The organism is Nocardia sp. NPDC051929, from assembly GCF_044548645.1.
Taxonomy (GTDB): Bacteria; Actinomycetota; Actinomycetes; order Mycobacteriales; family Mycobacteriaceae; genus Nocardia; species Nocardia sichangensis.
Genome location: NZ_JBIUCG010000004.1, coordinates 114,192 through 287,796 on the forward strand (window position 1 = coordinate 114,192; position 173,605 = coordinate 287,796).

The 173,605-nt window shown below is 68.4% G+C and carries 160 protein-coding genes, 1 tRNA gene and 1 pseudogene (1 of these 162 running past the window's edge); 88 read left to right on the plus strand and 74 right to left on the minus strand.

All coding sequences use genetic code 11. The features are described from left to right. The 3 genes in view from ACIHAX_RS06545 to ACIHAX_RS06555 are tightly spaced (at most 1 nt apart) and all read right to left on the minus strand, a layout consistent with a single transcriptional unit that may run on beyond the window. A protein-coding gene (locus ACIHAX_RS06545) for a tetratricopeptide repeat protein (protein WP_397276150.1) crosses the window boundary here: on the minus strand, window positions 1–1,422 show its 5' portion. Its footprint begins 105 nt before the window's first position; 1,422 of the gene's 1,527 nt are visible here — the first part of the coding sequence; it begins with the start codon at window positions 1,420–1,422; the stop codon falls past the left edge of the window. Between the two features lies 1 nt (window position 1,423). Continuing rightward, a complete protein-coding gene (locus ACIHAX_RS06550) occupies window positions 1,424–2,443 on the minus strand; it encodes a hypothetical protein (RefSeq protein WP_397276152.1) in 1,020 nt (339 codons plus the stop codon). Continuing rightward, window positions 2,443–3,792, minus strand: a complete 1,350-nt coding sequence (locus ACIHAX_RS06555; protein WP_364424875.1) for a hypothetical protein — start codon at window positions 3,790–3,792, stop codon at window positions 2,443–2,445. The genes ACIHAX_RS06550 and ACIHAX_RS06555 overlap by 1 nt, the downstream gene beginning before the upstream one ends. Window positions 3,793–4,092: 300 nt before the next feature. On the opposite strand from ACIHAX_RS06555, the gene ACIHAX_RS06560 reads away from it, so the two are divergent. The 6 genes from ACIHAX_RS06560 to ACIHAX_RS06585 all read left to right on the plus strand — a co-directional run bounded on the left by ACIHAX_RS06560 (window position 4,093) and on the right by ACIHAX_RS06585 (window position 8,837). Next, window positions 4,093–4,455, plus strand: coding sequence for a hypothetical protein (locus ACIHAX_RS06560; RefSeq protein ID WP_355071230.1), 363 nt, complete (start codon window positions 4,093–4,095; stop codon window positions 4,453–4,455). Between the two features lie 121 nt (window positions 4,456–4,576). Continuing rightward, window positions 4,577–5,182, plus strand: coding sequence for a hypothetical protein (locus ACIHAX_RS06565; RefSeq protein ID WP_397276154.1), 606 nt, complete (start codon window positions 4,577–4,579; stop codon window positions 5,180–5,182). A gap of 296 nt (window positions 5,183–5,478) precedes the next feature. After that, on the plus strand, window positions 5,479–6,054 hold the full coding sequence (locus ACIHAX_RS06570) for a hypothetical protein (protein ID WP_397276156.1): 576 nt from the start codon (window positions 5,479–5,481) through the stop codon (window positions 6,052–6,054). Between the two features lie 532 nt (window positions 6,055–6,586). After that, window positions 6,587–7,159, plus strand: a complete 573-nt coding sequence (locus ACIHAX_RS06575; protein WP_355071236.1) for a TetR/AcrR family transcriptional regulator — start codon at window positions 6,587–6,589, stop codon at window positions 7,157–7,159. A 697-nt stretch (window positions 7,160–7,856) separates the two neighbouring features. Beyond that, window positions 7,857–8,333, plus strand: coding sequence for a DUF1772 domain-containing protein (locus ACIHAX_RS06580; RefSeq protein ID WP_355071238.1), 477 nt, complete (start codon window positions 7,857–7,859; stop codon window positions 8,331–8,333). 105 nt (window positions 8,334–8,438) lie between these two features. Beyond that, window positions 8,439–8,837, plus strand: a complete 399-nt coding sequence (locus ACIHAX_RS06585; protein ID WP_364424801.1) for a PPOX class F420-dependent oxidoreductase — start codon at window positions 8,439–8,441, stop codon at window positions 8,835–8,837. 278 nt (window positions 8,838–9,115) lie between these two features. On the opposite strand, the pseudogene ACIHAX_RS06590 reads toward ACIHAX_RS06585, so the two are convergent. After that, window positions 9,116–9,370, minus strand: a pseudogene (locus tag ACIHAX_RS06590) (methyltransferase); the annotation flags it as partial. Between the two features lie 112 nt (window positions 9,371–9,482). Here ACIHAX_RS06590 and ACIHAX_RS06595 point away from each other — a divergent pair. The 10 genes from ACIHAX_RS06595 (at window position 9,483) to ACIHAX_RS06640 (ending at window position 15,531) form a co-directional block, all read left to right on the plus strand. Next, window positions 9,483–9,839: a hypothetical protein gene (locus ACIHAX_RS06595; protein WP_397276159.1), complete on the plus strand. Its 357-nt coding sequence runs from the start codon at window positions 9,483–9,485 to the stop codon at window positions 9,837–9,839. After that, on the plus strand, window positions 9,829–10,356 hold the full coding sequence (locus ACIHAX_RS06600) for a hypothetical protein (RefSeq protein WP_397276161.1): 528 nt from the start codon (window positions 9,829–9,831) through the stop codon (window positions 10,354–10,356). The genes ACIHAX_RS06595 and ACIHAX_RS06600 overlap by 11 nt, the downstream gene beginning before the upstream one ends. Window positions 10,357–10,386: 30 nt before the next feature. After that, window positions 10,387–10,776 (plus strand): hypothetical protein, encoded by a 390-nt coding sequence (locus ACIHAX_RS06605; protein WP_397276163.1) that lies wholly within the window; start codon window positions 10,387–10,389, stop codon window positions 10,774–10,776. A 412-nt stretch (window positions 10,777–11,188) separates the two neighbouring features. Next, a complete protein-coding gene (locus ACIHAX_RS06610; protein WP_364424800.1) occupies window positions 11,189–11,725 on the plus strand; it encodes a VOC family protein in 537 nt (178 codons plus the stop codon). Then, window positions 11,718–12,521 (plus strand): MerR family transcriptional regulator, encoded by an 804-nt coding sequence (locus ACIHAX_RS06615; protein WP_397276166.1) that lies wholly within the window; start codon window positions 11,718–11,720, stop codon window positions 12,519–12,521. The genes ACIHAX_RS06610 and ACIHAX_RS06615 overlap by 8 nt, the downstream gene beginning before the upstream one ends. Window positions 12,522–12,967: 446 nt before the next feature. Then, a complete protein-coding gene (locus tag ACIHAX_RS06620) occupies window positions 12,968–13,222 on the plus strand; it encodes a hypothetical protein (protein WP_397276168.1) in 255 nt (84 codons plus the stop codon). Continuing rightward, window positions 13,219–13,452 carry a hypothetical protein gene (locus ACIHAX_RS06625; protein ID WP_397276170.1) on the plus strand — a complete coding sequence of 78 codons (234 nt, stop codon included), beginning with the start codon at window positions 13,219–13,221 and terminating at the stop codon, window positions 13,450–13,452. Before ACIHAX_RS06620 ends, ACIHAX_RS06625 begins: the two co-directional genes overlap by 4 nt. Then, entirely contained in the window at window positions 13,452–13,850 is a 399-nt protein-coding gene (locus ACIHAX_RS06630; RefSeq protein ID WP_397276172.1) for a transposase, read from the plus strand. Before ACIHAX_RS06625 ends, ACIHAX_RS06630 begins: the two co-directional genes overlap by 1 nt. A 370-nt stretch (window positions 13,851–14,220) precedes the next feature. After that, the gene (locus tag ACIHAX_RS06635; protein ID WP_364424797.1) at window positions 14,221–14,922 is read left to right on the plus strand and encodes a hypothetical protein; all 702 of its coding nucleotides are present in this window, start codon (window positions 14,221–14,223) and stop codon (window positions 14,920–14,922) included. A gap of 117 nt (window positions 14,923–15,039) precedes the next feature. Then, the gene (locus ACIHAX_RS06640) at window positions 15,040–15,531 is read left to right on the plus strand and encodes a hypothetical protein (RefSeq protein WP_364424796.1); all 492 of its coding nucleotides are present in this window, start codon (window positions 15,040–15,042) and stop codon (window positions 15,529–15,531) included. An 18-nt stretch (window positions 15,532–15,549) separates the two neighbouring features. Here ACIHAX_RS06640 and ACIHAX_RS06645 read toward each other — a convergent pair whose 3' ends face one another. Then, a complete protein-coding gene (locus tag ACIHAX_RS06645) occupies window positions 15,550–16,209 on the minus strand; it encodes a GAP family protein (protein WP_364424795.1) in 660 nt (219 codons plus the stop codon). 344 nt (window positions 16,210–16,553) lie between these two features. Between ACIHAX_RS06645 and ACIHAX_RS06650 the strand changes: the two genes are divergently transcribed. Both ACIHAX_RS06650 and ACIHAX_RS06655 read left to right on the plus strand, forming a co-directional pair. Continuing rightward, window positions 16,554–16,874 (plus strand): helix-turn-helix domain-containing protein, encoded by a 321-nt coding sequence (locus tag ACIHAX_RS06650; RefSeq protein WP_397276175.1) that lies wholly within the window; start codon window positions 16,554–16,556, stop codon window positions 16,872–16,874. A gap of 15 nt (window positions 16,875–16,889) precedes the next feature. Next, window positions 16,890–17,348 (plus strand): hypothetical protein, encoded by a 459-nt coding sequence (locus ACIHAX_RS06655; RefSeq protein WP_364424793.1) that lies wholly within the window; start codon window positions 16,890–16,892, stop codon window positions 17,346–17,348. Between the two features lie 126 nt (window positions 17,349–17,474). On the opposite strand, the gene ACIHAX_RS06660 is transcribed toward ACIHAX_RS06655, so the two are convergent. From ACIHAX_RS06660 to ACIHAX_RS06670, 3 genes are all read right to left on the minus strand, one after another. Beyond that, complete coding sequence (locus ACIHAX_RS06660) at window positions 17,475–18,023, minus strand: hypothetical protein (protein WP_397276177.1); 549 nt, start codon at window positions 18,021–18,023, stop codon at window positions 17,475–17,477. Window positions 18,024–18,122: 99 nt separating this feature from the next. Then, a complete protein-coding gene (locus ACIHAX_RS06665) occupies window positions 18,123–18,359 on the minus strand; it encodes a hypothetical protein (RefSeq protein WP_397276179.1) in 237 nt (78 codons plus the stop codon). Further along, the gene (locus tag ACIHAX_RS06670; protein WP_397276181.1) at window positions 18,349–18,837 is read right to left on the minus strand and encodes a DNA-directed RNA polymerase subunit beta; all 489 of its coding nucleotides are present in this window, start codon (window positions 18,835–18,837) and stop codon (window positions 18,349–18,351) included. Before ACIHAX_RS06670 ends, ACIHAX_RS06665 begins: the two co-directional genes overlap by 11 nt. 254 nt (window positions 18,838–19,091) lie before the next feature. On the opposite strand from ACIHAX_RS06670, the gene ACIHAX_RS06675 reads away from it, so the two are divergent. Both ACIHAX_RS06675 and ACIHAX_RS06680 read left to right on the plus strand, forming a co-directional pair. Further along, entirely contained in the window at window positions 19,092–19,976 is an 885-nt protein-coding gene (locus tag ACIHAX_RS06675) for a helix-turn-helix domain-containing protein (protein WP_397276183.1), read from the plus strand. Continuing rightward, a complete protein-coding gene (locus ACIHAX_RS06680) occupies window positions 19,973–20,176 on the plus strand; it encodes a DUF397 domain-containing protein (protein WP_397276185.1) in 204 nt (67 codons plus the stop codon). The genes ACIHAX_RS06675 and ACIHAX_RS06680 overlap by 4 nt, the downstream gene beginning before the upstream one ends. Window positions 20,177–20,349: 173 nt before the next feature. On the opposite strand, the gene ACIHAX_RS06685 is transcribed toward ACIHAX_RS06680, so the two are convergent. Next, window positions 20,350–21,396 (minus strand): fused (3R)-hydroxyacyl-ACP dehydratase subunits HadA/HadB, encoded by a 1,047-nt coding sequence (locus ACIHAX_RS06685; protein ID WP_364424788.1) that lies wholly within the window; start codon window positions 21,394–21,396, stop codon window positions 20,350–20,352. Between the two features lie 332 nt (window positions 21,397–21,728). Here ACIHAX_RS06685 and ACIHAX_RS06690 point away from each other — a divergent pair, with 332 nt between their 5' ends. From ACIHAX_RS06690 to ACIHAX_RS06700, 3 genes are all read left to right on the plus strand, one after another. Continuing rightward, a complete protein-coding gene (locus tag ACIHAX_RS06690; protein ID WP_397075207.1) occupies window positions 21,729–22,253 on the plus strand; it encodes a lipoprotein LpqH in 525 nt (174 codons plus the stop codon). A 93-nt stretch (window positions 22,254–22,346) separates the two neighbouring features. Continuing rightward, window positions 22,347–23,147, plus strand: coding sequence for a hypothetical protein (locus ACIHAX_RS06695; RefSeq protein WP_379249394.1), 801 nt, complete (start codon window positions 22,347–22,349; stop codon window positions 23,145–23,147). A gap of 203 nt (window positions 23,148–23,350) precedes the next feature. Continuing rightward, window positions 23,351–25,417, plus strand: a complete 2,067-nt coding sequence (locus ACIHAX_RS06700) for a PhoX family protein (protein WP_397276188.1) — start codon at window positions 23,351–23,353, stop codon at window positions 25,415–25,417. Between the two features lie 103 nt (window positions 25,418–25,520). Here the strand turns inward: ACIHAX_RS06700 and ACIHAX_RS06705 are convergent, their stop codons facing one another. Together ACIHAX_RS06705 and ACIHAX_RS06710 are read right to left on the minus strand one after the other, a co-directional pair. Next, the gene (locus ACIHAX_RS06705; RefSeq protein ID WP_397276190.1) at window positions 25,521–26,258 is read right to left on the minus strand and encodes a glycoside hydrolase family 25 protein; all 738 of its coding nucleotides are present in this window, start codon (window positions 26,256–26,258) and stop codon (window positions 25,521–25,523) included. A 73-nt stretch (window positions 26,259–26,331) separates the two neighbouring features. Further along, window positions 26,332–27,669, minus strand: coding sequence for an MGH1-like glycoside hydrolase domain-containing protein (locus ACIHAX_RS06710; RefSeq protein WP_355071273.1), 1,338 nt, complete (start codon window positions 27,667–27,669; stop codon window positions 26,332–26,334). A gap of 228 nt (window positions 27,670–27,897) precedes the next feature. Between ACIHAX_RS06710 and ACIHAX_RS06715 the strand changes: the two genes are divergently transcribed. Both ACIHAX_RS06715 and ACIHAX_RS06720 read left to right on the plus strand, forming a co-directional pair. Further along, window positions 27,898–28,587: an SDR family oxidoreductase gene (locus ACIHAX_RS06715; RefSeq protein ID WP_397276193.1), complete on the plus strand. Its 690-nt coding sequence runs from the start codon at window positions 27,898–27,900 to the stop codon at window positions 28,585–28,587. Window positions 28,588–28,981: 394 nt separating this feature from the next. Beyond that, window positions 28,982–29,755 (plus strand): polysaccharide deacetylase family protein, encoded by a 774-nt coding sequence (locus ACIHAX_RS06720; protein WP_355072079.1) that lies wholly within the window; start codon window positions 28,982–28,984, stop codon window positions 29,753–29,755. Window positions 29,756–29,762: 7 nt separating this feature from the next. On the opposite strand, the gene leuS is transcribed toward ACIHAX_RS06720, so the two are convergent. Then, complete coding sequence (gene leuS / locus ACIHAX_RS06725) at window positions 29,763–32,609, minus strand: leucine--tRNA ligase (protein WP_364424782.1); 2,847 nt, start codon at window positions 32,607–32,609, stop codon at window positions 29,763–29,765. A 164-nt stretch (window positions 32,610–32,773) separates the two neighbouring features. Here leuS and ACIHAX_RS06730 point away from each other — a divergent pair, with 164 nt between their 5' ends. Next, entirely contained in the window at window positions 32,774–33,181 is a 408-nt protein-coding gene (locus ACIHAX_RS06730) for an SdpI family protein (protein WP_379249384.1), read from the plus strand. A gap of 112 nt (window positions 33,182–33,293) precedes the next feature. Here the strand turns inward: ACIHAX_RS06730 and ACIHAX_RS06735 are convergent, their stop codons facing one another. The 5 genes from ACIHAX_RS06735 to ACIHAX_RS06755 all read right to left on the minus strand — a co-directional run bounded on the left by ACIHAX_RS06735 (window position 33,294) and on the right by ACIHAX_RS06755 (window position 38,353). Further along, window positions 33,294–33,674, minus strand: a complete 381-nt coding sequence (locus tag ACIHAX_RS06735) for a hypothetical protein (protein WP_355071280.1) — start codon at window positions 33,672–33,674, stop codon at window positions 33,294–33,296. A gap of 195 nt (window positions 33,675–33,869) precedes the next feature. After that, entirely contained in the window at window positions 33,870–34,919 is a 1,050-nt protein-coding gene (locus tag ACIHAX_RS06740; RefSeq protein WP_397276196.1) for an aminotransferase class I/II-fold pyridoxal phosphate-dependent enzyme, read from the minus strand. Then, the gene (locus ACIHAX_RS06745) at window positions 34,916–35,950 is read right to left on the minus strand and encodes a 3-oxoacyl-[acyl-carrier-protein] synthase III C-terminal domain-containing protein (RefSeq protein ID WP_355071284.1); all 1,035 of its coding nucleotides are present in this window, start codon (window positions 35,948–35,950) and stop codon (window positions 34,916–34,918) included. Before ACIHAX_RS06745 ends, ACIHAX_RS06740 begins: the two co-directional genes overlap by 4 nt. A gap of 7 nt (window positions 35,951–35,957) precedes the next feature. Further along, entirely contained in the window at window positions 35,958–36,617 is a 660-nt protein-coding gene (locus ACIHAX_RS06750; RefSeq protein ID WP_355071286.1) for an SRPBCC family protein, read from the minus strand. A gap of 47 nt (window positions 36,618–36,664) precedes the next feature. Beyond that, window positions 36,665–38,353 (minus strand): thiamine pyrophosphate-binding protein, encoded by a 1,689-nt coding sequence (locus ACIHAX_RS06755; RefSeq protein WP_364424780.1) that lies wholly within the window; start codon window positions 38,351–38,353, stop codon window positions 36,665–36,667. Window positions 38,354–38,490: 137 nt separating this feature from the next. Between ACIHAX_RS06755 and ACIHAX_RS06760 the strand changes: the two genes are divergently transcribed. The 3 genes from ACIHAX_RS06760 (at window position 38,491) to ACIHAX_RS06770 (ending at window position 40,850) form a co-directional block, all read left to right on the plus strand. Then, window positions 38,491–39,021, plus strand: coding sequence for an EXLDI protein (locus ACIHAX_RS06760; protein WP_355071290.1), 531 nt, complete (start codon window positions 38,491–38,493; stop codon window positions 39,019–39,021). Between the two features lie 102 nt (window positions 39,022–39,123). Then, complete coding sequence (locus ACIHAX_RS06765) at window positions 39,124–40,086, plus strand: ATP-binding cassette domain-containing protein (protein WP_397276199.1); 963 nt, start codon at window positions 39,124–39,126, stop codon at window positions 40,084–40,086. Continuing rightward, window positions 40,083–40,850, plus strand: coding sequence for an ABC transporter permease (locus ACIHAX_RS06770; protein WP_355071293.1), 768 nt, complete (start codon window positions 40,083–40,085; stop codon window positions 40,848–40,850). The genes ACIHAX_RS06765 and ACIHAX_RS06770 overlap by 4 nt, the downstream gene beginning before the upstream one ends. 59 nt (window positions 40,851–40,909) lie before the next feature. On the opposite strand, the gene ACIHAX_RS06775 is transcribed toward ACIHAX_RS06770, so the two are convergent. From ACIHAX_RS06775 to ACIHAX_RS06785, 3 genes are all read right to left on the minus strand, one after another. Beyond that, window positions 40,910–41,644: a zf-HC2 domain-containing protein gene (locus ACIHAX_RS06775; protein WP_364424777.1), complete on the minus strand. Its 735-nt coding sequence runs from the start codon at window positions 41,642–41,644 to the stop codon at window positions 40,910–40,912. Beyond that, complete coding sequence (locus tag ACIHAX_RS06780) at window positions 41,641–42,177, minus strand: sigma-70 family RNA polymerase sigma factor (RefSeq protein ID WP_355071297.1); 537 nt, start codon at window positions 42,175–42,177, stop codon at window positions 41,641–41,643. Before ACIHAX_RS06780 ends, ACIHAX_RS06775 begins: the two co-directional genes overlap by 4 nt. Window positions 42,178–42,309: 132 nt before the next feature. Beyond that, complete coding sequence (locus ACIHAX_RS06785) at window positions 42,310–42,954, minus strand: YqgE/AlgH family protein (RefSeq protein ID WP_039803016.1); 645 nt, start codon at window positions 42,952–42,954, stop codon at window positions 42,310–42,312. Between the two features lie 137 nt (window positions 42,955–43,091). On the opposite strand from ACIHAX_RS06785, the gene ACIHAX_RS06790 reads away from it, so the two are divergent. Continuing rightward, the gene (locus tag ACIHAX_RS06790; RefSeq protein ID WP_364424776.1) at window positions 43,092–43,853 is read left to right on the plus strand and encodes a 1-acyl-sn-glycerol-3-phosphate acyltransferase; all 762 of its coding nucleotides are present in this window, start codon (window positions 43,092–43,094) and stop codon (window positions 43,851–43,853) included. On the opposite strand, the gene ACIHAX_RS06795 is transcribed toward ACIHAX_RS06790, so the two are convergent. Then, complete coding sequence (locus ACIHAX_RS06795) at window positions 43,847–44,158, minus strand: GNAT family N-acetyltransferase (protein WP_355071301.1); 312 nt, start codon at window positions 44,156–44,158, stop codon at window positions 43,847–43,849. The two genes, ACIHAX_RS06790 and ACIHAX_RS06795, sit on opposite strands and share 7 nt — an antisense overlap. A gap of 159 nt (window positions 44,159–44,317) precedes the next feature. Between ACIHAX_RS06795 and ACIHAX_RS06800 the strand changes: the two genes are divergently transcribed. Both ACIHAX_RS06800 and ACIHAX_RS06805 read left to right on the plus strand, forming a co-directional pair. Further along, window positions 44,318–45,907: an alpha/beta hydrolase gene (locus tag ACIHAX_RS06800; RefSeq protein WP_364424775.1), complete on the plus strand. Its 1,590-nt coding sequence runs from the start codon at window positions 44,318–44,320 to the stop codon at window positions 45,905–45,907. Between the two features lie 351 nt (window positions 45,908–46,258). Then, window positions 46,259–47,377: a glycerate kinase gene (locus ACIHAX_RS06805; protein ID WP_397276202.1), complete on the plus strand. Its 1,119-nt coding sequence runs from the start codon at window positions 46,259–46,261 to the stop codon at window positions 47,375–47,377. Here ACIHAX_RS06805 and ACIHAX_RS06810 read toward each other — a convergent pair. Beyond that, complete coding sequence (locus ACIHAX_RS06810; protein WP_379249368.1) at window positions 47,374–47,724, minus strand: winged helix-turn-helix transcriptional regulator; 351 nt, start codon at window positions 47,722–47,724, stop codon at window positions 47,374–47,376. The genes ACIHAX_RS06805 and ACIHAX_RS06810 overlap by 4 nt on opposite strands. Window positions 47,725–47,868: 144 nt before the next feature. Between ACIHAX_RS06810 and ACIHAX_RS06815 the strand changes: the two genes are divergently transcribed. The 3 genes from ACIHAX_RS06815 (at window position 47,869) to ACIHAX_RS06825 (ending at window position 50,224) form a co-directional block, all read left to right on the plus strand. Continuing rightward, window positions 47,869–48,747 carry an NAD(P)-binding domain-containing protein gene (locus tag ACIHAX_RS06815; RefSeq protein ID WP_364424773.1) on the plus strand — a complete coding sequence of 293 codons (879 nt, stop codon included), beginning with the start codon at window positions 47,869–47,871 and terminating at the stop codon, window positions 48,745–48,747. A 142-nt stretch (window positions 48,748–48,889) separates the two neighbouring features. Next, entirely contained in the window at window positions 48,890–49,678 is a 789-nt protein-coding gene (locus tag ACIHAX_RS06820; RefSeq protein ID WP_355072081.1) for a metalloregulator ArsR/SmtB family transcription factor, read from the plus strand. A gap of 99 nt (window positions 49,679–49,777) precedes the next feature. Beyond that, window positions 49,778–50,224: a nitroreductase family deazaflavin-dependent oxidoreductase gene (locus ACIHAX_RS06825; RefSeq protein WP_355071310.1), complete on the plus strand. Its 447-nt coding sequence runs from the start codon at window positions 49,778–49,780 to the stop codon at window positions 50,222–50,224. Window positions 50,225–50,226: 2 nt separating this feature from the next. Here the strand turns inward: ACIHAX_RS06825 and aroQ are convergent, their stop codons facing one another. Beyond that, window positions 50,227–50,682 (minus strand): type II 3-dehydroquinate dehydratase, encoded by a 456-nt coding sequence (aroQ, locus tag ACIHAX_RS06830; RefSeq protein ID WP_397276205.1) that lies wholly within the window; start codon window positions 50,680–50,682, stop codon window positions 50,227–50,229. 50 nt (window positions 50,683–50,732) lie between these two features. Then, window positions 50,733–51,332 (minus strand): hypothetical protein, encoded by a 600-nt coding sequence (locus tag ACIHAX_RS06835; RefSeq protein ID WP_355071314.1) that lies wholly within the window; start codon window positions 51,330–51,332, stop codon window positions 50,733–50,735. A gap of 418 nt (window positions 51,333–51,750) precedes the next feature. Between ACIHAX_RS06835 and ACIHAX_RS06840 the strand changes: the two genes are divergently transcribed. Then, entirely contained in the window at window positions 51,751–53,388 is a 1,638-nt protein-coding gene (locus ACIHAX_RS06840) for an NTF2-like N-terminal transpeptidase domain-containing protein (RefSeq protein ID WP_379249358.1), read from the plus strand. On the opposite strand, the gene ACIHAX_RS06845 is transcribed toward ACIHAX_RS06840, so the two are convergent. Genes ACIHAX_RS06845 through ACIHAX_RS06855 form a run of 3 tightly spaced genes read right to left on the minus strand, consistent with a single transcriptional unit; the run spans window position 53,389 to window position 56,408 of the window. After that, window positions 53,389–53,757: a DUF3054 domain-containing protein gene (locus ACIHAX_RS06845; protein ID WP_356963000.1), complete on the minus strand. Its 369-nt coding sequence runs from the start codon at window positions 53,755–53,757 to the stop codon at window positions 53,389–53,391. A 37-nt stretch (window positions 53,758–53,794) separates the two neighbouring features. Next, window positions 53,795–54,883 (minus strand): YbhN family protein, encoded by a 1,089-nt coding sequence (locus ACIHAX_RS06850; RefSeq protein ID WP_397276208.1) that lies wholly within the window; start codon window positions 54,881–54,883, stop codon window positions 53,795–53,797. 4 nt (window positions 54,884–54,887) lie between these two features. Further along, a complete protein-coding gene (locus ACIHAX_RS06855; protein ID WP_355072083.1) occupies window positions 54,888–56,408 on the minus strand; it encodes an adenylate/guanylate cyclase domain-containing protein in 1,521 nt (506 codons plus the stop codon). A 267-nt stretch (window positions 56,409–56,675) separates the two neighbouring features. On the opposite strand from ACIHAX_RS06855, the gene ACIHAX_RS06860 reads away from it, so the two are divergent. The 4 genes from ACIHAX_RS06860 to ACIHAX_RS06875 all read left to right on the plus strand — a co-directional run bounded on the left by ACIHAX_RS06860 (window position 56,676) and on the right by ACIHAX_RS06875 (window position 60,584). Beyond that, window positions 56,676–57,965: an AI-2E family transporter gene (locus ACIHAX_RS06860; RefSeq protein ID WP_397276210.1), complete on the plus strand. Its 1,290-nt coding sequence runs from the start codon at window positions 56,676–56,678 to the stop codon at window positions 57,963–57,965. Beyond that, the gene (gene macS, locus ACIHAX_RS06865; RefSeq protein WP_356962996.1) at window positions 57,925–59,118 is read left to right on the plus strand and encodes a MacS family sensor histidine kinase; all 1,194 of its coding nucleotides are present in this window, start codon (window positions 57,925–57,927) and stop codon (window positions 59,116–59,118) included. Before ACIHAX_RS06860 ends, macS begins: the two co-directional genes overlap by 41 nt. A gap of 45 nt (window positions 59,119–59,163) precedes the next feature. Next, a complete protein-coding gene (locus ACIHAX_RS06870; protein ID WP_397276212.1) occupies window positions 59,164–59,829 on the plus strand; it encodes a response regulator in 666 nt (221 codons plus the stop codon). Window positions 59,830–59,948: 119 nt separating this feature from the next. After that, the gene (locus ACIHAX_RS06875; protein WP_356963483.1) at window positions 59,949–60,584 is read left to right on the plus strand and encodes a DUF1707 domain-containing protein; all 636 of its coding nucleotides are present in this window, start codon (window positions 59,949–59,951) and stop codon (window positions 60,582–60,584) included. An 8-nt stretch (window positions 60,585–60,592) separates the two neighbouring features. Here ACIHAX_RS06875 and ACIHAX_RS06880 read toward each other — a convergent pair whose 3' ends face one another. Next, on the minus strand, window positions 60,593–61,705 hold the full coding sequence (locus tag ACIHAX_RS06880) for an alkene reductase (protein WP_397276214.1): 1,113 nt from the start codon (window positions 61,703–61,705) through the stop codon (window positions 60,593–60,595). Between the two features lie 64 nt (window positions 61,706–61,769). Here ACIHAX_RS06880 and ACIHAX_RS06885 point away from each other — a divergent pair, with 64 nt between their 5' ends. Continuing rightward, window positions 61,770–62,138, plus strand: coding sequence for a MerR family transcriptional regulator (locus ACIHAX_RS06885; protein WP_355072089.1), 369 nt, complete (start codon window positions 61,770–61,772; stop codon window positions 62,136–62,138). Here ACIHAX_RS06885 and ACIHAX_RS06890 read toward each other — a convergent pair. Continuing rightward, on the minus strand, window positions 62,135–63,325 hold the full coding sequence (locus ACIHAX_RS06890) for a helix-turn-helix domain-containing protein (protein ID WP_397276216.1): 1,191 nt from the start codon (window positions 63,323–63,325) through the stop codon (window positions 62,135–62,137). The genes ACIHAX_RS06885 and ACIHAX_RS06890 overlap by 4 nt on opposite strands. A 357-nt stretch (window positions 63,326–63,682) precedes the next feature. Between ACIHAX_RS06890 and ACIHAX_RS06895 the strand changes: the two genes are divergently transcribed. Then, window positions 63,683–64,150 (plus strand): hypothetical protein, encoded by a 468-nt coding sequence (locus tag ACIHAX_RS06895; protein WP_355071326.1) that lies wholly within the window; start codon window positions 63,683–63,685, stop codon window positions 64,148–64,150. An 836-nt stretch (window positions 64,151–64,986) separates the two neighbouring features. Beyond that, window positions 64,987–66,609, plus strand: a complete 1,623-nt coding sequence (locus ACIHAX_RS06900; protein ID WP_397276218.1) for a DUF2339 domain-containing protein — start codon at window positions 64,987–64,989, stop codon at window positions 66,607–66,609. A gap of 328 nt (window positions 66,610–66,937) precedes the next feature. Here ACIHAX_RS06900 and ACIHAX_RS06905 read toward each other — a convergent pair whose 3' ends face one another. From ACIHAX_RS06905 to ACIHAX_RS06920, 4 genes are read right to left on the minus strand one after another with little or no spacing between them, the layout of a single operon-like run. Beyond that, a complete protein-coding gene (locus ACIHAX_RS06905) occupies window positions 66,938–69,952 on the minus strand; it encodes an MMPL family transporter (RefSeq protein ID WP_397276220.1) in 3,015 nt (1,004 codons plus the stop codon). Next, window positions 69,952–70,680 carry an NYN domain-containing protein gene (locus ACIHAX_RS06910; protein ID WP_195044044.1) on the minus strand — a complete coding sequence of 243 codons (729 nt, stop codon included), beginning with the start codon at window positions 70,678–70,680 and terminating at the stop codon, window positions 69,952–69,954. Before ACIHAX_RS06910 ends, ACIHAX_RS06905 begins: the two co-directional genes overlap by 1 nt. Beyond that, the gene (gene trmB / locus ACIHAX_RS06915) at window positions 70,677–71,489 is read right to left on the minus strand and encodes a tRNA (guanosine(46)-N7)-methyltransferase TrmB (protein ID WP_356962988.1); all 813 of its coding nucleotides are present in this window, start codon (window positions 71,487–71,489) and stop codon (window positions 70,677–70,679) included. The genes ACIHAX_RS06910 and trmB overlap by 4 nt, the downstream gene beginning before the upstream one ends. Before the next feature lie 59 nt (window positions 71,490–71,548). Continuing rightward, window positions 71,549–72,895 carry a lipase family protein gene (locus tag ACIHAX_RS06920; protein ID WP_356962987.1) on the minus strand — a complete coding sequence of 449 codons (1,347 nt, stop codon included), beginning with the start codon at window positions 72,893–72,895 and terminating at the stop codon, window positions 71,549–71,551. Between the two features lie 151 nt (window positions 72,896–73,046). Here ACIHAX_RS06920 and ACIHAX_RS06925 point away from each other — a divergent pair, with 151 nt between their 5' ends. The 4 genes from ACIHAX_RS06925 to ACIHAX_RS06940 all read left to right on the plus strand — a co-directional run bounded on the left by ACIHAX_RS06925 (window position 73,047) and on the right by ACIHAX_RS06940 (window position 78,650). Further along, window positions 73,047–73,829: an SDR family oxidoreductase gene (locus ACIHAX_RS06925; protein ID WP_355071333.1), complete on the plus strand. Its 783-nt coding sequence runs from the start codon at window positions 73,047–73,049 to the stop codon at window positions 73,827–73,829. Between the two features lie 69 nt (window positions 73,830–73,898). Next, window positions 73,899–75,032, plus strand: coding sequence for a hypothetical protein (locus ACIHAX_RS06930; RefSeq protein ID WP_397276223.1), 1,134 nt, complete (start codon window positions 73,899–73,901; stop codon window positions 75,030–75,032). A 37-nt stretch (window positions 75,033–75,069) separates the two neighbouring features. Continuing rightward, entirely contained in the window at window positions 75,070–76,599 is a 1,530-nt protein-coding gene (locus tag ACIHAX_RS06935; protein WP_397276225.1) for a hypothetical protein, read from the plus strand. A gap of 218 nt (window positions 76,600–76,817) precedes the next feature. Next, on the plus strand, window positions 76,818–78,650 hold the full coding sequence (locus tag ACIHAX_RS06940; protein WP_397276227.1) for a phosphoenolpyruvate carboxykinase (GTP): 1,833 nt from the start codon (window positions 76,818–76,820) through the stop codon (window positions 78,648–78,650). Between the two features lie 252 nt (window positions 78,651–78,902). Here ACIHAX_RS06940 and ACIHAX_RS06945 read toward each other — a convergent pair whose 3' ends face one another. Both ACIHAX_RS06945 and ACIHAX_RS06950 read right to left on the minus strand, forming a co-directional pair. Beyond that, window positions 78,903–79,667: a hypothetical protein gene (locus ACIHAX_RS06945; protein WP_355071340.1), complete on the minus strand. Its 765-nt coding sequence runs from the start codon at window positions 79,665–79,667 to the stop codon at window positions 78,903–78,905. A 39-nt stretch (window positions 79,668–79,706) separates the two neighbouring features. Continuing rightward, on the minus strand, window positions 79,707–80,459 hold the full coding sequence (locus tag ACIHAX_RS06950; RefSeq protein WP_356962981.1) for a phosphohydrolase: 753 nt from the start codon (window positions 80,457–80,459) through the stop codon (window positions 79,707–79,709). Window positions 80,460–80,562: 103 nt separating this feature from the next. Between ACIHAX_RS06950 and ACIHAX_RS06955 the strand changes: the two genes are divergently transcribed. Together ACIHAX_RS06955 and ACIHAX_RS06960 are read left to right on the plus strand one after the other, a co-directional pair. Continuing rightward, window positions 80,563–81,519: a GlxA family transcriptional regulator gene (locus tag ACIHAX_RS06955; RefSeq protein WP_397276355.1), complete on the plus strand. Its 957-nt coding sequence runs from the start codon at window positions 80,563–80,565 to the stop codon at window positions 81,517–81,519. Between the two features lie 344 nt (window positions 81,520–81,863). Beyond that, window positions 81,864–82,067 (plus strand): hypothetical protein, encoded by a 204-nt coding sequence (locus ACIHAX_RS06960; protein ID WP_356962979.1) that lies wholly within the window; start codon window positions 81,864–81,866, stop codon window positions 82,065–82,067. On the opposite strand, the gene ACIHAX_RS06965 is transcribed toward ACIHAX_RS06960, so the two are convergent. Continuing rightward, window positions 82,068–83,513: an aldehyde dehydrogenase gene (locus tag ACIHAX_RS06965; RefSeq protein WP_355071346.1), complete on the minus strand. Its 1,446-nt coding sequence runs from the start codon at window positions 83,511–83,513 to the stop codon at window positions 82,068–82,070. 209 nt (window positions 83,514–83,722) lie between these two features. On the opposite strand from ACIHAX_RS06965, the gene ACIHAX_RS06970 reads away from it, so the two are divergent. Continuing rightward, window positions 83,723–84,034 carry a hypothetical protein gene (locus tag ACIHAX_RS06970; protein WP_355071348.1) on the plus strand — a complete coding sequence of 104 codons (312 nt, stop codon included), beginning with the start codon at window positions 83,723–83,725 and terminating at the stop codon, window positions 84,032–84,034. On the opposite strand, the gene ACIHAX_RS06975 is transcribed toward ACIHAX_RS06970, so the two are convergent. Next, complete coding sequence (locus tag ACIHAX_RS06975) at window positions 84,031–84,816, minus strand: class I SAM-dependent methyltransferase (RefSeq protein ID WP_355071349.1); 786 nt, start codon at window positions 84,814–84,816, stop codon at window positions 84,031–84,033. The two genes, ACIHAX_RS06970 and ACIHAX_RS06975, sit on opposite strands and share 4 nt — an antisense overlap. A gap of 115 nt (window positions 84,817–84,931) precedes the next feature. Here ACIHAX_RS06975 and ACIHAX_RS06980 point away from each other — a divergent pair, with 115 nt between their 5' ends. Further along, a complete protein-coding gene (locus ACIHAX_RS06980; RefSeq protein WP_364424766.1) occupies window positions 84,932–86,104 on the plus strand; it encodes a glycosyltransferase family 4 protein in 1,173 nt (390 codons plus the stop codon). Between the two features lie 9 nt (window positions 86,105–86,113). On the opposite strand, the gene ACIHAX_RS06985 is transcribed toward ACIHAX_RS06980, so the two are convergent. Beyond that, window positions 86,114–88,351 carry a hypothetical protein gene (locus tag ACIHAX_RS06985; protein WP_397276230.1) on the minus strand — a complete coding sequence of 746 codons (2,238 nt, stop codon included), beginning with the start codon at window positions 88,349–88,351 and terminating at the stop codon, window positions 86,114–86,116. 315 nt (window positions 88,352–88,666) lie between these two features. Here ACIHAX_RS06985 and ACIHAX_RS06990 point away from each other — a divergent pair, with 315 nt between their 5' ends. Next, on the plus strand, window positions 88,667–89,902 hold the full coding sequence (locus ACIHAX_RS06990; protein ID WP_355071355.1) for a polysaccharide biosynthesis protein: 1,236 nt from the start codon (window positions 88,667–88,669) through the stop codon (window positions 89,900–89,902). A gap of 63 nt (window positions 89,903–89,965) precedes the next feature. Here the strand turns inward: ACIHAX_RS06990 and ACIHAX_RS06995 are convergent, their stop codons facing one another. Then, a complete protein-coding gene (locus ACIHAX_RS06995) occupies window positions 89,966–91,126 on the minus strand; it encodes a DUF3068 domain-containing protein (RefSeq protein WP_397276232.1) in 1,161 nt (386 codons plus the stop codon). Window positions 91,127–91,330: 204 nt separating this feature from the next. On the opposite strand from ACIHAX_RS06995, the gene ACIHAX_RS07000 reads away from it, so the two are divergent. Beyond that, complete coding sequence (locus ACIHAX_RS07000; RefSeq protein WP_355071358.1) at window positions 91,331–92,515, plus strand: acyltransferase; 1,185 nt, start codon at window positions 91,331–91,333, stop codon at window positions 92,513–92,515. Window positions 92,516–92,535: 20 nt separating this feature from the next. Here ACIHAX_RS07000 and ACIHAX_RS07005 read toward each other — a convergent pair whose 3' ends face one another. From ACIHAX_RS07005 to ACIHAX_RS07025, 5 genes are all read right to left on the minus strand, one after another. After that, complete coding sequence (locus tag ACIHAX_RS07005) at window positions 92,536–93,036, minus strand: DinB family protein (RefSeq protein WP_397276235.1); 501 nt, start codon at window positions 93,034–93,036, stop codon at window positions 92,536–92,538. Between the two features lie 117 nt (window positions 93,037–93,153). Then, window positions 93,154–97,536: an alpha-(1->3)-arabinofuranosyltransferase gene (locus ACIHAX_RS07010; protein WP_397276237.1), complete on the minus strand. Its 4,383-nt coding sequence runs from the start codon at window positions 97,534–97,536 to the stop codon at window positions 93,154–93,156. Continuing rightward, window positions 97,517–97,687 (minus strand): DUF2613 domain-containing protein, encoded by a 171-nt coding sequence (locus ACIHAX_RS07015; protein WP_083880942.1) that lies wholly within the window; start codon window positions 97,685–97,687, stop codon window positions 97,517–97,519. Before ACIHAX_RS07015 ends, ACIHAX_RS07010 begins: the two co-directional genes overlap by 20 nt. Window positions 97,688–97,836: 149 nt before the next feature. Next, window positions 97,837–98,931, minus strand: a complete 1,095-nt coding sequence (locus ACIHAX_RS07020; RefSeq protein WP_397276239.1) for an isochorismate synthase MenF — start codon at window positions 98,929–98,931, stop codon at window positions 97,837–97,839. A 135-nt stretch (window positions 98,932–99,066) separates the two neighbouring features. Continuing rightward, window positions 99,067–99,540 carry a universal stress protein gene (locus ACIHAX_RS07025; RefSeq protein WP_364424870.1) on the minus strand — a complete coding sequence of 158 codons (474 nt, stop codon included), beginning with the start codon at window positions 99,538–99,540 and terminating at the stop codon, window positions 99,067–99,069. A 174-nt stretch (window positions 99,541–99,714) separates the two neighbouring features. On the opposite strand from ACIHAX_RS07025, the gene ACIHAX_RS07030 reads away from it, so the two are divergent. The 3 genes from ACIHAX_RS07030 (at window position 99,715) to ACIHAX_RS07040 (ending at window position 102,929) form a co-directional block, all read left to right on the plus strand. After that, window positions 99,715–100,878 (plus strand): glycoside hydrolase family 3 N-terminal domain-containing protein, encoded by a 1,164-nt coding sequence (locus tag ACIHAX_RS07030; protein WP_355071361.1) that lies wholly within the window; start codon window positions 99,715–99,717, stop codon window positions 100,876–100,878. A 99-nt stretch (window positions 100,879–100,977) separates the two neighbouring features. Then, window positions 100,978–101,577: a TetR/AcrR family transcriptional regulator gene (locus ACIHAX_RS07035; RefSeq protein WP_040870930.1), complete on the plus strand. Its 600-nt coding sequence runs from the start codon at window positions 100,978–100,980 to the stop codon at window positions 101,575–101,577. A gap of 119 nt (window positions 101,578–101,696) precedes the next feature. Next, window positions 101,697–102,929: a DUF5685 family protein gene (locus ACIHAX_RS07040; RefSeq protein WP_355072099.1), complete on the plus strand. Its 1,233-nt coding sequence runs from the start codon at window positions 101,697–101,699 to the stop codon at window positions 102,927–102,929. Between the two features lie 115 nt (window positions 102,930–103,044). On the opposite strand, the gene ACIHAX_RS07045 is transcribed toward ACIHAX_RS07040, so the two are convergent. Both ACIHAX_RS07045 and ACIHAX_RS07050 read right to left on the minus strand, forming a co-directional pair. Beyond that, window positions 103,045–103,935 (minus strand): MaoC/PaaZ C-terminal domain-containing protein, encoded by an 891-nt coding sequence (locus tag ACIHAX_RS07045; protein ID WP_355071364.1) that lies wholly within the window; start codon window positions 103,933–103,935, stop codon window positions 103,045–103,047. After that, window positions 103,932–105,290 (minus strand): 3-oxoacyl-ACP reductase, encoded by a 1,359-nt coding sequence (locus tag ACIHAX_RS07050; protein ID WP_397276241.1) that lies wholly within the window; start codon window positions 105,288–105,290, stop codon window positions 103,932–103,934. Before ACIHAX_RS07050 ends, ACIHAX_RS07045 begins: the two co-directional genes overlap by 4 nt. 212 nt (window positions 105,291–105,502) lie before the next feature. Between ACIHAX_RS07050 and ACIHAX_RS07055 the strand changes: the two genes are divergently transcribed. Further along, window positions 105,503–106,825 (plus strand): acetyl-CoA C-acetyltransferase, encoded by a 1,323-nt coding sequence (locus ACIHAX_RS07055; RefSeq protein WP_355071367.1) that lies wholly within the window; start codon window positions 105,503–105,505, stop codon window positions 106,823–106,825. Window positions 106,826–106,880: 55 nt separating this feature from the next. Here ACIHAX_RS07055 and gnd read toward each other — a convergent pair whose 3' ends face one another. Beyond that, window positions 106,881–107,909 (minus strand): phosphogluconate dehydrogenase (NAD(+)-dependent, decarboxylating), encoded by a 1,029-nt coding sequence (gnd, locus tag ACIHAX_RS07060; protein WP_355071369.1) that lies wholly within the window; start codon window positions 107,907–107,909, stop codon window positions 106,881–106,883. 554 nt (window positions 107,910–108,463) lie between these two features. On the opposite strand from gnd, the gene ACIHAX_RS07065 reads away from it, so the two are divergent. After that, entirely contained in the window at window positions 108,464–110,119 is a 1,656-nt protein-coding gene (locus ACIHAX_RS07065; protein ID WP_397276243.1) for a VanW family protein, read from the plus strand. 69 nt (window positions 110,120–110,188) lie between these two features. Here ACIHAX_RS07065 and ACIHAX_RS07070 read toward each other — a convergent pair whose 3' ends face one another. From ACIHAX_RS07070 to ACIHAX_RS07080, 3 genes are all read right to left on the minus strand, one after another. Then, a complete protein-coding gene (locus tag ACIHAX_RS07070; protein WP_356962956.1) occupies window positions 110,189–111,274 on the minus strand; it encodes a DUF4185 domain-containing protein in 1,086 nt (361 codons plus the stop codon). Between the two features lie 86 nt (window positions 111,275–111,360). Continuing rightward, window positions 111,361–112,095, minus strand: coding sequence for a helix-turn-helix domain-containing protein (locus ACIHAX_RS07075; RefSeq protein WP_355071374.1), 735 nt, complete (start codon window positions 112,093–112,095; stop codon window positions 111,361–111,363). A gap of 193 nt (window positions 112,096–112,288) precedes the next feature. Then, on the minus strand, window positions 112,289–114,124 hold the full coding sequence (locus tag ACIHAX_RS07080; RefSeq protein ID WP_355071375.1) for an acyl-CoA dehydrogenase: 1,836 nt from the start codon (window positions 114,122–114,124) through the stop codon (window positions 112,289–112,291). A gap of 348 nt (window positions 114,125–114,472) precedes the next feature. On the opposite strand from ACIHAX_RS07080, the gene ACIHAX_RS07085 reads away from it, so the two are divergent. Then, a complete protein-coding gene (locus tag ACIHAX_RS07085) occupies window positions 114,473–115,063 on the plus strand; it encodes an alpha/beta family hydrolase (RefSeq protein ID WP_355071377.1) in 591 nt (196 codons plus the stop codon). A gap of 3 nt (window positions 115,064–115,066) precedes the next feature. Here ACIHAX_RS07085 and ACIHAX_RS07090 read toward each other — a convergent pair whose 3' ends face one another. From ACIHAX_RS07090 to ACIHAX_RS07105, 4 genes are all read right to left on the minus strand, one after another. Beyond that, window positions 115,067–115,741, minus strand: a complete 675-nt coding sequence (locus ACIHAX_RS07090; RefSeq protein ID WP_355071379.1) for a class I SAM-dependent methyltransferase — start codon at window positions 115,739–115,741, stop codon at window positions 115,067–115,069. Window positions 115,742–115,790: 49 nt separating this feature from the next. Further along, complete coding sequence (locus ACIHAX_RS07095) at window positions 115,791–116,999, minus strand: erythromycin esterase family protein (RefSeq protein WP_397276246.1); 1,209 nt, start codon at window positions 116,997–116,999, stop codon at window positions 115,791–115,793. 96 nt (window positions 117,000–117,095) lie between these two features. Further along, window positions 117,096–118,202: a DUF4185 domain-containing protein gene (locus tag ACIHAX_RS07100; RefSeq protein WP_364424755.1), complete on the minus strand. Its 1,107-nt coding sequence runs from the start codon at window positions 118,200–118,202 to the stop codon at window positions 117,096–117,098. Window positions 118,203–118,378: 176 nt separating this feature from the next. Beyond that, window positions 118,379–119,122, minus strand: a complete 744-nt coding sequence (locus tag ACIHAX_RS07105) for a crotonase/enoyl-CoA hydratase family protein (protein WP_397276357.1) — start codon at window positions 119,120–119,122, stop codon at window positions 118,379–118,381. A gap of 129 nt (window positions 119,123–119,251) precedes the next feature. Between ACIHAX_RS07105 and ACIHAX_RS07110 the strand changes: the two genes are divergently transcribed. The 3 genes from ACIHAX_RS07110 to ACIHAX_RS07120 are packed head-to-tail and all read left to right on the plus strand — an operon-like array spanning window position 119,252 to window position 122,189. After that, complete coding sequence (locus ACIHAX_RS07110) at window positions 119,252–120,781, plus strand: thiolase C-terminal domain-containing protein (RefSeq protein WP_364424753.1); 1,530 nt, start codon at window positions 119,252–119,254, stop codon at window positions 120,779–120,781. Next, window positions 120,778–121,542, plus strand: a complete 765-nt coding sequence (locus ACIHAX_RS07115; RefSeq protein WP_355071387.1) for a crotonase/enoyl-CoA hydratase family protein — start codon at window positions 120,778–120,780, stop codon at window positions 121,540–121,542. Before ACIHAX_RS07110 ends, ACIHAX_RS07115 begins: the two co-directional genes overlap by 4 nt. Before the next feature lie 50 nt (window positions 121,543–121,592). Then, window positions 121,593–122,189, plus strand: coding sequence for a TetR/AcrR family transcriptional regulator (locus ACIHAX_RS07120; RefSeq protein ID WP_397276249.1), 597 nt, complete (start codon window positions 121,593–121,595; stop codon window positions 122,187–122,189). Between the two features lie 12 nt (window positions 122,190–122,201). On the opposite strand, the gene ACIHAX_RS07125 is transcribed toward ACIHAX_RS07120, so the two are convergent. Beyond that, window positions 122,202–122,993 (minus strand): alpha/beta hydrolase, encoded by a 792-nt coding sequence (locus tag ACIHAX_RS07125; protein WP_356962942.1) that lies wholly within the window; start codon window positions 122,991–122,993, stop codon window positions 122,202–122,204. A gap of 202 nt (window positions 122,994–123,195) precedes the next feature. Here ACIHAX_RS07125 and ACIHAX_RS07130 point away from each other — a divergent pair, with 202 nt between their 5' ends. The 6 genes from ACIHAX_RS07130 (at window position 123,196) to ACIHAX_RS07155 (ending at window position 126,357) form a co-directional block, all read left to right on the plus strand. Then, window positions 123,196–123,579, plus strand: a complete 384-nt coding sequence (locus ACIHAX_RS07130; protein ID WP_397276252.1) for a DoxX family protein — start codon at window positions 123,196–123,198, stop codon at window positions 123,577–123,579. A 47-nt stretch (window positions 123,580–123,626) separates the two neighbouring features. Next, a complete protein-coding gene (locus tag ACIHAX_RS07135; RefSeq protein ID WP_397276254.1) occupies window positions 123,627–124,511 on the plus strand; it encodes an RNA polymerase sigma-70 factor in 885 nt (294 codons plus the stop codon). A gap of 153 nt (window positions 124,512–124,664) precedes the next feature. Continuing rightward, window positions 124,665–124,889, plus strand: a complete 225-nt coding sequence (locus ACIHAX_RS07140; protein WP_063016531.1) for a hypothetical protein — start codon at window positions 124,665–124,667, stop codon at window positions 124,887–124,889. Next, window positions 124,876–125,172, plus strand: a complete 297-nt coding sequence (locus tag ACIHAX_RS07145; RefSeq protein ID WP_355071396.1) for a hypothetical protein — start codon at window positions 124,876–124,878, stop codon at window positions 125,170–125,172. The genes ACIHAX_RS07140 and ACIHAX_RS07145 overlap by 14 nt, the downstream gene beginning before the upstream one ends. A 111-nt stretch (window positions 125,173–125,283) precedes the next feature. Beyond that, window positions 125,284–125,613, plus strand: coding sequence for a hypothetical protein (locus tag ACIHAX_RS07150; RefSeq protein WP_245562771.1), 330 nt, complete (start codon window positions 125,284–125,286; stop codon window positions 125,611–125,613). Window positions 125,614–125,757: 144 nt separating this feature from the next. Next, window positions 125,758–126,357, plus strand: a complete 600-nt coding sequence (locus tag ACIHAX_RS07155) for a hypothetical protein (RefSeq protein WP_364424744.1) — start codon at window positions 125,758–125,760, stop codon at window positions 126,355–126,357. Between the two features lie 22 nt (window positions 126,358–126,379). Here the strand turns inward: ACIHAX_RS07155 and ACIHAX_RS07160 are convergent, their stop codons facing one another. After that, window positions 126,380–126,682, minus strand: a complete 303-nt coding sequence (locus tag ACIHAX_RS07160) for a DUF1905 domain-containing protein (protein WP_364424742.1) — start codon at window positions 126,680–126,682, stop codon at window positions 126,380–126,382. Between the two features lie 223 nt (window positions 126,683–126,905). Between ACIHAX_RS07160 and ACIHAX_RS07165 the strand changes: the two genes are divergently transcribed. Beyond that, a complete protein-coding gene (locus ACIHAX_RS07165; RefSeq protein ID WP_364424740.1) occupies window positions 126,906–128,129 on the plus strand; it encodes an acyl-CoA dehydrogenase family protein in 1,224 nt (407 codons plus the stop codon). Then, complete coding sequence (locus tag ACIHAX_RS07170) at window positions 128,126–129,559, plus strand: LLM class flavin-dependent oxidoreductase (protein WP_397276257.1); 1,434 nt, start codon at window positions 128,126–128,128, stop codon at window positions 129,557–129,559. The genes ACIHAX_RS07165 and ACIHAX_RS07170 overlap by 4 nt, the downstream gene beginning before the upstream one ends. A 346-nt stretch (window positions 129,560–129,905) precedes the next feature. Here ACIHAX_RS07170 and ACIHAX_RS07175 read toward each other — a convergent pair whose 3' ends face one another. Then, window positions 129,906–130,388, minus strand: a complete 483-nt coding sequence (locus tag ACIHAX_RS07175) for a GAF domain-containing protein (RefSeq protein WP_397276259.1) — start codon at window positions 130,386–130,388, stop codon at window positions 129,906–129,908. A 98-nt stretch (window positions 130,389–130,486) separates the two neighbouring features. Between ACIHAX_RS07175 and ACIHAX_RS07180 the strand changes: the two genes are divergently transcribed. From ACIHAX_RS07180 to ACIHAX_RS07220, 9 genes are all read left to right on the plus strand, one after another. Then, window positions 130,487–131,878, plus strand: a complete 1,392-nt coding sequence (locus ACIHAX_RS07180) for a styrene monooxygenase/indole monooxygenase family protein (RefSeq protein ID WP_364424738.1) — start codon at window positions 130,487–130,489, stop codon at window positions 131,876–131,878. Between the two features lie 127 nt (window positions 131,879–132,005). Next, on the plus strand, window positions 132,006–133,121 hold the full coding sequence (sfnG, locus tag ACIHAX_RS07185) for a dimethylsulfone monooxygenase SfnG (protein ID WP_355071422.1): 1,116 nt from the start codon (window positions 132,006–132,008) through the stop codon (window positions 133,119–133,121). Further along, window positions 133,121–134,338: an SfnB family sulfur acquisition oxidoreductase gene (locus ACIHAX_RS07190; protein ID WP_397276262.1), complete on the plus strand. Its 1,218-nt coding sequence runs from the start codon at window positions 133,121–133,123 to the stop codon at window positions 134,336–134,338. Before sfnG ends, ACIHAX_RS07190 begins: the two co-directional genes overlap by 1 nt. Window positions 134,339–134,349: 11 nt before the next feature. Then, window positions 134,350–134,865, plus strand: coding sequence for an NAD(P)H-dependent oxidoreductase (locus tag ACIHAX_RS07195; RefSeq protein WP_355071426.1), 516 nt, complete (start codon window positions 134,350–134,352; stop codon window positions 134,863–134,865). Continuing rightward, window positions 134,858–135,373, plus strand: coding sequence for a flavin reductase family protein (locus ACIHAX_RS07200; protein WP_355071427.1), 516 nt, complete (start codon window positions 134,858–134,860; stop codon window positions 135,371–135,373). The genes ACIHAX_RS07195 and ACIHAX_RS07200 overlap by 8 nt, the downstream gene beginning before the upstream one ends. 360 nt (window positions 135,374–135,733) lie before the next feature. Continuing rightward, window positions 135,734–136,843, plus strand: coding sequence for a methyltransferase (locus ACIHAX_RS07205; RefSeq protein ID WP_397276264.1), 1,110 nt, complete (start codon window positions 135,734–135,736; stop codon window positions 136,841–136,843). A 146-nt stretch (window positions 136,844–136,989) separates the two neighbouring features. Next, the gene (locus tag ACIHAX_RS07210) at window positions 136,990–137,931 is read left to right on the plus strand and encodes an alpha/beta hydrolase (RefSeq protein WP_397276266.1); all 942 of its coding nucleotides are present in this window, start codon (window positions 136,990–136,992) and stop codon (window positions 137,929–137,931) included. A 31-nt stretch (window positions 137,932–137,962) separates the two neighbouring features. Further along, complete coding sequence (locus ACIHAX_RS07215) at window positions 137,963–138,424, plus strand: hypothetical protein (protein WP_355071433.1); 462 nt, start codon at window positions 137,963–137,965, stop codon at window positions 138,422–138,424. A 10-nt stretch (window positions 138,425–138,434) separates the two neighbouring features. Then, a complete protein-coding gene (locus ACIHAX_RS07220; protein WP_397276269.1) occupies window positions 138,435–139,247 on the plus strand; it encodes a class I SAM-dependent methyltransferase in 813 nt (270 codons plus the stop codon). A 475-nt stretch (window positions 139,248–139,722) separates the two neighbouring features. Here ACIHAX_RS07220 and ACIHAX_RS07225 read toward each other — a convergent pair. The 7 genes from ACIHAX_RS07225 to ACIHAX_RS07255 all read right to left on the minus strand — a co-directional run bounded on the left by ACIHAX_RS07225 (window position 139,723) and on the right by ACIHAX_RS07255 (window position 143,962). After that, window positions 139,723–139,796: transfer RNA gene (locus ACIHAX_RS07225), tRNA-Gly, on the minus strand. 141 nt (window positions 139,797–139,937) lie between these two features. Further along, window positions 139,938–140,399 (minus strand): hypothetical protein, encoded by a 462-nt coding sequence (locus ACIHAX_RS07230; protein WP_356962901.1) that lies wholly within the window; start codon window positions 140,397–140,399, stop codon window positions 139,938–139,940. An 8-nt stretch (window positions 140,400–140,407) separates the two neighbouring features. Beyond that, a complete protein-coding gene (locus tag ACIHAX_RS07235) occupies window positions 140,408–141,697 on the minus strand; it encodes a hypothetical protein (RefSeq protein ID WP_397276271.1) in 1,290 nt (429 codons plus the stop codon). Continuing rightward, window positions 141,694–141,999, minus strand: a complete 306-nt coding sequence (locus ACIHAX_RS07240; protein WP_397276273.1) for a WXG100 family type VII secretion target — start codon at window positions 141,997–141,999, stop codon at window positions 141,694–141,696. The genes ACIHAX_RS07235 and ACIHAX_RS07240 overlap by 4 nt, the downstream gene beginning before the upstream one ends. Continuing rightward, a complete protein-coding gene (locus tag ACIHAX_RS07245; RefSeq protein ID WP_397276276.1) occupies window positions 141,996–142,283 on the minus strand; it encodes a WXG100 family type VII secretion target in 288 nt (95 codons plus the stop codon). The genes ACIHAX_RS07240 and ACIHAX_RS07245 overlap by 4 nt, the downstream gene beginning before the upstream one ends. 111 nt (window positions 142,284–142,394) lie before the next feature. Further along, entirely contained in the window at window positions 142,395–143,108 is a 714-nt protein-coding gene (locus tag ACIHAX_RS07250) for a phosphatase PAP2 family protein (RefSeq protein WP_397276278.1), read from the minus strand. Between the two features lie 80 nt (window positions 143,109–143,188). Further along, window positions 143,189–143,962, minus strand: a complete 774-nt coding sequence (locus tag ACIHAX_RS07255) for an SDR family NAD(P)-dependent oxidoreductase (protein WP_397276280.1) — start codon at window positions 143,960–143,962, stop codon at window positions 143,189–143,191. A 112-nt stretch (window positions 143,963–144,074) separates the two neighbouring features. Between ACIHAX_RS07255 and dcd the strand changes: the two genes are divergently transcribed. Beyond that, entirely contained in the window at window positions 144,075–144,674 is a 600-nt protein-coding gene (gene dcd, locus ACIHAX_RS07260) for a dCTP deaminase (protein WP_355071445.1), read from the plus strand. Between the two features lie 80 nt (window positions 144,675–144,754). Here the strand turns inward: dcd and ACIHAX_RS07265 are convergent, their stop codons facing one another. Then, window positions 144,755–145,204 carry a hypothetical protein gene (locus ACIHAX_RS07265; RefSeq protein WP_063016495.1) on the minus strand — a complete coding sequence of 150 codons (450 nt, stop codon included), beginning with the start codon at window positions 145,202–145,204 and terminating at the stop codon, window positions 144,755–144,757. A 560-nt stretch (window positions 145,205–145,764) separates the two neighbouring features. Here ACIHAX_RS07265 and ACIHAX_RS07270 point away from each other — a divergent pair. The 3 genes from ACIHAX_RS07270 (at window position 145,765) to ACIHAX_RS07280 (ending at window position 149,795) form a co-directional block, all read left to right on the plus strand. After that, on the plus strand, window positions 145,765–146,772 hold the full coding sequence (locus tag ACIHAX_RS07270; protein ID WP_355071447.1) for an XRE family transcriptional regulator: 1,008 nt from the start codon (window positions 145,765–145,767) through the stop codon (window positions 146,770–146,772). Between the two features lie 100 nt (window positions 146,773–146,872). Then, a complete protein-coding gene (locus tag ACIHAX_RS07275) occupies window positions 146,873–148,126 on the plus strand; it encodes a pyridoxal phosphate-dependent aminotransferase (RefSeq protein WP_355071449.1) in 1,254 nt (417 codons plus the stop codon). A 391-nt stretch (window positions 148,127–148,517) separates the two neighbouring features. Further along, window positions 148,518–149,795 carry a YibE/F family protein gene (locus tag ACIHAX_RS07280; protein ID WP_355071451.1) on the plus strand — a complete coding sequence of 426 codons (1,278 nt, stop codon included), beginning with the start codon at window positions 148,518–148,520 and terminating at the stop codon, window positions 149,793–149,795. Window positions 149,796–149,846: 51 nt separating this feature from the next. Here ACIHAX_RS07280 and ACIHAX_RS07285 read toward each other — a convergent pair whose 3' ends face one another. Both ACIHAX_RS07285 and ACIHAX_RS07290 read right to left on the minus strand, forming a co-directional pair. Then, window positions 149,847–151,154, minus strand: coding sequence for an Hsp70 family protein (locus ACIHAX_RS07285; RefSeq protein ID WP_364424719.1), 1,308 nt, complete (start codon window positions 151,152–151,154; stop codon window positions 149,847–149,849). Between the two features lie 151 nt (window positions 151,155–151,305). Then, on the minus strand, window positions 151,306–152,628 hold the full coding sequence (locus tag ACIHAX_RS07290; protein WP_397276283.1) for a UDP-glucose dehydrogenase family protein: 1,323 nt from the start codon (window positions 152,626–152,628) through the stop codon (window positions 151,306–151,308). A 145-nt stretch (window positions 152,629–152,773) separates the two neighbouring features. On the opposite strand from ACIHAX_RS07290, the gene ACIHAX_RS07295 reads away from it, so the two are divergent. The 3 genes from ACIHAX_RS07295 (at window position 152,774) to ACIHAX_RS07305 (ending at window position 155,837) form a co-directional block, all read left to right on the plus strand. Then, window positions 152,774–153,310 carry a YdcF family protein gene (locus ACIHAX_RS07295; RefSeq protein ID WP_397276285.1) on the plus strand — a complete coding sequence of 179 codons (537 nt, stop codon included), beginning with the start codon at window positions 152,774–152,776 and terminating at the stop codon, window positions 153,308–153,310. A gap of 149 nt (window positions 153,311–153,459) precedes the next feature. Then, on the plus strand, window positions 153,460–154,689 hold the full coding sequence (locus ACIHAX_RS07300) for an acyl-CoA dehydrogenase family protein (RefSeq protein WP_397276287.1): 1,230 nt from the start codon (window positions 153,460–153,462) through the stop codon (window positions 154,687–154,689). Then, window positions 154,689–155,837, plus strand: a complete 1,149-nt coding sequence (locus ACIHAX_RS07305) for an acyl-CoA dehydrogenase family protein (RefSeq protein WP_364424712.1) — start codon at window positions 154,689–154,691, stop codon at window positions 155,835–155,837. Before ACIHAX_RS07300 ends, ACIHAX_RS07305 begins: the two co-directional genes overlap by 1 nt. Window positions 155,838–155,999: 162 nt before the next feature. Here ACIHAX_RS07305 and ACIHAX_RS07310 read toward each other — a convergent pair whose 3' ends face one another. Then, a complete protein-coding gene (locus ACIHAX_RS07310) occupies window positions 156,000–159,122 on the minus strand; it encodes a (Fe-S)-binding protein (protein ID WP_397276290.1) in 3,123 nt (1,040 codons plus the stop codon). A gap of 460 nt (window positions 159,123–159,582) precedes the next feature. Here ACIHAX_RS07310 and ACIHAX_RS07315 point away from each other — a divergent pair, with 460 nt between their 5' ends. Continuing rightward, window positions 159,583–160,299: a hypothetical protein gene (locus ACIHAX_RS07315; protein ID WP_355071465.1), complete on the plus strand. Its 717-nt coding sequence runs from the start codon at window positions 159,583–159,585 to the stop codon at window positions 160,297–160,299. 70 nt (window positions 160,300–160,369) lie between these two features. Here ACIHAX_RS07315 and ACIHAX_RS07320 read toward each other — a convergent pair whose 3' ends face one another. The 6 genes from ACIHAX_RS07320 to ACIHAX_RS07345 form a co-directional block, all read right to left on the minus strand. Then, window positions 160,370–161,257 (minus strand): NRDE family protein, encoded by an 888-nt coding sequence (locus ACIHAX_RS07320; protein WP_355071467.1) that lies wholly within the window; start codon window positions 161,255–161,257, stop codon window positions 160,370–160,372. Between the two features lie 135 nt (window positions 161,258–161,392). Beyond that, complete coding sequence (locus ACIHAX_RS07325) at window positions 161,393–162,718, minus strand: trypsin-like serine protease (RefSeq protein WP_397276292.1); 1,326 nt, start codon at window positions 162,716–162,718, stop codon at window positions 161,393–161,395. A 112-nt stretch (window positions 162,719–162,830) separates the two neighbouring features. Then, window positions 162,831–164,189 (minus strand): S1 family peptidase, encoded by a 1,359-nt coding sequence (locus tag ACIHAX_RS07330; RefSeq protein ID WP_355071471.1) that lies wholly within the window; start codon window positions 164,187–164,189, stop codon window positions 162,831–162,833. Between the two features lie 163 nt (window positions 164,190–164,352). Beyond that, complete coding sequence (locus ACIHAX_RS07335) at window positions 164,353–165,462, minus strand: hypothetical protein (RefSeq protein ID WP_397276294.1); 1,110 nt, start codon at window positions 165,460–165,462, stop codon at window positions 164,353–164,355. 47 nt (window positions 165,463–165,509) lie between these two features. After that, window positions 165,510–168,083, minus strand: a complete 2,574-nt coding sequence (locus tag ACIHAX_RS07340; RefSeq protein WP_397276296.1) for a LuxR C-terminal-related transcriptional regulator — start codon at window positions 168,081–168,083, stop codon at window positions 165,510–165,512. Beyond that, the gene (locus tag ACIHAX_RS07345) at window positions 168,076–169,863 is read right to left on the minus strand and encodes an Hsp70 family protein (RefSeq protein ID WP_364424702.1); all 1,788 of its coding nucleotides are present in this window, start codon (window positions 169,861–169,863) and stop codon (window positions 168,076–168,078) included. Before ACIHAX_RS07345 ends, ACIHAX_RS07340 begins: the two co-directional genes overlap by 8 nt. Window positions 169,864–170,161: 298 nt before the next feature. Here ACIHAX_RS07345 and ACIHAX_RS07350 point away from each other — a divergent pair. After that, window positions 170,162–173,605, plus strand: a 3,444-nt coding sequence (locus ACIHAX_RS07350) for an IniB N-terminal domain-containing protein (RefSeq protein ID WP_397276299.1), incomplete at its 3' end; no start/stop codon positions are given.

The window sequence follows — 173,605 nt, forward strand, 5'->3', positions numbered from 1 at the left end:
GCGCGGTGGCGGAGCGACCGGCAGACCCGCTCCGGCCGCGACCTCTGCCAAGGCGGCGCCCAGTTGCAGGGCGGCGTTGCCGGGATGATCGGTGAAGTCCTCCGGCGGGTCGAGCAGATCTAGCGGAAGCCGTGTGGGAGTCGCCCGTTCGGTGCGATCGAGCGCCAAAACTGTCCCAGCGCACTGTGTTTCGACCAAGTCGGCGACGAGGACACCGTTGCCGGAAAGGTAGGCGAAGCGGAACGCAAGCCGCATCGCGGGGTCGGCGATCTGCCGGTTCCACTGCTCGCGCTGAGTGCCGTTCGGCAAGGTGTGGCGCACGGCGTCGATGGCCAAGGCGGCGGGAACGGCGATCCCCACAGCGCGCCCGAGCAACTCCGCGGGCGGCGACTCGGACGCGTCGATCGCGCCTTCCAGCAGCGTCGCGTGCCAGAAATCGAGCTGGGCGCAGTGCAGGCCTAGGCCACGCTCGGCATAGACCGCGAACGCGGCGGCGAGCAATTCCTCGCACTCTGCGACCCGCCCGGACTTGAACGCCACGGTGGCGGAACGAATGCGCAGGTCGGCGGCATCCAGTACGGCGCTAGACGTGACGAAATACGAGAGGCTCCGCCCGTAGAGATCCTGGGCGTCCGCCAGATCGCCGCGGCCCTCGGCGAGAAATCCCATGGTCTTGAGTCCGACCCCGGCCCGATACCCCAGCCCGGCCTGCTCGAAATAGGCCTGACTGGATCGCAGCGGCGCCTCGGCCTCGTCGTACCGCTCGAGGCGGACGAGCATGGTGGCGAGATTCTGTTCGGTCTCGGCGACCGCGTTGCGGTCGCCCGCGGACTCGAACGCGGCGAGCGCTTGCCGCGTGAAATCGACGGCCAGGTCGCGGCGTCCGGTCTCGAAGTAGGTGGCGGCGAGATTCATCAGCGGGTGACCCGCCAGTTGCGGCGCGAAACGCTGTGCCGCGTCGAGTGATTCGGTGGCGATCTCGGCGGCGTAGGCCCAGTTCTGCCGGTGCAGTGCGACGGCGGTCAGGGAGAGCAGGCAGGCCACGCGCAGCACGCCGAGATCGGTGTCGGTGTTGTCGGCGAGCAAGGCGCGTGCTTGCTCCAGCGCCGCTTGCGCCGCGTCGAGATCGCCCAGATGCTGGAGCGCTTGCGACATGTTGACCAGGGCATTCGGGCGCAATCGCGGTGCGTGTTCGGGCATCTCGGCCAACGCCGAGCGGTAGAGGGCGAGCGAGGCGGCGTGGTCGCCGAGTTCGTCGGCCATGCTCGCGGCGTTGATGATCGCGCCGAGCCGGATATCGCCGGTTGTTCGTTCAGCGGCGTCCTCGAACAGGCGTTTCGCCTCGGCGGGGTCGCCGCGGGTGTATGCGGCGGCGCCAGCGGCGAGCAGTTCCCGGCCGTCGTCCGGAGTCGCCTCGGCCATATCAGAAGTCCGAATCCGATGCGGCAGCCGCGATTTCCGCCAGCAGGAGCGAGTCGGCGGGGTTGCCGGATGCTTCGTCCGCGCGGTGCAGCCGCGTCGTGACCAGGTCGCGAATCCGAGCTCGGCGCGTCGCCGCGTCCGGCTCCTGTTCGTCCACGCCGACGCCCGGGACGTAGATGTGCACGGTCACGCCCGCTTCCGCTCCGGCCGGGGCCGTGCTCTCGGCCCGCCAGAGCTCGCCGTCGCGGATCAGCGGCACGTCGGCGGCGTCTGACTGAGTGCGAATTACGGCCCTAGGGTGCAGGTGCGGCGGTATGTCCGTTGGCGAAAGTGGGGCGGCGACCGCGCTCACCCGCACTATCGTGGTCCCCGCCGCGCGCACCACTTCCCAGGACACGGCGCGCTCCGAGGCGTCGAGCAGGCCCGGCGGGCAGCGATGCCAGTCCCAGCCCGCGCTGCCCCTGGCCAGGACGAGAGCGCCGGGCGCGACGATGGTGGCCGGTCCGGCGGCGAGCGCGTAATCCTCCGCGCGGCCGAGTGCCCGTGCGGCCGTGCGGTCTTCGGGAGTCGCGTCGGCGCCGTCGACGATCAGATCGCATTCCTCGCTCAGCGTGGCTATCTCGTCTTCCAGCAGGTCTTCGTCCAGCGGGGCGATGCCGTCCAGAGTCGACGCGGGCCACCAGCGTGCCGCCCAGCGGGCGTAGCCGAGCCGCCAGGCATGCGCGGCGAGGTCGGGCAGTGCGGGCTCGGCCGTGTATTCCCCTTCACTGCCGCTCGTTTCGTCGAGAGCGATGGCCACCTCTGGGCCGTACACCGCCCAGATCCACTCCTGTGCGAGGTCGAGGTCGTCGAGCACCGCCGCCGGGGTCGTCTGCCCGCTGAGCAGGCTCCACGTCAGATGCCCGCCCGCCACCTCGAGCACGAGCACGTCCACCCCGGCCGCGCCGTCCACGACGGTCGGAGCGTCGTCCGGCGCGATGATCCACAGGCCGTCGCGGCGGCGGATGCGTACGGTCGTCATCAGCTCGCCTTCGTTTCCGCCGCGTCCGGCTCACCCACGCTCGCCCGCACGCTCAGCGCCCGCTTGACCCGCGTGCGATGGTCCAGGATCACCGAACGCGCCACACCGTCGAGCAGATCCCACAGCTCGTCCGGATCGTAAACGGCGAACTCTCGGACATCTCTGCCGTGCAAGCGGACCCACAAGCGCCGCAGGTACGGCTGCCACGGCGTGATCAGCTCGGCGGCGATGGCGGCCAGCGGACCGGTGGGCCGCTCGGCGGACACCACCAGCCGCCGCGCCTGCAACACGTATGCTTCCCGCTGCCAGCGGCTGTTCACCACCTGATGCGCCGTGGATTGCGTTGTTTCCGTCGCTGTTTCGGCTAGACGTAGCCGCGGTCGGCCCGTCGACTGTTCACGACGGTGCTCGATGGGCGCCAAACCGGTCGCCAGCGCGGTCCCCGCCGTCGCTGTTACGCGCAGCGACTCGTCCAGCAGCGCCCACGGTGCACAACTCCGCGCGATCTCGGCGTCGACCAGCTCGGGGATCGGCGGCAGCTCCGCGCGCTCGGTGGATGCCTGGAGCACGGTGAACACCCGCTCGTACACGGTGCGATCGAACGGGAGCCCGAGGGTCGATTTCGAGGCCGAAGAACCGATCGCGGGGCGAGGCGGCACCGGATGCGTGGTCAACCCGAGTTCCTGAGCGGACGCGTCCTGCCACAGCCGGATCCCCGCGTGCGTACCCGCATGGGCGGCGATCAGCCGGTCCAGGGTCTCCTGTCCGTCGGCGTCCTCACCGAGTCGTGCAGCCGCACAGGCTTCCAGCAGCTCGTCCACCTCCGCGTCGTGGTCACCGCCCGGCGGGCCGGTGAGCGGACGCCGCCGCCAGGCCAGCTCGAGCAGACCGGCCAGCTCCCGTTCCCGCTCGCGGTCGGTGAGGTATTCCTTCAGCGCTTGCGTGGTGCGTCCGGCGGTGTACTCGTGGATCTCGCGCAGTGCGTCCTCCGCGACTCCGCGCGCCCGCGCCGGATCCGGCATACCCGAGGTGGTCGCCAGCTCGAAACAGCGCTGGAAATACAGATCCTGCGGGTGCCCCTCGGTGATCCGCAGCGTCCGCCGCACCTGCTTGAGCACCGTGAACCAGGCCGCCGTCGCACGCAGTACATCGGCCGCCGCCTGAATGCGCGCCTCCAACAACACCGCGCCATCCGCCGTCAGGATCGGCCCCGCGCACAACGGATGCTGCACGGGCCGGATCACCAACGGGTCGAGCACGAGCTTCACCGTCCGGCGCAGCGGACCCCCGTGCGGGCCGCTGAGCGGTTCGACACCCTCGAGCCTGCGCCACACCTCATCGAGCACCATGGCGCGCGGTCGTCGCATGCGTGCAGTGTATTGCCGCGACTCTCGTCCCGGCGGGTTCGCGGCAACCTCACGACGGATTCCTCGGCGTCGGTCGTACACGAACCGGCGCCGCAAGCAGTCGCGCTGCTACCTGTGCGGAGCACTTATCTCTTCAAGGGCTCCGAGGTAAGCCGTCACCACCAGGAACGGACGTTTCGTATCGGACACCGAATTGTCCACACTCTCTGTCGGTTTCAGATCTGCCAGTCGTAACATCCAGCCGCTGACGGCCGAAGAGAACCCTGAACAGGAGGAGATTCTATGAAGAAAGTGTTGACTACCGCTGTACGCGTCGCGGCGGCCGGTGTTTCGGGTTTGGCATTCGTCGCAATTGTCGGTTCCGGGACCGCCCAAGCGGCGCCGCAGGATTGCGTCGTCGAGCGAGACCTTTTCGGTGCGTCGACGACTTGCCAACCCGACGGAGGAAGCAACTACGTCTTGCACGTCGACTGCTTCGGCCTCTACGCCAGCGGGCCGTTCCCGCAGTATGGTGTCGGCTCCTATCAAGCGCTCAGCTACCCCTTCACGCCGAGCGGCCAGCGCGTCACCACGGGATGCACGGGAATGGGTCCCGGTGTGGTGGCGGTGGCGACCAACGCTTACGTCGAGATTTATCGCGGTTAGGTTCTGTCTCGAAGTGGTGTGACTTCGAACTGGGTGTGGCTTACCACACACCATTGAATCCGGGGCCTAAGGTCTGACTCGGTCCGCCCATCGGGGGCAGCTGAGTGGAGGGATTCGAAGAATGAAGTTCGAGAAGATCACCGCTGCCGTTTTCCTGGCCGTCTCGGCCGTGGGTATCACCGCGGCGACCGCCCATGCGGAACCGGCCATAACGGAGCAGCCGACTGCGGGGTACACGACTTCCGGTGTGGATCACGGAATCCCCTACGAGATCACTGTTTCGCCAGTCGACGGCGTCGTTACCACTACCGTCGAGAACGGCAGGTTCGAGATCGCACAGAACGGTGCGGTGGTGCTCGAGTCCGGCGACGGAGCGGCAGTGACCGAAGTGCCGCAACAGTACGACGTCGACGGGCATTCGATCGCGATCGCGCAGCACATCGGCGCGGACGGCCGCACCCTGACCTCGACACCGACCGCAGAAGATACCGCGCAGCTGAAGGACATCAGCTCCTACGACCGGCTCAAGGAGCAGATCAACAAGAACCTGCCCGGCGTCGTCGCCGGTGCCATCGTGGGCGGTCTCCTCGGGGCGTGCGTGATCCTGGTCTGGGGAGTCAGCATCCCCATCGGTGCGCTGATCGGTGGAACCATCGGCGGATACGCCATGGGCGGCCCGGAGTTCCTCGATGCCGTACAGGGGTTTGTCGCCAACCAGGGCAGGTGAGAGAGCGGCCGACTCGACACGGCCGGTCGCCCGCGGACCCGGCCGCACTGTACGAGCCCTCCCGCTGTGCACGACGGAAGGGCTCATAGCAACCTGCGTGCGGCAGGCTATCCGGCTGGCTCGGCCCGGTCACCGGCGATGTAGGGACCGCGGACGTAGTCGATGTTGTCGGCGTCGGGGAAATCGGCATCGTGGTACCCGGTTGTGCCGCTGCGGCGGGCCGACAAGAGCCGCCGCGATGACCAACACGGCGAACAGCCCCCGAGATGCGGGAAGATAAGGGCGTGGATCAGGAGATGTCGAGAGCCGGCGCCGAGCTGCTGGCGGCCGACATCGAGTCGGCTCTCGGCTTCGAGGTACACATCGACGAAAGGATCCCCGAGCATCGGCGCCGGATGTCTTTTGCACCGGCCTGGTGGATCGAGTTCAGCGTTCCGGCACTGAACGTCTTCGTCGGCACCAGCCCCGGCGAGTTCACGCCGAGCGGTGTGGCATGCGAGCTCGCCTGGCATATCCACGACGACGTCCTGTCCCGCAGCGGGAAGATCTGGCCCGCCGACCCTGCGGGTGGTGACCAGCCGTTGCTGCCCACCCTTGACGGATGGTGCGGACAGGACGGCTTGACACCGTTCGGGCAGGCCGAGGCAGCGAAGGATCCCGATCCGGACCTCGACGGTGTGGTCCGGTGGTGGCTGCCCCGCCATTCCGACGGGCTCATTGCCAGCCACTCCGGCGACGTGTGGTTCTGCCTGTGGGAGTACAAAGGCGACGAACAACTCATTACCTCGGGCATGCCGGTGACATGGTCCATCGGCGAAGGCGGACACGGAAAGTATCGCAAGGCAAGCGAAGTCCGGCCAGCTCAGCCGTAGTTTCTTCTTGTAGACAGATCTTCCTCGACAAGCTTTCCGGCAAGCTCGCCTCCGTCCGGAACTCGACAAGGCGCTGCTGGTGGCCAACCGGGAAGGCGATCAACCAGCGGTGCACGACGGAAGAGCGCATAGCAACCTGCGTGGGGCAGACTATCCGCCGATCACCTCGACGATGATCTCAACGGGTGTGTCGGTCTGCGTAGAGTCTGAGCATCCCTGTGCCGTCAGCGTGTGCGCGCCAGCGGATTGCGGTGTCCATCGGATCGTGGCGACGCCGTTGGCATCCGGGTAGCGCGTGATCGGCACCCCGCCCAAGTCGGTGAGGTCGTAGATGATCGCCCCGTTTCGCCGCTCGGGATCGCTGACAGCAGCTTGCCCCAGTCCCGACCCTCCACGCGGACAGCCACGAGAACCACCGCCTCCACACTCGCCGTGGCGGCAGGAGGTGTGGAAAGTCCAGGTGACGCCCGTGTTGTGCCGCTGACACCAAATCTAGTGACACTAGATTGTCAAGCAATGCTACAGTCGGTCTATGGGGATCCAGACGCGACGAGAGCGTGAGCGCGCCGAGCGGCACCGGCTGATCATCGACACCGCTCGGGAGTTGGCCGAGTCGCAGGGCTGGGACGCGGTGACTGTGCGCAGGTTGGCGGAACGGATCGAATACAGCCAGCCTGTGCTGTATTCGCATTTCGCGGGCAAGGATGAGATCGTCACGGCGGTCGCCGAGGAGGGTATCGCGGAGATGGCCGCGTGGAGCCGCGCGGCGTTGGAGTCCGCGGGCGGTGAGCCGCGCGCGGCGTTGGCGGCGGTGGCGCGGTCCTACCTCGAGTTCGCGACCGCGCGGCCCGCGCTCTACGACGCGATGTTCCTGATGAAGGTGAACCTCGCGTTCGGCGAGAATGCCTCGCAGCCGCTGCGGGACGCGTTCGCCGTCATGTTCGCCGCTTTCTCACCGTTCGCGGGCGAGCACGATCCGGAGACTTTCACCGAGGTCGGTTGGAGCGCCCTGCACGGCCTGGCGACCCTGGACCGCGGCGGACGTCTGCGACCGGCTCAGCGGGACGCCCGTGTGGCGGTGTTGATCGACCAGTGGACCCGGTAGACCTCTGCCGTAGTGAGCGCACCGATCTGGGGTCGTCATTTCTGCCCTGGCTCGGGCGTTCCCAGAACTCTTGTCTGCCAGAGACTCTTACATCCCTGATTTCGTCGCGTAGTTCCGTACGCGGTTTGTGACCGATTCGCGGTTTCGGCGAGCCGCGGTTTCCTGTTTCCGGTGCGCCGAATCCAGGTCAGGCCGGAAACGGCCATTTTTCGCCCCATCGCATCGCGCGGTACGCGGCAGAGGGGTGCGTCTGTACGGGTGGCCTCGGTGTGCGGCCGTGATGCCGCCGCTCGAGCCGCGGCGGCGTCACCGGGCAGCTGGTCGGATCGCCCGCGTCGAGGTGGGGTTGTCGGGTGCCGTCGATCGCCGAACCCGAAGCGGTCGGGCTGCCCGCAACTCGGTCGACGAGGGCCGGGACCGGCGCGGTCGGGCTGCCCGCAACCCGGTCGACGAGTGCCGGAGGGTAATGAGCCCCAGTCCCACCGGCGGATCCGGCGGACCGAAGACCTGTCAGCGTCAGGTGACGGGCTTGCCGGGCGACGGTGTCCGCTCGGTCGGAAACGCATGTGCGGCTTGCTGATCCGAGCGAGATCCTGCGGTAGCGATCGGAAATCTAGCAAAGCTAGACAAGATAGCGAGCGAATGTTACCGTTGCTCCAGTTCCTAACGAAGCTAGAATTTGGAAAGCGAGCCGAGAATGCTCATCGTCACCGGCCAGATCATCGCCGCCGCCGCCGTTGTCTCGAACGCCATCGTCTATGGCACCGATGTCTCCGTGGCCATGATCACCCGATCGGTCTACCGCAAGCTCGACGACGCGACCGTGACCATGAGTGCGGGATGGGGTCACTACTACGGCGACAGACGCATGCCGGTCGTCGGCGTGGTCGGTGTGGTCAGCGCGGTACTCACGCTGCTGATCGCGTTGTGGGCCGGGCAGATCGGCGCCGCTGTCGCGGCGGGGATCACGGTGGCGGCACTGCTCACCTGGCTGGCCTTCTACGTCCGCATCGCCAAGCCGATCAATTCCCAGCAGACCGCCGCCGCGCGAAGCGGCATCATCCCGGCCAATGCCCGTGCCCTGCAGGACAAATGGGACAGCATTCTGAAATACCGGGTCACCCTGCAGTTCGTCGCCATCGCCGGACTGTGCGCAGCGCTGATCCTGTTCTGACCTCAGAGCACGCGGCAGGCAACAGCTTGCGCTTCCCGCGCCCGACAACTCACAGCTGATCGCCGGGCACACATCTGATATCGAATCCACCAAGGAGTAACCGACATGACCTTCACCATCAACGAACAGCAATTCCTCGCCGAGGCCGGGATCGGTCGGCTGGCCACGGTGTCGCCCGACGGCGTCGTGCAGAACAACCCGACCAGCTATCGGGTGAACGCCGACGGCACGATCGACATCGGGGGCATGCGGATGCGCGCCAGTCGAAAGTACCGCAATGTCGAGGCAGGCAGCCGGGTCTCGTTCGTCATCGACCAACAGGTTTCCTTGGAGCCATACGTGATTCGCGGCATCGAGGTACGCGGCACCGCCGAGGCGCTCGATGACGAGGAGCCACCGTTCCCTCCCCAGGAACGCGCGATCATCCGAATTCACCCCGAACAAATCATCTCCTGGGGCATCGACGGCGGACCCTTCGACTTCACCAGTCGCCGCGCCGAGTAGCCAGGCATCGTGGGCTTCCCACGAGGAAGGCCGTCACCGACCGTCCGCCTCAATCGACCGACCTCCGGCACGGCCGGAACCGACAGATCGCGCTCACACCCCGCATCGCGCTCACGCCCGCGGCCGGTAAGGCCCTCGAAGAGAATTCGGTGGAAGACGACATGCCGAGCCAACCAGAAGTCGGCCCAGTCGCGGACGTACTGAACAGGAAGCTCGCACGGTCACTCCGGGCAACATGCACGCCGGAGAGCTCATCGAAGAGTCAGCAGGGCCGTGGATCATCGGTCGAGGCGCAGTTCCAGCAGGCAACGCTGTTCGGTCAGGTCGGCCACCGTGTCGAGGGTCAGGCCGTGGGCCGTGGCGAGCGTGCGGAATTCCTCGATGCGGCGTTCGCGTCCGCCGAAGATCACGAGCATGGCCAGGTCGAACTCGGTGCCCGCGTGGCGGTCTCCGACCGGTTCGATGATCATGATCCGGCCGTCGGGGCGGACTGCTTCGGCGCAGCGGGCCAGGATGCGGTGCGCGTGGTCGTCGTCCCAGTCGTGCGAATCAAAACTCTGGCCCGGAAATAGCTTCCTTGTGTCCGAGAAAAGTGTGGGGGTTCAGCGGTTCGCGATGACTAGCTGACACGGTGAACTAGGGTGGGTGGAGCCGGACGAGGATCGAGTTGAAGCGGGGGATCTTGTGTTCGACGTCAATCCGGAGAGCCTACGGACGGCGGCGCAAGCATTGGCTGTGTTGCCGGCACAGATGGATGAAGTTGCGTCCTTGGGCGCCGATCAGGTCGACGGGAAGTTGGATGGATCCGCAGTCGGACATAGCCTAGGGCAGACGACATCGTTGGGATCTCGAGCGCGAGAGACGTTGAAAGCCAGATTTATTCGATTCTCAGAGCTTCTCGAACATGCGGCGAGTACCTACCGCGACGACGATATGGCAGCCGCCGCCCAACTGGCTGCGGTGACCGATCTGATCCCGACTGATTCCCACGATGGCAACTAAAGCGACACCTACACCGGGGGAGGTCCTGAGCTGGGACGTTTCGGCGCTGGCTGGCATCGCGGACAGGTCCAACCAGATCGCGGACATGGTCCTGAAGACCTCCAACTCGATGCACACCGTGATCCACGACCTCGCATGGCGGGGACAAGCCCGCCACGCGGCCGAGGACAAGGCCGACCGTGAGCAGACCCAGATGCGTACGATCGCCACGGCGTTCTACGACCTCGGTACTGCCTGCGCAGGCGCTGCCCGCGACATGCAGTACCCGCTGTCGGAGATCAAGACCATTTTCGAGCACTACGTCGTCGCTCCGGTCACCGTTGCCGACGACTACGACGGGTTCATCGTCATCGTCGATCCCAGCACTACTGACCACGGCACCGTGTACCGGCCGAAGGACCCATTAGGTGAGTTCATCCGCCTCACCAACCAGGCCACGGATCCGTCACTCGCCCCTGACAGGCTCCCCGGCGGAACCGGAGGGACGCCTCCTGGAAAACCTGGCGGTGACCGGTAGTTAGCGACCACAACTCGAGGAGAAATACTGTTGGAATTCGATATGTCGAGCCTGACCCACGCGGAACGCGATTTCGTGGACGGGGCTCTTGCCAGTTGGGTGGGAGTCTCGGCGAACGCGCCGATCCCAGTGCGCGCACTGGGGTTCGCCGATCGTGATCGGTTTGATGACGAAACCGCCAGGCTCCGGCGTGCTGTCCGCGACGGAACCATGTTGGCCGAGGTCGAGACGGCCAGAGTGCTGTTTCTGAGCGAACTGGCTTTCGGCAGCGACTTATTCGGTGCGGGTGTCGAATTCCAAATCGTCAACGGAATGCGCGACGCCGAAGCGATCACGATCCTGCGTTCCTTGCAGCGGAAGCTCTACACCCGTGCTGGCGCCAAAGCGTTGTTCGAGCCCGAACTCTACGCACCCGGATAACTGAGCCTCATGGCCCCTCGTGCAGTCTCTCGGTCGGCGATCGGCGTAAGCCTGTGTCGTCTACGCGAGACGCACATCCGTCGTGGCCAGGCCGAAGATCTCGCGTCCTGGGACTTCGCGACGATGACGACGACAGCGGTCCTGGTCTCGGGGCCGAGCGACTCGACGCGTCCGGTGAACTCGACGCTCCCGACAGCGGCGGCTTCGACGACTGTGTAATTCGACAGCCGGACCCCGTACCCGGTGGGGCGCCCGGCTGACACCTGCACTATCCATTCATCCGCAGTCGGAGTCTCGGCCCTACCGCCGCATGGGCTGACGAAGGACAAGGCCACCATGCCCCCAGCTCGAGCGCGATGTCTCTGCCCTGCGGCTTGACCGTCACGCAGCGTGAGGCCGGAAGGTGGGGTGCATGAGTGATTACTACAACGCGTTCGAGATCAGTCCCGTGCCCGATCCCGGCCCGGACGCGGTCCCGCCGGAGCCGTTTCGTGGCATTTATGGAATGCCCGCGTTCGTGACTATCCCCACGAGCGATTTGGCGGCGTCGGTGGATTTCTGGATTCGTGGGCTCGGGTTCTTCGAGCTGTTCAGCATTCCCGGCAGAGTTGTGCATCTGCGCCGGTGGGCCTTTCAGGACGTACTCCTCGTCCCGGCGGGGAGCGTTCCGGAGCAGGCGCCGGCGGTGAGCTTCAGTTTCGCGTGCGTGCTCAGCCAGGTCGATTCCCTTGTTGAGAACTGTCGTGCGTTGCGCCCGAACTCGGTCGACGGTCCACGGGATACCCCGTGGAACACCCGTGACGTGGAGGTGATCACCCCCGAGAACGCGCGGATCGTTTTCACCGCGGCGAAGCCCTTCGATCCGGCCAGCCAGGAGGCGCGGAATCTCGAGGCCGTCGGGATCACCCCACCGGGTGTCGGTCGCGGCGACAATGTTGAGCATGCCTGATGCCACTGACGCCGATGGCCTGACTGTCGGTCAGGTCTCGACGCGTCTGGGCGTGACGGTCCGCGCGCTACACCACTGGGATGAGATCGGTCTGGCGCGCCCGTCGCTGCGCACCGTCGCCGGATATCGGCTCTACGCCGCAGGTGATCTGGAACGCCTGCACCGCATCGTCGTCTACCGTGAGCTCGGTCTCGGCCTGGACAGGATCCGGGCCATCTTGGACGATTCGGCCGCAGACGTGCCCGGCGCATTGCGCGCGCAGCGCATCCAGATCGCCGAACGGATCGACCGGCTCCAGCAACTCGGCGCCGGACTGGATCGGATGATCGACGCCCACGAGCGCGGCCTGCTGCTGACCGTGGAGCAGCAGGCCGCGATCTTCGGCCCCCAGTGGGACCCGGACTGGCCCGCCCAAGCCCGTCAGCGGTACGGAGACACGACGCAATGGCAGCAGTACGCCGAACGCGCAGCCTCTCGCGGTCCGGAGGAATGGCAGGCCATCGCCGACGCCATGGCCGACCTCGACCGTGCCCTCGGGGATGCGATGGAAGCCGGGGTCACACCGGGGAGCCCAGAAGCGAATCAGCTCGTCGAGCGGCACCGCGAAGTCTTCGCTTCGTACTTTCCACTCACCAGGCAGATGCAGGTCTGTCTCGGCCGCAGGTACGAGGCTGACCCGGGATTCGCCGCCCACTACGACGGCATCCGCGCAGGCCTTGCCACGTGGTTCCGTCGAATCATCGACGCCAGCGCGCGCGCCCACGACATCGACCCGGACACCGCGAACTGGGAGTAGAGCGGGGGCGGAGTCATCCGAAACGGATGAACGATCGCACGGGTTGTCACTTCACTTTCGCAGTTTTGGGCAAACGAGTGTTCGACGCGTACGGCGATGTTCTCGGCTACCGACTACGGGCGCGCGGCCAACCCCGCCGGACAGCGTGTAAAGAGTCTTTACAGTCCCGCACTCCAGCGCTGACCACCCCGCCACGACCAGGAGAACCCGATCTGTAAGCGGCTACTTAAGACTGGTGGTAGGGCTCGATCCCGGCCAGGATCAGTCCCAGGTACCCGGTGGGAGGCTCTCTAAGCGGCTGACCACCAGCGTCGTCGGTGTGGCTCGCTAATGGCTTGCGTCCCATCGGGTTACCGTGCGGGCGTGGCTGGAAAGGGGTCTGACCAGGCTCGAAGTAGCGGTGCCTTCCTGCACGGATACCGATCCGTCGATCTGGAAGGATACCGATGTCGGTCATCATCGGCATTGACCCGCACAAACGCTCGGCCACCATCGAAATCATCGACTCCGACGCGAAGATCCTCGCGACCGGGCGTTACGGCACCGACACCGCCGGATACAGTGAAATGCTCGTCGCCGCACAACGATTCCCGCAACGGGTATGGGCGATCGAGGGTTGCAACGGTGTCGGACGGCATGTGGCGCACCGGCTCGTGGCCGACGGGGAAACCGTCATCGACGTGCCCGCACCGAACTGTTGAACCGTATTCACCGGCTGCTGCTGGAACTGGTGCCCGGAGGTGCCAAGAGGTTTCTGTCGGCCATGCAGGCCCGCGCCCTGGCCGAGACCGTTGAACCCGGCGATGCCGCGGCCCGGGTTCGTTTACGGCTGGTGAACGAGCTGATCGACGATCTCGAGGTCGTCGACCGGAAAACAAAAGCTGCGGACAAGAACTCAAGCAACTGGTTCTCGCACGCGGGTCGACTCTGATGGATCTGAACGGCATCGGACCCTGCGGTGCGGCACGGCTTCTCGCCGACACCGACAACGTCCACCGTTTCGTGTCCCGGGACCGGTTCGCTTCCTGGAACGGCACCGCACCCTTGGATGCCTCCTCCGGCCAGCAGCAACGACACCGGCTCTCCCGAGCCGGCAACCGCAAGATCAACCACGTCCTGCACACCATGGCCGTGGTCCAACTGCGTCACCCGACGGCAGGCAGGGGCTATTATGACAGCAAGAAGGCCGCCGGGAAGACCTCCATGGAGGCGATGCGGGCACTCAAACGGCGTCTGTCCAACGTCGTCTACCAGCGGATGCTCGCCGATCAGCGGCGGCCCGGACCTACCGCCATACAGTCTAACGGCGAACTCCCAACTGCCTCTTGACATAAAGGGGAGCCATGTCAGTTCATGTCGAGATGTCGTGCTCCCGAGGCCATGCACTGGCGGATACCCAATGATGGGAAGTTGATCGAGGCCCGGACCCCTAGCCTCGGGACGAGACCGCGCCGGTTCTATCCATCATCGAAATCGAACGTTTCCGCGTTCCTCCAGAGGTTGTTGTATGACTCGCACTACGCCGCCACGTCCGGTCGATCTCGTGGCCGTCTTTCCTGAGCTGGCGCCACTGGCCCGCACCGCGACTCGGTTGCACCCCCGTCCGGGAACACCATCGGCGCACGACAGTTCGATCGGGGGGCCACTGTTGTGGCCGGCGAGCGAGCCATGGCCGTACTGCCACGCTGAGGACCACGATTTGGAACCGGATTCCGACGGTTCGATTGCGATGGTGCCGGTCGCGCAGTTGTACGTCCGTGACGTGCCCGGTTTGTCTCCGCCCGAGGGGGCGGACCTGCTGCAAGTGTTGTGGTGCCCCTTCGAGCACGACGACGATGGTATGCCCAAGACCGCACTGTTCTGGCGGTTGGCAGCGGCGATCACCGACGTTCTGATGGATCCTCCGGAACCCGCGGAGTACGAGGAAGACCTGGTGCCCGATTCGTGCATGATCGATCCGGAACAAGTGATCGAATACCCGCACTCAGGGGAGCTCGAGGGGGAGCTTCGGCAACGAGTGGACCAGTGGACCATGGCCCAGATTCCCGGAGTCGAGTTCGGCGGTCTCGAAGACGACGATCACCCTTACAACTTCTTGTGTATCGCACCCGGATGGAAGATCGGCGGCTTTATCAGATGGGGCATGCAAGATCCCTATCCGAATCCTTGCCCCACCTGCGGCACCCCGACCGAGCCGCTACTGACGATCGCCAGCCGCGAGTGGCGATCCGACATCCACCACTGGATTCCGTATGAGGACCAAGCCGCCAACATCTCATGGGGCGCTTACCAAGGCGGGCCGAGCACGCCGACCCAGATCTGTGTCTCCGACGTCAACGACCAGATCATCCGAATCTGCCCGGTGTCACATGAGCACCCACACATCCAGATGATGCAATAACCAATTACACGCCGAACGTTCACTTCCACGGCTGCGGTGTAACCGTGCTCGGCATTACCGAGCACTATGGTTCAGGATAGTCAGGTAGGTCTGAGCGACCGGAATGGCAGCTGACGTGTGACAGCCGGTGACCTTGTCGGCGCGTTCCGATCCCAGCCGGTGCGGGTGCTGGTCGTGCGCGAACCTCGCCGATCCGGTCTGGCGCTGCTGACCACCGACACCACCACCGCGGCAGCCGAACTCATCGAGCGGTACTCGATGAGGTGGTCCGTGGAGGTCGCATTCTTCGACGCGAAGCATGTCACCGGCGCCGACGAGGCCCGCAACCGCACCCGGCTCGCGGTGGAGCGCACCGTCCCTTTCGGGATGCTCACGCAGACCCTGGTGATCCTCTGGTATCACCTCGCCGGGCATTCACCGGGCGTCGTCGCCGAGCACCGCGGCCGGGCGCGCTGGTACACCACCAAACACCATCCCAGCTATCCCGACATGCTCGCCAAGCTGCGCCGCACGCTGATCGCTGCCCAATATTGTGCCGACCTACCTGGCGACCCCACCCCTGAACAAATTCACACCATTCGCCTGGCCTGGGCAAACACCGGGACCTGATCGCGAAACACGAGGTTGTCAGAGGCCGCGCAGACCTTTGCCGAAGACGACGGTGCCCATGATGAGCAGCACGATGGCCAACACCAGGTGGCTGTTGGCCTGGAGCCGATTGCGCAGGCGTTCGAGCGGGTTGCGTAGCCGGTCGGCGGCGAGGATGTAGCCGAGAATCACGGCTAGCACGCTGGAGGCGGCGAGCAGAGTGAAGACGGCGACGGCGACGATCTGGCCGCCGACGCTGGTGTTGCTGGAGCCGATGATCACGCCTGCCGACAGGCACAGCAGCAGATTCTTCGGGTTCACGGCCGACAACAAGATCCCCAGCCCGGTGGCCCTGGCGACGGTGAGTCGGTCGACCGCGCGCATCCACCCGGGTACCTCGGTGTCGGTGCGCGACCGCCACTGTGCCACGGCCAGCGCCAGGAGCAGTATCCCGAGCACGATCTTGACCCATGCGCCCGCCGTCGAGGGTTGCCGATCAGCCGAACCACCCAGCGACCCGGACAGCAGCGCCACAAGCGTTGTCGCCGCGAGGATGCCCACGACCCAGCCGAGCGCGAACCCGCGACCGGCTCCGCCCGCGTGGGCCGACAGAATCATCAAGATCGCCGCGATGATCGGAATCGGTGAGATCGCGACCCCTACCGCGAGCGGCAACAGATCACCCAGGACAGCGCCCATCTTCCGAACCCTAGAGCAGCCACCGCGCCGTTCAGGGGATGCGGACCTTTGTCGGCGGCCTTCGTAACCACCCTGTGCCCCTGGGCCAGGCTCCGCTGTGGCGATATCACCCCGGAGGGAGGAGGACAGATGACCCGCCTATTTCGACCGCCAGAAGGTCGGTGCCGGTGCTCCCGCCACGCAGTCGGCCCGGTAGTTCCAAGGTCGGGCCGCCCAGTAGGAAATAACGTAGAAGTTGTATAACGCTGGGGATATAATCGTGTGGAAACAGTGGTATATCGACAACATTCCGCTAGCCGAAAAGCGTTATCAACGATGGCTCGATACGAAGGACAGTGAGGACGATGGCACGTAGTTCGAAGGACGTGAAAAATGACGTGCATGCGCAGGGACTCATCGATCCGGCGCATGTCGCCGAGGCAAAGCTAGAGATCGAAGGGGCGCAGCGAGCTTATCGGCTGGCGCAGGTCCGTAAGGCTCAGGCGCGCACACAGAGTGAGATCGCCGAGGCGATGGGTGTTACGCAGGCGCGGGTGTCCAATATCGAGCGGGGCGACATGTCACATACCGAGCTCGGCACACTGGCAGCCTATGTTCGTGCGCTCGGGGGAAAGCTGCGTGTGGTAGCTGAATTCGGTAACGGCGACACTTTGGCTTTGCAATAACTGCGGCCTTGTCCGGTGGTGACCTTACGGCCAGCTTCTGTCGAGTACCCGTTCTGGTCTGAACTCGTGCAGTGCGCTTCCGACACCGGCGATGCCGAGGCATCATTCGTTCGATACCAAGCGGCGTCGCCGAACCGGCACGGCCGCTATCCGGGCGTTTTCGCCCTGGTCAACGGTTTGGCGTGGTCAGGATTCCTCACCGTCGAGCAGGAGGCGTTCCGGCGACGTGAAAATAGTTGGTATCAGGAACATCTCATCGATCCCGGGCAACTCGATCTCTCGCCCTACGACCGAACCCACCACCCTCGGGCAGAAGCATGGTTCAAGTCCTCAGCCACTCGGTTCATCGCCCGTGTGGGCGGCTACCTCGCGATACTGGACGCCCACGGCGTCGCATGGACTCGTCTGGAATCGGATGACCCAGGCCATGTTCTCTACGACGATCCCTACCAGGTCATCGTCACCCCTCGCTGATTCCGCCTCGGACGTATGTGGTTCGCATGGTGGGAAGATCACGAGTGGCACATGGTCGCGGCAAAGCCCGAGAAGCCCCTCCACCGTGCGCCACTCGCGGGACCTCTTCCTGTTGGCGTTGAGCGTTCATGGTCCGTCGTAGAGGCGCTCGTTCGGTAACCGCCGTAGGCCGGTCGTGTCGCCGGGAAGCACTTCGACGGAGTCGACGAACTGTCGTCGGTGCTGCTCCTGGAGGAACCATAGTGCGGATGTGAGGCAGGCGGCGAAGTCCAGGCGGTGACCGTCGATCACCACCGCCAGGCGCACGTCCGGCTGCTCCGGGTGCGGCGACACTTGCTCTCGGGTGTGGTCGAGGGCCGGTTGGTGCTTGCGCCGCACGGAAGAGTCCGCGTGGGCGGCTTGCATGATCACTCGCCGACGATGATCTTCGGAAGTACCGAGGAGCGCGCCCCCTGGACCCTCCGATTTCCTCAGTTTGTACAGCGCCGCTATGTAGGTGGCGCAGGTCATGGGTGGGCAGTCTTGGTGATGGTGGTAGGCCGTGCGCGCGGCCTCGTAGCTTTGCATCGGCCAGTGCGGGTTGTTGTGGTCCAACCACGAAAGCGTCCGGGCGAGGACGTTGGTGTCGTAGCACGGTCCGCTCGGGTCAGCCTCGGCATCGCCGTTGGCTGCCATTCTGTTCGAACACCTCCCGCGAAACGGCGGCACGGAGCCGCGACGGAATTTCGGAGTTATGTGCGTATGGCCGCCACGCTTCAGATGGAGGGCCAGCCGTTACGCCGGAATCAGCTCCGCGCGCACCCACGGATCGCGGCGCGGCTCGGTGAGGTCACACATGTGCTGGATATCGGCGTCGGATGGGAGCGGTCGGCTCGCGGCCAGTTCCAGATAAAGCTTTTCGGCGCAGGTGACGCGGTACTCCAGGATCGCCGTGCTCACGAAGAAGCAGATCGCGAGCCACGAGACGACGCCGAAGGCGATGAGCGCGGGCATCATCGTGTTACCGGCCATAGCGCGGAGCCGTAGCAGTCTGCGACCCCACGTCGGACCATGCCCGCACGGCATCGACGACAGCAAGGCCGGACGGTAGGAAGGCGTTCCGAGCCGGGACAATCCATTGCCGGATGGAGCCGTTCGGGCTAGGGGAGGGGAGTGCGATAACGGCTCCCTCTCGCGCGATGCTCACGTCCCTGCGGAACATCTCAGCGAACAGTTTCACGTCGTCGTCTTCGATGTCGGGACTGATGAGGAACGTCCAGCGACCCGAACGCGGGTGTCCGACAATAGGTCCGAGCGCGACGCCTCTGCTCTGCATGTGCGCTTTCACCGCTCGGCCCAACCTGCTCGGCATCGTCACCGCCCACACCGATCCGGCGCGCATCACGATCCGGCCGAGTTCCGGTGGGTCGATCACGGCGTTGAAACCGCAACTCCTTCGGTAGAACATGCAGCGGGAACGCGGTGTGTCCCCGAACTCTCCTTCGTCCATCGGTAGGCCTCAGCTCACATCGACTGGCGGGTTAGGTGCGCCCGGCCCGGACACCCATGCTGGGCGGTGAACCGGTGTCGGGAACGTGAGCGGAAGATCGCCGCCGCCTGCTCACGCCGCCGGGCGCACTACAAGGAGACAACCAAAACCCGTGTCGTCGCGACTGTTTCATCGCAAACGTTTCCAAAAATCTGGCGCTGTTTTAGTTGTTGCTGCATCCTTGTTCGAGTTGCAACGCACTCCGGGAGGTAGAGATGGCAACAGATTCCACGATCGCCCGGCGGATGCTGGGCATGCAGCTGGAGACGCTGCGCGAGCGCGCCGACATCACCAGAGAGGCCGCAGCAACCGCGATCGCCTCGGCTCGGTCGACGATCTGGAAGATGGAGACCGGACAACCCGTCCGATTCAATCCGGTCCTGATCGAGCGACTGTGTCAGCTCTACAAGGCCACCGATAAGGAAACCCAGGTCGTCCTGGAACTGGTCAAGGAAACCAAAGGCGCGAAAGGTTGGTGGCAGGCATTCACCGATGACACGATCCCCAAAGACTTCAACCTGTTCGTCGGGCTCGAAGACGCCGCCAACCGGATCACGTCCTACCAGACGACGTTCTTGTCTGGCCTGCTTCAAACCGAGGACTACCGGCGAGCGCTGATCTGGGCGGAGTTCCCTAACAAGCCCGCCGAGGATATCGAACGGATGTTGCAGGTCGGCATGAAACGCCGATCGCGTCTCACCGCCGACAAGAACCCACTCGCTGCCGATATGTTCGTTGACGAGTCCGCTCTCCGACGCACGGCCGGAAGCGCCTCGGTCATGAATACCCAGCTTCAGCACCTCGCCGAGGTCGGCCAGCTGCCGAACATCTCGATACGTGTCGTGCCGGCATCGGCTGGCATCCACCGCGCGCTCCTGGTGGGCCCATTCGTTTTGCTGGAGTTCCCGCGTCACTCCACCGCAGACCTGACCGTGCCGCCGGTGGTCTATATCCAAGGCTTCCTCGGCGACCTGTACCTTGAGAAATCAGACGAGGTGCGGCAGTACCGTCAAGCCTCGGCCGAGCTGGACCGCCTGGCACTGGACGAGGCTACTAGCCGAAATCTCGTCCTTCAGGTTGCAAAGGAGTATGACCGGTGAACGTTGATCTGTCCGGCGCGGTGTGGTTCAAGAGCACCCGTAGCGGGTCAAAAGACTGTGTCGAGGTCGCGCATCTCGAAAGCGGCATGGTCGGCGTCCGTGACTCGAAGAATCCGACCGGCCCCGCACTGGTGTTCGCACCCGGCGAATGGGACGCGTTCACCGCTGGCGTGAACGACAGCGAGTTCGATCGGCCGTAGCAGTAGCACAACTGCGGCCCGGTCCGCTGTCCTGGAACGGACAGGGACCGGGCCGTTTTCGTTGAGATTCACGGCGCTATGTGGCGGTGTTTCCCGCTATCAGGTGGCTGGCAATCTGGAAGGGCATGCGGCCGGTTCAGCCGTGTATGGCCAAGCGGTCGAAGCTTGCGCGACTATGCGAGGCGCACATCCGCGGTCGCGAGGCCGAAGATCTTGCGCCCTGCGGATTTGGCGACGATGACGATGACGGCGGTCCTGGTGTCGGGGTCTAGCGACTTCACGCGCCCGGTGAACTCGACACTTCCGGCAGAGGCGGCTTCCACGATCGTGTAGTTCGAGAGCCGGACCGCGTACCTGGTCATCGCGCCTGGGTCACCGAGCCAGTCGGTAACGAAGCCTGCCCCTAAACCCATCGTGAGCATGCCGTGCGCAATCACGTCCGGAAGGCCCGCTAGCGCCGCGATGTCGTCGTGCCAGTGGATCGGGTTGGCGTCTCCAGCGACGCCGGCGTAGTTCACCAGGTCGCCCCGCGTCAGCCGCGCGATCCGTGCGGGAAGCTCGTCACCGACCGAGATGTCCTCGAAACGGATGCCGGTGCGCGGGACTCGCGTCCGGGCGGTCGTGGACTGGTGTGCGCGGGGCTCCGAAGCCGGATGTGTCACCGTCTGCCTGTCCGCCACTGCGTGGCCTGCGGTGGCGGTTCGGGAGGGCACATCGATACCGTGCATGACCACGCGCTCGATCGCGCCGCTGATGCCCGCGTCGACGTCCTCGCCGGTGATGCCGACGACGGTCGTGTGCATGACCTGCACAACCCGGCCTGTCTGGTCGGTGAAGGTGTTCTTGACGGTGAGCAGATCCTTGCCCGCTATACGGCGCACCGAAGCGAGCTCGACATCGCTGATCAGCCGGTCACCGGCCACCACCGGGTGGTGCATCTCGAAGACCTGATCGGTTTGCACGAACACGTCGTAGCCGGTGATGACACTCTCGAAAAGCTTGCGGTTGGCGAGCATCGCGGCGATCGAGATGAATGTGGTCGGCGCGACCAGGCCCGCGTACCCGAGCTCGTCGGCAGCGTCCTCGCTCCAGTGCGCGGGATGGAAGTCCTGCACGGCTCGCGCGTACTCGCGGATCTTCTCCCGACCCACCTCGTAATAGTCATCGACGCGATAGTGGTGCCCCACCTGCCCGGCCACATCGAATGTCGCTTCCACCAAGCCGCTCCTCGCTTCAGATTCCTACCAGCCGCCCAATCGGGTAATCGCAGAACCCGACTGCATCGAATGGACACCACTCTTTCACGACGCACGGCTAGGTCCGACAGGGCAAGTCGAGGATGCCGACCGTCGGTACTCCGAAGTGTTTCGTGCGTGACTCCACGTCGCTTCGTGATCAGCAGCGGGTAGTCGCACGTCCTCTACCTGCGTAAACGCCGAAAACCTGGGATCGGTAGGGCGCGAATCGTTCCTACCTTTTTCTCAACGGCCCGACAGGAGGCCGGAGGAACCGAACCAGGGGCGCCGCCCCTCGAACGACAAGGACACAGACCATGAACACCACTTCGCTCCGCATCGCCGCCGCCGCCATCGCCGCTGCCGCCGCAGTCGGCGTGCTCACCGGATGCGGTGACAGCAAGGGCAGCTCGCCCGCCGCGCCCTCCTCGGCGCAGCCTGCGGCCCCGGCGGGCAAGTCGGTCGCTTCGGTCGACGGCAAGGCCTTCGACGCGAAGTTCGACACCACCTGCGCCAAGCAGGGCGGCACCCTGGCGCTCGCGCTGACCGACATCGCGAACTCCGCCTACGGCAACCTCTCGGTGAGCGCGACCATCACCGACGCGAACACCGTGCAGGCGGTCGCGATCGCGGGCAGCAAGGGCGGCGACAACGGTCTGCCCTACGCGGTCGGCTTCGGCAACGGCATGCCGGGCGGCTCCGCCAAGGTCGTCAAGGACGGCAACACCTTCAAGGTCACCGGCGAGGGCGTGGGCGCCCCCGACTTGACCAACCCACTGGCCGGGCCGAAGACGTCGAAGTTCGACATCACCTTCGCCTGCTCGTCCATCGTCGGCGCCTGATCGCCGCATGCCCTCCGATCCGCCCCCGTCATCCTGGCGACCTACCGGGATGACGGGGCGCGGTGAAATCTCGACTCTCACAAAGGAAGCGCCATGAAGAAGATCCGTTCGACCGCCCTCGCCCTCGGCGCCGCCGCGATCGGCTACTACGTCTACCACGCCGTCACCTACGTCCCCACCAGCGAATGGGAGCCCGCCGGAATGGGTTGGCTCGGCGTCGAAATGGCGCTGCCGATCATCGCGCTCACCCTGATCCCCATCGTGTTCGCGTTCACCGGCGAAGGCATCCTGAGCGCGCTGACCGGACGCAACAGCGCGGAGTTCCGCGACGGGCTCACCGGCCTCGGCACCGTCCGATCGGTGCGGCAGACCGGCGTGACCGTCAACGACCAGCCGCAGGTCCACGTCGAGTTCAGCGTGGAAGGCTCGGACGGCAAGATCTTCCATTCCTCCGCGAAGATGATCGTGCCGCTCACCGAACTGGCCCTGCTGCGCGCCGGGGTGGTGCTGCCCGTGCGTTACCTGCCCGGTCGGACCGACAAGGTCGAGGTCGACCTGTCCGGCGACGCGGCCGCCGCGCAGCACGCGATGAACGAGTCCCTGATCCGCAAGGGCATAACCACGCGGCACAAGCTCGACATCGCCGAGCGCGGCATCGCCACCCAGGCGGTGGTGCAGTCGCTGTCGGTCACCGGCAATATCCGCGACGGACACTCCGAGGTCGAACTCGGACTGGTCGTCACCCGGCCCGATGGCTCGAGCTTCGCGACCCGCGTGACGAAGTTCCTCGCACCGGCCAGCGTCGGCCACGTGCAGGTGGGCCGGGTACTGCGGGCGCACTACCTTCCCGAGAACGAAAGCGAGGTCGTCATCGCCCTTCCGGTGAACGCCTGATGGGTGAGCCGGACGAAGCCGCCTTTCGACACCCATGCCGCGTCGATTCGAGATCATCGAATCGACGCGGCATTCGTTTGTTCCCAGCTCTGGCGGCCCGGCAATTTGAGGGTTACCTAATTGGGCGGTTGTTCACTTTGCCGTCCCTTCCGGATTGTCCGGATGGTTTACCGTGCGGCCATCGGCCAAACCCAGGAGTCACCGTGAGTCTTCAGCCACTCGCCCTTTTCGTGAAGCACGACGGACAGTCGTCGCGCGCTGCCGTGACATGTGAGTACAAGTGCGCGAACGCGTGCTTCCACGAGGCGCCGAACACCTCCTCGGGCGCCTACTTCGGTGACATCGTCAGCTCCATGAACCGGCGCGGACTGATCAAGGGCGGTGCGGCCGCCGTGCTCGCGGTGGGTGCGGGCAGCGTCCTCGCGGCCTGCGGCGACGACAGCGAGCCGACCACAGTGGGCTCCACCTCGCCCGCGGGCCCGCCCGGAACCGGCACCGACTTCGCCGCCGTCGCGCCGAACAAGGAAGACGCCGTGGTGATCCCGGACGGCTACGAGCAGTCCGTCGTGATCCGCTGGGGCGACCCGCTGTTCCCGGACGCGCCCGCCTTCGACTTCGACAAGCAGACCGCCGCCGCGCAGGCCAAGCAGTTCGGCTACAACAACGACTTCGCCGCCCTGCTGCCGATCGAGGGCCAAGCCAACAGCTACCTACTGGTGGTCAATCACGAGTACACCACCAGCCCGCACATGTTCCGCGGCTACAACAAGGACGCGCCGACCGACGAGCAGATCGCGGTCACCATGGCCGCGCACGGCTTGACCGTAGTCGAGGTGAAAGGCGAAGCCGGTTCCGGCAAGCTCGTTCCCGCCTTCGGCAAGTACAACCGCAGGATCACCGCGAGCACCGAGTTCAAGCTCACCGGTCCGGCCGCGGGCAGCGACTTCGTGAAGACTTCGGCCGATCCGACCGGCACCAAGGTGCTCGGCACCTTCGCCAACTGTTCGGGCGGCCTGACGCCGTGGGGCACCGTGCTGTCCGGCGAGGAGAACTTCCACGGCTACTTCGCCAACGCGGACAAGGTGACCGAGTCGGCCGCCGCTGCGCGGCTGAAGCGCTACGGTTTCGCCGCGGGCAAGACCACCAACCTGTGGGAGCGCGCGGACAAGCGTTTCGATCTGGCGCAGGAACCCAACGAGGCCAACCGATTCGGGTACGTCATCGAGGTGGACCCGTGGGATCCGAACTCGACGCCGATCAAGCACACCGCGATGGGCCGGGTGAAGCACGAGGCCGCCACCATCTACGTCACCAAGAACGGCGACGTCGTCTCCTACACCGGTGACGACGAGAAGTTCGACTACATGTACAAGTTCGTGTCCTCGCGCAAGATCCAGCCGGGCACCGGCGCGGCGAGCATGCGGCAGAATCTGACCATCCTGGACGCGGGCACGCTGTATGTCGCCAAGCTCGCGGGCGATCACGCGGACAAGATCGACGGCACCGGCGCCAAGCCGTCCGACAAGGGCTTCACCGGCACCGGCCAGTGGATCCCGCTGCTGGAGACCGGCGCGGACGGCAAGGGCAAGTCGCTGGTCGAGGGCATGAGCGCGGAAGAGGTGGCGGTCTTCACCCGCCTGGCCGCCGACAAGGTGGGCGCGACCAAGATGGACCGCCCGGAGGACTTCGAGGCCAACCCCTACACCGGCAAGGTGTATGTGGCGCTGACCAACAACGACAACCGCGGCGCGGACGGCAAGCAGGGTCCGGACGAGGCGAACCCGCGCAAGCTGAACAAGAACGGCCAGATCCTGGAGATCGACGACAACCACACCGGCACGACGTTCACCTGGTCGCTGCTGCTGGTCTGCGGCGATCCCGCGGCGGCCGACACCTACTTCGCCGGGTACGACAAGTCCAAGGTCAGCCCGATCTCCTGCCCGGACAACCTGGCCTTCGACCCGTACGGCAACTTGTGGATCGCCACCGACGGCAACGCGTTGAAGTCGAACGACGGATTGTTCTCCGTGGTGCTCGACGGCCCGAATCGCGGCCGGACCAAGCAATTCCTCACCGTCCCGCGCGGTGCGGAGACCTGCGGTCCGGTGGTCAGCGAGGCGCGGGTCATGGTGTGTGTGCAGCATCCCGGCGAGGCCGACGACGCCACTCCGGAGAACCCGTTGTCGCACTGGCCCGACGGTGGTACGGCCCAGCCCCGCCCCTCGGTGGTGGCGGTCTGGAAGAAGGCCGGCGGCCGCATCGGGGTCTGATACCACAGCCGCGGCACCCCCGGCCCCCTGCAACCACGGCCACCCTCCGCGGCTTTCCCGCGAGTGGAGCCGCTACTCGACTGGGCGGGTAGCGGCTCCGCTCCTACCCGCTGCCGGTGCCGCTCATGTTGGCGTAACCGGCGAAACTGCCCTGGGCGCCGCTGTAGACGTTGAGGTCGACGCGGCCCGCGATGCCCGGAATGGCGCCGCTGTCGGTGGTCTGCCAGAACGTCCAGGTGGACCAGCCGCCGGGGACCTCGGGTTGGGGGTTGCCCCGGTAGTCGGCGATCCACAGCGGGTACTCGGCGAACTCGTCGGTGTCGGCCATCGCGGTACGCCAGAAGTTGGGGTAGGTGTAGACGATCGGGACGCGGCCGGTGAGCATTTCCACGGTGTTCAGATAGCGGCGGGTCCAGTCGATCAACGCCGCGGGGCCGAGACCGCCGGTGTTCTCCAGATCCAGCACCGGCGGCAGATCGAGCGGCCCGTTCTGTCCCAGCGCCACCGCCGCGTAGAGCGCGGCCTGCGGTTCGGGGGGCAGGTTGGGCCGGGCGTAGTGGTAGGTGCCCCGAGCCATTCCGGCCGCGCGCATCAGCAGGCTGTCGGGCACGAAGTACGGGTTGACGTAGCTCAGCCCCTCGGTGGCCTTGACCATGGCGAAGTCGTGGCCGGAGCGTTTGACCGCGAACCAGTCGATCACGGTCGCGTCGGTGTGCTGCCACGAGGAGACGTCCGGACCGGTCGGCGCGGCGGTCGCGGGTAGCGTGGCGACGAGAATGCCGGACAGCGTGATCAGTGACAGCGCCGCGCCGCGGCGAGTGGTCGACCTCCAGATGTCCATGCCGCAGGACGATAGCCATTCGCTCTGGCCGTTACCAGTGTGACCACTGGGGTGTCAGAACTGTTCTGAACTTTCACCCCATCCAATCCAGTACAGACGCCGCCGTCCACGACTGCTGCATGCTGCCGAGCGGTTCGCCGGTGAACGGCTCGTAGTACTCGGCGAAGCTGCCGTCGCTGGCCTGGCGCAAGCCCTCGGCGCGCAGCATGAACGACCGCTCGGCCCAGCCGCGCCGAGCGAAGACCCAGGAGAACAGCCAGCTCATCACCGGCCACACCGGCCCGCGCCAATACTCGCGGGAACGGAAGTCCTTGGACACCGGCGAGGTCGATGGCGGCAGCGCGTAACGCAGATCCGGATGGCCGCAGAAGCGCGGGCCCTCGAACAGGCGCAGCAGAGCACGCTCGGTGTCGCGGGGGAGGCCGCCGCACAGCAGCGGCGCGAACATCGAGAGCGTCTCGGTGTTGATCCACCGCTGCAACCGCACGTCGAAATCGCGGGCCGCGCCGGTGCGGGCGTCGGCCGTCGCGACGACGCCCGCGCGGAACCGGTCGGCCCACGCGTAGAGATCGCGCACGTCGGCGTGGGGTTGCTTGTACTCCTCGCCGATATTGGCCAGCACCTCGCAGGCCAGCGCGAAGATTCCGGTGACGAACACGTCCTCGACGGCGAAGCTCATGGTCGAGGCGAGCTGATAGTCGTCATAACCCGCTCGGCGCATCTGCTCGACCAGCCACAGATAGCGGTCGTACTCGCGGTCGGTGGGGCGCTGGGTCGGATCGGAGACCACCAGCACGTCCTCACGGCGATAGGGCGGCAGATCGCCGGGAACCACGTGCTCGTAAGCGCGATCCCAGCGCGGCGAGTTGTCCATCCCGGACTCCCAGCCGTGATACAGCGTGATGCGGCCGGTCTCCTTGGGGTCGCGGGCATGCGCCAGCCAGCGGTGCCAGCGCACCAGATCCGGCCAGCGCCGGTTGAGGAACTCCTCGGCCACGGACCTGGTGCTGCGGCCGTGCCTGCGGGAATGATCCAGGATCCGCTGCACCGCGATGGCGTGCACGGGCGGCTGGGTGATCCCCGAGGTGTCCGGGCCGTCGGGCGCGTTGGCCGCCAGCTTGCGGCACTCCCAGCGGGCCGGGCCGGGGAAGTAACCGTCCACGCCGTTTGCGAAGACGATGTGCGGGATCATGCCGTTCTTCCACTGCGCGGACAGCAGGGTGTCCAGCTCGACCACGGCCCGCTCCACGCTCAGCGGCGCGAGCCCGACCGCGACGAACGCCGCGTCCCAGCTCCACATGTGCGGGTACAACCGGGGCGCCGCGCTGGTCATCGTGCCCAGGTCGTTGCCGCGCAGCAGGTAGGCAGCGCGGGCCGCGAGCTGAGTGGGGGTGAAGCCCGGATGTGCCATCCCCCTATTCTGCGATGTCACCCGCAGATATGCCCGCTCAGCGGTGTTCGTTTCGTCTCCATCAGATCGGCCTGTGGCCGCTTCGTGTTCGGCGGTTCTCACTTTCGCATGCCCCGTCCGTGATTCGCTGCTCGAGATTCTCGCCCCGAACCAGCCTGCATCGCTAGTCGTTCGTCCAGTGCTACGGGTTTTTACGCCTTCTTCACCCAGCCGGTTACGGTGGGGCCCATGACTTCCACCGCGACCACGAAACGGACCGCGTTGATCACCGGCGCCAGTCGCGGCCTCGGCGCCGCGATCGCCAGGGAGCTCGCGCCGACCCACGACCTGCTGCTCGGCGCCCGGTCGGCGGAATCGCTGCGCGGCATCCTGACGGAGTTGCCCGACGCGCGGGGCTGGCCGGTCGAGTTGACCGACTACGCCGCCGTCGCCGCGGCGGTCGAGCCGATCCGGAGCCTGAACGTGCTGGTGCACAACGCGGGCATCGCCGATCTCGGCACGATCGCGGAATCCACCGTCGAACAGTGGCGAAACACGTTGGAAGCCAACGTTATCGCGGTCGCCGAACTCACCCGGCTGCTGCTGCCCGCGCTGCGGGCGGGCCAGGGTCACGTGGTGCTGATCAACTCGGGCGCGGGGCTGCGCGCCAATGCGGGCTGGGCCTCCTACGCGGCGAGCAAGTTCGGCCTGCGCGCCTTCGGCGACGCGCTGCGCCAGGAGGAGCCGGAGCTGCGGGTGACCTCGATCCATCCGGGCCGAATCGACACCGATATGCAGCGGGCGATCATCGCGGGCGAGGGGCGCGAGTACCGGGCCGAGGACTTCCTCGCCCCCGAGACCGTGGCGTACACGGTGCGTTCCGCCATCGACACCCCGCGCGACGCGCACCCCACCGAGGTCGTGCTCCGGCCGTACTGATCCCGGAGTCACCCGGCGGCGCTCTTTCGGCCGAAGCGCTCGCTCGGCTGTCGGCGCGCACATCGCCGATGGCGTGTTCCGTCGGTACTGATCCCGTACGGGTCCGACGGCGCTGTCTCGGCCCACGCGTTCCCCTCGCGACTGTCGCACGCACGTCGCCGATCGGCTTGTCGCCCGTGCGATCGACCTGCTGATCGACGGGGAGACGGGTGGCCACCGACCTGATGACGCGCTGTAGCTCACCGCCGTGCTCTCGTCCCTGTGATTTGCTCAACAGACCACGCGGGTTCAGGTTCCCGTCAAGTTCGCTCGTTAGCGTCCGGCCCCATCCCCGAGGGTTCGTCGCGGGGAGGTTCGAGCGAGCAAGAGGGATCAGGTTGTGGACAGACGTCGCATGCTGGCGTTGCTGACAGCGGGCGCGGCGGTCGCGCTGACCGGATGCGCGGTGGCCGAGGGCGACCCGATCGACAGCGGTTCCGCGGGCGGCGTGCCCCGGCCGCCCGCACCGCCGTTGTTGCCGCCTCCGCCCGGCGGACCGAAGACGCCGATCCCGGCGGGCACGATCACCGCGCTGCCGGGGCCGGGCAGCAGCATGGCGCTCACCGTGGACGACGGAGCCAGTCCCGAGGTCGTCGGCGCCTACATCCGATTCGCCAAGGACACCGGCGCGCGGTTCACCTTCTTCGTGACCGCCTACTACGACTCGTGGGCGATCCACCGGGACGCCTTGCGGCCCTTGGTCGAATCCGGGCAGATCCAGCTCGGCAACCACACCTGGGATCACCCGGATCTGACCAAGCTGTCCGCGTCGGCCGTTGCCGGGCAGCTGGAGCGGGCGAAGACCTACCTGCGCCAGAACTTCGGGGTGGACGGCACCCCGTACTTCCGCCCGCCGTTCGGCAGGCACAACGCCACGGTCGACCGGGTGGCCGCCGACCTCGGCTACACCGTGCCCACCATGTGGTACGGCTCACTGTCCGATTCCGGTGTGATCACCGAGGAGTATCTGATCGAATGCGCGCGGCGGTATTTCCAGCCGCAGACGATCGTCATCGGGCACGCCAACGCACCCGCCGTCACCCACTGCTACGGACAGCTGGTCGACATCATCAAGGAGCGCAACCTGTCCATGGTCACGCTCGACGACGTGCTGCTCCCGCCGCGCTGACCCGCCGTCAGGCGACGATGTTCACCAGGCGCCCCGGCACCACGATCAGCTTGCGCGGCGCCTTCCCGTTGAGCAGCGCGTCGATCTTCTCGTCGGCCAGCGCCGCCGCCTCGATCGCCGCGTTGTCCGCGTCGGCCGCCACCTGAATCCGGCTGCGCACCTTGCCGTTCACCTGGATCGGGTACTCCACCGACTCCTCGACCAGCAGCGCCGGATCGGCGACCGGGAACGGGCCGTGCGCCAGCGAGGCGGTGTGACCCAGGCGGTCCCACAGCTCCTCGGCGATGTGCGGGGCCAGCGGCGCCAGCATCAGCACCAGCGGCTCCACCACCGAGCGCGGCGCGCCGTCCGGGTAGCTCTTGGTCAGGTGGTTGGTCAGCTCGATCAGCTTGGCGCCCGCCGTGTTGTCGCGCAGCGCGGCGAAATCCTCGTCCACGCCCGCGATCGTCTTGTGCAGCAGGCGCAACGTCTCCTCGCTCGCGGCGGCGTCGGTGACCCGCACCGCGCCGGTCTCCTCGTTCACCACCAGACGCCAGGCGCGCTGCAGGAACCGGTGCGCGCCGACGACGTCCTTGGTCGCCCACGGGCGCGAGGTGTCCAGCGGACCCATCGCCATCTCGTAGAAGCGGAAGGTGTCCGCGCCGTACAGATCGCACATCTCGTCCGGGGAGATGGCGTTCTTCAGTGACTTGCCGATCTTGCCGTACTCCTGGCGCACCTCGATCTCGGCGCCGGTGGGGTCGGTCCAGAAGAACTTGCCGTCGCGCTCGACCACCTCGGCGGCGGGCACGTACGCGCCGCGCTCGTCGGTGTAGGCGTGCGCCTGGATGTAGCCCTGGTTGAACAGCCGCCGGTACGGCTCGCTCGCGGACACGTCACCCAGATCGAACAGCACCTTCTGCCAGAAGCGGGCGTACAGCAGGTGCAGAACCGCGTGCTCGACGCCGCCGACGTACAGGTCGACGCCGCCCGGGTCGTTCGGCCCGCCGACGTCGGCGCGCGGGCCCAGCCAGTACGCCTCGTTCTCCTTGGCGCAGAACGTCTCGGTGTTCGTCGGGTCGGCGTAGCGGATCTCGTACCAGGAACTGCCCGCCCACTGCGGCATGACATTGGTGTCGCGGCGGTAGCGCTTCAGCCCGTCGCCGAGATCCAGTTCGACTTCCACCCAGTCGGTGGCCTTGGCCAGCGGCGGGGAGGGTTCGGAGTTCGCGTCGTCCGGATCGAAGGTCACCGGGGCGAAATCGTCCAGCTCCGGCAGCACCACCGGCAGCATGGATTCCGGCAGCGCGTGGGGTGCGCCCTGCTCGTCGTACACGATCGGGAACGGCTCGCCCCAATAGCGCTGGCGCGCGAACAACCAGTCGCGCAGCTTGTATTGGATGGTGCCCTTGCCGTGTCCGTCGGCCTCGAGCCGGGCGATCATCGCCGCTTTGGCCTCCTCGACGGACAGGCCGTCGAGGTAATCAGAGTTCACCAGCGCGCCTTCGCCCGCGTGGGCGCCCTGCTCCAGGTCGCCGCCGCTGATCACCTCGATGATCGGCAGCCCGAGGACGGACGCGAATTCCCAGTCGCGGTGGTCGTGCCCGGGAACGGCCATGATGGCGCCGGTGCCGTAGCCGCTGAGCACGTAGTCGGCGATGAAGATCGGCACGGCCGCGCCGTTGGCCGGGTTGATCGCGTGATTGCCAAGGAAGACGCCGGTCTTCTCCTTGTTCTCCTGACGCTCCAAATCCGACTTGGCCGCGATCGACTTGCGGTAGGCCGCCACGGCTTCGGCCGGTGTGGCGGCGCCCTCGTTGGTCCACCTGGGGTCGGTGCCCGCAGGCCACGCGGCGGCGGTCAGCTTGTCGACCAGCTCGTGTTCCGGCGCGAGCACCACATAGGTGGCGCCGAACAAGGTGTCGGGGCGGGTGGTGAAGACCTCGATCTGCTCGCCGTCGGCGTCGAACTTCACCTGCGCGCCCCGGGATCGTCCGATCCAGTTGCGCTGCATGGCCTTGACGTTCTCCGGCCAGTCCAGCCGGTCCAGGTCGTCGACCAGGCGATCGGAATAGGCGGTGATGCGCATCATCCACTGCCGCAAGTGCTTACGGAACACCGGGAAGTTGCCGCGCTCGCTGCGACCGTCGGCGGTGACCTCCTCGTTCGCCAGCACGGTACCCAGGCCAGGGCACCAGTTGACCATCGAATCGGTCTGGTACACCAGGCGATACGAATCCAGCAGCGCGCCGCGCTCGGCGGGCGGCATCGTGTCCCAGGACTTGCCCTCCGGCACGGCCCGTGCGCCGGACGCGAACTCGGCCGCCAGCTCGGCGATCGGGCGGGCCCGGTTCAGCTCCGTGTCGTACCAAGCGTTGTAGATCCGCAGGAAGATCCACTGTGTCCAGCGGTAGTACTCCGGATCGGTGGTCGCGAACGAGCGACGCCGGTCGTGGCCGAGCCCGAGGCGGTCCAGCTGACGCTGCATGGTGGCGATATTCGACTCGGTGGTGTCGCGCGGGTGCGCGCCGGTCTGTACCGCGTACTGCTCGGCGGGCAGGCCGAACGCGTCGTAGCCGAGGGCGTGCAGCACGTTGCGCCCGTGCATGCGGTGGTAGCGGGCGAAGACGTCCGTGGCGATGTAGCCGAGCGGATGTCCGACGTGCAGGCCCGCGCCCGACGGGTACGGGAACATGTCCTGGATGAACAGCTTGTCGGCCGGTGTCGGACCGGCCAGCGGTCCCACCGGGTTCGGCGCGTGGAAGGTTCCGCGTTCGTCCCACGTCCGCTGCCACCGGCTCTCGATGCGGCCGGCAAGCTCCGCGTTGTACCGGTGCTCAGGTACATCGCTTTCGGTTGCGCGTGTGTCTTGCACGGTCCTGCCTTCTTGTGGTCGCCGATCCCCGACAAACTTCGTCTATCAGGGTAGAACGTCGCATCGGCAGGACCGAAAATCGGGCTGGCCTGCGGTTGCGGCCGGGTTCGCCGGACGAGGCGCCCGTCGGCGGGCGCGGGGCAACGATGCGCTAGCCTGCATGGGTGTTCGTCGTCGCTCTCGTCCTGTTCGTGCTGGCTGTCGTGGCCGTCACAACCGGAGCACTCGGGCTGACCGGCCGGTTGCCCCGGAATCGTTTCTTCGGTGTCCACACCGAGGCCGCGCTGTCCACGGACGAGACGTTCCGCGTCGCCAACCGGGTCGCCGCTCCCACCTCGATCGCGGCCGGGGCGCTGCTGTTCGCCGGTGGTCTCGTCGGGCTGGTCGCGGGCGGCTTCGTCGCGCTGGCCGTCGCGGCCTGCGCTGCCGTCGTCGCCCTGTTCACCCTCGGCGCCGGTGCGAACGCCGCCGCGCAGGCGGCCGAAGCCATCGCCCCGCCGCCGCAGACCGGTGGTTGCGGCAACTCCTGTGGCGCCTGCTCGCTCCGCGACGCCTGCCAGCCCGCGAGCTGAGGCCCATCACCCCGCGTCCGCGCACTGCGCGATGTCTGTCGGCCATGAGTCGAGGCCGATGGCCCGCGTCCGCCCACTCCGCGACGCCTGCCGATCCGCGAGCTGAGGCCCATCACCCCGCGTCGGCGCACTCCGGCGGCGGGACGCTGCGCGACAACGGACTGTCGACCGGCGTGAAGTAGAGCACACACAGCAATACCGGCACCGTTCCGAGATTGCGCGCCACGTGCGGGTAGCGCGGCCCGCTCGGTTCCCGGAAGATCCGCGGGCGCCGGTAGGTGACCGGCGCGCAGTCCGCACCGGGATGATCCAGCGTCCCCCGCGCGACCAGCACGAACAATGTCCCGTCGTGGTAGTGCCACCCGCTGCTGCCACCCGGCTCGATGAGCGTCTGGCGCAGCACGACCGCCCACCGTCCCAGAGCGAACCGGAACAGGACCCTACTGGCCGTCCCATGAGCGGGCGCCGCGTTCACCTCGAAATCGGACCACACGCTTCGATCGAACCACTCTCCGCGCCGGGGTCCACTCGATCCGGCCGAGACACGTGCGCCGCGCTCGGCGATCCGATGCGGGGCGACATCAGCAACGACCGGTCTCCGGACTGCGAACCGCAAGCGGGACGCGAACGCACACGCTTCCCGCATGGCGGGCGTGCGCAGCACGCCCGCTCTGGGTAGCAACTCCGATCAGGTCGTCACGCGCGGTGGATCGGCGGTGAGGGCCTGGAGTACCGCGTCGTCGGACGCCGGGTCGCCGACGGCGATGCGTGCGCTGCCGTCGGCGTAGGACTTCGCGGCTATGCCCGCGCGCCGCAGCGCCGTGTTCGCACCAGGACCGGGTACGTACAGGAAGTTCGCGTGGCTTTCCGGTATCGCGAATCCATGAGCCAGTAGTGCGCTGCGGAGTGCGTCGCGCCTTTCGGCGATGCGCAGGGTGCGCGCGGCGAGTTCGGGTGCGGCGGCGTACGAGGCGGCGACCGCGGCCACCGCCGCCGCGCTCATCCCGAAGGGCAATTGCAGTGTGCCGATTCGCGCGATCAACTCGGCCCGGCCGAAGGCGTAGCCGATACGCAGCCCGGCCAAGCCGTACGCTTTCGAAAAGGTACGTAGCACAACAAGGTTGGGATGCTTCGCGATCAGCGCCCGTGGGTCGACGTATGCGGTGGCGCCGAGGAATTCGACGTACGCCTCGTCCAGAACGACCGGGACCCGGCTGGGAACGTCGGACAGGAATGCCTTCAGCTCGTCGGCCGGGATGACCGTTCCGGTGGGATTGTGCGGACGGCACACCACGATCAGCGCGGTGCGACGGTCGACTGCCCGCCGCATCGCCCGCAGATCCTGGTTCCCCGCCGAATCCAGCGGCACCGGCACCGCGGTGACGCCGGCCATCTCGGCCATGATCGGATACCCGTCGAACGTCGGTGCGCTGTAGACGATCTCGTCTCCCGGCGTGGTCAGGGTCTGCAGGATCTGCAGTGCCACGCCGGTCGCCCCCGACCCGACCACCACTTGGTCCGCCCCTACACCGAGGTGCTGGGCGATCAGCGTCGGCAGGCGGCGCGGCAGGAACTCCGGGTATCGATTGGCCTGAGCCAGCGTCATGTGCACGGCTCGCAACACCGAAGGCAGCGGCGGGAACGGATTCTCGCTCAGAGCGAGGTCGAAGCGGGGTGGCACCCGGTGCGTCCGGTACCGGTGCGACGGTCGGGTGCCGTCGACGACGCGCACGCTCATCGCGCGGCTCCCCAGCGGACGGCGGCCGCGCCCGCGAAGTCGCCCGCGTGCGCGAACGCCGACATCAGGACCAGCGATCCGTTGGGCAGCCGTCCCGCCCGGTTCTCCACGTCCAGGGTCACCGGGATGCCAGCGGCGAACAGGTTTCCGCAGGAATCGAAGGTGTCGGGGTGACGGTGCGGCGGGAGCTCCAGCGCGTCGTGCCAGTTGCGCAGGAACAGCCGGTTCGGCTGGTTGGTGACGAACGTGTCGACGTCGCGTCCCCGCACGCCGATCCGGTCGCACACCGCCAGGGCGACTTCCGGAACGAGCCGATTGCCCCTGGCGAACACCTTGGTGATCTTGGACTCGGTGAAGCTGACGCAGCCCTGGCCCTCGCCCGGCTCCCAGTACTTGCGCTCGCCGTTGGTGGAGAAGTCCATGTCGCCGGCGAATTCGGGATAGGTCCGGCATTCGATGTCGAGAATCGGCGCGCTGTCGTCCTTGCGGAGCAGTCCGACACCGCAGCCGTCACCGGGCACCGGAGCCTGCGCCAGCTTGCGGATATCGGTCTGGGTGAACACCGGTCCCGCGCAGTTCTGGGTCGCCGCGATCAGCGCGGTGCGGGCGGGCGTGGTCTGCAGGATCATCCGGGCCATCGCCATCATGTGCACGAACGCCGCACACCCGCCGTTGTGCACGTCGTAGACGTACGAGGGACGGATGCCGAGCCGTCGCGCCACCTCGGGCCCGCAGCCGAGCACCGGATTGTCCGGCAGTTGGGTGTGCGTGATCAAGACGTCGACCTCGGCGATCGCGTCGGCGCCGTTGCGTTCGATCAGCGGTGCGACGGCGCGCTCGACCATGTCCACCGCGGTCTCGTCGCGCGCGACGTGGTGGCGGCCCTTGGGCGAGCGGAACATGACGTTCTTCGCCATCCGGTCCGAGCGCGAGAACTGGGTGAAGTACTCGGTGCCGACCGGCTCGCCCGGTAGGTACGAGGCCACGTCGACGAGACTGACCTCAGGGAGATGTTGTTGCGTGGTGGTCACTCGAGCCTCACTTCATCCAGTCGGGCTTGATCGGCAGGCCGTGCGCGGCCCGGTACTCGCAGATGGCTTTGAGGTTGTCCATCTCCAGCTGATGCCCCGCCGAGAACATCTCCCAGAAGTCGCCGACCCACACCGGCCGGTTCGGGGGAGCGGACTCCGGGTACGGGTTGTCGTCGTAGAAGGGGTGCTTGCAGTTGACCCACAACACCACCGAACCCGGCTTGTGGAACACCAATTGCGCGTCGACCACGCGCAGCAGGTAGATCATCCACAGGTGTTGTCCCTGGTCCCAGGCACAGTGGTAGTCGACGGTCATGGCGTCGGGGTTGGCGACGGTGCGGGTGAAGATCTCGGTCTCCGAGCCCAGCCGGTCATAGGCCAGCCAGAGTCCGGGTTCGTCGGTCTCCACGAACCCGCGCAGGCTGTAGGTCCACTCCTCCAGCGACCTGGTGTCGGCGAGGTATTCGTAGACCTCGCGCGGCGGCGCGTCGATGTACGCCTGCACCGGACAGTATTCGCCGAAGATCTGCTCGTGCGGATACACCGACCGCAGCATGTCCATGATGATCGGCGTGGTCGCGTCTTTGTCGGAGTTCTCGATGCGGAGCACGCCGGGCACGGCCTGTTCCGGGATATCGCTGAGGGCGGGGAGGGAACTGGTGGTCACGGTGATACTCCTTCGGGTAGGCGTCGGCGGGCGCCGCCGCGTGGGGTTCATCGAAGATCGCGGGATTGCTCCACGGCGTTAATGAAGGGCAGGAACGGAGGAATCTCGTCGGGATCGCATTCGATCGAAAGGAACGACGGTCCTTCGGTTTCCAGGCAGCGACGCAGTGTGGCGGCAAGCTCGCCGACGGTGCGCACCGAGAACGCGGGCAGACCGGGGAACATCGCGGCGATGCCCGCGCCGAGGTCGGCCGGGCGGAATCGGTTGAAGCTGTACCGGTCCTGGTAATACAGCTGCTCCCTGGTCACGCACATGGCGTGCGCGTTGTTGTTCAACACGACGAAGGTGACCGGAAGGGCGTGCTCGATCGCGGTGTGCAACTCCATGCCGTGCATGTAGAACGAGCCGTCACCCGCGATGACCACCGTCCGCCGGACACCGTCGGTCCGCGCATGCCGCGCGAACGCGGACCCGATGCCCGCGCCGAAGGCGTAACCCATTCCGCCCATCCCGAGGGCGACCACGAACCGCCCGTCCCGCGGCACCCTGAGGTGGTGCACGACCGACGCGCCGGTGTTGCCCGCGTCGGCGAACACGTCGGTGCCCTCCGGCAATGCGGCATCGATCGCCTCGACCACATCCCGGTACCGCAGACCGGGGCCCGAGGAGTCGGGCACCCGCAGCGAAGTCAGCGGTTGCGTCGCGTGCACGCGTTCGGATCCGGTACTGCCGTCGTCCAATTCGTCGGCGAGCTCGGCGAGTGTTCGCGACAGATCGGTACTGGTCGCATGGATGGCGGGCAGATACGGTGGCGCCACGCCGATGCTCGCGACCGTTCGCTCGGCGAGCGCGGCCTCCGAGCCGGCGCGGGTGGTGACCGGCAATCGGGTGCCGACCAGCAAGCACAGGGCCGAGGACCGGATGGCCGCCGCCAGTTCCGGGTGCCCCATGGTGCCCGCGACGCCGCAGAAGGCGGGATCGGCATTGTCGTAGACGTCCTTCGCGTCCGGCGCGACGCCCACCGCGGCATCCAAGGCGGTGGCGAGGCGGGCAAGCTCGTCGCGCGCGTCGTCGCGCGCGACCTGATCGCCCGCGATGATCACGATCTTCCCGGTGTGCCGGGCCGTGGCGAGCGCGGCGCGAACACGAGCGAGTCCGGCCCGGTCGGACCGATGTGTCCTGGCGGCGGGACAGAGCGGCGCGATAGGGCCCGCGTCGGCCTGCTGCACGTCTTTGGGCAGCAGCAGCACCGCCGGGCCGCCCCGGCGGGCGGCCTGCACCGCTCTATCCAGCCGATCCGCCAGGTCGGCAGCGGTTTCCACCCGCGCGCAATAGGTGCTGACCGCGCCGAACAGACGGACCGCATCGATGGCGCCCGCGCGTCCGCTGGTGTCCTGGAAGGCGCCGTTGCCCTCCAGCGCGGTCGGGGGCTGCCCGACCAGGGCGAGTACCGGTACCCGCGACGCGAACGATTCGGCGAGCCCGGCGACGAGATTCATCGCGCCGCCGCCGGAGGTCGCCGCGACCACGCCCAATCCGCCTGTGCCACGGGCATATCCGTCGGCCATGGTCGCCGCGGAGAACTCGTGTTTCGCGACCACGCCGGTGACGTGGTCCGGCGCATCGAAGATCGCGTCGTACAGGTCCTCGATATTGGCGCCGTCCACTCCGAAGATGTGGCGCACGCCCAACGCCGAAACCGCTTGCACCAGATGGTCCACGACTCGAGTCCGCATCCGCACTCCCTTCCGCTGACGAAATTTCGACTGCGTACACGAGTGATACGGACCTGGTCGCCGAACGGTTCAACGGCGGATCAGAAGATGTGCCGACCAACCTTGCGTGTACGTATACATCTACGTATAGTTGGGACATGCCCAACAAGACGATCTACGTGGCCGATGACGACCTCCCGCTCTTCCAGCGCGCGCAGGAGTTGGTCGGCGGCAACCTCTCGGGGGCGGTGGTCACGGCGCTGCGCCGGTTCATCGAACTCGAGGAGGGGCGGCTGGAGGGCTATGACGAGATCGTGCTCAAGGTCGGTCGCGATGGTGTGCGACAGGTCCGCTTCTCCGGGACCCTGCTAGGGGAGTGGCACGAGGTGAACGATACGCGCATCGAGCACGTCCAGGTGTATCGCAGCCGCAAGGGCAAATTCGTGATGCACGCCCAGTATTCGAACTGGGACGAGTATCCCGCCGAGGCGGGCACGAATTGGCTCAAGGACTGGCGAGACCCGAAAAGCTGGCGGCGTTTGCTCGGCGTCGGGCAGCAGGACTGGGGTGACTTCATCTTCGTCGTGGTGGATTCCCTCGACGAGTTGAAGGACCGACTGCCCGACAAGCTCTACCGGCGGGTGGTCGACGTGGCCGAAGGGCCGAAGATCGAGGACCTGGATATCTAACCGCCGCAACCGAATCGACTGACGCCGCGCCCCAAAAGGGTGCGGTGTGGATAACACATGCCCATATGCGCATAGTGAAATGTATGTCAGAAAGGAAAGACCATGGTGAACGGCCATCGCGTGCCCGCCGTCTCGGTGCGCGGCCTGCGGAAATCGTTCGGCGAGCAAGTCGTGCTCGACGGGATAGACCTCACCGTCCCGGAGGGAACGGTCTTCTCGCTGCTCGGGCCGAACGGCGCGGGCAAGACCACCACCGTGCGGATCCTGACCACACTGATCCCTCCCGACGCGGGCGAAATCCGGGTGGGCGGCCATGATCTCACCGCCGAGCGCAAGCAGGTGCGCGCGCAGATCGGCGTGACCGGGCAGTTCTCGGCGGTCGACGAACTGCTCACCGGCCGGGAGAACCTGCTGCTGATGGGCGATCTGCATCATCTGTCCCGGCGGGACAACCGCAGGCTGGCGGCGGATCTGCTGGAGCGCTTCGACTTGGTCGACGCGGCGGACAAGACGGCGTCCACCTATTCCGGCGGCATGACCAGGCGCCTCGATCTGGCCATGACGCTGGTCGGCGATCCGCGCATCATCTTCCTCGACGAGCCGACCACCGGGCTCGATCCACGCAGCAGGCGCGCGATCTGGGACATCATCCGCGGGCTGGTCGACGATTACCGCGTCACGGTCTTCCTCACCACCCAGTATCTGGAGGAGGCCGACCAGCTCGCCGACCGCATCGCGGTGCTCGATCGGGGCAAGCTCGTCGCCGAAGGCACCGCGGCGGAGTTGAAGCGGCTGGTGCCGGGCGGCCACATCCGTCTGGAATTCGCCGATCGAGCCGCCTTGACCGCGGCGGCCGACGCGCTCGGCGCCGCGCCGGACGACGACGAGGACCTCACCCTCGCGGTGCCCAGCGACGGCGGCGTGAAGTCCCTGCGCGCCGTGCTGGACCGGCTCGACGACGAGCGAATCGAGGTCGAGGGCCTCGCCGTGCACACCCCCAACCTCGACGACGTCTTCCTCACCCTCACCGGCCACCCCACGACCGAAAAGGAACCCGTGCGATGAGCATGTCCTACGCCCTCGCCGACTCGGCGACCATGCTGCGGCGCAATCTCGTGCGTGCCAAGCGCTATCCGAGCATGACCTTCGGCGTCATCGTGATGCCGACGGTGCTGTTGCTGGTGTTCAACTTCGTCTTCGGTGGCGCGCTGGAGAAGTCGTCCGGCGGAAACTACATCGACTATCTCGCGCCGGGCATGCTGCTGATGATTCCGGCGTACATGACGGTCTCGGTCGCGGTGGCGGTCGCCACCGACACGACCAAGGGCATCGTGAACCGGTTCCGCACCATGGACATCGCGCAGTCGGCCATGCTGACCGGTCACGTGGTCGGCGCGCTGATCCAGGCGTTGATCGGCATCGCCGCGATGGCGGGCGTCGCACTGCTCATCGGCTTCCGCCCGAACGCGAACCCGGTCGAGTGGCTCGCCGTGTTCGCGCTGCTCGCGTCGGTGATGTTCGCGCTCACCTGGCTGTCGGTGGCGCTCGGCCTGCTCGCGCCGACCCCTGAGAGCGCCAGCAACTCGCCCTTTCCGCTGGTGATGCTGCCGTTCCTCGGCAGCGGCCTGGTCGCCACCGACACCATGCCCGCCGGGTTGCGTCAGTTCGCCGAATACCAGCCCTTCACGCCGTTCACCGAGACCATCCGCGGCCTGCTGATGGGTACCGAGATCGGCGCCAACGGGATCATCTCGCTCGCCTGGTGCGTCGGGCTCGCGGCGGTCGGGTACCTGTGGTCGTCCTCGATCTTCCGGCGGCAGACGCGCTGAACCGGTCGCCGACGCAGAGATCCCCCGTGGGCAGCGCCTGGCGGGGGATCGCTCGTCGCTCAGACCGTGCCGGTGAGCAGAACCTTTCCGGTATTCGCCGCGCGGATGTCGACCGAGCGGATCTGGTCGGGCGGGCCCTCGATGGTCTGATCGATGGTCAGCTCGGTGCCGGGGCTCGCGGGCCACTGGCCGAGCTGCTGCTGCAGACCGTTGATCCGGGTGGCGTACAGCACGAGATTCGGGTTGTAGGGCAATGGCTCGCCGGGGGGATAGCTGCAGGTCATCACGAGTCGCGTCTGGTCACCCGCCGGGATGAGCTTGAAGCTCGCCGAGACCGGAGTCGGCTCGACCGGCGTCATCTGACGTTCGGCGAACGCCTGCTCGCTGGTGCCCGGCCCCGGCGCGTTGTGCGTTCCGGACACCGTGACCGCGATCGGAACCGCGATCGCCACCGCGGCCGCGGCCGAGGCCAGCGCGATGCCGACCGACGCCCACCCGCTGCGGCGGCGCCGCCGCTCGGCCGCGTCGGCCAACCGCGATGGCGGCGGGAACTCGGGCATCGGCGGCGGCGGTGGTTCCGGCGCGGCGTGCGCGGGCGGCTCGATCATCGTCGTCGCGATGTCGGCATCCACGAGGGCGAGCATGCCGGGCAAGCCCGCCAGCTCGGCCACGGACGCCCGACAGTCGGGGCAGCTCGAGAGATGGCTCTCGTACTGCAAACGCTCGTGGCGGGTCAGGGACCCGAGCACGTACGGGGCGTCCCACGTGCTGAAATCGTCGGTGATATCTGTCACTGGTTTGTCACCCCCATCTCCTGTAATGCCAGGCGCAATGCGCGCATGCCGTAGTGCATCCGGGACTTCACCGTGCCCGCGGGGACGTCGAGTTCCTCGGCGATCTGGTGGGTCGACAGTCCCCGGTAGTAGGCCCGCACGATCACCTCGCGATGATCGGCGCTGAGCCTGCCGAGCGCGTCGGCGACCAGCCAGCCGTCCAGCGCGCGGTCGGACTGGTCCGGGGTCGCCCGCTCGGGCGGGTTGTCGGTGCGGAATTCGCGCCTGCTGCGGGCGCTGCGGTGCTCATCCACGGCGAGATTGCGCGCCACGGTGAACAACCACGCCCGCGCCGACGTGGTGGACTGATCCAAGACGTTCGGGCGTTGCCATGCTCGCAGCAACGTTTCCTGCACGATGTCCTCTGCCCGTCCCGGGTCCCGAACCAGGCCGAGCGTGTACCGCCACAACGGGGTGGCGTGTTCGCGATAGAGAGCCCGCATCAATTCGGATTGATCGTCGGGCTGTCCCGTCTCGCCACGTTTCTTGCGCACAACTGGATACCTCTCCGCTCGAGTTGCGGGGCCGGTCGGTGGGCGCACCCGATGCGTCACCCATGCTTTCGCCGGTTCAGTTGTCGTGTCTCATGCCGTGTCTCCTTCGATCCTTTCGAGGAGTACACGTGCTCAGTTGCGTTCGAGTTCAATCGGGTGTGTCGCGAGCAGGGACAGCGGGAGCGGCTGGCGGCGCAGCACGTGCGCCCACAGGTCGGGGCGGCCGGTGCTGATCGGATCGGACGGCAGGGCCGATACCACGATCCAGTCGTCGTTCTCCAACTCGCCCTCCAGCTGCCCGAAGGTCCAGCCGGCGTAACCCGCGAAGATCCGGATGCCCTCGACCAGTGGGCCGACCCGCTCGGGGTCGGCGTCCAGGTCGACCAGCACGACGCGTCCGTCGATGCGGCGCAGCCCGGGGACACCATCGATCCGGGCGCCCACCCGGACCGTGCCCAGGCACAGCGCGGCGTCCCGTTTCACCGGGCCGCCGATGAACAGCGTGCGTGGGGCCGCGACCGCGTCGGTCCAGCGCGGCAGCACCTCGTGCACGGCCGTGTCGCTCGGGCGGTTCAGCACGACACCGAGACTGCCCGCCTCGTTGTGCTCGATGATGTAGACGACGGTGCGCCGGAAGGTCGGCTCGACCAGTTCGGTGGCCGACACCAGCAGCGTCCCGGCACGAACCACCTGCTCACCGTGCCGGAAATCGCGTCGCCTGCGGTCGCCGTGCCCGCCGCGAGTCTTCCGATCGTCCGGGTCTTCTGCGCGTGCCACTCCGACATCATCGCAGCTGTTCGCCCACAATGCGCCTTCTGCGGCCCACTTGTGTGTTCCGGATTTGCCGAACGGGTCGCGGACCGGGCGCCGGACGTCACGTTGCGCCACCGCCGCCACATCGTAGAGTCCACGTCATGGAACTGCCCGAGGTGCGCCTCGAGAACAACGACGCCGTGTACGACTTCTATCGCGAGCACCGTCAGAACCGTCTGAAGGCATGGGGTGCGTACGCCATTCTCGCCCGCCGCTACCATCCGCGCGTCACCTACGCCGAGGGCGCGCGCGAAGCGCTCCGCACGGTGATCAGGCAGAACAGGCCGCTGCTGATCGCGATCAACCACCTTTCCGAGAGCGATCCGTACACCGTGGCGGCGGCCGCGTGGCGCAGCGGACTACGCCGGGTGATCGGCCGGGTGCGCGTGCTGGCCAAGGACGAACTGTTCGCCGACCCCGATCAGCGGCGCAAGATCGACATGATGGGCGGCATCCCGGTGTTCCGCGGCAAGGATCACGGCATTCGCGCGGTGAACGCCGCGGGACAACTCATGATGGACGTCTGCGCGGAGCGGATGGCCCGTGGCGACGGCATCGCGGTGTTCCCCGAGGGCACCTGCAACGACGTGGACCCCTCCCGCGTGCAGGCGGTTGGCAGCGGCATCGGGCACATCGCCTTCCGGGCGATGAAACTCGGCGCCGAGCCCGTGCTGGTGTCGATGGCGCTGAGCTACGGTCCGCGCACGGACCCGGCGGTGCAGCCGACGAAAGAGGAGGCCAAGGGAGCCAGCTTCTACTTCAATGTCCCGGTGCTCGATTTGCCGCCCCGGCCCGGCGACATCGCCCGGCTGGTGCGCACCGATCTGCAACAGGCGCTCGACGGCGCTGTCGCGGCCTACTGAGGCAGGTTCAGCCGGTCGCGCGCCCAGTGCGGCACCATCACCAGGTATTCGGGGCGGGTCTCGATGAAATGGTGGACCGCCCGGCACATGGGCAGCGCGCCGAGCTTGTCGTCGCGGGTGCTGTCGAGCGCGGTCTCGATCAACAGCCGCGCATAGCCCTGCCCCTCGTAGCGCGGATAGATCTCGGTGTGCACGAACGCGCGCTCGGAGGCCGTGTCCTGGTATTCGGCGTAGCCGGCGATCGCACCGTCGACGTAGATCTCGAAACGTTCCAGTGCGGTGTTGTTGCTGACCTCGGTCGACATGGCTCGACGCTACTCTGTGCGCCGGTGTCCCGGTAAATCACGCACGCGGCGGGGCGGAATCCCGCCACCGACTTGTCTGTCCGGGCGGGCCTGCGCAGAATGCTCTTGGTCGGGTCCGTCGTCGCGCGCGAGCGGGCAGGCTCGGGGAGGTACCGGAATATGTTGAGGACACCGCGCGTTTCGCGGGTCGCGGCCGCCGTCGTCGCCGTGGGCCTGCTCGGTGGATCGATCGTCGCGGGCGTGGCGGACGCCGCGCCGGGTGTCGCGTTCGGCAAGTGCCCCGAGGGTTCCGTGCCCGCCGATCGCGGCGTGCAGTGCGCCGTCGTGAGCGTGCCGATGAACTACGCCGACCCGGATGGCGCGAAGATCGAGCTGACGGTCAGCCGCATCGCGGCTACCGGCGAGCGGGAAGGTGTGCTGTTCGCCAATCCCGGTGGGCCGGGCGCGGATGCGCTGGACTATTGGGCGCGCCGGTTGGACGTGTTCCCCGCCGCGCTGGCCGAGCATTACGACCGGATCGCCGTCCAGCCGCGCGGACTGCGTTGGGCGACACCGCTGCAATGCGGCACGAGCGCGAAGAACGGGGAGGGGCAGCAGGTCTCGCTCGGCGGCGGCAACCGCGACGAGATCAAGAAAGCCTGTGACGCGGCGCAGCCCGGCTACCTGGACACCATCACCACCGAGAGCACCGCGCGCGACCTCGACGCCGTGCGTTCCGCGCTCGGCTTCGAACGGATCGACTACCTCGGCACGTCCTACGGCACCTACCTCGGCGCGGTGTACGCGGCACTGTTCGGCGACCACGTGGACCGGATGATCCTGGACTCCAACGTCAACCCGGACTGGGTGTGGACCGAGGAGTTCGCCCAGCAGCAGGTCGCGGGCAAACAGCGCCTGGACGATCTGTTCGCCTGGATCGCCGACCACGACGGCGAATACCACCTCGGCGACACGGCGTTGCAGGTCTACCGCACCTGGGTCCGGTTGGCGGCAGGACAGGGCGGCGGTTGGTACGCCAACCTGACACCGCCGCCAGCGAGCATCGCCGACCTGCCCGGCGTGCTGCCGGAGCCGTTGGCGGAGATCGCCCGGGACGGCTACACCGGCGGCGTAGAGCAACTCGGCAAACTGCAGAATCTGTTGCGCACCTTGGTGAGCGGCGGCGTATCCGCGCAGGTTCCGTTGCTCGGCGCCACCACCGTGGCCACCTATACCCGCACCTTCTGGCCCACCTTCGCCCGCGCGATGGCCGACGCCGCTGCCGACCCGGCGAACGTGCAGCGGTTGCGGGCCATCGAGGGCGCGACTTCGACCGACCCCACCGGGCGGTTCGTGTTCAGTGCCATCACCTGCAACGAGAACGCCGTGGCAGGCAGGCCGGAACTGCTCGGCGCGGCGGCAGGCACCATCGCCTCCGGCGGCAACGCCATGGACGCGCGCGCCGACCTGGTGCGCTCGGGGATGGCCTGTGGTTCCTGGAAACCCGTGACGAAACCGGTGCCGATCACGGGCGCCGGGCTGCGCGCCCCGCCCCTGGTACTGCAGAGCCGCCACGACGCGCTGACCAAGTACGAAGGCGGCCCGGCCATGGCCACGGCGCTGGGCGGCGCGCTGGTCGTCGTGGACGGCGGCGACCACGGCACGTTCGGTCGCGGCAATCCGGCGGTGGACGAGGCCGTGCTCACCTACTTGCGCACCGGAAAGGTCGGCATCACACGGGCCGACGAGGCTCCGCTGCCCACACGCTGAAAGTCCGACCCCACGAAAGTGGTTCGTGACCGCTGTCCGACATCGCGAGCTGGGACTCATGGCGGCGCAAAAGCAACTCGTCATCTCGATCGGGCCGACGTTGTCCCCGCCCGCTGTCGATCCGGCCCGCGGGGTCGGTCGGAGTGCGGCGACCGGCGTGCAGGTCCGGATGTTCCTTGCCCGTCGACGCCGGTGCGATTTCACGTCGCGCAGTTCAGCGATATCCGCCGGTCAGGACACTGTTCACCGCTTTCGTGTGCGGAGTCCACGCTTGTCCGAGGTCGGCGAAGACGACGGCTGTGGCGGATGTGTCGTGGTGCGACCGGCCCGGTCGCGTCCGAGAATGTGGGGATGACACCCGCTGCGCGAGTCATCCTCGCTCCGGACAAGTTCAAGGGGTCGCTCGCCGCGCCCGAGGTGGCGGCGGCGCTGGCTGACGGTTTGCGGCGGAGCGCGCCGGAGACCGAGATCCGGCAGCTGCCGGTCGCAGACGGCGGTGACGGCACGGTCGAGGCGTTCGTCGCGGCTGGTTGGGCGCGGGTGGAGGTGACGGCTCCGGGGCCGACGGGGGTTCCGCGTCGCACATCCTATGCCCGGCACGGTGCGACCGCGGTCGTCGAACTGGCATCCGTGGTCGGACTGTCGATTTTGCCCGAGCGTCGACTGGACCCGTTGGGCGCGAGCACATACGGGCTCGGCGTCGTGCTGGCGCATGCCATGGAGCACGGCGCGACCGATATCGTGCTCGGTCTCGGTGGCAGCGCCTCCACCGACGGCGGCGCGGGCATGGTGCAGGCGCTCGGCGTCCGCGTGCTCGATGCCGACGCACGGGAATTGCCGCGCGGCGGAGCGGTCCTCACCCGTGCCGCGCGTCTCGACCGTTCCGGCTTGCACCCCGGCGTCGCGGAAACGACGTTCACGCTGGCTTGCGACGTCGACAATCCGCTACTCGGGCCCACCGGCGCGGCGGCGGTGTACGGGCCGCAGAAGGGCGCAGGGCCCGCCGAGGTCGATGTCCTCGAATCCGCTCTCGGCACTTGGGCGCGACTCGTCGGCCCGGAGTTCGCGCGGCTGCCCGGCGCGGGCGCGGCGGGCGGTACCGGTTTCGGCGCGCTCGCCGTGCTGGGCGCGCGGGTCCGCAGCGGCATCGAGGTCGTGCTCGAACTGCTCGATTTCCCCGCCCTGCTCGCTACCGCCACCCTCGTGGTGACCGGTGAGGGATCGCTCGATCGGCAGAGCTTGCACGGCAAAGCGCCGGTCGGCGTGTGCGCGGCCGCGCGTAAGGCCGACGTCCCGGTGATAGCCGTGGCGGGCCGCACGCTGCTCACGCCCGACGAGATCCGGGCGGCGGGCTTCGCGGACTGCTACGCGCTCGCCGCTCTGGAGCCCGACCCGGAACGGTCGATGGCCGAGGCGGCGTCGCTGCTCCGACGCGTCGGCGCGCGGATCGCCGCCGACCGGCTGGATTAGCTCGCCGACGCCAGCGTGCTCGCGGCCAGTTGGTGCTTGTGCCGTTCGCCCCATTCCTCGAGCGGGCGCAGTGCCGCGGCCAACTCCTCGCCGAGCGGCGTGAGCGAGTACTCCACCCGGGGCGGGACCTCGGGATAGACCTCGCGGTGCACCACACCGCTGGCCTCGAGCTGACGCAGGTTCTCGGCGAGCACCTTCTCACTGACTCCGTCGAGCAGCTTGCGGATCTGGCCGAAGCGCTGGGGGCCGATGCCGAGGACCCACATCAGGTGCATCTTCCACTTGCCGCCCACGACATCGATCGCGACCGTCATGCCGCACACTTCGTGATCCGCGTCACTGCTCATGCCCACCGCGCTCCTCTGACCTCGTTTCGAACCTCGAGGTAAGCAACCGCACCTCCACGTTCGGTCTTCCCGACTCTACCTGCGGGAACGACGATGAATTCCGGCGCCGACGCAAGTAACCGACGAGAACCGAAGGGACACATCATGTCCGAACAGACCACCGCCCGCGCTGTCTCCGTCGTCGGCCTCGGGCCGATGGGGCAGGCGATGGTCCGGGCCTTCCTGGCCGCGGGCGTCGAGGTGACGGTGTGGAACCGCAGCCCCGAGAAAGTCGACGCCATGGTCGAAATCGGCGCGAAGCGCGCCGCGACCGTCGCCGCCGCCCTCGATGCCAACGAGGTCACCGTGCTCAGCCTGACCCACTACGCGGCGATGTACGACGTGCTCGGTCCGGCGACCGGCCACCTCGACGGCAAGGTGATCGCGAACCTGTCCTCCGACTCGCCGGAGCAGGCGCGAAAGGGTGCGGCGTGGGTCCGCTCGCACGGCGCGCAGTTCCTCTCCGGCGGCGTCATGTCGGCGGGGGACAACATCGCGCATCCGGCGTCCTACATCTTCTACAGCGGCCCGCGTGCGGTGTTCGACGCCCACGCCGAGCTGCTGCGCCCCTTGAGCCCGCAGGAGTACCTCGGCGCGGACGACGGCCTGGCCCAGATCTTCTACCAGGGGCTGCTGACCATCTTCCATCCCTGGTTGCTCGCCTTCGACCAGGCCACGGCGATGATCGATCGGTCCGGTCACGATGTCGCCGCGTTCGTCCCGTTCGCGATCCGCTCGGCCGCCGCCTTCCCCTACTTCATGGAGGAGCACTCGGTCGCCAACAAGAACGGCGGCTGGGCGTCATTGGCCAGTCTGAAGATGATGGACGCGGGCGCGCAGCACGTTATCGACGCGAGCGAGGAAATCGGCGTCGACGCCGTCCTCTCGCACACCGCCCAGGGGCTGTGGCGCAAGGCCATCGCCGCCAGCGAGCGGGCCGGAACCCCCATTTCCACCTACGCCCTGCTGCGCGACCCCGCCTGACGTCGCGGAGTCGGCCGGGTCCTCGCACTGTCGACGCGAGGACCCGACGGGGTCTTCTGCTTCCCAGGGGTTGATATGCAGCCTTGTGGTTGCCTATGGTGTAAATAGGCAGCCGCAAGGCTGCATGTTGGAAAGGTGGGCGATGGACGAGGTGTTTCGGGCGCTGGCCGACCCGAGCAGGCGGCGGCTGCTGGACAGCCTGAATGCCCGCAACGGTCAGACACTGCGGGAGTTGTGCGCGGGGCTGGCGATGGCCCGCCAGTCGGTGAGCAAGCATCTCGCGGTGCTGGAGGCGGCCAACCTCATCACGACCCGGCGCAGTGGCCGGGAAAAACTGCACTACCTCAATGCCGAGCCCATCAACGCCATCGCCGAACGCTGGATCGACCGGTACGACCGCGAGCGCGTGAACGCGCTCGCCGACCTGAAGAGAGCACTGGAGGAACAACCCATGGGCGACAACGCATTCGTCTACACGACCTACATCAAGACCACCGCCGAAAAGCTCTGGCAAGCGCTGACCGATCCGGCGTTCACCAACCGCTACTGGGGCGCGAGCTTCGACACGGACTGGCGTCCCGGATCGGAAATGACTTGGCACCAACAGAACTGGAGCAGCAAGGATCCCGAACAAGTGGTGCTGGAGGCCGAACCGTACCGCCGCTTGTCCTACACCTGGCACACCTTCGACCCGGCCTTCGCCGAGACGTTCGACATGAACCCCGACGACGTCGCTGCCTGGTCCCGTGAGCCCCGCTCGAAAGTGACGTTCGAACTAGAGCCTCGGGGCGAGACCGTCAAGCTGACCGTCATCCACGACGGCTTCGAACCGAACAGCCGAGTCCTCGAAGGAATCACCACCGGCTGGCCCAGCATCCTCTCCAACCTCAAAACCCTCCTGGAAACCGGCGAACCCCTCCCGGCCCCATAGGCCCTTCGGAAGCACGAAGAGAGCAGTGCTCTTGACTTGTCGCGCCCTTCGTGGAACACTTCTCTCTATAGAGAGCAGTGCTCACAACAGGGAGTAGTCATGGACCTCAACACCCGCTACGTCGGCCCCGCCGGATTCGACGCGGTCTTCAACCGGATCGCCAACCTGCTGCCCAAGCTGGGCATCAGCGTGATGGGGTCGCGGCTGCTCGCGGTGCGCGGGCGCAAGAGCGGGGAATGGCGCACGACGATGGTGAACCTGATGGTGCGCGAGGACGGCGAGCGCTTCCTCGTCGCGCCGCGCGGGCACACGCAGTGGGTGCGCAACCTGCGCGTGGCGGGCGGGGGCGAGTTGCGGCTCGGCCGCAAGGTCGAGGTGTTCACCGCCACCGAGGTGCCCGATGCCGACAAGGTGCCCCTGCTGCGCCTCTACCTGCGGAAGTGGGGCTGGGAGGTCGGCAAGTTCTTCGAGGGCGTGACCAAGGACGCCACCGATGAGGAACTCGCCGCCATCGCGCCGGGGTTCCCGGTCTTCCAGCTGAAGTGAGCTCAGCGCGAGCGGGCCAGGAATTCGATGGCGGCGGCGTAACCCTGGATGCCCATTCCCGCGACCACGGCGGTCGCGATCGGAGAGATGTAGGAGTGGTGCCGGAACTCCTCGCGTGCGTGCACATTGCTGATATGCACCTCGACGATCGGGAGTTCCGGGATCACCAGCGCGTCGCGGAGCGCCACCGAGGTGTGGGTGAGGCCGCCGGGGTTGATCACGATGCCCGACTCGGCGCCGCGCGCCTGGTGGATGCGATCGATCAGCGTGCCTTCGGAGTTGGACTGGAAGGCGACGATCTTCCGGTCGAACTTCGCCGCGGTCCGTTCGCACAACTCCACGACGTCCTCCAGCGTCGCCGACCCGTACACCTCCGGCTGCCTGGTGCCGAGCATGTTGAGGTTCGGGCCGTTGAGAACCAGGATCGGGCCCGGTGTCGCGTCCGCGGTCACAGCCATGCACGGCAAGATACCGCGTCACACCGCGCCGCCCGGCCGGGCCCGACCGGCTACAGCCCCTGCGGGCCTTCCGAACGCAGGTCGTCGACCTTGCGCATGGCTTCGCGCAATTCCTCTAGCCACGTCTCCGCGTGCTTGCCCGCCAGTTTCACCGTCCAGGCGAGCGCGTCGGCGCGGGAACGGGCGACGCCGGCGTCGACCAAGGTGTCGAGCACCTTGCGTTCCGGCTGACGCAACCGGGTCATCACGGGCACGGCCAGGTGGGTGAACAGAATCCGTTCCCCGTCCACCGAGACGCCCCAGGCCACATTGCGCCGGTAGCGGTGCTGCGCTTCGTTCGCGATCTGCATCCGGGCGGGCCGGGTGGACTCGCGGAACCGGGCGACCGCTCCCTCCTTGGTCGCGCGGGGAACGTCTTCGGTCGAGGCTTCGGAATCGTCGGCGTCCGGCTTCTTCTCCGGCTGCGGAATCGGCAGCTCACCGATGACGACGATCTCGTCCCGGTCGATCTCGATCACCGGCGGACCGGTGAACCAGTCATTTGGCAATCTTCCGGCGAACCAATCCGGTACGTCCGACGGGTCCGGCAGGTCGGCTTGCTGCCAACCGCCCGTTCGACCGAAACCCCGGCCGCGGTGTGCGTTTCTCATGGCGGGTCACCTACTTACTGTGGTGCGTTGCTTTCAGTGATTACAAGATTACGTCGCAAACCACGCGGGGGAGTTGCGCTCAGTGCGAACAAGGGTCCGGTTGCTTCGCTCCGGACCCGTCGGGGTATTTATTGATACGAAACGTCGAGTCGGGTAGTAACCGCGCGACTTTTCGAGAAGGCCGGTACGGTAGCGGCGCCGGTTGCCGCCAACGGGCTGGACGATGATCATGAAAGGCCCCCCGAGATGCGTCATCCCGGGGCAGAATTGGGATGCTGAGCATGGGTAACGTCCGCGCTACGGAGGCATCGCGGTCTGGTCTTTTTCGGGTACGGTGGTCTTGTTACTGGAGTGACAAGAGTGAAGAGTGGGCGACATGGACGTGTGGGGATCCCGCCGCTTTCGTGTTCGCGGCGCAATGGCACTCATGGGGGTGGCGGCGCTCGCGCTCGGGATCGGGTCGTGCGGGATACACGAGAAGCAGAATGAAGCGGAAGCGGTCGTAGAGCGCTTCACGGACCTGCTCGACGATCAGGACTACACCAAGGCGGCAGACCTGACGTCGTACCCCATCGCGGCCACAGCAACTCTGAAGCAAATGTTCGAGGGGTTGCACGGCGCCAAGGTCGACTACCGCAAGACCCAGTTCATCGGCCTGGACGCGCAGTCGGCGATCTTCAGCATGGACGTCGAGTGGAGCTTCGGCGAGCGCAAGACCTGGAATTACAGTCTCGAGGGCAACGTGCGCAAGCTCGCCATCGGCTGGCGGATCTCCTGGGAGCCCGCGGTCGTGATGCCGCAGCTGGCGCACAACCGGACGGTGCGGCTGGTGCGCACCTATCCGACGCCGGCGCCACGGGTCAACGACATCGCCGGTGAACCGCTGATGACCGAGCAGACCATCAACGTCGTCAAGCTCGATCCCGCCAAGATGCCCGACCCGGTCGCGTCGACCGACGCGCTGGCCAAGGCCATCGAGCCGGTCGCGCCGCTGATCACCGGGCCTGCGCTGATGCAGCAGCTGGCCACCTCGCAGGGCAAGCCGATCATCGCGGTGAACTTGCGCGAGGGGGACTTCGCGATCCTGGAGCCGCGGATGGCGCCGATACCCGGCGTGGTGATGGAGAAGCAGCCACGGCTGATCTCCGCCGACCGCCGGGTCTGGTCGCCGATGCTGGACGCGCTGCGCAAGGTGCAGCAGGAGAGTCAGGAAGCGCATTCCGGTTGGGGCGTGCAGCTGTTCGAGCAGGATGGGCGGTTCATCACGCAACTCGCCGGTCAGCAGGGTCCGCCGGGACCGGACATCGCGGGCACGATGGACCAGCGCTTGCAACGTGCCGCCGAGGACGCGGTGGTCAGCGTGCCCACGCAGGCCTCGATCGTGGCGATCCAGCCGTCCACGGGGGCGGTGGTGGCGGTCGCGCAGAACAGCCAGGCCAGTGAGCACGGCTCGGTGGCGTTCACCGGACTGTATCCGGTGGGCGGCAACATGGACCTGTTCCGCGCCGTCGCGGCGTCGGCGAAGAACAAGGCGCCGCAAGATGTCTCGGTGCAGGACGCGGCCGAGGCGGCGACCGCGCTCGGCGTCGGCATCGACTTCAAGGTGCCCGGCCTCGACGAGGTGACCGGTCGTCTGGCCATCGCGGGGCGCAGCGCCGAGCAGGTGCTCCAAGGCGGTGGTTCGGACGCTGTCCTGGCCAGCCCGTACGGCATGGCCATCGCCGCGGCCGCGATCGCGCGCGGGGCCGTGCCGCCGCCGATGATCGAGGCCGGACGCCCGAGCGCCACCGACGCCCGGCTCGACCCGCTGCCGCCGCAGACCGCCGACCGGCTGCGCGGCATGCTGCGCGACGCCACGAACGCCCCGGAACTGGCGAGCGTGCGCCGCTACCGCGACGTCGCCGCGTTCGCCGCGACCGCGGGTCCGGACGGGTGGCTGATCGGGTCGATGGGCGATCTGGTCTTCGCGATCCACATCAACGACGTGGACAGCAAGGACGCGACCGCGCGGATGGCGGCCAGAATGTTGCAGGCGCTGGCGACTCCGGAGCCGTGATCACCGCACGGCTTTGTACACCGCGCGCCAGCCGAGCAGGAACACCGCGAGCACCACACCGGCGACCAGCACGAAGCTGACCGCTGTGCCCTGACCGCTGACCACGCGCAGCAGCATGCCCCCGACCAAGGTGCACGCCCAGATCACGACTCCGGCGGGCCACAGCGGGGTGATGTCGAAGCGCGCGTCGCCCGCGGCGGCGCGCCACCGGAGCGCCACGACCAGCCAGCCGACGACCAATCCCGTCGCGAACGGCCACACGGTGCGCAGCAGCCCGGCGAGCACCGCTTCGTCGTGGCTGCGCCTGCCGATCGCGCAGAAGACGACGACGAGCAGCGCATCGACCACGAAGGGCACCAGTTTCCTCACGCGGGCCAGCGTAACGGCAGCCAGGACGCGGCTTCCGTCACAGCCGCCGCTGCTCGAACTCCTTCTCGAACTCCGCGTCGTCGGCCTGCGGCCTACGGAACAGGAACAGGAACACGATCCACCCTGCGATAGCCACCAGGATGAAGCTCACCATCCGATAGACGAACGCCGCGGCGACCGCCTGCGCGGCGGACAGACCCGCGGCGGCGGTGAGGCCGTAGATCAGCGTCGCGTCGACGTAGACGATGCCGCCCGGCGCGAACGGAATGGACCCGACAGCCTTGCCCACGGCGAACGCGAGCAGCAGACCGGCGATGCGCGGATCGGCGCCGACCGCGTAACAGGCCGCGCCCAGGCAGGCGACGTCGGCGAAACGATGCACCAGCGCCCAGAGCGTGACCAAGACGCCGTCGCGCTTGCCGAGCTCGACCGACTCCAGCTGACCGAGCATGTCCTCGATCTTGGCGGCGCCGTGCTCGGGCGGGCGTTTGCGCAGCCGGTTGACCAGCGCCAGCAGGTTGCGCAGCAACGCGTCGAGCGAACCGGGATTGCGTGAGACATGATTGCCCGCCCACACCAGCGCGACGACGGCGGCCAGCGAGAGGATCAGCTTCAGCGGGCCGATCTGCCCGCCCGCCAGCAGCGTGCCGCCGACGCCGAGCAGCGCTAGCCCCACCGCGGCCACCACGCCCGAGAACACCAGCTGCCAGGAGGCGACGACCGGACTGGCGCCCCAGCGTCTGGTCTGCCGGTAGGTGAACGTGGTGGAGAACACCTGGCCCGCCGGCAGGGTCACCGACATCGCCGTCGCACCGTAGACCACGGCGACGGACTTCCGCTGACTCACCGAGACGCCACCCGCGTTGAGCAACTGCTTCTGCACCCCGCCGAATCCACTCATCGACAGCGCCTGCAGCCAGATAGCGGCCGCCAGCCAACCCCAGTGGATCTCGGTGAGCTTGCGCCAGGACTCGTGGAGCCGCGGCCAGAGGTACACGCCCTCGGCGATCAGCAGGGCCAGCAGAGCGGCGCCGAGCACCCATTTCAACCAGCGGAATCTGCCACGGCGGGAACCCGCCGTGGGCGGCGGCGCAGGATCGTCTGCTCGTTCCCCGTCGGCCGTCACGCGGTCAGCCTAACGAACGCGCCGTTTCGACATCGGTATCGTCGGGCGCGTCGGCCCGTTCTCGTGGCCAGGCCAAAAGCGTTTTCCTGCGTCTGCCGCGCAGCTGTACCTCGTCGCCGGTTTCCCACTGGTCCTGCTCGCTCTCCTCGGCGAAATACAGCGCGCTGCCCGAGGCCAGCGTCCGGCCGGGACGTTCTTTGGCCAGCTCGGTGAGCCGGGACGCCTCGTTGACCGGATCCCCGATCACCGTGTATTCGAAGCGGTTGGCCGCGCCGATGTTCCCCGCGACGGCCAGTCCCGCCGAAACACCGATGCCGATGTCCAGGCCGGGAACTTCCCGCAGGGTCTCGCGCAATTCGCGCGCGGCGGCGAGCGCGGCGGTCGGCGCGTCCGGGCGGTCCAGCGGCGCGCCGAAGATGGCCAGCGCCGCGTCGCCGACGAATTTGTTGACGAAGCCGTGGTGGCGGTCGATCACATCGACCACGATGCGGAAGAACTCGTTGAGCAGGCTCACCACCTCGGTGGGCGGCCGCTCTGCCGCGGTGGCGGTGGACCCGACCATGTCGACGAACAGCACCGCGACGAACCGGGTCTCGCCGCCGAGTTCGGTGCCGTAGTCCAGCGCCCGCTGCGCCACCTCTTCGCCGACGTGCTGACCGAACAGTTCCTGCAGCTGACGGCGCTTGGCCGCCTCCTCCATCATCCGGTTGAAGCCGACCTGCAACAGGCCGATCTCACTGCCGTCGAAGACCTCGACCTGCACGTCCCGCGCCCCGGCCTGGACCCGGTCGATGGCCTGGCTGAGCTGGCGCACCGGGTCGGAGATGCTCGAACCGGTGAGCATGGACAGAGCGAGCGCCTGCATGATCACCACGCCGCACAGCAGCAGGATGGAGATGGCCAGCGACTGGGCGGAGAACTTCACGTCCGAGGAGATCTGGGTCACGCACAACAGCACGATGGCGATGGTGGGGGCGAAGGTGCCCATACCCCAGGTCATCCCCATCCTGGTGCCGACGCCGGGGGTGAGGGTGTGGTCGAAGGTGCCCTCGGTCAGAGCTTGGGCCGCCACCGGGCGCAGGATGCGCTCACCCAGCATGTAGGTGAAGCCGAACACGATGGTCGCGGCCATGCACTCGGTGACGATGACCGCGCCCGCCAGCGCGGGAGTGTCCCTGATGATCAGCGCGGCCAGCACGGCTCCGCCGATCAGCCACAGCGCGAGGTGCAGGATCGCCTGGCGCAGCGGTGCGTGCAGCGCGGCCATCTGCTCCTGGCGGCTCGGCGGTCCGCCGCGCATCTGCCAGCGCATCACCGGGCGCAGCATCAGCGCGGACGCGGCCATGCTGAGCAGGCCGCCCGCCACGAAGACGACGGCCGGAATCAGCAGGCCGGTGCTCCTGGCACCGGTTGGCTCGCCCTCGGGGACGGGTAGTCCGTACTGGATGAAGGCCCACACCAGAACCGCGCCGAAAGCGTTCGCCAGCAGCATCGATGTCAGGTACAGCGGCCAGCGCGTTCGCATGGTCTGTTTGACCGCTTCCAGAGGCGCCGACACGGGGTCCAATCTAGCGTTCCGGTCCCGTCGGCCTGTCCGCGGCGCTGACCGCCGGTGAAGGCCGACAGGCTACGGCCGGGCCGATCAGGCGTACCTCCGCCTTCGCTCCGGCCATGCGCGGGCGAAGGACGGACTACGTCCGACAGCACCCGTTAGGCGTACCTCCGCCTTCGCTCCGGCCATGCGCGAGCTGAAGACGGACTACGTCCGACAGCACCCGTTAGGCTCACGGAGGTGACCGACCCGAAGCCAAGTCCAGAGCGGAAAATCACGCTGTCGCGGCCCGCGGCGGAGACGGTGCACCCGATCGTCCGGGTATCGGCGGAGTGGGGCTGGCGGCTGCTGGTGCTGTTCGCGCTGGGGCTCGCGGTCACGGCGATCGTGCAGAAATTGGCGACCGTGGTCATCCCGCTGGCCATCGCGCTGCTCGCGGCGGCGTTGCTCGCGCCGCTGGTGGACTGGATGCAGCGATTGGGCGTGCCGCGCTCGGTGGGTGTCTTCGTCGCGCTGGTCGGGTCGATCGGCGTGGTCGCGGGCATCATGACCTTCGTCGTGGAACAGTTCGTCGCCGGTGTGCCGCAGCTGTCGAACAAGTTCACCGACAGCATCCACCAGATCCAGGACTGGCTGATCAACGGCAGGCTGCATCTGAGCAACGAGCAGATCCGCAACGTGGGCGACGCCATCGTCAAGGCGATCCAGTCCAATCAGGACAGTCTGACCAGCGGGGCGCTCACCACCGCCACTGTGATCGGCGAATTGCTGACCGGCACCTTCCTGACGCTGTTCATCCTGATCTTCTTCCTCTACGGCGGCGATCAGATCTGGGAGTTCGTCACCAGGATCGTGCCCACCGACCATCGCGAGCGGGTCCGCACCGCCGGGCGGCTCGGGTTCGGCACGCTGGTCGGGTTCGTCCGCGCGACGGTCGTGGTCGCGGCGGTGGACGCCATCGGCATCGGCGCCGGTCTGGCCATTCTCGGTGTGCCTTTGGCGTTGCCGCTGGCCTCGCTGGTGTTCATCGGCGCGTTCATCCCGATCATCGGCGCGTTCCTGGCCGGATTCATCGCGGTGTTCATCGCGCTGGTGACCAAAGGGCTGGTCACCGCCCTGATCGTGCTCGGCATCATCATCGCCGTGATGCAGCTCGAGGGCCATGTGCTGCAACCGCTGCTGCTGGGGCGGGCGGTCAGTATCCACCCGCTGGCCGTGGTGCTGGCGATCACGGCGGGCGTGGTGATCGGCGGGATCGCGGGCGGTCTGCTGGCGGTGCCGTTCGTGGCCGTGATGAACACGGCGATCCGGTCGTTGCTGGAAGGCCCCGAGGAACTGTACGGGGAGCTGCAGACCGGCGAGGACCATCACGGGCTGTATTCGGCCGAACCGGATCGGCCCGAGCCCGGCCGGTTCGACGTGGCCGCGACGCTGATCGAGGCGACCAAGAAGCAGGCCACGGAGTCGGCGCAGCGGAAGGCGGAGTCCGATGACGGCGCGCAAGCCGGCGACGGCACGACGAAGGGCTGAGCTGCGCTCGGCCGACGTGGCGACCACACCGCTGTGGCGGGCCGCGCAGGCGTTGCGGCTGGTCACGCTGCTGTACGCGGTCGGCCAGCAGATCGCTTCGGTGCCGTACTACACGAACCAGCGGTTGAGCTGGGTGCTCATCGCGTTGATGGCGGTGTGGTCGGGCGCTTCGGCGATCATGCTGTCGCAGTGGCATTTCCCCGAGGTGGCGCGGCTGCGCACTTGGGTGGTGATCGGCGATCACGTGGTCGTGATCGGGCTGATGGCCGCGACCCGCCTGGTCGCCGACTACGACTGGTATCACGGGCACCAGACGCTGCCCACCACGCTGTGGGCCACCAACGCCGTGATCGGCGCGGCGATCCTGCGCGGACCGTTCGCGGGCGTGCTGTCCGGAGCCTTGATCGCCGCGGTGTCGCTGACGGTGCGCGATCAGTGGGGTGAGGACGTGTGGGCGGACGCGACGGTGCCGGTGCTCGTCTCGGTGGGTCTCGCACTCGGCTTGGCCGCCAACACCGCGCGCCGCGCCCAGGACCAGCTGGAGCAGGCCGTGCGCCTGACCGCGGCGGCCGAGGAGCGCGAACGGCTGTCGCGCGAGGTGCACGACGGCGTGTTGCAGGTGCTCAGCTACATCAAGCGCCGGGGCAGCGAAATCGGCGGACCCACGGAGGAATTGGCCCTGCGCGCCGGTGAACAGGAGGTGGCGCTGCGCGTGCTGATCACCGAGCAGGCCGATCACCGGGACGCGGGCGGAGCCGAGGTCGACCTGCGGCCACTGCTGACCGCGCAGTCCACGCCGACGGTGTCGGTGTCCACGCCCGGCGATCCGGTGCGGGTCGGCCGCTGGATGGCGAACGAGATCACCTCTGCCGTGGCCACGGCGTTGTCCAATGTGGAGCTGCACGCCGGGCCGGATGCGAGAGCATATGTGTTGCTGGAGGACACCGGCGACGAAGTGGTGATCAGCGTGCGCGACGACGGCGTAGGCATCCCGCCAGGAAGGCTGGCCGAGGCGGAAGCCGAAGGGCGCATGGGAGTTTCCCGGTCCATCGTGGGGCGGATCGCGGCACTCGGCGGCAGTGCGGACCTGCTCACCGAGATCGATGGCGGGGTCGGATTCGGCACCGAATGGGAATTCCGGGTGCCCAGATGAGCGAGCGTTGGCGAGGCGCGGGCATGAGCGAAGACGGAGGCGCTGATGGCGGACCAGACGGCCGGGTCCATTTCGGTGATGGTGGTGGACGACCACCCGATGTGGCGGGATGGTGTCTCCCGCGATCTCTCCGAAGCCGGATTCCGGGTGACGGCCACGGCCGACGGTGTCGCCGCGGCGAGCAGGCGCGCCGCGGCGGTGCGGCCGGACGTGGTGCTGATGGACATGCAGCTGGCCGACGGCAACGGGGCACAGGCGACGGCCGAGGTGCTGCGGGTGTCGCCGCAGAGCCGGGTGCTGGTGCTCTCGGCATCAGCCGAGCGTGACGACGTGCTCGACGCCATCAAGGCGGGCGCCTCGGGTTACCTGGTCAAGAGCGCGTCGGCGGCCGAGCTCATCGACGCGGTGCGCGCCACCGCGGCCGGCCAAGCGGTGTTCACACCGGGGCTGGCCGGACTCGTGCTCGGCGAGTACCGGCGGATGGCGACCACGCCCGTGCGTCCCGACGAGCCGCACCGGCCCGCGCTGACCGAGCGCGAGACCGAGGTGCTGCGGATGGTGGCGAAAGGGCTGTCCGCCAAGCAGATCGCGACGCGGCTGGGATTGAGTCACCGCACCGTGGAGAACCATGTGCAGGCGACGTTACGCAAACTCCAGCTGGCGAACCGGGTCGAATTGACTCGGTACGCCATCGAACAGGGGCTCGAGTAGTCCGGAAGGTGCTCTCGAATCAGGGATCGCCCTGATGCGGTCGTGGCTGTCCGCTGGGTAACCTCGATCGCATGGGTGGGCCCGAATCGGTATCGAATGCGGTCGGCTCCGGCGGCGCGGTGGGCGACCGGGAACTGCGCGTGTCGGACGCCGAGCGGGAACACGTCGGTCAGCTGCTACAGCGCGCGGTCGGCCTCGGCATGCTCTCGCTCGGTGAGTTCACCGAGCGGATGGACACCGCGCTGGCCGCCAAGACCCGCGGCGAATTGAACGCCGTCCTCATCGATCTGCCCGGCGTCCGCCTGGTGGGGCAGCCAGCCGCGCCGCCGTCGACGTTCGTGAACTCCTCGCCCGCCTTCACCAGGCAGGCGTCCGGCTCGAACGGCGCGAGCAACGTGATCCGTTCGCGGTTGTCCGGGGTGAGCCGCCGCGGCCCGTGGCAGGTGCCGCCCACCCTGTATCTGAACAACTGGCTGTCCGGGGTCACCTTGGACTTCACCGAGGCGATCATGTCGACCCAGGTGGTCGAGCTGCGGGTCGACGACTTCGCCGGTTCGATCAATCTGATCGTGCCCGCGGAGGCCACCGTCGACCTGAACGGGCTGGAGCTGATCGGTTCCAGCGTGAACAACAAGGTCCGCACCGGGCCGCCGCTGGGCGCCCTGCACCTGGTGGTGCACGGCAAGATCCGATTCGGCTCGGTCACCGCGAAGCATCCGTTCATGGCGCAGTGGCGTCGGTTGATGGGGCGCTGAGCGGCTGGTCAGCCCGCCGTGGGAGTCAGGTCGAGCGTCGGGTAGTCGGTGTAGCCTTCCGCGCCGCCCACGTACATCAGATGCGCGTCGCGCACCGGGTTGAGTGGTGCGCCGGTGCGCAGCCGCTCGACCAGATCGGGGTTGGCCAGGAAGGAACGGCCCAGCGAGATCGCGTCCGCACCGCCTGCGAGCAGGCGCTGCGCGGCTTCCCGGCCGCCGTCCTCGGGCAGCGGGACGCCCCAGCCCAGATTCGGGTTGGCGATGAGGGCCCCCGGCCACAGCGCCCGAACCCGTTGGAACAGGGGCTGTTCGGAGTCGGCGAAGACGTAGTGCAGGTAGGCGAGGCCCTTGCCGGCCAGCGCCGAGACGAGTGCGGGGTAGATGTCCTCGGTGTCGCCCTCATCGATGCCGTTGACGGACACTCCGGGGGAGATCCGCACGCCGACGCGCTCGGCGCCGATCGCGTCGGCGACCGCCTCGACCACCGCCACGGTGAATCGGATGCGGTTGGCCACCGACCCGCCGTAGGAGTCGGTGCGCTGGTTGGTGTTCTGCGCCAGGAATTGGTGCAGCAGGTAGCCGTTCGCGCTGTGCACCTCGACTCCGGCGAATCCCGCCGCGATCGCGTTTTCCGCCGCGGACGCGAAATCGGCGATGGTGGCCTCGATATCGGCGGTGGTCATCTCCAGCGGGACGACGGCATCCTGCGCGCCGCTAGGAGTGTGGATGGGCTCGGGCAACGGAACCGGCGAGGGCGCGACCGGGTGCAGCCCGCTGTTGTCCGGATGGCCGACCCGGCCGCCGTGCTGGAGTTGCAGGAACATTCGCCCGCCCGCCGCCGCGACGGCGCCGGTCACCGCTCGCCAGCCCGCCACATGCGCGTCGGTGTAGATGCCGGGAATGTCGGCGTAGGTCTGACCCACCCGGTTCGGCGTGGTCGCCTCGGCGATGATCAGGCCGGCGCTCGCGCGCTGTGCGTAGTAGGTCGCCATGATCTGGGACGGCGTGCCGTCGGCCGCGGCGCGGTTACGGGTCATCGGCGCCATCACCAGGCGGTGCGGCAGCGCGAGGGAGCCGAGGGTCGTGGGCTGGAAGAGATCGGAAGCCGCTGCGTTCGTCATGTTGGTACGGTAAAACTTGACATCAATGTGAGATTCAAGCCCGAAGGCGAAAGGCCAGGTGAGGATGCGAATCGGGGAACTCGCCGAGCGCACCGGCGTGAGCGAACGGTCGCTGCGCTATTACGAGGAGCAGGGCATGCTGGCCTCCGACCGCACGAGCGGCGGTCACCGCGACTATCCGGAGCGCGCGGTGGACCGGGTCATCCACATCCAAGAGTTGCTCGCGGCGGGACTCACCAGCAAGAAGATCGCGCGAATCCTGCCCTGCATGCGCGATGCGGACGGCGGTCCCAACGAGTACGCCACGCCCGCGCTGGTCGACGAGCTGCACACCGAGCGCGAACGGATCACCCGCACCATCAATGATCTCCTGCGCTCGCGCGAGGTGCTGGACGAGGTGATCGAACGAGCCGGGGAACGACCGGCGGGCTAGGTGTTGACCCCGATCCGGCGGGCGAACGCGCGCAGCGGCACCTTGCGGTCGTGGTCGAGCAGTTCGGACACGATGTGGCGCGGCAGCGACTGGTATTTCAGCCAGTCCGCGCCGCCCACCCGTTCCGCGGTCAGCAAGGCGTCCAGCGCGCGCTGGTGCCGGCCGGTGCGGGTCAGCGCGACCGCCGTGTCGGCGAGGTGCCGCGCCCGGGATGCCTGCGGGAGACTGCCGTTGACCGGCATGTCCTTGGCCGCGGCCAGCGCCTCCGGGTAGCGCTCGGAGGAGATGTTGACATCGACCGTCTGCATGACGACCTGGGAAGGGCCGAAATAGGTCTCGTAGTCCTGCCGGTCCGTGCCGATCCGCAGGGCCACCTCGCTCGCCGCTTCCACCAGGGACAAGGCGTCGTGCACGTCCTGGGCCCGGCCCGCCGCGGTCGCGCCCTGCAACACCAGCGAGCCGTAGGCGGACAGATGCGTTGGCGTGACGTCGCCGGAGGGCTCCAGGGTCGCGGCCGCGTTCAGCGCCACGCCGCGCGACTCGTCGTAGCGGCCCTGCACCAGCAACTGCCAGGCCACCGAACCGCGGATGGTGGCCAGCAGTAGGGGATCGTTGCCCAGCTCGGCGGCGGCGAGCGCCTGCCGGATGGCCAGGAACGCCGGATCGGTCTGGCCGAGATGCACCAGCGTGCATCCGGTTACCCAGTACATCCGGGCCAGCAACTCGTTGGCGGGTGCGACCGAACCGTTGCGCGCGGCGTGCACGGTGGCGCGCAGCTGGGTCAATCCCGGCGGAAGGATCGAGGTCAGCAGCTCGTAGCGGCCCGACCAGTAAGCGCCCCAAGCGTATTCGACCGAGCGCCGGCCGTCGTCGAGGCTGACCGCCTCGTCTTCCCTTGTCTCGCCGAGCAGGTCGTCTACCGGCGTCAGCGCGCGGCGGATGGCCACGATGCCCGCGTCCGGATTGGTGGACGGCACGCCTTGGCGCTTGCCGATCAGATCGGCGATATCCACGTCCAAGGCGCGCGCGATCTTCTGCAAGCTGGCGATGGAGGCGGTTTGGCGGCCACCCTGCTCGAGTTTGCGCACCAGATCCACGCTGACACCCGCCTGATCGGCGAGCTGGCGCTGCGTGAGCGCCTTCCCGCGGAACTGGCGGATCCGAACTCCGATCGACGATTCGTCCATACCCAAGTCCTTTTGTTAAATCTGGGTTTCAGAGTACGACGCTATGTTATCTGGGACTACCGAAGTGGGACATTGCGTACGACTCGTTCGCTGCTGGTTGGAATACCGTTGCCTTTCTGCAACTTTGAATGCAAAGGGCGGCGGCAATGAAAACCATGCCGAAGAACACCTTGCAGGCCGGGCGCGCCGATCGCGCGTGGCGGCCTGGTGCACAGACCACGCGACCGGCGCGCCACCGCGCGATTCGACCGCTACGCCAGGTCAGCGCTCTGCCCGCGAACGCCGGAACACGGATGCGCGACCAGCGCGGGTTGCTACCCCGAAAGCCTCTCGTTTCGACCGAATTCGGCTACTGCGATGCGGAGTAAAGCGATGTTCGAGGGCTGTCACGACCCCCAGGAAGTCGCGCATCTGCTGCGGCATACCTACGGGCTTCCGGTTCAGTTGCTGGCCGGACGCCCGACGATAACCACCGGCTCCATCATGGGCGCGATCGTCATGCCGCCGGAACTGGGTCGCAAGGTGCTCGTCCAATTGGACCGCAACCACACCGCACCCGTCATCGCCGATCCGGGCGAGCGCACATGGACCTTTCTCGTCACGCCCCCGAGCCCCGCTCGGCCGGTCGAGGTCGCGGTCCGGCGCTGTCTCGCCGGTCACGGGGTCACCGTGGTCCCCGGCGGTCGCATCATCCTGCTCCCCAGCTCCGACTCGGCACTGGGCTGGCACTGGGCGGGCGAACCGGCGCCGGGCGTCCTGCGCATGCCGCCGCGCACCGCGGTGATCGAGGCCGTGCACGAGGTCGTCGGGTTGCGCACCTACTGACCACTTGGCGCGACCGGTCCTCATCCGACTGCCCTGGGTGAGGGCCGGTCGGGCGGGTAGAACCCGCCTGTCTACCAGGGGTAACTACTCATGCTCGCGCGCGTCGCGGTGACCAGCATGAAGTCATGACTACCTCCATCGATCCGGCGTTGCTCGCGCGTCTCTCCGGCGAGTTCACGACGCTGGGGACGCAGTTGGGCGTGCTCGGCCGGGATCTGCGTGTGCTACATGAGCAGGTCGTCGCGGATGCGGGTGTCCCGGTGCGTCCGGCCTCATCCGACACGCCGGGTGTGCCCGGGAACGAGGTACCGCGCGGGGCAGCGTCCGGCGAGGCGCGCGATTCGATTGCGCAACCGTCGGTATACGGCGAGACCGGCGGACAGGCGTTCGGCGATGCCTCGGAACCCGGTGCGCCCGCACGCCCGGTCGCGGGGTCGTCGAGTGGAATCGGAGGGTCTGTCAGCGGTGGGTTCGCTGGATCGTCGTCGCGTGCGGCCGATGCCCACGCCGGCGGTGGGTTCACTGGGTCGTCGTCGCGTTCGGCCGATACGTTTGCCAGCGGCGGTTTCGCGGGATCGGGGTACGCGGCCTCCGGTGCGATACCGCCGATTACGCCGCCCTGGCCGGGACAATCGTCGGCGGCCGGTGTGCCAGTTCCCCCTCCGCAGCCCGCATACGTTCCGCGTTTCGCCCCACCGCCCGGCGGTGCGTGGGGTGGCGCTCCGTGGCCGCCCAACGCGCGGGGACCGATGCCAGGGGCGGTGCCGCCTTGCCCGCCTGTCCCACCGCGCGCGGGGCCACCGGTGCCGCATACGCCGTGGTGGCAACGTGACGGGGTGATCAGCCGGCTCTTGGCGCTGGCGGGTGTCGCGGTGACGTTGATCGGCGTCGCGATGCTCCTAGTTCTGGCTGCCCAGGCGGGATTCTTCGGGCCGGTGCCGAGAGTCATTGCGGGAGCGGTTTTCTCGGCTGGGCTGTTGGCTGCGGGAGTACGAGTCTTCCAGCGGACCGGAGGGCGGGTCGGCGGTATCGCACTGGCGGCCACCGGCATCGCGGGCGCCTATCTCGATGTCGTCGCGGTGACCGCCATCTACCACTGGCTGCATCCGGTACTCGGGCTCGCCGTCGCTTTCGGTGTCGCCACCGCGGGCGTCGGTTTGGCGATGCGGTGGCGCTCGCAGCCACTCGCGGTCCTGGTGGTGCTCGCCGCGGCGGCGCTGTCTCCGGTGGTGACCACGCGGGTGGTACTGCTCGCGTTCCTGATCGTGTTGCAATTGGTCTGCGTGCCGGTGCAATTGACGCGGAACTGGCCATATCTGCACGTGGCGCGCACATTGCCTGCCGTACTGGCGACGTTTGGGTTCGTCGCGGGTGTGGTTCTCGGAACTCCCGCCGCTGGAGAGCGCACCTGGGTGCTCGTGGCCGCGGTGGCGGTCGCGTTGGTCGGAATCACCGGGACGATCGTCGTCGTCCGGCACCGGCCCGCCGATCTCACCGCCTCGCTGACGATGGCGGCAGCGCTCGTGCCGCTGCTGCTCGCCCCGGGGATGTATTCCGAACGGCACATCGCGGTGTCGGTAGCGTCGATCGCCGCCGCGGTGCTCCTGCTCGTCGCCGCGGTGAGCATGGCGCCGAAAGTGAACGAGTTGGTACGGATCCCGGGGCACACGGCCCTCGTGGCCGCCGTCGCGGGCTCGATCGCTGCGCTCGAGGCATGTGTCGGCGTTACCGAGACGCGGACCTTGCCCACGGCTCTGCTGCTGGTGGCGTTGGTCTTCCTCGGCGTCGCGGGCCAGCGGACGTCCCGCCCGGCGGCGGGCCTCGGCGCGGCGTTCGCGGTGCTCGGCGGCTTGGCGCTGCTGAATGTCGCGAGCCCGGAAGTGCTTGCCTCGCGACATCTTTCGGAGGCGAACCTCGGCGTGGCGACCGTGCTCGGCGCGACGCTGGCCCTCGCGGTGATCGCGGTGGCGATGTGGTGCGCGCGGCGATTGCCCGGACCTGCCGCGGGCAGCGCGTGGCCATGGATCGCCGCGAGCGTCGCCGGACTCTACGCGGTGACCACGACGACGGTCTCCCTCGGCGTCGCGACCGGAACGCCGAACGGGTTCCTCCTCGGCCACAGCGCCGCGACCATCCTCTGGATGGCAGCCGCGACCAGCGCCCTCCTGTTCGGACTTCGCGCACTCGCCGAAGCACCCGCGGTCGCCAAACTCGCCTTGGGTTCCGGTTTACTGGTCACGGCAGCCGCACTGGCCAAACTGTTCCTCTTCGACCTGGCCACCTTGGACGGCTTGGTCCGCGTCGTCGCCTTCCTCGTAGTCGGCATTCTGCTGCTCTTGGCAGGTACCCGCTATGCGCGCGCCTTCGCCGACGCGGGAACGGGGAACGCACCTGATGGCACCGCAACGACTGTCACGAAGCGAACGGAGGAGCCCGACGACTCCGGTCGAGCGAGCTGACTTACCCGTGACCCGGTCGCGGTGGCCAGATCGTCGCCACGCTCACCGGGAACGCACTCAAAGCGAGAGGTCGCTGCGCGATCGCTTGCGCCGCGTGAGCGAGGTCGGCACCGCGTTCGCCGCCGAACAGTGGTCTGCGAACGGGCCGGGTGTCGCGCGGCTACGAACAGGCGAACGCGTGCTCGACCGCCTTCGTGCTCTGCTCGCAGGACAGTTCGGTCGGCAGGCCTGGCCGATGGTGCTACGCAATGCGCTGAGCGGGAACCGCTGGGCCATGGTGGATTCAACGACTACGGCGCGGCGGCTTCGCGTCAGCGGTGGCGTCGGCTCACTCGCGGTCGCGGCGGCGCAGTAGTTCGTTCACGCTCACCGTGCGGCCGTCGCCGCCGTGGTGCCTGCCCTCCTCGGGGGCCCGGCCGATGTGGCGGCGGGAGGAGCGCAGTTCGGCCATCCAGCTCTCGATGCTGCTGCGGTTGGTGGTGTCCGGTCCGTTGTACGGCTCCGCGGGGATCTCGGGTTCGGGTGCGCGGTGCGCGGGGACGTCGGAAGCGGCCGGAGCATCGGGCGGCAGGTGGTGCGCCGGACCGGGCGCGTCGGGGCGCTGTTGTGCGAGATCGACGGTGTGTTCCTGCGAGATGCCCGACAGCGGGCGTGGTTCCGGTGCGTGGGTCGGGCGCGGGGCGGGTGGCGTGATCGGTGAGACGGCGGGTCGCGGGCTGTGCTCGGGCAGGGTCACCGACGGCACACCGGCGTGCGATGCGTTCGGGTCCTGCGGCAGGCCGGGGGGCGGCGCCGGTCGCGGCGGGTGCACGGGCGGTGCCGGCGGCCGTTGCTCCGCTTGGCCGGGCGAGCGAGGATCGTTCGGAACCTGCGAAATCCGCCGCGGGCGAATCGGTTCACCCTGCGGGGGTGTGGGATTCCGTGGTGGTTCCGTGCGTGGCCTGGCCGGATCGAGCGGCGGCGGCGCGGGGGTCGGCTGCGGTGCGGGCGACGGCGGTACCCGGTCCAGCCGCCTGGTCGGCGCCTCGGCCTCGATCTCGGCGACCGTGCGCGGCTTGCGCCTGCGCGGCACCTTGTTGGCGGCGGTGACGGCGGGGATCTGCATGGTCACCGGATCGGTGATCGGCGTGGTCTTCACCAGGTCGACGACATCGCTACCGCCGACGCGCTCGTCATCGAGGATCGGCTCACCGAGCCCGACCTTCTCCTGCACCTTCTTCATCCAGGCAGGCGCCCACCAGCAGTCGTCGCCAAGGAGCTTCATGGTGGCCGGGACGAGCAGCATGCGCAGCACGGTCGCGTCGATGAACAGCGCCGCGATCATGCCGTAGGCGATGTACTGCATCATCACCAGGTCGGAGAAGGCGAACGCACCGGTGACGACGAGCAGGATCAGCGCGGCCGCGGTGATGATCCGGCCGGTCTGCGCGGTACCGATCCGCACCGCCTCGGTGGTGCTCGCGCCTTGGGCGCGCGCCTCGACCATGCGCGACATCAGGAAGACTTCGTAGTCGGTCGACAGGCCGTAGATGATCGCGATGATCAGCACCAGCACGGGCGACATGATCGGCTGCGGAGTGAAATTCAACAGTCCCGCGCCGTGGCCGTCGATGAAGATCCAGGTGAGGATGCCGAGCGTGGATCCGAGACCGAGGGCGCTCATCAGCGCGGCCTTGATCGGCAGCACCAGCGAGCCGAAGGTCAGGAACATCAGCAGCGTCGTCACGAACAAGACGAGCGCGATCATCAAAGGCATCCGGCCCAGCAGCGCGTTGATGCTGTCCTTCTGGATCGTCGGCTGACCGCCCACGAGCATGGTGACGCCGTCGGGCAACGGCAGCGAGCGGAGGTAATCGATGGTCGGATCGGCGTCCTGCGAATTGGTCAGCGTGACGGACGTGTTGTAGATGGTCTTGTCGTTGGGAGCCGTGCTGGGCGGATAAGCGAATTCGCCGGCCAGCCCGGGCGCTTTGCTCGCCTCCTTCACCACCTTGGCTACCTGGGGAGCGAGGCTGGGATCGTCGACTACGAAAACCAGTTCGATCGGATCCGATTTGCGCAGCGGAAAGATCGTGTCGAACTCTTTCTGCGCCAAGCGGGTCGGATTGTCCGGCGGCAGATACCGCTCGTTGATACCACCGAAGCTCAGATTCTTGACCGGGATGATCAGCAGCAGCAAGAGGATGCAGAGCGGGATCGCGATCTTGAGCGGATGCTTCATCACCCAGCGGGTGGAGCGCCCCCAGATACCGTTCTCCACCTCATCGGCGGTCTTGGTCTGGCGGAACCGCTTGAGGCCGAGCAGGTCGACCCGCTTGCCCAGCACCGACAGCATGGCGGGCAACACGGTGATCGAGGTCAGCGCCGCGAGTGTGACCGTCGCGATGGCGCCGTAGGCCACCGACTTCAGGAAGCCCTGCGGAAACAGCAGCATGCCGCCGAGGCTGGCGACGATCATCGTGGCGGAGAACACCACGGTGCGGCCCGAGGTCATCACCGTTCGGCGGACGGCGGTCCTGGTGTCGTATCCCTCGGCGAGTTCCTCGCGGAAACGACTCACTATGAACAAGCCGTAGTCGATGGCCAGGCCCAAGCCGATCATCGAGACGACCGGCGAGACGAACGAATTCACCTCGGTGAACTCGGTGATGAACCGCACGATGCCCCATGCGCCGATCACGGTGAGACCACCGACGATCAGCGGCAATCCGGCGGCGACGATGCCGCCGAAGACGAAGAACAGCAGGACGGCCACCGCCGGAATGGCGAGGATCTCCATGCGCTTCTGGTCGTCGGCCATGGTGTCGTTCAGCGTGCCCGCCACGGCCTGCAGACCCGTCACCTGCACATCCACTCCGGGGATGAAGAAAACGTTCTTCACCTTCCGGTAGTTGCGCACCATCTCGGTGTCGTTGTCGCCCTTGATGGCGATGGAGGCGAAGGCGTACTTCTTGTCCTTGGAGCCGAAAACGGAGGCCTGGACTGGAATGTTCGCGCTGTTCCGCCAGTAGACACCGTTGATCTGGGTGATCTCGTCGGGATGCTCGCGGGGTAGACTTCCCAGATTCTCGAGGATCTTGCCGCTGAATTCCGGATCGTCGATGGTCTTGCCGTCCGGCGCCGTGTACAACACGATGACGTCGGATTTGTGATCCCGTTCGAAGGCACCGTCTTTGATCCTCGCCGCGCGCGCCGACTCCGAGGTCGGATCATCCCACCCGCTGGAGCTGAGGTGGTCCTCCAACCCGAGGCCGTAGCCACCGAGAGCCAGAAGACCGGCCACGACCACGCCGATGACGGCGAATCGCAGCCGGTATACCAGATCGCCCCAGCGTGTGAACACTAAGCGACTCCTTGGGCGGGGCGAGAGGTGAGCAGTGCCGACAGCGGCCGGAACGGCTGCAGCCAGGCACCCTCGTCGGGCAGCGAGTCGAGGCTCACCCGGGGCAGCGGTTCACGGAACACGCCCGGAATGTCCTCGAGGTCGATGAATTCGAGAGTATCGGATGTGACGGCCCAACTCGCGTGCTCGCGGAAGCCGAGCACCTGAACCGGCACTCCTTTGGCGGCGAGCGCCTCCAGCGGTTCGCGGAACGCCTGGCCGTCGGCGGATGCGACCATGATGCCCGCCAAGCCCGCGCCGCGGCTGCGTAAGGCGATGTGCGCCAGCATGTCGGCGTCGACGTCGGAGTCCTCGTCGATCTTCGGTTTGGCGAAGACCGCGTAGCCGACGTTGCGCAGCGCCTCCACCCAGGGCCGCACGACGTCGGCGGTGCCGGGCGCGATGTTGGTGAAAACGGTGGCCTCGGGTTCCACCCGATGCACCGCGCCCACCGACAGTTCCGCGGTCCGGGCCAGCAGCCAGCGGCCGAGCGCGTCGAACCGCGGGCGGTAGGCGGCGGTCGGACGACCGCCCAGAATGGCGCCGAGGCCCATGTCGAGGTTCGGGGCGTCCCACACCAACAGGACGCGGCGCACGTCCGGCCCCGAGCTGCCCAGACCTTCCGCTCCGCCGCCGTGCACCTCCCCGGCAACATCGACCACTTCGTGGGCCATTTCACTGACGCTCATCGGTCGATCTTCCCCCATATGAGCTCCGTGATGGCGCTACCGGCGCGATGTGCCTTGCCCTCGAATTTCGTGACGGGCCGCTCGAAACCGATCGGCGCGGTGGCGCGATGCTCCGCGCTGACGCCGCCCGTCGCCTCGTTGAGACCCGAGAGCAGGGGCTCCGCCATGCCGACCGCGTGGATGTGCTCGGCATAGCCCGCGTGGTCGGTGGCGACGTGCAGCACACCGCCCGGCTTCAGGCGGTTGGCGATCAGCGCGACCGTTGCGGGTTGCAGCAGCCGCCGCTTGTGATGGCGCGCCTTCGGCCACGGGTCGGGGAAGAACACCCGGACGCCGGTCAGCGACTCCTCGGCAATCATGTTTTCCAGTACGTCGACCGCGTCGCCGCGCAGCAGGCGGATGTTCTCGATCCCTTCGCGCTCGATGCGCTGCACCAACTGCGCCAGGCCGGGCTGATACACCTCGATGCCGATCAGGTTCAGGTGCGGTTCTGCCTGCGCCATGACGGCCGTCGCGGTGCCCGTGCCACAGCCGATCTCGATGACCAGCGGAGCGTCGCGACCGAACCAGGCGGCGGCGTCCAGCGGCTCGTCGGCGACCTCGCGGCCGATCGAGGGCCACATCCGGTCCCAGGATTGCTGCTGGGTGGCGGTCAGCGCGCCCCTGCGCGACCGGAAGCTGGTGACTCGTGGGTACAGGCGGGAGCCGGTCTTGTGCCTGGGCCCGCCCTCGGCCGGAGCCGAAGCTGTGGACGGCGGGCCCGGAACTGACTCGGCAGTATGGTTCGCGGCGTCGTTCACGGCGTCCATTGTCCAGCATCCGGCGATCAGTGCGGCAAGCGGTTGTGCACGGGCCGCTGAGCAGGAGGTCAGGCGGCGCGCGCGGGCGCGATCCTCGGCTCGGTCGGCCGTTGCTGACGCAGCGGTCTTCCGAGCGCGACCTTGGCCGCGGTCACCGCCATCTCCAGCAGTCCGCGCACGCCCGAGGGTGAGGCGGCGACCGACCAGACAGTGCTGTCGCCCGCGTCGCTCACCGGTTGCCCGGCGAACCGGTCTGCCAGCCAGTCCAGGCTGATCGGCGTGGACAGCGGCAGCAGCGAGAAGTGCTCGCTGAGCCGGTCGCGAACGTAGGTCACCGCGGCGCCGCCGCGACGGTAGCGGGCCACCTGGCCGTCGATGCCCTCGATGTGGATGACCTGGTCGTGGATGGGTTGCACCACCAGCAGCGGGCAGGCCGGCGTCGTATTGCCGAGCCGAAGATCGTCGAACATCGCCCGCAGCTCCGGGGTGTCGAGCACCTCGGCGAGCGGGCGGTCGAGGAAGTCGTCCACCTTCTTGCCCGCCAGCCCGAGGATCGCGCCGACCGGCGTCGCGTTCTCGGCGCGGACGACGAACCGGTGGCCGTCCGGGCTGAGCTCGTTGTCGATCAGCGAGCTCAACGCGGGATACAGCCTGCGCAGGGCGGCGATGACGATGGCGGGCAGACCCGCGAAGGGCGTGCCGTTGAGCCGGTCGAAGACCTGGCGCGGGTCGCCGACCGGGGCGCCGAGCACCGCGCCGACGATGTCGAGTTCGGGGGCGTAGGTCGGCGCCATCTCGACCGTCCACGAGCTGGCCATGCCGCCGCCGGAGTAGCCCCACACCGCGACGCGGGTTTCCGGGCCGAGCCCGAGGGGGTCGAAGCGCAGGGCGGCGCGGATGCCGTCGAGCGCGCGGTAGCCGGGCTCGCGCGGCGCGCCGAAGTTACCGTGCGGTCCCTCGTGGTCGGCGATGCTCACGGCCCAGCCGCGCCGCAGCGCGTTCGCGACCAGGAGCCATTCGAACTGGGTGATCGAACCGAGCGCCCGCGAGCCGTGACGCAGCGCGTAGGACGGCGAGCATTTCTCGGTCACCGCGTCCATCGCGGTCTGGAAGGCCAGCAGCGGGCGATCCTGGTCCGGTTCCGCGCCGATCGGAAGCAGGACGGTGGTGATCGCCGCTTCCGGCGCCCCGTGCAGATCACAGCTGCGGTAGAGTAACTGCCAGGCCGAGACCTGTTGCGGGACAATTCCGAACAGCGCCACTTCGATCTTCCTGCTGCGCAGAATGGTGCCCGGCGCCTTGGCCGCGAACCCTTTCGGCGGTCGATGGAACGGGTCCGTGCTGGGCAGCAAGGGCTTGCGGTCCGCGGGACAGGCGGGCTCCCGGTCGACAGCGCCGATGACATTCGCGGTCATCGCAACCTCCTCATCTTCGAGGTCGGTTGCCGCATGCGAAAGTTCAAGCTGCGCACCGGTTATGGTGCCGACCACTTCTGCAGGGTAAGTGACCGACCGGGCGTGTGGGAACCCCGCGATACACGTCATTCCCGGCACTAGACTCCCCGGCATGAGCAGACCGACAGTATTCATCACCGGCGCGGCGGCGGGCATCGGGCGGGCCACGGCCTTGCTTTTCGCTGCGCAGGGATACCAAGTCGGGGCTTACGACATCGATGAAGTCGGGCTGACCAGGCTTTCCGGTGATATCACAGCCAAGGGTGGCGTAGTTAACACAGGAGTGCTCGATGTGACGAACGCCACGCAGTGGGCGGAGCGGCTCGCGGAGTTCCACGCCGCGACGGGACGACTGGACATCCTGGTCAACAACGCCGGGATCCTGCGCGCGGGGCCGTTCGAAGAGATCGACATCGCCGCCCATCGGGCGATCGTGGAGGTCAACGTGGTGGGCGTGCTCACGGGGACACACAGTGCGTTCCGCTACCTGCGCGACACGCCGGGCGCGCAGGTGGTCAACCTGTGCTCGGCTTCGGCGATCTACGGCCAGGCCGAACTCGCGAGCTACGGTGCGACCAAGTCCGCCGTCAAGAGCTTCACCGAGGCGCTCGACCTGGAATGGGAGCGCCACGACATCCGCGTGCTCGCGATCTGGCCGCTGTTCGTGGCCACGGCCATGGTGGACGGCGTGACGACCGGGACGACGAAATCGCTGGGCGTACGACTGACCGCCGACGACGTCGCGGCCGGGATCTGGGAGGCCACCCGCAAGCGCGCCCGGCTGCCGAAGGTGCACTACGAGATCGGCGCGCAGGCGAAGGTGCTCGCGACGGTGGGGAAATACGCGCCGAACTGGATGGTGCGCACCGCCAACAAATACTTCAGTGGCAGCTGAGCCCGTCGAACCTGCCCGGCGAGCCGACTTCTGACACAATTGCGCACCGTAAAAGGGGGTGGGTGCAGCATGCCGACAGCCACTGATTCCGATGGGCCGCTGCGGGAGCGTGGCGTGCCGACGTCCGCGCACGATCAGCTCGACAAGCTGCTCGCCGAGCTGCGCTTCGGCACCGGGCGGGATCCGCAGATCGGGTACGCCGCGGCGGCGGCCGTCAGCGCGTGGCGCAAGCCGCCGCGCATCCAGGTGACCGGGCGCGCGCACGCGGGGCGGACAACGGTGCTGCACGCGCTCGCGCTCATGTCTGCGGTGGAGACCGATCCGGTGGACCGGCCGGATGCGCCCGACCCCGACCTCGACGCCGACATCGTCGTCTACGTGCTGTCGGCCGCGCCGACGCCGGCCGATCGGAGGGTGCTGGCCACGCTGCCGCCGCAGCGCACGATCGCGGTGCTGAACAAAGCCGACGCGATCGGCTCTCGCTGGGGCGATGCCGTGGCCTCGGCCCAGCAGTACGGCAGTCAGCTGCGGCTTCCGGTGGTTCCGGTGGTCGCCGCGCTCGCGATGCGCACCCGAGCGGGCGCGCTGACCGGCGCGGAGCTGGACCTGCTGCGCAAACTCGCCACCGAAGCCGACCCCGCGTTGCTCCTCGCGCCGGACCTGTTCGTCGCACCGGGGCCGGATGCCGCCGAGCGCGAGGAACTGCTGCGCCGCTGGGATCTGTACGGCGTGGCCTGCGCGTGCACGGCCCTACGGCACGATCCGGATCTCGCTCCGCAGGCGCTGCTGCAGATCTTGCACGCGGCCAGCGGCATCGACGCGCTCCACCAGTTGCTGCACCGCCGCTACGAACAAGTGTCCGCGCTGCGCGGCGGCGAGCTGCTCGACGAGCTGGCCCGGCTCGCCGCCCGCGCGGTCCCGGAGGAGGGCGGCCGGGCGCGCGACCTCCTGGAGTCCTATCTGTACAGCGACGACGCCGTCTGGCTCGGACTCTGCGCGGGCCTGGCGGGGCCCGAAGTGGCCCATCTCGCCGCAGGGTATTCCGCGCCCGCTCCTTCCGACGCCGACGATGCGCTTGCCCGCGCCACGCGCTGGCACGCGGTCGTCACCAGCGATATGCCCCCGGCCGCCCGCCGCGCCGCGTTGCGGGTGCACAACGGGTACGTCCGACTATGGGAACGGATGAGCAGTGCCGGTCTCTGAGCCGCCGGAATCGGCGTCGCCTGGTGCGGCTGCCGCGGTGGATCCGCCTTCTCACACGGCGGGCGACTCCGCCGACGGCGAAGCCGAGCGTCCCGCCGCGCTCGTCCCCGAGCTCGCGGCCGTGGTGGAGCGATGGAATCCGCAAGGTATGGCGCTGCTGCGCGCGGTGCACGACTCCGGTGGCGCTCGTGCGGTCACGGTGATCGGCCCCGCCGACGTCAACACGACCTTGTTGCGCACCGAGTTGGCCCGGTTCGAACCGCGCCTCACGCTGTCGGAACCCCGCGCCGACGCCGTATCGGAGTCCGCCCCGCCCGCGGTGGCGTTGATCCTGCTCGACGCGGGCACCATCATCGGCGCGGACACGCTCGGGGTGGTCGATCGGTTGCGCGCGGACGGCGCCCGCCTGCTGCTCGCCATGAACGGCGTCCACGCCCACCGGGACTGGCACGCCGTGCGGGAGCGCGACCTGGAGTTGCTCGCCGCGTCGGGCGCGGGCGATCTGGACATCGTGCCGGTCTCGGCGCGGCTCGCGGCCGCCGCACGCGCCGCGGGCGACGCCGGACTGCTCGATCGCTCCGGTGTCGGCGCATTGCACGCGCGGCTCACCGCGGCAGCCGCCGCAGGCGGTGACCGGCCGGGTGCGGTGACCGGCCGGGTCCTCGCCGACACGCGTCGACGGGTGGCCGAACAGGTGGCGGTGCTGCGCTCCGGCGTCGAAGCGGCCCGGCTGCGCGAGGAGCGCGCCCTTCTGTTGGCCGGTCGCGACGGGGGGCGCGCCACCGCGATGTCCACCCTGCGCGGGCAGCTGCACCTGGCCCGGGTGGACCTGATGACCGAGATCGGCGCGAGCATCCGGGCGCTGCACACCGCCGTGCGCGCCGAGCTGGACCGGCTGCGGCCCGCCGAGCTCGGCGGCTACCCCACTCGGCTGCAGCAGTCCGTCACCGAACTGACCGGCGCCCTCGACCACGTCATCGACCAGCGCATCGCCGAACTGAGCGCCCGGATCGAGAGCACGGATCGGGGTTCGCCTACGCGGCGGCGCGACCAGGCCCCTCGGGTCGGCCCGGATCCCGAGCCACGCCATCGGGGTGTCGAAGATCACCTTATGATCGCGCTCGGCGCGTCGGCCGGTGTCGGTCTGGGTCGCTTGCTGGTTGCTCCGTTCTCCCTGGTATCGGCCCTCGACGTCGCGAGCGTGCCGGTAACGTTGCTGCTCGGCGGCGGTGCGGCGGCGTGGGTGGTCCGAGCACGGCGCCAGCTGGCCGATCGAGCGCACATTCGGCAATGGGTCGCCGACGCGTTGGTCAACGTAAAAGCGCAGCTCGAGCAGCGCGTGGTGACCGCACTCGTGGAAGCGGAGACCACTTTGGCCGATCACGTGGTCCAGGCAAGCACCGCGCGAATGGTCGAGACGGATCGCAGGGTGGCCCGGCTGGAGGCCGAATTGCGCCGGATGGCGGCCGAGCAGCCGGGGCAGCTCGCCGCATGCGAGCGCGACGTCCGGATCCTCGATCGCTGGATCGCGCCTGTTGAAACGAACGACCAATTGGGTACACAGTGAGGAACCCGATACCGTACCGGCCGTCACATCGCGTTAACCTCTATTCAGGAACTTGGGCGTCCGCTAAGTCCTGATCTGCCGCCCTCCTGGGGTGCGCGTTCGACCGGTCGGAGCGGGCGCCTTCCCGCCAACGGTGGCGCTCGGTGCATTCGCGCTGGTCATGGGCCTAGGGCCAGGCGGCGGAGCATCGAACAGCCGCCCATCTCAGGAGAGTTTTCATGACGTCAGCGACCATTCCTGGTCTTCGTGGATCCGACGGCAAGGCGCCGACCGAGCACAGCGAACTACTCGCCTGGGTACAAGAAGTCGCCGAACTCACCCAGCCGGATCGAGTGGTGTGGGCAGACGGCTCCGACGAGGAATGGGAGCGGCTCACCGAGCAGCTCGTCGCGGCGGGGACGTTCAAGCGGCTGGACGAGAAGAAGAAGCCGAACTCCTTCCTCGCCCTCTCCGATCCCTCCGACGTGGCCCGGGTGGAGTCGCGCACCTACATCTGTTCGAAGACCGAGGCCGACGCGGGCCCGACCAACAACTGGGTCGACCCGACCGAGATGCGCGCCACGATGACCGAGCTGTACCGCGGGTCGATGAAGGGCCGCACCATGTACGTGGTGCCGTTCTGCATGGGCCCGCTGGGCGCCGAGGACCCGAAGCTGGGCGTCGAGATCACCGACTCCGAGTACGTCGTCGTGTCGATGCGCGTGATGACCCGCATGGGCGCCGCCGCCCTGGAGAAGCTGGGCGCCGACCGCCCGTTCGTGAAGGCGCTGCACTCCGTGGGCGCGCCGCTGGCCGACGGCCAGGCCGACGTGCCGTGGCCGTGCAACGACACCAAGTACATCACCCACTTCCCCGAGGATCGGGAGATCTGGAGCTACGGCTCCGGCTACGGCGGCAACGCGCTGCTCGGCAAGAAGTGCTACTCGCTGCGGATCGCCTCGGCGATGGCCCACGACGAGGGCTGGCTGGCCGAGCACATGCTGATCCTGAAGCTGATCTCCCCGGAGAACAAGGCCTACTACATCGCCGCCGCGTTCCCCAGCGCCTGTGGCAAGACCAACCTCGCGATGATCCAGCCGACGGTGCCGGGCTGGCGCGCGGAGACCTTGGGCGACGACATCGCCTGGATGCGCTTCGGCAAGGACGGCCGTCTCTACGCGGTGAACCCCGAGTTCGGCTTCTTCGGCGTCGCGCCGGGCACCAACCGCAGCTCCAACCCGAACGCCATGGCGACCGTGGAGGCGGGCAACACCGTCTACACCAACGTCGCCCTGACCGATGACGGCGATGTGTGGTGGGAGGGCCTGGAAGGCGAGCCCGATCACCTGATCGACTGGAAGGGCAACGACTGGTACCAGCGCGAGACCGAGACGCTGGCCGCGCACCCGAACTCCCGCTACTGCACGCCGATGGCGCAGTGCCCGATCCTGGCGCCCGAGTGGGACGACCCGCAGGGCGTGCCGATCTCGGCGATCCTGTTCGGCGGCCGCCGCAAGACCACCGTCCCGCTGGTCACCGAGTCCTTCGACTGGCAGCACGGTGTGTTCATGGGCGCGACGCTGTCCTCCGAGCAGACCGCGGCCGCCGAGGGCAAGGTCGGCACCGTCCGCCGCGACCCGATGGCCATGTTGCCGTTCCTCGGCTACCACGTCGGGGACTACCTGGGCCATTGGATCAACGTCGGCAAGAACGCCGACGCGGGCAAGCTGCCGAAGATCTTCTACGTGAACTGGTTCCGCCGCGGCGGCGACGGCCGCTTCCTGTGGCCGGGCTTCGGTGAGAACTCCCGCGTGCTGGAGTGGATCATCGGCCGTATCGAGGGTTCCGCCCAGGCGGAGGCGACCGCGATCGGCAACGTGCCGACCGCCGCGCAGCTCGACCTGGAGGGGCTGGATGTCGACCCCAAGGACGTCGACGAGGCGCTCGTCGTGAACGCCGACGAGTGGCGCAAGGAGATCCCGCTGATCGAAGAGTGGTTCGAGTTCGTCGGCGACAAGCTGCCTTCCGGCGTGCGTGACGAGTTCGAGGCGCTCAAGCAGCGTCTGGGCTGACACTCCACCCAAAGTAGCATTCGCCCGCACCATCCGGCAGATGGTGCGGGCGATTTGTTCTGCGAGACAAACGTTTCCGTGCTCAGCGCGGTCCGGAAGCACCCTTCGAGCATCGCGGTCGGCCGTGGAGCTCGCCGGACCACTCCGCGCGGTCCGCCCTCCACGAACCATGGCTTGTCGTCCAGCGTGGTCGTCGCTCTACCGCGCGGAGATCGCGGATCATGGCTGCCGGAAACGGCGACACCGTGTCGGTTATAGAATCCCGAGGGCTTCGAGCTGATCTAAAATTTCCGACACTCGTGTGTGAATCGATCTCATGCAGGCGACGAGCGGCACATCGTCATCGGTATCCGGAACATTGACTACGACAGTCGCCACGAGTCGGTTGTTGTATGTGAGCTGAGATTGTGTGAACCCAGGGCGAAGCTTCAAACGGAAATGTTTGAAAACAGCTCCCGGCACGAGTTCGTGGACTGCCAGTCCTGGAATATCCACGACTTCGTAGTCATCCGATGGTGCGAAAATCAGCTCGGTCCTGAACGAGTTGGTGACGAGCACTCGGCGGTGCGCGTCACGGTCGACGAGTTCGCGGAGAAGTCCGAGTGGGTGATGTGTCGGCTGCGGATCGTTATATGGCTGATGGCGGAGAATTATCGCTGTGGTCGTGGCGTCGAATATCTCCTGAACGCATATCTCCTCACCCCTGCTGTCCGTGCTGCTCAGCAAGATCGGGAAATGCTCCGCGTGCGGGTAGACGGCGTGGTCGAGGGCGGCCCTCGAGTTGGTGAGCGCGTCACCGGTGATCAGTCCCCACTCGTCGGGCACCTCGGATACGCTCACCGCGGCCACCTGGCAATCGATCTCGTTCTCGTATTCCAGGCTCGGGGAAAGGTCGACTCGGACTTCGACCTGGTTCGCGTTCTGGTATTCCGAGATCATGCGTTCGAGGTCATTGATGTGGTGTCCCGCGCGAGCAAGCTTGTGCCGTGCGCTTGCGATGCCGGTGACACCGTTCATAACGTTGAGCATACCGATCGGTCTGACGGGGCGGCTTGGTTATTCGGCGAACGGTGACATCCGGATCATGGCCAGGAAACCCGCCCTGTTGAGCCAATGAATCCGGCCTTTCGGCATCGCCTTCGCTTCCGCTCGGAAGGCGGCGACGACATGCCGTGCGAACTCCAGTCGCGGGTGCCGCCGCAGCAGTTCGGCGACCCACTCGCGGTCCAGTTCCGCCAGTCGCGTCCCGAGTACGTCCACCGAGGCTCCTGCGGAGACGAAGCCGCCGGGGTCGCCGAGATCGTCGGCGACCCCGGGCGTGATGTGGGCGGCGATGGCCGCGCCGATCGCTTCGGCCCGTTCCGGCGGCGCGCCCGCGCCCAGTGCGACGGCGGCCGCCCGTTCGCCGCCGACCACGGCGAAACACCTTCCGGGCGTGGGATGTTCGAGTTGCAGGTCATGCAGTAGACAGGAGACGTAGACGAGCTCGTCGTCGTAGGCGGCGCCGTCGAGATCCGCCAGGACCCGTCCGAAGTAGTAGGTCCGCAGCGAATGGTTCAGCACGTGCGGCGACAGCGACTCCCGCGCCTCGGTCTCCGCCGCGACGGCGAGCTGGGAGTCGGGTAACCGCAGGCCGGCGAACTCCAGCCGCCCGCGTCCCCGCCTGCCCAGTGCCAGCCGGAGCCGGTTGGGCGCCATGGCGGGCAGCGTGCGTGCGGTCGCGACGGCCAACGCGCGGCGTTGCTCTTTCGACAGAGCGCCCCCGGTGCGGGTGGCCCATGCCCAGTCGAGGCCCGTCGGTGCGGCCACGATTCCTCCTTCTGGTCGGAACTCGGTGTGCACTGAAGTCAAGCGTGTGTCCGGATCCGCGGCGAGTGGCGGAAATGACAGTATTGCTCGGATTCGTGCCAAACTGGGGACGATGAAGCAAGTCGTGGCGCTCGCGCTGGACGGGGTGATGGCCTTCGACCTGGCCTGTGCTGTTCAGGCGTTCCGGCACGGGCCGGGCAAGACCGGCGAGCCGTCCGGGTTCGAGATGCGGACCTGTGGGGTGCGTCCCGGTCCGGTGTGGACACCCAACGGCTTCGAATTGCGCGTGGAGCACGGGCTGGAGGCGTTGGCGGAAGCCGATGTCGTCGTCGTGCCCGGCATCGGTATCCCGACCCTGCCCACCCCACGGGAGGCGCTCGTCGCATTGCGCGGCGCGGCCGCGCGGGGCGCGACCATGGTGAGCATCTGCGTCGGCGCGTTCGTCCTGGCCGAGGCCGGGCTGCTGGACGGACGACGCGTGACTACGCACTGGGCCTATTGCGACGAGTTCGCCGAACTGTATCCGGCGGTGCGTTTGGACCCGACGGCCCTCTACGTCGATGACGGTGACGTGCTGACGTCGGCCGGGCTGTCGGCGGGTCTCGATCTGTGCCTGCACATCGTCCGCCGCGAGCTGGGCGCGCACGCGGCGGCGGAGCTGGCCAGGTGGAACGTCACCGCGCCGCACCGGGAAGGCGGTCAGGCGCAATACATTCCGGACGCACCCGCCGCGCGTACCGATGGCGGTCTCGCCGCGACGATGGCCTGGGCGGTGGCGGAACCAGCTGCGGCGGTGGACGTTTCGGCGCTGGCCGCGCACGCGCTGATGAGCGAGCGGACCTTCATCCGTCGTTTCAAGGCGCAAGTCGGCACCACGCCGCGGCGGTGGCTGGATGCCCAGCGCACCGCACGGGCGCGCGAGCTTCTGGAAACCACGCGTTTGCCAGTGGAAGTCGTCGCGGTAAAGGCCGGGTTCGGCAGCGTCACCGCGCTCCGGGCGCACCTGCGTGCGGCGACGGGCGCGACACCGGCCGCGTATCGCCGGTCGCTGGGCCGGTGAACGCACCGGGGTGAAGTGCCTGGTACGGCGAATGACCTTGCGGGGGAGATGATTCGGTTGTGCCGACCTCGGCGCTCGGGAGTCGGGCGGTCGGATCGGTGTCCCGCGTCACACTCTAGTTCGCGAAATTCCCACGGACCGATCGGTTTAGCCGGATGGGAAAGGGGGTAATGATCTTGTCGAGAGATTTCGTGTATTCGTAACCTATGCTTGGCGTGTTCTTCCTTCCGCATCACCCAGTCGGATTACTGGCGGTTAACTGATCGACTGAACGACTTCCCTACCGATATCGGACCCGCGATGCCGCGGCGCACGGCGAGATCGACGCGAGAGGTGGATGGAGCATGGCCGATCCGGAGATGACGATGTCGGTTGCCCCGATGGTGGCCGAATTCGAGTTCGAGACCGTGAGTACCCCGCTGCGCCGGGCCGCGGGACGGCTGCGCGCGGTGCTGCCGCCCGGGTGGCGCGTCGAGATCGTCGACGCACCACCCCGGCGTTACGGCAACCGTGCTCCGCTGCTGCGTGTGGTCATGCCACCGGAGTGATCAGCCGGTCCAGCCGAGCGGCATGAGCAGCGACTTCTGCTCGCAGAACGAATCGAGACCCTCCGGGCCGTTCTCGCGGCCGAGTCCGGAGGCTTTGTAACCGCCGAACGGCGAACTCGGATCGAACGCGTACCAATTGATCGCGTAGGTGCCGGTGCGCACCCGCGCCGCGATCTCGGCGCCGTGTTCGATATCGGTCGTCCACACCGAGCCCGCGAGACCGTAGACCGAGTCGTTGGCGATGGCCACGGCCTCGTCCTCGGTCTCGTACGGGATGACCGAAAGCACCGGTCCGAAGATCTCCTCTTGGGCGATGGTCGACTTGTTGTCCACGTCGGCGAAGATCGTCGGCTCGACGAACCAGCCCCGGTCCAGCCCCTCCGGGCGACCGCCGCCGAGCACGAGTCGCGCTCCCTCGGCCTTGCCCTTGGCGATGTAGCCCTCGACCCGATCGCGCTGGCGTTCGGAGATCAGCGGACCCAGCTGCACGCTCGGGTCGTTCGGGTCGCCCACCTTCATCGTCTTCACGTGTTCGACCAGCGCGTCGAGAATCTCGTCGTACCGGCTGCGCGGGGCGAGGATGCGGGTCTGCGCGACACAGCCCTGCCCGCTGTTCATCAGGCCGGAGAACGCGAGCACCGGGATATTGGCCGCGACGTCCATGTCGGGCAGCAGGATCGCCGCCGACTTGCCGCCGAGTTCGAGCGAGACGCTCTTGAGCTGACCGGTGGCGATGGCGCCGATCTTGCGGCCGACCGCGGTGCTTCCGGTGAAGGTCACCTTGTCCACGCCGGGGTGTGAGACGAGGTACTCGGCCGCGTCGGGCTCGGCGGGCAGCACCGAGAGCACGCCTTCGGGCAGGCCCGCCTCGGTGAAGATGTCGGCGACCAGGTTCGCCGTGAGCGGAGTCAGCGGGGCGGGCTTGAGCACGATGGTGCAACCGGCCAGCAGGGCGGGCGCGAGCTTGTTGACCGCGAGGAACAGAGGGACGTTCCACGCGGTCACCGCCGCGACGACACCGCGCGGCTCGCGGGTGACCCGAGTGGTGCCGAACCCGCCCACCCGGGTCTCCGACCACGGGAAGGACTCCGCCAGGGCCGCGTAGGCGTCCAGTGCGGCGACCGCGGGCAGCTGGTTCAGCGTCATCGCGATCATTTGCGGCGCGCCGACCTCGGCGGTCAGCGCGGCGAGCAGATCGGCGGAACGCTGTTCGATCAGCCGGGCGGCGCGGGTGAGTACCTCGGCTCGCTCCTTCGGGGGCGTGGCGGGCCACGGTCCGTGATCGAAGGCGTGCCTGGCCGCGGCGACCGCGGCGTCGACATCCGCCCGGCTCACCGCGGGGACGCTGCCCACCGGCTCGACCGTGGCCGGCGAGATGACCTGGATGCGCTCGGCGGTGGCTGGCGCGGTCCAGCGGCCGCCGATGAACAAGCTGTCGTAGTGCATGAGAACACGTTACAGTTTTGCCTCCGCATTGTCTGTAACCTGTTCCAGTTTTACGGCCCGGCGGCGCCCTGGCCAGTCTGAATCCCGACCTCTCGGTTCGCTTTTCGCAGAACGCACTATTGCGTTCTGTTGCTGGAAGGGGGATGCTGTATCGACATATCAGCTCGCTCCATTACCGAATCGTTACCGCAAACTGGGGAGTCCGAGTCATGGCGGTGCAAGTGATCGGCCGGTCGCTGATGACCAGTGATCAAACCGAGCATCAGGCTAAGAGTGTCGGCAGTGGCGGGTGGGTGGTCTCGTTCCTACCCGGACGCACCCTGACAATCGAGCAGGCGACGGCGGCTATGCAGGCCGCGGAGGCGGTCGCCGCCGTAGGGATGCTGGCCGACCTGGTCGGGCTCACCACGCTCGAGACCGTCGGGTTGGCGATGCGCGAATCGCCGTGGAGCGAGCCCGTGCACGCTCCCTGTGGGAAGCGGCACTGGCGCCGCGGATGGCTGGAGCCGTACTTCGGCTAACTTTTGGTTGCCACCACGACCAGATTGCTCACAAGTAACTCACGCACCATCGGCACCCGGATCAACCACCACGCCCAGCGGGGGTGGTAGCGCGGGAAGACCGTGTGCACCTCCGCCGGAGTACGTGCCGCCCAGCGCAATCCGTCAGCGGCCCGCACCGCGAACAGCGACGTGCCGAACCTGTTCTTGGGTTCGCGCCCGTGCTTGCGCCGATACCGCCGGGCGGCGTACTCGCCACCGAGGTAGTGCCACGGCCCGGTCTCGTGGCCGCCGAACGGGCCGTGCCACACCGTGTAGGAGAGCACCATCAGCCCGCCCGGCCTGGTCACCCGCACCATCTCGTCGGCCATCACCCACGGCTTCGAGACATGTTCGGCGACGTTCGACGAGAAACAGATGTCGATCGCGTCGTCGCGGAACGGCAGCGCCATCCCGGACCCGCGGACCGCGCCCGCCACGGAAAGGCCCGCGGCGTGCATCTCCGTCGGATCGGGCTCCACCGGAATGTAGCGAGCCCCCGTACGGGCGAACTCGTCCGCGAAGTAGCCCGGACCGCCGCCGACGTCGAGTATCGTCGCCCCGTCCAGCGACCGGCCGGTGAGATCGGCGTAGAAGTCGGCGATCAGCGCCGCGCTGTCGGCGGCCAGACCTCCGTAGAACAGGGCCGGGTCGGTCTGCTCGAACCGAAAACTGCCGAGCAGTCGCAGCGACCGGCGCAGGGTCGCCCGGCGGGCGAACCGAGGCGAACTCCTGCGTGTCGGCGTCTTCGCGGCTTTGAGCACGGCGCCGAGTCTCGCACAACCCGGATGCCGGCCTGCTCGGGCGGGTGCTCGGGATAGGGTGTAGCGCGACGTCCGACATTCCCACCGGGACCTACTGACCGAGAGAAGCTCCACCGTGCGCGAAGTCCTCCTGCTCTGCTGGCGCGACACCGGGCACCCACAGGGCGGCGGCAGCGAGCGGTACCTCGAGCAGGTCGGCGCGCAGCTCGCGGCACGCGGGGTTCGAGTCACCCTCCGTACCGCCCGCTATCCGGGGGCGCCGCGGCGCGAACACGTGGACGGCATCACCATCAGCAGGGCGGGCGGACGCTACACGGTGTACCCGCGAGCGCTGGCCGCGCTCCTGCTGGGCAGGATCGGTCTCGGCCCGTTGCGCGGCGTGCGGCCGGACGCGGTGATCGACACCCAGAACGGCATACCGTTCTTCGCCACCGCCGTCACCGCGGCCCCGTCGGTGGTGCTGGTGCACCACGGTCACCGGGAGCAGTGGCCGGTCGCGGGCCGGCTGGTCGGCCGCGTCGGCTGGTGGATCGAGTCGTGGCTGTCGCCCCGCGTACACCGCCGCAATCAATATCTGACCGTTTCCCTGCCGTCGGCGGAAGAGCTGGCCACCCTCGGTGTGGACCGCTCCCGAATCGCGGTGGTTCGCAACGGGGCCGAACCTGTTCCAGTGGACGCACCCACCGGCGCCGCGGAAACCCGCACTCCCACACCAACTGTCGTGGTGCTGTCCCGGCTGGTGCCGCACAAGCAGATCGAGGACGCGCTCGCGGCCGTGGCCCGGCTGCGCGACCGCATCCCAGGTCTGCGCCTCGACGTGATCGGCGGCGGCTGGTGGGCGGACAACTTGCGGGACAACGCCCGCGAACTCGGTATCGCCGACGCCGTCACCTTCCATGGGCACGTGGACGAGCGCCGCAAGCACGAACTCCTCGCGCGCGCCTGGGTGCATGTGCTGCCTTCCCGGAAGGAGGGGTGGGGGCTCGCGGTGATCGAGGCGGCACAGCACGGTGTTCCGACGGTCGGCTATCGCAGCTCGCGCGGGCTCACCGATTCCATCGTGGACGGCGCCACCGGAATCCTGGTCGACGACGTAGCCCAGTTGGCCGACGCCGTCGGCGACCTGCTGGACGATCCCGGCGCGCGCACGGTCATGGGGGAGAAGGCCCGCGCCCGCGCGCGCGAATTCTCTTGGGAGCAAACCGGAAACGGAGTCTACGAAGTATTGGCGGCGGCCGCCCGCGGCGAGCACACGAGCGGGTTGATCGCGCCGCGGACAGCGGACTGAAATCGTGCGTCAGTTCCGTGATCGCGAGCGGAATCGTGCGCCGAGAGCGGTCAGTGTGCCTGCGACGAGCACCGCGACCCAGAGCAGGTGGGCCGTGGCGGCGACGGAGCGTTGTGTGGTCGTCGAGGTACCGCGCTCGACGACACCGGGCACGCGATACAGCGCCAGGTCCGCGTCCTCGTAGACCTGTTCGACCTGGGCGAGAGTCGACGCCGATGCGCCGACCGGTCCAGGGGTGGTCCGTTCGACGAGGATCCAGCCAACGCCGAGGCGGGCGAGGTCCGCGGGCGCGCCGCCGTGGAGCAGCAGGTTCTCCACTTCTCGTGCGCGGGCGCCTTCACCGGAGACGGTGCGTCCGCGCACCGGGAGTTCGCCCGTCTGCAAGACGTCGTTGGGCAGCATGCGCGGGGCGGGGTCGAGCACGGGAGCCGCGCCGCTGTAGCGGAACTTGCGGAACATTCCGCCCGGCAGCACCGCGACGTCGCCCGGACCGTCCATCCTTGCGGCGACCTGCTGCCAGCCGGCGGGATAGTGCACGGGCCGGACGGCTCCACCGACGCCCCAGGCGAGGTCGTAGAGCGGCAACACCATAAGCGCCACGAATACCGCTGTGACCGTTGCCGTCGTGGCCGGAGACGCCGTCGCGGGCCGGGCGGTCGTCGCGTCCGCGCGGGAAAGACGCCGAGCCGTCACCACGCACCCCGCCGCCGCGCACAACGCGAAAGCGGGCATGGCCAAGGCCGCGTACTTCTGGGTGTCGCGCAGCAGACCCGCGCCGGGAACGTGGGCGACCAGCCATTCCAGTGCGTGCATGCCCCACGTGGTCGCGCCGAGCGCGGGGAATAGGATCGCGATCACGGCGAGCAGCAGCAATGCCCGGCGGACGTGGCGGTTGTCGGGATCGGGGCCGCCGGTGGCGACGGAGCGCACGCCCAGCACGACTATCGCCAGCAGTACCAGCGTGCCGATCGCCGCCAGCGGTGTGGTGCGCGAGTCCGGTACCGCCTCGGCGTTCCAGATCCCGCCGAGACCGGCCAGGCTCCCGAGCGTGCCCAGACCGGGTTCGGCCCGCGCGGCGAAGGCCGCGATACCCGCGGGATCGGATGGCTCCGCGCCCGCGCCGGACAGCGCGGTCGCGGCCAGCCATGGCGCGGAGGCGGCCAGCCAAAGGACGAACGTCGCGGCGAGTTGACGTCGATGGACCAGGGCGAAAGCGGTCACGCCCGCCAGCAGCGCTCCGGTCGGAGTGAGTCCGGCCGCTGCGAGCGATCCGGCCAGGGCCGCCCAGGTGGATGCCGTTCGGACGGTCGCGCGCGGCGCCGCTGTGACGCTGAGCCGATTCGGCCCGCCTTCGCCCGCCGTGCCGGTTGGTACGGAGTTGCGCGGATGTTCGGCTGAATCGGCCGGAGCGGTGTCGTCGGAACGATGGGAGGAGCCGGGCGCGGCTGGTTGCCAGTGGGGCTCGGCTGCCGCTACCCCGCCGGGGTGTCCGGGTGGGTGACGCGTAGCCAGTGGTGGTTCGGCTCGGCCGGTCGACCCGGTGTGCTCACGGCCCTCGGTCGGTGCGACTCCGCTCGCACGATCGGACACGTGGTGCGTAGTCGCCGGCGCTTCCCATGGGACAGCTGTTTCGGAACGCGGGCCGTTACCGGTGATGTCAGCAGGCGCTTCGCTGGGGTGATCGATTGTGTCCGGGGTGCCCAGCGGATCGCCGTGCGGGGTGGACTCGGTGGTGTCGGCCGAGGCGGGTGTGTTCGAAGGGATCCGTCGGCGTCGCTTCGCAGTGGCCGTACCTCGAAGGCGGTAAGCGGCCAGCGCTGTCCACGGCAACGCCGCATAGCCCGCGAGCAGGCTCCAGTGTCCCTGGAGCAGCCGCTCGGCCACGTACGGATTCCACAACGCGACCGTCGCGGCGACCAGTTGCGGGCCGAGCGACGCGCGCAGCAATTCACGCGCGAGCGTCGCCGCTCCGTACGCCGCGGCCCACAGTGCGACGAGCAGAATCGCCTTGACCACCAGCCCGCCGTCCGCGAACGACGTCAGCGCCGCGAGCAGAGCGTCCTGTGGCACCGCCCGTGGCGCGGCGTCGCCGAGGCCGAGCGCCGCGTCGGTCGGATAGTTGCGCGGCGTGCTCACCGCGTCCCGCAACAACAGATACCCCGGCGCGAGCAACGGCCCCGCGACGAGCAGCGCACCGGCCGCGCTGTATGCCGCGACCACCGCTCGAGTCCGACTGCTCCCGCTCACGCCTGAGCACTGTACGTCCCGGCCACCACCGCCGCCGATCCAGCGGCGTCGGCGCGGAAATGTCACGGCTGAATCCGGGGGGACCGCGGGGGTGCTGTGTACCAGCGCCGTCGCAGCCGGCCGTACTCCGGTATCAGCTGGCGGGCGCACCGTCTGATCTGGGGTGATGTGCTGCCGCGAGGATGACGAGGACCAGGGTGGGTGCTGTGTGGTCGCGAGTCTGTCGAGGCCGAAAACTGTCGGGACGCCGGCGAGCGCATTGCCTGTCCCAGGTCCGGCGGGGCGCGACGGGCGGTGGTCCGTGCGAGTGGGACGATGGGCGGCGTGTCTGCTGTCCGTCGGTTTCCTGTGGTGGCGGATCTGACGTGGGTGACGGCCGGTGCGATGACCGCGAACGTCGCCGGGTATCTGCTGCAACTGCTGGCCGGGCGGTGGCTGGGCGTCACCGGGTACAGCGAGTTCGCGAGTCTGCTCGCCGTCCAGCTGCTGTGCGCGGTGCCCGCGCTGGCGTTGCAGAACGTGGTGGCCAGGGAACTCGTTCGCGGCGCGGGAACGGCGGCGCTGCGCGGGCTGCAGTGGCGCTGCGCGGTGATCGTCGCCCTGGTGGCCGCGGTGCTGGTGCCGCTGGTCGCCGTCACGTTGCATGCCGGAGTGGCCGCCACCGCGGCGGCACTTGGCGCGGCGCCCGCGCTGGTGCTGTTGTCCGGCGAGCAGGGCGTGCTGCAGGGCAGCAAGCGGTTTCGAGCGCTGGGAGTCGTGCTCGGCGCCGCCGGGGTCGCCCGGGTCGCGCCCGCGCTGATAATCCTCGCGCTGGGCGGCGGCGCGACGATCGCGCTGTGGGCCGCCGCATGCGGCATCGCGACGGCGGCAGTGCTGGCCAGGATCGTCGCAGGTGCGCCGTCCGAGCGCGCCCGAAACGAACCCGGCGAGGTCTCCGCGCCCGGAGTGCTGCCGGTCCTGCGGGCCGCCCAGGTGCAGGCGGCGATGATGGCTCTCTCGTCGGCGGACCTGATCGTGGTCCGGATCGTGCTCGACGACGTGGACGCCAGCCGTTACGCCCTCGGCACCATCGCCACGAAGATCGCCTTCTGGCTGCCGCAGGCGGTCGGTGTCGTGCTCTATCCGCGAATGGCGCAGCCGACGCACTCGGCGAGCGCGATCCGGGCCGCGCTGGCGGTGCTCAGCGGCATCGGTCTCGTCGCCGTGCTCGGGGCCGCGCTGGCCGCGCCGCTCGCCCCGCTGCTCGCGGGTGAGGACTACGCCCCGATCCAGGGCCTGCTGTGGTTGTTCGCGTTGCACGGCGCGCTGCTGGCCGTGCTGCAAGGCGCGGTGCTCTCGGCCATCGCCGTCGACCGCACTTCCCTCGCACTGGTCACCTGGCTGGGCCTGGTTGTCGAAGTCACCCTGATGCTGTCGCTGGCCCGCTCGATTCCGGCGCTGATCACCACGGCGGTATCGGTCGCGGCCACCACCACCGTCGTGGTCGCCGTCATGGTCCTGCGCGCGGCCGACCACACGGCGCGCCCCGAACCGCTGCGCCCGGTCGGCTGACCGAAACGAATTCGGCTCCCCCGCCGGAGGGCGGGGGAGCCGAATTCAGGAACGCTCAGCCGGTCAGGGCTGCTTATCGATCCGAATCTGTTCGGTCGGCGCGTCGTCGGCGCCGCGGTTGACGCGCGGGGCCGGGCTGGTCGGAGCCGAACCGCCCGGACGCTGGAACGGGGCCCCGCCCGCCCGCGCGGGCGTCGGAGCCGAGCCGCCGCGAATGCCGAGAACCACACCGACGATCAGCGCGATCACACCGAGGACGCCCAGGATGATCGGCAGGATCCGGCCGTACAGCGACAGCTTGTCGATGTTCTCCTTGGCCACCGAGAGCTGCGACTCGATCGTGTTCTCGTCGAACATCAGGTGCGACTTCAGCGCGGTGACCTCCGGCTTGTCCGCGGTGCGCGAGTAGTAGAGGTGCAGCGCCTCGCCGCCCTTGACGACCGTGCCGGTCTGCGGCTCCACCCACAGGTCACGGGTGTTGGTGTAGTAGCGGGTCATGGTCACCGGGGCATCGCCGCCCTCGACGCCCCACTTGGCGGCGGGCAGGCTCAGCCGGTTGGTCGGCGCCTGCACGACGTCCCAGAGGCTGGTGGCGGGCACCGACATCTGGAAGTGGTAGACCTTCGTGTTGTTGATCTCGGTCTCTTCGATGAAGTTCGCGTCGAAGGTCTTGCGAACGTTGAGATCGAAGTACGGGTAGGTCTTCTTCTCGGTGCCGATCGGGAATCGGTACTGCAGACCGGTGTGCTGCACCGGCTCCGCGATGCTCTGGCCCTCCAGGTTCGCGGTCACCGCGATCGAACCGTTCGGCTGGGTGCTGACGGGCTCACCGGTCACCCGGTCGATGGTCACCCGGTCGACGGTCGCGGTGAGCAGGCCGGTGTCGCCCTGCTTGTCGATGCGCCGCAGCGTCTGGCCCGCCTGCACCGTCATCTGGTGGGCGTCGGCCGGGTCCTCGACGGTGAGGAAGCGCTGCGAGACCAGCGGGACGTTGGTGTCGACCTTCGCCGAGCCTTCCGGAGCGGTCAGCGACTTGGAGTCGAGTACCAGGCTGTCCTCATTCTGCTGGTTCGTCGCGATAGTGGTGATCTCCAAGTCGAGGGGAGTTTTCGCCAGTTTGTCGACGGTGTAGGTCGGGATCATGATTGCGGCGACGATCAGCAACGCGCCGAGACCCACGAGCAGGCAGGCCACCGTCCTTCTGGTACCGGCACTCAGTGCCATGCAAACTCTCCTCGTCGTAGAACACAGGTCGCTCCGGCGAGTACTGCGGGCACGCCGCGGCACTCGTGAGCCCCGACACTAACAGTCCGATGTCGTACCATGCGGCGTCGAGGCCGGAAACGGCCGAGAAATCGCCCGAGTCTAGCGCGAAATCTGAAACGTCGGGTTATCAACTGTGGACCTGCCGAGGCAGACTGGAGCCCGATGACCGCAACCCTGCCCAGCACCGCGCCCGCGACCGAACGGGTGCGCCCCCGCGCGTTCGTGCCTGCCTTGGAAGGCATGCGCGGTATGGCCGCGCTCGGTGTGCTGCTGACCCATGTCGCCTTCCAGACCGGCGCAGCGGGCACGCCGGTCGTCGGACGGGTGTGGGGCCGGTTCGACATGGCGGTGGCGGTGTTCTTCGCACTGTCCGGCTTCCTGCTCTGGCGTCCGCACGCGGCGGCGGCGCGCGGACTCGACACCGCTCCGCCCGTGGGCTACTACCTGCGGCATCGTGCCGCCCGCATCCTGCCCGCGTACTGGGTGGTGGTGTGCGCGGTCCTGGTGCTGCTGCCAAGCGCCGCCGGAACCGCGGGCCTTCGGGTCTGGGTGTCGAACCTGGCGCTGTTGCAGGTATTCGTGCCGCTGACGCTCACCGACGGCCTTACGCAGATGTGGAGCCTCTCGGTGGAGGTGGCCTTCTATCTGGTGCTGCCGTTGCTGGCGTTCGCGCTGGTGCGCCTGCGCGGACCGGCGGCGCGGTGGCGGGTGCCGGTGCTGGTCGCCGTCGCCCTCATCAGTCTCGGCTGGAATTTCATTCCGGTCCCGACACCCGACGCGATCCACGCGGACAACTGGCTGCCCGGATATCTGCCCTGGTTCGCCGCGGGCATGCTCCTCGCGGAGCTCGCCGAACATAGCGTTCGGCTATCACGCTGGTGGAAATTTGGCGGGAATCAGCCCCTGATGTGGGCCGTCGCGGCGGTGGCCTTCCTGCTCGCGGCTACCGATCTGGCCGGTCCGGCGGGTCTGACCCGGGCCGAACCATGGCAGTACGCGGTGAAGATGGGGCTGGGCGCGATCATCGGCTTCGCGCTGCTCGCGCCGCTGGTGCTGCGGGACCCGGACGCGCGCGGGCATCGCTGGCTGGAGTCGCCGGTGGCCGCGACGCTCGGACGCTGGTCCTACGGCATCTTCATCTGGCACCTCGCGGTGCTGTCGATCGTCTTCCCGGTGTTCGGCATCCTGCCCTTCCAGGGCGACTTCGGTTACGTCCTTGTTCTCACGGTCGCCATCACCCTTCCGGTCGCCGCGGCCAGCTATGCGCTGGTGGAGGAGCCGGTGCGGCGCTGGGCTCGCCGCCGGGACCGGGTGCGACGGAGCTCCGAACCCGAGCCCGCGCCCTGATCGGCGGGTCCCGCTCGAAGTCAGCCGTCGAGTTGCCGGTGGATGTCCATCAGGTGGTGGCGCAGCTCGTGCAGGGTGTGCACCGCCAGCCAGCGCAGGGAGCGATCCGCGGGTTCGGGGTAGGGGAAGCCGAGGGTGCGTTCCCAATCGTCGTCGCCGAGTCGCTCCAGCACGTTGGCGAACAGCAGGGCGGCGTCACGGATCTGGCGGGCCACGTCGGCGGGGTTCTGCTGGGCGTAGCCGTCGTGCTCGACTCGTTCGTCCCGGCCCATCGCGGTGATGGGCGGGTTGTCCGAACGGCGAGCGGCCAGCACGCGTTCGCGCTGGGCCAGCAGCACATCCCGGACATGGCAGGCGTACTCCAGCGGCGACCACACATCGGGCTTGCCGCGCTCGCGCAACTTGACGCTGTCGGCGCCGAGCAGGTCGGCGTATTCCACGGCGTGCTCCCGCGCCAGCGACGGCACGTCGGCCGCCGAAGCCAAGTCGTAGACGAAACCGCATTCGGCACAGGTGTTCACGCGTGGTCACGTTAGCAACGGGTGCCGTTGCGGCGCACGGCGAATGGGCGTCTTGTCCAGCGGCGCCGCCGCGCGTTCGCGCGGGCCGAGGTCGCCGGCCGGCGCGCAGGCCGCGGGTCAGTGCTCTCCGGTCGGCGGATCGGTTTCGTCCGGCCGGATCGCGCCGGGCCGATCGGCGTGTTTCGGCCGAGGCAGCGCCGCGATGCCCACCGCGATGATCGCGAGCACCGCGGGCAGCTGCACCAGCACGGAGCCGCCCATATAACGGTCGGGCGAACGCCACGGGCCCGTGGACAGCGCGGCAGCGGACAGCATGGTGCCCATGCCCGCGACGACGACGAGCGCGCGCGGTGTGACAAATCGCGTGAAACGCGTTGCGGCCAAGGCGATCACCGTGGCGGCACCACCCACCGGACCTGCGATCACGGTGGCCGCGCCGGTGAGCCCGATCGCGCCCATCCAGCGACGGCCCCAGGTGCCGGGCACTTCGGTGCTCGAATTCGCCTGGTCGGTAGGCATACCCGCGGCAGGCCGCGCGCGGCGGGGAACGGCCAGCACCGCGAGCGGAAGGAGCAGCAGCAATCCGCCGAAGATGGCGAGGCGATACCACCGGTCGACCGGGAAGGTGATCGTCACCGGGCCGGTGGCATCGGCAGGCAGCAGCCAGGCTTGCTGCCAGCCATCGACCACCACGGGTTCGAGCACGCGCCCGTCCGCGCTGGTCGCGCGCCATCCGACATTGGTGCTCAGCGGCAGCACGAGCAGGCGGTCACCCGCGTTCGTCGGCGGTGCGGCGGCGGCTTCCGCCCCGGTTCGGTTCAGGCGCAGGCGATCCACGAAGAAGAGGTCGGTCGGACCGACCGCCACGTCGGCCCGGCCTTGCGGCAACGCGAGCTCCGGTGTGTCCGCTTCGTCCGTACACACCCGGGCGGGAACCGGCGCACCGGACCGCAATTCGCCGACGGTGGCGGTGACCGTGGTGCGCAGCGTCCGGCCGCCCGCGTCGATCGTCGGGCCGAGTGCGCACGGCACGGTGATCTCGCGGTCCAGCGCGGCGGCCTCCGGGTAGTCCGGTCCGATGACCGTCACCTCGGCCAGTCCGGGCGGCTGGGTCTGGACGAAACCCAGCGCGGTCTTGTCCAGCACCGGCTGCCAGGTCCGCATGCTCAACTCGATGCGGTCGGTCACCGTGGGATGCAGGGAGATCCGCGTCGGCGCGCCCCGGCCGTCGTCGTCCAGCTCGCGCACCTGCGGGCCGTCGCCGAGGTTGACCGTCACCGAGGTGGGCGCGGCGGGCAGACCGCCGAGCGAGGGAGTCAGTTCGAGGCCGGTCACCAGCGTGGGCTCGGGCAACTCGAGGGTGAGCGTCGGCCTGCCTGCGGTCGGCTCGCGGACCGAGTCCTCCGGTGCGGTCCAGCTCGTGCGCGGATCGCCGTCGGTCGCGGCGAATGCGGCCCCGCGCAGGTCGCCGACGTCGGCCTTGCCCCGGGCCACCGGCCTGGCGTGGTCGGTGAGCAGCGCCTCCAGTGCCGGACCTTGCCGGGTTCGGACGGTCAGTTCCGGGGCGACCGACATCGGTTCCGGGACGGTCAGCGTGCGCTGAAACGCCCCCGGTTCCTCCGGGGCCAAGGCGAGACCTTTACTGCAACGCACCCGGTCGGGCGCGTCGAAACAGGCACTGCGGCCGGGGAATTCCTGACCGAGATCCCATCCCCGCACCGGTGCGCCCGCGGGAGCCGACGGCACCACGGTGCGATGCCTGATGTCGACGCGGACGGGCGCGTTGCGCGTCGAGTAATCGTCCAGCGTGAGTTCGCTGATCCCGAATTGCCCTCCCGAGGAACCGTTCTCGGTGCGAATCGCGGTGATCTTCAGCCACTCGGTGCGGCCTGCGGGGAGCGAAACCGAGACCGGCGCACCGGGTTCGGGCACCCGCACCGAAACGGTGCCGTTCGCGGTGCGCACCTCGATCCATTTGACCGGGTCGCCGATGGCGGCCGAACTGGTGGTCAGGTTCAGTTGCCCGGCCTTGATCGGGTGGTCGAGATCGAGCCGGAGCCATTGGCCGAGGGCGTGCTCGGTGCCGTTGCTGATCCATGCGGTGGACGGATCGCCGTCGACGACGGCCGCGGTGGAACTTCCCGGGGCCGCGCCGCCGAGCTGGGTGGCGTCGGCGGCCGAGCTCGACGCGGTGACAGTGGCGCCCGACCACTCGCCGCGCACCAATTCGGTGCCTGACACCGGATAGTCGGGGACCAGGTTGAAGGTGCGGCGCGCGTCGTCGGGTGCGCGCAACGCGGAGTTGTGGTTGTCCACCCGGCCGAAATCGGCTTCGCGATCCATCGGCGTATCCGTGACCGTCACCGGGCCGAGCGGCAACCCGGCCTCGGTCGCGTCGGCGGTGAGCAAGGCGGGTGTCCGGGCGAGGCCGGGATCGCGGCGCATCCGCTCGAGCACTTCGGGGCCGCCCTGGATGACCGGGACGTCTCCGAGTGGGACGGTGTACGCGCCGGGGAAAGCCTCGGGCGCGCCGGTGCCGCTACGCACTTCCGCGGGTGTCCCGTGGCCCGGCGCGTCCACCCGGTAGATCTCGATCGCCGGGTACGGCGGGCGCAGGTCACCGTCGGCCACCAGGTCGTCGGCGATCACCACCGATTCGATGGGGTTGCCGAACTCGGCCGCCTTGTGCAGCCCGGGCGACCCGTCGAGCGCCTGATGGGCCAGCATCGGCCGGGTCGAGCGGGAGGTCTCCGGATCGAGGTCGTTGCGCAGGACGACGACGCCGATCCCTTGGGCGCTCAGCGTCGCGGCCAGTCCGGCCGATGGCCTGCCGTCGGCGATGAGCCGCTGCACCGAATCCATCGCGCGGATGGTGCCGGGCGGGTTCAGCGGCACCGCGTCGCGGATCGCCCACGGCGTTCGGGCCAGCGCTTGCAGTGGTTCGTCGCGCGTGAGTCCCCAGACCTGACTGCCGAAGGGCGCGCCGGGCACCACCAGGGCGCGCGTATCGGCGGCGTTGTGCTCGAGCCAGTCCGCGGTCTGCTGCCAGTACGCGGGTACCCGGTCGTAGGCGCCGCGCGGGGCGAGTTTGCCGGTCCAGGCCAGCGAGGTGGACAGGGCCAGCGCGGTGAGGATCAGCGCCGCGATCGCGACCGCGCGGTCCCGCTCCGGGTGCGCGAAAGCGCTCCGCCAAGACTTCAGCGGTACCGAGGCGGGCAGCGGAACCCGGGCGAGCAGCTGCGCCAGCCCCAGCACGAGCGGGATGCGGATCAACGGCTCCAGCTTGTGCACGTTGCGCAGCGGGGCGCCGCCGGAGTCCAGGAAGACGCGCACCGACTCCGCGAACGGTCCGCTCAGTTCACCGACGAACCCGGCGGTGATGCCGACCAGCCCGACACACAGGATCAGGACGAGCCTGCCGCGATACGGCATGGACCGCAGGGCCAGCCCCGCCATGCCCGCCGCCGCGACCAGCCCGGTGGCCAGCACCGCCGCGGGCTGGGTGACCAGCACCGCGCCCGCGATGCGTTCCGGCGAGACGAACGGCGTCCAGCTGTCGGTGCCGCGCAGCACCTCGCCGAGCGAGGCCCACTGCGTGGTCACGCCCGAGGACTCGATGTAGTCCAGGAACGGCGGACTCACCTTGCCGAGCAGCAGCAACGGCACCGCCCACCAGAAGGTGGCCAGCACCAGCAGCGGGATCCAGGCGGCGGTGAAGCGCCACCAACGCTGGTTGTAGCGAGAGAAGCCCGCTCGGGCGCCGTCGGACGCAGTCCGTCCACGGCCGGTCACAGGCGAAGCAGCCGCCCACCACAGCAGCGCAGGCAAAAAGGCGGCCACGGTCGCGACCGCGTTGACCGAGCCCATCAGAGCCAGCGCCAGCGCACTGCCCGCGGCGGACTCGGCCCCGCCCCGCCGCCGCTCGCGCCCGGCGACGCCGAGCGCGGCGGGCGCGAGCAGCACCCACGGCGCCAGCATCATCGGCAGCGTCTCCGAGGAGATCGACCCGACGGTGGTCAGCACTCGCGGCGACAACGCGAAGGCGAGCGCGGCGACGACGCGTGAGCCGCGCGTGCCGATGCCGAGCGCCTCGCACAGGCGCACGATCCCCCAGAATCCGGCGAGCAGCAGCAGCGCCCACCAGATCCGCTGCGTCACCCAGGCGGGCACGCCCAGCAGATGGCCGAGCGAGAAGAACGCGCCGTGCGGGAAGAAGTAGCCATAGGCCTGGTTCTGCACCTGACCCATCGGCGCCTGGCTGCTCCACAGATGGCTCGCGCGTTCCAGGAAGCCGAGCGGATTCTGCGCCAGGTCGTATTTCGTGTCGGCGACCGTGAGTCCGGGCGCCTGCACGAAGGTCAGCAGGAACGCCACGACGACGGTCGCGGCGAACCAACGTCTGCCCAGCGGCGCGGTGCTGTGCTGCCCCGGCGCCGCGGACGATCCGAGCGAGTCGGCGGGTGAAGCGGAGGTCAGCGGGTCAGCGGCTGCCGTACTCAACGTTGTTCAGCAGCGAGGAGTCCTTGTCGCCGCTGCGATCGATCTCCGGCCGCGAGTTCTGCTGGACCGCCATGGTGATGAGGAAGACGCTGAGCACGCCCAGCACGGCGCCCGCGACGGCACTCGCAACACCCGGGACAGCAAACTTCATCGCGGTACTCCAATACGTCGATGCAGGCACGTTCCCGGCCAACCTAGCAGGGCGTCCGGTATTTGTATGCGTTCAGGCCGCCGAATCTCCGCTGAACGCGCCCCGGCCGACGCTGGAGCGCCCGACGGACTGCCCGGAAAGCGGCCGCGTCAGCGGGCGGGGAGAGCGCAGTGCAGCGCGCCGAGCAGGGTGCGCAGTTTCGCGGTGGTCTCGTCGAGTTCCGCCTGCGGGTCGGAGGCCGCGACGATGCCGCCGCCCGCGTACGCCCGCACCGCGCGACCGTCGGCCGAGAGTTCCGCGCAGCGGATCGCGACCACCCAGACGCCGTCGCCGTCGGCGTCGCACCAGCCGACGGCGCCGCCGTAGAAGCCGCGGTCGTCCTCGAGGTGCGTGATGGTGTCCAGCGCCAGGTCGGTGGGGGTGCCGCAGACCGCGGGCGTTGGGTGCAGCAGCAGCGCCAGGTCCAATGCCGTGATCGTGCTGTCGCGCAGCCGCCCGGTGACGGGTGTCGCCAGATGCCACACCTCATGGGTGCTGATCAGTTCCGGGCTCTCCGGAATCGACAGCTCGGCGCAGATCGGCGCGAGCCGCTCGCGGATCCAGTCGATCACGAAGGCGTGCTCGTCCCGATTCTTGGTGCTCGCCAGCAGTTCCCCGGCCTGAGCGGCGTCGGCTTCCGGATCGGCTCGCCGTGGCGCGGTGCCCGCCAGTGGGCGCAGCGTCACCGTGTCGCCCTGCCGGGCGATCAGCACTTCGGGCGTCGCGCCGACCAGCGTCGCACCGGGGCGTCCGGCGGGGGTGAGATCGACCGCGAAGACGTTCGCGTGCGGATGCCGGGTCAGCAGGTGTCCCGCGACGACTTCCGGGTCGAGCGCGGACTGCGCCTCGGCCAGCACCGACCGCGCCGCGACCACCTTGCGCAGCGGTTGTGCGGGATCGTTGAGCTGCTCGACCAACTTGGTCACCCGCGCCACATGTTCGGCCGGGCTCGGGACCTCGGTCACCACGCGCACCGGCGGCAGCTCGGGCAACGCGGCGGGCCGCCATGGACCAGCGGTGTGCACGGCGCGCTCCGGCACGCTCAGCGCGGCAGGCTCCCGTGGATCGAAGGGCAGCGCGCCGACGACCAGCCGCGCACTGCCGTCCAGCAGCGCCGCCCGCGCTCGTCGCGCGTCGTCGAAGCAGACCCGGGTCCCGTGACCACGAACAACCCCGTCGGCCCGGGCAAGCAGGAACCCATCCATGCCCCCAACCTAGTGGGTGCGGTCGGACGTGGTCCGTCCTCAGCCCGCGCATGGCCGGAGCGAAGGCGGAGGTACGCGTAACCCCGTCGCCGCGCCCCACAGCGGTGGAGCGATCCATATCTCACGCGAGTGCGATCACGAGTTCTTGCCGGGCGGGACGAGCAGGACCGGGCGGTGACAATGCTTGAGGACGGCGTCCGCGACGCTGCTGTGCAGCAGCGCGCGGATGCCGGTGGCGCCACGGGTGCCTGCCACGATGATGTCGACGTCCAGTTCGTCGGCGCAGTCGACGATGGCGTTCCAGATGGTGGTGGCGCATTCGGCGGTGCGCGCCTCGGCGTTGAGACCCACCAGTTCGGCCAGCCGCACGCCCTCGGCGTTGATGGCGCGCGCGTCGACGTAGGCGATGTCCTCGATCTCGTCGTCCGGCACCCATTCCGGTTGCATCACTCCCGACAGCCCGGACAGGCGAGCCGCTTGCCGCACCATGGGCTCCCAGGCGGTGAGCACGATGGCCCGGTCGGCGGTGAGGAATCGCCCGGCGTATTCGACAGCGCGCTTGGCGTTCTCGGAGCCGTCGTAGGCGATGAGCATCAGATCGCAGGGCACGATGACCTCCTGGAAAGGACGCACGGCGACACCTCGAGATTACCCCTGGAGGCCCGCGTCGAGCGCTTGTTTTCGGGGGTCTACCTGCGGGTTCGCGGCCGCACCCGAGTTGCCTGCTCGGTAGGGACGTAGCGACTGCGGTCGCGCACGTCGCGGCGAGTACGGTTGACCTCTATGCGGAAGACGCCTCTGCTCGTCCTCGCCGTACTCGCCGCGGTCGCGACCGCCTGCTCGAACGGTGGCTCCACCGAGTCGGCCCCATCGAGCACAACCACCACCACCGACGCGACCACCGCCGCGGTCCCCGTCACCAGCTCGGCGCCGCCGGACTGCAACGCGGGATACCTCGCGCAGTTCACCACCCGCCAGAAGCTCGCCCAGTTGCTGACGGTCGGCGTCACCGGTGCGGCCGACGCCACGAACGTGGTGCGAAACGAGCAGATCGGCGGCATCTTCGTGGGCGGCTGGACCGACCAGGCGCTGCTCGCCTCCGGCCAGATCGAGCAGGTGAAGCAGGCTGCCAAGGTGCCGCTGATAGTGACCATCGATGAGGAGGGCGGCCGGGTCTCGCGGGTGCGCGACCTGATCGGCGCGGCGCCCTCGGCGCGGCAGACGGCGCAGACCATGAGCCCCGATGAGTTTTATAGTGCGACGCTGACCAGGGGTCGCGCGCTGAAGAATCTCGGTGTGACGGTGGATTTCGCTCCCGACGTCGACGTCAGTTCCCAGCCGGACGACTCCGTCATCGGCGACCGCTCCTTCTCCGACGACCCGGACGTGGTCACCCGCTACGCGGACGCCTACATCCGCGCCATGCGCGAGGTCGGCGTCGGCACGGTGATGAAGCACTTCCCCGGTCACGGATCCGGTTCGGGCGACTCGCACACCGGCGCGGTGCGCACCCCGCCGCTGGACCAGATGCAGAACACGGACCTGGTGCCGTTCCGCAACCTGATCGGCTCGGGCGCGGCCGTCATGGTCGGTCACCTCGACGTGCCCGGATTGACCACACCCAACGTCCCGGCCAGCATCAGCCCGGAAGCGATGCGTTTGCTGCGCGAGGGCACCGGCTACGGAGCCGCGCCGTTCCAGGGACCGATCTTCACCGACGATCTCGGTGGCATGGCCGCGATCACCAGCCGGATGTCGATCGAGGACGCCGTCGAGGCCGCATTGGTCGCCGGCGCGGACAGCGCCTTGTGGATCACCACCGACGCGGTGCCCCAGGTGCTCGACCGGCTGGAGCAGGCGGTTTCGAGTGGGCGACTGCCGATGGCCCAGGTGGATGCTTCGGTGTTGCGGTTGGCCGCGTACAAAGGTGCGTTGCCGCGCTGCTGAGGCGCGCCGCACGGTCGGGTCGGGCGACTGGTGAGCAAATCGGACCGCCGGAACTTACCTTGGAGTAATATATGAGATTCACCTGTGGTAGGAGTGTGGATGGCGGGCGGTACGAAGCGGCTTCCGCGGGCGGTACGCGAGCAGCAGATGCTCGACGCCGCCGTGGAGGTCTTCTCGCGTAAAGGCTTCCACGACACGTCGATGGACGCGATCGCCGCCGAGGCGAAGATCTCGAAGCCGATGCTGTATCTGTACTACGGCTCCAAGGACGAACTGTTCCGCGCCTGCATCCAGCGCGAGGGGCTGCGGTTCATCGAATCCGTCGCGCCCGCGGGCAACCCGCTGCTCACGCCGCACGAGCAGGTGCGCACCGCGCTGGAGGGCTTCCTCGGCTTCGTCGACCGCAACCGGCGCTCCTGGCAAGTGCTCTACCGGCAGGCCATCGGCCAGCAGGCGTTCGCCTCGGAGATCGAGAACGCGCGCGAACGCGTCATCGAGCTGACCGCAAAACTGCTGGAGTCCAGCGCCAAGCACGCCGAGCCGGGGACGAACTTCGACGTCGTCGCGGTCGCCGTGATCGGCGCGGGCGAGGCCATCGCCGACCGGCTGGCCAGCGGCCGGATCGAGGTCGCCGAGGCCGTCGACCTGCTCGACGATCTGGCCTGGCGCGGTCTCGCCGGCCGGAAGAAAACCGAGTAGCCCGCCCATCGCCCGGATCGGTTGCTTCCGCGCCGCCCCCCTGCCAAAGTGCGTGAGTTCGCACAGCGCGGACCGGCTCGTCCGAAGAGCCGGGGAGAAACGGGGCGGAATTGTTCGGGTTGCTCAGGCCGTGTGCGCACGGCGCTCAGAAGTATGGAATCGATGCGGCCGAATGGCGGGCGCATCTGTGCGGTTTGTGTCTCGGCTTGCGCGACGGGCACGGTCAGCTCGCCCGCGCCACCACCAACAAGGACGCGCTGGTGCTGAGCATGCTCACCGAGGCCCAGTCCGGACCGGCGGCACGCACCACCGCGGCGCCGTGCCCGCTGCGCGGAATGCGCCGCGCGTCGGTGGTCGCCGCGGGCGCGCCCGGCGTCCAGCTCGCCACCACCGCGTCGTTGTTGTTGGCTGCGGCCAAGATTCGCGATCACGTGGACGACGGTGAGGTGGTCGCGCTCGCGCGCGGGCCGCTGGCGAAAGCCGCGACGCGATGGCACCGCGAGGCTCGCGCGGGCGCGGACCGGATCGGTCTGGACGTCGAACCGCTCGTCGCGGCGCTCGCCGCGCAGGTGCGTTTGGAGCAGGAGGCGAAGGAGCTGGTCGCCGTGGGCGGGGCTGGTTTCGCGCCGGAATCCCTTGCCCATTCCTCGCATTGGCGTTCCGCGATGTCGCCGTCGGCCGACCCGATCGACCGGTTGACCGCACCCACTCAGCTGTGCGCGTCGGAGTTCTTCGCCCACACAGCTGTCTTGGCCGACCGCACGGACAACGTCGACGCGCTGCGGGAGGCGGGATGGCAGTTCGGCCGGATCGCGCATCTAGCCGACGCCGTAACCGACTATGACGATGACGCCGCCCACGACCGCTTCAACCCTCTCGCGGCTACTGGAACCAGCCTGCCCGAGGCCTACGACCTGATGCGGCAGTCGAATTCGCGCCTGCGCGCGGCCGTCGCGGCGGCCGAACTCAGCCGGGTTCCCACCGTACGCTGGATGCTGCTCGACCCGCTGACCGCGGTGCTGCGGCGGCTCGGCGGCGGGCTCGGCGCGTTCGCCGCCCACACTTGCTCGGTGTCGCCCGAAGGGGCCGACATCCGCGCCCACGCGCACGGAACCCGCCACCGCCCGCCGACCCGCCGCCCTGGCATCGGTGAATCTCTCGCGCTCATCCTGGGCGCTTACTGCACCGGCTACGCGTGCTGCGCCGACCACACGCAACCGTGTACGGGCGAACGCAAGGACGCGTGGATCAAGAACTGCGACTGCGGAGATTGCGGAGATTGCGGCGGGTGTGATTGCAGTTGTTGCGATTGCGGGGATTGCAATTGCTGCGACTGCGGTTGCGACTGCTGATCCGTGCTGGAGCGGCGAGCCGGCCGCTCCCGTGCGAGAGGCACGGCCGACCTCGCTGAAAAGCGCGAAGCCGCATCCTGATTCGTGGGAATCGGGATGCGGCTTCGCGGAACGTTCAGCGCAGGGTCGCCGTCAGGTGCGGGTACCCCTTCTTCGGGTGGAGCAGCGCCAGATCCCAACCGCCTTCGACCTGATCGGCATACAGGTTGACGGCGGAGGGCAGCAGGATCGGCTTGCCGAACTTGACCGAGTACGTGGTCTGCTCCGGAATGCGTCCCTCGACCGCCCCGAGAATCGTCGCCGCCGACCACATGCCGTGGGCGATCGATCGCGAGAAGCCGAACGCCTTGGCGCCCAATGCCGAAGTGTGGATCGGATTGTGGTCACCGGACGCGGCCGCGTACCGGGTGATCGTCTTCTGATCCACCCGCAGGGTGCGCAGCGGCGGCGGCGGAACCTCCTCCGGTTTGGGCTCCGGTTTCGGCCCGCCCGACAGCGAGGTGCGCTGCTGGTGCAGGAACGTGGTGACCTGGTGCCACACCTGCTCCCGGCCCACCTTCACATCGCTGATCGCGTCCACGAGCAGGCCCTTCGGGTGCTCGCGCAGGTTCTCGATGTGGGTGCGGATGTCCAGCGGCTCGCTCACCGAGATCTCGCGGGTGCGCTCGATGACGTTCTGCGCGTGCACCGCGCCCACCGCCACGAACGGGAAGTCCCGCGCCACCACCAGTTGCATCGCCAGCGGGAAGGTGAGGATGAACGGGTAGGTCAGCGGCAGCGCGTCGCCGAACCGCAGCCCGGTCGCGCGGCAGTAGGCGGCCAGATGATCCGGGTCCACCCGCAGCCCGTCGAGCCGGACGGCCCGGTCCGGCAGCGTCGGCTTGCGCGCCGACAGCAGCGGCACCGCGCCGAGCGCCGCCTTGACGAACAGGCGGTTGTTCTTCGGCGGTTCGGTGAGGGCGATCACCTGGGTCTTCTCCTTGCCTGCCGGAGCCTGGGCCATCATGCTCCGATCAGGCTCTGTCCGCAGACCCGCACGACGTTGCCGGTCACCGCGCTCGACGCCGGGCTCGCGAAGTAGGCGATGGTCTCGGCGACGTCGACGGTCTGGCCGCCCTGCAGCAGCGAACTCATCAGCCGGCCCGCTTCCCTGGTGGCCAGCGGGATGGCGGCGGTCATCGCGGTCTCGATGAAACCCGGCGCGACGGCGTTGATGGTGATGTTCTTCTCCGCCAGCTTCGGCGCCTCCGCGTTCACCATGCCGATGACGCCCGCCTTGGACGCGCCGTAGTTGGTCTGCCCGCGGTTACCCGCGATGCCCGCGATCGAGGACACGTCGATCACGCGACCGCCCTCCTTCAGCGCGCCCTTGGCCACCAGCCCCTCGGTGATCCGGTGCGGAGCGGCCAGGTTGACGTTGATGACCGCGTTCCAGCGGCCCTCGTCCATGTTCGCCAGCAGCTTGTCCCGGGTGATGCCCGCGTTGTGCACGACGATATCGATGCCGCCGAAACGTTCGGTGGCGAACTCGGCCAGCTTCTCCGCCGCGTCGGGCGCGGTGACGTCGAGCGCGAGCGCGGTGCCGCCCACCTTGTTCGCGGTCTGCGACAGCGCCTCGCCCGCCGCCGGGATGTCGGCCACGATCACCTGGGCCCCGTCGCGGGCGAACACCTCGGCGATGGTGGCGCCGATGCCGCGCGCGGCGCCGGTCACCACCGCGACCTTGCCGTCCAGCGGGCGGTCCCAGTCGGTGGGCGCGCTCGCGTCGTCCTTGCCGACCCGGATGACCTGGCCGTCGACGAACGCCGACTTGGCCGAGAGCAGGAAGCGCAGGGTCGACTCCAGGCCGGTCGCCGCCGCGGACGCCTCCGGGTGCAAATAGACCAGCTGGGCGGTCGAGCCGCGCAGCAGTTCCTTGGCCACCGAGCGGGTGAAGCCCTCCAGTGCGCGCTGCGCGATCTGCTCGTCGATGCCGGAAGCCAGCTCGGGAGTGGTGCCGATGACCACGATGCGTCCGGAGGAGGTGAGGCTGCGCAGGGCGGGCTGGAAGAACTCGAACAGTTGCGAGAGGTCCTCGATGGTGCCGACGCCGGTGGCGTCGAATACCAGGGCGCCGTACTTGGTGCCCTGGCTCAGCGCATCGGCGAAGGTGTAGTCCGACAGCAGGGCGCGCACCGGCTCGGCGACGCGGCCCTTGCCGCCGATCAGCACCGGCCCGGACAGCGGCGGCTCGCCTTTGACGTAGCGGCGCAGCTTCTCCGGCTTCGGAAGGCCGAGCTTGCCGGCCAGGAACGCGCCAGGCGCGGAGTGTACGAACGATCCATAGAGGTTGGGAGCACCCTTGCTCTTGCTGGCTGCCACTATTCCTACCTTTTCTGAGTTCTGGCTCTCGGGTCTGGGGTATCGCCCCGGCGTGGTCTGCTGGCGCACTTTTGCGGGGGTATGTGTCGACATTAAACTTACTCCAGAGTAAGTTTAATGTAAACAACCGCGACGGGGCGCCGAGCAGCGCGGAGATATCCGTGCTCCACCGGGCCGCCGGGACACCCATCCACGAGACCTTGGAGACTCGAGTGACTAGCAAAGCCCGTTCGGCGAAGAGTGCCGCCAAGACCGGTAGGACCACCCGCCCGGTCGCGATCGTCGGTGGCAACCGGATTCCGTTCGCTCGCTCCGACAAGGCGTACGCGCACGCCTCCAACCAGGACATGTTCACCGCCGCGCTGGACGGGCTGGTCAGCCGTTTCGGCCTGCAGGGCGAGCGGCTCGGCATGGTCGTCGGCGGCGCCGTGCTCAAGCGAGTCGGCGAGCACGGCCTGATCCGGGAGAGCGTGCTCGGCAGCAAGCTCAGCCCCTACACCCCGGCGCACGACCTGCAGCTGGCCTGCGGCACCGGCCTGCAGGCGATCGTCACCGTCGGCGACGCGATCGCCGCGGGCCGGATCGAAGCAGGCGTCGGCGGCGGTACCGATACCACCTCCGACGCCCCGATCGGCGTCAGCGAGGGCATGCGCGAGTGGATGCTCGACGCCAACCGCGCCAAGACCAACAAAGACCGCCTCAAGCTGGTCGGCCAGCTGCGCCCGAGCATGCTCGGCATCGAGATCCCGCGCAACGCCGAGCCGCGCACCGGGCTGTCCATGGGCGAGCACGCCGCCATCACCGCCAAGGAATTCGGCATCCCGCGCGAGGCGCAGGACGAGCTGGCCTATCTGTCGCACAAGAACATGGCGGCCGCCTACGACCGCGGTTTCTTCGATGACCTGATCACGCCGTTCCTCGGCCTGACCCGCGACGACAACCTGCGGCCGAATTCCTCGATCGAGAAGCTGGCGACGCTGAAGCCGGTCTTCGGCGTCAAAGCCGGTGACGCGACCATGACCGCGGGCAACTCCACCCCGCTCACCGACGGCGCCTCCGCGGTGCTGCTGTCCAGCGAGGAGTGGGCCGCCGAGCGCAAGCTGCCCGTACTGGCGCACCTGGTGGACAGCGAGGTCGCCGCGGTCGACTACATCCACGGTCCCGACGGCCTGCTGATGGCCCCGACCTACGCGGTGCCGCGCCTGCTCGCCCGCAACGGCCTGACCCTGCAGGACTTCGACTACTACGAGATCCACGAGGCGTTCGCCTCGGTGGTGCTGGCCACCCTGACCGCGTGGGAGTCCGACGCCTACTGCAAGGAGCGCCTCGGCCTCGACGGCGCGCTGGGCTCGATCGATCGCAGCAAGCTGAACGTCAACGGATCGTCGCTGGCCGCGGGTCACCCGTTCGCCGCGACCGGCGGCCGTATCGTCGCCGCCACCGCGAAGCAGCTGGCCGAGAAGGGCTCCGGCCGCGCGCTGATCTCCATCTGCGCCGCGGGTGGCCAGGGCGTCGTGGCGATCCTCGAGCGCTGACCGATCGCACACCGCGAGGTGGTCCGACCGGAATTCCGGTCGGACCACCTGCGCCCTACTCGCCGGGCAGCTCGAGGTGCCCGCCGAACGCTTTACGCATCGCCGAGAGCACTTTGTCCGCGTACACCGCTTCGCCCCGCGAGGAGAATCGCGCGAACAAAGCCGAAGCCAGCACAGGGACGGGCACGCCGGTGTCGATGGCGGCATCGACCGTCCAGCGACCCTCGCCGGAATCGGATACCCGGCCGCTGTAGGAATCCAGGCTCGGGTCCGCGTGCAGCGCGGCCGCGGTGAGGTCCAGCAGCCAGGACGCGACCACCGACCCCCGCCGCCACACCTCGGTGATCTCGGGGATGTCCAGGTCGTACCGGTAGTACTCGGGATGTTCCAGGGGCGTCTCCTCCGCGGAGAACTCGCCCGTGTGCTCGGCGCCGTAGTTGGCCCGGCGCAGGACGTTCAGCCCTTCCGCGTAGGCGGCCATCGCCCCGTACTCGATGCCGTTGTGCACCATTTTCACGAAGTGGCCCGCCCCTACCGGTCCGCAGTGCAGATAACCCAGCTCGGCCGTGGACGGCTCGCCGCCGCGTCCCGGCGTCCGCTCCGCCGCCCCGAGGCCCGGCGCGATGGATTTCAGCAGTGGGTCCAGGTGCTTCACCGGCTCGGATTCGCCGCCGATCATCAGGCAGAAGCCGCGAGTCCGCCCGAAAACCCCGCCCGAAGTGCCGATGTCCACGTAGTGGATGCCCTTGGGCCGCAAGCGCTCGGCGCGCACGAGGTCCTCGTGGTAGCGGCTGTTGCCGCCGTCGATGACGATGTCGCCCGGTTCGAGCAGCTCGGCGACCTGCTCGATCACCGCACCGGTGGCCCCGGCGGGGATCATCACCCACACCACGCGCGGCGTCTCCAGCATGCCGACGAACTCGGTGAGGTCGGTGCTGCCCCGGAAGCCGTCCCCGAGCTCGGCGCGCAGTTCGTCGATGTGCGCGGAGCGACGTTCGTATCCGACGGCGGTGTGTCCGTCCCCGACGATGCGGCGCACGATGTTTGCGCCCATCCGGCCGAGGCCGATCATTCCCAGCTGCATGCCATCCATCTCCCTCGTGTAGCCAAGTCTTGCGGCGGGGTCGTCTCGATTCTTCCGCGTGGGATCGATCACGGTTCGGTTCGCGGGTGTAACGCCGCCCGCTACAGCCCGATAAACAGATCGGCACCGCGCAGTTGCCTGACCCCCGACCCGGCAACTGCGCGGGCCTCTTTGTGTGGTGTACCCGGTTCTTCGCGCGGAATGTGCGCTATGCCCGAGCTGTGGCGAGCACTGTCGGTGTGGACCACTATCGTTGGCAGGGACGCGCAGCGGTGCGGGTCCACAATTCAATCGAACGGGGAGGACGGTTCGTGACGAGCCAGCCGAGCACCGGAGGACGCGGCCCACAGGCTGGTGGCGAAGTCGGATGGCGCCAGCTTCTCGGGGCGGAGCGGCCCCAGGCGGCGGACCGGTCGGTCGCTTGGACCGGCGACGAACAGCTCACCCAGCCTCTGCAAACTACCCGGAGGCGGCCCCCGCCACCCGCACCCCGCCGTGCGCCCGCGCGTCGCCCGATCTCGCCCCCGCCGTCGAAACGCCTGGACAGCGCCGTCGTGCGCCGGGTGGGTATCGCGGTGGGCGCGGTGCTGGCGGTCGCCGGTCTCGGCTACGTGGTGGACTGGGTGATGTCCTCGGGCGAGGTCGCGCGTGGCACCGTCGTCGCCGGTGTCGACATCGGCGGCATGGACAAAGCCGCGGCCGATGCGAAGCTGCGCGCCGAACTGGATCCCAGGGCGGGCCGCGAACTGCCGCTGCGCATCGGCGACGTGCAGACCCGCATCGTGCCGAGCGCCGCCGGACTGGCCGTCGACTGGGACGCCACCTGGTCGCGGATCGGCTCCCAGCCGCTCAACCCGTTCACCCGGCTCGCCTCCTTCTTCACCACCCGCGAAGTGTCGATCGTCAGTGCCGTCGACGAACCGGCCCTGGATCGCCAACTCACCGAACTGCGGGTGCACGACCGGCCGTCGGTGGAGGGCACCATCACCTTCCGCAATGCCGAACCCGTCGCGGTGCCTCCGGTTCCGGGCCGGGTGCTCGATGTCGCCGCCGCGCGTACGGAATTGGCCGAGCAGTGGGTCGCCGGCGCCACAGTGGACCTTCCCGTCGTCCCCGCGCCGCTGCAGGTGCGTCCGGAGGCCGTGGACAAGGCCCTGCGCGAGATCGCCCAGCCCGCGGTGCGCTCGCCGATCGCGTTCGCGGGCAAGGGCGCCTCGGGCAGGCTCGATCCGGAGCAGATCGCGTCCGTGCTGGCCTTCGCGCCGGACGGGCAAGGCGGTCTCGCCGCGTCGGTGAATCAGGACGCCGCGACCGGTCTACTCGGGCCGCAACTGGCCACCACGGAGATCGAACCGAAAGACGCGACGTTCGCGGTGGCGGGTGGCAAGGCGTCCGTCGTCCCCGCCGTGATCGGCGACAAGATCAACTGGCCCAAGACCTTCGAACAGCTCACCGCGGTGCTGACCGCGCCGGGCGAGCGGACCGCGCAGGTGGTCTACGAACGGGTCGAACCGAAGCTGACCACCGAGGCCGCACAGGGGCTCGGCGTGGTCGAACCCGTCGGATCGTTCACTACCGGCGGTTTCAGCGGCCCCTCCGGGGTCAACATCCGCACCGTGGCAAAGAAGGTCGACGGCGCGATCGTGAAGCCGGGAGACACGTTCTCGCTCAACGACTTCACCGGTCCGCGCGGCACGGCGGAGGGATACGTCGAGTCCGGCATCATCGACCACGGTCGTCCCAGCACCGCCGTCGGCGGCGGCATCAGCCAGTTCGCCACCACGCTCTACAACGCGGCGTATTTCGCGGGTCTCGAGGACGCGGGTCACACCGAGCACAGCTACTACATCTCCCGCTACCCCGCCGCCCGCGAGGCCACCGTCTTCGACGGCGTGATCGACCTGAAATTCCGCAACAACACCCAGACCGGCATCTACATCGAAACCTCGGCGACCGCCACCGAGATCACCGTGCGACTGTGGGGCACGAAGACGGTCGACGTCGAGTCCATCACCGGCGAGAAGACCAAACCGACCGAACCCAACACGGTCACCTTGCCCAAGGGCAAGGACTGCATCGCCTCCGAAGGTGGCCCCGGCTTCACCATCTCCGACACCCGCGTCATCACCGACCACAAAACCGGCCGCGAAGTGTCTCGAAAGACCCGCACGGTGAAGTACGACCCGATTCCGATCGTCAAGTGCGAGTGAGGGAATAGCCCCGAGCACGCGGTTCCCGAATCCGCCCCGCCACGCACCGGAGGGGCGGATTCGTCGTCTTCACAACGGAGTTCGCATCAGCAACACGTTGTACTGGGTGTGCTGGGTGACCACGAAGTAGAGGTCGCGGCCGGTTTGATACGGATAGATCATCGGCGCGTACGCGGTGGGAAGCGCGCGGGCGTCGATGAGCACGCGCGGTTCGCTCCACGGCCCTTCCGGAGCCGGTGCGGTGCGCAGGACGACGCTGTTGGCCGGATCGGTGGTCAACATGACGTACTGGCCCAGATAGTCGTTCCACATCACCGAGAGTTCCGCGACGCCGCCGACGATCGGAGCCGCCGTCTTGGCGTCGGTGGGTTTCCACTCTCTGCCGTCCCAGTATTCGTAGGCGTCGATATTCGCGATATCGGATTCCTTCGCGCGAGAGACGAATCCGGGATTGTTGCGCCCTGCTGGGGTGCCGTAGCGGTAGACGTAGCCATTCGCCTTCAAGAAGGCGTTCTGCTGGAAGTTCTCGTGGCCGTCGACGTTCGCGCGACGCGTGTGGGTGAGCTGGGCCCACGTGGTGCCGCCGTCACCGGAGGCGGCCAGGGTGGAGAAGTTGGTGTTCCACTTCCCGTGGTCACCCCATTCGCGCACCGACATCAAGCTCATGTACTGCACGCCGCCCACCGAGATGCCCGCGGTGGGAATCAGGCTGATCTCGATGCCGGGAATCTTGGGGCTGGGTATGGGATTCGGCACCACGTCGTCGAAGATGATGCCGTCGGCCGGATCGTGCCTGGAGCTGCGGAACAGCACATTGCTGGTCCAGGCCCAGATGCTGCCCGCGAGGAGATTCGGGATCCCGATGCCCGCGCTGTCGCCGAAGGCGGTGATCATGCGGCCGTTGCCGTCGTCCCACATGATGCCGAGATCCGTGCCGAGCACGTTGACGTTCTGGGTCCGATTCGGGCTGTCCATGCCGGTCACCTGGAACACCGCTCTGGCAGGCCCGGGCAGGTCCGGCAGGCCGTGAATGCCGTTGATCGCCGGAATCGGAATGACGTTGTTCGGGTCGGCTCCGGCGGGCGTGGCGGCGACCAGCGCCAAGACCGCGGCTAGCGCGCCGGCCCCGGTGAGTGCGGACAGCGATCGAGTCATCCGGCAATTCCCTTCCTCTGGGACGCAGTCTGCTCGGTCATTCTGCCCGTTCGCCGCCGCGATGTCGCCTACATCGGTGGGTGGACTCAGCGCGTTCGGCCGATCGTCACCAGCCGGTAAAGCCACCACGGGCGCTCGGGTAGTTCTGGGCTGTAGACCCGCATGCTCATCGATCGGACCCGTCTCGAGGCTGGATCGCGCACCTGCAATCGGCGCCGGGGGAGGTCGGCGGGACGCACTTCGGTGGTCCACATGCGATCCCAATCAGGGGAGCGGCGGCAACGTTCGGCGATCTCCTCGACGCGCTCGCGCGGCGCGAGCGGAGACAGGATACGGAAGGCGTCGACGAGCAGGTGCGCTTCCACGGCCCAGTCCACCATCACCCGGCGGGCCGCCGCGTCGAGGAACATCCACTCCAGCACGTTGCCTCGGGGGAGGGCACCTGGAAAGGCGCGTTCGTAGGCGGAATTGGCTGCCACCAGGTCCTGCGTCGGCATCCGCTGGTAGCAGGCCGGGTCGGGGAAGCTGTGCAGGTCGGCCTGGTCGTCCGGAGTGGGCACGTCGGGGCCGGGTCCGTAGGCGTCCGTGAAGAAATTCGGCAGGGACAGCACGACGATATGTTTGCGGTACCAGATCGGCACCTCCAGCGCGTCGAACAGCTGTTGCAGCAGTGGCTGATTCGGCGCCACCGCGCCTGTCTCGATCTGGTCGAGCACCGCTTCGGTGAGCTCGGCCCGCTCGGCGAGATGGGCGGGCGTCAGCCCCGCGGCGAGGCGTCGTTCGCGCAGATAGGCGCCGATGCCAGTTGCGTTGCGCGTCACCTCGGGCACCTCTGCCGACAATTCTCGTGCCGAACTGTGGGAAGCGGGAGGCTCTTGTCGCTCCCCGGGAGCACGCAATCTACCGGAGAGAATCGGCGTCGAGCGGTGATCGAACGTCACGAATCGACAAATGTAGACGACAACGGCCCGGAGCGGATCTCCGGGCCGTTGTGCCGTTGCGGTGGAACGAAGGTCAGAACGCGGCTTCGTCCAGCTCCATGATGTCGTTGTCCAGGTTGGACAGCACCGCGCGGGTGGCGGTCAGCTCCGGCAGGACGTTGCGGGCGAAGAACTGCGCGACCGCGATCTTGCCGTTGTAGAACGCCGCGTCGGCGCCGGTCGCGCCGTTGTCGAGGGCCGCGATGGCGACCTCGGCCTGACGCAGCAGCTGCCAGCCGATGAGCAGGTCACCGACCGAGAGCAGGAAGCGCACCGAACCGAGGCCGACCTTGTACAGCTCGCTCGGCTGCTCCTGGGCGCCCATCAGGTGGCCGGTGAGCGTGGCGGCCATGGCCTGCACGTCCTCCAGCGCGGTGGCCAGCAGCTTGCGCTCGCCCTTCAGGCGGCCGTTGCCCGCCTCGGCGTCGATGAACTTCTGCACCTGACCGGCCACGTGGGCCAGCGCGACGCCGCGGTCACGAGCGATCTTGCGGAAGAAGAAGTCCTGCGCCTGGATCGCGGTGGTGCCCTCGTACAGCGAGTCGATCTTCGCGTCGCGGATGTACTGCTCGATCGGGTAGTCCTGCAGGAAGCCCGAACCGCCCAGGGTCTGCAGCGACTCGGTCAGGTACTGGTAGGCCCGCTCCGAGCCGACGCCCTTGACGATCGGCAGCAGCAGGTCGTTGACCCGCGCGGCCAGGTCGGCGTCCGCACCGGAAACGTGCTGGGCGACATCGGCGTTCTGGTGAGCGGCGGTGTACAGGTACACCGCGCGCAGGCCCTCGGCGTACGCCTTCTGGGTGGCCAGCGAGCGACGGACATCCGGGTGGTGGGTGATGGTCACGCGCGGCGCGGCCTTGTCGGTCATCTTGGTCAGGTCGGCGCCCTGGACCCGCTCCTTGGCGTAGTCCCGCGCGTTCAGGTAACCGGTCGACAGGGTCGCGATGGCCTTGGTGCCCACCATCATGCGAGCGTGCTCGATGACGTCGAACATCTGCGCGATGCCGTTGTGCACCTCGCCGACCAGCCAGCCCTTGGCCGGGATGCCGTGGCCGCCGAAGGTGACCTCACAGGTGGCCGAGACCTTCAGGCCCATCTTGTGCTCGACGTTGGTGACGAACACACCGTTGCGCTCGCCCAGCTCACCGGTCTCGTGGTCGAAGTGGAACTTCGGCACGAAGAACAGCGACAGGCCCTTGGTGCCCGGTCCCGCGCCCTCGGGGCGGGCCAGCACCAGGTGCATGATGTTCGGGAACAGGTCGTCGGAGTCGGCGGAGGTGATGAACCGCTTCACGCCCTCGATGTGCCAGGTGCCGTCTTCCTGCTTGATCGCCTTGGTGCGACCGGCGCCGACGTCGGAACCGGCGTCGGGCTCGGTCAGCACCATCGTGGCGCCCCAACCCTGCTCGGCGGCGATCTCCGCCCACTTCTTCTGCTCGTCGGTGGCGTTGTTGTAGAAGATGTTCGCGAAGCCGGGGCCCGCGGCGTACATGAAGGCGGCGGGCTGCGCGCCCAGGATCAGTTCGGCGATCGCCCAGTACGCGGCGCGCGGGATCGGCAGGCCGCCGAGCTCCTCGGCGATGCCGAGCTTGTCCCAGCCGCCGTCCTGCAGGGTGCGGTAGCTCTTCTTGAACGACTCCGGCAGCGTGACCGTGTGGTTCTCGGGGTCGAAGACCGGGGGGTTACGGTCGGCGTCGGCGAACGACTCACCGAGCGGACCCTCGGCCAGGCGGCGCACCTCGTTGAGCATCTCCTTCACCGTGTCGGTGTCGAGATCGCCGTAGGCGCCACTGTCCAGGATCGACCCGAGGCCGAGAACCTCGAAGAGGTTGAACTCCAGGTCGCGGACGTTGCTCTTGTAGTGACCCATTGTCAGTACTCACTCTCCGTTGAGTTGGTGCGGTCGGTATGGTTGCCGTTCCCGCCCGTTGTTCGCTCCACCGGGTAGTCGTGCCGGTTTTCCGCATGCTACTCGCGGGTAACTTATGAGACATATTACCGGCCGGTAATGATTGCGCAAAGAGCTGAGCAGGCAATGTGACGCGTTTTACAGTGTTTGATGGCCGCGACTGCGTCGCGAACGGAACAGGCGGTCTCGCTTCGCTCGAAAGACGTGGTCGGGGTGGGCGACGGCCGCCGCTTGCTCCGATAGCCGCAGGTCGGTCACGCGGGGAGCGACGGTGCGGCTTCGGGGGCCCGGCGCGGCAGAATGAGCACAATGCTGATCGAGACGAGTGCGGGGCCGGCTGAGGTCGAGCTCGAACAGCCGCGCAGGCCCGCGTTTCTGCTGCTGCTCACGCATGGTGCGGGGGGAGGGGTGGAGGCGAAGGACCTGCTCGCGGTGCGTGACGTCGCGTTGCGGCTTGGGGGTGGGGTCGCGCGGGTGGTGCAGCCGTATCGGGTGGCTGGGCGGCGGGCGCCGGGTTCGGCGGTCAAGCAGGACGAGGCCTGGCTGGAGATCGTCGCGCGGCTGCGCGGGCGCAAGCGCATCCCGGTGATCCAGGGTGGGCGCAGCAACGGGGCGCGGGTGGCTTGTCGTACCGCCGTCGCGGCACGGGTCCGTGGCGTTCTCGCGCTCTCGTTCCCGCTGCATCCGCCGGGCAAGCCGGAGAACTCGCGCCGGGATGAACTGCTCGCGCCGGGAGACATCGAGGTGGTCGTCGTCAACGGGGCGAACGACCCGTTCGGCATTCCCGACCCCGCCGACGCCGCCGAAGTGCGCGTCATCCCGGGACAGCCGCACGCCTTCCGTGCGGGCTTCGACCTGATCGCCGAGACCGTGACTCCGTGGCTGGAGCGCTGGTCCTGAGTCCTATTCGGCCGGTCGGGTGGCGATGACCAGCGCGTCGATGGCGTCGCCCGTTTCGGTGGGCCGGTAGACGCGGTCGGCGATGCGGACGCGCACCTCGCTCGCCGCCGCGAGCGGGCCGAGGTCGGCGACGATGTCGTCAGGGGTGAACAGGATGGCCGGGTCCTGCGGCCCGCCGCAGCCGTCGGTGATGTTGGTGGTGTCGTGGCCGAGTACGAGCAGGGTGCCTTCCGGAGCCAGCAGCCCGGCCGCCGTGCGCACCAACGCGCGGCGCTGCTCGGCGGGCAGGTGCAGGAAGACCATCAAGACCAGCTCGAACGGTCCGGTGATCCCCGCTTCGTCCAGATCGGTGACATCGGCGCACTGCCAGGTGATGCGATTGCGGACCGAGCGGGACAGCCGCGACGCCACCGTGCGGCCTTTGTCGATGCCGACTTGTGAGTAGTCGACGGCGTGCACCTGCCAGCCGTGCGTGGCGAGCCACAGGGCGTTGCGGCCCTCGCCGCACGCCAGATCGAGAGCGCGCGGGAACTCCGGCGCATCGCCCTCGGGTGTGGCGGCTTGGAGGGGCGCACGGCGTTCCAACCCGTAGACGTGCTCCACCACGGTGTTGTTCGGCGGTGCGCCCCAGACCAATTCCGTTTGCGCGTAGCGCTCGTCCCAGTCGGCCGCATCCATATTTCGAGTCTATTGATCGGGCCACCCGCGCTTCGTGGGGTTGCCCGAGTCAGTCCGATACCTGCGAGAGCCAGTGCACCGGCGTGGTCTCGCGTACGTGGATCAGCACGTCGAACGCATCGGCGAGCGACGAAAGCCGGATATTGGCCGTGGCGTCGGCGGCCGGGTCGTAGACGCCGCTGATGGTGCGCAGTTTCGCCGGGCCGATCAGCCAATCATGGACCGGTTCCGGCGCGGCGGCGTGCAGGTCGACGTAGTAGGCGGGCAGCTCGACTTCGCCCAGCGCGGCGTCCACCAGGTCCGGTTGCGGATTGGGCGCCACGGCCGCGCCGAGGTCGCCGTGATGGAAGCCGATGCCGACGGACACGTATCGTTCGCCCAGCTCAGTGCGCAAATGACTTCCGGTGCCGCGGAATTCGGCCGTACCGAAGACGATCGGAAGGCTGGTGGTGTGCGCGAGGCCGTCCCAGTAGACGATCTTCGCGCCAGTCGAGCGCTGCCATTCCAGCACCGTCTCGGCCGACGGCCGTTCGTCCCTGGCGAACCCTTGGCTCGCGACGCTCTGCCGGTGGAAGTCGCGGATCATGCGGGCGTGGGTGAGCGCCGAGGCGCGCTCGCCGGTATCCGGCAATGTCGTGAGCAGCTCGAGGGCGTCTTCGGCGTGCTCGGCGAACGGGCGGCCGGGGTGGGTGCCTTGATGGCGCTGGACATGTTCGTCGACTTGATGCGCGGTGCGGATCGGCGCGAGATGCGCCTCGATCGCGGCGAGCCGGTCGGGAGCCGCGCGGCGCACGTAGTCGAGTACCGCGTCGTAGTCGCTCGGTTCGGCACGGGGCGGTTCGACGCCGAAGATCCGCACCGGGTCGTCCGGATGCGCCAGGTTGTACGCGCGGATCCAGCGCAGCGTGGCCACCGATTCCTCGGTACGCCACGGACGCCAGGCGCCGGCGAGCACCGATACGGGGTCGCCCGCGCCCGCGGTGACGAACCGGTCCCACCGTTCGCCGGAACGCGCGCTGTCCTGGATGGCCAGTGCGCGGAAGCCGTGCCGTTCGACGAGCCCGCGCAGCAGCCGCTCGCGCACACCGAAGGTCTGGCGGGAGAACCGCGTCGACTCGCCGAGCCCGACCACCGTGGCGGTGGCGAGCCGCGCGATCAGGCCGTCGAGTTCCGTACCGGGCGAGTCCGGATCGGTGCTGTCGATCGCGATGGCGTTGTCGCGCAACCAGGCGCGGATGTCGACGGTGGTGCTGAGCATGGTGCCTCCCGGAAACGTGAACGATCCAACGCGGTGCAGCCTCGTACATGAACCTTCGTTGAGGTCAAGCGCCGCGTCGGATCGCCGGGTTCCCGGTTACAACGTCGTGCGCATCAGCAGGACGTTGTACTGGCTGTGCACGGTCGTGAGGAAGTACAGATCGCGCCCGGTCTGGTACGGAAAGATGGAAGGCGCGTAGGCGGTGGGCAATTCGCGGGTGTCGATCAGTACTTCGGGATCGCTCCACGGTCCGACCGGATCGGGAGCGCGCCGCATCACCACGGAATTGAATCGATCGGTGGTCAGCGAAATGTATTGCCCCAGATAGGCGTTGTACATCACCGACAGTTCGCCGACGCCGAACATGATGGGCGCGGCGGCGTTCACGTCGTTCTTCCGCCAGGCGTGGCCGTCCCAGTATTCGTATTCGGCGAGATTTCCGATGTCGTGCGCGCGCACGCGGGCGACGTGCGCGGTGTGATTGCGTCCGGACCGCGTGCCGTATTCGTAGATGTACCCGCCGTCGGCGAGGAAGGCGTTCATCTGGAAGTTGGCGTCTCCGCCCTCGTTGTTCCGCCGTGTTTCCGGCAGTTCGGCCCATGTCTCGCCGTTGTCCCCGGAGACGGCGAGACCGGAGAAGTTGGTGCTCCACTGGCCGACGTCGTCCCAGGTCCGCACGGACATCAGGCTCATGTACTGCACGCCGTCGACGGCGATGCCCGCGGTCGGGATGCGGCTGATCTCCAGGAACGGGATCTTCGGGCTGGCGATCAGATCGCGCGCCTGCCCGAACACGTCGCGCACCACGCTGTCGAAATAGACGCCCTCGGCCGGATCGGTGGTGTGGCTGCGCAGCAGGATATTGCTGCGCCAGGCCCACATGCTGCCCGCGAGCAGATTCGGGAAACCGACGCCTGCGGTGTCGCCGAACGCCGTGAGCATTTCGCCGCGCCCGTTGTCCCACATGATGCCGAGATCGGTGCCGAGGACGTTGTAGGTCTGAGTGTTGTTCGGGCTGGCCATACCGGTCACCTGGAAGACCGCCTTGGTGCGGCCGAGCAGATTCGGCAATCCGGTCGTGCCGTTGAGCACCGGGATCGGATTGATGGCGTTCGGGTTCGCGATGGCGGGGGTGGTCGCCGTGAAGAACAGGGCCGAGGCGCCCGCCAGCGCCGAGAGCAGGAAGGATGCGGTCTTGATCACGATCTGTGAGCCCTCCGGTTTCTTCCCGAGAGCGGTGCGAAACACGGACGTCCCGCGATACACAGACCCTTCGCAGTGTGCCGCGCACCACTAGTCGACTGGCTGGCAAATCGTGCAAATGGTAGCAGCGGAACCAGTCGCGGGGAGGGTTCTCCAGCAGACTAGCGAATTTGTAGCTAATTCTTGGTAGGGCGGCTGCGCGCCTTGCGGAGAATCAAAGGAAGTTGGGTCGCGCGCTCGACGGCCAGGGTTCGCCGGGTGGATGCTTGCCACGACTTCTCGAAGAGTCGTTTGGCGGCGGCGACCGCGTGCGGCGACCGCGTCGCAAGGCGGTCGGCGAGTTTCTCCGCCTCCACCACGGGGTCCGGCGTCAGCTCGGTGACCAAGCCGATCCGCGCGGCGTAGTCCGCGTCCACTACGTCCGCGGTCATCGTGAGCAAGAGGGCTTTGTCGATGCCGATCAGCCTGGATAGTGTTGCAGCGCCGGTCATATCCGGGATCAGCCCGTGTTTGGCTTCCATGACGGAGAACTCCGCGTCGGGGGTGGCGAAACGGACGTCGGCGGCGAGCGCGAGCTGGAGCCCGCCGCCGTAGCAGCGCCCGTGCACGGCGGCTATCACCGGCACCGGCAGGCGGCGCCAAGCCCAGCACGCCTCCTGGAAGGCATTGGTGCCGCGCCAGGGTAGCGGCACGAAATTCCGAACGATTGCCAATGGATCGCTGATTGCCGCGGAGATATCCAGCCCGCTGCTGAAGCTGGGTCCGTTTCCGGACAGAATGACCGCACGCACATCGCTGCGGTGGGCCACCAGCTTCGCGCTGGCAACCAGCTCGCGGAGCATGTCGATGGTCAGGCCGTTGTGCTTGTCCGGCCGGTCCAGCGTTACGTACGCCCGGTGGTCGTCGAACCGCACTGCGATGTTGGTGCCCATGCTCGGATCTTACTTGTGAGTCAGTTGTCTGGCGCGCACTGTTGCCGTGGTGCCAGGGCTCTGTTCTAATCGGACTCAAGTTACCGTCAACGTTGACGGTTATGGAGCGGAGGTCGCATGCTGCCAGCCGGAATGGACCCGAGGACGCCGGTGCTCGTCGGCGCCGGGCAGGTCGTACACCGACCGGGTGAGCCGGGCCTGCCCGGCCCGGTCGAACTCGCCGCCGAATCCTTGCGCCGCGCGGGCGCCGATAGCGGCGTCGGCGACCGATTGCTGCGTGCGGCCGATGTGATCGCCGCCGTCGCCCCGGTCAGCCGCCCCTACGGTGACCTGGGCGCGCTCGTCGCGGCTGAACTGGGCGTCAGCCCGAGGAGGACCGTGCAGTCGGTGCGTTTCGGCGGTGACGCGCCGCAGCGGCTGCTCAACGCCGTCGCGCAGGTCATCGCCGACGGCCGCTCGGAGGTCGCCCTGCTCACCGGAGCCGAAGCGGTGTACTCCGGGAACACGGCCGCCCGCTCCGGCGCGGCGGTGGACTGGCCGGAACAGCCGGACGGCGTAACACCGGACGAGATCGTCGGCTCCGATCGTGGACCGAACTCGGACATGGAAACCGCCGCGGGGCTGTGGGGCCCGGTGTACTTCTACGCGCTCATGGAGACGGCCCTGCGCCGCAGGCTGGGGTCGAGCGAAGCCGCGCACCGCGAGCGGATCGGCGGACTATGGTCGCGGCTGTCGGAGATCGCGGCACGCAATCCGTACGCGTGGCAGCCCGCCGCGCAGGCTGCCGCCGACCTGGCGACGCCGGCGCCCGCCAACCGGATGGTGTCGACGCCGTATCCGAAGCTGCTGATCGCCAACCTGACCGTGGACCTGGGCGCCGGGCTCATCCTGTGCAGCGCGGCGGCGGCCGAGGCCGCCGGTGTGCCGCGGGACCGATGGGTGTTCCCGCATGCCGGCGCCACCGCGACCGACGAATGGTTCGTCTCCGAACGAGCGGACATGTCTCGATCGCCCGCGATCGCCGCGGCGGGGAAGGCGGCGCTCGGCGCCGCGGGAATCGCGATAGACGATGTCGCCCACGTCGACCTGTACTCCTGCTTCCCGGTGGCGGTGCAGATCGCGGCCGAGGAACTCGGCCTGCCGATCGACGATCCGGCCCGGCCACTGTCGGTCACCGGTGGTCTCACCTTCGCGGGCGGCCCGGGCAACAACTACACGACGCATTCGATCGCGACGCTGTCCGGCATTCTCCGCGCGGACCCCGGCGCATACGGCTTGGCGACGGCGCTCGGTTGGTACAGCACCAAGCACGGCGTCGGGGTGTACTCGGCGAAGCCGCCCGAGCGGCTGTTCCGTGCCATCGAGGCTGAGGTGCCTGCGGCGCGGCGGGAACCCGCGCCCGGGTACACCGGTCCGGCTACGGTCGAGGCGTACACCGTCGCCTACCGCAAGGGTCCCGCGCCGGACCGTGCCGACGAGCCGGAAGCCGTTGTGGTGAGCGCACTGACACCGGCGGGGACCCGCATACTGGTCCGGGCGTCGGATGCCGACACCCTCGCGGCGTTCACCGCAGGCGACCCGCTCGGCGCGGACGCCGAGATCGCCGCGGACACGTTCACCCTGCTCACCGAGAGGAGCGCCCGATGAACGACTCGGTCCTGATCGAGCGGCGCGACGCGATCACCGTGCTCACGGTCAACCGTCCCGAGGCGCGCAACGCGATCAACCTGGCCACCGCGCAGGCCATCGAGGCCGCTGTCGACGAGTTCGAAGCCGATTCCGCCGCGCGCGTGCTCGTGCTCACCGGTGCGGGCGGAACCTTCAGCGCCGGAATGGATCTCGTGGCCGCGTCGAAAGGCGAGATGCCGATGACGCAGCGCCGTGGCCCGCTCGGCATCACGGCGAAACCCCCGGCGAAACCGATGATCTCCGCCGTCGAGGGTTTCGCGCTGGCCGGTGGTTTCGAGCTGGCGCTCGCGGGCGACCTCATCGTCGCCGCGCGCGACGCGCAGTTCGGCATTCCCGAGGTCAAGCGCGGTCTGGTGGCGGCGGGCGGTGGCGTGCTGCGCCTGACCCAGCGGCTGCCGCGCAGCACCGCCGCCGAACTCGCGCTCACCGGAGGCCGGATCGGCGCCGAGCGGCTCTACCAGCTCGGCCTGGTCAACCGGGTCACCGAGCCGGGTGCGGCGCTGTCGGTGGCGCTCGAATTCGCGGCCGAGATCGTCGCCGCCGCACCACTCGCGGTGGCCGCGAGCAAGCGCATCATCGACGAGTCGCCGGATTGGCCGGTCGCGGAGGGATTCGCGAAGCAGGGCGAAATCGCGCTGCCCGCATTGATTTCCAAGGACGCCGCCGAAGGCGCGCTGGCGTTCGCGCAGAAGCGCGAGCCCCAGTGGCAGGGTCGCTGACGGGCGGGCCCGGACACGTCCGGCAGCCGCAGGCGCAGCGCAGGGAGCGCATGCGCACGCGGCTGCTGGACGCGGCGGTGGAGAGCCTGGTCGAGGTCGGTTACGCGGGCACGACCACGCTCGAGGTGCAGAAGCGGGCGGGTGTGCCGCGGGGAACGTTGCAGCATCATTTCCCCACCAGGGCCGATCTGCTCGCCGGCGCCGTCGAGCATGTGGCGCGACGCCGTTTCGACCAGCTGACAAGCGAGTTCGAAGCGATCCCGGACGACGCGGACCGGCTGGAGACGGCCGTCGAGCTGACCATGCGGATGTTCAGCGGCCCGTCGTTCTGGGCGGCGCTGGAGATGTGGGTGGGCGCGCGAACCGACCCGGAACTGCGGGCGGCCTTCCTGCCGCTCGAGGTCCGCTTGTTCGAACTGATGCACACCAGCATTCGCGACAGCTTCCGGCGCGAGTTCCCCGACGATCCCCGGGTGCCTACGATCACCGAGTTCACCATCGAGATCATGACCGGCTCGGCCTTGCGGGTGCTGCTCACCGGGGACGTGTCCCGCAAGCGGGTTCTTCAGCACCGGTGGGGTAATGCCGTGCGCGTCTTGCTCGGCACGGCATCCGCTGACACGTTGCTCGACCCGCCCGCGGGCTGAACGGACGGGCGTCTAGCGCTGGCGGGTGACCGTCTCGAGCAGCACCTGGGCGCATCCGGCCGGGTCGTCGAAGAACGGCGTGTGCCCGCTGCCGTGCAGCGTGACGTGCTCGGCGTCCGGTAGCACGCTGCGCGCCTTGCGGCTCTGGGTCGCGTAGGTGAGCAGGATGTCGCGGCTGCCCCATGCGATGGTCACGGGAATGTCGGCGAGGGAGTCGATTTCGGGCAGCCGGACATCGGTGAACGAGGCGATCGCCTCGTCGAATCCGGCCGCGTCCGCAGCGCCGATGGCCGTGTCCAGCGCCACCTTCGCATCCAGCGCCCAGGGTTTGCCGAAGACCAGGGAGAGGAAGACGGTCCGGCCCGCGGCGGTGCCGAGGACGGACGGCAGGGCGGGCCGCAGTTTGCGCGCCAACGCCCGTGACTTGCCCAGCGACTGCTGACACCACACGCGACCGGCGGTGTCCCAGAAGCCGATCGGGGAGTAGGCGGTCACCGAGCGAGCCAGCCCGCGAGCGCCCAATTCCAGTGTGATCAGCCCGCCCATCGAGTTCCCCGCGAGATGCGGTTGTTCGATCCCCTGCGCGGCGAGGAATTCGGCGAGCGCGTCGGTGAGGTTGGGCACCGTGTTGTGCGCGAGCGGGTGCGTCGAACCGCCGAAGCCGGGCAGGTCGACGGCGATCACTTCGTACGACGCGGCCAGTGTGTCGATGATCGGCTCCCACACCTGCCACCGGCTCCCGACCCCGTGTACCAGCACGAGCGGCTCGCCCGCGCCGACGCGGTGATGGTGCAACGTCGTCATGCGCCAACCCTAACAGCAGTCACCTGTCATCAGTTGGTATCGCGCAGGCGGTTCACCCAAGGTCATAGTCGCCGGGCGCGTCGATCTCCGACTGTGCGGGATCGATGCGCCACCCCCGCTGTGTGATTCAGCTCACCGAATGTCACGGTGCCCGCTCGCGCGGTGTCTGAATGCCGAGGTATTAGAGACGGAGGAGTTTCCGATGAACATCGCACTGTGGATCGCTACGGCATTGTTGGCCGCGCTCGCTCTCTTCGGCGGCATCACCAAGGCGTTCGTTCCGCGAGAGAAGCTCGCCGCGTCACCTGGCGGGGAATGGACCGCGACGGCCGGCGACGGCTTCGTCAAAGGTCTGGGTCTCCTGCAGATCCTGGCGGCGGCCGGTCTGATCCTGCCCGGCGTGCTCGACATCGCGCCGGTGCTGGTGCCGGTCACGGCGGTCTGCTGGGTCGGGCTCATGGTCGGCGCGATGATCACCCACGGCCGGCTCGGGCAGTCCAAGTTCGTCGTGCTGAACTCGGTATATCTCGCGGTCGCGGTGTTCATCGCGTGGGGCCGGTTCGCCCTCGAACCTTTCACGAGCTGACGGCCCGGATCGAACGCAGCCAACCACCGAGGAGAAGGGTCGAGAAGATGAGCGACCACGCGACCGAGGCTTTCGTCGCCCACCGCGACCTGTTGTTCACCGTCGCCTACGAGATGCTCGGCTCGTCCGCCGACGCCGAGGACGTGCTGCAGGAGACCTGGCTGCGCTGGGTGAAAGCCGACACCGAACAGGTGGACGACGAACGTGCCTATTTGGTCCGGATCACTACCCGGCAGTCGCTCAACCGGCTACGCACGATGAAGCGCCGCAGAGAGGCATACGTCGGCCCCTGGCTGCCCGAGCCGATGCTCACCGCACCCGACGTCGCCGAGCATGTCGAACTCGCCGAGAACATCTCGATGGCGATGATGCTCGTCCTCGAGACGCTCTCGCCCACCGAACGTGCTGTCTTCGTGTTGCGCGAGGTCTTCGACCTCGGCTACGAGGAGATCGCGGTCGCGGTCGGCAAGAACCCGCCGACCGTCCGCCAGATCGCGCACCGCGCCCGCCGCCACGTCGAGGCCCGCCGCCCGCGTTCGGTGGTATCGCCCAGCCAGACCCGCGCGTCGGTGGAGGCGTTCGGGCGCGCGCTCGAATCAGGGGATCCACAAGGCCTGCTCGACGTCCTCGCGCCGCATGTCGTCCTCATGAGCGACGGCGGCGGTATCAAGCGAGCCGCGCTGCACCCCATCATCGGTGCGGAGAAGGTCGCCCGCTACATCACCGGCGGCACCGGCAAGGTCCAGGCCGAGCTCAGCTGCGAAACCATTCTGATCAACGGACACCCGGCACTGGCGCTGCGCCTGGACGGCGTGCTCGACGGCATCATGGCCTTCCACATCGAGGACGACCACATCACCGGCCTCTACTTCGTCGGCAACCCGGAAAAGCTGACCCGCGTCGAGTCCGAGACCCCGCTCGCGTTGCGCTGAATATCAGCAGCGCCGTGGCGGCCGCCACGCGCTCACCGGCAGCGAGCAGTGCGGGTCGCTTCCGGTGGCGCGCTGGGAATCGCCCAGATCGCGCTGACGCGGTCGTCGCCGAGGGCTGGTGCCGGACCCGGCAATATCGGTAGGATAATTGGTATGGCAACGCGTAAGGTCACCCTTTCGCTGGACGAAGCCGCTTGGTCGTATGCCGAGCAGGCGGCCGCCCGCGCGGGAATGTCGCCGTCGGCTTGGATTTCGAAGGCCGCGCGACGGGAGGCCGTGCGCACCGGGGTCGGTCCGGTGTCGGATGTGACCGCCGAGGCCGCCGCGGACGCGGCCGAACTGGCGGCCGCCGAGGAGGCGATGCGTGCGTCGGGGTGAACTGTGGATCTACAACCCGCATGGTTCGCCGCGCCGCCGAACGGTCGTGCTCATCAGCAGTGACGGCATCAACGAATCGCCGCGCCCCTGGTTGATCGCGGCCGAGGTGCTCGAGGACGATCCGCAGGACATCCTCGCGGTTCCGGTGGAGGAACACGGCTGGGTGCATGCCGGGAACATCGGGCGCATCTTCCGCGGTTGGCTGGCCGAGCGGGTGGACGTGGTGGACACCGACACGCTGGAACGGCTCGACACCGCGTTGCGCGCGGCCATGGACCTCTGAGGCCTCCTGGGCAAAGACCGCGCACGACTACCGCTGAAGGCCGGACGGCATTATGGTGGCCACGCCACCGACAGTGGTCAGTCGAGGAAGAGGAGTCAGGTGCGGATCTGCATGATCGCCGCGGCGCTGATCGCGCTGCCGGTGCTCGCGGCATGCGGCAGCGACAAGGACACGGCGGCGCCCACGGTGACGCAGGCCGATCTCGCCAAGTCGTTGCAGGACAAGGGCCTCAAGAACAAGCAACTGGCCGAATGCGCGGCGAAAGTGTTCGTCGACCAGGGCATTTCGCAGGCCGGACTGCGGATCATGATCAGCGACGAGTACGACACCAAGTCTCCCAACCAGGAAACGCTGGGGATGAGCAAAGAGGACGCGGACAAGGCGCGCGCCGCCAGCGGTCGTATCGCGAGCGAGTGCATGTCGGCGGCTCAGACGCGCTGAGTTCCGGCCAGCCGGGGCGGTCGACGATTCGCGTAGCGAGGCGGTGAAGCAGACCGTACGCTGTCGCTACGTCGACGCGGGTGTCGACCAGAAGCCGAGGGTTCGACCGTGTCACAGCCGCCTTTTCCGACATCGCCGAGTCCGGTGGGATCGCCTACCGCGCAACCGATCAGCCCATCCGGTCGCTGGTTCGCGCTGGGTGGCGCGCTGATCGGCCTCGGCGTCATCGGCGGGATCGTCCTCGGCGCTCTCGGCTTCCTGCAGACCTCGGGCCGGATCGACGACTTCCAGCGGGTCAAGGTGCCCGGCTCCGGCATGGTGAACTTGGCGGAGTCCGGCGGCTACACCGTGTACTTCGAGTACGCCGGGGCATCGTCCCGGGGCCCCTCCGGCACGGTCAACCTTCGGGTGCTCGATCCGGACGGCAAGCACCTGGAGTTGCAGAAGTACGACGCGATCATCACGTATTCCTTCGGCAGCCACGAGGGACGGGCCGGGTTCTCGTTCGAGGCCGCGAAGCCGGGCGCCTATCGCGTGACCACGGCGGGTAGTTCCGAGGTGACGGTCGCCATCGGACAGGGTCTCGGCTCGTCGTTCGTCGGCACACTGTTCGGTGCGCTCGCCCTCGGTTTCGGTGGCGTGGTGCTCGGTGTGCTCGTGATCGTGGTGGTGGCGGTCAAGCGAAGTGCGAGCAGGCGCAAGGTCGCCGCGGGATGGTTCGCGGGGCGTCCGGCCGAATACTGAGCGGCCGTCGGAGCTTCGCTGATCACAGCGCGACAGTGAGCTCGATTCGCGCGGCCGATCCGGCTTCGAGCCCCTCGGCGACCCGCACCGCTTTCTTCATCGGCAAGACGTAGGTCGCACGCGACTTGTCCGGAAACAGCGAAGTGGACCACCGGGAGCCGCCGACGACCACATGCACCCGCACGGCGCCGAATCCGCCGGAACGATGGGCGTACCGCTCCTCGATCTCATCGGCCAAGTCTTCGGGCAGCGACACGAAATGCCAAGCGGCATTCCCCTGGTGTTCCCACACTTCCGCCGTGAACGAGTACCGCGAACCAGCCACGTCGCGACTGTAGCGGCGGGCACCGACAGCGGCACCGCGTCGCCCGCGACAGCGCATGTGACTCGGCACCTGCGTCGTCACCGCGCTGACCAACGCACGCGGACAAGCCGACCTGGCTGGGACCTCGCGCACCTGAGCGGTCGATCTCCCCGCTTCGGCGAGCATTTCGATCGCGCTGCGCGCAACCCGTGAGCGACCGCGCGGGGTGCGCGATGGTGGGCTGATGACGACCACCGAGGCGAAATCCACTACCGATTCCGAACTGGATGCGATCTTCGGCCCGATCTTCGACCGGATCGCCCAGGGCGCCGTGACGCGAGAAATCGATCGCACGCTTCCTCATCACGAGGTAGGACTGCTGCGCGCGGCGAAATTCGGCGCGCTGCGCGTTCCGGTCGAGTTCGGCGGCTACGGCGTCACCGTCCGGCAGCTGTTCCGCTTGCTCATCGAACTCGCCGCCGCGGAATCGAATCTGCCGCAAGCGCTGCGGGTGCACTTCTCGTTCGTCGAGGATCAACTCCTTGCGGAGCAAGGGCCCGAGCGGGAGCGGTGGCTGCGCGCGGTGGCCGAAGGCACGCTGGTGGGCAACGCGATCACCGAACCAGGTGTCGGCGCGGTGGACCGCTACCGCACCACGCTGACCGAGGACGGCGGGCGCTGGCTGCTCAATGGTGTCAAGTACTACAGCACGGGATCGCTGTACGCGGACTACATTCTGGCCGCCGCCGACCGGAACGGTGAGCGCGTCGGGGTGCTGGTGGACGCGAACGCCGAGGGAGTGCGTCAGCACGACGACTGGGACGGCTTCGGCCAGCGGCTGACGGCCAGTGGAACAACGGAATTCACCGATGTGGCGGTAAGCGAAGACCGGATCCTCGGCCCCGGCTACGGCGCGCCCGGACCGACCTACGCGACCTCCTACCTGCAACTGGTCCAGCTCGCGGTGCTGGCGGGCATCGCCAAGCGCGCCGAGCGCGATATCCGAGACTGGGTCGCGGCGCGTACCCGCGGCTACACACACTCCGCCGCCGACCTGCCGCGGCACGATCCGCTGGTGCAACAGGTGATCGGGCGGCTGTCGGCGGCCGCGTTCGCCGCCGAGGCCAGTGTGCTCGCCGTCGCCGACGTGCTCGACCACGTGCTGGCGGGCGGCGCGAAGGACGAGAGCGCGGTGGTGGCCGCCGAACTCGCGGCGGCCCGGGCCCAGCTCGCCGTCATCGATCTGGTGCTGCCCGCCACATCGCTGCTGTTCGAAGTGGGTGGCGCATCGGTCGTTTCCGAACAGCTGCGGCTGGATCGGCACTGGCGTAACGCCCGCACCATCTCGGTGCACAACCCGGCGATCCAGAAGGCGCGGGCGATCGGCGATCACCTGCTCAACGGCGCCGATCTGCCGTTCGCCTGGAGCGCGGGCGAGCGTACACCGGCCGGAGGAGCCGCGCAGTGACCCGCCGGATCCGGTTCAACGCATTCGACATGAACTGCGTCGCCCACCAGTCCCCGGGGCTGTGGCGGCATCCCGACGACCAATCGCACCGCTACAAGGAGCTGGGTTACTGGACGGAGTTGGCGAAGCTGCTGGAGAGAGGCCGCTTCGACGGCATCTTCATCGCCGACGTCCTGGGCACCTACGACGTCTACAGCGGCAACGACATCGCCGCGCTGCGCCAAGGCGCGCAGATCCCGGTTGCCGACCCGCTGCTGCTGGTCTCCGCCATGGCGGCGGTGACCGAGCATCTCGGGTTCGGCATCACCACCGGCACCGGATTCGAGCACCCGTACCCGTTCGCGCGGCGGCTGTCCACGCTCGACCATCTCACCAACGGCAGGCTGGGCTGGAATGTGGTGACCGGCTACCTGCCCTCGGCCGCACGCAATTTCGGCGCGGTCGACCAGCTCGACCACGACGAGCGCTACAACCAGGCCGATGAATACCTCGAGGTGCTGTACAAGCTGTGGGAAGGCTCGTGGGAGGACGACGCGGTGGTCCGCGACGCGACCGCGGGCGTCTACGTGGACCCGGCCAAGGTGCACCACATCGGTCATCGCGGCACGCACTACACCGTGCCGGGCATCCACCTGTCGGAGCCGTCGCCGCAACGCACGCCGGTGATCTACCAGGCGGGCGCGTCTGCGCGCGGGGTGCGTTTCGCGGCCGAGAACGCCGAGGCCATCTTCATCGCCGGTCCGTCGAAACGAGTGCTCGCGCAGACGGTTTCCCGGATCAGGGACGCGCTGGCGGCGGCAGGCCGCGCCCGTGACGCCGCGCGCATCTACGCGCTCGCGACGATCATCACCGACGCGACCGACGAGGCGGCGCGGCGCAAGCACGAGGAGTACCTGTCCTACGCCAGTGTCGAGGGCGGCTTGGTGTTCATGTCCGGCTGGATGGGCATCGATCTGTCCCGCTACGACCTCGACGACCCGATCGGCCAAGTCGAAAGCAACGCGATCCAGTCGGCGGTGGCGGCGTTCCAGGAATTCGACGACGACGGGCGGGAATGGACCGTCCGCGACATCGGCAAGTGGGCCGGCATCGGCGGCATGGGCCCGGTCTTCGTCGGTTCCGGGGAGACGGTCGCCGACCTGCTCCAGGAATGGGCCGCCGAAACCGACCTGGACGGCTTCAACCTGGCCTACGCGATCACACCGGGAACGTTCGAAGACATCGTCCGGCACGTCGTCCCGGTACTGACCGCCAGAGGCGCGTACACACCGGAATACACGCCGGGCACGCTACGCAACGCACTGTTCGGCGCGGGTGATCGATTGCCCACGGAACATCGCGGCGCGAGCTACCGCGTGGGCGGTGCGGGATCGACGGCTCTGCCGGATACGGTCTCGCGTCCTGGGGCGACGGTCGAGGCGAGCACCTGATTTCCGGGACGGCGTCACGCCACACAGTTCCGATGGCGGCGGTCGACTGGGCCTACTGTGGATCTACGTGGTGCCGTCGTCCGCCAACGCCAGGCGGTCCGGCGGCTGCTCGGACATATCACTTCCGGACCGAGAAGCGCATGCAAATGTCGAATGGCCCGGCGCTTCTGCCCACGGCTGCACAATGCGCGCTGCGCAGCCGGCCGACGGCTGTTTCGTCGCAGTGAGTGCGGCGGAGGGGCAGTTGCTGCCGCAATTGGTCTGGGTGTATCCCAGATTCGACCGAAAGTAGGACCGAGGCACCCGCCTGTCGACGACGAGTCGCCTACGTTGCGATTGAAGGCAATCAGTTTGCGGTCAAGAAGATTTCGGCTATGGATTCCAACCCTGCGCGGTCGACTTCGTCGAACCGCCCAGGCCGCGGACTGTCGAGGTCGAATACCCCGATCAGCGCATCGTCGCGGACCAGCGGTACGACAATTTCCGAACGCGTATCGGCGTCGCACGCGATGTGCCCCTCGAATGCGTGCACGTCGGGCACGAGCTGAGTGGTTCTGGTTTGCGCCGCCGTGCCACAGACGCCTTTTCCCAGCGCGATGCGCACACACGCGGGTTTGCCCTGGAACGGGCCGACCACCAGTTCCCGACCGTCGTAGAAATAGAAACCCACCCAATTCACATCGGGTAGGGCGTGGAATACCAATGCGGCGAGATTGGCGGCGTTGGCGATGCGGTCGGTCTCGCCCGCGACCAGCGCTTCGGCCTGAGCGGCGAGCTGGCGGTACTGCTCGGTGCGGTCTCCGGTCAGGTCGGCGACGACAAACGACATGGCCCGAATGGTACGCGCTGCGAATTCGCTGTCTGCTTATTGATTCTCGGTGATCGCAACACTCTGCCCGCACCGCGCGTCCATCGCATCATCCCTGCATGACTTCGCAGCAACCCGTATCCCGTTCCACTCGTTCGGCCGCGGTAATCGGTGCCGGACAGACCGGCGTCACTGCGGCGCTAGGACTTCTCGACGCCGGTTTCGACGTCACCCTTTACAGTGAGCGCGATCAGCGCGCCTTACGCGACGACGTGCCCGCCACCGGCACCGCGCTGGAATTCGGTGAGACCCAGCAGGCCGAGGCCGCGCTCGGATTGGATAGCTACACCGGGCGGGCGCCCCGGCACACCGGCTTGAGCGTACGCATCGCCGGACCGGGCCCCGATCGTCCCGAATTGATCCAATTCGACGGCCATTTCGACGGATACGTCGGCGTGGCGGTGGACACCCGGCTCAAGGCCGACGAGCGGCTCACCGCGTTCCTGGAGCGCGGCGGCCGGTTCGCGGTCGAGCAAGTGACGCCGGAGACGCTCGACGGTATCGCCGCCGCCAACGACCTCACCCTGGTCGCGACCGGCCGCGGCGGGCTGTCGGACCTGTTCCCCGTCGACGCGCAGCGCACGCCCTACGACGCGCCGCAGCGGTCCTTGCTCACCGTCGTCGTCACCGGGATCGGCCACGACGAAGATGTTTTCGCGCATCGCAGCGTGGCGGGCGGCGCGCACAGCGGCTTCTCCATCCTCGCCGACCAGGGCGAGGGCTGGTGGGGCCCGTACCTGCACAAGGACGCGGGGCCGAGCTGGGCCTTCCTCGGCTGGGCGCGGCCCGGCAGTGACTGGGAGAAGCGGTTCGCCGGGGCCGACTCCGCCGAGTCGGCGCACCGGATCGTGCAGGACCTCTACCGCGACTACATCGAGTGGGACCTGCCGGAGGTGCTGGCCACCAGGACCATCCCCGAGGATCCGCACTCGTGGCTGAAGGGCGCGGTGCGCCCGGTCGTGCGGTCGGGGGTCGGGCGCACCGCGGGGGGCCACGTGGTCGCCGCGCTGGGTGACACCGCCATCGCCTACGATCCGATCGCCGGGCAGGGCGCGCAGAGCGGCCTGATCCAGGCGCAGCGTCTGGTCGCGGCGGCCGCCGTGCACGAAGGACCGTTCGACGAGGCGTGGATCGCGCGGCAGTACGCCGCGTTCCTCGCCGCGCGCGCAGATGCGGCGAACAAGGTGACCAGGCTGTTCCTCAGCGATCCCGAACTGGCCGAGGTCGGCAACGCGTTCTTCGCCGCGGCGGCCGTCGACCCGGCGTTCGCTTCGGCGCTGGTCGGCCTGCTGCACCGGCCGCAGCCGTTCCTGCCGGTCGACTCGCCGGAAGCGGTCAACGAGTTCATCACGCGGGTCACCGGCGAGGACGCCGCCGCACTACTGGGCCGGTTCGCGCCCGCGGGCAAGTTCGCCAGGTCGAGCTACTCGCCCGCGCTCGCCGACGCCTGATCCGAATCGCGCAGATTCAAAACCTCGTCCCGACCGGGGGCCGGTGCTGGAGTGGAAGGAGCGCCGGACGCATGCGTGGCGTCCGGCCTCCGATCCGACGGCTACCCCCGATAACCATGGAGCAGCTATGACCACGGAGCAGATCGCCGAGCAGATCCGGTTCGCCTACTGGGTGCCCAACGTCAGCGGGGGACTGGTCACCAGCGATATCGAACAGCGCACCAGCTGGGATTTCGAGTACAACAAGAAGCTGGCGCAGACCGCCGAGAACAACGGCTTCGATTACGCGCTGTCCCAGGTGCGCTACACCGCCTCCTACGGCGCGGAGTACCAGCACGAATCGACCTCGTTCAGTCTCGCGCTGCTCGGCGCGACCGAGCGGCTGAAGGTCATCGCGGCCGTGCATCCCGGGCTGTGGCATCCGGCGGTACTGGCCAAGTTCGGCGCCACCGCCGACCACCTGTCGAATGGCCGGTTCGCCATCAACGTCGTGTCCGGCTGGTTCGCCGGTGAATTCACCGCGCTCGGCGAGCCGTGGCTCGAGCACGACGAGCGCTACCGGCGCAGCGCCGAATTCCTCGAGGTGATCCGCAAGATCTGGACCGAGGACAACGTGAACTACGGCGGCGACTTCTACCGCATCCGGGACTTCACCCTGAAGCCGAAGCCGCTGAACACCCCGGAGCGGCCGAATCCCGAACTCTTCCAGGGCGGCAACTCGACCGCCGCACGGCGCAACGGCGGCCGCTACGCCGACTGGTACTTCTCCAACGGCAAGGACTTCGACGGCGTCACCGAACAACTCGACGACCTGCGCGCCGTCGCCCGCGCCCACGACCGCGAGGTGAGATTCGGGCTCAACGGCTTCATCATCGCCCGTGATACCGAGCGGGAAGCTCGCGACACCCTGCGCGAGATCGTCGAGAAGGCGAACAAGCCCGCGGTGGAAGGCTTCCGCGACGCGGTGCAGCAGGCGGGCGCGTCCACCAAGGACCGCAAGGGCATGTGGGCCGATTCCACGTTCGAGGACCTGGTGCAGTACAACGACGGTTTCCGCACCCAGCTGATCGGCACGCCGGAGCAGGTGGCCGAGCGGATCGTCGCCTACAAGCAGCTCGGCGTCGACCTGATTCTCGGCGGCTTCCTGCACTTCCAGGAGGAGATCGAGTACTTCGGCGCGAAGGTGCTCCCGCTGGTGCGTGAGCTGGAAGCCGCGCAGCGGCCCGTCGCGGCGGTGAACTGATGACCGCGGTCGCCGCCGATCGCATCCTGTCGGCGGCACAAGCGTTCGCGGTCGCACAGCGGCTCGCGGCGGACTTCGCGCCGGGAGCCGCCGAACGCGACCGGGAGCGCGCGCTGCCGTACGCGGAGGTCGATCGGCTGGCGGCCAGCGGTCTGCTCGCGATCACCGTGCCCGCCGCGCACGGCGGCGCGGATCTGCCGCCCAGCGCGGTCGCGGAAGTGACGCGGATTCTCGCCACGGCCGACCCCAACATCGCGCAGATCCCGCACAGCCACTTCGTGTATGTGAACCTGCTCCGGCTCGCGGGTACGGTCCAGCAGCAGGAGCGGTACTTCGGGCGGGTGCTCGACGGCGGGCGCATCGCCAACGCGCAGTCCGAGCGCGGCGGTACGACCGTCGCCGACATCGCCACCACGCTGCGGCCGGCCGGTGACCGATTCCGGGTGGACGGCGTGAAGTACTACTGCACCGGATCGCTGTTCGCCGACCTGTTCGCGGTGCTGACCCGGCTGGACGATCCGGAAGGCCGCAGCGGTCTCGAGGCCGGTGAGTACATCGTCTACCTGCCCGCGAACACTCCCGGTGTACGCGTCGTGGACGACTGGAACGGGATAGGGCAGCGCACCACCGGCAGTGGAACGGTGTCCTTCGACGAAGTGCTCGTCGATCGCGACCAGGTGATTCCCCGCTCCGGCGCGGTGCGGGCACCCACCGGCTATGGCGCGTTCGCCCAGTTGCTGCACGCCGCCATCGACACCGGCATCGCCCGAGGCGCCCTCACCGCGGCAACGGAATTCGTGCGCACGAAGAGTCGTCCGTGGTTCGAGGCGGGGGTGGCGAACGCGGTGGACGACCCGCTGTTGATCCAGCGCTTCGGTGAATTGTCCGTCGCGGTGACCGCTGCCGAGGCGACGCTCTCGTCGGCCGGATGGGCATTGGACGCGGCTATCCGGATCGATCCGAGCGCCGCGAACATCGCCCAGTCGTCGCTGGCCGTAGCGACCGCCAAGATACTCGCCGACCGCGCCGCCAACGACGTGTCCGCCGCACTGTTCGAGGTCGGCGGAACGCGCAGCGCGGTGGCGGATCTCAATCTGCACCACTTCTGGCGCAACGCGCGCACGCACACCCTGCACGATCCGGTGCGCTGGAAATACCAGCACATCGGCAGGGCCCTGCTGCACGACGCCGCGCCACCGCTCCACGGTGTGATCTGAAAGGAGACGAAATGGCAGTCACTGTCGTCGTCGGAAATCCGAAACCCGCCTCACGCACGCTCACCGCGGCCACCCTGGTCGCGAGGGGGTTGCGACCTGAGGTGGAGCCCACCGTGATCGACCTGGTCGAGTTCGGTCCCGCGCTGCTCAGCTGGGGTGACCCGGCCGTAGCCGAGGCGGTGCGCACCGTGGCGGGCTCGGAGCTCGTCGTCTTCGCCAGCCCCACCTTCAAGGCGACCTACACCGGTCTGCTCAAGCTGTTCCTCGAACAGTTCGAGGGCGGGACCGGCCTGGAAGGCGTGCTCGCGGTCCCGGTGATGCTCGGCGCGGGACCCGCCCACGCTCTCGCGCCCGACCTGCTGCTCAAGCCCGTGCTCGTCGAAATCGGGGCCACCGCCGCGTTGCCCGGGCTCTACCTGTCCGATCGCACATTCGCCGAGGACGGCGTCATCGACCGGTACAGTGGTCGGTGGCGTTCGGTCGCCCAGGCACTGGCCCACAGCTCGAAAGCTGCGAATCATGCATGACCTGTTCGAATTCCCCGCCGACGGAGCCGGTCTGCGTCGCGCGTTCGCCAACTTCCCCAGCGGCGTCGTCGCCGTGTGCGCCGAAATCGACGGAACCCCGCACGGTCTGGCGGTGAGCACGTTCGTGCCCGTCTCGCTCGATCCGCCCCTGGTCTCGTTCTGCGTGCAGAACTCGTCGGCCACCTGGCCCAAGCTCGCCGCCGCGAGCCACCTCGGCCTCAGCCTGCTCGGCACCGACCAGCAGGCCGCCGCCCGCTCGCTCGGCACCCGCGACGGCGACCGCTTCCGCGATATCCAGCTGCACCGCGGTTCCGGCGACGCCGTGTTCATCGATGGCGCGTCCGCCTGGATCGAGGGCGTCCAGGAAGCGCACGTCCCGGCAGGCGACCACGCGGTGGTCATCCTCCGCATCCACCGCATCGCCACCCGCACCGACGTGGACCCGCTCGTTTTCCACGGCAGCAAGTTCCGCCGACTGCACGCGGAATCGGCGAACGGGGCGGCCTGAGAGGCTGGTTCACTCGCCAGAACGCGGCGGGGTCCGTCCGGTCGTGCAGGGGACGCGACGGCGTCCTTGCAAGACCTGACATCAAACTGCGTGACGCAAGTTGCCGGTCGAAGCGACCGGACGACCTCTCACGGCCCATGGTTGGGCTGTACCGGCGGCGCTGTGGGAGACTCAGGCGTCTCCTACGGAAAGGTCCGGCTATGTCGCTCGGGATGGTTCTCGGTGATTTCCCGCGCACTTCGGCGCGGGCGTAAACAGGCGACCTGATAGCCCCTGTGCGATAGCAGCACAGGCAATTTCGCGTCTCCGCGTCGAGGTGCTCTTCGTGCCCTTTGCACGTTCGTACACGAGGAGTACGCGGTGTCCACCGTTTCCTGGACCGAGGACAACACCTGCCCGAGCGCCCGTTGGCATTCCGAGAATGGCGCGCCACCACCCGATTCCCTCGTGGTGGTGAACGACTGGACGACTGCCGAAGCGGCTTGCCGAATGGCGCGAGCGGGGACCGGCCTGCTGTGGCGCGGTGATTTCCACAATGCGCGGCAGTTGCTGCGGGCGATGGGTCGGCGGGTCGAGCGGAAGGTTTCGCTGGGCGACGATCCGGCCGAGGCGTTCCGCCGGTATCGCGCGTCTCGTCGGCGGCGCGCGGAAGTGCTCGGCAAGTTGCTCGTGCTGCTGGAAGACGACTATTCGCTGGCGTTGCGTCGCGCTCCCGATGTGCGGCGCGCCTGCACCGAAGCGTACGGCGCGGCGCGGGGGCGTACGGTGGTCGCGCTCACCGAGTTGCTCGGCGTGCTGGGGGCGGCGCAGTGGCGAGAGAAGGGTGTGTACGTGCCCGCGCTCGGCGACCGCATTCATCCGCACTACGGTGTGTTCTCCCCGGTCCGGGGCGAGTACATCGACCTCGTCGCAGTCGCGCCGCTACCCGCGCGGACCGAGACAGCCTTCGATCTCGGCACGGGCACCGGCGTGCTCGCCGCCGTTCTGGCCCGCCGCGGTTGCACTCGAATCACAGCCACCGACAAGAGTTCCCGTGCGCTGACCTGTGCCCGAGCCAACCTCGACCGACTGGGCCTCTCATCCGTCGCCGTGCAAGGCCCGGCTCTCTTCCCGGACGGCGAGGCCGACCTGGTGGTGTGCAATCCCCCATGGCTCCCCGGCGCACCTACCTCGACCCTGGAAAGCGGCGTATACGACGAGAACTCGTCCATGCTGTACACCTTCCTCTCCGGCCTCCGTGCCCACTTGCGCCCCGGCGGCGAAGGCTGGCTGATCCTCTCCGACCTCCCCGAACACTTAGGCCTGCGTCCCCACGACGAACTCCTCGACCGCATCACAACCGCAGGCCTCCACATCACCGCCCAACTGACGACCCGCCCCACCCACCACCGAGCCCACAACCCCATCTCTCCACTCCACCACGCCCGCACCCGCGAAACGACTTCCCTCTACCGCCTGGCACCTCGTTGAGTGGCAGATCACGGAGTGGTTACCCCCGTCATCCGGGACCGAGTCCACGGCGTATTGGTCGCATCGGCAACGGGTTTCGGGGACTATGTTGACATTGCTAGTTGCTTCAGTGAAGACTGAAATAACTAGCAACGACGGGAGCTTTGATGGATCTCCATATCGAGCAAGTGACGTTCAACAGCCTTGGCACCGCGTGTGCTGGTGATCTGTATTTGCCCGCGGCGGACGGTCCGGTCCCCGGTCTGGTGCTGGGGCACTCAGGGGTGATGGTGAAAGAGGCGTTGCGAGTGTTCGCACCGTATTTCGTGCGGGCGGGGTTCGCGGTACTGGCGATCGACTATCGCACGGTCGGGGCCAGCGCGGGGCAACCTCGCGGCCAGGACTACCCGCAGCGACAGACGGAAGATTTTCGTAGCGCGGTGTCGTATCTGCAAACCCGCCCGGAGGCGGACCCGAATCGGATCGGACTCTGGGGTGTCAGCATCGGGGGCTCGGTGGCGACGCAGGCCGCGGTATTGGACCGGCGCGTGAAATGTGTTGTGGTGCAGAGCCCGAGCGTGTGGAACGGATGGCGATATCTGGAGCGGCTGCTCGGCAGGGAGGGCGTAGCCGCGCTGCGGGACCGGTTGGACGAGGACTGGGAGCGCCGATATGTCGGCCACGACAGTGCTCGGGTGCCGCACCTGACGCTGCGGGGGGAAAACGTCGAGAGCGCACCGGATCTCGCCGCCGAGATGTTCCCGAACTACCGGAACGAGAAGACCCTCGACTCCGCCGAACATCTGCTGACCTTTGCGCCGGAGGACCTCGTTCATCGCCTGGCGCCGACCCCGCTGCTGATGATCGCCAACGGCGGCTGGGACCCGTACCACATGCTCGAGGAGGCACAGAGCGCCTTCGCCAAGGCCGGCGAGCCGAAACGACTCGAGATCCTGCCTTACGACGTGCTCGGTCTCTACACCGGTCCCGGGCTGGAGGAGGCCATGGCTCTGGCCGTCGAGTGGTTCGACCGGCACCTGCGCCGGACCCGCCTCGTCGCTCCCACCCCGGAGCCGACCCGGGAGTCGGTGACCGCTATGCCACAGTAATCGAGCCGAGTACAGCGCAGGAGGACACAGCATGCCGGAACCGGATCGACAGCACGCCACGCTGGAGTGGGTGGAGCGAGTCGCTACCTTCTGCGTCGAGGAATGGGCACTGCCCCCCATCACCGGGCGAATCCTCGGCCTACTGATGATCTGCGATCCGCCGGAGCAATCCGCCGGCCAGATCGCCGAGGCGATCCACGCCAGCCGCGCCTCGCTGACCTCCAACATGCGCCTGCTGACCACCATCGGCCTCGTCCGCAAGGTGCGGATCCCCGGTGACCGCACCGCCTACTACCGCATCGAGGACGACGCCTGGGAGAAGGTCATCCATCGCAAAATCGCCGGCCTGGGCGCCTTCGGCGACATCGCCGAGGACGGACTCTCCTTGGTCGGCGGCACCGATCCCGCTCTCACCGAACGCATCCGGGCCGCTCAGCAGGCATTGACCTGGCTGCGCGACATCGCCGCCCGACACACGGACACCACCACCTGAAGGACCGATCGTGCTCCGAATCCGACCCGACCTCGACCCGATTCAGGAAACCCTGCTCCTCACCCTGCAAGCCCGAGCACTGGACGCGACCACCCGCACCCCGATCCTGGGCGACACCCGCCAGGCCGAGCTGGCCGACCGGATCGACTACGACTTCACCGAACTCGAGCTGAAACCCAGCCTCATCTGCGGAACGGCGCTACGCGCGAAAAAACTCGACGACGCGGTACGCGCGTTCATCGCCATGCACCGAAATGCGGTGGTACTCGATCTCGGCTGCGGCCTGGACACCCGCATGCTCCGATGCGATCCACCCGCCGATGTCGACTGGTACGACGTCGATTACCCTGAAGTCATCGAACTGCGCCGACAGTTGCTTCCGCACAGCCCCCATCCGCTGGGCGTCGATCTCACCCAGCCGGGCTGGACTCAGCAGCTGCCCGCCGATCGACCAGCCATGATCGTCGCCGAGGGCCTGCTGCCTTTCCTGCCCGGCGACACGTTCCACACCCTGATCCGCGAGGCGACCACACACTTCCCGACCGGTGAGCTCGCCCTCAACGGCTACACCCGTTTCGCCGCCTGGGCCATGAAATACCACCCGTCGATCAAAGCCCTCGGCATCAGCGCCGCCCAAGGATTCGACGACGCCCACGAACCCGAAACCTGGGGCGCCCGCCTGACACTGATCGAAGAACAACTTCTCACCCGCGCCGGCGAAGTCGACCTCTTCCCACAACCGTTACGCGCGGTAACCCGCGCCATAGCCCTCAGCTCAGGACTGTCTCGGCAAGCCAACCGAATACTCCGATACGCCTTCTAGTGTCTCGAGGCATCGCGCCGTCACCCCATCCTCAACCACCACCGTAGAGGCCGGTGATGTGGTGGTCCGCACGACGTTGAAAGTCATCGCCGCCGTTGCAATCTCTCTTGCGGCAGGTGCAGGTTGGGCGAACGCCACGGTTACATCCAGCGGATTACCTCTGAAGCCCATCCCGAGCCCGCAACCGGCTCCCGTCGGCACTCAGGCGACTCCTGTCGGCGTCTCCTCGGGCTCGAGCGACGCCCAGTCTCTGGCCTGCCTCGTGCACGCCCTGTCCAGCGGCGCCCACTACTGCCTGTAACCCACACCACCCCCAGCGGCGGTAACCGCCCGGCACTTCGTCGAGTGGCACATGACGGAGGGGCTACTCGCGATTCGCCTCGACCATGGGCCACTCGATGACGTGCGCTGCGGGGCGGTTGGTCGGGTAGCAGAAAGGCCCTGGATCGGCGGGGTGCGGATGCAGGGCCTTCGGTGGAGCCGATGACGGGAATCGAACCCGCGCTGTCTGCTTGGGAAGCAGAAGTTCTACCATTGAACTACATCGGCACTGCGCAGTGCGCGTCCGCGACTCTATCAGACCAGGCACTATGTAGGTCAACTCCCTTGATCTGGGGTTCGCACTGGGCGCAGCTGATCGGGCTGTAATGGATAGCCTTCAGCAGGCGGCTGGGCGCCCGGCATCGCCGGCTATTCGCTCTCGAATCGGCTCCAGCGAGCAAGGTCTTCAACGATCGGACCGGAGTCGGGTATGCGGAACCACCACCACCCACGTCCGGTTGTGTCGATGTTCGCGACTGCCGCCATGCGCTTTCCTGAGTCCTCGACAGTGATAGACGTGAATCTGTCGTCGGCATCGGAGACGTAGTTATTCACCTTAGCAGCGAGTATTGTCGGCAATTGATTAATGGCACTTTCCAGGTAATCCCGGACAGTATAAGCGGCGTTGAGATCGTATTCGTTCCAGACGGTGCGGTCCGACCAGGGCAGGCTTCTGTCGCGATCGATCTTCTCGACGTGGGCTTCCCATGAATCCGCCAAGCGGATCGCATCGCGTTCCTCTCCCGATTTCAGTGTGATCGGGTGACTCCTGATGTCGACGATCTCGTCCTCGGTGAAATGACGATGCGCGCGATCCTCGGGGTTCGACATTCGTTTCCTCACAGTTTCCAGGCGGTGGATTTCCATGGCATTTCGTAGTTCACGACAACCTTGACTCCCTTGTATACAAATTGCTCGGCCTGCTCCGATGTGCGTCCGTCACCCATCGGTTCCGGGGTGCCTTTTGTCAGGGCGTCATGAACTTGCTGGGGAGTCGGTCGGTCCATCGTCGGATTCCCGTCGCCGGTATGTCCGTTGATGAATTCTTCTATCTCGGCTTGAGTGTATTCGCTGTGGCGAAAGTCCGGTTCATCGGAATCACCGGCGTGATCGTCATCGATGGTCGACGTCATGCCGATGATGGCGGCGAGGTTGGTGATGGCTTTTTCGAGGTCGACGGCGGGTAGAGCGTGGAAGGCGTCGATGGTGCCGACAGCCCCTGCGGCGAGACTGGTGAGACCGATGACTCGGACCATTTGGCTGGCGCGATAGGAGGTTTGGATCGCGTTGATCGTGGCGACCACGTCGGCGTCGATGGCGGCGGCTGCGGCGACGGCGGAGGAGCCGAGGCTGAACAGGAAAGCGACACCGGCGGTTATCGCGATCAAGCTGATGGACAGTTCCAGCGCGTTGATCGCTTTGGCGTTGTCGTTACCGAGGGCGATGGTCGCGTTCTTGTAGTCGCCAACGGGTGCGGCCATTTTCTGCGCGGCGGTGCTGACGGTGTCGGCACTGGTTTTCAGGGTCGTGAAATGGTCTTGGAGCAGTTGCCGGTTGGTGGCGTCGTCCATGCCGTCGAACAGTGCCGAAATGGCGGATATACGGGCGGACGCGCCGGTGATGGTGTCGTGGTTGGCGAAGGTGTTCCAGGTGGTGTGTGCTTTGTCGAGTTTGGTGTGGTCGCCATTGGGGAGTTTGCCGAAGGCGGAGAGGACTTTGGCGACGAGTTTGTCCAAGAATTCCTTCAGGCCGCCGTGGTCGGTGAAGCCGACTCCATTGTCGGCCACCGAGGATGGGATGCTGACCTTGTACTCGCCGACTTCCTGGGCGTGGATGCGGGGCGGGGCGGGGTTGCTCTTGTTGGCGATGGCGTAGTTGTAGCCGTTGGCATACAGCACCGCGCCGTAGTTGGTGAGGGCGTTGGCCAGGCTCGAGCAGGCCTGCATGGTCTGCTGGGCGGCTTTGTCGTACGCCTCACCCCACTGTTTGCAGCCGGGGGCGTCGCCGGCCATCCCTGCGCATTCGCCTTTGATCGCATCGTGGACCGGCTTGTCGGCTTTGCGGAGGTCGTCGGCGAGGTCATGGCATTTCTTGGCGGCGTCGTAGTAGGTCTGCCAGTCGACGATCATGCCTGCCCCGACCGCAGTATGCGGCGGTTGGCCTCGATGGCGCGGGTATAGCGTCCGTGCGCTTTCTGCGCGGCATCGCTAACGGCGGCGACGCCTTCGGCGAATTCGCGGGCGGCCGCGAGCCATTGCGTGTGCGCGTCGGCGTAGGCGCTGGCCGCGGCAGATTCCCAACTGCCGCTCTGCAAGGCGGTGACCTTGTGGTCGAGTTCGTCGAGGTGATCGTGCAAGAACCCGGCCAGGCCGTTGAGGCGCGACACGATCTGATCGAGTCGTGCGAGGTCGACGCTGAATTGAGAGCTCATGGCAGGTCCAGGCTGGAGAGACCGGATGCGTTGCCGGTGTCGGTGCTCTTGTAGTTGGCGGCAGTGACGCCCAGCTTCTCGGCGAGAGAAGTCAACGCTTGCATGAGTTTTGTTCCGCCGTCGCGGGTTTCTGTCCACCCGGCGGAGAACTCGTCGGCCGCGTCGCCGGTCCAATCGGAAGTGAGCAGGTTGTCGACCTCGCCGGCAGCGGAATCGAGTGCCTGCTTCATGGTGTCGGCGATGTTGTAGACGTACTGGCCGATCGCCTGCACGTCATCAGGCACGACTGACAGATTGCGGCCAGATCCGTTAGGCCCCCCGCTAACTCCCATGCACACGACCATAACGGCACTCCGTCTCGGACGTCCACACGCTGACCAAGCCCGTCGGGCCAGCTAAGAAAGAGTCCCACTCGCCGGGTGGGGGCGACGGCCGACTGCCTTCTCGGTAGGTGGTTTCCGGCCCTCGTCCCGGTCGGTGGGTACCGAGTACCGGTACACGGTCAAGCAGAGGATGAGCCAAAGCGCCCCGAAGCACCAGCCGCCGAGGACGTCGGTGGCCCAGTGGACGCCGAGGTAGATACGGGACAGGCCGACCGCGGTCACGAAGAGGACGGCGGCGGTCGCGGCGCAGAGGCGCAGGGTGGAACCGTGTATGGCGGGGAGCGCGACCGCAAGGACGATGCCGACCACGACGAACGAGCCCATGCTGTGCCCGGACGGATACGCCTGGTTGGACACGCTGATCAGGTGTTCCTCGACGGGTGGGCGGTCCCGGTCGGTGAGTCGCTTGCCGCCGCGTACGAGCAGCCCGCCGCCGAGCCCGGTGATCGCGACGAGCGCTGTCGCCGTCCAGCGCCGCCGCCAGGACAGGACCAGGCAGGTGGCGGTAGCCAGAGCGGTCATGGCGAGCGTGCCGCCCAGCACGCTGACCGTCACCGCGACCGGTGTCAGCGTGCCGTTGCGGTGCGTGACGGCCCAATCGGTGACGCCGCGATCGAACCCGCCGGGACCGTGATTCCCGACCACGCCCGCCGTGAGAGCCGCGGCGCACACCACCAGCAACGCGGTGAGCACCCCGATGATGCCGCTAATGCGAGGGGAGGTCACTCCTCCACGTTGCCACCTCCGACGCTCGAAGGTAACCGGCTCCTTCCCAGCTGGCATGACACCGCCGCGGCCGAAGCGCGTCAGAACTTGCTGTAGCCGCCGTCGATCAGCAGAGTGTCGCCGGTGTGGTACGCGCTGGTGGGGCTGGCGAGGTAGACGGCGACGGATTCGAAATCGCTCGGCAGGCCCCAGCGGCGGACCGGGATCCTCGGGTGGACGCGTTCGCGGAAACGGTCCCACGCGAAGGCCCCTTCGGTCATCGGCGTCTCGACCCAGCCGGGCAGCACGGAGTTCGCACGGATGCCGTGCTTGGCCAGCTCCACCGCGATCGAGTTGACCATGGCGATCAACCCCGCCTTGCTGGCCGCATAGGACTGCCCGCGCGGAACGCCCTGGTGGGCGGCCAAACTCGCGGTGGCGACCAGACTGCCACCCTCGCCCTGGGCGAGCATTGCTTTCGCCGCTTCACGCAGCGTCACGAACGCGGCGTCGAGATTGAGCGAGGTGACCCGGCGGAATTCCGTGAGATCGGTATCCACGAACGGAATGAATCCCTGGCTGACTCCGGCGTTCACGAAGCAGGAGTCGATGCGGCCGAGTTGCGCGGCCGCGCGGCCGATGGTGTCGATCACTTGCTGTTCCTCGCCGACGTCGCAGCTCAGGGCGAGCACCCGCCCGCCGAACGAGCGCAATTCGGCGGCGGCCGCCTCGTTGCGTTCGGCGTTGCGGCCGACGACGCAGACATCGGCCCCGGCCCGCGCGAGACCCCGGGCGAATCCGAGACCGATGCCGGAGTTGCCTCCGGTGACGACGGCGACGTGGCCGGTCAGGTCGAACAGCGAGCCCTCGGACATGGTTCATCCCTTCGATCGCGGGCGACGCCGCCCGAATGAATGCGAGGATATCGTTCTCTTCATATCACTGTGCGGCTGAGGAGCCCCGTCGAGCAGGCGCTACGCTCGTCGCGTGCTGCTTTCCGATCGTGACATCCGCGCGGAGATCGCCGCTGGGCGTCTCGGCGTCGAGCCGCTGCTGGAGAACCTGATCCAGCCGTCGAGCATCGACGTGCGCCTGGACCGGATGTTCCGGGTGTTCAACAACACCCGCTACACCCACATCGATCCGGCGCAGCGGCAGGACGAACTCACCAGCCTGGTCGAGCCGGGCGAGGGCGAGCCGTTCGTGCTGCATCCCGGCGAATTCGTGCTCGGCTCCACCCTCGAGGTGTGCACGCTGCCGGATGATCTGGCCGGACGCTTGGAGGGCAAGTCCAGTCTGGGCCGATTGGGTCTGCTGACCCACTCGACCGCCGGCTTCATCGATCCCGGGTTCAGCGGGCACATCACGCTGGAGCTGTCCAACGTGGCGAATCTGCCGATCACGCTGTGGCCCGGCATGAAGATCGGTCAGCTGTGCCTGCTCAGGCTGACCAGCCCGGCCGAGCACCCGTACGGCAGTGCCGTGGCGGGCTCGAAGTACCAGGGCCAGCGCGGACCGACTCCGTCGCGGTCCTATCTGAACTTTCCGATTCCGGCCGCCGCGATCGACGCCGCCGAAGCCCGCTGACCGGGGCCGAGTCCGCTTCGTCGACTGTGGGGGAGAAGCGGACCCGGCGGACGGCGGCGGGGAACCGACCGCGGAGGTGATCAGTCCCCGCCGCCCGCTCCCACCGCGAGCGCCGTTGTGAGGATGACGGACAGCGGTGGGAGCGTGTCACCGCGGCTCGGCGGGCTGACCCAGAAGCACCCTTCCCGGGTCCAGCGGCCGAGGCCGGTCGGCAACATCACGGCGCTGCCGACGGCGGGCAGGCCGATATCCAGCCGATTGAGCACCTCGAGCACCTGCGGTCCCGGTCGGCTGTCGGGCTCGGCGAGGAAACTCCATCGGATCTGCCTGGCCAACATGGGACCCCTCGTTCCCTGCTGTTCCAGTGCGGCGCGCACCTTCTCGGCACGCGCGGTCGGCAGGTGGACGACGCAAACGCGTCCGGTGATCGGCAGCATGGCGAAACCGCCCCGCTCGGTGACCGGCAGTCCGAACTCGTGCCGATAGAACGCCACCCAATCGTCCACGGTCCTGAGTTTCTCGACATTCACGGCGAACTCCTTGCCTTCCGACTCAATGGTCCCGGCCCGCCGCGTGATTCGGCATCGCCCGCTCACCCGCCTTGCGCTGCCCTTCCGCTGCCTTTGATACGGGCCGTATTTCACCTGTGGCCGCGCTCACAAACCGCTCGTACTCTGGAAGGAGTTCGTTCGGAAGGGATGACACCGTGGTCACGCATTGGTCAGGCAAAGAGGCCCGTGCCCTTCGCGATGCCAAGCGGATGAGCATCAGGGAATTCGCCGCCCATTTGGGTGTGCACGAACGCTTGGTGTCGAAGTGGGAAGCCGGGGGCGTCCGGGTTCATCCACGACCGATCAACCAAGCCGCTCTGGATACCTCACTGGCCAGGTCCGACGATGTGGTGCGGGCGCGGTTCGCGGCATTGATCGATAAGCCCGCGATCGATCGAACCGTCCCGCCGGGATTCGATGCGCGTGCCGACGCCTCGGCGCGCGTTCATTATTCGAGCGACGCGGACCTTTTGGCTCTCATAGACGCCGGTGCGATGAGAGGTGCTGCGTTGGCAGCGATTTCGGAGAGGGATCTGATCATGGCGGCTGCCCACGAGGCCAGCGAGCACGCCGGCAAGGCCGAGAGCACCAATGTCGGTGCGAGCACTTTGGACCAGCTCGACGCGGATGTCGTGCGCATCGCGAACGACTACGTGCGCATTCCGCCGGTGCCGATGATGGTGGAAATGGTGCGGGTGCGGCGCCGGGTGTATCGGTTGCTGGAAGGCCATCAGCGGCCCGCCGATACCGGTCATCTGTATCTTTTGGCGGGCACCCTCTCGGGCCTGCTCGCCAACGCCAGCACCGATCTCGGCTACTACGACGCGGCGGGCGAGCAGGTCCGGGCCGCGTGGGCCTACGCGGAGTTGTGCGGGCACAACGGGCTTCGGGCCTGGACCCGCGGCATGCACGCGCTGATCGAGTACTGGTCGCAGCGGCCGCGCCGGGCGGTCCAGCTCGCCCAGAGCGGGCAGGAGTTCGCGGAATCCGCGACCGCGCAGGTGCGACTGCTCAATATCGAGGCGCGCATCTGGTCGGCGCTTGGCAGCGCCGCCGACACCGATCGCTGCGTGCGGGCAGCCGACGACGCGCGCGAGATCGCCGCGACCGACACGCTGCACGACGAGGTGGGCGGCGTCTTCGGGTTCAACGAGGCCAAGGCCAACTACTACGCTGGCGCCACCTACATCCACCTCGGTCAGGCGGAGCCCGCGCTCGGCGCCACCCAGCGGGCCATCGAACTCTATTCGAACGGCCCGTCCGAACAGCGTTCCTACGGCGCGGAGGCGCTTGCCAGGGTCGACTGCGCGGCTGCCCACCTGATCAACGGCAGCCTGGACGGCGCGGCCGAGGCGCTGCAGCCGGTGCTCGGCCTCGACGAGGCCAAGCGCATCGCGCAGCTCGAGGAGCGGTTGACCGGTGTGCGCAGGCGGATCGCGGCTCCGGCTTTCCGCGACTCGGTCGAGGCGCGCAGGCTGGACGAGCGGATCGAGGAATTCTGCGGGTCGACGGCGGCCAAGGGGATCCCGCCCGGCGCGGCCCATTGAGTGACGCGTCACACCCGGCGGGGCCGCGGCCGCCGTCGTGGGCGTGGCGGCCCGTGGAGAGCTCGGACAGGCGGTTTATCCAGTTGCGACGGATGGCACCATGGGACGGGTGAGTCCTCAGCATCCGCACCATCCCCCGCGTGTTCTGGAGCAGTCCACGAAGCTGCAGAACGTCGTCTACGAGATCCGTGGACCGGTACACGCGCACGCGGCACGGCTGGAGGCCGAGGGCCACCGCATCCTCAAGCTCAATATCGGCAACCCCGCCCCGTTCGGGTTCGAGGCGCCCGACGTGATCATGCGCGACATCATCGCGGCGCTGCCGTATGCCCAGGGCTACTCCGAATCCAAAGGCATCCTCTCCGCGCGGCGCGCGATCGTGACCCGCTACGAACTCGTGCCCGGCTTCCCCGAGCTGGACGTGGACGGCGTCTACCTCGGCAACGGCGTATCCGAGCTGATCACCATCACCATGCAGGCCCTGCTGGACAACGGCGACGAGGTGCTGATCCCGGCGCCGGACTACCCGCTGTGGACCGCCATGACCAGCCTGGCGGGCGGCACGCCGGTGCACTACCTGTGTGACGAGGCCAACGGCTGGCAGCCCGATATCGCCGACATCGAATCGAAGATCACCGACAAGACCAAAGCGCTGCTGGTGATCAACCCGAACAACCCCACCGGCGCGGTGTACTCCGCCGAAGTGCTCCAGCAGATCGCCGACCTGGCTCGCAAGCATCAGCTGTTGCTGCTCGCCGACGAGATCTACGACAAGATCCTCTACGACGACGCCAAGCACATCTCGCTGGCCACCGTGGCGCCCGACCTGCTGTGCCTGACCTTCAACGGGCTGTCCAAGGCCTACCGGGTCGCGGGTTACCGGTCGGGTTGGTTGGCGATCACGGGCCCGAAGGAGCACGCGGCCGGGTTCCTGGAGGGCATCGACCTGCTCGCCTCCTCGCGGTTGTGTCCGAACGTGCCCGCGCAGCACGCGATTCAGGTCGCGCTCGGCGGTCATCAGAGCATCGAGGACCTGATCCTGCCCGGCGGGCGGCTGCTCGAACAGCGCGACGTCGCCTGGGAGCGGTTGAACATGATCCCCGGCGTGTCGTGCGTGAAGCCGAAGGGCGCGCTCTACGCGTTCCCGAAGCTGGATCCGAATGTGTACGAGATCCACGACGACTCCAAGCTGATCCTGGATCTGCTGCTGCAGGAGAAGATCCTGATGGTGCAGGGCACCGGCTTCAACTGGCCGCGCCACGACCACCTGCGGATCGTCACACTGCCCTGGGCCCGCGATCTCGCGGTCGCGATCGAACGCTTCGGCAACTTCCTGTCCAGCTATCGCCAGTAGCGGGAAGCCCGGAGCTGGACAATATAATCGCCCCGCTTCTGGCCTGGAAACAAACTCGATGTACGGATACCCGTCGGATTTGGCGACTAGCTAGCGCAAAAGAAGTACTTTTGTGTACAGTGGTCCTCGGCACTCAGAGTGCCCGGTCGGATTGCCTACCCCCCCTGGGCATATCCGACCTCGGGTTAGGCCGCCTACCCCCCTGGGCCGCCTGCCCTGCGGGCGGCGGAGACATCCCCCTGCTCTCCGCCGCCCCCCTCTAACTCCTTTTTTCCCGTGATCGGTTCACATCAACCGCGTCTCCGCTGTGTTAGGTAACCGCCGCGACGGTCTTGAAAATGAAATCCTTTAGGCTCGCTCCGGGCGCAAACACATCGGACAGAGGAGCGCGGTGAGCGACCACCACCATCACCACGATCATTCGGGACCGATCGCGATCGGCGCGACCGCGGCGCGCGTGGTCATCGGGCTGCTCACCGCCATCGGGATCGTCGTGGTCATCGGCGCGATCGCGCTGTGGCCGAGCAAGCAGCACATCGATATCCCGCTGCCGATGCAGAACGCGGGCGGCGGCGCGGTACAGACCGAGGCGGGCACCGTAGTGCTGCAGGACATCGGGCCGTGCGGCAGCTCTTCACTGGGCAAGGTCTTCGTCGACAAGCCCGAACCGCCGCGCAACAACGCCTACACCTGCCAGCGCAGCCTGATCTCGATCGAATCCGGACCGCACAAGGGCAACCGCACGCTGCTGGAAATCGCACCGGGCCCAGGGCAACCCGACCTGCACGCCGGTGACGAACTGCGGCTGGTCCGCCAGACCGATCCCAGCGGGACGCCGCTGTACTCGTTCGAGGACTACTCGCGCGGGCTGCCGCTCACGCTGATCGTGGTGGCTTTCGTCGTGGTGATCATCGCGGTGGCGCGCTGGCGTGGCGTCCGCGCGCTGCTGGGCCTGGTGTTCGCCTTCGCCGTCCTGGTGCTGTTCCTGCTGCCCGCCCTGCTGGACGGCAAACCGGCGATCCCGGTCGCCTTGGTCGCGGGCGCCCTGATCCTGTACGCGGTGCTGTATCTGGCGCACGGGGTGAACCTGCGCACCAGTTCGGCGCTGCTCGGCACGCTGACCTCGATGCTGCTCGCCGCCGCGTTGTCCTGGCTCACCATCGAGATGACCCATCTCACCGGCCTTTCCGAAGAGCAGAACACGAACGTCGCGACCTACATCGAGCACGTCAGTATCACCGGATTGCTGCTGGCCGGATTCATCATCGGTTCGCTCGGTGTGCTCAACGACGTCACCATCACCCAGGCGTCCGCCGCGTTCGAGCTGGCCGCCATCGACCGGTCGGCCTCCCGGCGCGAGGTTTTCGCCGCCGCCATGCGCGTGGGGCGCGACCACATCGCCAGTACCGTCTACACGCTGGTGCTCGCCTACGCCGGTGGGGCGCTGCCGCTGTTGCTGCTGTTCAGCGTGGCGGGGCGGTCCATCCGCGACGTGCTGACCGGTGACGCCGTTGCCATCGAGATCGCGCGCTCGGCGGTCGGCGGTATCGCGCTGGCGCTCTCGGTGCCGTTGACCACCGGCATCGCTGTGCTGCTGGCCCGCCCGTTCACGACCAAGGAACCAACCCCCGCGCCGCGCCCGCGTCGCGCACGGCACGCGAGGGTCTGAACTCCCCCCGTTTCCCGTCTCGTCAGGAGTTGTGCGGCGCGGCCGTCCGGCTCAGCGCTGCGGCGGCGGAGGGAAGGGGAAGACCTCCGGCGGGATCGTGGGGACCACGATCGGCGGAAGGCCCGGCACGACGATGGTGTTCGGGCCGGGTGTCGGCGGCGCCTCGCTGGTGGTCTGCCTCCGGTTCGGCGGCGGCGCGGCGAGCGACTCGTGCGCGGGCGATTCCGTGGTGCCCGGCGCGACCGCGATCTGCGGGTCCAAGCTGGTCGTGCGCGGTGTGGTGGTGGGCGACAGCGACGGTGATCCTTCGCTGGTGTGTGAATCCCGTTCCAGCACCTGCGGTCCGTAACCGAGGCCGAGCCCGATCGCGGCGACCACGGCCAGCGCGCTGACGGTCAGCACCGCACCGCTGATCTCACGTTTGCCGCGCTGGGTCGGAGCCGACAACCATGCGGGTGACAGCTCGTCGTCCAGCGTGGCGCCCGCCGTCGGCGTTTCCTTACGGACCGGTCTGGCCAGCAGCGCGGCGCCGCGAGCCATCACGGTCTCCGGGCTGTCCGGCACGATGACGGGCACGCCCATCCAGCGTTCGAGCACCTTGGCCACCAACGGGATCCGGGCGCAACCGCCGATGGCGAGCACGCCGTGCACCGGGCGGTCCGAGCGCACGATCACGTCGCGTGCCATGCGCGCCGACGACTCGATGGCCAGCATGATCAGCGATTCGAAGTTCTCCTGCGCGAGCAGCACCAAACCCTGCTCGCTCGGCAGCGCCACCGCGGTGTTGGTGGTGAGCTGCTCTTTGGCCTCGCGGCACAGCGCGTCCAGCGCGGCCAGGCCCGCGGCGTTCGGCGGGTGCGCGATCCGCCCCGAGGCGATCTGCTGCTCCCGGATCAACGAGTCGAGATAGTCGCCGCTGATGTCGCTGGTGCGCTCGCTGTGCCGGACCTCACGGGTCTGCGTGTCGACCACGCTTACCGTCAGGCCCGAACTGCCCAGGTCGTAGACGACCAGCGAGGAGATGCCCCGGATATCGCCGGTGGCCTGGGCGAACTCGAGTGCGGCCGCGATCTCGGGCACGAGTTCGTAATTGGTCAGCTGCTGACGCGCCATGGCGGCGCGAATGGCGCGGGCGTGCTGCTCACTGCGGTAGGCGATGGCGGTGGCGCCGATACCCGGCGTGGCCTCCAGGGTGACTCCGATGGCCTCTGCCGCCAACTCTTCCATGCTTTGGTCGACGACCGGAATGGTCTGCAGATCGAAGGAATGCGGGGAGACATGCCCGTGGGGGTTTCCGGCGTGTGGTCGCGCCATACGGACAGCGCCGGCCCCCACCGAAACTCCCAGTACCGAACTCATCAGCTGCCCATCTCGTTTCACACTTCACGACATGCGAGCCTGCGCCGTCCGTCGGCGGAGACCCGCTGGACGGACCCTACCGTCGGCGATCAGCTGTGCTTAAGGCAGGACTGGTCGTCTGTCTGGCAGTAGCCCGCCTCGCTCCGCAACTCTACGGTGTACCGAGTCCCGCGTACACCCATCCGGCTGCTCTCCAGGTGGCACGATTGAGACAGTTCCGGCCGTCGATGATCGAGCGGGCACGCACCACCCGGTCCAGGTCTTGCGGGCGCAGCGCGGTGAATTCGTCCCACTCGGTGAGCACGAGCACCACGTCGGCGCGTTCGCACGCCTCGGTGACCGAGGTCGCGTAGTTCAGGGTGGGGAACACCCGGCGCGAATTCTCCAGCGCCTTGGGATCGTAGACGGTCACCACGGCGCCGTGCAGCTGGATCATGCCCGCCACGTTCAACGCGGGCGAGTCGCGGACGTCGTCGGATTCCGGTTTGAACGCCGCGCCGAGTACCGCCACGTTGGCCCCGAGCAGTGAGCCGCCGCAGGCGCGGGCGGCCATGTCGACCACCTTGGTCCGTCGGCGCATATTGATGTTGTCCACCTCGCGCAGGAAGGCGACGGCGTGGGCGGCGCCGAGTTCGCCGGAGCGGGCCATGAACGCCCGGATGTCCTTCGGCAGACATCCGCCGCCGAAACCCAGTCCGGCGTTGAGGAACCGACGGCCGATGCGCGCGTCGTAGCCGAGGGCGTCGGCCAGCATGGTCACGTCGGCGCCGGTCGCTTCGCAGACCTCCGACACCGCGTTGATGAACGAGATCTTCGTCGCCAGAAAGGCGTTCGCCGAGACCTTCACCAATTCCGCTGTGGCCAGGTCGGTGAGCAGCAACGGGACCTCGGCGGCGATGAGGTCGGCGTAGATCTCGCGCACCAGATCCTCGACCCACCCGGCGGCGGCGCGCTCCCGGTCGACTCCGAGGACCAATCGGTCCGGCCGCAGGGTGTCCTTGACCGCGAAGCCTTCTCGGAGGAATTCCGGATTCCACGCCACCTCGACGTCGGTGGAACTCAGCGCGCGAGCGCGGGCTCCCAGCGCGTCCGCCGTGCCGACCGGAACCGTCGACTTGCCGATGATCACCGAGGGACGTTCCAGTAGCGGGGCGAGGGTATCCACCACCGCGTGCACGTATTTCAAGTCGGCGGCGTACTCACCCTTCTTCTGCGGCGTGCCCACACCGAGGAAATGCACATCGGCGTGTGCGGCCGCCTCGGCGTAGGAGGTGGTGAACCGCAGTCGGCCCGCATCGAGGTTGCGACGAAGCACATCCTCCAGGCCCGGTTCGTAGAACGGCACCACTCCGTCGGACAGCTTCGCGACCTTGCCCGGGTCCACGTCCACTCCGATGACGTCGTGCCCGAGTTCGGCCATGCACGCCGCGTGCGTGGCCCCGAGATACCCGGTTCCGAAGACTGTGCATCGCATGATCGATTGGTAAGCCCCGCCGATGGCCACGCCACGTCAGCGAGGCAAGGGTCCGGGCAACAGCAGGTGTACATGCGGCGACATCGCTGATCCGGACGCCGTGACCTGGCGTGATGCTCGCGCGGCACCCGGCTAGCATCGGCCTGTGCGACGTCGTCGGTTGGCCTGGACCGGGCTCTGTGCCGGTCTGGTGGTAGTGGTCGCCGCGGTGGCGCTGTGGCCGGTCTACGTGCGTCCGCGGATCGACCCGCCCGCGCGGGCGGACGCCGTTCTCGTGCTCGGCGGTGCGCACGACGGACGCGAACAGCTGGGCCTGCGCTTGGCGCGTGAGGGATTCGCGCCACGGGTGGTGTTCTCCAATCCCTATGAGAACAGCGCCATGCTGAACCGCATCTGTCACGGCGGCTACAGCTTCGAGGTGCAGTGCTTCGACCCGTCTCCCCGCACCACCCGCGGCGAGGGCCGCGAACTCGCCCGCCTCGCCCGCGCCCACAATTGGCACCGGGTCATCGTCGTCACCTTCACCCCCCATGTCTCTCGAGCCCGCTACGTCTTGCAAGGGTGCTGGGACGGAGAACTCCTCTTCATCGACCCCGAACCCGCCCTCTCCATCCCCCGCTGGGCCTACGACTACGTCTACCAATCGGTGGGCTACCTAAAGGCCTTCTTCGAGGACTGCTGAAGCACTCGGGAGTGCCGGTCGCACCAGGTGGAGGATGTGCTGGCATATGACTTCAGTTTGACTCGGTGAAACAGGCAGCCGTACATTCTGTCGCGTGGTGGCGGGATGGTCGCCAGGGAAGCAACGGTGCACACCCTCCGGGAGGGCAGATGGATTACGACTGGTCAGCGGAGGATCTGGCGTTTCGGGACGAGGTGCGCGGATTCCTCGACGCGAAGCTGACGCCGAAGTTGCGGCGGGCCGGGCGCTTGGCGACGAGCGTGTATCCCGACCACGAGGCGAGCACGGAATGGCAGCGCATCCTGCACGAGCGCGGCTGGGCGGCGCCCGCCTGGCCGGTGGAACACGGCGGATGCGACTGGAGCCTGACCCAGCACTACATCTTCCAGCGGGAATCGGCGCTGGCCGGCGCACCCGCGCTGTCGCCGATGGGCATCAGGATGGTGGCCCCGGCCATCATCGCGTTCGGCACCCCGGAACAGAAGGCGTTCTATCTGCCGCGCATCCTCACCGGCGAGGTCTTCTTCTGCCAGGGCTACTCCGAGCCCGAGGCCGGATCGGACCTGGCCGCGCTGGCCATGGCCGCCGTCGACGACGGCGAGGACTTCGTATGCACCGGCAGCAAGATCTGGACCACCCACGCCACCGAGGCGAACTGGATCTTCTGCCTCGTGCGCACCTCGCGCACGGGTAAGAAACAACAGGGCATCACGTTCCTGCTGATCGACATGACCGCGCCGGGCATCGAGATCCGGCCGCTGGTGATGACCTCGGGCGAGCAGGTGCAGAACCAGGTCTTCTTCGACAACGTGCGAGTGCCGAAGACCAATGTGCTCGGCCGGATCGATGACGGGTGGACCGTCGCGAAGTACCTGCTGGTGCACGAGCGGGGCGGAGCGGCCGCGCCGTGGCTGCAGGTCATGGCCCAGGACATCGCCGCCGAAGCGGCGCGGCAGCCCGGCCCGGACGGCAACCCGCTGATCGACGACCGCGCGTTCGCGGCGAAGCTGGCGGATTTGCGGATCCGCACCGAGGTGCTCGAAATCCTGGAATACCGCACGATTTCCGCGATGGCCCAGGGGAAGAACCCGGGCCCGGCGTCCTCCATCCTGAAGATCCTCGGCACCGAACTCAGCCAGAAGCTCACCGAGCTGGCGCTGGAGGCCGCGGGCCCGCGCGGTCGCGTCTACCAGCCGCACGCCACCAAGCCGGGTGGCCCGATCGCCCAGTTCACGCCACCCGCCGACGGCTACCGCAGCGGCGCGGACTGGCAGGCCGTCGCGCCGCTGAAGTACTTCAACGACCGAGCGGGCTCGATCTACGCGGGCAGCAACGAGATTCAGCGAAACATCCTCGCCAAAGCAGCATTGGGACTCTGATGGACTTCACGCTTACCGACGAGCAGGAAATGCTCCGCTCCGCGATCGCCGGATATCTCGGCGCCCGCTACGACCTGGAGAAGAGCCGCGCGGCGGCGAAATCGGAGACGGGCTGGCAGCCCGCGATCTGGCGCGGATTCGCCGACGAACTCGGCATCCTCGGCGCGACCCTGCCCGAGCGGGTGGACGGCACCGGCGGCGGCCCCGTCGAACTCATGGTGATCGCCGAGGAACTCGGCCGTGCACTGGTGGTCGAGCCGTTCGTGGACACGGTCGTGCTCGGCGCCGGTCTGCTCGAGCGTTCCGGTGGCGAGCAGGCCGACGCCGTGCTGCGCCGGATCGTGTCCGGTGACGCGCGCATCGCGTTCGCCGCGCTGGAACCGTCATCGGGACACGCTTTGCACGACGTGTCGACCACCGCCCGCCGCGACGGCGACACCTGGGTGCTCGACGGCGCGAAGACCGTGGTGACCAGCGCACCGCTGGCCACCGACCTGGTGATCACCGCGCGCACATCCGGCGAACGGCGCGACGAGGCCGGTATCTCGCTGTTCCGGCTCGAATTCGACGCGAGCGCTCCGCCCGCCGGAGTCGAGGTGCACGCCTACCGCACCATCGACGACCGGACCGCCGCCGATCTCGTGTTCACCGGCTTGCGTCTGCCCTCCGACGCGCTGCTCGGCACGGAGTCCGACGGCTGGACGGTCATCGAGCCGACCATCGCGGAAGCGACCGCGGCGATCTGCGCCGAGGCGGTCGGCTGCATGCGCAAAGTGCTCGCCGACACCATCGACTACGCCAAGCAGCGCGAGCAGTTCGGCCAGCCGATCGGCAGCTTCCAGGTGCTGCAACATCGCATGGTCGACATGTACATCGAACTCGAGCAGGCCATCGCGGCGGTCCACCTGGTCGTCCATTCCCTGCGCGCCTCCGCAGGCGACCGGGCCCGCGCCGTCTCGGCGGCGAAGGTCACCGTCGCCAGGGCGGCGCGGTTCATCGGGCAGAACGCCGTGCAACTGCACGGCGCGATGGGCATGACCGAAGAGCTGGCCATCGGCCACTACTTCAAGCGCCTCACCGTGATCGAGCACGAATTCGGCTCTACCGACGAACATCTCGCTCGCTACGCGGCACTGACCAGGCCGTAGTTCGAGTCTCCGGCCGGGACCCGCAACCCCGGCCGGACCGGTCGGGCGGGTTCTGGGCCGTTTCACCGCTGTGGCTTGCTCCTAGCGCCTACCTGCTCCTGATGTGACTCGGCCGGGTCCGTTCCCGGACCCGGCCGATGTCGGTATGGAGTTGTTGTGGGCTCAGCTCTTGCGGCCCGGGGCTTTCGCACCGGCCTTGAAGCCGAGACCGCCGGGCTTGGCGCTTGGCGGCGCGACTTCGGGTGCGCCGTTGCCGCTCGCACCGTTGGTCTGCTCCGGTTCGGCGGCGGGTTCGGGCTTCGCCGCAGGGGCTTCCGCGGCGGGGGCCTGCTCCACCGGAGCCGGCTCGGTGGGAGCCGCATCCTTCGGGGCCGGTGCCGGGGTTGCCTTGCCGGGGGCCTTGGGGCCGGGCCGCTTGAAGCCCGACTTCATGGCCAGACCCTTGGCGGGCACCGTGGGCTTGGTCTCGGTCGGCGCGGCTGCGGTCGTGGCTTCGGCCGGTTCCGTAGCCGTCTCGACGGCCGTTGCCTCGGCTGCCGGGGCCTTCGCGCCGGGAGCCTTGGCCGCGCCCTTCATGGTGAGACCACCACCGGGCGCCTTCGCGCCGCCCTTCATGCCCAATCCCTTGGCCGGCTTGGCCGCGGGGGCTTCGGTCGCGGAGGCCTCGGCCGGGCCTTCGGCGGCGGGCGCCCCAGCGGCCTTGGCACCGGGTGCCTTGGCTCCGCCCTTCATCCCCAGACCACCGGGCGCCTTCGCGGGGCCCTTCATGGCAAGACCCTTGACCGGAGCGGCAGGCGCCGACGTGGCCTCGGCCTCCGCCGTTTCCGCGGCGGGGGCCTTGGCGCCGGGCGCCTTGGCCGCACCCTTCATGCCGAGTCCGCCACCGGGTGCCTTGGCCGGGCCCTTCATGGCGAGACCGCCGCCACCGGGCGCTTTCGCCGGCCCCTTCATGGCCAGACCGCCGCCGGTCGGCGCGGCCTTGGCGGGAGCTTCGGCGGCCGGGGCGGGTTCGGGCTCCGGCTCCGGTTCGGGCTCCACCTCGGGCGCCTTCGGCTCCTGGATGACGGTCAGGTTCTCGGTCAGCACCGCGGGCTCGACGCGCTCGATGGCGTCCAGCATCAGTTGGGCGACGTCCACCACCTCGACGCCTTCGCCCTCACCCTTCTCCTGGCGCGCGGTGACGCCGTCGGTCAGCATCACGCGGCAGAACGGGCAGCCGGTCGCGATCTTCGCGGGCGAGGTGGTCAGCGCCTCGTCCACGCGGTCGATGTTGACGCGCTTGCCGAGCTGCTCCTCCATCCACATCCGGGCGCCACCGGCGCCACAGCACATGGATCGCTCGCCGTGCCGGGGCATCTCGACCAGGTTGGAGCCGGACGCGGCCATCAGCTCACGCGGCGCGTTGTAGATCTTGTTGTGCCGACCCAGGTAGCAAGGGTCGTGGTAGGTGACGTTCTGCGACACCGAGGCCACCGGGACCAGCTGCTTCTGCCGCACCAGGCGGTTGAGCAGCTGCGTGTGGTGCACGACCTCGTAGTTGCCGCCGACCTGCGGGTACTCGTTGTTCAGCGCGTTGAAGCAGTGCGCACAGGTGACGACGATCTTCTTCTTGCGATCCTCGACGCCCTCGAACACCGAGTTCAGCAGCTCGATATTCTGCTGGGCCAGCTGCTGGAACAGGAACTCGTTACCCGCGCGGCGAGCGGAGTCGCCGGTGCAGGTCTCCTCCGCGCCGAGCACCATGAATTTCACGCCCGCGGTGGCCAGCAGTTCGGCGACCGCCTTGGTGGTCTTCTTGGCGCGGTCCTCGTAGGCGCCCGCGCAGCCGACCCAGAACAGGTACTCGTAGCCGTCGAAGCTGTCGGCGTCCTGGCCGAAGACCGGGATCTGGAAATCGAGCTCGTTGATCCAGTTGAGCCGGTCCTTGGCGTTCTGGCCCCAGGGGTTGCCCTTGTTCTCCAGGTTCTTGAACAGGCCCGCGAGCTCGGACGGGAACTCGGACTCGATCAGCACCTGATAGCGGCGCATGTCGATGATGTGGTCGACGTGCTCGATGTCCACCGGGCACTGCTCGACGCACGCGCCGCAGGTGGTGCAGCTCCACAGCACCTCGGGATCGATGATGCCGCCCACGTCCTCGCCGCCGACCAGCGGCCGCTCGGCCTCGGCCTTGGCGGCCTCCGAGATCTTGGCGAGCTTCGCTCCGTTCGGGTTGCCCTCGGCGTCGACCAGCCCGACCTCGTCGCCACCCATGTCCTTGCGGCCACCGGCCAGCAGGTAGGGGGCCTTGGCGTACCCGTGGTCGCGCAGCGACATGATCAGCAGCTTCGGCGACAGCGGCTTGCCGGTGTTCCAGGCGGGGCACTGCGACTGGCAGCGACCGCACTCGGTGCAGGTGGTGAAGTCCAGCCAGCCCTTCCAGGAGAAGTCCTCGATCCGGCCTGCGCCGAAGGTGTCGGTGTCGGGGTCGGCGGTCTCCATGTCGACCGGCTTGCCCTTCGACATCATCGGCTTGGCCGCGCCCAGCGCGACGCCGCCGTCGTCCTCACGCTTGAAGTAGATGTTGAAGAACGCGGAGAACCGGTGCCAGGCCACGCCCCAGGTGACGTTGCGGCCGACGTAGTACAGGAACGCCATGCCGGACATCAGCTTCACGAAAGCGAACAGCGCCACCATCGTGGTGTTCGCGGGCAGCAGCTTCGCCACCTGCATGGTGAAGAAGTCGGTGGCCGGGTCGGAGTGGCCGTAGGCGGCGATCTTGCCCGCCTTCACGAAGATCATGCCGAGGCCCTCGAGCAGCACGATCGCCTCGATGACGTAGGCCGGGCCGAACTTGGAACCGCTGAACCGGGAAAGGCGCTCCGGCAGACGCGGGTGGTTGAGCTGCCGCAGGATGATCAGCGTGAGGATGCCGACCACGGTGCCGATACCCAGGATCTCGTCCCACAGGTGGTAGATCGCCAGGTTGCCGATGATCGGCCAGTGGAACGCGGGGTCGAACGTCTGCCCGTAGGCCTCGAACCACAGCATGGCTCCACCGATGAAGCCGATCATCACCAGCCAGTGCGCCCAGCCGACGGTGCGGAATTTGTTCATCCGCGTGTGCGCGATGAACTCCACGAGCATCTGCTTGAAGCGCGGAAAGAAGGGCCGCCAACGGTCCGGCGCGGGCTGTCCGATCATGATGGCGCGCGCGATATTGCGGACGCCGCCGATGAACGACGCCCAACACAGGAGGCTGAGCGCCGCCCCAATCGTGCCCAGCGTCACTGTCAGGGCATTCATGTGCGACCTTTCTTTAGAGGCACAACGAGCGCGGCTGGTTCTGCTACCGCCTCGGTTGGCTCGTATCCTAACCGGCAGCAAGTTACCCGCCAGTAACAACCATGTCCATCGTACGATCGGGCTTTTGGGCTATAGCCCCATATGCTGGGGCTTGACCCTCTATTTACCTGTGATGAATGTCACAGTAAATTGCCCAGATCACGCTGGCGGGTGGTCGACCACCACCGTAAACGGCGAAGCATTCCGTCCAGTCGGTAAGGATTGGCTTAGTCCCCATGCCTGATAAGGGATCTCGCTTAAAACGCGGCGTTCTATTAGGCTCACGACGTTCTGATTGCCACGACCGTCTTCACACCGCTCGGGGAGGATCCGGAGCCGACCACCCGGATTTGCTGTACAGAGCTCTCGCGTGCTGAAGACCAGCGGTAACGCACGACCTGATGATGGATTGGAAACTGAATTGAAACTCCGCAGAACCACCGCGGCGGCCGCGATGGTCATCGGTGCGATGACCATCGGACTGGGGACCGCCCATGCCGAGCCGGCCGCTGCTACGCCCGACCCGATCCGGTACTCGGTCAAGCTGGTGGAGAAGACCGTCGTGACGACGCTCAAGGGGGGAACATTCGAGCTGGCCAAGTCGTCCGAGGACGTCAAGGAAGACGACGTCTACCGGATCAAGGATTCGCAGGGCAACGCAGTCCTCACACTGCCGATCGCCTTCAAGGTCGCCGACACCGTCGTCCCGGTGAAGCCGATCGTGAAGGAAGACAACACGGTGCTCGAGCTGACGCCTGAGCAGGGTGTCACCGTTCCCAAGGACAAGCCGGCCAACGCGGTCAACGTCGTGGCGCAGCCGATCGCCTCGCCGATCGAGAACCAGCGCGCGCAGAACGAGTTCGCCAGCCAGTTCGGCATCGCGACCGCCGTCGGTGGCTTCCTCGGCACCGCCGTCGGCGTCATCGGCGGTGCGGTGATCGGCTGCATCCTCGGCCTGCCGTTCCTCGGCGTCGGCTGCATCCCGGCCGCGATCGCGGGCGCGGGCATCGGCGGCATCCTCGGCACCGTTGCGGTCGGCGGACCGATGCTCGCTGTCGCGGGTATCGACCTGATCAACACGCTGCAGGCGCCGGAAGGCACCACCAAGTGGGCGGACAAGCCGAGCGAGCCGAAGTAAGCCGTCGGTCTCACCCGCTCGTCAGATTCTCGGCGGCCCGCTCTCCTTCGGAGGGCGGGCCGCCGGTCGTTTACCCGGTCAGATCCAGCAGGCCGCGGACGACGTTCTCGCCCAGTTCCTCGCCCAGCGGGCCGAACGAGCGCTCCACCATTTCGAACGTCCCGTCCTCGCGGACGACCAGCACCGTGCTCGCCCTTGTCCCGTGCACGGTGTGCGCGACGAACCTGGCCGACAGCGCCCGCTCCATCTCATACGGGACGCCGGTGCGCGGAAGTTCGTCGTCGGCGGCTTCGGTGCGGTCGGCCAGCACTTCGAAGTAGCGGTCCACCGCACCGGGCTCGGTGCGCACGACCTCGCGCAGTCCGCGCACACCCGCCCGGATCTTGGGCCAGATGGGCTGTGGAGCGATCAGATCGGTTTCCGCCAGGCTCGGACCAGCCGACGTGACGAATGTGCCGTTGGAGAGCCCGTGGAAGCCCGCGGCGAGTTCGCGCGGTTCCGCGGCGCTGCGATTGGAGTGCCACCACAGCGTGCGCAGGTCGGAGACCACCAAGTTGTAGCCGTTGTAGTCGTCGGGTCCCGCGGCGACGTCGAGCACGTACTTCTCCGGCCCGGGGAACTCGCCCGCCGGACCGCGGTCGGACGCGCCGCGCAGAAAATCCATCAGCAGCGCGCCACGGGAACGGGCATCGAGACGTTGATCGGCGGGATTTCGCACGTTCGTGACGGCCGCGAAGCGATTGTCGGCGTGCGGATGGGTGCTCAGGCCGAGCCAGGTGCCGGGCGGTTCGCCCTCCGCCCGGCCGATCGCCCCGGTGTCGCGTCCGGCGAGCAGACCGGGCGCTTCCGGCCACCAACGCATGGACTCGGTCGGCCGGGTATAGAACTCGTCCCGGTTGGCGGCCACGATCAACCGGTATTCCGGGTGCGCGCGCCAGCCGATCAACACCAAACACATGCGGTCCAGGATGCCGGACCGCTACCGCATGCCATGCGGCGTTTCCCCCTGCGGGCCGCGTAAGGGCAGTGGAAAGCCCCGGAGACGGCGAAAGGCCGACAGCTCGACGTGCCGGCCTTTCGCGCGTTCCCGCGGTCAGTTGGTGCGTACGCGCAGTCCCGGGTTGTCGGAGAGCACCACGTGCACCGGCTGCGCGAACAGCTGCGGCACGTTACCGGTGAGCGCGCCGATCAGGTTCGGGATCTCGCAGATCGGGTAGTCGGCCACCGACGACGCGCTGGAGATGCCGAGCGCCAACCGGCCGGTCACGATCGGGCCGCCGCTGTCGCCGGGCAGCGCGCAGATGTTGGCCGAGAAGCTCTGGGTGAGCTCCCGGTCGCCGACCTGCACGGTCTGGTCGACGGCGTTGACCACGCCGCAGCTGAAGCCAGTGCGCGCACCGGACTTGCACACCGGAGCGCCGACCACCGGGGTCGCCACGCCGTCGACCGGAATCGGAGCCGCGCCGGGCGCACGAACGCCGTTGTTGGCGAAGCGGTCCTTGGCCTGGTCGTTGATCCGGATGATCGAGTAGTCCTGCTCGCCGAGCACCGACTTCTGGAAGACGCCGAGCTGCGCGCCGAGGCGGTCGCCGTTCATCTCGTAGACGCCCGCGGCGTTGCCGCTGCCCGCGGACGGGATGTCCGGATTGCAGTGGCCCGCGGTGATGTTCACCGTGTTGCCGTTGCGGTCGGTGCCGTTGAAGCCGAGCGAGCAGCGCAGCGAGCTGCGTCCGGCGACCGAGGCGTAGCCGTCGCCGCCCGCGAGCGCGCCGCGCGCGTCGCCCGCGATGTCACCGGCCTGGAGAGTGCCCTGCTCGCCCGCCACCGGCGGGGCCATCACGATGACGCGCGCCGGGTCGATGAAGTTCGGCATCGGCAGACCCACCTGGTCCACGCGGACCGCGATCGCGTTGTTCACGGTGTCCACCACCGCGCCGCGCACCAGCGACCGCACCGACTCCGGCTGGCCCTCCAGCCAGCGCTCGAACGCGCTCTTCTCGCCACGCAGGGCCGCTTCGCTCTTGGCGACGTTACGGACCTCGAAACCGGCCGACTCCGAGCCCTTCTTCGCCTCGTCGGCGCCGGGGCCCTGCGCCAGCGCCACGACCGCCTTGCCCGCGTCATCCAGCCAGGAGCCGCCGAACACGGCCGGGTACTGCCGCTGGGCGGTGGTGGCGAACGCGGCGACCTGCTGCGCCAGCTCCGCGCGGTGCAGGTACTCGTCGGGCGAGATCTTCAAATCGCGGGTCACCGCGGCGACCAGCTCGGCGGGCAGACCGGGAGCATGGTCGGGTTGAGCCGTCGCTACTGCCGCCGTGGGCCCGAACAGCAGTATCGCCGCCGAGGCGGCGATCACTGTCTTTCGGATTACGGTCTGTCGCGCAGTCGATCGGGGAGGTCCTATACGTGGCAGGAGCATGAGCAGACTATATGGGGTTTGACGCGGGATGCCTACTCATCTTGTGGTTCCCGACTCGCTCATAGCCCTCCGACCGGGAGTATGCCGATCGCCACACCACGCGGGTGCGCGCTCAGCTCGCGTTCGGCCGGGTGCGCACGCTGATTCCGCTGCCGATTCCGCCGCCGGAGGAGGCGTCGATGTCGGCCAGGATCGCCCGGATCGGGATGCCGAGGGACGCGGTGCCGCCGTACTGCGCGAGCGCGACGTTGGCCTCGTTGCAGTTCGGCGCGTCCGCGGCGTTGGAGCCACTGGTGATGCCGAGCGCCAGCGTGCCGGACACGATCGCGCCGCCGCTGTCGCCGCCGAGCGTGCAGGCCGAGCTGGCGAAGCCGCGCACGGTCTTGCTCTCTCCCTCGGCGGTGTAGAGCTGGGTCTCCACCCGGTCGGCGACGACGAAGCCGCAGGTGAACGTGGACGACTGACCGGACTTGCAGACCGGGGCGCCGGTGATCGGGTCGGCGGTGCCGGTGATCGCCAGCGTCGTGCCGTTGGCGCCGCGCACCGAGGGCTGGTCCATGCCCGCCCGCACCGCGCGCTCGTTCAGCTTGATCACCGAGTAGTCCAGCGCGGACTGTCCGCCCAGCGAGGCGCGCACGAAGGTGCCCAGTTCGGGGCTGGCCGGGATGTCCCGGACGTTCGGCAGGTAGACGCCCGCCTCCTGGTTGCCCTTGCCCAGGTTCGGATCACAGTGGCCCGCACTGATGTTCAGCGCGTTGCCGGAGGCGTCGACGCTGTTGAACCCGAACGAGCACACGTCGACGGCGCGCAGCGACGAGTCCTGGAGCGAACCGGGTGCACTGATGTAGGTGTCGCCGCCCATCGGCCTGCGCTCGACCGGTCCGCCGCTGTTCGGCGACAGGATGACCTTGATGTTGGCCAGGAGCGTCGGCAGGTTGAGCATGTGACCCGCGGGCGTGTTGGCGACGCTGAGCACCAGCTGACTGTTCAGGAAGTCGATGGCCACGGAGTTGATCGCCTGCGAGATCTCGCGCGGCAGGCCGGTGATCCACTGGTTGAGCTGCACCAGCGAGCCTTCCAGGCTGTCCGCCGACACGGGGGCCAGCCGGGTCTGGTATCCGTCGGCCGCGGCGATCTTGGCGGCGTCCAGCGAGGTGACCGCCATGACGGGCTTGCCGTCGGCGCCGATCCAGGCGCCCGCGTAGGAATCCGGCCGCTCCGAACGGAATCCGCGCGCGTAGTCACGCAGCTGCTGGGCGCGCGCGGCGCGGTCCAGGTATTCCGTCGGGGTCATCTTCAGATCCCGCGCGATGGCCTGCACGAGTTCCGGAGGGAGATTGTCCGCGGCCAGCTGCGCCGGTGCTTCGGGTACCGCCGAGGCGGTGGTCGTGCCGAACAAGGGAGTCAGGAGAACGGTCGATGCGATGGCGACAGCTTTGACCGCGGCGCGACGCGCCACCAACTTGCGCATGAAGTCCCTTCGTCGGCACGCACGTGCCAGCTAAATCCGTGGCCACGGGCAGAATCCGTTGGCACACAGTCTTCGTCCAGCAATCGACCGGTGTGTGGAAAATCATCCGACAACCCGGTCAGCGCAACACTCTAAGCCACAAACCCGAGAAGGACGCTACTAATCACCGACTACCCGGTATTCCCATTCCGGGGATGGTCGGGATCTGCGGCAGCTGCTGACCGAACGGATTGGTCGTGGGCGTGATGGTCCGCGTCGTCGAAGTCCGAGTGGGGGTGGTGGTCGGCGTGGTGGTGGGCGGCGTCGTGGTGGTCGGTTCCGGCGTCGGCGTGGTCGGTTCCGGCGTCGTGGTCTCGGTCACCACCGGTGGCTCGGACGTCTCGGTGGTGGTAGTCGCCGTGGTGGTCACGACCGGCGGCGGGGCCGGGAGCACCGACGTCGGCTCGGACTTGGCGTCGGGCAGCGGCGGCACCGGCGTCTCGCTGCCGTCGCGCAGCAGCATGGCCACCACGATGCCGCCGAGCACCAGGCCGATCGCCGCGGCGCCCGCGATCACCAGCGGCGTGCGTTTCGGTTGCCGCGCTGGAACCGCCGGCTGTGGTTGTTGCTCGACCTGCTTCGTTTCGGTGGCCGCGATCGGCTCGGCGATCGGCATGGCCGCCGAGTACGCCTGCGGCTGCGCGTCGGCGGCGGGCACGGCCGGGATGACGATGGTGTCCACCGTCGAGTTCTCCGCGGTGGACGGGTCCGGCGGGGTGGCCCCTGCCGGAGTGGCGAGCACCGCCGCCAGCGCCCCTCTGGCCGCGTCGTGGGCGAATGATCTTCCGTCGGCTCCGGTTTGGGCGCTGGGCAATTCACCCTCGCTGACCAGCAGCACCGAGCGCAGACCGAGGTAGTCCAGCGCGTCACGCAGCGAACGCACCTGCTCGGCGGGCCAGTCCGCCGGATGCGTCGCGTAGAACTCGGCCGCTCCGCTGAGATGTTCGGCGGCCAGGTTGATCAGGCAGAACAGGGCGGTCGCGACGAGGTCTTCGGCGCGGTACGCCTCACCGTCGTCGACGGGGATACCCGCCGGGTTGCCGACGGCGGCCACGAAGCCGCTGATCGAGTGGGACTCCTCCGTGGGCGGGGGACCGCCCAATTCGGCGTCACCGTCCTCGGACATGTGCAGTACCGACTCCCGGACGATGTACTCCGGCTGCTCGTCACCGTCGGTGACGATGACCGCCGTGCACTCGTCGTCGGCGACGCGCAGGCCAACCCCAGTGGCCATCCTCACCTACCTCGCTTCGGCGTTCCCGCTGACGGAACCGCACCCGGTCACACCAGAAGCGAACCGTGTCCCATGGCGCGGAGCATCGACAATAACTCCGAACGGGAACGGGCACCGACCCGGCGTCGGATGCGCGCGACGTGGTGCTCGACCGTCTTCGCCGAAATGTACAGGCGCGCACCGATCTCCCGATAGGTGAGCCCGAGCAGAACCAGCTCGGCCACTTCGCGTTCCCGTTCGCTGAGAATCGCGGCCTGCGGCGGCACGGGCGGCGGGGTGTCGCCGTTGTGCGCGGCCGGGGTCGCCTGCCGAGCCTGCGGCTCCTGCGGACGGGCGTCGGCGCGAACCGTGCGGGCCAGTTTGAGCAGCGCGGTGGCCGTCGCCGAGTCGGGCGCCGCGAGCGCCGCCTCGCTGGCCAGCCGGGCGCCGTCCCAGGTCATGCCGATTTCGGTGAGGGCGGCGACCGCCGCGTGGACCGGCGCGCTGACCACCTGGCCGCGCAGCACCAGCACCCAGGTACGGCCCGCGTCGGCGAGTACGGCGGCGTGCCGGTCACCCGCCTCGGCCGCGGCTTTCAACGCGCGCGCGTGCGGCAGCAGCTCCTCGGGGCTCTCGTGGGCGATCGCGGCCTGCACGCCGTACCAGTGGAAGGCGTTGGACCACGCGGGCGGATCGTCCAAGCGACGCAGCAGCGCCAGCGCGGCGTCCACCAGGGGCGCGATCCGTCGTTCGTCGCGCATCCGGATGGCGGCCAGCCATAGTTCGCCGATCGGCAGCAGCGCCAGCAGGTCGGTCTGCACGTCGTCGAACAACGGATACGCCGCCTGCCACGCACGGGCCAGCGCGGTGTGGTCGCCGCTGCGCCGGGCGAGACCGACCGCGACGCCGTGCGCGAGCAGGCGGTCGCGGACGTCGAGCCGATCGTGGTCGAGCGCGGCCACGGTGGCCGCGGCGGCGCGCTCGTCGCCGCCGAGCATCGCCGTCCAAGCCGCGAGCACGTCGAGTTGATGGCAGCGCAGGCCGCTCGCCGTGGCTCGCCGCAACGCGTCCTGGGCGCGGCGGGGCTCGCCGGTGCCGAGCGAGAGCAGCGTGGCGATGGAGGCCGCCGTGCAAGGCAGGAAGCGGTCCACGCCCGCGTCCGCATGGGCGGCCTGGACCAGCGCCGATACCGCGGCGGCGGTGTTGTTGCCCGGTTCGATGGTGTCCGCGAGCGCGGTCGCGATCAGCCGCGCGTGCGCGCCCGCTTCGGTAGGCGGCCACTTCGTCGCCGAGGAGGACATCTCCCGCGCGCCTGTCACGTCGCCCGCCAGGCACAACACCGTGGCGCCGACGGCCCAGTCCGGGCCGACCCGGTGCCCCCCGAGCCAGGTGTACAGCTGCGCCGCGCGACCGACCAGGCCGCGGCGGGTGAGCACCGCCGCGCAGATCCGCACCGCCGTGGCGAGGTCCGCGCCCGTGCTGCCCGACCGCGCCAGCATCGGCTCGGCCAGGCGCATGGCGGTCTCACCGTCGCCGGTCCTGGCGGCCGCCTCGGCCCAGCGCAGCGCGATCAGATCCAGTTCCGCACCCGCGGCCGCCGCCGCGGCGTAATAGCGAACCGCGTCGCGACCGGCTTGCTCGGCGGCGTCGACGAGGAAAGAGGCGAGCCGCGGATCGCGGACGCCGGACTCGGCCAATTGCAAGGCGGTGCGGTCGCGCAGCAGGCCCGCCTCCAGCCGGGCGCCGAGCAACCGGCGCTCGACCGCGACGAACCTGCGGTCGCCGAGCAGCGTGCGCAGTGGGGCAACGGCGGGTTCCAACAGCAGGTCGGCGTCGGTCACCAGGGCGCTGGCCCTGGCTCGGTCGATGAGATCCTGCGCGACGGCCTGCTCCACGCCGAGCACCTCGGTGAGCTCGCTGGAATCCAGGCCGGTGCCCGTCGTGGCGACAACCAGGGTCTCCAGCAGGTCGGGCGCGAGGTTGTCCAGCAACCCGCGCGCCCACGCGGCGACGGCCGTGTCGACGGCGGTGATGCCCGCGTCCAGACGCGCCGAGCAGGCGGCTGTCAGCGCGGCCACCACGCCGCCGCGGATACCCGCGGTCTGCACATGAATGTGCTGCGCGACCTGACGCGGCACCATCATGCCCAGTTCTCGGGCGAACGGCGCCATGTCCGCGACGCCCAGTGGGCGCAGGTCGACCACGCGACCACGCCGGGCGACGGCGTCGGCGAGCATCCGCAGCCGCGGGTCGTGCGGGCGCGGCTGCGCGGCGATCACCATCGTTCGATGCCCGGATTCCACTGCGGCGCAGAGGTATTCGAGATCGAGTCGGCCAAGCGTGTGGGCATTGTCGATGATCAGCGCGGGGCGGGCTATGTCGGTCGTCACGCCCGCGGTGCTCGTCGTGTGGTGCACGGGGTGCGCGCCGTTGCGCGCATGCGCGTGCTGGAGCGCGGCGATGTCGTCCTGCAACGGGACGCCGCGGGCGCGCAGACGAGCCCGGATCTCCGCGAGCAGCGTCGACTTGCCGGTCTGGGACCGGCCGCGGATCAGGTAGACCACCGGTTGGTCGTCGGCGGAATCCAGATCGCGGAAGATGTCGCGGGCGCAGGGGAGGGTGTCGAAGGCGGTATCAGCCACCGGAGCCTCCCAGGATCTCTCCGGGAGCGCGCAGCACCGTGCCGAGGGTGTCGCCCAGCCCGCCGGTCGGCAGGCTCGGGGCGGTCGGCGGTGTAGGCCGGGGCTGTTGCTGGGTCGGCGCGGGTGGGATGGTCGGCGCCGGTGCGGGCGCGGGAGCAGGAGACGGCTGTTGGGATTGCGGCTGCGGCGCGGGTTGCTGCGCCGGGGAGTCCACGGCGGGCGCGGGGGCAGGTTGATCGGGATTCTGTTCGCTCTTCACCACGGCCGCGGTCGTGCCCTGAGCTGCGGACGAAGGCGAACCGGCCTGCGGCGCTTCGTTCCTTGCCCGCGGTCGGCCGGTGGCGCTCGCCGAGTCCGTGGCGGCGACACCGGAAGATGCGGATTCCGTGCCCGTCTGCGCGCCCGTCGTCGCGGCGACCTGGACGGCGCCGGTGCCGGACTGCTCGGTCGAGGCGGGGTTGTCCTGGCCGGACTGGATGCTGGTCCCGATCGCGAGCGTGCCGGTCGCCAGCAGGCCGATGGCGGCCGCGATACCGGCTACCACCGCGATGCGCTGCCTGCTGATCAGTGCGCGCCTGCGCGCAGGCGGCTCCTCCGGCAGCGCCGCCAGTCCCGCCGAGGGCAGCGCTCGGGGCTGCGGCACGGTCTCGTCCTCGACCACCGGATCGACCATGGGGAGTTGGTCGGTCTCGGCGGCGAGCAGGTCGGCGGCCAGCAGCGCCGCGCCGCGTGCCGTGGTGTGCTCGGGATCCGGGGCCGCCACGACCGGCAATCCGAACTCGGAGGAGACGAGTTCGGCGACCAACGGTATGGCGCCTCCTCCTCCGGTGAGCAGGACGCGGCCGACGTCGCCGATATCGAGCCCGGCGCGGTGCACGGCGTCGCGGATCAGGTCCATCGCACTCAGCAGCGGTCCGCGCAGCAGGTCTTCCAGTTCACCGCGCACCAGACGCACGGTGCTGCCCTGCGGATCCGCGGGGTCCACACGCACCGGAACAACGGTCGCGGTATTTATGGAAAGCTCTTCTTTCGCTTTCCTGCAGTGCTCGCGCAATGCCGATAATCCGCGTTCCACCATTGGATCGAACGGATCGAAATCCGCGGCGAGCACCGCATTAGCCAGGACATAGCGCATGGTCAGCAGATCGAATTCCGCGCCGGCGACGTCGGTGCTGCGCAACGGTGTGCCGAGCAGGCTGGCGTGCTCGCCGGTACGGACCACCGAGACGGTCGAGCCGGTCGCGCCGAGATCGAAGACGATCACCGCCCCGTCGTCGGCCCTGCCGTGCGCGGCGTCGAGCCAGCGGATCGCGGCGGTGGGCTCCGGCACCAGCGTCACCTCGCCGAGTCCGGCCCGCTCGAGGGCGTCGCGCTGGACGTCGACGGTGTGCCGCGACCACCAGGCCGGGTGGCAGGCGACCGTCGCCTGAACGCCGCTCGGGCCGCTCTCGGCGGCGATCTCGTCGACCAGGCAGCCGATCGAGGTCGCCACCAGGTCGGGGGCGGAATAAGATGAGCCGTCCTCGGCGAGGATGCCGACCGGGTCGCCGACCCTGGCGAGGAAACCCTCCAGCAGAACGTCGCTGGAATGGCGGCCGGTGGAGCCGGCGCCCGCGCCGAGCATGGGCGCCATGTCCGGCGACAGCCGCAGCACGCTCGGATGCGAGCGTAGGTAGCCGCCGCCGGACCGGCCGAGGCCGTCGTCGCCATCCTCCGTTGCCGCCACGGCGACCGAATTCGACGCTCCGACAGTGATGCCGAGCGCCAGGCGCTGTGTCATTCGAGAACCCCGTTCGAGAAGCTGTCTGTTCCGGTGTCGCTGCTGCATGTCCGAGATCGTGCGCTGGGCGTTGTGGTTGCCGACGCAACCGTTCTGTCGGTTGCTGGCCATCCGCCGTTACTTCGTTAGGGGGACGTTTAGGGAAATTCCCCTAATTCCGCTCCCACCCCTATCCGGCGGCCCCTGCCGGTCGTAGGGGTCCGCCCCGTTTCGGCGTAACGCGATGCGCTCCTAGCGTGATTTGCATTCCAACGACTGCGGATCAGCGAGGTCCGCCGGGACTCAGGAGAAGATTCTCATGACACCCAACGCGATTCTGGAGTTCATCCTCGGTCTGCTGCGGAACCAAGAGGCCGCGGTCGCCTACTGCGCCAACCCGACCCAGGCGCTGGCCGCCGCAGGCCTGAGCGCGGTGACGCCGGAGGACATCGCCCTCTGCGCCCCGATGGTCGCCGAGTCGGCTCTGGTCACCGGCGGTTCCCAGTTGCAGTCCATCGTGGCCGCGGGCGCGCAGACCGGCACGGCCGCCGCGATCGGTGCGGCGAGCACCGTGGGCGCGGCGGCGGTGGCGGATGCCGGAGTCGACCTCGGTACCGATCTCGGCGTGGATCTGGGTGCCGGTGCCGGTGCGGGTGGCGGGCTCGACGTCGACCTCGGTGTCGGTACGGGCGTGGACGTGGGTGCCGGACTGAACACCGCGATCGAAACCGGCCTGGAGCTCGGCGCAGGTCTGGGCGCGGGGCTGGCGGCGGGCCTCGAGACCGTGGTGAACGCGGGCGCCGACCTGTCCGCCGCCGTGGGCGGCCTGCTCGGCGCGGGCGCTCAGGTGATCAGCGGTATCGGCGCGGGCCTCGACCTGAACGCCGACGCCCAAGGGCTGGGCGACATCGCCGCCGGACTGGAGACCGGCCTCTCCACCGGCATAGACGCGGGCGCCGGCCTCGGCGCGGGCCTGGAAGGCGCGGCGGACGCGGCGGTGGGCTTGGGCACCGGGCTGGAAGGCGCGGTGAACGGGGCAGCGGGCTTGGGCGCCGGGCTGGAAGGCGCGGTGAACGGGGCAGCGGACCTGGGTGCCGGACTCGGTGCGGGGCTGCAAGGCGCGGTGGACGCCGCAGCCGGTCTGACCACGGGCCTGGACGCCGCTTTGGGCACGGGTGCGCAGGCGGGCGCGGGCCTCGGCGGTGTGATCGATGCGACGACCGGTTTGACGACCGGGCTCGGCGCGGGCCTGGGAGGCGCGGTGGACGCGGCAACCGGCGTGACCGGGGGTATCGGCGGCAGTGTGCAGACGGGCGCTGATCTCGGTGCGGGTATCGGGGGTGCTGTCGACGCGACGACCGGGCTCGGCGCGGGCCTGGAAACCGCCATCGGTGGCGCGGCGGACATCACGACGGGTGTCGGCGCCGGTCTGGAAGGCGCTGTGCAGGGTGCCACGGACATCTCCGCGGGATTGAACGCGGGCCTGGAAGGTGGTCTGGGCGCGGCGACCGATGTGACCTCGGGCCTGGGTGCCGGTCTTGGGGGGGCTGTCGACGCGACGACCGCCCTCGGCGCGGGTCTGGACAGCGCGGTCGGTGGTGCGGTGGACCTCACCACCGGTGTGGGCGCGGGCCTGGAGGGTGGTCTGGGCGCGGCGACCGACGTAACCGCGGGGCTCGGTGCGGATGCCGGGGGAGCTGTCGATGCGACGACCGGTCTCGGCGCGGGCTTGGGTGGCGCCGTCGGTGGTGCGGCTGATGTCGCCGCAGGTCTCGAGGGAGCTGCGGGTGCAGCAACTGATCTGACCACGGGGCTCGGTGCCGGTGTCGGCGCGGGCCTGGAGGGTGCCGTTGATGCGACGACCGGCCTCGGCGCGGGCTTGGGTGGTGTGGCTGATGTCAGCACGGGTCTGGGGGCGGGCATCGGCGGAGCTGCGGGTGCGGCGACCGATCTGACCGCAGGCCTCGAGAGCGCGATCGGCGGGGTGGCGGATCTCGGTACCGGCGTGGGTACAGGCCTCGAAGGGGCCGTTGATACGACGACTGGTCTCAGTGCGGGCATTGGGGGTGCGGTCGATGCCACGACGGGGCTCGGTGCGGGTCTGGAGGGCGCTGCGGGTGCCGCCACGGATCTCGATGCGGGTCTCGAGGGCGCTCTCGACGCGACAACCGGCTTCGGCGCGAACCTCGGAGGCGCTGTGGATGGTTCCGCCGGCGCTGCTACGGACTTGACCGCGGGCGTCGGTGCGGGTCTCGGCGGCGCTGTCGATGCGACGACCGGCTTGGGTGCGAGCCTGGGAGGTGCTGTGGGTGGTTCCGCTGGCGCTGCTACGGATTTGACCGCTGGTGTCGGTGCGGGTCTGGAGGGTGCTGCGGGTGCCGCCACGGGGCTTGGTGCGGGTCTCGGCGGTGCTGTGGGTGGTTCCGCCGGCGCTGCTACGGATTTGACCGCTGGTGTCGGTGCGGGTCTGGAGGGTGCTGCGGGTGCCGCCACGGGGCTTGGTGCGGGTCTCGGCGGTGCTGTTGATGCGACGACCGGCTTGGGCGCGAATCTTGGAGGCGCTGTGGATGGTTCCGCTGGCGCCGCGACGGGTCTTGGTGCGGGTCTGAACGGTGCTGTCGATGCGTCGAACGGTCTTGGTGCGAATCTCGGGGGCGCCGCGGGTGCGGGTCTGGAGGGCGCGGTGAACGGAGCCGGTGGGGTGACCACCGGTTTGGACGCGGCTCTCGGCAGCGGTGCGCAGGCGGGTGCCGGTCTCGGCGCCGGGGTGTCCACCGGGTTGCACGGGGCGGCCGACGCGGGTGCGCAGATCGGGTCGGGTCTGGAGACCGGGCTTGGAGGCGCGCTCGATGCCACCGGGCAGGCGACGACCGGGCTCACCGGCGGAATCGACACCGCCGCGCAGGGTTCCGGCAACCTGGCCGCCGGACTCGGAAGCAACTTCTCCTCCGCCATCGGTGGTGCCGGAAGCCTCGGAACGCAGGCGACGGCGGGCCTGGAGACCGGACTCGCGACGGGTCTCGGCGCGGCCGTGAACACCGGAGCGGAGCTCGGCGGCGGACTGGACAGCTCCCTGCACACCGGCGGGCAGGCCGGTGCGGGCCTCGGGACCGGTCTGGGCGGGGCGCTCGACGCCGGAGTCCACGGGGCGAGCGGCCTGGAGACGGGCTTGTCCACCGGCCTCGATGGGGCCCTGTCCACCGGCGTGGGCGGTGGGGCACACGCCGGTACCGGCCTTGGAGCCGGGCTGACCGGTGCCATCGACGGCGGTGCGCAGGCAGGTGCGGGGCTGGGTTCGGGGCTTTCGGCTGGGCTCGATGCGGGAGCTCAGGCGGGTACCGGACTCGCTTCGGGGCTTTCGGCTGGGCTCGATGCGGGAACTCACGCTGGTGCCGGACTCGCTTCGGGTTTGTCGGCCGGACTGGGCACGGCCGCTGAAGCCGGTGCGGGACTCGGCTCCGGACTTTCCACCGGGTTCGACGGTGCGGCTGGTTCGGGCTTGGAGACCGGCTTGTCGACCGGTCTCGGCGCTGCGGGCAGTGCGGGTGCGGGTCTGTCGAGTGGTCTGGAAGGCGCGTCCAGCGCGGGAGCGCATCTCGGTTCGAGTCTGGACAGCGGTATCGGCGCCGGTTCGCACGCGGCTTCCGGTCTCTCCACCGGGTTCGAGGGTGCGGCTGGTTCGGGCTTGGAGACCGGCTTGTCGACCGGTCTCGGCGCTGCGGGCAGTGCGGGTGCGGGTCTGTCGAGTGGTCTGGAAGGCGCG

Bases quoted from the DNA above. Each gene is read 5' to 3' on its own strand.
- ACIHAX_RS07180 (WP_364424738.1), top strand. From the start codon at position 130,487: ATGACTTCGCAGCAACCCGTATCCCGTTCCACTCGTTCGGCCGCGGTA.
- ACIHAX_RS06790 (WP_364424776.1), top strand. From the start codon at position 43,092: ATGGAACTGCCCGAGGTGCGCCTCGAGAACAACGACGCCGTGTACGAC.
- ACIHAX_RS06820 (WP_355072081.1), top strand. From the start codon at position 48,890: ATGGACGAGGTGTTTCGGGCGCTGGCCGACCCGAGCAGGCGGCGGCTG.
- ACIHAX_RS07310 (WP_397276290.1), bottom strand. From the start codon at position 159,122: ATGAATGCCCTGACAGTGACGCTGGGCACGATTGGGGCGGCGCTCAGC.
- trmB (WP_356962988.1), bottom strand. From the start codon at position 71,489: ATGGACGCCGTGAACGACGCCGCGAACCATACTGCCGAGTCAGTTCCG.
- macS (WP_356962996.1), top strand. From the start codon at position 57,925: ATGACGGCGCGCAAGCCGGCGACGGCACGACGAAGGGCTGAGCTGCGC.
- ACIHAX_RS07345 (WP_364424702.1), bottom strand. From the start codon at position 169,863: ATGACACAGCGCCTGGCGCTCGGCATCACTGTCGGAGCGTCGAATTCG.
- ACIHAX_RS06940 (WP_397276227.1), top strand. From the start codon at position 76,818: ATGACGTCAGCGACCATTCCTGGTCTTCGTGGATCCGACGGCAAGGCG.
- ACIHAX_RS07230 (WP_356962901.1), bottom strand. From the start codon at position 140,399: ATGTCGAACCCCGAGGATCGCGCGCATCGTCATTTCACCGAGGACGAG.
- ACIHAX_RS06560 (WP_355071230.1), top strand. From the start codon at position 4,093: ATGAAGAAAGTGTTGACTACCGCTGTACGCGTCGCGGCGGCCGGTGTT.
- ACIHAX_RS06810 (WP_379249368.1), bottom strand. From the start codon at position 47,724: ATGAGCAGTGACGCGGATCACGAAGTGTGCGGCATGACGGTCGCGATC.
- ACIHAX_RS07330 (WP_355071471.1), bottom strand. From the start codon at position 164,189: ATGCGCAAGTTGGTGGCGCGTCGCGCCGCGGTCAAAGCTGTCGCCATC.
- ACIHAX_RS06835 (WP_355071314.1), bottom strand. From the start codon at position 51,332: ATGAGAAACGCACACCGCGGCCGGGGTTTCGGTCGAACGGGCGGTTGG.
- ACIHAX_RS06870 (WP_397276212.1), top strand. From the start codon at position 59,164: ATGGCGGACCAGACGGCCGGGTCCATTTCGGTGATGGTGGTGGACGAC.
- ACIHAX_RS07000 (WP_355071358.1), top strand. From the start codon at position 91,331: ATGACCGCAACCCTGCCCAGCACCGCGCCCGCGACCGAACGGGTGCGC.
- ACIHAX_RS07135 (WP_397276254.1), top strand. From the start codon at position 123,627: ATGAGCGACCACGCGACCGAGGCTTTCGTCGCCCACCGCGACCTGTTG.
- ACIHAX_RS06885 (WP_355072089.1), top strand. From the start codon at position 61,770: ATGCGAATCGGGGAACTCGCCGAGCGCACCGGCGTGAGCGAACGGTCG.
- ACIHAX_RS06805 (WP_397276202.1), top strand. From the start codon at position 46,259: ATGACACCCGCTGCGCGAGTCATCCTCGCTCCGGACAAGTTCAAGGGG.
- ACIHAX_RS07140 (WP_063016531.1), top strand. From the start codon at position 124,665: ATGGCAACGCGTAAGGTCACCCTTTCGCTGGACGAAGCCGCTTGGTCG.
- ACIHAX_RS06770 (WP_355071293.1), top strand. From the start codon at position 40,083: ATGAGCATGTCCTACGCCCTCGCCGACTCGGCGACCATGCTGCGGCGC.
- ACIHAX_RS07110 (WP_364424753.1), top strand. From the start codon at position 119,252: ATGCTGCCAGCCGGAATGGACCCGAGGACGCCGGTGCTCGTCGGCGCC.
- ACIHAX_RS07325 (WP_397276292.1), bottom strand. From the start codon at position 162,718: ATGCTCCTGCCACGTATAGGACCTCCCCGATCGACTGCGCGACAGACC.
- ACIHAX_RS06765 (WP_397276199.1), top strand. From the start codon at position 39,124: ATGGTGAACGGCCATCGCGTGCCCGCCGTCTCGGTGCGCGGCCTGCGG.
- ACIHAX_RS07200 (WP_355071427.1), top strand. From the start codon at position 134,858: ATGCATGACCTGTTCGAATTCCCCGCCGACGGAGCCGGTCTGCGTCGC.
- ACIHAX_RS07195 (WP_355071426.1), top strand. From the start codon at position 134,350: ATGGCAGTCACTGTCGTCGTCGGAAATCCGAAACCCGCCTCACGCACG.
- ACIHAX_RS06990 (WP_355071355.1), top strand. From the start codon at position 88,667: ATGGGCGGCGTGTCTGCTGTCCGTCGGTTTCCTGTGGTGGCGGATCTG.
- ACIHAX_RS07015 (WP_083880942.1), bottom strand. From the start codon at position 97,687: ATGAAGTTTGCTGTCCCGGGTGTTGCGAGTGCCGTCGCGGGCGCCGTG.
- ACIHAX_RS06815 (WP_364424773.1), top strand. From the start codon at position 47,869: ATGTCCGAACAGACCACCGCCCGCGCTGTCTCCGTCGTCGGCCTCGGG.
- ACIHAX_RS06910 (WP_195044044.1), bottom strand. From the start codon at position 70,680: ATGAGCGTCAGTGAAATGGCCCACGAAGTGGTCGATGTTGCCGGGGAG.
- ACIHAX_RS07275 (WP_355071449.1), top strand. From the start codon at position 146,873: ATGGGACGGGTGAGTCCTCAGCATCCGCACCATCCCCCGCGTGTTCTG.
- ACIHAX_RS06840 (WP_379249358.1), top strand. From the start codon at position 51,751: ATGGCACTCATGGGGGTGGCGGCGCTCGCGCTCGGGATCGGGTCGTGC.
- ACIHAX_RS06690 (WP_397075207.1), top strand. From the start codon at position 21,729: ATGAACACCACTTCGCTCCGCATCGCCGCCGCCGCCATCGCCGCTGCC.
- ACIHAX_RS07290 (WP_397276283.1), bottom strand. From the start codon at position 152,628: ATGCGATGCACAGTCTTCGGAACCGGGTATCTCGGGGCCACGCACGCG.
- ACIHAX_RS07085 (WP_355071377.1), top strand. From the start codon at position 114,473: ATGCTGATCGAGACGAGTGCGGGGCCGGCTGAGGTCGAGCTCGAACAG.
- ACIHAX_RS06825 (WP_355071310.1), top strand. From the start codon at position 49,778: ATGGACCTCAACACCCGCTACGTCGGCCCCGCCGGATTCGACGCGGTC.
- ACIHAX_RS07150 (WP_245562771.1), top strand. From the start codon at position 125,284: ATGATCGCCGCGGCGCTGATCGCGCTGCCGGTGCTCGCGGCATGCGGC.
- ACIHAX_RS06715 (WP_397276193.1), top strand. From the start codon at position 27,898: ATGACTTCCACCGCGACCACGAAACGGACCGCGTTGATCACCGGCGCC.
- ACIHAX_RS07030 (WP_355071361.1), top strand. From the start codon at position 99,715: ATGCGGAAGACGCCTCTGCTCGTCCTCGCCGTACTCGCCGCGGTCGCG.
- ACIHAX_RS07300 (WP_397276287.1), top strand. From the start codon at position 153,460: ATGGATTACGACTGGTCAGCGGAGGATCTGGCGTTTCGGGACGAGGTG.
- ACIHAX_RS07285 (WP_364424719.1), bottom strand. From the start codon at position 151,154: ATGAGTTCGGTACTGGGAGTTTCGGTGGGGGCCGGCGCTGTCCGTATG.
- ACIHAX_RS06585 (WP_364424801.1), top strand. From the start codon at position 8,439: ATGACCTTCACCATCAACGAACAGCAATTCCTCGCCGAGGCCGGGATC.
- ACIHAX_RS07120 (WP_397276249.1), top strand. From the start codon at position 121,593: ATGCGCACGCGGCTGCTGGACGCGGCGGTGGAGAGCCTGGTCGAGGTC.
- ACIHAX_RS07165 (WP_364424740.1), top strand. From the start codon at position 126,906: ATGACGACCACCGAGGCGAAATCCACTACCGATTCCGAACTGGATGCG.
- ACIHAX_RS06695 (WP_379249394.1), top strand. From the start codon at position 22,347: ATGAAGAAGATCCGTTCGACCGCCCTCGCCCTCGGCGCCGCCGCGATC.
- ACIHAX_RS07035 (WP_040870930.1), top strand. From the start codon at position 100,978: ATGGCGGGCGGTACGAAGCGGCTTCCGCGGGCGGTACGCGAGCAGCAG.
- ACIHAX_RS07090 (WP_355071379.1), bottom strand. From the start codon at position 115,741: ATGGATGCGGCCGACTGGGACGAGCGCTACGCGCAAACGGAATTGGTC.
- ACIHAX_RS07080 (WP_355071375.1), bottom strand. From the start codon at position 114,124: ATGGGTCACTACAAGAGCAACGTCCGCGACCTGGAGTTCAACCTCTTC.
- ACIHAX_RS06920 (WP_356962987.1), bottom strand. From the start codon at position 72,895: ATGACCGCGAATGTCATCGGCGCTGTCGACCGGGAGCCCGCCTGTCCC.
- ACIHAX_RS06645 (WP_364424795.1), bottom strand. From the start codon at position 16,209: ATGGGCGCTGTCCTGGGTGATCTGTTGCCGCTCGCGGTAGGGGTCGCG.
- ACIHAX_RS06555 (WP_364424875.1), bottom strand. From the start codon at position 3,792: ATGGTGCTCGATGAGGTGTGGCGCAGGCTCGAGGGTGTCGAACCGCTC.
- ACIHAX_RS06580 (WP_355071238.1), top strand. From the start codon at position 7,857: ATGCTCATCGTCACCGGCCAGATCATCGCCGCCGCCGCCGTTGTCTCG.
- aroQ (WP_397276205.1), bottom strand. From the start codon at position 50,682: ATGGCTGTGACCGCGGACGCGACACCGGGCCCGATCCTGGTTCTCAAC.
- ACIHAX_RS06550 (WP_397276152.1), bottom strand. From the start codon at position 2,443: ATGACGACCGTACGCATCCGCCGCCGCGACGGCCTGTGGATCATCGCG.
- ACIHAX_RS06995 (WP_397276232.1), bottom strand. From the start codon at position 91,126: ATGGCACTGAGTGCCGGTACCAGAAGGACGGTGGCCTGCCTGCTCGTG.
- ACIHAX_RS06855 (WP_355072083.1), bottom strand. From the start codon at position 56,408: ATGCGAACGCGCTGGCCGCTGTACCTGACATCGATGCTGCTGGCGAAC.
- ACIHAX_RS06930 (WP_397276223.1), top strand. From the start codon at position 73,899: ATGCCGACAGCCACTGATTCCGATGGGCCGCTGCGGGAGCGTGGCGTG.
- ACIHAX_RS06740 (WP_397276196.1), bottom strand. From the start codon at position 34,919: ATGAGCGTGCGCGTCGTCGACGGCACCCGACCGTCGCACCGGTACCGG.
- ACIHAX_RS07045 (WP_355071364.1), bottom strand. From the start codon at position 103,935: ATGATGGCCCAGGCTCCGGCAGGCAAGGAGAAGACCCAGGTGATCGCC.
- sfnG (WP_355071422.1), top strand. From the start codon at position 132,006: ATGACCACGGAGCAGATCGCCGAGCAGATCCGGTTCGCCTACTGGGTG.
- ACIHAX_RS06630 (WP_397276172.1), top strand. From the start codon at position 13,452: ATGGATCTGAACGGCATCGGACCCTGCGGTGCGGCACGGCTTCTCGCC.
- ACIHAX_RS07125 (WP_356962942.1), bottom strand. From the start codon at position 122,993: ATGACGACGTTGCACCATCACCGCGTCGGCGCGGGCGAGCCGCTCGTG.
- ACIHAX_RS06600 (WP_397276161.1), top strand. From the start codon at position 9,829: ATGGCAACTAAAGCGACACCTACACCGGGGGAGGTCCTGAGCTGGGAC.
- ACIHAX_RS06880 (WP_397276214.1), bottom strand. From the start codon at position 61,705: ATGACGAACGCAGCGGCTTCCGATCTCTTCCAGCCCACGACCCTCGGC.
- ACIHAX_RS07020 (WP_397276239.1), bottom strand. From the start codon at position 98,931: ATGGATGGGTTCCTGCTTGCCCGGGCCGACGGGGTTGTTCGTGGTCAC.
- ACIHAX_RS07070 (WP_356962956.1), bottom strand. From the start codon at position 111,274: ATGACTCGATCGCTGTCCGCACTCACCGGGGCCGGCGCGCTAGCCGCG.
- ACIHAX_RS06710 (WP_355071273.1), bottom strand. From the start codon at position 27,669: ATGGCACATCCGGGCTTCACCCCCACTCAGCTCGCGGCCCGCGCTGCC.
- ACIHAX_RS06660 (WP_397276177.1), bottom strand. From the start codon at position 18,023: ATGGCAGCCAACGGCGATGCCGAGGCTGACCCGAGCGGACCGTGCTAC.
- ACIHAX_RS06670 (WP_397276181.1), bottom strand. From the start codon at position 18,837: ATGGACGAAGGAGAGTTCGGGGACACACCGCGTTCCCGCTGCATGTTC.
- ACIHAX_RS06800 (WP_364424775.1), top strand. From the start codon at position 44,318: ATGTTGAGGACACCGCGCGTTTCGCGGGTCGCGGCCGCCGTCGTCGCC.
- ACIHAX_RS07305 (WP_364424712.1), top strand. From the start codon at position 154,689: ATGGACTTCACGCTTACCGACGAGCAGGAAATGCTCCGCTCCGCGATC.
- ACIHAX_RS07210 (WP_397276266.1), top strand. From the start codon at position 136,990: ATGGATCTCCATATCGAGCAAGTGACGTTCAACAGCCTTGGCACCGCG.
- ACIHAX_RS06755 (WP_364424780.1), bottom strand. From the start codon at position 38,353: ATGCGGACTCGAGTCGTGGACCATCTGGTGCAAGCGGTTTCGGCGTTG.
- ACIHAX_RS07115 (WP_355071387.1), top strand. From the start codon at position 120,778: ATGAACGACTCGGTCCTGATCGAGCGGCGCGACGCGATCACCGTGCTC.
- ACIHAX_RS07130 (WP_397276252.1), top strand. From the start codon at position 123,196: ATGAACATCGCACTGTGGATCGCTACGGCATTGTTGGCCGCGCTCGCT.
- ACIHAX_RS07320 (WP_355071467.1), bottom strand. From the start codon at position 161,257: ATGTGTTTGGTGTTGATCGGCTGGCGCGCGCACCCGGAATACCGGTTG.
- ACIHAX_RS06675 (WP_397276183.1), top strand. From the start codon at position 19,092: ATGGCAACAGATTCCACGATCGCCCGGCGGATGCTGGGCATGCAGCTG.
- ACIHAX_RS06620 (WP_397276168.1), top strand. From the start codon at position 12,968: ATGTCGGTCATCATCGGCATTGACCCGCACAAACGCTCGGCCACCATC.
- ACIHAX_RS06565 (WP_397276154.1), top strand. From the start codon at position 4,577: ATGAAGTTCGAGAAGATCACCGCTGCCGTTTTCCTGGCCGTCTCGGCC.
- ACIHAX_RS06945 (WP_355071340.1), bottom strand. From the start codon at position 79,667: ATGAACGGTGTCACCGGCATCGCAAGCGCACGGCACAAGCTTGCTCGC.
- ACIHAX_RS06575 (WP_355071236.1), top strand. From the start codon at position 6,587: ATGGGGATCCAGACGCGACGAGAGCGTGAGCGCGCCGAGCGGCACCGG.
- ACIHAX_RS06960 (WP_356962979.1), top strand. From the start codon at position 81,864: ATGGCCGATCCGGAGATGACGATGTCGGTTGCCCCGATGGTGGCCGAA.
- ACIHAX_RS07240 (WP_397276273.1), bottom strand. From the start codon at position 141,999: ATGAGCTCTCAATTCAGCGTCGACCTCGCACGACTCGATCAGATCGTG.
- ACIHAX_RS06665 (WP_397276179.1), bottom strand. From the start codon at position 18,359: ATGGCCGGTAACACGATGATGCCCGCGCTCATCGCCTTCGGCGTCGTC.
- ACIHAX_RS07215 (WP_355071433.1), top strand. From the start codon at position 137,963: ATGCCGGAACCGGATCGACAGCACGCCACGCTGGAGTGGGTGGAGCGA.
- ACIHAX_RS07190 (WP_397276262.1), top strand. From the start codon at position 133,121: ATGACCGCGGTCGCCGCCGATCGCATCCTGTCGGCGGCACAAGCGTTC.
- ACIHAX_RS07175 (WP_397276259.1), bottom strand. From the start codon at position 130,388: ATGTCGTTTGTCGTCGCCGACCTGACCGGAGACCGCACCGAGCAGTAC.
- ACIHAX_RS06925 (WP_355071333.1), top strand. From the start codon at position 73,047: ATGAGCAGACCGACAGTATTCATCACCGGCGCGGCGGCGGGCATCGGG.
- ACIHAX_RS06705 (WP_397276190.1), bottom strand. From the start codon at position 26,258: ATGGACATCTGGAGGTCGACCACTCGCCGCGGCGCGGCGCTGTCACTG.
- ACIHAX_RS06795 (WP_355071301.1), bottom strand. From the start codon at position 44,158: ATGTCGACCGAGGTCAGCAACAACACCGCACTGGAACGTTTCGAGATC.
- gnd (WP_355071369.1), bottom strand. From the start codon at position 107,909: ATGCAGCTGGGAATGATCGGCCTCGGCCGGATGGGCGCAAACATCGTG.
- ACIHAX_RS07255 (WP_397276280.1), bottom strand. From the start codon at position 143,962: ATGTCCGAGGGCTCGCTGTTCGACCTGACCGGCCACGTCGCCGTCGTC.
- ACIHAX_RS06965 (WP_355071346.1), bottom strand. From the start codon at position 83,513: ATGCACTACGACAGCTTGTTCATCGGCGGCCGCTGGACCGCGCCAGCC.
- ACIHAX_RS07270 (WP_355071447.1), top strand. From the start codon at position 145,765: ATGGCGGCTGCCCACGAGGCCAGCGAGCACGCCGGCAAGGCCGAGAGC.
- ACIHAX_RS06895 (WP_355071326.1), top strand. From the start codon at position 63,683: ATGCGGAGTAAAGCGATGTTCGAGGGCTGTCACGACCCCCAGGAAGTC.
- ACIHAX_RS06570 (WP_397276156.1), top strand. From the start codon at position 5,479: ATGTCGAGAGCCGGCGCCGAGCTGCTGGCGGCCGACATCGAGTCGGCT.
- ACIHAX_RS06890 (WP_397276216.1), bottom strand. From the start codon at position 63,325: ATGGACGAATCGTCGATCGGAGTTCGGATCCGCCAGTTCCGCGGGAAG.
- ACIHAX_RS06970 (WP_355071348.1), top strand. From the start codon at position 83,723: ATGGCGGTGCAAGTGATCGGCCGGTCGCTGATGACCAGTGATCAAACC.
- ACIHAX_RS06610 (WP_364424800.1), top strand. From the start codon at position 11,189: ATGAGTGATTACTACAACGCGTTCGAGATCAGTCCCGTGCCCGATCCC.
- ACIHAX_RS06650 (WP_397276175.1), top strand. From the start codon at position 16,554: ATGGCACGTAGTTCGAAGGACGTGAAAAATGACGTGCATGCGCAGGGA.
- ACIHAX_RS07095 (WP_397276246.1), bottom strand. From the start codon at position 116,999: ATGCTCAGCACCACCGTCGACATCCGCGCCTGGTTGCGCGACAACGCC.
- ACIHAX_RS06760 (WP_355071290.1), top strand. From the start codon at position 38,491: ATGCCCAACAAGACGATCTACGTGGCCGATGACGACCTCCCGCTCTTC.
- ACIHAX_RS07235 (WP_397276271.1), bottom strand. From the start codon at position 141,697: ATGATCGTCGACTGGCAGACCTACTACGACGCCGCCAAGAAATGCCAT.
- ACIHAX_RS06720 (WP_355072079.1), top strand. From the start codon at position 28,982: ATGCTGGCGTTGCTGACAGCGGGCGCGGCGGTCGCGCTGACCGGATGC.
- ACIHAX_RS07335 (WP_397276294.1), bottom strand. From the start codon at position 165,462: ATGGCCACTGGGGTTGGCCTGCGCGTCGCCGACGACGAGTGCACGGCG.
- ACIHAX_RS06615 (WP_397276166.1), top strand. From the start codon at position 11,718: ATGCCTGATGCCACTGACGCCGATGGCCTGACTGTCGGTCAGGTCTCG.